This window comes from Bacillus sp. FDAARGOS_235, from assembly GCF_002073415.2.
GTDB classification, from domain to species: Bacteria; Bacillota; Bacilli; order Bacillales; family Bacillaceae_G; genus Bacillus_A; species Bacillus_A toyonensis.
In genome coordinates this window covers 5,047,130-5,277,815 of record NZ_CP020437.2, presented here as the reverse complement: position 1 = coordinate 5,277,815, position 230,686 = coordinate 5,047,130, and the positions used below count along the sequence as shown (strand labels likewise).

General features: G+C 35.1%; 215 protein-coding genes, 10 pseudogenes and 4 riboswitches (1 of these 229 only partly in view). Of the genes and pseudogenes, 51 read left to right on the top strand and 174 right to left on the bottom strand.

Going from position 1 to position 230,686, the window contains the following annotated elements; all coding sequences use genetic code 11:
* Window positions 1–305, bottom strand: the beginning of a protein-coding gene (locus tag A6J74_RS29625; RefSeq protein WP_000679122.1) for an alpha/beta family hydrolase. Its footprint begins 340 nt before the window's first position; only the first 305 of its 645 coding nucleotides appear in the window; the start codon lies at window positions 303–305; the stop codon falls past the left edge of the window.
* A 20-nt stretch (window positions 306–325) separates the two neighbouring features.
* Window positions 326–793: an NUDIX hydrolase gene (locus A6J74_RS29620; protein WP_000366234.1), complete on the bottom strand. Its 468-nt coding sequence runs from the start codon at window positions 791–793 to the stop codon at window positions 326–328.
* Window positions 794–989: 196 nt separating this feature from the next.
* Between A6J74_RS29620 and A6J74_RS29615 the strand changes: the two genes are divergently transcribed.
* Window positions 990–1,781 carry a DUF4240 domain-containing protein gene (locus tag A6J74_RS29615; RefSeq protein ID WP_000449134.1) on the top strand — a complete coding sequence of 264 codons (792 nt, stop codon included), beginning with the start codon at window positions 990–992 and terminating at the stop codon, window positions 1,779–1,781.
* A gap of 61 nt (window positions 1,782–1,842) precedes the next feature.
* Here the strand turns inward: A6J74_RS29615 and A6J74_RS29610 are convergent, their stop codons facing one another.
* The 3 genes from A6J74_RS29610 to A6J74_RS29600 are packed head-to-tail and all read right to left on the bottom strand — an operon-like array spanning window position 1,843 to window position 3,898.
* On the bottom strand, window positions 1,843–2,274 hold the full coding sequence (locus tag A6J74_RS29610) for an SMI1/KNR4 family protein (protein WP_000265757.1): 432 nt from the start codon (window positions 2,272–2,274) through the stop codon (window positions 1,843–1,845).
* A 31-nt stretch (window positions 2,275–2,305) separates the two neighbouring features.
* Entirely contained in the window at window positions 2,306–2,842 is a 537-nt protein-coding gene (locus tag A6J74_RS29605) for a hypothetical protein (RefSeq protein ID WP_000621041.1), read from the bottom strand.
* A gap of 30 nt (window positions 2,843–2,872) precedes the next feature.
* On the bottom strand, window positions 2,873–3,898 hold the full coding sequence (locus tag A6J74_RS29600) for an SDR family oxidoreductase (protein ID WP_000697709.1): 1,026 nt from the start codon (window positions 3,896–3,898) through the stop codon (window positions 2,873–2,875).
* A gap of 169 nt (window positions 3,899–4,067) precedes the next feature.
* Here A6J74_RS29600 and A6J74_RS29595 point away from each other — a divergent pair, with 169 nt between their 5' ends.
* Complete coding sequence (locus A6J74_RS29595) at window positions 4,068–4,823, top strand: CPBP family intramembrane glutamic endopeptidase (protein ID WP_002048464.1); 756 nt, start codon at window positions 4,068–4,070, stop codon at window positions 4,821–4,823.
* Window positions 4,824–5,006: 183 nt separating this feature from the next.
* On the opposite strand, the gene A6J74_RS29590 is transcribed toward A6J74_RS29595, so the two are convergent.
* Genes A6J74_RS29590 through A6J74_RS29575 form a run of 4 tightly spaced genes read right to left on the bottom strand, consistent with a single transcriptional unit; the run spans window position 5,007 to window position 7,799 of the window.
* The gene (locus tag A6J74_RS29590; RefSeq protein ID WP_000846445.1) at window positions 5,007–5,948 is read right to left on the bottom strand and encodes a serine hydrolase domain-containing protein; all 942 of its coding nucleotides are present in this window, start codon (window positions 5,946–5,948) and stop codon (window positions 5,007–5,009) included.
* A 23-nt stretch (window positions 5,949–5,971) separates the two neighbouring features.
* The gene (locus A6J74_RS29585; RefSeq protein ID WP_000446743.1) at window positions 5,972–6,862 is read right to left on the bottom strand and encodes an AraC family transcriptional regulator; all 891 of its coding nucleotides are present in this window, start codon (window positions 6,860–6,862) and stop codon (window positions 5,972–5,974) included.
* Window positions 6,863–6,909: 47 nt separating this feature from the next.
* Window positions 6,910–7,380, bottom strand: coding sequence for a GNAT family N-acetyltransferase (locus tag A6J74_RS29580; RefSeq protein ID WP_001266068.1), 471 nt, complete (start codon window positions 7,378–7,380; stop codon window positions 6,910–6,912).
* A 17-nt stretch (window positions 7,381–7,397) separates the two neighbouring features.
* Entirely contained in the window at window positions 7,398–7,799 is a 402-nt protein-coding gene (locus A6J74_RS29575) for a DUF3980 domain-containing protein (RefSeq protein WP_002038991.1), read from the bottom strand.
* 96 nt (window positions 7,800–7,895) lie between these two features.
* On the opposite strand from A6J74_RS29575, the gene A6J74_RS29570 reads away from it, so the two are divergent.
* A complete protein-coding gene (locus A6J74_RS29570; protein WP_000624014.1) occupies window positions 7,896–8,348 on the top strand; it encodes an NUDIX hydrolase in 453 nt (150 codons plus the stop codon).
* 33 nt (window positions 8,349–8,381) lie between these two features.
* Here A6J74_RS29570 and A6J74_RS29565 read toward each other — a convergent pair whose 3' ends face one another.
* Entirely contained in the window at window positions 8,382–9,293 is a 912-nt protein-coding gene (locus A6J74_RS29565) for a DMT family transporter (RefSeq protein ID WP_000832950.1), read from the bottom strand.
* A gap of 124 nt (window positions 9,294–9,417) precedes the next feature.
* Between A6J74_RS29565 and pdxR the strand changes: the two genes are divergently transcribed.
* Complete coding sequence (pdxR, locus tag A6J74_RS29560) at window positions 9,418–10,860, top strand: MocR-like pyridoxine biosynthesis transcription factor PdxR (RefSeq protein ID WP_000454921.1); 1,443 nt, start codon at window positions 9,418–9,420, stop codon at window positions 10,858–10,860.
* A gap of 303 nt (window positions 10,861–11,163) precedes the next feature.
* On the opposite strand, the gene A6J74_RS29555 is transcribed toward pdxR, so the two are convergent.
* Window positions 11,164–11,445: a cupin domain-containing protein gene (locus tag A6J74_RS29555; protein ID WP_080609774.1), complete on the bottom strand. Its 282-nt coding sequence runs from the start codon at window positions 11,443–11,445 to the stop codon at window positions 11,164–11,166.
* 378 nt (window positions 11,446–11,823) lie between these two features.
* Here A6J74_RS29555 and A6J74_RS29550 point away from each other — a divergent pair, with 378 nt between their 5' ends.
* The gene (locus tag A6J74_RS29550; protein ID WP_000708765.1) at window positions 11,824–12,264 is read left to right on the top strand and encodes a YaiI/YqxD family protein; all 441 of its coding nucleotides are present in this window, start codon (window positions 11,824–11,826) and stop codon (window positions 12,262–12,264) included.
* An 86-nt stretch (window positions 12,265–12,350) separates the two neighbouring features.
* On the opposite strand, the gene A6J74_RS29545 is transcribed toward A6J74_RS29550, so the two are convergent.
* From A6J74_RS29545 to A6J74_RS29520, 6 genes are all read right to left on the bottom strand, one after another.
* The gene (locus tag A6J74_RS29545; RefSeq protein ID WP_000358159.1) at window positions 12,351–12,665 is read right to left on the bottom strand and encodes a DUF3892 domain-containing protein; all 315 of its coding nucleotides are present in this window, start codon (window positions 12,663–12,665) and stop codon (window positions 12,351–12,353) included.
* Window positions 12,666–12,745: 80 nt separating this feature from the next.
* On the bottom strand, window positions 12,746–13,570 hold the full coding sequence (locus A6J74_RS29540) for a DUF2785 domain-containing protein (protein ID WP_001006662.1): 825 nt from the start codon (window positions 13,568–13,570) through the stop codon (window positions 12,746–12,748).
* 117 nt (window positions 13,571–13,687) lie between these two features.
* The gene (locus tag A6J74_RS29535) at window positions 13,688–14,359 is read right to left on the bottom strand and encodes a nucleoside/nucleotide kinase family protein (RefSeq protein WP_001080559.1); all 672 of its coding nucleotides are present in this window, start codon (window positions 14,357–14,359) and stop codon (window positions 13,688–13,690) included.
* A 150-nt stretch (window positions 14,360–14,509) separates the two neighbouring features.
* Window positions 14,510–15,253: a metallophosphoesterase family protein gene (locus A6J74_RS29530; RefSeq protein WP_000357625.1), complete on the bottom strand. Its 744-nt coding sequence runs from the start codon at window positions 15,251–15,253 to the stop codon at window positions 14,510–14,512.
* Between the two features lie 13 nt (window positions 15,254–15,266).
* Window positions 15,267–16,205, bottom strand: a complete 939-nt coding sequence (locus tag A6J74_RS29525) for an aminoglycoside phosphotransferase family protein (protein WP_002048477.1) — start codon at window positions 16,203–16,205, stop codon at window positions 15,267–15,269.
* A 10-nt stretch (window positions 16,206–16,215) separates the two neighbouring features.
* Complete coding sequence (locus tag A6J74_RS29520; RefSeq protein WP_000943366.1) at window positions 16,216–17,016, bottom strand: VOC family protein; 801 nt, start codon at window positions 17,014–17,016, stop codon at window positions 16,216–16,218.
* Between the two features lie 99 nt (window positions 17,017–17,115).
* On the opposite strand from A6J74_RS29520, the gene A6J74_RS29515 reads away from it, so the two are divergent.
* On the top strand, window positions 17,116–18,126 hold the full coding sequence (locus A6J74_RS29515; RefSeq protein WP_016108694.1) for a sulfite exporter TauE/SafE family protein: 1,011 nt from the start codon (window positions 17,116–17,118) through the stop codon (window positions 18,124–18,126).
* Between the two features lie 40 nt (window positions 18,127–18,166).
* Here the strand turns inward: A6J74_RS29515 and A6J74_RS29510 are convergent, their stop codons facing one another.
* Window positions 18,167–18,616: a GNAT family N-acetyltransferase gene (locus tag A6J74_RS29510; protein ID WP_000764586.1), complete on the bottom strand. Its 450-nt coding sequence runs from the start codon at window positions 18,614–18,616 to the stop codon at window positions 18,167–18,169.
* A 386-nt stretch (window positions 18,617–19,002) separates the two neighbouring features.
* A riboswitch (Lysine riboswitch) is annotated at window positions 19,003–19,195 on the top strand.
* A gap of 112 nt (window positions 19,196–19,307) precedes the next feature.
* Between A6J74_RS29510 and A6J74_RS29505 the strand changes: the two genes are divergently transcribed.
* The 3 genes from A6J74_RS29505 to A6J74_RS29495 all read left to right on the top strand — a co-directional run bounded on the left by A6J74_RS29505 (window position 19,308) and on the right by A6J74_RS29495 (window position 21,996).
* On the top strand, window positions 19,308–20,774 hold the full coding sequence (locus tag A6J74_RS29505) for an amino acid permease (RefSeq protein ID WP_001083390.1): 1,467 nt from the start codon (window positions 19,308–19,310) through the stop codon (window positions 20,772–20,774).
* 112 nt (window positions 20,775–20,886) lie between these two features.
* Window positions 20,887–21,192, top strand: coding sequence for an iron-sulfur cluster biosynthesis family protein (locus tag A6J74_RS29500; RefSeq protein ID WP_001026169.1), 306 nt, complete (start codon window positions 20,887–20,889; stop codon window positions 21,190–21,192).
* Between the two features lie 33 nt (window positions 21,193–21,225).
* Entirely contained in the window at window positions 21,226–21,996 is a 771-nt protein-coding gene (locus tag A6J74_RS29495; protein WP_000521685.1) for a DNA alkylation repair protein, read from the top strand.
* Between the two features lie 80 nt (window positions 21,997–22,076).
* On the opposite strand, the gene A6J74_RS29490 is transcribed toward A6J74_RS29495, so the two are convergent.
* On the bottom strand, window positions 22,077–22,568 hold the full coding sequence (locus tag A6J74_RS29490; protein WP_000432847.1) for a DUF2716 domain-containing protein: 492 nt from the start codon (window positions 22,566–22,568) through the stop codon (window positions 22,077–22,079).
* A gap of 197 nt (window positions 22,569–22,765) precedes the next feature.
* Here A6J74_RS29490 and A6J74_RS29485 point away from each other — a divergent pair, with 197 nt between their 5' ends.
* On the top strand, window positions 22,766–23,527 hold the full coding sequence (locus tag A6J74_RS29485) for a class I SAM-dependent methyltransferase (protein ID WP_000817559.1): 762 nt from the start codon (window positions 22,766–22,768) through the stop codon (window positions 23,525–23,527).
* A gap of 176 nt (window positions 23,528–23,703) precedes the next feature.
* Here A6J74_RS29485 and A6J74_RS29480 read toward each other — a convergent pair whose 3' ends face one another.
* Window positions 23,704–24,228 carry an NUDIX hydrolase gene (locus tag A6J74_RS29480; RefSeq protein ID WP_023440973.1) on the bottom strand — a complete coding sequence of 175 codons (525 nt, stop codon included), beginning with the start codon at window positions 24,226–24,228 and terminating at the stop codon, window positions 23,704–23,706.
* Window positions 24,229–24,413: 185 nt separating this feature from the next.
* Between A6J74_RS29480 and A6J74_RS29470 the strand changes: the two genes are divergently transcribed.
* Entirely contained in the window at window positions 24,414–25,037 is a 624-nt protein-coding gene (locus A6J74_RS29470; RefSeq protein ID WP_073990597.1) for a cephalosporin hydroxylase family protein, read from the top strand.
* Window positions 25,038–25,071: 34 nt separating this feature from the next.
* Here the strand turns inward: A6J74_RS29470 and lepB (A6J74_RS29465) are convergent, their stop codons facing one another.
* The 25 genes from lepB (A6J74_RS29465) to A6J74_RS29340 form a co-directional block, all read right to left on the bottom strand.
* Entirely contained in the window at window positions 25,072–25,593 is a 522-nt protein-coding gene (lepB, locus tag A6J74_RS29465) for a signal peptidase I (RefSeq protein ID WP_000656827.1), read from the bottom strand.
* A 74-nt stretch (window positions 25,594–25,667) separates the two neighbouring features.
* Entirely contained in the window at window positions 25,668–27,821 is a 2,154-nt protein-coding gene (locus A6J74_RS29460; RefSeq protein ID WP_002105073.1) for a peptidoglycan D,D-transpeptidase FtsI family protein, read from the bottom strand.
* 373 nt (window positions 27,822–28,194) lie between these two features.
* Window positions 28,195–28,920: an NAD-dependent protein deacylase gene (locus A6J74_RS29455; protein ID WP_001159151.1), complete on the bottom strand. Its 726-nt coding sequence runs from the start codon at window positions 28,918–28,920 to the stop codon at window positions 28,195–28,197.
* Between the two features lie 75 nt (window positions 28,921–28,995).
* Window positions 28,996–29,643, bottom strand: a complete 648-nt coding sequence (gene pcp, locus A6J74_RS29450; RefSeq protein ID WP_000859721.1) for a pyroglutamyl-peptidase I — start codon at window positions 29,641–29,643, stop codon at window positions 28,996–28,998.
* A 15-nt stretch (window positions 29,644–29,658) separates the two neighbouring features.
* Window positions 29,659–30,621, bottom strand: coding sequence for a DUF979 domain-containing protein (locus A6J74_RS29445; RefSeq protein WP_001021657.1), 963 nt, complete (start codon window positions 30,619–30,621; stop codon window positions 29,659–29,661).
* Between the two features lies 1 nt (window position 30,622).
* Window positions 30,623–31,318 (bottom strand): DUF969 domain-containing protein, encoded by a 696-nt coding sequence (locus A6J74_RS29440; RefSeq protein ID WP_000593386.1) that lies wholly within the window; start codon window positions 31,316–31,318, stop codon window positions 30,623–30,625.
* A gap of 22 nt (window positions 31,319–31,340) precedes the next feature.
* Window positions 31,341–32,102, bottom strand: a complete 762-nt coding sequence (pxpA, locus tag A6J74_RS29435) for a 5-oxoprolinase subunit PxpA (RefSeq protein ID WP_000207306.1) — start codon at window positions 32,100–32,102, stop codon at window positions 31,341–31,343.
* Window positions 32,103–32,120: 18 nt separating this feature from the next.
* Entirely contained in the window at window positions 32,121–33,110 is a 990-nt protein-coding gene (locus A6J74_RS29430; RefSeq protein WP_000382263.1) for a 5-oxoprolinase subunit C family protein, read from the bottom strand.
* A complete protein-coding gene (pxpB, locus tag A6J74_RS29425) occupies window positions 33,101–33,814 on the bottom strand; it encodes a 5-oxoprolinase subunit PxpB (protein WP_000672291.1) in 714 nt (237 codons plus the stop codon). Before pxpB ends, A6J74_RS29430 begins: the two co-directional genes overlap by 10 nt.
* Before the next feature lie 14 nt (window positions 33,815–33,828).
* The gene (locus A6J74_RS29420) at window positions 33,829–34,581 is read right to left on the bottom strand and encodes an IclR family transcriptional regulator (RefSeq protein ID WP_080609770.1); all 753 of its coding nucleotides are present in this window, start codon (window positions 34,579–34,581) and stop codon (window positions 33,829–33,831) included.
* 444 nt (window positions 34,582–35,025) lie between these two features.
* Window positions 35,026–35,859, bottom strand: a complete 834-nt coding sequence (locus tag A6J74_RS29410) for a DNA alkylation repair protein (protein ID WP_000628824.1) — start codon at window positions 35,857–35,859, stop codon at window positions 35,026–35,028.
* A gap of 153 nt (window positions 35,860–36,012) precedes the next feature.
* Entirely contained in the window at window positions 36,013–36,564 is a 552-nt protein-coding gene (gene lepB / locus A6J74_RS29405) for a signal peptidase I (RefSeq protein ID WP_000662506.1), read from the bottom strand.
* A 23-nt stretch (window positions 36,565–36,587) separates the two neighbouring features.
* Window positions 36,588–37,265, bottom strand: a complete 678-nt coding sequence (locus tag A6J74_RS29400; RefSeq protein ID WP_000895104.1) for a copper homeostasis protein CutC — start codon at window positions 37,263–37,265, stop codon at window positions 36,588–36,590.
* A 741-nt stretch (window positions 37,266–38,006) separates the two neighbouring features.
* Window positions 38,007–38,462, bottom strand: a complete 456-nt coding sequence (locus A6J74_RS29395) for a VOC family protein (RefSeq protein WP_000414361.1) — start codon at window positions 38,460–38,462, stop codon at window positions 38,007–38,009.
* Window positions 38,463–38,778: 316 nt separating this feature from the next.
* Window positions 38,779–39,927 (bottom strand): acyl-CoA dehydrogenase family protein, encoded by a 1,149-nt coding sequence (locus tag A6J74_RS29390; protein WP_001218351.1) that lies wholly within the window; start codon window positions 39,925–39,927, stop codon window positions 38,779–38,781.
* Between the two features lie 238 nt (window positions 39,928–40,165).
* The gene (locus A6J74_RS29385) at window positions 40,166–40,798 is read right to left on the bottom strand and encodes a YdcF family protein (protein WP_000662220.1); all 633 of its coding nucleotides are present in this window, start codon (window positions 40,796–40,798) and stop codon (window positions 40,166–40,168) included.
* A gap of 325 nt (window positions 40,799–41,123) precedes the next feature.
* Window positions 41,124–41,711, bottom strand: a complete 588-nt coding sequence (locus A6J74_RS29380; RefSeq protein ID WP_000402592.1) for a GNAT family N-acetyltransferase — start codon at window positions 41,709–41,711, stop codon at window positions 41,124–41,126.
* 112 nt (window positions 41,712–41,823) lie between these two features.
* Window positions 41,824–43,152 carry a YjiH family protein gene (locus A6J74_RS29375; RefSeq protein WP_001289430.1) on the bottom strand — a complete coding sequence of 443 codons (1,329 nt, stop codon included), beginning with the start codon at window positions 43,150–43,152 and terminating at the stop codon, window positions 41,824–41,826.
* 171 nt (window positions 43,153–43,323) lie between these two features.
* Window positions 43,324–44,451 (bottom strand): alpha/beta hydrolase, encoded by a 1,128-nt coding sequence (locus A6J74_RS29370; protein ID WP_000088547.1) that lies wholly within the window; start codon window positions 44,449–44,451, stop codon window positions 43,324–43,326.
* Window positions 44,452–44,593: 142 nt separating this feature from the next.
* Window positions 44,594–45,454: an AraC family transcriptional regulator gene (locus A6J74_RS29365; RefSeq protein WP_000868380.1), complete on the bottom strand. Its 861-nt coding sequence runs from the start codon at window positions 45,452–45,454 to the stop codon at window positions 44,594–44,596.
* Window positions 45,455–45,529: 75 nt separating this feature from the next.
* Window positions 45,530–46,411 carry an aminoglycoside phosphotransferase family protein gene (locus A6J74_RS29360; protein WP_001068238.1) on the bottom strand — a complete coding sequence of 294 codons (882 nt, stop codon included), beginning with the start codon at window positions 46,409–46,411 and terminating at the stop codon, window positions 45,530–45,532.
* Entirely contained in the window at window positions 46,412–46,927 is a 516-nt protein-coding gene (locus tag A6J74_RS29355; protein ID WP_000440855.1) for a GNAT family N-acetyltransferase, read from the bottom strand. It abuts the gene before it with no gap.
* A gap of 26 nt (window positions 46,928–46,953) precedes the next feature.
* Window positions 46,954–47,415 (bottom strand): DUF2691 family protein, encoded by a 462-nt coding sequence (locus tag A6J74_RS29350; protein WP_000820171.1) that lies wholly within the window; start codon window positions 47,413–47,415, stop codon window positions 46,954–46,956.
* A gap of 231 nt (window positions 47,416–47,646) precedes the next feature.
* Window positions 47,647–48,081: a ferritin-like domain-containing protein gene (locus A6J74_RS29345; protein WP_000282814.1), complete on the bottom strand. Its 435-nt coding sequence runs from the start codon at window positions 48,079–48,081 to the stop codon at window positions 47,647–47,649.
* Window positions 48,082–48,284: 203 nt separating this feature from the next.
* On the bottom strand, window positions 48,285–49,466 hold the full coding sequence (locus tag A6J74_RS29340; protein ID WP_000475852.1) for a YhgE/Pip domain-containing protein: 1,182 nt from the start codon (window positions 49,464–49,466) through the stop codon (window positions 48,285–48,287).
* A 172-nt stretch (window positions 49,467–49,638) separates the two neighbouring features.
* Here A6J74_RS29340 and A6J74_RS29335 point away from each other — a divergent pair, with 172 nt between their 5' ends.
* Entirely contained in the window at window positions 49,639–50,256 is a 618-nt protein-coding gene (locus tag A6J74_RS29335) for a TetR/AcrR family transcriptional regulator (protein WP_001205673.1), read from the top strand.
* Window positions 50,257–50,374: 118 nt separating this feature from the next.
* Here the strand turns inward: A6J74_RS29335 and A6J74_RS29330 are convergent, their stop codons facing one another.
* From A6J74_RS29330 to A6J74_RS29310, 6 genes and pseudogenes are all read right to left on the bottom strand, one after another.
* On the bottom strand, window positions 50,375–52,762 hold the full coding sequence (locus A6J74_RS29330) for an immune inhibitor A domain-containing protein (RefSeq protein ID WP_000728984.1): 2,388 nt from the start codon (window positions 52,760–52,762) through the stop codon (window positions 50,375–50,377).
* Between the two features lie 341 nt (window positions 52,763–53,103).
* Window positions 53,104–55,707: a phosphoenolpyruvate synthase gene (gene ppsA, locus A6J74_RS29325; RefSeq protein WP_000094173.1), complete on the bottom strand. Its 2,604-nt coding sequence runs from the start codon at window positions 55,705–55,707 to the stop codon at window positions 53,104–53,106.
* Window positions 55,708–56,139: 432 nt separating this feature from the next.
* Window positions 56,140–56,541, bottom strand: a pseudogene (locus A6J74_RS30810) (LPXTG cell wall anchor domain-containing protein); the annotation flags it as partial.
* 177 nt (window positions 56,542–56,718) lie between these two features.
* A pseudogene (locus A6J74_RS29320) lies at window positions 56,719–58,482 on the bottom strand (leucine-rich repeat domain-containing protein); the annotation flags it as partial.
* A 162-nt stretch (window positions 58,483–58,644) separates the two neighbouring features.
* Window positions 58,645–58,986 (bottom strand): YolD-like family protein, encoded by a 342-nt coding sequence (locus A6J74_RS29315; RefSeq protein ID WP_000786247.1) that lies wholly within the window; start codon window positions 58,984–58,986, stop codon window positions 58,645–58,647.
* Window positions 58,983–60,248, bottom strand: a complete 1,266-nt coding sequence (locus A6J74_RS29310) for a Y-family DNA polymerase (protein WP_000272636.1) — start codon at window positions 60,246–60,248, stop codon at window positions 58,983–58,985. The genes A6J74_RS29315 and A6J74_RS29310 overlap by 4 nt, the downstream gene beginning before the upstream one ends.
* Window positions 60,249–60,960: 712 nt before the next feature.
* Between A6J74_RS29310 and A6J74_RS29300 the strand changes: the two genes are divergently transcribed.
* On the top strand, window positions 60,961–61,380 hold the full coding sequence (locus A6J74_RS29300) for a DUF1259 domain-containing protein (protein ID WP_001178952.1): 420 nt from the start codon (window positions 60,961–60,963) through the stop codon (window positions 61,378–61,380).
* Window positions 61,381–61,586: 206 nt separating this feature from the next.
* Here A6J74_RS29300 and A6J74_RS29295 read toward each other — a convergent pair whose 3' ends face one another.
* The 3 genes from A6J74_RS29295 to A6J74_RS29280 all read right to left on the bottom strand — a co-directional run bounded on the left by A6J74_RS29295 (window position 61,587) and on the right by A6J74_RS29280 (window position 65,052).
* Window positions 61,587–61,814 carry a M15 family metallopeptidase gene (locus A6J74_RS29295; protein WP_002039015.1) on the bottom strand — a complete coding sequence of 76 codons (228 nt, stop codon included), beginning with the start codon at window positions 61,812–61,814 and terminating at the stop codon, window positions 61,587–61,589.
* Between the two features lie 223 nt (window positions 61,815–62,037).
* On the bottom strand, window positions 62,038–63,627 hold the full coding sequence (locus tag A6J74_RS29290) for a bifunctional metallophosphatase/5'-nucleotidase (protein WP_000913769.1): 1,590 nt from the start codon (window positions 63,625–63,627) through the stop codon (window positions 62,038–62,040).
* 588 nt (window positions 63,628–64,215) lie between these two features.
* Window positions 64,216–65,052, bottom strand: a complete 837-nt coding sequence (locus A6J74_RS29280) for an alpha/beta fold hydrolase (RefSeq protein WP_001074316.1) — start codon at window positions 65,050–65,052, stop codon at window positions 64,216–64,218.
* A gap of 500 nt (window positions 65,053–65,552) precedes the next feature.
* Here A6J74_RS29280 and ycaC point away from each other — a divergent pair, with 500 nt between their 5' ends.
* The 4 genes from ycaC (at window position 65,553) to A6J74_RS29260 (ending at window position 69,422) form a co-directional block, all read left to right on the top strand.
* A complete protein-coding gene (gene ycaC, locus A6J74_RS29275) occupies window positions 65,553–66,197 on the top strand; it encodes an isochorismate family cysteine hydrolase YcaC (RefSeq protein ID WP_000131223.1) in 645 nt (214 codons plus the stop codon).
* 141 nt (window positions 66,198–66,338) lie between these two features.
* A complete protein-coding gene (locus A6J74_RS29270) occupies window positions 66,339–66,983 on the top strand; it encodes a hydrolase (protein ID WP_000067162.1) in 645 nt (214 codons plus the stop codon).
* The gene (locus A6J74_RS29265; protein ID WP_000806845.1) at window positions 66,980–67,573 is read left to right on the top strand and encodes an antibiotic biosynthesis monooxygenase; all 594 of its coding nucleotides are present in this window, start codon (window positions 66,980–66,982) and stop codon (window positions 67,571–67,573) included. The genes A6J74_RS29270 and A6J74_RS29265 overlap by 4 nt, the downstream gene beginning before the upstream one ends.
* Window positions 67,574–67,586: 13 nt before the next feature.
* A complete protein-coding gene (locus A6J74_RS29260) occupies window positions 67,587–69,422 on the top strand; it encodes an amidohydrolase (protein ID WP_001052843.1) in 1,836 nt (611 codons plus the stop codon).
* Between the two features lie 296 nt (window positions 69,423–69,718).
* On the opposite strand, the gene A6J74_RS29255 is transcribed toward A6J74_RS29260, so the two are convergent.
* The 6 genes and pseudogenes from A6J74_RS29255 to A6J74_RS29230 form a co-directional block, all read right to left on the bottom strand.
* Window positions 69,719–70,597, bottom strand: a complete 879-nt coding sequence (locus A6J74_RS29255; protein WP_000423209.1) for a LysR family transcriptional regulator — start codon at window positions 70,595–70,597, stop codon at window positions 69,719–69,721.
* A 218-nt stretch (window positions 70,598–70,815) separates the two neighbouring features.
* Window positions 70,816–71,249 (bottom strand): annotated as a pseudogene (locus tag A6J74_RS30545) (MarR family winged helix-turn-helix transcriptional regulator).
* A 470-nt stretch (window positions 71,250–71,719) separates the two neighbouring features.
* Window positions 71,720–72,674: pseudogene (locus A6J74_RS29245) on the bottom strand (magnesium transporter CorA family protein).
* A 305-nt stretch (window positions 72,675–72,979) separates the two neighbouring features.
* The gene (locus tag A6J74_RS29240) at window positions 72,980–74,005 is read right to left on the bottom strand and encodes a ParM/StbA family protein (protein ID WP_001257276.1); all 1,026 of its coding nucleotides are present in this window, start codon (window positions 74,003–74,005) and stop codon (window positions 72,980–72,982) included.
* Window positions 74,006–74,040: 35 nt separating this feature from the next.
* A pseudogene (locus A6J74_RS29235) lies at window positions 74,041–74,410 on the bottom strand (peptidase U61).
* Window positions 74,411–74,495: 85 nt separating this feature from the next.
* Window positions 74,496–74,882 carry a YflT domain-containing protein gene (locus tag A6J74_RS29230; RefSeq protein ID WP_000549418.1) on the bottom strand — a complete coding sequence of 129 codons (387 nt, stop codon included), beginning with the start codon at window positions 74,880–74,882 and terminating at the stop codon, window positions 74,496–74,498.
* 118 nt (window positions 74,883–75,000) lie between these two features.
* On the opposite strand from A6J74_RS29230, the gene A6J74_RS30540 reads away from it, so the two are divergent.
* Both A6J74_RS30540 and A6J74_RS29220 read left to right on the top strand, forming a co-directional pair.
* Window positions 75,001–75,156 carry a hypothetical protein gene (locus tag A6J74_RS30540; RefSeq protein ID WP_002093610.1) on the top strand — a complete coding sequence of 52 codons (156 nt, stop codon included), beginning with the start codon at window positions 75,001–75,003 and terminating at the stop codon, window positions 75,154–75,156.
* A gap of 212 nt (window positions 75,157–75,368) precedes the next feature.
* Window positions 75,369–75,734, top strand: a complete 366-nt coding sequence (locus A6J74_RS29220) for a YxeA family protein (RefSeq protein WP_000714083.1) — start codon at window positions 75,369–75,371, stop codon at window positions 75,732–75,734.
* A gap of 46 nt (window positions 75,735–75,780) precedes the next feature.
* On the opposite strand, the gene A6J74_RS29215 is transcribed toward A6J74_RS29220, so the two are convergent.
* The 8 genes from A6J74_RS29215 to A6J74_RS29180 all read right to left on the bottom strand — a co-directional run bounded on the left by A6J74_RS29215 (window position 75,781) and on the right by A6J74_RS29180 (window position 86,273).
* Window positions 75,781–76,491 (bottom strand): alpha/beta hydrolase, encoded by a 711-nt coding sequence (locus tag A6J74_RS29215; protein ID WP_000758854.1) that lies wholly within the window; start codon window positions 76,489–76,491, stop codon window positions 75,781–75,783.
* Between the two features lie 256 nt (window positions 76,492–76,747).
* Window positions 76,748–77,203: a TspO/MBR family protein gene (locus tag A6J74_RS29210; protein ID WP_000749758.1), complete on the bottom strand. Its 456-nt coding sequence runs from the start codon at window positions 77,201–77,203 to the stop codon at window positions 76,748–76,750.
* 147 nt (window positions 77,204–77,350) lie between these two features.
* Window positions 77,351–78,781: a cryptochrome/photolyase family protein gene (locus tag A6J74_RS29205; protein WP_001179939.1), complete on the bottom strand. Its 1,431-nt coding sequence runs from the start codon at window positions 78,779–78,781 to the stop codon at window positions 77,351–77,353.
* 85 nt (window positions 78,782–78,866) lie between these two features.
* Window positions 78,867–79,379, bottom strand: a complete 513-nt coding sequence (locus tag A6J74_RS29200) for a carbonic anhydrase (protein ID WP_001086237.1) — start codon at window positions 79,377–79,379, stop codon at window positions 78,867–78,869.
* 79 nt (window positions 79,380–79,458) lie between these two features.
* The gene (locus A6J74_RS29195) at window positions 79,459–82,065 is read right to left on the bottom strand and encodes a DUF2309 domain-containing protein (RefSeq protein ID WP_000028357.1); all 2,607 of its coding nucleotides are present in this window, start codon (window positions 82,063–82,065) and stop codon (window positions 79,459–79,461) included.
* Complete coding sequence (locus tag A6J74_RS29190; RefSeq protein WP_000908938.1) at window positions 82,065–83,597, bottom strand: NADH dehydrogenase subunit 5; 1,533 nt, start codon at window positions 83,595–83,597, stop codon at window positions 82,065–82,067. Before A6J74_RS29190 ends, A6J74_RS29195 begins: the two co-directional genes overlap by 1 nt.
* A 625-nt stretch (window positions 83,598–84,222) precedes the next feature.
* Complete coding sequence (locus A6J74_RS29185; protein ID WP_000798167.1) at window positions 84,223–84,585, bottom strand: Na-translocating system protein MpsC family protein; 363 nt, start codon at window positions 84,583–84,585, stop codon at window positions 84,223–84,225.
* A 494-nt stretch (window positions 84,586–85,079) separates the two neighbouring features.
* Window positions 85,080–86,273 carry an MFS transporter gene (locus A6J74_RS29180; protein ID WP_002048526.1) on the bottom strand — a complete coding sequence of 398 codons (1,194 nt, stop codon included), beginning with the start codon at window positions 86,271–86,273 and terminating at the stop codon, window positions 85,080–85,082.
* A gap of 104 nt (window positions 86,274–86,377) precedes the next feature.
* Between A6J74_RS29180 and A6J74_RS29175 the strand changes: the two genes are divergently transcribed.
* A complete protein-coding gene (locus A6J74_RS29175; RefSeq protein WP_080609761.1) occupies window positions 86,378–87,253 on the top strand; it encodes a LysR family transcriptional regulator in 876 nt (291 codons plus the stop codon).
* A gap of 242 nt (window positions 87,254–87,495) precedes the next feature.
* Here the strand turns inward: A6J74_RS29175 and A6J74_RS29170 are convergent.
* From A6J74_RS29170 to A6J74_RS29140, 6 genes and pseudogenes are all read right to left on the bottom strand, one after another.
* Window positions 87,496–88,596, bottom strand: a pseudogene (locus tag A6J74_RS29170) (YhgE/Pip domain-containing protein).
* A gap of 155 nt (window positions 88,597–88,751) precedes the next feature.
* Complete coding sequence (locus A6J74_RS29160) at window positions 88,752–89,336, bottom strand: TetR/AcrR family transcriptional regulator (RefSeq protein WP_001004643.1); 585 nt, start codon at window positions 89,334–89,336, stop codon at window positions 88,752–88,754.
* A 193-nt stretch (window positions 89,337–89,529) separates the two neighbouring features.
* Window positions 89,530–90,372 carry a polysaccharide deacetylase family protein gene (locus A6J74_RS29155; RefSeq protein WP_000665183.1) on the bottom strand — a complete coding sequence of 281 codons (843 nt, stop codon included), beginning with the start codon at window positions 90,370–90,372 and terminating at the stop codon, window positions 89,530–89,532.
* A gap of 290 nt (window positions 90,373–90,662) precedes the next feature.
* Entirely contained in the window at window positions 90,663–91,346 is a 684-nt protein-coding gene (locus tag A6J74_RS29150; RefSeq protein ID WP_001171850.1) for an N-acetylmuramoyl-L-alanine amidase family protein, read from the bottom strand.
* Window positions 91,347–91,472: 126 nt separating this feature from the next.
* Window positions 91,473–93,257, bottom strand: a complete 1,785-nt coding sequence (locus A6J74_RS29145) for a sensor histidine kinase (protein WP_000715385.1) — start codon at window positions 93,255–93,257, stop codon at window positions 91,473–91,475.
* Entirely contained in the window at window positions 93,254–93,940 is a 687-nt protein-coding gene (locus tag A6J74_RS29140) for a response regulator transcription factor (RefSeq protein WP_001189869.1), read from the bottom strand. The genes A6J74_RS29145 and A6J74_RS29140 overlap by 4 nt, the downstream gene beginning before the upstream one ends.
* Before the next feature lie 251 nt (window positions 93,941–94,191).
* Here A6J74_RS29140 and satA point away from each other — a divergent pair, with 251 nt between their 5' ends.
* Window positions 94,192–94,743, top strand: coding sequence for a streptothricin N-acetyltransferase SatA (gene satA, locus A6J74_RS29130; RefSeq protein ID WP_000054747.1), 552 nt, complete (start codon window positions 94,192–94,194; stop codon window positions 94,741–94,743).
* 80 nt (window positions 94,744–94,823) lie between these two features.
* Here the strand turns inward: satA and menA are convergent, their stop codons facing one another.
* The 4 genes from menA to A6J74_RS29110 all read right to left on the bottom strand — a co-directional run bounded on the left by menA (window position 94,824) and on the right by A6J74_RS29110 (window position 98,685).
* Complete coding sequence (gene menA / locus A6J74_RS29125) at window positions 94,824–95,735, bottom strand: 1,4-dihydroxy-2-naphthoate polyprenyltransferase (protein WP_000536357.1); 912 nt, start codon at window positions 95,733–95,735, stop codon at window positions 94,824–94,826.
* Between the two features lie 384 nt (window positions 95,736–96,119).
* Window positions 96,120–97,055, bottom strand: a complete 936-nt coding sequence (gene mntA, locus A6J74_RS29120; RefSeq protein WP_000669587.1) for a manganese ABC transporter substrate-binding protein/adhesin MntA — start codon at window positions 97,053–97,055, stop codon at window positions 96,120–96,122.
* A gap of 17 nt (window positions 97,056–97,072) precedes the next feature.
* Entirely contained in the window at window positions 97,073–97,939 is an 867-nt protein-coding gene (locus A6J74_RS29115; RefSeq protein ID WP_000706180.1) for a metal ABC transporter permease, read from the bottom strand.
* On the bottom strand, window positions 97,936–98,685 hold the full coding sequence (locus A6J74_RS29110) for a metal ABC transporter ATP-binding protein (protein ID WP_000343002.1): 750 nt from the start codon (window positions 98,683–98,685) through the stop codon (window positions 97,936–97,938). Before A6J74_RS29110 ends, A6J74_RS29115 begins: the two co-directional genes overlap by 4 nt.
* A gap of 322 nt (window positions 98,686–99,007) precedes the next feature.
* On the opposite strand from A6J74_RS29110, the gene A6J74_RS29105 reads away from it, so the two are divergent.
* Genes A6J74_RS29105 through A6J74_RS29080 form a run of 6 tightly spaced genes read left to right on the top strand, consistent with a single transcriptional unit; the run spans window position 99,008 to window position 104,158 of the window.
* Entirely contained in the window at window positions 99,008–99,367 is a 360-nt protein-coding gene (locus A6J74_RS29105; RefSeq protein WP_000336202.1) for an ArsR/SmtB family transcription factor, read from the top strand.
* Window positions 99,357–101,789: a heavy metal translocating P-type ATPase gene (locus A6J74_RS29100; protein ID WP_000182589.1), complete on the top strand. Its 2,433-nt coding sequence runs from the start codon at window positions 99,357–99,359 to the stop codon at window positions 101,787–101,789. The genes A6J74_RS29105 and A6J74_RS29100 overlap by 11 nt, the downstream gene beginning before the upstream one ends.
* Window positions 101,790–101,848: 59 nt before the next feature.
* Window positions 101,849–102,433: an SCO family protein gene (locus A6J74_RS29095; RefSeq protein ID WP_000738794.1), complete on the top strand. Its 585-nt coding sequence runs from the start codon at window positions 101,849–101,851 to the stop codon at window positions 102,431–102,433.
* Between the two features lie 16 nt (window positions 102,434–102,449).
* Window positions 102,450–103,166 carry a DsbA family protein gene (locus A6J74_RS29090; RefSeq protein ID WP_000479383.1) on the top strand — a complete coding sequence of 239 codons (717 nt, stop codon included), beginning with the start codon at window positions 102,450–102,452 and terminating at the stop codon, window positions 103,164–103,166.
* Complete coding sequence (locus A6J74_RS29085; protein WP_000982254.1) at window positions 103,163–103,594, top strand: disulfide oxidoreductase; 432 nt, start codon at window positions 103,163–103,165, stop codon at window positions 103,592–103,594. Before A6J74_RS29090 ends, A6J74_RS29085 begins: the two co-directional genes overlap by 4 nt.
* 45 nt (window positions 103,595–103,639) lie before the next feature.
* The gene (locus tag A6J74_RS29080; RefSeq protein ID WP_000036749.1) at window positions 103,640–104,158 is read left to right on the top strand and encodes a PCYCGC motif-containing (lipo)protein; all 519 of its coding nucleotides are present in this window, start codon (window positions 103,640–103,642) and stop codon (window positions 104,156–104,158) included.
* Window positions 104,159–104,298: 140 nt separating this feature from the next.
* Here A6J74_RS29080 and A6J74_RS29075 read toward each other — a convergent pair whose 3' ends face one another.
* The 8 genes from A6J74_RS29075 to A6J74_RS29035 form a co-directional block, all read right to left on the bottom strand.
* Complete coding sequence (locus A6J74_RS29075; RefSeq protein WP_000164171.1) at window positions 104,299–104,487, bottom strand: hypothetical protein; 189 nt, start codon at window positions 104,485–104,487, stop codon at window positions 104,299–104,301.
* A gap of 40 nt (window positions 104,488–104,527) precedes the next feature.
* Window positions 104,528–105,625 (bottom strand): phosphotransferase, encoded by a 1,098-nt coding sequence (locus A6J74_RS29070; RefSeq protein WP_000680487.1) that lies wholly within the window; start codon window positions 105,623–105,625, stop codon window positions 104,528–104,530.
* Window positions 105,626–105,681: 56 nt separating this feature from the next.
* Entirely contained in the window at window positions 105,682–106,428 is a 747-nt protein-coding gene (locus A6J74_RS29065) for a GNAT family N-acetyltransferase (protein WP_225989616.1), read from the bottom strand.
* 223 nt (window positions 106,429–106,651) lie between these two features.
* Entirely contained in the window at window positions 106,652–107,056 is a 405-nt protein-coding gene (gene arsC / locus A6J74_RS29060) for an arsenate reductase (thioredoxin) (protein ID WP_000428367.1), read from the bottom strand.
* 25 nt (window positions 107,057–107,081) lie between these two features.
* Window positions 107,082–108,122: an ACR3 family arsenite efflux transporter gene (gene arsB, locus A6J74_RS29055; RefSeq protein WP_000826585.1), complete on the bottom strand. Its 1,041-nt coding sequence runs from the start codon at window positions 108,120–108,122 to the stop codon at window positions 107,082–107,084.
* Window positions 108,123–108,140: 18 nt separating this feature from the next.
* Window positions 108,141–108,578: an ArsI/CadI family heavy metal resistance metalloenzyme gene (locus tag A6J74_RS29050; protein WP_001270995.1), complete on the bottom strand. Its 438-nt coding sequence runs from the start codon at window positions 108,576–108,578 to the stop codon at window positions 108,141–108,143.
* A gap of 59 nt (window positions 108,579–108,637) precedes the next feature.
* Window positions 108,638–108,943 carry an arsenical resistance operon transcriptional regulator ArsR gene (gene arsR, locus A6J74_RS29045; RefSeq protein ID WP_000046017.1) on the bottom strand — a complete coding sequence of 102 codons (306 nt, stop codon included), beginning with the start codon at window positions 108,941–108,943 and terminating at the stop codon, window positions 108,638–108,640.
* 532 nt (window positions 108,944–109,475) lie between these two features.
* Window positions 109,476–109,985, bottom strand: coding sequence for a DinB family protein (locus tag A6J74_RS29035; RefSeq protein WP_001076297.1), 510 nt, complete (start codon window positions 109,983–109,985; stop codon window positions 109,476–109,478).
* A gap of 718 nt (window positions 109,986–110,703) precedes the next feature.
* Here A6J74_RS29035 and A6J74_RS30760 point away from each other — a divergent pair.
* A complete protein-coding gene (locus A6J74_RS30760; protein WP_001009379.1) occupies window positions 110,704–110,910 on the top strand; it encodes a hypothetical protein in 207 nt (68 codons plus the stop codon).
* Between the two features lie 377 nt (window positions 110,911–111,287).
* Here the strand turns inward: A6J74_RS30760 and A6J74_RS29025 are convergent, their stop codons facing one another.
* The 5 genes from A6J74_RS29025 to A6J74_RS29005 all read right to left on the bottom strand — a co-directional run bounded on the left by A6J74_RS29025 (window position 111,288) and on the right by A6J74_RS29005 (window position 116,416).
* Window positions 111,288–112,232 (bottom strand): acetyl-CoA carboxylase carboxyltransferase subunit alpha, encoded by a 945-nt coding sequence (locus A6J74_RS29025; RefSeq protein ID WP_000052091.1) that lies wholly within the window; start codon window positions 112,230–112,232, stop codon window positions 111,288–111,290.
* 32 nt (window positions 112,233–112,264) lie between these two features.
* A complete protein-coding gene (locus A6J74_RS29020; protein ID WP_000817662.1) occupies window positions 112,265–112,711 on the bottom strand; it encodes a MarR family winged helix-turn-helix transcriptional regulator in 447 nt (148 codons plus the stop codon).
* Between the two features lie 517 nt (window positions 112,712–113,228).
* On the bottom strand, window positions 113,229–115,085 hold the full coding sequence (locus A6J74_RS29015) for an alpha/beta fold hydrolase (RefSeq protein ID WP_001261109.1): 1,857 nt from the start codon (window positions 115,083–115,085) through the stop codon (window positions 113,229–113,231).
* Window positions 115,086–115,143: 58 nt separating this feature from the next.
* Entirely contained in the window at window positions 115,144–115,710 is a 567-nt protein-coding gene (locus A6J74_RS29010; RefSeq protein WP_001072318.1) for a TetR/AcrR family transcriptional regulator, read from the bottom strand.
* A 481-nt stretch (window positions 115,711–116,191) separates the two neighbouring features.
* A complete protein-coding gene (locus tag A6J74_RS29005; RefSeq protein ID WP_000606437.1) occupies window positions 116,192–116,416 on the bottom strand; it encodes a hypothetical protein in 225 nt (74 codons plus the stop codon).
* A gap of 274 nt (window positions 116,417–116,690) precedes the next feature.
* On the opposite strand from A6J74_RS29005, the gene A6J74_RS29000 reads away from it, so the two are divergent.
* A complete protein-coding gene (locus A6J74_RS29000; protein WP_000659655.1) occupies window positions 116,691–117,374 on the top strand; it encodes a GntR family transcriptional regulator in 684 nt (227 codons plus the stop codon).
* Window positions 117,375–117,395: 21 nt separating this feature from the next.
* Window positions 117,396–118,028, top strand: a complete 633-nt coding sequence (locus A6J74_RS28995; RefSeq protein WP_000770120.1) for a sterol desaturase family protein — start codon at window positions 117,396–117,398, stop codon at window positions 118,026–118,028.
* A 619-nt stretch (window positions 118,029–118,647) separates the two neighbouring features.
* On the opposite strand, the gene A6J74_RS28990 is transcribed toward A6J74_RS28995, so the two are convergent.
* The 5 genes and pseudogenes from A6J74_RS28990 to A6J74_RS28970 all read right to left on the bottom strand — a co-directional run bounded on the left by A6J74_RS28990 (window position 118,648) and on the right by A6J74_RS28970 (window position 124,295).
* Complete coding sequence (locus A6J74_RS28990) at window positions 118,648–119,751, bottom strand: Ger(x)C family spore germination protein (protein ID WP_000824425.1); 1,104 nt, start codon at window positions 119,749–119,751, stop codon at window positions 118,648–118,650.
* Window positions 119,748–120,851: a GerAB/ArcD/ProY family transporter gene (locus tag A6J74_RS28985; RefSeq protein ID WP_000759652.1), complete on the bottom strand. Its 1,104-nt coding sequence runs from the start codon at window positions 120,849–120,851 to the stop codon at window positions 119,748–119,750. Before A6J74_RS28985 ends, A6J74_RS28990 begins: the two co-directional genes overlap by 4 nt.
* 4 nt (window positions 120,852–120,855) lie before the next feature.
* Window positions 120,856–122,403 (bottom strand): spore germination protein, encoded by a 1,548-nt coding sequence (locus tag A6J74_RS28980; protein WP_001051404.1) that lies wholly within the window; start codon window positions 122,401–122,403, stop codon window positions 120,856–120,858.
* A 247-nt stretch (window positions 122,404–122,650) separates the two neighbouring features.
* Window positions 122,651–123,372: pseudogene (locus A6J74_RS28975) on the bottom strand (MFS transporter); the annotation flags it as partial.
* A 158-nt stretch (window positions 123,373–123,530) separates the two neighbouring features.
* Complete coding sequence (locus tag A6J74_RS28970) at window positions 123,531–124,295, bottom strand: SDR family oxidoreductase (protein WP_000792647.1); 765 nt, start codon at window positions 124,293–124,295, stop codon at window positions 123,531–123,533.
* A gap of 168 nt (window positions 124,296–124,463) precedes the next feature.
* Here A6J74_RS28970 and A6J74_RS28965 point away from each other — a divergent pair, with 168 nt between their 5' ends.
* A complete protein-coding gene (locus A6J74_RS28965) occupies window positions 124,464–124,904 on the top strand; it encodes an Lrp/AsnC family transcriptional regulator (protein WP_001178574.1) in 441 nt (146 codons plus the stop codon).
* 169 nt (window positions 124,905–125,073) lie between these two features.
* Here the strand turns inward: A6J74_RS28965 and A6J74_RS28960 are convergent, their stop codons facing one another.
* Together A6J74_RS28960 and A6J74_RS28955 are read right to left on the bottom strand one after the other, a co-directional pair.
* Window positions 125,074–126,279 (bottom strand): M20 family metallopeptidase, encoded by a 1,206-nt coding sequence (locus tag A6J74_RS28960; RefSeq protein WP_000501381.1) that lies wholly within the window; start codon window positions 126,277–126,279, stop codon window positions 125,074–125,076.
* 88 nt (window positions 126,280–126,367) lie between these two features.
* Window positions 126,368–126,469, bottom strand: a riboswitch (SAM riboswitch).
* 75 nt (window positions 126,470–126,544) lie between these two features.
* On the bottom strand, window positions 126,545–128,854 hold the full coding sequence (locus A6J74_RS28955) for an AAA domain-containing protein (protein ID WP_002048553.1): 2,310 nt from the start codon (window positions 128,852–128,854) through the stop codon (window positions 126,545–126,547).
* Between the two features lie 113 nt (window positions 128,855–128,967).
* On the opposite strand from A6J74_RS28955, the gene A6J74_RS28950 reads away from it, so the two are divergent.
* Window positions 128,968–129,360: a VOC family protein gene (locus A6J74_RS28950; RefSeq protein ID WP_001145292.1), complete on the top strand. Its 393-nt coding sequence runs from the start codon at window positions 128,968–128,970 to the stop codon at window positions 129,358–129,360.
* Between the two features lie 1,285 nt (window positions 129,361–130,645).
* On the opposite strand, the gene A6J74_RS28935 is transcribed toward A6J74_RS28950, so the two are convergent.
* The 11 genes and pseudogenes from A6J74_RS28935 to cypD form a co-directional block, all read right to left on the bottom strand.
* On the bottom strand, window positions 130,646–130,951 hold the full coding sequence (locus A6J74_RS28935) for a monooxygenase (RefSeq protein WP_000323747.1): 306 nt from the start codon (window positions 130,949–130,951) through the stop codon (window positions 130,646–130,648).
* 217 nt (window positions 130,952–131,168) lie between these two features.
* The gene (locus tag A6J74_RS28930; RefSeq protein ID WP_044810070.1) at window positions 131,169–131,519 is read right to left on the bottom strand and encodes a DoxX family protein; all 351 of its coding nucleotides are present in this window, start codon (window positions 131,517–131,519) and stop codon (window positions 131,169–131,171) included.
* A gap of 196 nt (window positions 131,520–131,715) precedes the next feature.
* Complete coding sequence (locus A6J74_RS28925; RefSeq protein WP_001048562.1) at window positions 131,716–132,135, bottom strand: MarR family winged helix-turn-helix transcriptional regulator; 420 nt, start codon at window positions 132,133–132,135, stop codon at window positions 131,716–131,718.
* A gap of 326 nt (window positions 132,136–132,461) precedes the next feature.
* Window positions 132,462–132,587, bottom strand: a pseudogene (locus A6J74_RS28920) (DUF1259 domain-containing protein); the annotation flags it as partial.
* Between the two features lie 543 nt (window positions 132,588–133,130).
* Window positions 133,131–133,292 carry a hypothetical protein gene (locus A6J74_RS30165; RefSeq protein ID WP_000441014.1) on the bottom strand — a complete coding sequence of 54 codons (162 nt, stop codon included), beginning with the start codon at window positions 133,290–133,292 and terminating at the stop codon, window positions 133,131–133,133.
* Between the two features lie 486 nt (window positions 133,293–133,778).
* Entirely contained in the window at window positions 133,779–134,165 is a 387-nt protein-coding gene (locus tag A6J74_RS28910; protein ID WP_000157863.1) for a DUF1259 domain-containing protein, read from the bottom strand.
* Window positions 134,166–134,403: 238 nt separating this feature from the next.
* Window positions 134,404–134,619, bottom strand: a complete 216-nt coding sequence (locus A6J74_RS28905) for a hypothetical protein (protein WP_001104095.1) — start codon at window positions 134,617–134,619, stop codon at window positions 134,404–134,406.
* 209 nt (window positions 134,620–134,828) lie between these two features.
* Window positions 134,829–134,948 (bottom strand): annotated as a pseudogene (locus A6J74_RS28900) (zinc ribbon domain-containing protein); the annotation flags it as partial.
* 108 nt (window positions 134,949–135,056) lie between these two features.
* The gene (locus tag A6J74_RS28895; protein WP_001078037.1) at window positions 135,057–135,908 is read right to left on the bottom strand and encodes a DUF2935 domain-containing protein; all 852 of its coding nucleotides are present in this window, start codon (window positions 135,906–135,908) and stop codon (window positions 135,057–135,059) included.
* Between the two features lie 316 nt (window positions 135,909–136,224).
* The gene (locus A6J74_RS28890) at window positions 136,225–137,670 is read right to left on the bottom strand and encodes a L,D-transpeptidase family protein (protein WP_001064111.1); all 1,446 of its coding nucleotides are present in this window, start codon (window positions 137,668–137,670) and stop codon (window positions 136,225–136,227) included.
* A gap of 347 nt (window positions 137,671–138,017) precedes the next feature.
* Window positions 138,018–141,215 (bottom strand): bifunctional P-450/NADPH--P450 reductase, encoded by a 3,198-nt coding sequence (gene cypD / locus A6J74_RS28885; protein WP_000359053.1) that lies wholly within the window; start codon window positions 141,213–141,215, stop codon window positions 138,018–138,020.
* A 705-nt stretch (window positions 141,216–141,920) separates the two neighbouring features.
* On the opposite strand from cypD, the gene A6J74_RS28875 reads away from it, so the two are divergent.
* On the top strand, window positions 141,921–142,778 hold the full coding sequence (locus A6J74_RS28875; protein ID WP_000704337.1) for a PhzF family phenazine biosynthesis protein: 858 nt from the start codon (window positions 141,921–141,923) through the stop codon (window positions 142,776–142,778).
* A 267-nt stretch (window positions 142,779–143,045) separates the two neighbouring features.
* Here A6J74_RS28875 and A6J74_RS28870 read toward each other — a convergent pair whose 3' ends face one another.
* The 5 genes from A6J74_RS28870 to A6J74_RS28850 all read right to left on the bottom strand — a co-directional run bounded on the left by A6J74_RS28870 (window position 143,046) and on the right by A6J74_RS28850 (window position 150,575).
* On the bottom strand, window positions 143,046–144,524 hold the full coding sequence (locus A6J74_RS28870; RefSeq protein ID WP_000005107.1) for a DHA2 family efflux MFS transporter permease subunit: 1,479 nt from the start codon (window positions 144,522–144,524) through the stop codon (window positions 143,046–143,048).
* A 638-nt stretch (window positions 144,525–145,162) separates the two neighbouring features.
* Complete coding sequence (gene cuyA, locus A6J74_RS28865; protein WP_001046631.1) at window positions 145,163–146,158, bottom strand: D-cysteate sulfo-lyase; 996 nt, start codon at window positions 146,156–146,158, stop codon at window positions 145,163–145,165.
* A 314-nt stretch (window positions 146,159–146,472) separates the two neighbouring features.
* Window positions 146,473–147,705: a DUF4073 domain-containing protein gene (locus A6J74_RS28860; RefSeq protein ID WP_000754300.1), complete on the bottom strand. Its 1,233-nt coding sequence runs from the start codon at window positions 147,703–147,705 to the stop codon at window positions 146,473–146,475.
* A 197-nt stretch (window positions 147,706–147,902) separates the two neighbouring features.
* Window positions 147,903–149,444: a serine hydrolase domain-containing protein gene (locus A6J74_RS28855; RefSeq protein WP_000797444.1), complete on the bottom strand. Its 1,542-nt coding sequence runs from the start codon at window positions 149,442–149,444 to the stop codon at window positions 147,903–147,905.
* Between the two features lie 210 nt (window positions 149,445–149,654).
* The gene (locus A6J74_RS28850; RefSeq protein WP_002109383.1) at window positions 149,655–150,575 is read right to left on the bottom strand and encodes a class I SAM-dependent methyltransferase; all 921 of its coding nucleotides are present in this window, start codon (window positions 150,573–150,575) and stop codon (window positions 149,655–149,657) included.
* Between the two features lie 215 nt (window positions 150,576–150,790).
* On the opposite strand from A6J74_RS28850, the pseudogene A6J74_RS28845 reads away from it, so the two are divergent.
* Window positions 150,791–151,371, top strand: a pseudogene (locus tag A6J74_RS28845) (ATP-binding protein).
* 150 nt (window positions 151,372–151,521) lie between these two features.
* Window positions 151,522–152,634, top strand: coding sequence for an LPXTG cell wall anchor domain-containing protein (locus A6J74_RS28840; protein WP_000851017.1), 1,113 nt, complete (start codon window positions 151,522–151,524; stop codon window positions 152,632–152,634).
* Between the two features lie 64 nt (window positions 152,635–152,698).
* Here A6J74_RS28840 and A6J74_RS28835 read toward each other — a convergent pair whose 3' ends face one another.
* Window positions 152,699–153,370, bottom strand: a complete 672-nt coding sequence (locus A6J74_RS28835; protein ID WP_000202590.1) for an ABC transporter ATP-binding protein — start codon at window positions 153,368–153,370, stop codon at window positions 152,699–152,701.
* A complete protein-coding gene (locus A6J74_RS28830; protein WP_000477763.1) occupies window positions 153,370–154,434 on the bottom strand; it encodes an ABC transporter permease in 1,065 nt (354 codons plus the stop codon). Before A6J74_RS28830 ends, A6J74_RS28835 begins: the two co-directional genes overlap by 1 nt.
* A gap of 185 nt (window positions 154,435–154,619) precedes the next feature.
* Between A6J74_RS28830 and A6J74_RS28825 the strand changes: the two genes are divergently transcribed.
* Both A6J74_RS28825 and A6J74_RS28820 read left to right on the top strand, forming a co-directional pair.
* Window positions 154,620–155,243, top strand: a complete 624-nt coding sequence (locus tag A6J74_RS28825; protein ID WP_000805791.1) for an ArsR/SmtB family transcription factor — start codon at window positions 154,620–154,622, stop codon at window positions 155,241–155,243.
* 69 nt (window positions 155,244–155,312) lie between these two features.
* Window positions 155,313–156,572, top strand: coding sequence for an MFS transporter (locus A6J74_RS28820; protein ID WP_000353376.1), 1,260 nt, complete (start codon window positions 155,313–155,315; stop codon window positions 156,570–156,572).
* 151 nt (window positions 156,573–156,723) lie between these two features.
* Here the strand turns inward: A6J74_RS28820 and A6J74_RS28815 are convergent, their stop codons facing one another.
* From A6J74_RS28815 to A6J74_RS28790, 6 genes are all read right to left on the bottom strand, one after another.
* Window positions 156,724–157,194: a DinB family protein gene (locus A6J74_RS28815; RefSeq protein ID WP_000831966.1), complete on the bottom strand. Its 471-nt coding sequence runs from the start codon at window positions 157,192–157,194 to the stop codon at window positions 156,724–156,726.
* Between the two features lie 199 nt (window positions 157,195–157,393).
* Window positions 157,394–158,770: a sensor histidine kinase gene (locus A6J74_RS28810; RefSeq protein WP_000839531.1), complete on the bottom strand. Its 1,377-nt coding sequence runs from the start codon at window positions 158,768–158,770 to the stop codon at window positions 157,394–157,396.
* A gap of 1 nt (window position 158,771) precedes the next feature.
* The gene (locus A6J74_RS28805) at window positions 158,772–159,449 is read right to left on the bottom strand and encodes a response regulator transcription factor (protein WP_000781961.1); all 678 of its coding nucleotides are present in this window, start codon (window positions 159,447–159,449) and stop codon (window positions 158,772–158,774) included.
* Window positions 159,450–159,630: 181 nt separating this feature from the next.
* Window positions 159,631–160,470, bottom strand: coding sequence for a YitT family protein (locus tag A6J74_RS28800; protein WP_000747488.1), 840 nt, complete (start codon window positions 160,468–160,470; stop codon window positions 159,631–159,633).
* 352 nt (window positions 160,471–160,822) lie between these two features.
* The gene (locus tag A6J74_RS28795; protein WP_000438987.1) at window positions 160,823–161,092 is read right to left on the bottom strand and encodes a 2TM domain-containing protein; all 270 of its coding nucleotides are present in this window, start codon (window positions 161,090–161,092) and stop codon (window positions 160,823–160,825) included.
* A 179-nt stretch (window positions 161,093–161,271) separates the two neighbouring features.
* A complete protein-coding gene (locus A6J74_RS28790) occupies window positions 161,272–161,913 on the bottom strand; it encodes a F0F1 ATP synthase subunit alpha (protein WP_000525500.1) in 642 nt (213 codons plus the stop codon).
* Between the two features lie 289 nt (window positions 161,914–162,202).
* On the opposite strand from A6J74_RS28790, the gene A6J74_RS28785 reads away from it, so the two are divergent.
* Window positions 162,203–163,234: a S66 family peptidase gene (locus tag A6J74_RS28785; RefSeq protein WP_000905852.1), complete on the top strand. Its 1,032-nt coding sequence runs from the start codon at window positions 162,203–162,205 to the stop codon at window positions 163,232–163,234.
* Between the two features lie 194 nt (window positions 163,235–163,428).
* The gene (locus A6J74_RS28780; RefSeq protein ID WP_000454074.1) at window positions 163,429–163,824 is read left to right on the top strand and encodes a DUF3224 domain-containing protein; all 396 of its coding nucleotides are present in this window, start codon (window positions 163,429–163,431) and stop codon (window positions 163,822–163,824) included.
* 200 nt (window positions 163,825–164,024) lie between these two features.
* On the opposite strand, the gene A6J74_RS28775 is transcribed toward A6J74_RS28780, so the two are convergent.
* From A6J74_RS28775 to A6J74_RS28715, 12 genes are all read right to left on the bottom strand, one after another.
* Window positions 164,025–164,402, bottom strand: coding sequence for a hotdog family protein (locus A6J74_RS28775; RefSeq protein WP_000776365.1), 378 nt, complete (start codon window positions 164,400–164,402; stop codon window positions 164,025–164,027).
* 86 nt (window positions 164,403–164,488) lie between these two features.
* Window positions 164,489–165,736 carry a DUF1015 domain-containing protein gene (locus tag A6J74_RS28770; RefSeq protein WP_001063084.1) on the bottom strand — a complete coding sequence of 416 codons (1,248 nt, stop codon included), beginning with the start codon at window positions 165,734–165,736 and terminating at the stop codon, window positions 164,489–164,491.
* A gap of 13 nt (window positions 165,737–165,749) precedes the next feature.
* Window positions 165,750–166,922 carry a 3-phosphoglycerate dehydrogenase family protein gene (locus A6J74_RS28765; protein ID WP_000490242.1) on the bottom strand — a complete coding sequence of 391 codons (1,173 nt, stop codon included), beginning with the start codon at window positions 166,920–166,922 and terminating at the stop codon, window positions 165,750–165,752.
* A 12-nt stretch (window positions 166,923–166,934) separates the two neighbouring features.
* Window positions 166,935–168,017: a 3-phosphoserine/phosphohydroxythreonine transaminase gene (gene serC / locus A6J74_RS28760; protein WP_000442910.1), complete on the bottom strand. Its 1,083-nt coding sequence runs from the start codon at window positions 168,015–168,017 to the stop codon at window positions 166,935–166,937.
* A 207-nt stretch (window positions 168,018–168,224) separates the two neighbouring features.
* Entirely contained in the window at window positions 168,225–168,416 is a 192-nt protein-coding gene (locus A6J74_RS28755) for a DUF378 domain-containing protein (RefSeq protein WP_000670800.1), read from the bottom strand.
* An 89-nt stretch (window positions 168,417–168,505) separates the two neighbouring features.
* Complete coding sequence (locus A6J74_RS28750) at window positions 168,506–169,573, bottom strand: glycoside hydrolase family 113 (protein ID WP_000739750.1); 1,068 nt, start codon at window positions 169,571–169,573, stop codon at window positions 168,506–168,508.
* A gap of 181 nt (window positions 169,574–169,754) precedes the next feature.
* A complete protein-coding gene (locus A6J74_RS28745; protein ID WP_000738996.1) occupies window positions 169,755–170,528 on the bottom strand; it encodes a DUF6612 family protein in 774 nt (257 codons plus the stop codon).
* 81 nt (window positions 170,529–170,609) lie between these two features.
* Window positions 170,610–170,975 (bottom strand): hypothetical protein, encoded by a 366-nt coding sequence (locus A6J74_RS28740; protein WP_000025019.1) that lies wholly within the window; start codon window positions 170,973–170,975, stop codon window positions 170,610–170,612.
* Window positions 170,976–171,261: 286 nt separating this feature from the next.
* Window positions 171,262–173,652: a penicillin acylase family protein gene (locus tag A6J74_RS28735; protein ID WP_000454361.1), complete on the bottom strand. Its 2,391-nt coding sequence runs from the start codon at window positions 173,650–173,652 to the stop codon at window positions 171,262–171,264.
* A 72-nt stretch (window positions 173,653–173,724) separates the two neighbouring features.
* The gene (locus A6J74_RS28730; RefSeq protein WP_000312077.1) at window positions 173,725–174,462 is read right to left on the bottom strand and encodes a DnaD domain-containing protein; all 738 of its coding nucleotides are present in this window, start codon (window positions 174,460–174,462) and stop codon (window positions 173,725–173,727) included.
* Window positions 174,463–174,783: 321 nt separating this feature from the next.
* Window positions 174,784–175,440, bottom strand: a complete 657-nt coding sequence (locus tag A6J74_RS28725; protein WP_000359524.1) for a uridine kinase family protein — start codon at window positions 175,438–175,440, stop codon at window positions 174,784–174,786.
* Window positions 175,441–175,913: 473 nt separating this feature from the next.
* Window positions 175,914–176,495, bottom strand: a complete 582-nt coding sequence (locus A6J74_RS28715; protein ID WP_000113325.1) for a TetR/AcrR family transcriptional regulator — start codon at window positions 176,493–176,495, stop codon at window positions 175,914–175,916.
* A 226-nt stretch (window positions 176,496–176,721) separates the two neighbouring features.
* Here A6J74_RS28715 and A6J74_RS28710 point away from each other — a divergent pair, with 226 nt between their 5' ends.
* Entirely contained in the window at window positions 176,722–177,966 is a 1,245-nt protein-coding gene (locus A6J74_RS28710; RefSeq protein WP_000095417.1) for an MFS transporter, read from the top strand.
* A 169-nt stretch (window positions 177,967–178,135) separates the two neighbouring features.
* Here the strand turns inward: A6J74_RS28710 and A6J74_RS28705 are convergent, their stop codons facing one another.
* Window positions 178,136–178,597 carry a hypothetical protein gene (locus tag A6J74_RS28705; protein ID WP_000591655.1) on the bottom strand — a complete coding sequence of 154 codons (462 nt, stop codon included), beginning with the start codon at window positions 178,595–178,597 and terminating at the stop codon, window positions 178,136–178,138.
* A gap of 365 nt (window positions 178,598–178,962) precedes the next feature.
* On the opposite strand from A6J74_RS28705, the gene A6J74_RS28700 reads away from it, so the two are divergent.
* Window positions 178,963–179,670, top strand: coding sequence for a DNA alkylation repair protein (locus A6J74_RS28700; protein WP_000346354.1), 708 nt, complete (start codon window positions 178,963–178,965; stop codon window positions 179,668–179,670).
* Between the two features lie 102 nt (window positions 179,671–179,772).
* On the opposite strand, the gene A6J74_RS28695 is transcribed toward A6J74_RS28700, so the two are convergent.
* The 18 genes from A6J74_RS28695 to A6J74_RS28605 form a co-directional block, all read right to left on the bottom strand.
* Complete coding sequence (locus A6J74_RS28695) at window positions 179,773–180,099, bottom strand: DUF3895 domain-containing protein (protein ID WP_001071902.1); 327 nt, start codon at window positions 180,097–180,099, stop codon at window positions 179,773–179,775.
* 791 nt (window positions 180,100–180,890) lie between these two features.
* Window positions 180,891–181,331 carry an SMI1/KNR4 family protein gene (locus A6J74_RS28685; protein ID WP_001052208.1) on the bottom strand — a complete coding sequence of 147 codons (441 nt, stop codon included), beginning with the start codon at window positions 181,329–181,331 and terminating at the stop codon, window positions 180,891–180,893.
* Window positions 181,332–181,928 (bottom strand): HNH endonuclease, encoded by a 597-nt coding sequence (locus A6J74_RS28680; RefSeq protein WP_000378751.1) that lies wholly within the window; start codon window positions 181,926–181,928, stop codon window positions 181,332–181,334.
* Window positions 181,929–182,145: 217 nt separating this feature from the next.
* Window positions 182,146–182,685: a T6SS immunity protein Tdi1 domain-containing protein gene (locus A6J74_RS28675; RefSeq protein WP_000427863.1), complete on the bottom strand. Its 540-nt coding sequence runs from the start codon at window positions 182,683–182,685 to the stop codon at window positions 182,146–182,148.
* Between the two features lie 9 nt (window positions 182,686–182,694).
* Window positions 182,695–184,389, bottom strand: a complete 1,695-nt coding sequence (locus tag A6J74_RS28670; protein ID WP_000382754.1) for a polymorphic toxin type 15 domain-containing protein — start codon at window positions 184,387–184,389, stop codon at window positions 182,695–182,697.
* 32 nt (window positions 184,390–184,421) lie between these two features.
* Window positions 184,422–184,748 (bottom strand): hypothetical protein, encoded by a 327-nt coding sequence (locus A6J74_RS28665; RefSeq protein WP_001198200.1) that lies wholly within the window; start codon window positions 184,746–184,748, stop codon window positions 184,422–184,424.
* Window positions 184,748–185,467: a DUF5081 family protein gene (locus tag A6J74_RS28660; protein WP_000514189.1), complete on the bottom strand. Its 720-nt coding sequence runs from the start codon at window positions 185,465–185,467 to the stop codon at window positions 184,748–184,750. Before A6J74_RS28660 ends, A6J74_RS28665 begins: the two co-directional genes overlap by 1 nt.
* 22 nt (window positions 185,468–185,489) lie before the next feature.
* Complete coding sequence (locus A6J74_RS28655; protein ID WP_000014533.1) at window positions 185,490–185,795, bottom strand: WXG100 family type VII secretion target; 306 nt, start codon at window positions 185,793–185,795, stop codon at window positions 185,490–185,492.
* A gap of 26 nt (window positions 185,796–185,821) precedes the next feature.
* The gene (locus tag A6J74_RS28650; RefSeq protein ID WP_000883458.1) at window positions 185,822–186,244 is read right to left on the bottom strand and encodes a hypothetical protein; all 423 of its coding nucleotides are present in this window, start codon (window positions 186,242–186,244) and stop codon (window positions 185,822–185,824) included.
* 444 nt (window positions 186,245–186,688) lie between these two features.
* Entirely contained in the window at window positions 186,689–187,420 is a 732-nt protein-coding gene (locus A6J74_RS28645) for a M15 family metallopeptidase (RefSeq protein WP_000241998.1), read from the bottom strand.
* A gap of 48 nt (window positions 187,421–187,468) precedes the next feature.
* Complete coding sequence (locus A6J74_RS28640; RefSeq protein ID WP_000903056.1) at window positions 187,469–188,704, bottom strand: CapA family protein; 1,236 nt, start codon at window positions 188,702–188,704, stop codon at window positions 187,469–187,471.
* A gap of 768 nt (window positions 188,705–189,472) precedes the next feature.
* Window positions 189,473–191,092, bottom strand: coding sequence for an amidohydrolase (locus A6J74_RS28635; protein WP_000642584.1), 1,620 nt, complete (start codon window positions 191,090–191,092; stop codon window positions 189,473–189,475).
* A 91-nt stretch (window positions 191,093–191,183) separates the two neighbouring features.
* Window positions 191,184–192,539, bottom strand: coding sequence for an aspartate aminotransferase family protein (locus A6J74_RS28630; RefSeq protein WP_165406227.1), 1,356 nt, complete (start codon window positions 192,537–192,539; stop codon window positions 191,184–191,186).
* 30 nt (window positions 192,540–192,569) lie between these two features.
* Window positions 192,570–194,030 (bottom strand): CoA-acylating methylmalonate-semialdehyde dehydrogenase, encoded by a 1,461-nt coding sequence (locus A6J74_RS28625; RefSeq protein ID WP_000261824.1) that lies wholly within the window; start codon window positions 194,028–194,030, stop codon window positions 192,570–192,572.
* Window positions 194,031–194,218: 188 nt separating this feature from the next.
* Window positions 194,219–194,500, bottom strand: coding sequence for a cupin domain-containing protein (locus tag A6J74_RS28620; protein WP_000464526.1), 282 nt, complete (start codon window positions 194,498–194,500; stop codon window positions 194,219–194,221).
* Between the two features lie 45 nt (window positions 194,501–194,545).
* Window positions 194,546–195,982, bottom strand: a complete 1,437-nt coding sequence (locus A6J74_RS28615; protein ID WP_000706165.1) for an MATE family efflux transporter — start codon at window positions 195,980–195,982, stop codon at window positions 194,546–194,548.
* 45 nt (window positions 195,983–196,027) lie between these two features.
* Entirely contained in the window at window positions 196,028–197,500 is a 1,473-nt protein-coding gene (locus A6J74_RS28610; protein ID WP_000405148.1) for an aldehyde dehydrogenase family protein, read from the bottom strand.
* 13 nt (window positions 197,501–197,513) lie between these two features.
* On the bottom strand, window positions 197,514–198,800 hold the full coding sequence (locus A6J74_RS28605; protein WP_000413844.1) for an NAD(P)/FAD-dependent oxidoreductase: 1,287 nt from the start codon (window positions 198,798–198,800) through the stop codon (window positions 197,514–197,516).
* A gap of 188 nt (window positions 198,801–198,988) precedes the next feature.
* Here A6J74_RS28605 and A6J74_RS28600 point away from each other — a divergent pair, with 188 nt between their 5' ends.
* Complete coding sequence (locus tag A6J74_RS28600; protein ID WP_000689568.1) at window positions 198,989–200,221, top strand: MerR family transcriptional regulator; 1,233 nt, start codon at window positions 198,989–198,991, stop codon at window positions 200,219–200,221.
* Window positions 200,222–200,657: 436 nt separating this feature from the next.
* On the opposite strand, the gene A6J74_RS28595 is transcribed toward A6J74_RS28600, so the two are convergent.
* The 4 genes from A6J74_RS28595 to phaZ form a co-directional block, all read right to left on the bottom strand.
* Window positions 200,658–200,858 (bottom strand): NETI motif-containing protein, encoded by a 201-nt coding sequence (locus A6J74_RS28595; RefSeq protein WP_000166300.1) that lies wholly within the window; start codon window positions 200,856–200,858, stop codon window positions 200,658–200,660.
* On the bottom strand, window positions 200,842–202,038 hold the full coding sequence (locus A6J74_RS28590) for an MFS transporter (protein WP_000062789.1): 1,197 nt from the start codon (window positions 202,036–202,038) through the stop codon (window positions 200,842–200,844). The genes A6J74_RS28595 and A6J74_RS28590 overlap by 17 nt, the downstream gene beginning before the upstream one ends.
* 112 nt (window positions 202,039–202,150) lie before the next feature.
* Window positions 202,151–202,378: a hypothetical protein gene (locus A6J74_RS28585; protein WP_000554163.1), complete on the bottom strand. Its 228-nt coding sequence runs from the start codon at window positions 202,376–202,378 to the stop codon at window positions 202,151–202,153.
* A gap of 61 nt (window positions 202,379–202,439) precedes the next feature.
* On the bottom strand, window positions 202,440–203,342 hold the full coding sequence (phaZ, locus tag A6J74_RS28580) for an intracellular short-chain-length polyhydroxyalkanoate depolymerase (protein ID WP_000594846.1): 903 nt from the start codon (window positions 203,340–203,342) through the stop codon (window positions 202,440–202,442).
* A gap of 189 nt (window positions 203,343–203,531) precedes the next feature.
* Here phaZ and A6J74_RS28575 point away from each other — a divergent pair, with 189 nt between their 5' ends.
* The 3 genes from A6J74_RS28575 to A6J74_RS28565 all read left to right on the top strand — a co-directional run bounded on the left by A6J74_RS28575 (window position 203,532) and on the right by A6J74_RS28565 (window position 206,522).
* Window positions 203,532–203,948 carry a MarR family winged helix-turn-helix transcriptional regulator gene (locus tag A6J74_RS28575; protein WP_000343676.1) on the top strand — a complete coding sequence of 139 codons (417 nt, stop codon included), beginning with the start codon at window positions 203,532–203,534 and terminating at the stop codon, window positions 203,946–203,948.
* A 15-nt stretch (window positions 203,949–203,963) separates the two neighbouring features.
* Window positions 203,964–205,163 carry an MFS transporter gene (locus A6J74_RS28570; RefSeq protein WP_001190323.1) on the top strand — a complete coding sequence of 400 codons (1,200 nt, stop codon included), beginning with the start codon at window positions 203,964–203,966 and terminating at the stop codon, window positions 205,161–205,163.
* A 99-nt stretch (window positions 205,164–205,262) separates the two neighbouring features.
* Window positions 205,263–206,522 carry a serine hydrolase domain-containing protein gene (locus tag A6J74_RS28565; protein ID WP_000768725.1) on the top strand — a complete coding sequence of 420 codons (1,260 nt, stop codon included), beginning with the start codon at window positions 205,263–205,265 and terminating at the stop codon, window positions 206,520–206,522.
* A gap of 431 nt (window positions 206,523–206,953) precedes the next feature.
* On the opposite strand, the gene A6J74_RS28560 is transcribed toward A6J74_RS28565, so the two are convergent.
* Entirely contained in the window at window positions 206,954–208,183 is a 1,230-nt protein-coding gene (locus tag A6J74_RS28560) for a serine hydrolase domain-containing protein (protein ID WP_000531373.1), read from the bottom strand.
* A gap of 322 nt (window positions 208,184–208,505) precedes the next feature.
* A complete protein-coding gene (locus tag A6J74_RS28555; protein ID WP_000576517.1) occupies window positions 208,506–210,044 on the bottom strand; it encodes a thiol-activated cytolysin family protein in 1,539 nt (512 codons plus the stop codon).
* Window positions 210,045–210,553: 509 nt separating this feature from the next.
* Here A6J74_RS28555 and A6J74_RS28550 point away from each other — a divergent pair.
* Both A6J74_RS28550 and A6J74_RS28540 read left to right on the top strand, forming a co-directional pair.
* Window positions 210,554–210,694 (top strand): glycosyl transferase, encoded by a 141-nt coding sequence (locus tag A6J74_RS28550; RefSeq protein WP_000937128.1) that lies wholly within the window; start codon window positions 210,554–210,556, stop codon window positions 210,692–210,694.
* Between the two features lie 604 nt (window positions 210,695–211,298).
* Window positions 211,299–212,645: a short-chain fatty acid transporter gene (locus A6J74_RS28540; RefSeq protein WP_000490049.1), complete on the top strand. Its 1,347-nt coding sequence runs from the start codon at window positions 211,299–211,301 to the stop codon at window positions 212,643–212,645.
* A 179-nt stretch (window positions 212,646–212,824) separates the two neighbouring features.
* Here the strand turns inward: A6J74_RS28540 and A6J74_RS28535 are convergent, their stop codons facing one another.
* The 4 genes from A6J74_RS28535 to A6J74_RS28520 all read right to left on the bottom strand — a co-directional run bounded on the left by A6J74_RS28535 (window position 212,825) and on the right by A6J74_RS28520 (window position 214,754).
* On the bottom strand, window positions 212,825–213,187 hold the full coding sequence (locus A6J74_RS28535) for a hypothetical protein (protein ID WP_001002313.1): 363 nt from the start codon (window positions 213,185–213,187) through the stop codon (window positions 212,825–212,827).
* Window positions 213,184–213,759, bottom strand: coding sequence for an NAD(P)H-dependent oxidoreductase (locus A6J74_RS28530; protein ID WP_001101575.1), 576 nt, complete (start codon window positions 213,757–213,759; stop codon window positions 213,184–213,186). Before A6J74_RS28530 ends, A6J74_RS28535 begins: the two co-directional genes overlap by 4 nt.
* Window positions 213,760–213,781: 22 nt before the next feature.
* Window positions 213,782–214,171 (bottom strand): SWIM zinc finger family protein, encoded by a 390-nt coding sequence (locus A6J74_RS28525; RefSeq protein WP_000271514.1) that lies wholly within the window; start codon window positions 214,169–214,171, stop codon window positions 213,782–213,784.
* A gap of 262 nt (window positions 214,172–214,433) precedes the next feature.
* Window positions 214,434–214,754: a hypothetical protein gene (locus A6J74_RS28520; RefSeq protein WP_073990648.1), complete on the bottom strand. Its 321-nt coding sequence runs from the start codon at window positions 214,752–214,754 to the stop codon at window positions 214,434–214,436.
* 40 nt (window positions 214,755–214,794) lie between these two features.
* A riboswitch (SAM riboswitch) is annotated at window positions 214,795–214,893 on the bottom strand.
* Window positions 214,894–215,015: 122 nt separating this feature from the next.
* Between A6J74_RS28520 and A6J74_RS28515 the strand changes: the two genes are divergently transcribed.
* Complete coding sequence (locus tag A6J74_RS28515) at window positions 215,016–215,207, top strand: hypothetical protein (protein ID WP_000545000.1); 192 nt, start codon at window positions 215,016–215,018, stop codon at window positions 215,205–215,207.
* A gap of 33 nt (window positions 215,208–215,240) precedes the next feature.
* On the opposite strand, the gene A6J74_RS28510 is transcribed toward A6J74_RS28515, so the two are convergent.
* The 7 genes from A6J74_RS28510 to rraA all read right to left on the bottom strand — a co-directional run bounded on the left by A6J74_RS28510 (window position 215,241) and on the right by rraA (window position 222,810).
* Window positions 215,241–215,963, bottom strand: a complete 723-nt coding sequence (locus tag A6J74_RS28510) for a YwiC-like family protein (protein WP_000779959.1) — start codon at window positions 215,961–215,963, stop codon at window positions 215,241–215,243.
* Window positions 215,964–216,147: 184 nt separating this feature from the next.
* Entirely contained in the window at window positions 216,148–216,849 is a 702-nt protein-coding gene (locus A6J74_RS28505) for an ECF transporter S component (RefSeq protein WP_002109377.1), read from the bottom strand.
* Window positions 216,822–218,483 (bottom strand): ABC transporter ATP-binding protein, encoded by a 1,662-nt coding sequence (locus A6J74_RS28500; protein WP_002093567.1) that lies wholly within the window; start codon window positions 218,481–218,483, stop codon window positions 216,822–216,824. Before A6J74_RS28500 ends, A6J74_RS28505 begins: the two co-directional genes overlap by 28 nt.
* The gene (locus tag A6J74_RS28495; protein ID WP_002105009.1) at window positions 218,456–219,334 is read right to left on the bottom strand and encodes an energy-coupling factor transporter transmembrane component T; all 879 of its coding nucleotides are present in this window, start codon (window positions 219,332–219,334) and stop codon (window positions 218,456–218,458) included. Before A6J74_RS28495 ends, A6J74_RS28500 begins: the two co-directional genes overlap by 28 nt.
* 22 nt (window positions 219,335–219,356) lie before the next feature.
* Window positions 219,357–220,163 carry a DUF4430 domain-containing protein gene (locus tag A6J74_RS28490; protein ID WP_000041439.1) on the bottom strand — a complete coding sequence of 269 codons (807 nt, stop codon included), beginning with the start codon at window positions 220,161–220,163 and terminating at the stop codon, window positions 219,357–219,359.
* Window positions 220,164–220,219: 56 nt separating this feature from the next.
* Window positions 220,220–221,992, bottom strand: a complete 1,773-nt coding sequence (locus A6J74_RS28485) for a DUF4430 domain-containing protein (protein WP_001241039.1) — start codon at window positions 221,990–221,992, stop codon at window positions 220,220–220,222.
* Window positions 221,993–222,330: 338 nt separating this feature from the next.
* On the bottom strand, window positions 222,331–222,810 hold the full coding sequence (gene rraA, locus A6J74_RS28480; protein ID WP_000266041.1) for a ribonuclease E activity regulator RraA: 480 nt from the start codon (window positions 222,808–222,810) through the stop codon (window positions 222,331–222,333).
* Window positions 222,811–223,009: 199 nt separating this feature from the next.
* Between rraA and A6J74_RS28475 the strand changes: the two genes are divergently transcribed.
* Window positions 223,010–224,440 carry a YfcC family protein gene (locus tag A6J74_RS28475; RefSeq protein ID WP_001176941.1) on the top strand — a complete coding sequence of 477 codons (1,431 nt, stop codon included), beginning with the start codon at window positions 223,010–223,012 and terminating at the stop codon, window positions 224,438–224,440.
* Window positions 224,441–224,593: 153 nt separating this feature from the next.
* Here the strand turns inward: A6J74_RS28475 and A6J74_RS28470 are convergent, their stop codons facing one another.
* From A6J74_RS28470 to ybaK, 4 genes are all read right to left on the bottom strand, one after another.
* Entirely contained in the window at window positions 224,594–225,421 is an 828-nt protein-coding gene (locus A6J74_RS28470) for an endonuclease I family protein (RefSeq protein WP_002039134.1), read from the bottom strand.
* A gap of 476 nt (window positions 225,422–225,897) precedes the next feature.
* The gene (locus A6J74_RS28465; protein WP_000896124.1) at window positions 225,898–226,254 is read right to left on the bottom strand and encodes a hypothetical protein; all 357 of its coding nucleotides are present in this window, start codon (window positions 226,252–226,254) and stop codon (window positions 225,898–225,900) included.
* Between the two features lie 216 nt (window positions 226,255–226,470).
* Window positions 226,471–227,349 (bottom strand): 5'-methylthioadenosine/S-adenosylhomocysteine nucleosidase, encoded by an 879-nt coding sequence (locus tag A6J74_RS28460; RefSeq protein ID WP_000742447.1) that lies wholly within the window; start codon window positions 227,347–227,349, stop codon window positions 226,471–226,473.
* Between the two features lie 176 nt (window positions 227,350–227,525).
* Window positions 227,526–227,629: riboswitch (purine riboswitch) on the bottom strand.
* A 245-nt stretch (window positions 227,630–227,874) separates the two neighbouring features.
* Window positions 227,875–228,351 carry a Cys-tRNA(Pro) deacylase gene (ybaK, locus tag A6J74_RS28455; RefSeq protein WP_000710868.1) on the bottom strand — a complete coding sequence of 159 codons (477 nt, stop codon included), beginning with the start codon at window positions 228,349–228,351 and terminating at the stop codon, window positions 227,875–227,877.
* A gap of 345 nt (window positions 228,352–228,696) precedes the next feature.
* On the opposite strand from ybaK, the gene A6J74_RS28450 reads away from it, so the two are divergent.
* Window positions 228,697–229,974: a histidine--tRNA ligase gene (locus A6J74_RS28450; protein WP_000425307.1), complete on the top strand. Its 1,278-nt coding sequence runs from the start codon at window positions 228,697–228,699 to the stop codon at window positions 229,972–229,974.
* A 161-nt stretch (window positions 229,975–230,135) separates the two neighbouring features.
* Entirely contained in the window at window positions 230,136–230,447 is a 312-nt protein-coding gene (locus A6J74_RS28445; protein WP_044810051.1) for a hypothetical protein, read from the top strand.
* The last annotated feature ends 239 nt before the right edge of the window (window positions 230,448–230,686 follow it).

The following is a 230,686-nucleotide window of genomic DNA, read 5'->3' as shown; positions in this document are numbered from 1 at the left end:
AACATCGAATCGTTGTATTGTCCACTTTTTAGCACTTCATTAATGATAGGGTTAATATCATCCATCATTACTTTCGTTACTACTTCCATTGGTTTTTCCATTAATTGTCCATCGTAGGAATAATGAATATATACTACATCTATTTTATGTTCAAGCATTAACATTGTTGCATAATAAAATAAAGGCTTGTCATAATTATAGCCTGAACCTGAGAACATAAAGCATACCGCACTGGAACCCTTTTCGATATGTGTGTAACGAATGACTTTATCATCTATATGTATCTCTTTTTTAGTCCCCTTCACCGTTTTCCCTCCAGATACGTTTACTTTTGTAAAACGATATGTTCTGTCTGAACTGGTAAATCCTTTACTTTCTCTTTTATAAACGCTGGCTGTAAGTTGTATGCATCTAACTCTTCTATCGGCACCCACTTAAACATATATGTTCTATCCTCTTCATTCAGAATATATTGATCTGCCCCATTTGCAGGTAATTCTTTCAGCTCTACTTCATAGTAAAAACTAATTTCATGGAACTTTCGCTCAGAAAGTGTAAAGAAATTTTCTACTGACCATATTAATCTCTTTACTTCAATTGGAACAGCTAGTTCTTCAGCAAGCTCTCGTTTTAACGCATCTTCACTATTTTCTAGCATTTTCACTCTTCCGCCTGGTACATACCAAAAATCTTCACCGTCACCTTGCAGAATGAGTATTTTATTATCATGTTTACAAATTGCTCCGACTCGGTAATTAAAACATGTTTCCTCTACTTTAAACGTAAGGTCCATCCCGAATTCCCCCTATTTATTAAATATCGAATTATTGCAAAACAATTATGTAATTACTGTAAAGATAAGGTTACTAAATTTATCCACTTCATTCAATCATTTTCGAATTTTCCAAACGCTTATTTTTCATCATTACAAGTGTATATACATATGTTACAATCACATTGCATACTAGAAAAATATGATGGGGGTACGAATGGAAACGTTATTAATCCAGCAAACTGAGAAATCAAATAAGTTTTGGAAAATCGTTGTGAAAGAAAGCGACTACGTTGTGTTTTACGGGAAAATTGGCACAGCTGGTAGCGTGAAAGCGAAAGAGTTTGAAACAGAAGAAGAGTGCATAAAAGAAGCTAACAAACTAGTTGCTTCCAAACGTAAAAAAGGATATACAGACCCGTGCCCTGGGGAAGATTATATAAAAGAAAAAACGATAACAGAAGAAGAATTTTGGGGGCTACTCGCTCGCGCTAAAACGAAAGGTGAAGACCAGGAAGAACAAATAGAATGGCTTACTTCTCATCTCTCTAAGCGTACAGTACATGAAATTGTTGCTTTTGATACACATATGCATCATATATTAAAAGCTTCCTATACATCTCGCTTATGGGCAGCAGCCTATATTATTTTAGGCGGTTGTTCGGATGATTGTTTTGATTATTTCCGCGGGTGGTTATTATATCAAGGAAAAGAAACTTACGAAGCGTGTATTGAAGATCCAGAACGGTTAATACATGTATTAGAAAATTTGAGTGAGTATGACGTACCAAACATTGAAGAACTTTCTCTATATTTCGGTTTCACTGTATATGCAGAAAAAACTGGAGATGAAGAAGACACTTACTTTACACTTTACCATGTACTAACTGATGAAAGAGCTCATAATGACGACATTGAATTCGACTGGGATCAAGATGACGAAGAAGGTCTGAAAAAGATGTTTCCTAAGCTGTGGGAACTGTACGGAGAAGAACCGATTGAGTGGTAGATTTACATACGAAAAACGCCTTGTTTTTTTAGTAACAAGGCGTTTTTTATTGATACTATGTTTAAATTGTTATCTTCCCACTCTCCCACCACTCCATAAAAGGCTTTAAAGAAGGAGCAATCCACGTTCTACTATCATTTTCATGATTCCACACATATATATCATCTCTTTGTACCATTCCATTCAAAATAGAATAGCCAAACAAATCACCATTTCCGCCATCAGCAAAAAATAATAAACAGTCAAAAGGCATATATAAATCTTTAAAATCCACTATATTTCTCATATTCATATTTTCAGTTTTAATTTTTGAAGCTGACCATATAAAGTCCCCGTACTCACCTTCTATACCGTTTGTTTCCTGTAATAATTGATATAACTCATTAGGTAACTCCACGTGTAACCATTTTTGTATATCAGCAAGTTCATCCTTCGTTGCTGGGTTTTTCATACTTAAGTTTAAAGAAATACTTCGAATGATATTTTTCCACATAACCTTTTATCCTTCCTATAGTCCTTCATGTTCAATCAAGTTTATACCAATAATCAAATTGGGTATGTACTTGGATTATATATGTTATTATCTCTGGATCACTAGGTTGTTTTTCCTTCTTTTTATCTCTAATATCATATTCATTTACATAACGAGTATCTCCTATCTTATCTCGGTAATAATTCCCCTTTTCGGTTTCTACTACTGTACTATCATCTAAAAAATAGAGCTGAATTTCTACACCAGCCTCGTTAGAATTTGGATACTTTAACTTCCCTTTTTTTTGATAGAATGAGATTACTTCTGCCTTCGATTGCTTCGTTTCTATAACACGATTCGCTACCACTTCCCAATATCCGCCATTTGCTAATTCAATCCAATTCTTCTCATCTGCTTCATAATCTTTAATTAGCTTACTATCCAAAGGCATCGGCAATTGAAAAAATTCAGAAGAAAAGGAATGAGAGATATACCACGTACTATTTCCTACGAGAATGACCGTTAGCAAGAGCATTATAACTGTTGAAATTGTCGTCCTTTTTCTAACCTTTTTTAATTGACGTATCATATTTCTCTCCATTCCTATTATCTATAAAAACTATCCATTCCACTTTTCTAATAATTCTTTCTCCCTTTCAACTGAAATACCTGCCTTTAATCCCCTCTCTTTCATTTCATTCACCCAGTCATACACATCTGTAACAGTATCTTCTAATCTTCTAAAAGTAAGCCCTGCTTTAACAGCATTCTCAATACTAATAGAAAATCCACCTTTCCACGGCTTCGTTTCCCCTTCTAATGGAAAAGTTTCCGGAAGCCATAAAGGCATCTCTGTCCAAGGCTGTACTTTATGTTCCTTCATAAAAGATTCATCGACCCAAACGAATTCAGCATCACTATTCGTAACCTTTTTACACGTATTTAATAGCTCTTCCATCGTCAATTCATCATTTGGACCTGTTATATTGAATGTACCGGCTTTATTATTTTCTACCATGTTTAGTCCAAAGCTTGCGACGTCTTTTATATCAACTAATTGCACTGGACGATCTTTTCTTCCTGGTACTAACACTTTCCCGCCCTTTGCTACACGCTGAACCCAGTATGGAAGGCGATCTGTATAATCAAACATTCCCGAAAGAAGTCCTGCTCTTACATGTAAAACACGCCCCGGCCAATACTTCTCTGCTTCTTTTTCACATAATACCTTTAGCGCACCATAATGCTCATAAGGCGATATTTCACCATTCTCTACAGCCTTTATCCGATCACTTGTTGGTTCAGGTTGTAATATATAGTCTTCTTTTATATGATGCAGAATCCAATCTTTATATACGGAAAGGCTTGAGATGAATATATAATGCTTTACATTATCTTTTAATACTTCGCCAACATTCCGAATATGGTGCGGAGAAAACCCACACGTATCTATGACAACGTCCCATTTTCGATTTTCTAAACTTGAGACATCATTATTTCTGTCACCGATTAACTGCTCTACTTCAGGAAAAATTTCTTTATTTGTTCCGCGATTAAATAATGTAACTTCATGCCCTCTTTTTAAAGCCTCTTCTACAAAAGCTCTTCCTAAAAATCGCGTACCACCTAGAATTAAAATCTTCATAGTTCTCCCCCATTCGTGATTGAAAATCCTTTCTTTTGTTAAACGAATTTTTGTTGTGAAAAGTTACGGGATTGGTCTAACTTTTTCCACAAGTTCAACATATGTAATTTCCATTTCATATATAATTAAAATATCGGATATTTGATTAATCACTTATACATGTAAGTAGGTGAAAAATATAAATAGAAATATAGTTTATCATTCAACTCTATGTATTTATTTTCTTACATCGTTTGTATATATCATCTTACTGAACATAGAAAATGGTCGTAATTATTTAGGGTTTACGATGGTTATTCCGCTTTTAGCTGCTATTTTATATCAGAAATTATATAAGAAACAAAAAATGGTTCATACATTTGGAATTTCACGTCCAAAAATAAAACCATTAATTTTCTCCATATTATTGCCACTACTTCTAGGGCTATGTCTACATTTCTATTTTTATATTTATAATATAAAATTCTTATTTAATCATTGTAATGAATTGGGATTTCTCCTACTCATTGGTCTTACAATTGCTGCTTTGTCTGCATTTTTAGAAGAAATCATATGGCGCGGAAATTTTCATTACCATTTACGAAAAAAATATTCATTAAAACAAACAGCAATCATTACTGCATCGCTTTGGTCTTTATGGCATTTACCAGTATCAATCTTTTATAAAAACTATGAATTATGGTTTGTAGGAATATTAAGCTATCTCTCGTTATTATTTATTTTATCTATAATTTTGACGTATACGAGAGAGTATAGCCATTCTGTGATAACACCTGCAATTTTACATGGCATGTTCAATGTATTTTATTTAACAGATGGAGTAGAAACAAAATGCGATATTAGCCTAATGGAATTAGTTAAATTTAGCTTGCTGGCAATTATGTTTTGCATGATTTATCTAATACATCGAAAAGTTAAAAAATAGTTAAAAGTGCCTAAACAAATTATAAAGCACTTCAACACCTTGCAATTATTCAATAATCGTATAGGTGTTGAAGTTTTCTAACTATAGTTGAACAACTTTGTTCTCACAACACTTATTTCAATCATGGAGAATATAACAAGTATAACTTAACCTTTTATTCTTATTTTTATAAAAATAACCATATTAATCTTTTAAATAAGGAAATATGGACTCTTTAATTAACTTCCATCTATCCTCTGCATTCGGTATGACTTCAGAAGCAATCACCACAACCAATTCCTTCTCCGGTACACAACAAATCACATTTCCACCATCGCCCATGGCACAGTATGAAAAGATACCACCCTCTTCTCGTAACCACCATAAGTAACCATATCGATTTGGATTCATCGCCGTTGATTCTTGTATCCACGACTTTGAAAGAATTTGCTTTCTATTATAAGTACCTTCATTCAAATACAAACGTCCAAACTTAGCCATATCCCTAACCGTTAACGTCAGTCCCCATCCGCCAGTTGTAATATCGTTTGGATCGTGAACCCATCCTTTTACATCTTTTCCGAATAAGTCATCAAATCCAAATGCTTTCATATTGTAGTTTGGAATTTCTCTCATACCGAGTGGCTGAAATAGCTGTTCATTCGCAAATTCACGCGCACTTTTTCCTGTTGCACTCGAAATAATTGCTGATAGTACATGTGCTCCTGCAGAAGAATATTTAAAAGATCCAATTTCTCCGCCGTTCCCCATTCTATTAAGTGTATACTGTACCCAATTCTGTTGTGTGCATAGTTCTTCTAACGGTTCCTGCCAGTCTACAAAAGGATATGGAGCTGTCATTGTAAGTAGGTGTCGCACTGTTACTTCTGATGACTTAACGTTATATTCAGGAAAAAACTCTATTACTTTTTGATCAACACTTTTTATATAGCCTTTATCTATACATATCCCAATGAGCGCAGAGATTACCGTTTTTGTGACAGACGCTACATGGTATGCATCATCTGGACCGTAACCATTATAATAGTTTTCAAAAACAACATTACCTTTATGCACTACTAACATACCGTTTATATTTTTATAGTCTTCTTTTATCTTGTAATCCAACTCTTCAAAAGTTTTCATCATTTTTCCCCCTTAATCTATGATTAAAAAGGTTCGATCGGTACATATATATCCACTATATGTTTATGTTCTGGATGCTTTCTTGGATCATTTCTATATACTTCAAAAGGATACGCATCTCTCGGTTTATATCCGCTATTTGGGAGCCATTCGCCGTATAAAAAGTCCCATGCACCTTTATATTCATCTTGACGTATTTCAAAATGGCCTACCGCATATTTCCCTGAAGGTATTACCATTATTCCAATATCACTCGTTCCTACTGCGGATTCATCTGGAATTGTTATACATAAACTTGTTCTTAAATGATAGTCCTCAGTAAATTCATGATGGTCATGGTAAATTGTTAATACTTTCGTATCCCCAAATATATGATAGTTTTGCTCCGCTGCATAACGAAATAATTTCTCTATCATTTTTGGAAAAACTATAGTTAACTCTTCATATGTACCGATATGTCTTATGTATGCGACGTTTCTATCGTCCGCTGTTACAATTTCAACATTTCCTCGAACCTTCTTACATTCATTGTATTGAGAAGGTTCACTTACGTCTTTGCAATTCTTGCTATTGTAGTTTCGATATTGAGATGGACTTACTCCGTAATAATTTTTAAATGTACGGGAGAAAACTGCTGAATCTGTGAAACCGAAGTGATACGCAATGTCTGTGATCGTCATATCCGGACGATATGTAATAAGGTGAGTTGCCCTTTCTAGTTTCAAGCGATTTACATACCGAGATAACGGCTCATCTACTATCCCTTTAAAAATTCTATGAAAATGAAACTTTGAAAATCCTGCTACATCGGCTAACGCTTCAATTGAAAGTGCATCATTTATATGTAATTCTATATAATCTTGCACTTTATAGATGCGACGTAAGTACTCATCTTTACTTTGAACACTCTCCATATACTTTCCTCCTCACAACAAAAAGGCTAACTTCGCGCTAGCCTACTTTACACATGTTTTAAAAATAAAACTCTACTCCCGCCATTCCCATCATAATTTGTATGTACGGATACACCTTCTATTTCATCATCCCCAGCCTCAATTCGAAAGCCGATTTCTTGATGAAATAGTATCGATTTTTTATTTACTGGTGACGTGATTGCTTTTACAACTTTACGGTTGCTTGCACGAGTGACATCAAAGAAATAAGAATACAATGTCGATGCAATTCCTTTTCTTCTATATTTCGGATTGACACCGATAAAATGAACGTACGCTTCCTCTTTATGTGTTTGTGAAAAGAATCCGCATAAGAAACCTAACGTTTCGCCATCTTCTTCAATGATAAAACTCGTTTCTTGAAAATGAACGAAAAATAATTTTGGCAACATAGCAGCCATGTCTCTCCCGCCCCACCATTCATTTAAAACAGAATGAATCTTTACATAATCTTCCCCTTGGATGTTTCTTACTCGCATATGTTTCTCCCTCTCACTCACTTCATTTTTTCATAAATTTTAATGACTGTTTCTACTAATAGGATGAATACCCATATCCCGCAAAATACAAGAACAGACTGGAATATCGATCCAATTATCATAACACCAACTGCACCTGTTATTGAAAATGTTATTCCGCCAAGTCCTGGATCCTGTATAAGTGCTCCGGCAGAAAAAGCTGTTATAATAGATACGATTAAATAAATAACACTCATTATTTTTAATATTTTTATAGAAAGATAAGAATTTTGTCCTTTCTCCACTTGTGATAATTCGATTTCCCCGCTCGCAATTCCTTTTTGAAGACAATCTTCACACAAAAATTCTTCCTTAATTTTTTTACCCCCATGTATTGTACCCGTTATATCTTTACACCTTGAACATTTTCGATTTATCATTTTGATATCACTCCAATCAACAAGGATTACCTTAATACAATTCGTCATTTACCTTATTATCCCTTTTATGTATTTTATAGAGAAAGGTCGTGTTTTATGATTTCAAAGCTTACATTTGGTTCTAAAAATCCCACTGTTCATTATGTATTACAGCCTAGTTGCTATGCGGTTATTTTCCATTCATCTTCTTTAATGATTGCTGTTATCCAAAAAGGAGACCGTTACTTTTTACCTGGTGGCGGTATGGAAGGTAATGAAACAAAAGAAGAATGTTTGCACCGCGAACTACTAGAGGAATTAGGATGGACAATTGAAATTAATCAATATATTGGTAATGCAGCTCGATATTTTTATGCAGAAAAGGAAGATACATATTATTTGAATGATGGGTTCTTTTATATTACAAACATGGTGCAGAAACAAACTGAAAACTGTGAGGAGGATCATGTTCTAAGGTGGATATCTCCATTGCATGCTGTAGAATTTCTACTTCATGATCATCAAAAATGGGCCATTGAACAAGCTCTTTTATTACGAAAACAAAAATGATCTCCTTCTATATGAAAGAGATCATTTTTACTGTTAACTTACTTTTTTCAAATTGAGAGCTGGCTTTTTGATTCCGCCTTTTTTTACAACATATAAACCCACAAATATTATAAGTCCGCCAACAAGTTGCATCATATTGATTTGCTCTCCAATTGTTACAGCTGCAAAGATCACTGCGAATAATGGTACGAGATACATATAAACCATTACTTTTGTTGAGCCTATTTTACTAATGCCGACATACCACATCGCAAGTCCGAAGATTGTCGCAAAGATGATTGAATATGCTAGTGAACCCCAGCTTGGCATGTCTACTGGCCACGTTAATGTGTTTACGTTGAATAAACAATATATAACTAGTGGTACAATTCCAATTAATGTAGACCATGATGTAACTCTCATTGCAGAGTATTTTGTAATAAGAGGTTGTGCTAAAATTGGATACCATCCCCACGCAATTGCTGCGACTAATCCAATTATATTTCCAAGCCACGCATACTCGTAAGTAGCTCCTCCTGTATGCCCTGTTAATAAAACGAATGCTGCACCAATAAACGCTACTATTGAACCAATTTGTACTTTCATCGAAAAACGTTCTTGTTTGTGTAATACCGCTAATATCCCTGTAAAAATAGGTGACATCGCAATTAATAATGAGGCGTTCGTTGCTGAAGTATATTTCACAGATAACATAAACATCGTTTGATACATTGTCGTTCCAACGATGCCGACTGCTACTAATCGTAACCAATCATTTCTTTCAATACGTAATGAGCGTTCCATTAAAAATGTAATAAGTAATAATACCGGTGATGCTACTAAAAATCGTAAACTATTAAATTGAATGGATGACATAAATGCCACGCCATACTTTCCAATTGTATAATTTGCTCCCCATACTAATGCTACTGATACTAGGAGCCATTCCATTTGCCATCTTTTCATCCGAATCTCCCCTTCCATATTTAGCATAGTAAAATTGGCTGGATATAACACCGTCCAATTGGCTGTTTTTTTACCCAGCCAATTTGCTATACTGGATTTATATAAAAGATACGGAGGCATTTTTATGGAATGGAAGCTAGATAGTGACAGTAAAATCCCTATTTATCAGCAAGTTGTTGACTTTATTGAAAAACGTATTACATATGGAGAACTTCCTCCAGGTAGCTTCCTCCCTTCCGAACGGAAATTAGCTACACAGTTAAATGTAAACCGAAGTACAGTAACGACTGCTTATAATGAACTACGTGCTATGGGAATTGTAGAAAGTACAACTGGTAAAGGTACACGTGTAAGTACACATATGTGGGGTGTTTCTCCAACATTAACACCAAACTGGAGAAACTTCGTAGAAGGTGGTACGTTTTTACCAAACTTACCGTTACTTCGCCATATTCGGGCAGAAGTACAACAAAATGAAAATATTATAGATTTTGCAAACGGAGAACTCGGTTGTAATCTCTATCCTCATGATCAACTACAAGCGATTTTGCGAGAACAACCGTTAACGCATTCATTAAGTTATGATCACCCGCAAGGTTATCTCCCATTGAGACAAGCGGTAGTAAAATATATGAAGGAATATTTAAAAGTGGAAGCGACTGAACAATCCATTATGATTACATCCGGCGCTCAACAAGCACTTCATCTTATCGTACAATGTTTATTAAATCCAGGTGATGCTGTTGCTTTCGAAAGTCCTTCACACTGTTATTCCCTGCCTCTATTCCAATCAGCAGGTATTCGTATTTTCCCATTACCTGTCGATGAACATGGGATTAACCCAGATGATGTACAGGAGTTATATAGAAAACACCGTATTAAAATGATCTTTTTAAATCCAAATTTCCAAAACCCTACGGGAACGATGCTTCATCCAAACCGTAGAAAAAAACTATTATCACTTTGCGCAGATTTACGAATTGCAATCGTTGAAGATGATCCATCCAGCTTGCTTACGTTAGAAAAGAAACAACCTTGCCCTACTTTGAAATCGATTGATGAAAATGGAACAGTCATTTATGTACATTCCTTATCAAAGATGATTGCACCAGGATTACGAGTCGGTTGGCTCGTCGCCCCGCAGTCTGTAGTAGAAAGGTTATCCGACGCAAGGCATCAAATGGAATTAGGTATGAGCATTTTCCCGCAGTGGCTTATGCAACAATTTTTCGAAACTGTACCATTTCAGTCTCATATCGTACCGTTACGAAAACAATTAACGGAAAAAAGAGACGTTATCGTTCGCGCCTTAAATGAGCAACTTCACGACAAAATCTCTTTTTCAAACCCGACCGGCGGTATATACATATGGGGAAAATTATACGAACCGATAAACGAAAAACAACTCATTATGCAAAGTTTAAAACAAGAAATCGCCTTTATGCCAGGCAGTATTTTCGGCGCGAAAGATGGTTATATTCGTTTATCTTATGGAAAAGTGAATATTAATCAAATTGAGGAAGGGATTTCTCGTTTACGTGAGGCTATTTTGGTTTGCGGGAAATAAAATAACTTTTTAATACATTTAAAACTTCTTTATTCATTAACTCCAGATAATAAGTTAGCAAAAAATAATGAAAAGAAGCTTCATTCCAAAATTAAATTATAAGAAAGCTCCTGATGATTGATACAGGGGGCTTTCTTTTCCAGATTTTTCGTTTTTCTCTATATTTCTTCCCTACTTCTAAGAATGATTCTTATAAATTGTAACTCATTATGATTAATTCACCTTTCCGCCCATCCTTAATAGTCCTCTTTCATATTCCTAACTACACATTTATTATAAATAGAGAAAATCAACTCTCCATTCTCACAATCTAGCTGTATACTTAATAAATACTATGGGATTTGAAGTTTTTATCTCCGCATTCTCACCCTCAAATATATATATTTTTTTATTTGAAATATAATAATCCAAATGACCTGACAACACAACGGCACAATCTTCTCCAAACGGATGGCTATGAGGTGGTATTCCTTCTTGCAATTGAAAAATCACTTCATACACCCAATACTTATCATCATTCGTTTTATAAATAAGATCATTTTTTGATATATTAATAGTTGTTTGTGATAAATCTAAACTCCTCATTCGGCCCTCCTGATTAATTTCAGACTTACTTATCTTTTGAAACCATTGCATAGAGCAGTAACATGAAATGATCCTCTAATTTAAAATACATTTTATTTATATATATTCAATCGCTATTTTATCCAAATAAACGCTATTAAAAATCAATCCGCAGAATGAAATTCAATTAAAACTTCCTAATACTTTCGTATTAAGAAATTTTCACATCACTACATATAACCACTTATTAAAATCTATAGTACATTCGTTATTTAGTTCGAAATATTCGTTTATCTTATAAAAATACATACGTATTAAATTGCGGAAGATATTACTCGTTTGACAAAACCTAAATCTACCATTATTATCAACACGAACCTAGTTATAGGAGTGATAATAATGAAAATTTACGTTGATGCAGATGCTTGTCCTGTAAAAGATGTAATTATTTTTGAAGCTACGAATGCAGAAATCCCTGTAACCCTCGTTACTAGCTTTTCTCATTATTCTAATGCGGAACAAACAAAAGGTGTGGAAACAATATATGTTGATTCCGGAGCAGATGCTGCAGATTACCGAATTATGCAATTAGCAAAAAAAGAAGATTTAATCGTAACACAAGATTATGGTCTTGCTTCACTCGCTTTAGCAAAAGGCTGTATCGTACTACACCATAAAGGCTATAAGTATACGAATGATAACATTGAACAATTGTTACAAACACGATATTTAAGTGCAATGGTTCGAAAAAGTGGTAAACGTACAAAGGGACCGAAACCATTTACAGCAGAAGATAAAGAGAAATTTAGAGCACTCTTTAAAAGTATGATCGCACTTTAAAAATGAATCGTCTATTTGCAAGGAAAACTTCGCAAAACAAAGAAGAGAATCTCCAAATGAACATTCTCTTCTTGAGGTTTACCCGTTTAAAATGAAGGTAAATTATCTAAATTATTTTCTTTTATTCCATCAGGTTCACTACGTATAATATCTCTGCCATACTTATGAAATACATCCACATGAGCTAACTTCCCTGATTTTGCTTCATTAAGAGCAGTCATATAATCTAACTCTCTCCCGCTACTTGTTTTAAACGCTATTAAATCACCATCATCATTTTTACGAACAGCAACAATTTGTTCTGCTCCTGAAGTAACTTCCTGAGCTATTTCAAATTGAGCTTGCTCTTCTCCTTGATGTAAATAATCATTATACACTTTTTCAAAGTCTTTTTTGTCCATAAAAATCACCTCCAACACATTTTATTAGTATGGTTGGGATGTAGTGGTTTTATGTACTTTTCTCTTAGAAAAACGTATTTTTAATACCTACGCAACCCCTTCAAAGTCTCCAATATATCATCTGTAAAGGCTGTACTACCCTCTGTCTCTAAAACTCTAAAATATAAACTTCTTAAGAAAGCTCTAATATTTTGTACTAAAATAGCATGCTGCGGATGTCGGATGTCTTCAACAGTTGCTATACTATGTAACCAGTTGCTCCACTCTTCTTCAGTTAAAAGATTTTGGTTACGTAACGACATAATTGGTGCTACTAATCTCTCATCCTCAAAGTGAATGTATACGTAGTCATGTAAGCGGACCTTCTGACGAACGGCAGCTAGTATTGCATATGAGAACTCACGATTTTGGATTGTACGTGCTAAAGCATCGAGTGCATCTGCTGCATGTGCAGTAGAGTGTGCCCAGCCTTTTCCTTCTACATAGCCTCTTACATCTTCTTCTAAATATACATATTCCAACACTTGTTCTGCCACACTGTACAATTGTTCTTCCGATAACAACGGTTCTCTTTCATGAACAGATAAAATAAGTGGTGGAATTAATACAGAGAATGCACGTTTAAAAACAGAGTCTGTTCCCTTTTCACCAATTTTATAAAATAAATAATCAGGGCTAATTGCTTGTAGCATTAACCCTCGTAATTCTTTTTGTCTAAACACATCATTTGTAATCCATTTGTGAAGCGTACTATATATCAAATCATCACGCAGTTCAGCATCAGGTGATCCGATATAATCTAACATCCACTGCGCATATGGATATGCATCTACGTCTTCTGGTACAGCATAATTATTATTTTTAATTTGTAGTAGTTCTTCTTTTAGTTCTAGTACTTCATTCATTATATTTCTTGTCCCCTTTTTGCGTTTTTTATTGTCTTATCCCCTTTTATTTGCTTCATAAAATTAATTTAATTATAACAATAAACAAAAGGCTATACATATATTTCTGATTATGTATTACGCTCTTTCATGAAATATAACTTCTGGATTTCCTAAATCACTATTCTGAAATATAACATCCGTACACTCTTTCGGATTATGCTCATCTATATACATCTTACAGGCCGCATGATATCTGTTTAAAAACATCTTCTCTGCTTCTTCATAACCTCCAAAAGCTTCAGTTTCCCGCTTAGCACCACGTTTTCTCGCAATCTCAAAATCTGTATCTACAAAGATTTTGTAATCAAATAAATGTGCAACGTCTTTTTTCAATAGAAACGTTCCATCTACTATTAATATCATATTTTGTGTGGCCAATAGCGGCTCATTATGTACAGGCATATCCGTTATTAAGTTATGAGAAATCGTTTCATACTGTAAATTCCCGTTAGGTCCTAAAGGCATTAATAATCTTTCTTTGAAAGCTGTATAATCGTGTGCATCTTCATAATACCCTCTTGCAGATTCTTTTCCTTTTGCATAGCGAATCACTCTTGGATTATGAAAATCATCAATGCTGGCGCGTGTTACTGGTAATCCTCGTTTTTTTATTTCTTCCGCTAGTTCGTTTGCAAATGTTGTTTTTCCTGATGCTGTAATACCACTTACTCCAACTCTTGTTGGATAGGTTAAGTTTAGCTTTACAATATGATCTGCAATTTCTTTGATTCGTTGTTTTCGGTTCATGATATCTCCCTTTATAATTAGTTTACATAATATAATTATAAGTAATAATCCGTGTCACTATTTGTCGGTAAATCGATATCCTTTGTCGAATCGTTGATATATTTTAAGTTATGATAGATATATTTGAAAAATCGTTGATATATTATTAGCTTACTTCCCCTTAAACCCTCGATATAAAGCAGTCCGTAATTCTTGTTTGTATTCTTCAATTTCTGGCATATCGAGTTCTTCTGCTAGCCTGATAGCTAATTCAATATCATACGGTACTCGTACGAATTGGATGGAAAAGCTCGCTGCTTCTTTGTCATTGTAAGTTCCTTCGAATATTAAATAAGAAGCTTGTGTAATTTCAAGCGGATTTCCTACGCTACCAGCATTACATAGCGTTTTCCCTCTGAAATTTTGAACGAACGCTTGGTGAACGTCACCGTAGCAAACGACATCTGGTGTTCTTTCCCCTTCTATATTTTCCGTCAGATCACTATTTTCGAACATACTAATACGTTCTTCTCTTGAAGCGTGTGGTTGAATTCTTTCATATAAACTTCTCGGTGAAGCGTGAAACATACGAATGAGTTTTCCGCTCATAAAAAATTCGATCGAAAATGGTAAGCTTCTTAAATAGTCATTTTGTTCTTCTGATAATTGTTTTTGATGCCATTTTAATGCTTCAAATTCAGTCGGTTTTGTAATGAAATCATCCCAATTCCCCATTACAACGCCTTCGCATTCTTTACGAATGATTTCAATTACTTCGCTTGAATGAGGGCCTTTTCCTACTAAATCTCCAAGACAAATAATGCGCTCGATTCCTCTTAATTTAATATCTTTCAGCACAGATTCTAATGCCGGAATATTACCATGAATATCTGAAATTACCGCTATTTTATCCAAATGAATCCCTCCGTTATTTATTTTTCATTATATCCATATGATAGGATTGATACCATCTTGGAACATAGGACGAAAAATGATTATTTTCTTCTAAAATTCCATTTAGTCTTTCCTTCATATCATCTACTAGGTGCGGTGTGCTTCGGTTTGTCCAAACGATATCAGCCGGGAATGTCATTGCTGCATATAAGGAGTACAGCTGCCAAAAGTGAAGTGACGGTTCGCCTCCGCAATAACCGTGAACTTGTCCAACCGCAAATGGTTTGCTTATTCTTGTAGTAAAAATCGCTACATTATAAAAATCGTGTATTGGATCGCCAAAATCATATCCACCAAAATCGATAACGATAAACTCCTTGTTATGAATCATACTATTTGCTGGATGGAAATCATCGTGTAAAAATGTGATTGGACGATTTTTTAATAAGTCTTTATGGTTTTCTACAAAGGTTAATACTGGCTTCAAATCCAGAAAATTCACCTCGTAGTCTGCTAGTGCCTCTATGTATCTTTCGTATTTATTCCATCTAAATGTTTCCCATTTATTACTTGCACTTTCTCTTTCAATTGAGTGAATTCTCCTTAATACTTCTCCTGCTTTTCTTCCTACATCATACTGTTCTTCCACCGATAACTTCCGTAAGCTCTCTTCACCATTTACTCCGTCAATCCATTCAAATACTTGAACACATTTATTTAATTCTTCAAGTTTTATAAAATGAATTAACTTGGGCGTTGGAATATGTAATAACTCTATTTGTTTCATATACGTATATTCTTCTAGTTTTCGTTCATAATTAGCAGAATCACACACTTTTACAAAATACGTTTCACGATTCTCTAGTTCAATTTTATATTTTTCCTCATGCGAAAAACCTTTTGTAATGGCTATACATTTTACAATACAGGGCCACTCTAGTTTTCTTTCTATCTCTCTTACTATTTCTTCCAAAACATCCCCTCTATTCATATATGTACAAACTACCTAACACTTCATACTCTCGTTTATTCTCCCCTTTAAACTCCACTGCAAAAGGATATTCACCATTCCTAATCAAGTGTTCTTTCACTAGCCCTTCCCCAATCGGTTCACAAAACTGTACATGAATGTCACCAAACGCTACACTTTGGCACTCAGCATTCCATTTTTCATTTTTTGTGACTGAACTTGCAGTTAGCCCCATTACTTCTTTCCACTTTCGCACTGTGTCTCGAACATTTTTCACTGCATAATGGATCACTTCAATGTGTTGCACTTTGTTTTTATGTTCCGTGATCGTCCCTATGTTGCGTAAGTCGTTTCTTCTTTCTTCATCGGTTTCATTCCACTGTATAAAAAAAGGTAATCTCGGCCCGCTTTCTTCTTGCTTTACAAATAACATTTTCCATTCTAAAAGCCGACCATCTTTTCTCATACGTTTCCCTTCAAATGGTCCTATTGTTTGTAAACCGTATTTACTAAATTTATCTGCTAATTCTTCAATGGCATCTGTTCGAATTGCAATTTGTAGCATTCCTTCTCCATTTTGTAATTTCACCACCGTTTCTTGTACTAATGGATTTTCTGCTTCTTTCGCTTTTTCTTCATGCTGCACAGCTAAAAATTCTATGTATGATAAATCAAAATAACATAAACTATTCCAAGTTCCCCAAGTAGTATGCTCTCCGCCTAATACAGTATGAAATCCACTCGCTTGCATTTGTTTTGCTGCTTCCTTCGGTGTACAAGGCACTGCGTGAACGAGATGATCAAATCGTAACATAGTCCTTCTCCCCTTTCTCTCCATCCTTTTATTGTATATTTTATTTTTCTTTCATTCAATTCAAAAAACTTCAAAACCCAGTTGATTTATATGATTAATATGTATTATAATGAAACAAATTTAATTATTGCTGATTGGAAAAACCAAAGGCACTTTTCTCATACGGGAAAAGTGCTTTTTTCATTTATTATTACAGGGGGATTATTTATGCAGAAATTAATTGTCTTTGCTATTATTGGATTTTTCGCTCAATTGATTGATGGGGCACTTGGAATGGCGTATGGGGTAACATCTACCTCACTATTATTAATGTTTGGTATTGCACCAGCTGTAGCATCCGCATCTGTTCACTTAGCTGAAGTCGTTACAACCGCAGCTTCTGGTGCATCGCACATCAAATTTGGAAACGTTGATAAATATACAGTTTCCAGATTAACATTACCCGGAGCAATTGGGGCATTTGTTGGGGCATGTTTTTTAAGTAATTTACCTGGCGATGTGATTAAACCGTACATTTCAATATTTTTATTCACTTTAGGCGTTTATATTTTATTACGATTCATTATTCAAAAACAAATTGTTACTTCCAAAAAGCGTATGTCTGCCAAACAACTTGTGCCACTCGGCTTATTCGCTGGATTCGTCGATTCAACTGGTGGCGGTGGCTGGGGTCCAATTACGACACCTGTACTGCTAGCAAGAGGAAATGAAGCTAGAAAAGTTATTGGATCTGTAGATACGAGTGAGTTTCCTGTTTCGCTCGCTGCAACAATTGGTTTCTTCATCTCACTTGGCTGGGAACAAGTAAGCTGGGTTTGGGTATTCGCCTTAATGCTTGGCGGTATTGTCGCAGCTCCAATTGCCGCATGGTTAGTACGTATCGTTCCACCTCATTTACTTGGGGTATTAGTTGGTGGCCTTATTATCTTTACGAATATTCGTACACTACTTACAACATTTAAAGTGGATCCAACTATTATTTCACTTTCTTACGTGGCAGTTGGTCTTGTCGTTATTATTTCTATTTTCATTGCTGTCCGTAATCATTCCAATCGTTCTAACCCATCAACAGGCGGCTATCCGAAAGATCAAAAACAAATGCTACCATAATGATAAAAAATGCCGCTCGAACTATATCGAGCGGTATTTTTTATTTTTCTATTTTCCAATTAATCATCGTATCTGTTGTATCTACTCTCTTCATATGTAATTTCTCTAATACACGAATCGAACTAGCATTTTCAAGGAGTGTCTCCGCAATAATTGTATCTACCTTTCCTGTCTGGAAAGCCCACTTTATTAATTCATCTACAGATTCTGTAGCATACCCTTTATTCCAATATTTCTCAATAAAACCGTAACCAATTTCTACTGTACGTTTCTCGTTCGGTTTCCCTTTAAATCCTATATCCCCTAGTACGATGTCATCTTCTTTTCGAATGACATACCACGCACCCCAAGGTAATAAAGCTGCGTCTTGTTTTACACTTTCTACATGCCCTGCAATATGCGGGCCGCTATTGTATCCTTGATTCTTCGCAATCTGAACCCATTCTTCCGTACACGGGATAATATGTAATCTTTCTGTTTCTAATTTCATAACGATGTCCCCTTTTTAATTAAACAGTACTTCAATTTTACTACAAAAAAGAAAGAATATTCAATCTTTTAATTTGCACATATGTTTTTTCTTTAGAACAAAATAAAAGAAGTGATACCCTTCAATCGTTATGTCGAATTATATTTTCTGAATTTTCTTTTAATTTTAAAGGGTTTTTCATTATTTTTTGCGAAACATTTGTATAACAATTTTTTCTTTGTTTATTGCTACATAATAGTAGGTTCGGGTGGAGTTATGCAAGCGTTTCCTATACAATAACCGATATTTTTTGACTTTTCCTAACAAAATTCCTTGCAATATATTCAGAAACTCATTACAATTGCCATATGTTAAATATCTTAGCAATATATAAATCCTCATCAATCCGATGAGGTAGAGGTTGCGACTTTTAAAAGTAAAACGGACGAGACACAGAGAATGTCACTGACTCCGTTTGAAAGGAAAAGTTGCCGAAGTTTGTATTTCTTCTCTGGAAGTATGAGCTGGGGCTGTCTCCGAAAGGAACAGAACTGTCACGTTTACAAAATTACCGTGTAAACGTGGGGTGCTATCTTAACGGAAGGGTATGATGGGGTGGTTATTTGTGAAACGTTCCGCCTAATTCCTTTGGCGGTTTTTTGTATTTTTCTCCCCCGCTCCTTCCTAACCTACAAGAAAAGGAGTGTTGAACATGAATAGCGCAACAAATCAATCTACCTCTAAAACGCAAACTACACAAGGACAAGGTGAATTAAAACGCGGATTAAAATCTCGTCACCTTACGATGATTTCTCTCGGTGGTACAATCGGTACCGGACTATTTCTTGCCAGCGGTGGTGTAATCCATTCAGCTGGTCCTGGCGGTGCACTAATCGCATACGCCGCAATTGGAATTATGGTGTATTTCTTAATGACAAGCTTAGCTGAACTTGCAGCTTACATGCCTGTTACTGGATCTTTTAGCACGTATGCAACAAAATTTGTTGATCCATCACTTGGCTTTGCACTTGGATGGAACTATTGGTATAACTGGGCGATTACAATTGCGGCAGAACTAGCGGCCGTAACATTAATTATGAAATTTTGGTTCCCTGATACCCCTTCCCTCATTTGGAGTGGATTATGCTTAGCTATTATTTTTCTCTTAAACTATTTATCTGTTAAAGGTTTTGGTGAATCTGAATATTGGTTCGCACTTATTAAAGTAGTTACTATTATTATCTTCTTAGTTGTCGGCTTCATGATGATTTTTGGAATTATGGGCGGCGAATCTGTCGGCTTTAAAAACTTCACTGTTGCAGATGCTCCATTTAACGGCGGTATCATGGCAATTATCGGTGTATTTATGGCTGCTGGTTTCTCCTTCCAAGGAACTGAATTATTAGGTGTAGCTGCTGGTGAAACGTCTGATCCAGAACGCAATATCCCAAAAGCAATTCGTTCGATCTTTTGGCGCATTCTTTTATTCTATATCCTTGCAATTCTCGTTATCGGTTTATTAATTCCTTATACAACTGAAAGTCTTGCAGCAAGTGATGTTACAGTAAGTCCATTTACACTTGTATTTGAAAAAGCAGGCGTTGCCTTTGCTGCTTCTGTTATGAACGCTGTTATTTTAACGGCAGTTTTATCTGCTGGTAACTCTGGCATGTACGCATCAACTCGTATGCTTTGGGATTTAGCTCGTCAAGGAAAAGCACCGAAGTTTTTAGGCAAATTAGATAGCCGTGGTGTACCTGTTAACGCTCTAATCGCAACATCAGTAGTTGGTAGCGTCGCTTTCATCGCTTCTTTATTCGGTGACGGTGTTGTATATATTTGGTTATTAAACGCTTCTGGTATGTCTGGCTTTATCGCATGGGTTGGTATTGCAATTAGTCATTACCGCTTCCGTAAAGCATATATCGCACAAGGAAAAGATTTAAAAGACTTACCATATAGAGCAAAATGGTTCCCATTCGGTCCAATCTTCGCATTTACACTTTGCGTCATCGTAATTTTAGGACAAAACTACGGCGCATTTATGGGTGAATCAATCGATTGGAACGGCGTACTCGTTTCTTACATAGGTTTACCGCTCTTCTTAGTACTATGGTTAGGATATAAATTTACAAAGAAAACAAAAGTGATTCCACTTGATAAATGTGAACTAAAATAAAGTAGAGCGAGCAAACAATTTTGTTTGCTCGTTTTTTTTACAATTCTCTTTACTTCCCTATTTCTTTTGTTTTTGCAATAATAAAAGAAATAAAAATAAAGGTTGGGATACAATGAACATTCGTATTACTGATGAAGCAAAGGCAGCTATACATAGATTAGAACGTGCAGATAAAAAGATCATTCGCATTAGAGGAACAATGACAAACTCTTGTAGCATTTTCGTTGATGTTGATTTAGTTTGGGATACATACAATGCAGATGATATTGTATATGAGGATGAAATGCTTATTGTACAAATGGAATCATTCACGAAAGATTACACTGGTGATACAGTGAAACTTGATTATAAGACGACTGGTTTTAGTATTACGACTCCTAGTGAGACGTTAGTTTATGGATTGTCGATTAAAAAATAAAAATTATTTTCAACTGACCAATGAGGTGGAAAAATGGGTAAATACGTTCCATTAAAATTTTTATTTAATGATGAATTAGCAGAAAAAATGGCTGATTCTATTTGTAAACACGATTCTACTTTCTCTAAAAAAAACTTTATAGCCTCCGTAACATGTAAAGTTGAAGGTTTAGAGTTAAAGCAACGGATTGAAGTAATAGCAGATGAATTACACAATGCTTTACAAAAAGATTTTAATGAAGCAATACATATATTACTGAAAACATTGGGACCAGAAAATACAACAGAAGTAGGTACATTTACAAACGGCTATATGTACATGCCTATCGCAAAATACGTTGAAAAATATGGGCTTAACGATTTTGACTCCTCATTCCATGCAATGTATGAAATAACAAAAAGGAATACTGCTGAATATGCCATTCGGCCTTTTCTTGAAACGTACCATGAAGACACACTAAATATTTTACAACAGTGGATTCATGACGAAAACAGCCACATTAGGAGACTAATTTCTGAAGGTACAAGACCAAGACTTCCTTGGGCAAAAAAAACAGGAGCTCTAAAAGGTAACTTTAAGAACAATTTACAGCTTCTTGAACCATTAATGAATGACCCTTCTAAGTATGTTCAAAAATCTGTAGCCAATCATATTAACGATATTACGAAGGAAGATAAAGAACTCGTTTTTCAATGGTTGCAGCAATTACGTGATAAACAGCATCCTGTTAACCCTTGGATTATAAAACATGGGTTAAGAACGGTGATAAAAAATGGTACTTTACCAAAAGATTTTTATTTTTAAGTATTTTTAAATGAAAACGGCCAAAACAAAAACGCTTATGCTTCAAGAATGAAGTATAAGCGTTTTTTCTCTTTAAAACATTATCCCTGCCTTAAAATATTTTGAAACATTTCCGGTTTATTTTGTTTAAAACTCTCTATTATTTCTTTTCCAAATATCGTTATACTCTTCTCCCAAGGATGGCCTAAATACCCCCACTTAAAGTCTTTCTGAATAAAGAAATAGTAATCACCATTCGGAAATATTGGTATACGCCACTCATAAAATTCATTTCTTTCAAACTCTAAGTGTGGATTTACCCAATAACACTCATGTTGCCAATCTAGTGCCATCATATATTCATTCAATGCTGTATTCTCTTTGAAAACTTTTAATGCTTTTTCTTCAAGTTCATCATATACATTTAAATCTACCGATTCTCCAAAATAATGAGAGATGTCATATGTGATAAACGGTCCTGGTACTTTAAACGATGGAAATATTGAAACACTTGGTGAAAATTCATAGTCACTATATACTTTATCCCAAATTCGATCGTACTCTTTATCTGTAAACTCAATCCAATTTTCCATTAAATATCTACCTTCTCTTTATATTTCAAAGGAATTCCACTCAAAAATCCCGAATATATAAATAATCATTCTCGCAAGGAGCGAATTTATATGCATCTATTCGAACACGAAACGTAAATCCGTTTCACTTTTATAAGAGGTCCTCCTTTTTACTTTTCTCATCATATCATTCATTTACAAAATAGGAGGGTACAATTATGAAACGTGATCCATTATTTTTAACTTTATTAGACAGTGCAAATACAAATTTTAGCGGCTGGGATTTTTCTTTCATTTCAGAAACGGGTCGAATGAAAAGTGAGCCTTTATCGTGGTCGTACGGTAGCACTGCTTTCCAGCTTATACAACACGCAAAATCAATGCTAGATATGGGCACTGGCGGTGGAGAGCTTTTATCTATGTTACAACCGTTCCCGCCAACTATTTATGCTACTGAGGGCTACGCTCCAAACGTGCCAATTTCCCGAAAGAAATTAGAGCCTTTAGGGGTTATTGTTGTAGAAGTAAAGGATGATGCTGCCCTACCGCTTCAAGATGCTCAATTTGATTTAATTGTGAACCAACATGAATCCTATGCTGCTTCTGAGGTAAACCGAATCCTTTCTCCTAATGGAATATTTCTTACACAACAAGCTGGTGGTCTTGATTGCGCAGAACTTAATAAGCAGTTTGGCACACCACTAAATAGCGAATTTGCAAGTTGGTCACTCGAAACTGCCTGTAATGAGCTAAAGGAAAATGGATTTACTATTTTAGATGCAAAGGAAGAATTCCCTCTTCAACGCTTTTATGATATTGGCGCTATCGTCTATTATTTAAAAGCGATTCCGTGGCAAACTCCTGATTTTACTGTCGAAAGGTATTATGAGGAATTATATCGCATACATGAGATTATGTTGCAAAAAGGCTATTTTGATGTGAAGCAACATCGCTTTATCATTAAAGCGATTCGCAACTAATCATGGAGCATACGAAAACAAAAAGAGATGGATATGCCATCTCTTTTTTGTTTTAATTTAAGTAACGAAAGTTTGTGTTACAACTTTGGCTAATAAAGTATATTTTTTCAGCATGTAATCACCTAACATATATATTTTTTCAACTAAAGTATAAGTGTAGTTTTTCATCCTATCTTCTATTGAGAAACGAGTTGTTTTTCATATCGTTTGTTCGCATCATCTTCTGTCAAAAATGCAGTTGTGTAATTAATAATATTCCGGTTATCGTACGTGAATATATGCTCTAACATATTTTCTTCTGTTAATATTAGCGGTAAGTATTTTGGTAAATTACTAACTACACCTCTATTATTCTCATCTAATATCCATCCAATTTCCTTCCACTCTAATATACCTTCATCAGTACTTAACGGTGTATCCATTTGTACTCCCTCTGGCAAATCAGCAAGGAATACATACATTCCTTCACTAGCCAGAGGCTCGTCTTTATCTTTAAAACCAACATTCCCCTTATACGTTACACTTTGGAGATCTATGCCCGTTTCCTCAAGCGTTTCTCTAATTATTCCTTCATATGGCGTTTCATTATCTTCAATTTTTCCCCCAACACCATTCCACATTCCCATATTCGGCTTTTTATTTCTATTTAGTAAGAGTATTTTATTTCCTTTTCTAATGAAGCAAATTGTGTATGTATACATACTATCATTTCCTTTCAATTACACCTTCTTTTGTAAGCAATTGATTTTCCACATGAGTTATTTTGCTTATTTTCAAGTGAAAACACTCGCCTTACAATTCCTTATCACATAATATATAGTACAACTTTCATACGTAAATACTTTACGTCAAACGAAAGAATCCTTTTTAGAAAGGAGCATTTAAAATCGATACTACAAGCAGTGAATTTTTAAAACAGTATTACGACAGCCACGTTTGGTTAAAAGATACCTACTGGTTCGGTGTTCCCATCTGCAAACTTCCCTCTGATCTCTTTTTGTATCAAGAAATCATTTATGAATTAAAGCCCGATTTAATTATTGAATGCGGGACTTTTCATGGTGGTAGTGCACTGTATTTAGCTTCTATGTTAGATTTAATCGGAAAAGGTCACGTACTTACTATCGATATAACTCCGCAGCCAAATCGGCCATCACATAATCGGATTACGTATTTAACAGCATCTTCTGTTTCTGTGCAGGCCGTCCAAACAATAGTAAGTATGCGCAAACCTGATGATGTGATTTTAGTTATTTTAGATTCTGATCATAGTAAAGAACATGTATCAAAAGAACTCTTACTTTATAAATCTATTGTAACCACTGGTAGTTACATTATTGTAGAGGATACATGTATTAACGGAAATCCTCTCCTTCCAGATTGGGGCCCTGGCCCGATGGAAGCCGTGGAAGAGTTTTTAGCTAAAAATAACAATTTCATAATCGATGAATCTAAACATAAATTTTTCATATCTTTTAATCCAAAAGGTTTTTTAAAGAAAATAAAGTGAAACTTTAATAAGTGGGGCTTTATGAATTCCCCACTTATTCTATAATTTTCATTTTTGAAAAAGGATAATACACAAATTCTACTTTTCCTATCACGTTATCTTCTTCAATATATCCTAAGCCATTGCGACTATCCCTACTAAGTTCACGGTTATCTCCCATGACAAATAGCTTATTTGGTGGAATCTTTGTCTTTTGGAAATTGTAAAATACTTGTGTATTGTTGAATAAATCTTTATTTGTATACGGCTCTACTTGTTTTTTATCATTTACATATACAGTTCCATTCGTTATGTTAATTACGTCACCAGGTAGCCCTATTACCCTTTTCACATAATATTTCGATTCGTTCTCTTCTTTAATAATGACAATTTCCCCGTGCTGTATGTTAGAAAAATGTACTGCTGCTTTATTTACAAATACGTAGTCTTCTTCATTTAAAGTCGGCTGCATGGATTTCCCTTCTACCTTACATAACGTAAAAGAATGATAGGCTATTACCATAACAAGTATAAATAGTATGTACTTCCCCCAACCTCTCTTAATCTCCTCTTTCATATCCATTCCCACCTTATAAAATAACTCAAAAAATATATCACTGCACAATATATTCCTGTGCAGTGATATTATTTTTACTGGGCCTTGTTCGGCTGTTCTACCGGGACTGAATTTGCATTTGATCTTTTCGCTTTCAAGTCAAAATACGCATCCAAAATTTCTTTACCAATCGCGGAATTAACCCCTGATTTATCATTATTCACCCATGGTACAACAACTGAAAAAGCTACTTCCGGATCAGCATCATATGGCGCATAGCCGGCAAGAGTTAAATTATAACATTTTTTTCGGTTATAGTTCTCATCTCTTCCAATATCACTTTCTCCACCATATACCGTCTCAGCTGTTCCTGTTTTTCCAGCTGGTTTATACGGTAAGCCTTTAAACGTTCCTGTACCTGTTCCGTCAGCTTCTTGAAAAACTCTTCTAAACCCTTCTTTTACATGATTAATGTATGACGTGTCCATATCCACTCGATTTAAAACAACCGGTTCAATTGATCGAATAACTTTTCCGACATCCTCTGGGCGGTTTGGCTGCTCTCTAATTTCTTGCACAATTTGTGGTTTCATTCGGTAACCGCCATTTGCAATTGTTGAAATATATTGAGCAAGCTGTAGCGGTGTATATGTATCATATTGTCCAATTGCATAATCAAGTAAAAAGCCTGGTATATTATCAGTTCTACCCATTTGACCAATTGATTCATTTGGCAAGTCAATACCAGTCGATACACCTAAACCAAATTGTCTAAAATAGTAACGCATTTTATTAAATGTCTCTTGTTTAATATCTAACGGATTGTTTGGCACATAATTAATCCCCGCCATTTTTAATACTGTATTAAACATATAAACGTTCGACGAAACTTGTAAAGCTCTTAAATCATCAATATCACCAAAATCTTTCCATGATTTTTTCGGCTTAGTACTTCCTTTAAAGTACATTGGCGCATCAAAGAAATGCGTAAACGGTTTAATCGCTTCTGCTTGGTATCCAGATAATAAAGTAGCCCCTTTCACAGTTGATCCTAACTCATAGGAACTTGTCATCGTCCCTAATGCGTAGTCTTCTATTTGCATCACGCCATCTTTATTTACAATTTTCTTTCCTGCCATTGATAAAATTTGACCGTTTTTCGGATTCATCATTACAACGAAAGCACGATCCATCATCGGTTCTGAAGAATGAAACGCTCGTAAATTTTTTTCAAGACTTTCCTCTACCTTTTTTTGCAAATCCATATCAACCGTTAACATTAAGTTATTTCCACTTTTTCCTTCAGTCACTTTTTCAGTCCGAATAATATTCCCTGCTTTATCTGTAATATTTCTAGATTGTTCTTTCATTCCATGTAATGCATCTTCGTATTGCTTTTCGATGTAACTCTTACCAATACGATCATTTCGGTTGTAATCACGAACTAAATAATACTCTAATTGTTCTCTTGGCAATCCCTCATTTTCATTAGAAACGCTACCAAGTATAGAACGAAGGATTTTATCATTTGGATATTCACGTTCCCAATCTACTGTCGTATCTACCCCCGGCAAGCTTGCTAATCTTTCACTAACGATTGCATATTCATTTTGACTTACATCTTTTTTAACGATTTGCGGCGTCATTTTATATCCCGTATTCATTTTACTTTTAATTGCTAATACTTCTAAATCATCTTTTGAAAGCTCCTTTAATTCTTCTTGTGTAATTCTCTCCCGACGCAACTCTTCTACTTTTTTATCTAATTCTTTCCCTTCTATTTCCTGCTTCCTAAATTTACTCTCATCTGCTTTTGTTACTTTTTCTGCAGCCCTTTTTTCATTTAACTGCATCCAAAAATCTTTTTTATCTGTCTCTGTTAACTTATCCATATCCTCTTGCGACATTTCAATTAGCCCTGCTAACTCTCTCGCTACTTTTAAAACTTCTTTCGAGTCTACTCCTTTCATTTTCGTATATGTAACGGTTCGTAGCGGTTTGTTATTTACAATCACTTTGCCTTCTCGATCAAACATTTTCCCTCTAGGAACAGGCGTGCTCACCGTCACATCTTCCTTTTTATTCACTTCATTTCGATACGTTTCTCCATCAATGATTTGCACTTTACCTAGTTGAATAATAATAGCTGAAAATAAAAGAAAGACGATAAAAAATAGTACATTTAACCGAAATGGAATATGAGTCTTTTTCTTTTTCGGCTGTTTCTTTTTTTCCTTGTTCTGTCTCATTTCGCTCCCTCGCTTCATTCTATTAACTTCTACGCATAAATTGAAACTTTAAACAGAGTGGTTCTCTGTTTATTAGCCCACAGCAATCGGGCTTTTACAAGCAGGTAATCTTCCCTTCCACCTAACTTCTTCGCCTGTGCCGAATTTTTCAGATGGGAGTCTTACTGCTCGCAAATAACGGGATAACTCATTATGTATCAAATTTATTTATATGATATATATAGAATTTTATATTAGTTACAAAAGAAAGAAAAGATTTAATTTTCAGTTTTCGGGTTTTACATCCTATTTATTACCATTCCCCTTACAATACAATATCATGAATACAAAAAACTGAGGTAGATACATTGCACCTCAGTTTTTTTACGATAACTTATTTATTTGAAGATAACCCTTCAACAAATTCACCAATCTTTTGTCGAAAAACAAAATCAAAGTTATATTCCTGCCCTGTTAACTCTTCATTTACTAAAATGGTTGTTGCTCCAATTTCCCTCTTTGCAATTTCCGGGAAAGATGCGACAGGCTGTACTTTTAATGACGTTCCCATAACGAGAAACACATCTGTTTCATATAAACGTGTAATCGCATTTTGATATTGCGGCAGTGTATCTCCGTATAAAACAACATCTGGATTTAAAATGAAATTACACTTCTCGCAGCGCGGTACTTCATGATCAATCATATATTGTAAATCATAACCCGTTTTACACTTCGGACAATGTGCTGTTTGAAGTGTTCCGTGTAAATCAATGACATGTTTACTACCACCTAATTGATGTAAACCGTCGATATTTTGCGTTAAAATTGTTATATCTTTTCCTTGTTCTTCTAGCTCAGCTAAAAAGCGATGTCCACGATTAGCTTTATATTGATGAAACGTATTAATTTGAAATATTTCTTTATAATGCTTCCAAAACTCTTTCGGACTTCTGTTATAGTACCCTCTCGATAAGTACATCTCCACATTCACATCAGCATACAACCCATTTGCTGAACGGAAATCTGGGATGCCACTTTCTGTACTGGCTCCTGCGCCTGTTAATACAGTAATTTTCTTCGCTTTTTCTAAAATTGAACGAACTTCTTCAAATTGCACAAAAATCACCTCTATGTATATTCCTATACTTATTATACCAGTTGTTTACAGGAGGTGTTGTACATTTCACTTTACTTAATGCGTCGCGCCCCCAATTTCTACAATATCTACCTCTACTTCCGTCGTTACTTCGATTGCCAACTCTACCCCTTTACTAATAGTAGAAAGTGACATACTCGGTTGCCCTGGGTAGCTACTCGCTTGTTCTGGTAAGAACGGAATGTGAATGAATCCGCCTTTTATTTTCATATCATGTTTTTCTAGTTCATACATAAGTCCATAGAATAAGTGATTACAAACGAATGTACCTGCCGTTTGTGAAACAGATGACGGTATGCCTTCTTCGCGAAGTTTTTTTACGATTGCTTTCATTGGGAGCGTGGACCAATAGGCAGCAGGTCCTTCCTCAACAACCGGTACATCCACCGGCTGATTCCCTTCATTGTCAGCAATTCTTGCATCATCAATATTAATTGCGACACGCTCTATCGTAATATCTGGTCTACCCCCAGCTTGTCCGATACATATAATCATTTCCGGCGACAGTTCTTCTATATATTCTTTTAAAACTTTTATTGATTTATGAAATACAGTTGGAACTTGTTTACTTATAATCTTGTACTCTCCGATTGTTTTTTCATGTAAGCTTTTTGCGACTTCCCAAGCTGGATTGATACTTTCTCCGCCGAACGGATCGAACCCTGTTAATAATACTGTTTTCATCGTTTTCCCTCCTAATTAGAAACGATATACTAAGCCGTACATAATAAACATATTTATGATAAAGATAGAAAGCGCGATGGGTACTTGCGCTTTAATAACAGCATTTTTATCTTTTAACTCTAAAAGCATTGCTGGAACGATATTAAAGTTTGCTGCCATTGGCGTAAGCAGTGTTCCGCAATATCCAGCAAACATGCCGAGTGCGGCCATAATCGCTGGATTCCCGCCGTGCATTTGAACAATTAAAGGTAATCCGATTCCGCCAGTGATTACTGCAAACGCTGCGAATGCATTCCCCATTACAACTGTGAAAAGCATCATTCCTAAACAGTACGCCATAACAGCAACGAATGGATATTCTGTCGGTAACACTTTTCCAACTAAATCAGAAACGACTTGTCCAACACCAGACTTCGCAAAAATGCCGCCAAGTGCTGCTAACATTTGTGGTAAAATAACTGCCCAACCAACAGCTTGTAATAATCTACTTCCTTCTTGAACAGGCGTCGTTATTTTCGATTTTGTAATACGCATCGCCGCAACGAATGCGAGTAATGCTCCTAACGCTAATGCAACTAACGTTACTTTATCTGGATCTACAAGGGATACATTTCCCCATTTGATTTTCCCTAACGTTAACGTACCGATAATTGTAAAAATAGGAATTAAAAGTGCAGGCATGAAAATTTTATTTTTTAATTTCTCAGCATGTTTCACACGTTCTTGTACAGGTACTTCTTTCTCCTCGGATTTTGTTACTTTATTCAATGAAGCTAACACGACCATAGCGAGCACGATACACCCAACGTAAAACGAAGGTATTACATTTCCGAATAAAAATGTAACTGCGAATAATGCCCAAAATAAGCTAGAACCGAATCGGTTTGGATGTTCACGATCGAATGCGATACGCACAGCGATAAAGGCAACGATTATACCTAATACATAATAAATTGTATCCATAGTTATGATGTTCATCTTATATAGCCTCCTTCTCTTGTTTTCCTTCTGCCTTCATTGTTTTCGCTATATATTTATCAAACCTTCTGAATCTAATCCAACTTACGATTAGTGCGGATATTGCTGTTGGAATACCCCAAAGCGCCATATCCCATACTCCGACATGCATACCTACTGAATCGAAGAATCCTTTCATTAATAAAATCGCACCAGTTGCGATAAAAATATCTTCTCCGAAAAACCAAGCTGTATTTTCTGCAGCAGCTGCGTTTGCTTTAATCTTTTCTCTTAATTTTTCCGGAAGTTTACCGTATTTACCTTGTGCCGCTCCTTCTGCCATTGGTGCAACGAGCGGTCTTACTGTTTGCGCATGACCACCAATATTCAGCCCTAGTGCCGCTGATGATTCTCTTATTGTAAAATATGACATTAATACTCTTCCAGTTGTTGCCCCTTTTGATTTCGTTATAAGCGCTTCTGCTCTTTCTTTTAAACCATAACGCTCTAAAATTCCGATTACAGGTAAAGTTAGTATAATAGGCATAGACATATATCTATTTTCTATAAAAAATTTACCGAACATGCTGATGACGTCATAAAAACTTAATCCTGAAACCATACCAGTAACAATTCCTGCAACCATTACTACTAATAGTGTATTTAACCTAAATAGAAAGCCAACTGCAACAAGTAGTATCCCAATTAATTTAATCATTTCCAGCACTTCCTCTCATTTTTTATTTCGGTGCACATATAGAAACACCATTAAGTTCGAATGTTCTGTATATTCTCTCCGCAAATTGTACCGCTTTCTCTCCATCGCCATGCAAACAAATTGTTTGCGCCTGAACTGTTACTTTCTCTCCATTCACCGTTTCTACATATCCTTCTTTTACCATTTGAAGCACTTGTTTTATCGCTTCGCCTTCATCTGTTATAAGTGCATTTTTTTCTGTACGACTTGTTAATGTCCCATCTTGCTTATACGTACGATCAGCAAAAACTTCTTGCATGAATGTTACTTTATATTTTTCTGCAGCTTGTATAAACGCCTCGCTATTTGCTAATCCGTAAAGTAATAGATCCGGGTTCATATGAGAAATTGCCTTTACGATTGCATCTGCAATTACTGGGTCAGTTGCCGCCATATTATATAGGGCACCGTGCGGTTTCACATGATGCATCTTCGCCCCTGCCGCTTTCACAAACCCGTCTAATGCACCAATTTGATATAAAACGTAATCATATACTTCACTTGCTGAAACATTCATGTTTCTTCTTCCAAATCCAATTAAATCAGGAAATCCAGGATGCGCCCCTATTGCTACGTTATGTTTCAAAGCTTTTTCAACTGTTTGACGCATAACGAACGGATCACCCGCATGAAAACCACAAGCAACATTTATAGAGGAAACGAACGGAAGAATCTCATCATCATTCCCCATTTTATAAGCTCCAAAACTTTCTCCTAAATCACAATTCAAATCGATTGTCGTCACGATATTTCCCTCCTACTCTCAGCTTCGTAAAGCGATGAACTTCTTTAATAGTTTCACATTTTCTTCCTGCTCTATGTACAATCGCTCCGCTTCTTCTATAGAAACTTTTTCAAAAGTTACATAGTCCCCTGGTTTCAGCTGGGCAAGCAGAGGTAAATCGACTGAAATGACATTTCCGATTCTCGGATAGCCACCTGTCGTTTGCCTATCTGCCATTAATATAATAGGCTGCCCACCATTTGGAACTTGAATGGTTCCAAATGTAACAGGACTTGATAGAATTTCTTGTTCTATTTCTCTATTTAAAACTTCCCCATCAAACCTATATCCCATGCGATCAGCATAATTGGACACTTTATACTCTTTCATAAAAAATGACTCTTTACTTTTTTCTGTAAACTGATTATATTCAAAATCTGTTATGACGCGAAGCGTAGGATGCTTCTTATATTTTGGTAAGACGTTATTTCGAATTGCCCATTTTGTTTTTATTCGCTCTTCCTTTTGTAAGTTCTGAATGAAACGACTCGCCATTTCTGCGTGCGTACCAATTTGAAAATAGTCACCCTTTTTGAGCATCCTTCCTTCAATCCCGCCAATAGCAGCTCGCATATATGTACTTTTACTTCCCATTGTATGATCAATATGAATACCACCAGCAAATGTTACATATGCTCTGCACCCACGTTTCGCTTTTCCAAAACAAAGCATGCTGCCTTCTTCTGCTAAAATAGGACGCCATAACGGAATTCGTTCTCCATTCAATAACGGTTCCAAATCCGCTCCGCCAATCGCGAGCAAAGTCGTTTTCTTTAGTAACAATTTAGGTCCCATTATCGTCATTTCTAAACCTGCTTCATTTTCTTCATTACCGACTAACATATTGATTAGCCTAAGTGCATTTTTATCCATCGCACCGCCAACTGGTACACCATACTGTTGATAATGAAATCGTCCTAAATCTTGGACTGTTGTAAGCATCCCCGCATGTAAAACCTCTACATCCATTCTTTAGCCCCCTCTAGCGATAAGTATTCTTCCTTTGTTACCGGGATAAAACGTAAATACATACCACTTTGAATATAGGTAGGTGATTCTTCTCTTGGATTAAATAATGAAATCGGTGTTCGGCCGATAATATTCCATCCACCCGGTGTTTCAAGCGGATAAATACCTGTTTGCTTTCCACCAATCCCTACCGAACCAGGAGCAATTTGTAACCGTGGTGTTTCTTTTCTAGGTGTTTCTAATTGTTTTGATAGTCCCCCTAAATATGGGAATCCTGGTGTGAAACCTAACATATACACAAAATATGTTGTTTCGCTATGTATACGAATAACATCCTCTACTTGCAAACCTTGATAATGTGCGACCTCTTCTAAATCCGGCCCATATTCGCCTCCGTAGCAAACTGGTATAGAAATATGTTTCACTTTCTGGTTCACTTCTTCTTTATATGAATCACACAGCTCCTGTATATATTGGCAAACGTAATCATATGACCTTTCACCTCTCTCATTTTGCATCCATACTTCGTACAAATTATAGTAAATTGCTAATGAAGTAAACGATGGCACACATTCAACCATTCCTGTAAATGGATGTTGTTTCAACGCTTGAAATAATCGCTGCACTTTTCCGTATATATCCATCCTAATTTCTTCACCAAACGTAACAATAATTGCTTGATCCCCTAACGCAGAAAATTTCATCCCATTCCCTCTTTCTATGCCAAAAAGCCGAGTTCTTTCGAAATGCGGTATGCTGTTTCTTTCACTTTCGCAGTAAAATATGAAATGTTACTTTCGCCATACTCAATTGCTAAACCTGAAACACTAATACCTGCTACAACCGTTCCATCATTCGCAAAAATCGGAGCTGCTATAGCTGCTGTATGATTTTCTAATTCAGAATAACTAATTGTGTAACCTTCCTTTTTCGCTAGTTGTAATACTTCTAGCAAATGTTCCTTATTCACAATTGTTCCATCCGCAAACTGTTTTAAATCGCTTTCCTCTATGTACTTCCTTTTCTCTTCCTCAGAAAAATAAGATAGTAAAATTCTCGGACATGCCCCCGCATAAAGAGGTGCTCTTCTTCCAACCGCTGTATAAACACGTACCGGCTGAACTCCTTCCATCTTTTCAACGTAAATTGCATCATTACCATCTTGAATAATTAAATTAACTGCCTGCCCTAAACTATCTCTAAGCTCTTTCATATATGGAATCGCAATATTTCTTACTGATAATCTTTGTGAAACAAGTTGCCCAAACCTTAAAAAAACGACTCCAAGACAATATTTCCCCTTCTCATTTTTTTGTAAAAGCTCCATTTCTTCTAGCGAACCGATTAAACGATAAACAGATGTTTTTGGCATATTTGTAAGCTGAACCATCTCTGTTAAACTTAACTCTTCATGCTCATAAAATAACTCTAAAATATCCATTGTCTTCACTGCCGTTTTATTTATACTCATCCTATCTCCTTTTTGTTCCGAATTTCGGAACTTTAATTCCATTTTTCGAAACAAAGATATAATTTAAAATTATAAAATATTCTTTCAATTCTATCAATATTTTTTTCACGTACATAATCCGATATATTTTGTCCGCTATTAAAAAAACACAAATAATAAGTGATTTATATAAAATAAAAGGCTCTTGAATGATTGACAAAACTTTAACACTTGAAGAACGAACTATTAGAATAAAAGTTACAATAAAAAAGTACGGAAGTTTAGATTTGAAATAAAATTTGATCACTTTTCATTAATAACACTGCTATAAAAGAAAATATAAAGAGCATGTTTGAATCAATTTTTGATCAAAACATGCTCTTCTCATTGTTATTCACAGTATTCTTTTTTAACTTGATTGATTGATTGTTCCTTCGTTCAACTAACAAGTCTATTAGGTACATATTACTTATTTTTCAAAATCGTTCTTTTAGCTTTTTTAATAATTCTACTAGTTGATTTTATATCAGTATCCTTTTCCCATTCTTCACACAGGTTCATTACCCAATCCGGTTTCGTTTTACTTGTATCATTTAACCAGTTTCCAACCGAATCTTGGACATATTTTGATGGATCTGATTTAAGTAAATTAAGAATAGGAAGTGCTTTTTCAGGTTCTTGTTTTAATATTTCAATATGTTTACTCCATACACCTCGAGGACGAATAGATTCTACAGAGAACCTACGAATATTCTCATCTTCACTTTTTGCCCATTCTACTAACAACTCCACACTTTTTTCTATATTCTGTGAAAGATCTTCTCTAATAGACATCCAAGCAATTTCTCGAACACCAAAATGATGATCCGCTGCAAAAGGTCGAATGTACGTTAATGTATCTTTTAATGTGTTATTTGATTTTTTATTCATAAACGCTGCCCAACATCGTACACTATCTGAAATATGATTAGATAATTTTAACAATACATCTTCCTTGTTTCCTTCATTCTCTTTGAGTATAATTTCATCCAATAAAGTTCCTGTTATTCGTATGACTTTCATTCCTGTTTCCACGTTCTGTTTTTCTAATTCAGCTACTATGCTTTCCAAACTATTCTTGAGTCCTATTGAAGGTAAGACATTTTTGAGTAGTTCAATATGATTTATAGCTAGCCATTCTGTTAGATTAATACTTTCTAATTTCCCTTGCTGTAGTAATTGTAAGACCTCTTTAGGAATTTCGTTTACTTTCCTGGCTCCTTTCCTGTTTAAGATAACTTCTGCTTCTTTCGTTATCATTTAAATTCCCTCCTTGCAACACTATTTTCAAATAAACAGAGGTCATTTTGAAAAATAATAATCAAAATGACCTCTGTCTTTCTTAAATGAACATTCAGTTTTACAAAAAATGTGATTTAAATCCACAAGAAGAACATTTCTCCCATACTTGCTTTATAACGCTCTTACTTGTTTCAATGGCCAGAAAACAGCTTGTCCTTTTCCAACAATTTCATCTTCTGAAATAAAGCCAAACATGCGACCGTCCTTAGAAACTTCACGATTATCTCCTAAAACAAATACTTGGCCTTCTGGCACTTTCGTTTTCCCTGTGATTTGTTCTAATGTAAAGTCTGGAGTTAATACACGGCCAGCTGCTTTTTCTTTAAACTCTTTTAAATACGGTTCTTCCATCGCTTTTCCGTTTACGTATAAAACATCGTTTTTATACTCAACTGTATCACCTGGTAAACCAATTACTCGTTTTACTAAGTCGTACCCTTCTTTTCCGTGGAAGACGATAACATCGAAGCGATCTAATCCACTTATACTATAACCAATCTTATTCACGAGAACGCGCTCATTATTTTCTAACGTTGGCATCATCGATTCACCTTGCACTAAAGAAGGTGTAAATAAAACACCGCGAATAATTACAATTAGTACAAGGGTAAACCCTATTGTTTTAACCCAAGAGAATAATTCTTTCTTCGTATTTTCCTTCATCGTTTCTCCTCTTTCTTATGCACTTATTTTATTATTTCAACTAATTCTCGCACTAAACTTCGATCAATTTCAGAAAAACATGATTTACCTTCTCTTACCGCTGTACCGACATGAGCTTGCGAAATTCCAGTTTCATCTAATAACTGCTTTATATTTTCTTTCGTTACACCACTTCCAGCTACAAGTTGAATTTGACCATCGCTTACCTTTTGCATATCTTTAAGCACTGGAATATTATCTACTATATTTCCTTGTCCACCTGAAGTTAACACGTGAGTCACTTTATGGAATTCCTTTAAAGTTCTCATCGCTTCTACTAGGTTTTCTATATCATCTATCGCACGGTGATACGTTACATTTATTCCATCTACAACAGATAACAAATCTGCTAGCTTCTCTTTATCAACTTCTTTTTGTTCGTTTAATACGCCTAATACAACGCCTGCTGCACCTAACTTCTGCGCAACGCTAATGTCTTCTTTCATCATTTCAATTTCTTCTTCCGTATATGTAAAAGACTTCGCATGCGGACGAATCATAACGTGAATCGGTATATTTACTGCTTCTACCGCTTTTTTAATAAATGCATAACTCGGCGTTAATCCACCTTCTGTATAAGATGAAATTAATTCAATCCGCTTCCCACCCGCGCTTTCAATTCGTTTCACATCTTCTAAACATGTTGCAATAACCTCTAGCATGAGATAACCTCTTTTCGTACTTTTTTCTTATTATACATTAGTAAAAATAAGAAACCTAGCTTTCTCCTATAAAACTATAAAAAGAAGAATGAAAAGAAAGATTTTTTCAATTGATAACACTTATTTGTAATGTGCTATTTTTCATGAACAATACTACTAAAAAGAGAAAAAGATATACATCTTACAAAAGAACATTCCATTATCTCTCGTTCAGATGTATTTTTTAGAATTGAGTTCTTCGAAGCTATTCAAGGGATGCTGCCCATTGCTATCAAGCTAATATTTTGGAGCATCCTCAAAACAAAAAATTGTACATCCTCATCTGGAGATGTCAATTTTCTCGCTTTGGAGTAGTTGCTCTTCTTAGTTTGATGAGCATAGGGTAGCTCAGGAAAATACGAATTTACAACGTTAAAGAAATTCCAAAATTAAAAGCCAAATTTCTCAATATTAAAATTAAGGAAATTGGCTTTTTTGTCGCTCTGGAGAAGAGCCCTTTTATTGAATAATAAATTTCTTCAAATTGAGAAGAATTAGCATATAACGTTTTCACAGAGATGTTGCCTGAATCTCTTCCCTGCTTCTTCCCCGGCGACCAAGTGGTTCGGAGAGTCCTTTCGCTTGCATGTTATGTTATATGACGTACCCTACTTCTTAAAGTTACTTTCACACTACTATTCTGTTTCAATTTTCACTTCAGTAATATATTTCAGTAAAGTTTTTTTATAAAACGTCACTTTCTTATTTGTTACCGAGTTGTTCCGCCAAACCGATTAGAAGCCCTTCGGTTCCACGAATGTAACAGAGTCGATACGAGTCCTCGTACTGAACCACTTCGCCAACGAGCTGAGCACCACACTTAGTCGTGAGTCTGTATACCATTTCGTCAATGTCTTCAACAGTGAACATGACGCGTAAATAACCGAGGGCGTTTACAGGAGCAGTCCGGTGATCTGATATAGTAGGTGGGGTGAGAAATCGCGAAAGTTCAATTCGGCTGTGGCCATCTGGCGTAACCATCATAGCAATCTCTACGCACTGGGAGCCCAGTCCGGTTACGCGACCAGCCCATTCACCTTCGACAGTAGCTCGCCCTTCGAGTTTCAAGCCAATCTCCTCGAAGAAAGAGATTGCGTCATCAAGAGATTCTACAACGATACTGACATTGTCCATTCTTAGTAATTTGTTCTTTTCCATAGTTTTATCTCCTTATGTGTAAACATTTATTATCTAATCATCTTCATAAATTATTCTATTAAAAGTTACAAATTCCTTCCCAACAAAAAACACCTTATCACCGTTTACATCCAAACTGGCATTACAATAAATATTTTTCATCTAGGAACATTCATCAAATCATGATAATCATTTATATGAAAACACTACATTTCAAACTAGGATGGCAAACAAATAAAAAGCACGTGTTCGATTACTAATCAAACACGTGCTTTCAAAACAACTATATTGTCCATAAACAATAACATTTAAATTCATAAGCTCTATTCCTAAAACATCACGACCGAAATGCTACATCCGCCAGTATAGACAATGTTGCATCATCCATCGGCGGATTGTGTAAACCCGCTCTGACATTTAAGTAATAACGATGAAGTGGATTTTTTTCTGATAAACTTTTTGCCCCTACGATACGCATTGCTTTATCTACTATAGATATCGCCGCATTTGTTACTGCGTATTTCACTGCCGCTAGTTCTGCTTGTAGTGATAGTTTATCTTCTGCCTCATCGTACTTTTTCGCAATTTGATATAAAAAGACGCGAGCTTGCATAAGCTCAAGCTCTATTTCTCCAACTAATCTTCTAACACTCGGTAATAAACTAATAGAATGGTTTAAACTATTTGGCTTGTATGATTCCGCAAACTGAACTGCATAATTTCTTGCTGATTGTGCGATTCCTAAATAACATGCTGGTATATGTAGCAACCAGCCAATACCCTTTTGTTTCACTTTCCCGCCCAATACATTCGTAAAGAAGCGGTTTTCTATCTCCACATTTTGTAAGACAAGGTCGTGGCTAGCAGTTCCTCGCATCGCAACGCTATCCCATGTTTCTTCAATTGATACACCGAGCGTATTTCTTGGAATGACAAACTCACCAACTTCTTCTCGGCCTTCCATACTTGCTGAAATAATAAAATAATCAAGTACTGGTGCCATCGTTGTAAAAGTTTTCCTTCCATTTATAATCCACTTCTCGCCTTGTTGCACCGCGATTGTTTCTGGTTTACCACCACGCGTCGGACTTCCTGTTTTCGGTTCTGTTGCTGCCCGATTAAAGAGTGCACCATTACGCACTTCTTCGCAAAACCATTTGAACATTCCATCATTCCAAGAGCGATTTTCAGCTAGCTCTTTTACAATACCGATATGCCATCCAATCGATAATGCAGTAGCTCCACAGCCTTCTGCAATTTTCCCTTGAAATAAAACGAAGTCATATAAAGAAATCGCACTACCACCAAATTCCTTCGGTAACGTTATTTTCGTATATCCGATATCTTTTAAATTATTAATATTTTCATACGGAAATGATCCTAATTCACTTAATTGATGCTCCCTTTCCATGAACTTCGGAATCAATTTATTTATTTGTTCAATAATGAAAGATTGTTCTTCTGTTTCAACAAATGAGAGTGCCATACTATAATCTCCTTTATCCCGCTATTTGCGGGCAGTAAAACTCCCACCTCAAAATTCAGGTGGAGCAAAGAAGTTCAATGGGAGTCGGGCTGCCCGTAAATGCTCGATTCATAAACCGTTCATTTTGTCATTATGATTATATGAAGCTACCTCTCTATTGTTTCACTATTCCGATAAAAATACAATGTTTTTGGATTATAAGAAAAATACCTATAGAAAAACAGGTCCTTTTCTTATATTAATCCCCCTTCAATGCCTTTAGCGGCAAAGAGGTTACATATCCGATATACGAGAATAATTCTTTAAAAAAGAATGGAATTTCTGTATCTAACGTTTTATATGCTGATGTTGGAGTCGGTGAAGCATATGCCTCAATGTTAATATGTTTTGCGATTCTCATTGCGCGTTTCATATGAAGTGGATCACTTACAATCGTGTATGAGTGTATTCCGTTCTCTATTCCAACTTCCTTCGCATTCTTTAAATTTTCTTCAGTGAAAAGGGATTTTGTTTCAATTAAAATATCCTCCTCTTTTACACCTTGTTTCAATGCATATACTCTAGCAGTGCGAGCTTCCTCAAGCTCGGCTTCAAACTTTGTACCACCTGTAAAAATAATTTTCTTAATGTTTCCGTTTTTATATAGAGAAATCGCGTGATTAATTCTTTCCTTAAATACAGGAGATGGTTTTCCGTTCCATGAAGCTGCTCCTAGCACGATACCAGCATCTGTCTTCACATCATCATCCGTTTTAAAGCGATAACTCCAAATATCGTAAGCTGCATAGCTCACATACAAAATAGCAGAACAAATCATTAATAAAAACACTTGAAAGATTCGTCTTTTTTTACTCTTCTTATTTTCTTTCATTTGTAATTGCCTCCGTACATCATCCATACTTCTATAAAAAAACATTTATATCAAATCGTTTTGTTTGAGTTTGTTTAAAAGAAGGTATTTTACTTATTATATATAAAAGGGTTTTCATTTAAAATTGAGGATTATCAATTCATTTTTCATTTGCGGTTTTCATTACAATTTTAATTCATTAGTTTATTACCATACAACTACATTGTAACGAATTTTTTCTCAGAAGGGAATGATGAAACAAAAGTAAATTAAATAAGTTAGTGTTTTGTAAGAAAAAAAGGTATATTATTCGCAAATTACGATCATATACCTTACAAAATACGAATTATAGCTTTTCTTTGTATAACTCTAATTTTTCTAACAATTCTCCTTTCACGCCTGACCATTCACTCGCAATAATACTGTACACAACTGCATCTCTCACATGACCGCTCGGCAATCTTCTTTCATTTCTTAGCACACCTTCTTTTACCGCACCTAACCTTTCAATTGCTCGTTGTGCTTTTTCATTTCTTACATCCGTCTTAATTTGCACTCGTAGCATATGCAGTTTTTCAAAAGCATACTGGAGAAGCATATACTTACATTCTGTATTTATACTCGTACGTTGCACAATTGGATGGTACCACGTCTGCCCTAACTCCACTGTTTTATCTTCTACTGAAATATTATATAAACGTGTACTCCCTACAATCTTGTTCGTCTGTTGATCCACTACAGCGCAAGGGATTTGTGTACCCTTTCCATAACTCTTTATCGCTTTTTGAACATATTGCTGCATATCTTGAACAGTTTCCATTTTAGAGATTAAATACGCCCAAATTTGCCTATTTCCTTCTACAATCGAAAACAAAGTTTCGACATCACCACTATCCATTAACCGTAACTTCGCTCTTTCGTGAATGATTTCCATTTGTAAGCCCCCTTCTTTTGTTACTATAACATATGAATAAATATCTCAAAATTTATATATAATGATTTTAACAACAAAAATCCTCGCTCACATAGAAAGCGAGGGTTTCCTATTAAAGCACCAAATAAGCAATCGGCGTAATAATAAGCAACGTTAATATCGTTCTCTGCACGTACAAAATAATAAGTTCAGATACTTTTAACGGAATATCTGTCGATAATATACAAGGGATTGAAGCGGAGAAAAACAAAATAGATGATACCGAAATAACCGCAATGACAAACTTTGTCACGAGCGGCGCACTTACAACTAATAATGATGGTAAAAACATTTCTGCAATACCAACTGATACCGCTTTAGCAGCTAAGTCTGCTTCTGGTAATTGTAAAACCCATGTAAATGGATAAAAAATATAACTGATCCAATCAAATATTGGCGTGAACTTCGCTAAGACGATACCAATTAACCCTACTGACATAATAGATGGTAAAATTCCCATCGTCATAATAAAACCGTCTTTTAAGTTCACTGCAATATTTTTCATAATGCTCGGTGCAGATCTTGATACTTCTAATGCATCTTCCCAAGCACGTTCTAACATTTTTTCCTTATAAACGGGCTCTGGGAACCCTTCTTTCGTAATATATGTATCGGGCTTTCTACTAAGAGGTGGGATTCTTACGGTGATAGCAGTCACGATGAATGTTACTACAAGTGTAGTCCAAAAATAAACATTCCATAAATGCATAATGTCTAATGTTTTTGCGATGATGATCATAAATGTTGCGGATACTGTAGAAAATCCTGTAGCGATAATGGCTGCTTCTTTTGTCGTATACTTTCCTTCTTTATATACGCGGTTCGTAATTAATAAGGCTAGTGAATAACTTCCAACGAAGGAAGCAACCGCATCAATTGCCGATCGTCCCGGCGTATTCCATAAAGGTCTCATAATCGGACGGCAAAATGTACCGATAAATTCAAGCAACCCATATCCGACTAATAACGCTAAAAACGCCGAACCAATCGGAACGAGTAAACTTACCGATATAACTAGTTTCTCATACAAAAACGGCCCAACATCTGGTGCAAAAAACCAAGCTGGTCCCACTTTAAAACAATATAATACGCCAAAAACAACACCAACTACTTTTAAAATAGAAAAACAAATGTCTACGATAGATGCATTCCATTTCTTCGTATAAAATGGATAAATCGCACCAATCACCATAACAAACAATGCATAATAAGGTACTACGCCCGGAACTGAAGTACGGATCCACGATACGATATGATCAATCATAATAGAAGAAGCTCCATTTATCGTAACAGGTACGAAAAACATAAACACCCCAACGAGACTAGCGAGTATAAACCGAAGAATCATACTCCTCTCTCTTCCTGTCTTAATTACATTACTTTTTAATTCAATTTCACTCAAAATCCGACACCTCCTATTATCTAAATATTCTGTATAATATAGTTTTATTCCTTCTTTTGATCTTGAATATTTAATCATATAAAAAAGCCTAATTTGAAACATTTAGATCAAATTAGGCTTTTTATATACTTTTTAGATATTCTCACTTAAAGCACAAAGTAGAGTTTAAAATCATTGCTCGAAGTAGGAGTCTTTCTTACTATTCTTCAATATAAAACTCCCCATCTCAATCGCTAAATCTTCACTTTGAGGATAGACACCTACATTATCTCCATACGCGTGCCCTAAACCACGATAGAGAATCGTTTCAGTATCCACTCCTTGTTTCTTCAATTTAGCTGCATACGCTAAACATTCAATCATTAAAAAATCATGTTCTCCTACCGTAATAAATGTACTTGGATAATCTGAAGATACATCAACGTATGGACTTAAATACTTCGAATGAATGTCTTCCGTACCAAGTATTTCTGCCATCCCTCCGACCATTGCATGCATCATATTAAGCATTTTTTCTAATCCTTTTTTATATTTCGGAGCAATCTCATATTTATCTATACTCCAAGAATAAAACTCGTCTTCATAGTCACACATGTTAAGTGTAGGGTACAGAAGTAATTGCCCTTTAACGAAGTTTCTACCATCTTCCATATCTCTCGTTGTACAATACTGTGCTAAGTTCCCTCCAGCACTATCACCCGCAACAAAAATATTATTCTTATCACCGCCGAATGCTTCAGCATTCTCATAAATCCATTTTAAAGTAGTGTAACAATCTGTATGTCCATTTGGAAAAGGATGTTCTGGAGCTAATCGATAATCTACAGAAAAGGCTAGTATATCTGTTTTTTCTACTATTAATTTCACAAGTTCTTCTACCACATCTGGTGATCCTGCCATGAATCCGCCACCATGAATAAAATATAAAATTGGCGCGTTTTCTTGTTTTGAAATACTATTATAAATCCTTATCGGAATGTCATATCCATCTTCCGCTTTAACCGTTTCATTCGTAATATTTATATCTTTCGTTACGATTGGAACGCTTTTAATACCATTAAACTGCTTTCTCATATTCTTTACCGATTTTTCAGAAGCGTCCATTTTCATCATATTTTTAGGCATAAACCTCATTATATTCATTTGAACCTTCATATCTTTATAAAGACGTGGATCCATTGCTCCCTTTTCATCGCAATCTGGTATATTTTTCACTATTACTTCTGCGCCTTGTACATTGATGGTTTCTTGTTTTTCTTGAATCTTTTCTAATAAATCTAAGCTATATTTTCTAGACATTCACTATTCCCCCATCTCTTTTTTAACGCTTTCATTTTCCGAAAAATTATATAACCGTATACATTTCCATTTACTAAATAAAAATACGTTCCATATACAAAATGTAACATGGAACGTATTTTTATTGTTGTTCATATTTGATTCAATTATTGTCATTTTTTGATATGATATTTTTTCTATACTGTAATGGTGTATCCCCATATTTCCCTTTAAACTGCGAAATGAATGACTTCACATTGGGAAATCCATGTTTCACTGCTATATCTTGTATAGAATTCGTACTGCTAATAATATCTTCATACGCTTTATGAAGCCTGTATCTCGTTAAAAAAGAGATGAAATTTGATCCGAAAGATTTTTTGAACATCCGAGAAAAATGTTCCTCACTTACAAAAAAGTGTTTCGCTACATCTTTCATTTTAAGCTTTTCATCATAATGTTCATACATATATGTAATTATCTCTTTTTGTTTATTTCCAAATTGAAAATCATTATCTTCTTTTTTTCTATCTTTACAGTGGCGCAATAGAATATAAACAATCTCATAAATTAAACTATTCATTTTTATATAACTTAACTCATCAAAATTTGTGACTAACTCCTTTAATTCATAAAATATTTGTTGGAGCTTTTCTTTCTGCACAAATGATGCTTGTAGAGTAAATCTATATTTATCAAAATCAGCATTTAGCTCTTTAAGAAATTCATACGAAACTATTAACATCATTACTGCACAACTTGCATTCTCAACTTTTTCAAATTCGTGCACATCTCCACTGTTTACAAAAATAAACTCGCCAGCTGATACTTTCTTTTTTTGCCCATTTACATACAAAAAAACGTCTCCATATATTACTAAACTAATTTCAATACTTCTATGCCAGTGTGGAGGGATATAGTAGTGAAAATCAGCCGGAAGTCTTGTGCTATCTATATATTCAACCATACCTGGAATTCTATCACGCAATTTTATTTCTTCATATTTCCCTTGCCTGACTTTCAATTATGTTCCCTCCTTTTTATTGCATAGTAAACGTCAAATAACTTCAATCAAAACTTGTGCTACACATTACTATTTTCATCTCATTTTATAATCATCCACAATCACTTGGATTACACGATATGCTTCCTCAGCTACTTTTTCATTACTATTTCTATTCGCATCATATGTAATTAACGCCTTCCAAAGCGCCCATCCTCTCGCTCTATCCCACGTTTCCTCATCCATCCTCAACACTTCTTTAAATACATTTCTACTATTTTCATCAAAAAATGTCCATGCCATCGCCGCGTCACACGACGGATCACCTACTCCTAGTATACCAAAATCAATTACGGCACAAAGCTTTCCATCTTTAACGAGTAAATTCCCTGGCGCAACATCTCCATGAATCCAAACTGGTGTGCGTTCCCATTTTGATCGGAGCGCTAAATCCCAAAGGTGCTTTAACAATGACTCATCAAAAGCGTCTTTATTGTTTTCAATAGCTACTCTCGCTTCTTCATCGTATACAGATATAAACCCGCCTCGGTAAAAGTTATGCGCTCCAGCTATTGGTCCGTTACTAGAATCAATGGATTGCAATTCTAGTAGAAATGATCCTAAGTCCGCTGCGAATTCATGTAAGTCACGAACATTTTCTTTCTTAACTGTCTCTCCCTCTATCCACTTATTAATAGACCATGGCCACGGATACTCTTCAGACGAATGCCCTTTTGCAATTGGTGCAGAAATTGGTAAAGAAAGTTCCTTATTTAATATAGGAAGCCACTTGTTTTCTTTCTCTACTTGCGGTGCATATGCTGCATCACTTGGTAATCTAACACTCATCTGATCTCCTAAGTGAAACGTTCTATTATCATGCCCACTAAACTTTACAGGTTTCACTTCTAAATGTGCCCATTCAGGAAACTGTTTCTGTATTAACTTCTTAACTAAACTTACGTTAATTGGATTCATTTATTTGCTCCTTTTCTTTTGAAACTTACTAAGCCCATCCGTACTGCCCACATACTCAAAATCATTTTTCTTATAAAAATCATTCAACGTACGATTATGTCCCACACAATCTAACTTCAAGTACTCTTTATCACACTGTACATTTTCTTCTACCCACTGCAAAATCGATTCTCCTATTCCATTCCCCTTATACTTCCGTCTCACCGCAAATCTATGAATATATACTGAATCCGAAACTTCCTCTTTACCAAAAATATGTTCATCCCATTCATTTTGTTTAGGAGATGCTGTAATCGTACCAACAATTTCATCTTCTTTCATAACAATATACGTATATTTATTTCTTATACATTCTAATATTTCAGCTGTAGCCTCTCCTCCTAACAGATACTGCCATTGATCTACTTCTTTATGTTGTAACCACTCTGCTACTTCTCTTAATAGAGTAATAATAGTATCGCTCTCCTCTTCAGTAGCAGTTCGTATTGTATATTCTTTAACTGTATTTCTCTCCATATTGCCGTTCCCCTTTCAAATTACTACTATACTGACAAACGCGTTCTACCGTCATTTTCGTCTGTAACGTATTCAACATAAAAACCTTGATTCAGTGCGTTTTCATACATCAATTCAATCGCTTTTGGGTCTTTAGCGTAAATGTGTATATAATCACCGTCCGCTACTAATACGACTACTTCACACTTGCTCTCTGTGAACTCTTCATATGTTTCAATCTCTTCTAATACTTCTCCTTTTGGATACGCTTTTAAATCTGCAAAAATGAGATAATATATGTTGTCTTTTATTAATTTTTTCAATTCTAATCCACTCATTACCTTGTTATCTTCTGAGAATAATTCTGATCCTAATCCATCAGGTAATCTGAAATAAGATTCCTCATTTTCCACTCGCCAATCAAATAACGTAATATCGATCGGCTTTAACACTTTCCAAAGTAGATTATCATATTCATTTGCAATATCTACAATAATTCCTCTTTTCATTTATTTGCTCCTAGCTTATTTATTTTCGCTTTCATTTCATACATTATATACCAAATTCAACTACTATATTTTGTCGATACCTATGTAACTTGTATTTCACCGCGAAAAACCGTCCCACTACTTATGAAACGGTTTCTTTCTGCTTATATTTAAGTTTTTCATTCAATTGTTGCACTACGCTTTAAAACAATTTCTAATATATTCATCACATCAGCCACTCATTCTTTATACTCACTTCGACTTCACAAAATAATATAAAAACCAAACCGCATGATTTTGTTCATCTGCAGCTATTCTCCGTAACAAATCTTTCACAGATGCATCCGATGTTTCATCTGAAATTTCCAAATAAAAATCTACTGTCCTTTGCTCATCCTGTATAGCGAATTCTAATCCTTGTAAGTACGTATTCGGGCATTCTTCGGTAATCTGTGGTTTAGGCTGCCTGCCAGTTAAGTTCGTATAAATTTGGACAAAGTTTTGGAAATGCTTTATTTCATCATTACGAATTTCAAGAATCTGATTTCGTTCTACTTGATTTGGAGCCATGTTAGCTAACTTTGCGTAGCAGCTTATAGCGCTATATTCTCCGTTTATAGCTTTTTCAATATCACTTATCAACTTATCATTTTGCCTATACCAATCATGATAATTCGAATTATACATCGTATCCCCTCCATAATTTCGCATAACATTTTATGCACTTTGAAATAGTAGGAGCATGTATACAAAAAAATTACTGCAAACACGAATACTTCAATCACGTATAACATATTGTAAAACCCTATCTATCGCTGCTTAATTTCCTTAACGATTCCTAATGATTTCATCAAAAAACGCTTCACTACGAGTGAAACGTTTTTTATCTTTTAAGCATTCAATTCCATTTTATGTCCCTTTACTGCACTACGCTTCAATGCAGTTGCTAGTATAACAACCATACTTACCACACCAATCCAAATGAGCACAGTAACAGGTGTATTCCAGCTTAACCCTTTTCCGAAGAAGAAGATCTCCCTGAGTCCTTCGATCATAAATTTCATTGGTAACCAAGAATAAACCCAATTTTGATAAAATGGCGACAACATTTCAGGTGCTAATGATAATAACGGTGCCCCGAAGAATAGTAAGAGTGCGAATAAACCGATACCTTTTAGCCCAACTAATGAAAGTACCGCCGATATCATTAAGAAGAAGCTAAAAGACGTGATGGATAAGAACAACGCTGTCTCCGTGAAATTCGAAATATTTAATCCTACCATCCCATCTGCAATCCACGTAAGGCCAAAACCAATTACAAGTGTCGCAACTGCTCCAGCTACTATTTGTTTTAGTTTTAATCCAAAGTTTTCTTTTCTTGTACGTACCGGCATTTTACTAAGCGCAATAAAAATAATTGCTGCGTTAGCTAAACTTGCAATCCATAACGGCTGAAATAATGACATTGGTGAGTTACCGTTCGCACTGTTTTTTCCGACCTCATTCACATTTTTCACGTGCTTTACAATAGGTGTTACTAATTTCGAAGCTTGATCTGTTGTTAAAGTAGCTCCCCTTGCTTTCAATCCATCTAATATTTGTGTGCGAACATTGTTGCTCATATTATCCACTACACCATTTAACATTTGCCCTGCCATAGTTGATGCAGCCATATTCATTCCTTGATTAATTAATATTTCTACTTCTGGTGAAGATGGCTGCGGTGTTCGTAATGAAGCCTGTTTCATACTAAATTCTTTCGGAATGACGAATGCGGCATAATACTCTTGATTATTTAAACCTTTTTGAACTGCTTCCTTATTTTTCACTTCTACCCACTTCACCGCAGGTTCTTCATCTGATTTCGCTGTTTTTTTGATATTATCAACAATTGTTTGCCCCATATTCATTTTCGGTTGATTTGGAACTTCTACACCTTGATCCTCATTTACAATTGCTATTGGCAAGTTTTTTGGCTTTGGTTGAACAGTTGGGAATAATGTTAATGAAAAAATAAAAACAACAAGTAGTGCAATAACTGGTGCTAACAATAAAAGTTTGTTTTTAAACATTTTCTTTTCTCCTCCTTTAATTTTCGTTACAATAAATGAACAACGTGTTGTTTATTTATATTTTGAATTATATGTTTGAGCTAAATCTTATTCAATAATCAAAAATCGTGAATGTGTCGGTTATAAGACACTTTTTCTAAATGTGTTGAGTAAAATTAAGGAGGGACATGCTTTGCGTGATAGTAATTTAGATTTACGTGTTATTCGTACGAAAACGGCCATACGAAATGCACTAGTGGAGCTTATTGAAGAAAAAGGTTTTGACGCCATTACAGTAAAAGATATTACAACGAAAGCGAACATAAATCGCGGTACATTTTATGCACACTATCAAGATAAATTTGATTTAATGACGAAATGCCAAGAAGAAATTATGCATGAGTTTTCTAGCATTGCCAAACAAAAATTCCCTGAAGTGATTGCCGATCTTGGCTCAAACCCTTCCCCAACGACGCCATTTGTACTTATCGCTTCTATTCTTGAATTTCTAAATGAAAATAGTGATTTTATGAAAGCTGTGTTAAGTCCAAAAGGAGATTTATCTTTCCAAACAAAACTGAAAGACTTTATGTGGAAAACACTATTTGAAGATACGAATGGGGCTCTTATTGATAAAGAGAGTTTGCTTGTTCCAAGCGAATACCTAACTTCTTATATGGCATCTGCTCATATAGGTGTCATTCAGCAATGGTTAAATAATGGCCAAAAAGAAACACCTAAGGAAATTGCTCGTATTTTATCAACTATCGCAGTTCACGGCCCGTTTTATGCGGCTGGTTTAAAGAAGTAAGCCAACCTGTATAGAAATATATTTTAATCAATCTGGACATCAACTAATTGCTTAATGAAATTTATGTTTCTATGAAAAAAGCTGTTGAAAGGAATCCCCTTCAACAGCTTCTCCATTATTAACGATATAAACGAACTGCACCTGCAGAATTATCATCTGCTTGTCCAACTACTTCAAATTTCAATCCAAACTTCGGTAATTTACGTCCTGCATCTGGGATTAAATCATTTATATACAATTTAGAATCATCAAACTTCGTTACACCTGGTAATCCTTTGTAATCATATGTTCCGCGTGTTGGAGATACAACTTTCCATGCTGGCGTCTGGTTAAAGGAGAATGCAGCATCTGCGATTTGGTATCGTGTACTACCTTGAACAGTTGGTTTGCCGTTTAGCGTTCCAACAATTGCCTCTGGGTGAGAGTCAACAACCCCTAAGAAACCTTCGCCTGGATGAATACCAACCCAATTATCTGTAAAGCTAGAGTCTGCATACCATACAACAAGACCTGTATTATACGGTACACCGCTGCTATATTTTAATGCTTGGTCAGCACCAGCGTAGTTTCTCCACTCTAAATAGTAGTTATGTTTCTTCTTATCAAAACCGTTTGCTACAACGAAACCATTTAATTTTAATTTCGATTCGCCTTCTGCATCATCAGAGAAGACAACATTTCCATCTACAGTTAATGTAGCGTTATCAAAAGTAAAACCGTTCGGTGCTAAGCCACCATCTGTAATGTATTCAAATACTAGTTTTACTTTTTGACCTTTAAATTTGCTTAAGTCATATGACTTATCTACCCATTTACCATCCGTTGTATCTAGACCATTTTTCACATTCTTTTCGCCAATTCGATCGACTAACGTTTTCTTATTATCCTCTGTCACTGCATATACTTCAAGGAAGTCATAATCTGTTTCAATTTCATACAATGACTTGTAATCAAACTTCGCCAGTGTTGCATTTGTTAAATCAAACACTGGTGTTTCTAATGTTGTATGAAGATTATCGCCTTTTGTACTATAGTAATATTTCTTACCGAATGCAGGCTGAATACCTTTCACTTCTTTATCTGGTAAGTTAACGCGAATTAGACCAGGACGAGCTGATTTCGTTACACTTTGGTCTAAGTACGTTGCAAAACCGATACCACGATTTAATTTATCATAGTCTACCTCTACAATATTTGCCCAGTTTCCACCCATGTTCTTTTGAAAGAACTCTTTGTTTTGCGGAGAGAAACTTGGTGGCGTTGTACCTGCAATTTTACCAGCCCAGCTGCCGCCACTCATAACAGACCAAGAGTTAATTGGCTCCCCTGCTCCTGAATACTTCGTATCATACTCATCCGGAAGGCCTAAATCATGACCAAATTCATGTGCGAATACACCAACTGCTCCGTCTTCTGGCTCAATTGTGTAATCGTACGCTGCCATTTTACCGCCCCAGTTATCAACTTTTGCTTTTGTTCCTTCAATTGGATATGGTGTTCCAAGGTGCCAACGATGCGACCAAATTGCATCATCACCTAGTCTACCACCGCCTCCATCTTGCCCAACTCCAGCGTGAATGACCATTAAGTGATCAATCAGACCATCTGGTTCATTTTTATTGCCATCACCATTATTGTCATATTGATCGTATTCGTCAAATTCAGATAAATCAATACCACTTTCTACAGCCGCATTTAATGCTTCTTTTACAAAATCACGAGGTCCTTTTGGTCCTTTATTATCATGGCCGCCATCTCCTGCATCTGCGCCATAATCTGCCGCATTACCAGGAACTGTCAACCACTTTGTTACTGTGCCATCTACTGTATAACTACCACCAGATTGCTCTTCATAATATTGTTTAAATGTTGGTACTTTTGAACCATCAAAGAGTGTAAATGGCTCATTACCAAATAACATTTTTTGATAATGTTCTGGATTAAAATCATTTGAATACATATAACCTGGTACTTGATCAATATTGTTATGCTTAAAGTCAGCAAACTCCACCAACAATACAAGCACTTTATCTTTACGGACATCACCATTATATTGTTTTTGCTTTGCTGAAGTAGTTGGTACTTTGCCGTTTAATCCCCCTTTAACCGGCTCTTGTCCAACTACCGGGCCACTAGCAGGTTGATCAGCTTTTTCTTTCGCATCTGCTTTTGCATCTTTCACTTTTTTCAAAAAGTCAAACGCTTCTCTCGAGACACTATCCCCTGTTGCTGGTTCTTTCCCAGCATTTTCGCCTTTTTTCTTCTCTACGTATTTTTCAACAGCTTTTAATGTGTCTTCTTTCGACGCAGAATTATTAATTACACCGCGTTTCTTGAGCGCATCTGCTAGACGGTCCTCTTGAATTAAATTTTCATCAATCGGACTTAAAGATCCTACATTAGACGGCGTTGCCGCATAAACAGATTGACTACCTACCCCAAATGTGCAACTAAGCACTGCTGCCGCCGCAAGCGTAGACAGCACTTTAAAAGGCTTTTTCTTCATCCCTATTCCTCCCCAATATTAAATACGTTATAACGCTTATATAATAATGAAAATTCAGATAATTTACAATATGTTGTCTGAATTTGTAATATTTTTGAAAATATTCTTTGTTTTAGATTGATGTACATTCTAATTCATCAATCTTCATGGTTGCTTCTTGCATGTGAATGAGTATCGTAGCATGTATGTCTCCTTCTACGACAGGGGCATTCAAAGAAATCCAATTCATATGCTCATTTTTATTTTAATTTTCAGTTTCAGATGGGTGATAGCAGCAAGCTTACAATCATAAAAAGATCGTCCGCTATATTTAGTGGACGATCTTTTTATTTAAAATATAACTACACTATCTCAATATATCCTTCTGTTCCATGTACCCGAATTCGTTGCCCGTCTTTTATTCGTTTCGTAGCATTCTCTACCCCGACGACTGCTGGTAATCCATATTCACGCGCAATCACTGCCCCGTGTGTCATGAGTCCGCCAACTTCCGTAACTAACCCTTTTATAGACACAAACAATGGCGTCCAGCCAGGATCAGTAAATGCCGTAACTAATATATCTCCATCTTCTAAACTTGCATCTTCCATGTTTAAAATAACACGAGCTCTCCCTTCTACCACTCCAGAAGAAACAGGCAAACCTACTATTGCTTCGGTAGGGAGATTTTCTCGTTTATATTTACCTATAATAATTTCACCATCAGAAGTAATAACACGCGGAGGTGTTAGTTTTTCATATAATTTGTACTCATTTTTTCGTTTATGAATAACTTTGTAATCTAGTTTATTCGTGCGGACGACTTCGTGAAGTTCTTCAAAAGTAAGATAGTATATATCTTCTATTTCAGTAATAACGTTATTTCGCACGAGTTGCTCGGCTTCTTTTAGTAATGCCTGCTTATATATGAAATAGCGATTAATCATTCCGTATTTTGGGTATTCACGATAGCCAGCGAAATTCCGAATTATACTGATCATTCGCTTCGTCTCTTCTACTTTTTGTTTGCCATCTGCTAAATACTGCAATTTGTCTAATAACTCTTCTTCTCTTTTTAAAGCCTCCTGCAGCCCTTCTTCAAACTTCCGCTTACTAGCACCAGCTTCAAAATCTCTTATATTATTTAAAATCATCGGGATAATTGTAGTTGGTTTTTCACTCCAGCGCGTTTTCGTAATATCGATTTCGCCGCTGCATCTCATTCCGTATTTATTTAGAAACGCCTCGATTGCATCTCGAACTTTTTCCCCGTCTTTAAACTGAACTAGTTCATCTAAAAAGCTGTCATCTTCTATATGCTGTAAATACGCAATGACTTCTGGATACGGACGAATCACATCTGCGACATCCAATAATGCTAAACCCATTTCTGAAGTAATATTATTTTGTACAGATTGAGAAAGTGTGTCTGCTGCATTTTTTTCTCCTAGCCATTGCTCCATCTTTTCATTGATCCATGATAAAGCATTCATACCTGCCATAATGACAGCCATACTTTGCGGGTGAAATAATATTTTCTTTAATTGCTGAATATCTTCTAAAATAAAATCAAGTACATCTGATCCTGATTTCGTTTGAATACTTTGTTTTAACTCTTCTATCGATGCTTGACTGTTCTTGATTAAATCCGTAACGATTGCTGGGTCGTTTTCGATTTGTGGTTGCGAGCTTGCAGGTGGCATACTTTTTCCAAGACTTTTTTCTTCTTCATCCGGTAACAATTTAATAAAATTATCTCGCTCTATTACAGTCATTAATGCATCTTTAATAAGCGGCTCTGATTCTCCTATTGTATTTAATAAAAATTCTCTACTAGCAGGTGAGGCCAATCTTTGTGCAACATCAACAAACAGCCTTCCCCCAGCTTGAAACCTCGGTCCAAAGGATGTTAACTGGAATAAAGACATTCCTAATGGCTTCAAAGGATCCGTCATCATTTGCTGGTGACCGACCGATACATACACATGATTTTCCTGATCATTCGCTTCTGGAATTGGATACAAAGTCGTTATCGGCCTACTTTGAACAATATAAAATGTATCATCAACTAAACACCATTCAATATCTTGCGGACAACCAAAATAAGCTTCAATCTGTCTTCCGATGCGTGCTAATTGTAAAATTTGTTGTTCAATAAGTGTTTGAACTTTTTGCTGATTAGGAGCAATTTTCTTTGTCTCTGTTCCGCCTTCTTTTCGTCCATAGATGGCTAATTTTTTCGTTGCGATGACCTTTTCGACGATTTCGTCTTCTTTTACCTTATAATTATCGGCAGAAACCAATCCAGATACTAGCGCCTCGCCAAGTCCAAAGCTGGCATCGATTGATAACACCTTCCTATTAGAAGTAATCGGATCCGCAGTAAATAAAATCCCTGAAGCCACAGGGAAAACCATTTTTTGAACGACAACACCTATAGAAACTTGATTATGATCAAAGCCGTTTTGCATTCGGTATATAACCGCTCGATCTGTAAATAAAGAAGCCCAACACTTTCTTACATGCTGCAAAACCGCTTCTTTTCCGATGATATTTAAATACGTATCTTGCTGACCAGCAAACGAGGCATACGGTAAATCTTCAGCAGTAGCACTAGAACGCACTGCATATGCATGTTCATTTCCAAAACGCGAGAGATAATGAGCTACTGATTCCACTACATCAACTGGAATTTCCACTGCCATAATGGCTTCTCTAATTTTCTTACTAATTTCACTAATTTGATCTCGGTCCTCAATTTTTAGTATGGCTAGTTGATTCAACAAAGTATGAAACACTTCAATTTGTTCAATGGCTTTTTCATACCCTACTGTTGTAACACAAAATCCTTCTGGCACTTGTATACCTTGAATGTTTGATAACTCCCCTAAATTCAATCCTTTTCCACCAACGAGAAAAAGCTGCGTTTTTTCTATTTCCTGAAAATCGAGAACGAAAGAACTCATTTAACATCTCTCCTTACTAGTCATGTGTTCTTGATTTTAGCAGTAGTAAATAAGAATAAACAGTCTATTTCGAACGTTAATTACATGATATAATTAAGTTAGGAAGAGATATAGAAAATAAAAATGGATTCACCTAAGCTGACTTACTATTGTTGATTTAAGAAGCTTCTTATTAAAATATAAAGTTACTAAAAGAAAAAAAACAATCCAGACAGATTGATAATGTAAAAATATCTATTGAAATAAAAATAAGAACAGCCTTCTTCGTTGAATGGCTGTTCTTATTTTTGTTACCATTATTAAAAATTCAGGATAGCACATCTAATTTTGCTCAAAGAAAGAATCCTATATTTAGGATAATCCCTTCAAATAACTGTATCGCACAGATTACTTCGATTTTTCAATTCATTAGTTAGCAAAAAGGTTTTTATTTTAGTTAACTCTCTTTAACCTTCTATATAAATAAGCTCCTATCAACATTAATCCCCCACCAAAAACGGATAACCAATTCGTATCATGTCCTGTAGCAGGTAATATCTGTTCCTTCTTAACAATTTGTTTATTCAATGCGTTATTTTTAGTAATTTGCGAATTCACTCGATCTATTCCTTCACCTTTTGGATCTGTCACTTCACTTTTTGGTTTTGTCACTTCTCCTTTTGGTTCTGTCACTTCACTTTTTGGTTCTGTCACTTCTCCTTTTGGTTCTGTCACTTCTCCTTTTGGTTCTGTCACTTCTCCTTTTGGTTCTGTCACTTCTCCTTTTGGATCTGTTACTTCTCCTTTTGGATCTGTTACTTCTCCTTTTGGATCTGTTACTTCTCCTTTTGGATCTGTCACTTCTCCTTTTGGATCTGTTACTTCTCCTTTTGGATCTGTTCCTTCTCCTTTTGGATCTGTTCCTTCTCCTTTTGGATCTGTCACTTCTCCTTTTGGATCTGTTCCTTCTCCTTTTGGATCTGTTCCTTCTCCTTTTGGATCTGTTACTTCTCCTTTTGGATCTGTTACTTCTCCTTTTGGATCTGTTACTTCTCCTTTTGGATCTGTTACTTCTCCCGATACTTTATCCACAACATTTTGTATTACTGTACCAGTGTAAAAGATGCCTGTATCAGCAAATGGATCTTTTACTCCAAACTCATATACTTTCTCACCTAACGTATTCCATGTAATTACACCATTATTGTAAGTGCCGCCATCACTTTTTAAACGGATTTTTGTAGAGATTTCACCGTCTTTTTCATAAATAGGTACTTTCACTTCTTTATGTACTTCTACGTCCTCTAAAAAGACTTTTTGATTTTGAATATTAATGTATGCTTGCTTACTTAATTCGATAACAGGTCTAACGTCACGAATTTCATTCGCTACAAGGCTTAAAAACGTTAGTTTTTTCAACTGACTAATTGGTGATAAATCAGAAATATAATTTGCCTCTAAATCAAGTTTTTGCAAGTTTACTAAATTTGATAATGGAGTAATATCCTTTAACTCATTATTAGGTACATCTAATACTTTAAGATGAGTCATTTTAGTAAGTGGTGTCACGTCTTCAATTTGATTTTTCCCAATCCATAATTCATCTAATTGATTCAATTGGTCAATGCCCGATACATCTTTAACCTTATTACGCGTTAATACTAAATCTTTTAAAGGTAATGCATATAACGGTGTAATATCTTCAACTTGATTACCCGCTAAAGTTAAGTATGTTACATTTTTTAACGAGCTTAATGGAGCAACGTTCGTAATTTTATTATTTGCTAAATTCAAGTAATCTAATTGTCCCATTTTTGCTAATGCTGTTACATCTTCAATTTGATTGCCTGCTACATATAAACTTTTCACATTCTTCATTTCAGTTAGTGGTGCAACGTTCGTAATTTTATTATTGCTTAAATCAAGAGATTCTAAATTATCCATTTTAATAAGCGGTGTTACATCTACAATTTCATTACCGCGCAAAGCTAAATGGTTCAATTGTTTTAAGTTCGCAAAGAACGACGGATCTGTTATCTTTGCATTAGCAACTGTTAAAGACTTTAAATTAGGCATATATTTCAATCCACTATAGTCGAGGATCTCATTCGTATTTAAAAATAAGTTTTTTACTTGTAATAACTCTTCTTTCGTAATTGGTGTATTTAAATCTTTTCTATTAAATACTTTTTTATTAACAAGTTCCCTTAATTTTTTGTCCGTTATCATATTTTGACTATCAATTTGATGATCCGTTTCCTTATCACCTGCATTAGAATTATCATCTGGTTTCTCAGTTTCTTTGTTATTTGCTGTCGGATCTGAAATTTCAAATTGAACTTGATATTTATGATCATATCCAATAGCAGGAATGAGAATATGCATTTGCATATTATATCTCTTCGAAAATTCTCCTATTTCAAACTGAACTACTTTCGTCCCATTTTTCCTCTTATCTTCTGACAATACTTTCACATCGTGAAATACACCTGGTTGATTTCTATCTTCTATTCTAAGATATTGGAAATAATCGCTATCTTGTACTGTTGCAGTAACAACTTTTTTCCCATTTTCAATCTTAACTTTGGGATCTTTTATGTATTGAGACACCATGGATGGCTCATCTTTTTGATCTTTATATATTTTGATTTCAACATTATATACACGATCTGTTACCATAACTCCTGCTTTATTTTCTGCTATTTTTTCCGCTGCTTGCACTGGGCTAGAATAAACAGCAAAAGGAATAGCTAATGTTGTAGCTACTACTAACGCTCTCATATTATTTTTTTTCAAAGCAATATCTCCCTTTATACAAATAAATTATCTCTCAAATAAATGATAATGATTTTCATTATCATTGTCAATGGGATTTTTTCTTTTTATTTCTTGAAGTCCACACTTTAAACAAACCGTTAGAGTGTTTAAAGTGTGACCCTCCATGCTAAAAAAGCTATTCTATTCCATTTCAATTAAATCACCGAATTTAAAAGTACGTTTATGCACAAAAGCATCTGTACAAATAATCGTCTCATTTAATGGATTAATATCAACTACTGTTATGTAATTTTTATATAAGTAGCCACCTTTATAATATGTAAGTAAAATCTCTTCCTCACCTAAATAGGAACATAACAACTTATTTTCAAGCACTTCTTTTGCATCCTCTGTTAAGATCGGACGCGTGACTTTCGTTTTCACATGTATCATTTCTTTAATAACTGCGAATTGCTCTGGCATACTAGCGAACGGTTGCCACTTTACCATCCCTCTTCCTTTTGGCATATTAGCATTCTTCACGATTTATGTCCTCCTAATAATGTGTTTCTATATCTTGATGTTGCGACGCTTGTGTAGGAAATCCCACGTAAAATACTGTTCTTACCAAACCGTGTTCGAATTTCATCCATAACTTTCGTTAATCGGATTTCTTTTTCCCTTTGTACAATGTTATCGAAAAGCGAAATTTGCTCTTCACCTTCATTAATAAGGTTTGTTAATGAGACACTTAACGATCTAATCGGTTCTCCTGTATAGCGCTCATATAAAAAATATGTACAAATATTGTAAATATCCATCGTTACATTTGTTGCCCGATTTAACGTATGCGCCTTTTTTATTCCCCCACCGTATTCCTTGCTATACCCAATTGAAAAATGAATTGTTTGTGCATATTTCTCTTCTCTTCTCAACCTATAACAAACTTCTTCTATATGCTCTAATAAAATAACTACGAACTCTCCTATCGAATAATCCCGTAATAATATTTGGCTTTTCGCTATAGATGTTGTCGCTGGAACGTATTTCTCTGCTATTCTGCTAAAATCAATCCCGTTACTATGTAAATGTAATTCTTCCCCTATTACACCGAAAGATTGCTTTAAATATTTCAAAGGATACTGAGCTAATTCTCCAATTGTATGTATACCTTTTCGATTCAATTTCATTTCAGTTTTGTACGATATACCCCAAAATTTACTGATTGGTCTAATACTCCATAACTTCTCGGGTATATCGTCATACGTCCAGTGTGCTACTCCATCTTTACTCTTTTTCGCTTCAATATCCATCGCTACTTTACTCAATAATAAATTAGGCCCTATACCAATCGTACTTTCAATCCGTGTACGTTCATATATTTCTCGCTTGAGCTTTAATGCGAATTCGAGCGGATTACTCGCAAACAAATGAATACTTGCAGTCATATCCATGAAAAACTCATCGATACTATATTGATGAAAATCTTCCGGCGCAACATATTGCAAAGCTAAACTAGTTATGAAAGTTGAACATTTCATATACGTATGCATAATCGGATTTGCAATAATAATATCTGGCCGCTTCGGTATTTCGTACAACCTTGCCATTTTCTTAATCCCTAACGCTTTTAATGGCGGTGTTACTGCTAATACGATTGATCCACTCCGATTTACATCTCCTACGACAGCCAATTTTGTATAACGTGGATCCAGTCCTTTTTTAATACATGACACACTTGCATAGAAGCTACGAAGGTCTACACAAAGAATAATACGATTCGGTAAAAGAGAATAATCATACAAGGTTATCACCCCTAATAAGGAACATTTGTTCTTATTATATACGAACTAATGTTCTTTTAAAAGATATTTCTATGAAAATTTTGGTTAAAATAACCGTAATTTAATAATTTGTTTAAGAAAAACATAAGGAATTCCCTTCTATATTCATAAAAGGTTTTTTCTATACTTAAAAATATAAATAGATACAAGGAGAAACAACTGAATTCTTCTTGTATAAGCAAGGTATTTTAGAACCCATTCTTTTGTATTCAAAAAAGTCTTGTTTTTAAATAGATATGTTCATAGTAGCAATATACTTATATAAGAAAGACTTATTTCGAAAAAAATACTATTTAGCAGTACTTTTTATAGAAAATAAAATATTATTGGTTATTTTCTCACCGTTGTTTTTCTAGTTTTATCATTCAAATTTAGACACATATTTATCTTACCTACATAGACTAAAAGCGTATAATTACATACTTTATAGATTTTTTATAACAATATCTCGAACGGACTATCATGAATCATAAATTTAATAACTCGAATATACTAATCATTTTCGAATAAATTCTAAATATTTAAATAATATAGCGTGCATTTCTTTTAAAATAAACATTGAATAAATTAAAATTACAGCCTGTTTTTTTAATGTTGAAGAAAGATTGTTTATCTGTATTTCATCAATCAAATCTCTAATTACATAATTTTGTACGAGAAAGGGATTGAATTTATGCAAAATTTTAATTTCATTTGTGAACAATTTGCTACAATACTTAAAGGGAAAAGTAAAATAAGTCAAGGTGGTTGTTCGGTGTCTTTTCACCGCGATTTTAGGGTGCTTGTTCAAGGAAAACCGAGTACCTATGTAGTACCCGTCGGAGTAAGTTTTGAATCGTTGGATCAAAATGGTAATGCATTAAATTTAGGCGAAATCGCTATTCTACAAGAAGAGACTCCTGCATTTATGAAATCAATTGTACAACAAGGAATTATTGTAAGTGCTTTACATAATCACTGGCTTTACATGAATCCCTTAATTATGTATATTCATATCCAATCTGTAGAGCCTCCATTACATTTTGCACAAAAGTTAGCCAATTCTTTTTTGTCCTTAAGTAGCTATCCTATCGCTAATAATGAGGGGCAATAATTGGTGTTTAGGATATATTTACACATTACACTTTTCATATGTGCGAACATAATAAAATCATTTCACTTTTTACTCAAAAGAAAACAACTGCCTATCAAATTTTTAGATAGGCAATTGTTCAATCTATTAAAATAAAGCACCCTACTATTTTATAAAATACTATTCTCCAAACAAAAAATACAGATTTCCAATTCACTTTAGCCTTCTTATCTCATATATTCCCCTAAAGTTAGTTTTTCCTTGTATATTTTTTCAGCATCATCCCCTACATAGCGAATGTGCCAAGGTTCATACGCATAACCAATTACATTCTCTTTTTCCTTTGGATAGCGAATAATAAATCCTGCACGATGCACATTTTCTTTCAGCCATTTCCCTTCCTTCGTCTTAGCAAATGATAACTCTAGTTCATTATTTATACTTTTAACATCCATCGTTAAGCCTGTTTAATGTTCGCTATGTCCCGTTTTTTCAAAAAAGACTCCCTGTACGTCCAGGATATCAACTTTTGTTTATTTCAATTTTTTTCGGCACTCTGCATCTAGACGGTATACCCATTGGCCACAGTTAGACTATTCAAATCAAAAAAATAGATTACCTGTACACTAAAAAGTATAGCGCACAGGTAATCTAGTTGTTTTTGAGATTAATAAAAAACTAATTTATTTTTTGAATTCTTCCATCAATAATAGACTGAATTGGTTCTTTTGATTTTTTTATATAATCTACTAGTGCTTCAAAATCGGTTGGTCCTGTTTCAGCATCTTTACCGTTTTTAAAGGATACAAATCCATCTCCACCTGAAGCTAGAAATGCGTTCGCAACGACGCTGTAAGTTTTAGAAGGAATGATTTCTTCTCCATTTGTTAAGCGAATACTTTTTACTTTTTCTCCATTAGGCTTATTCGCATCCCAAGTGTATTGGATCCCTGAAATTTGAAGCATTCTTGTTATATCTTTTTGCCATTGTTGATTTAAAATATCACGAATGTCTTGACCTGTTAAATTTACCTTTATTAATTGATTTCCGAATGGTTGAATACCATATATCTCTCCCCATGTAATATCACCAGCATCTAAGTCATTACGAATACCACCAGGATTCATAAGTGCAATTTGGGATTGCATTGTTGTACGCTGGGCATCAGCAACTAAATTTCCAAGAGTAGATTCACCAGCCGTATTTAGTTTGCGATCTAGTGGAGCAATAGACTTACCTACAACTTCATTAACAAGAGGTGCGATTTTTGCTTGATATTTCTCCATCTTCTTCTTTATTTTTTTATCAGGCTCCATGCCTTCATGGTAAGTTGTAACAATTTCTGCTTTTTTCTCAACAATATCTTGTGTCTTACGATCAATCTTTACATCAACATCAGCAAAAGCCATACCATAAGAATTTGCTTGTACGACAAGTTTATTATTGACAGTTCCATTTACATAGGTGTGGCTATGCCCACCAAAAATAACATCGACTTCTGGATCAGTCTCATTTGCTAATCGAACGATATCACCATTTGTTACGCCGTTTCCATCTGTTGTACCTCCGTTATGCGCAAGAACAACGATAGATTTAACGCCAAGTTTTTTTAATTGCTTTACGGATTTGTTAATAGCTTCAACTTCATCTGTAATTTCAACATTCTTTAGCATAGTAGGCATAACAAGGTTAGGAACATCCGTTGTTACGACTCCGATAAATCCAACAGGAACTCCTTGCACCTTTTTTATAGTGAATGGTGGTAAAAATAAACGACCAGTGGATTTATTATAAAAATTTGCGGCAACATATGGGAATTTTGCTCCTTTAAAATTGCCTGTTTTCTCATGGTATCCACCATAAATAAGGCGGTTCATTTCCTCAACACCTTCATCAAATTCATGATTTCCTATAGTTCCAACATCGAATTTCAAATCATTTAGAAATTCAATCGTAGGTTCGTCTTGTAATAATGCTGAAACAGGAGTACTTGCTCCAACAACATCGCCAGCATGTACCTTTAATGTATTCGGATTTTGTTTTTCACGATCACGTAAATAAGCCCCTAAGTACTCGATTCCCCCTGCATCTTTATTGTTAATTTTTTTTACAGTGTCTAGTTGCCCATGAAAATCGTTAATACCGAGCATTTGCACATCTATGTAGCGGTTTTGTTCTGTACTTGCTTGGGCTGAAGGCGCAGCAAATACACTAGTAAAAGTAACTGTACTTAATGCTAAAGCAACTGGAATGATTTTTTTCAACATAAAATTTCTCTCCCCTAATTAAAATCTGACATAATACGATGTTATTTTAATATATTAAGAGGATTATTTCTATAAAATTCTACTAATTATAAAAAATAATAAGATTTTATTGTTTTCTGATAAAATACTCCTTCCTCAAAAATGTGAAGGTGTAAAACGACAATTTTAAGTGGGAGATGAATATTTGTAGGCTTAAGCCTACACTTTTTGATTAAGATATAGGGGCCCCCACTCAACTTAAGAGGCTTCACTACCCAAAACAATAAAATGTACGTTTCTTTGTTTTGAGGATTATTCAAAATATTATCTTGATAGTAATATATCAATGCATTTAAGAGACCTAAAAAACTCTAATCAATACATTTTAGCTGTTAAGAAGATTATTCAATTCGAAATTAATGAGTATTTTTCATGCTAACGTCTCAATATCAAAATTTAAAAATAAGTAGAAATTTCGTAATGGATGATTACAGTGGTGCACTACTCCCGCATTTAAAAAGATGCTCCTGGATTTATCCAAGAGCATCTTTTATAAAACTTTATTTTAACTTGTTTATAATTTATCAATTAACAATTATATAGTTGTAATCAGTCCTTTAAAAATGATAGGAGTGCTTCATTAAATTCTTTGGCATGCGTTGCATTTAGCCCATGTGGACCACCCTTTATTAACGTTACTTTAGAATTAGGAATTGCTTCGTGTGTTAATTTCCCACTATATTCAAATGGTACAGTTGCATCTGAATCACCATGAATAATAAGGGTAGGTATATTAACCTTAGCTAAATCGCCTCTGAAGTCTGTTTTGCTGAAAGCAGCGATACAATCTAGTGTTCCTTTAGGCGATGCACCCGCAGCGATATCCCTATTGTAAATTCGAAATGGTTCACTAACTAAGTCAGTTCGATCTCCAGCAGCAAAAAATCCTTTCGTAAACTCATCAAGGAATGCTAGGCGATCACTTTTTACTCCATTTTCAAAACTTTGAATTGCTACATCATCTAATACACCCTCAGGATGGTCTGCTGACTTGTAAAGGAATGGTGGTACAGCTCCTGCAAATACAGCCTTCTCTACTCTATTAGTTCCATATTTCCCAATATACCGGGCTACCTCGCCTCCACCCATAGAAAAACCAACAAGTGTGACATTTTGAAGCTCTAACTGTTCTAATAGTTGATGTAAATCAGAAGTAAAGGTATCATATTCATACCCTTCCCACGGCTGAGATGATTTTCCAAAACCTCGACGATCATATGTTATAACTCTGTATCCAGCCTCAACAAGAGCGGGAACTTGGTATTCCCAAGATCGACCGCTTAACGGCCAACCATGAATTAGTACAACTGGTTTTCCTGTGCCATGATCCTCATAATATATCTCAATTGGTGCTTGATTTTCGGTTCCTACAGTAATTTTCGCCATTCTTCTACCTCCAAAAATATTCTAATATATATCCTTTTCTTCAATAATCCGGATGAATCTCATAGCCTATTTATGCATGTTTATGTTGTGAACTCTACTGTTCCGATGAATTCATTTTCTGTTTATGGACAATTCCCCATCTCCTACCTTTTTCATCACGAAGTATTTGCTGAAAATTCCTCCTATTCAATTCTAATAACAAAAATAGGTGACTATCAATATCGTTCTATCTATAGAATGTATAGGTAAAATCAATCTATTTTATAGTGAAAACAACTATAGTTACGACCTATACGAATTATAGATAATTTAGAATTGATTAACGAATCAGTTTTCAAATACTATAAATTTGTATAGCACTTCATGTTCTGTGAATGCTGCTATAACTAATATTATTGGTCAGCTTAGTTATAAACGAATCGTAACAAACGAAGAAACTTATGATAGTATTCGACTATTTAACTTTTCTTCGATTACTTAATTTTTAGGAGGAATACATAATGACTGATCTCTATTCTCGTATTAACAAAGATGATGCTGTCGTGCTTTTAGTAGATCATCAAACTGGTCTTATGTCCGGACTAGTACGTGACTATGGTGTTGATGAATTTAAGAACAATGTTTTAGCTCTTGCTCATACTGCTAAGTTTTTTGATTTACCGGTTATTTTAACAACAAGCTTTGAAAACGGACCTAACGGACCTTTAATGCAAGAATTGGTTGATCTCTTTCCTCACGCACAAAAAATAGCTCGCCCTGGACAAATTAACGCATGGGATAATGATGATTTTGTAAAAGCAATCGAAGAAACTGGAAAGAAGCAACTTATCATCGCGGGCGTAGTTACGGACGTTTGTGTTACTTTCCCAGCACTTTCCGCTATAAAAGCTGGATATGAAGTATTTGCTGTTACTGATGCTTCGGGAACTTTCAGTAAACAAGTTGCAGATGCTGCAAATACTCGCATGGCACATAGTGGCGTGCAACTTATGAACTGGTTTAGCGTAGCTTGCGAATTACAACGTGATTGGCGCAACGATGTCGAAGGTTTTGGCAATTTGCTTGCTAGTAATCTTCCAGGCTATCAAAATATAATTGGAAGCTATATGGGCGCGCAGCGAGATCTTAGTAAACAAAATGCATAAATGTATTTCAAAGTAATGACTTTAAATCACTTTCAAAAAAATGGATAGTATACATTTAGTGCTGATTAAATCAGCACTCTCTTTTAAATTAAAAGGTATAGCAAAATTTTTTTTTACAATTAAAAAAAGGAGCGTTTTATTATGAGTAATTTAGAATTGTTAAATCCAGAGAACAGTGCCTTAATTTTAATTGATTTTCAGCCTCAAATGACTTTTGGAGTTGCAAGTATTGATAGACAAACATTGATTAATAACGTTATGTTACTTGCTAAATCAGCAAAAACTTTTAACGTACCTACTATTCTTACTACAGTTGAGACACGTAGCTTTTCTGGTTATTTTTGGCCACAAATTCTTGACATATTCCCAAACCATGAAATTATAGAACGCAGTTCAATGAACTCTTGGGAAGATCCAAAATTTGTTGAAGCAGTTAAAGCAACAGGTAGAAAGAAATTAATATTTGCAGCACTTTGGACTGAAGTTTGCCTTGCATTCCCTGTGCTTGAAGCAATTAAAGCTGGCTATGAGGTGTATGCAGTTGATGATGCTTCAGGTGGTACTAGTTTGACAGCACATAACGCTGCTATGCGTCGTGTAGAACAAGCTGGTGCAATTCCAGTGACAGCAATTCAAGTTTTACTTGAATACCAACGCGACTGGGCACACAAAGATACTTATGATGCTGTAATGGAGATTGTAAAGGAACACACTGGTGCTTATGGTCAAGGTGTAGAATACGCATATACTATGGTGCATGGTGCGCTTCCAAGCAGGAAAATATGAAACAAGAAGGAGTAGCTGTCGAAGAGACTTATACAGGGAACGCGATGGATGCTGCCGATCCAGTAACAACGATTGTTACATGGGAAATTCAACAGGGTAAAGAAAAACAGTTTGAAACATGGAGACATGAAATCGAAGCTGCCGCTACTAAATTTCCAGGGCATTTAGGTGTAAATCTAATAGTCCCAAATAACGAATTCAGAGAGTATACTGTTATTTTTCGCTTTGATACGTATGAGCATCTACGTGCTTGGCAAGAATCAGATGTTCGCCGAGATTTGTTAAAAACGGCAGAACAATTTCAAGTTACTAATCCAAGTTATAAAACTGAAAGCAGTTTGGCTTATTGGTTTGTTACTCCGAAAACGCCAGTCCCACCGCAAAAATGGAAAATGTCTATCGTTACCCTTCTGGGTGTATGGCCTCTTAGCATGTTAGTTCCTAAATTGATAGGACCTATCATAAAACATATGAACCCTATTATGTCCGCTTTTTTTGTTTCTGTATGTATAGTGTCCTTGCTATCATGGGTAGTTATGCCGATTTTCGGTAAATTATTTCATCCATGGTTACAAAATAATAGGAAGTAGACGAGGTGTGAATATGAATTTACCGGATATGATCTTATATAACGGAAAAATTACTACCCTTGATCCCTCTCAACCTGAGGTATCTGCTATCGCCATAACTGATGGTTTAATAACTGCAATAGGTGGAGATGAGCTTCTTGATAGCGCCACAGAAAAAACAAAAAAAATAGACCTTAAAAGAAAAAGAGCTATTCCAGGTCTGAATGACTCTCATATACACGTTATTCGTGGCGGTCTTCATTATAATATGGAATTACGATGGGAAGGTGTGCCTTCAATTGCCATTGCTCTCGAAATGCTCAAAGAACAGGCAAGGCGTACACCTGCTCCTCAGTGGGTAAGAGTAGTTGGAGGTTGGTCTGAATTTCAATTTAAAGAGAGACGGATGCCAACTTTGGAAGAGATTAATGCTGTTTCTGAAGACACACCTGTCTTTGTGCTACATCTTTACAATAGAGCACTTGTAAATCGTGCAGGGCTGCGTGCACTGGGATACACAAAAGATACCCCAGACCCTCCAGGTTGTTTAATTGAACGGGATAAACGAGGTAATCCAACGGGCCTTTTAATTGCAAATCCTAACGCTTCTATTCTTTATTCAAGTTTGGGTAAAGCTCCAATACTTAATTTTGACGACCAGATTAATTCAACTCGCCATTTTATGCGCGAATTAAATAGATTAGGTATTACAAGTGCCATTGACGCAGGTGGTGGTTTCCAAAATTATCCTGATGACTACAAAGTTGTTGAACATTTAGCCGAGAAGGAACAATTAACTTTGCGTATTGCTTATAATCTATTTACACAAAATCCAAATCATGAATATGAAGACTTTGCTTCATGGACAAAAATTGTTTCTCCAGGTCAAGGAAATGATAAGTATAAAATGAATGGTGCCGGAGAAATGTTAGTATTCTCGGCAGCCGATTTTGAAAAATTTCAAATGCCACAGCCCGAACTAGCTACGATGATGGAAGCTGACTTAAAGAAAGTAATTTCTCTATTGGTAGAAAACCGTTGGCCATTCCGTTTACATGCAACTTATGACGAGTCAATCACACGATTCTTAAATGTATTTGAGGAAGTCAACAAAGAAATTCCTTTTAATGGTCTACGATGGTGGTTTGACCATGCAGAAACAATCTCAGATCGTAGTATGAAACGTGTTAAGGCTTTAAATGGCGGTATTGCTATCCAAGACCGTATGGCTTTTCAAGGTGAATACTTTGTTGATTTATACGGAAAGGAAGCTGCAAAGCGTACTCCTCCGATTTATCGTATGTTAGACCTAGGTATACCTGTTGGCGCAGGTAGTGATGCAACTAGGGTTTCCAGCTATAACCCTTGGGTCGCTCTTTACTGGATGGTTGCCGGAAAAACCATTGGTGGTCTTTCGATATACGACGAAAAAAATAAACTTGATAGAAAAGTAGCCCTGGAATTATATTCAAAAGGAAGTGCGTGGTTCTCTGGTGATGAAGGTAAAAAGGGAATCCTTGCAGTAGGTCAATTTGCTGATATTGCTGTATTGTCTGCTGACTACTTTACTGTGCCAGAAGAAGAAATCAAGAACCTTGAATCATTACTCACTATTATGGGTGGGCAGGTTGTTTATGGAAATGATGAATTTAAAAGGCTATCACCTGAATTGCCGCCAGCATCACCTAATTGGTCACCGACGGGAGTTTATGGTTATGGTGGTGCTAACCTAGCCCACACTCTACTTTCTCACGATGCCCATGATCACAAGTTACATAGTTGCAGTAACCCTCTCCATCAACACACTCATACCATAATAGGAAAAGATGGAACTAAATGGGGTATTGGTTGTACTTGCTTTGCTTTCTAAGTCAAAACCACCGGTATAATGCCCGGTGGTTTTCTTTATGCAATAAGAATATGTAAAAAGAAATAGCAGTATATCCCTAATGGAATCTATTACTATGCGATAAGACCGAAGAGTTAATTGATTAACTTGACTTGTTTTTAACAGCCTTCTCCCCTTAAGTAAAATTCCATGGTATTCCCTTTTGAAGCGACTACACCACACATATAAATCTACTTGCCCTTTAACTGTAATTTAGGTCTTATCCTAAGAATTATGTATCATTTTTAATTCCCACACTATAATCATTATTATTTCTATTATACTAATACTTTTTTAGGTTCATTTAACTTCTGCATAAAGATACGTGCTGCAAAACTTAAAAATTTATCATCAAAGTGAATAAGATTAATATCTTGACTTGGTGTTGGTTCAATAATACGAACTATGCTCAAAGTATCATTATTAACGAAGTTAACCAGTGAAAGAGGTATTATGGCAACCCCATGTCCATTGTATACAAGACTCAATAGAGAAATAGAAGATTTTGTTTCTATATTTGCTTCAGATAAAGATAACCCTAAACTCTCACAATATATTTTAATAGATTCACGACAACTACATGAAACCATTATTCTACTCAGTCCTACTAATTCTCGAAAAGAAACAAATGATGTTTCATTCAAAGGATGATTTTTTGGAATGGCAAGGACAAGCTCTTCGCTATACAAAAGGGTGCTTGTTAATGTGTCTGGAATTTGAGCACTACGCGTGATGCCTATATCAATATTTTTATCAACGATTTGATTTACAGCAACTTCAGATTCTATAATTTTTACTACGATGTTGGGATAATGTTGTTGAAACTTCATAATATAAGGTGTTAAATAGGTGAGATCCTCTAATAAACCTCCTATAGTAATTACACCTCTTTGTACACCCTTTAATTCAAAAATTTCATTATAAACGTCATCAAATTGTTGCATGATAAATTTTCCTTTATCAAATAGCAGCTTACCCGCTTCTGTCATTTTGATACCTCTTCCAACTCGATGAAACAAAGGTGTATCAAGTTCACCTTCTAACACACGGATTTGTTGACTTAAAGTCGGCTGTGAAATACCTAGAACTTCCGCAGCTTTAGTAAAACTATTATTATTACAAACTTGAATAAAATACTCTAAATGACGTAATTCCATTCTTGATACCCACTCTCCGCTTTATGAAAGATTTATAATGAAAAGGACGATATGTATACGTTAATATAACAACTTTATTTCCTACTGTACTGATTTAAATAATATGATTTATTCATTTTGTATTATAATACATTTACTACCACTTATTAATTTTTCCTCCTATTTATTTAATTTATATGTAATTAGGATATTACTAAACAGAAATAGCCTCTACAAACTTACAATTTCTGTGCGTAATATCCTAACTTTTTCAACCGTTTCATTATCATTTTTTTCTCAATATAGTCCAAACTACCAAATATTTGCCGAATCTCCTCTTTATGCTGAGGAAAAATAATATCATCGATTCAATACCTTCTGAAGTAATTGACGCATACATGACACGGCAGTCTTTAGGACATGGTTTTCACCTCTTCTTTTCCAACCTATTCACTACATACGTGATACTACTACTTGCAAGTAATGTTTTGTCTTCAAGTTTTTGTATAGGTTGATCGCCTTTACTGTATAGTAGCTTAAGCACTGCAAATTCTGTTGGATTAAGTCCATAAATTTTTATATCCTTTTCAATACGTTTAGTGATTGACTGTAATTCCCTTGATAATATAACAAGTAACTTTAAAGATAGGCTCTCATCGTTAATCACCCTCACAATTACCAATCCTTTACAAGTTATCTTGAATTCGAGATTCATTATATTATCGTCAAAATATTATGTCAATCATTCATTTTAGCTTTATCAAGCCACTTATAATTTATTTCTCAACATAAGACATATGGAATTAGAAGAAAACAATTGTTACTATATAAGTATCTCAATTACGTTATTTCTTTTAAAGAGAGCTTGTTTTCTAACGCAAGTTCTCTTTTGTCGTATTCTAAATTAAATCGGAACAAATTTCAGATAATGATTCTGCCCATGTGTATGATATAGTTTTTAAACAAAGATTAGAGCCCTCCTACAAGAAGAAGAGCTCTAATCTTTCATATAAATATTCACCATTTTTATCATTGCGTGAACATCAAAACTTTAACTTGATGGGGATATGATACTACCTCAATTAATAAATATTCCTAACCATATATCTAGGTTAATATCTATCATATTTTTTATAAAAAGGATTAATTGGATTTAAAAAAAGATTTCTTTTTCTTTACTCGTAATAAATCACCTGTCCATCCCTTCACTCGCATATATAAATACATACCCACTGTTGTGAAAATAATAAATAAGAGAGCGATTAAATAGCTATATTTCCATTCTAGTTCAGGCATATATTTAAAATTCATCCCCCACAATGCTCCTAAGGCCGTCAAAGGCGTACTTACAGCAGTTAATACAGTAAGAGCTTTCATAATTTCATTCCCACGATGAGAAGAAACAACTTCTTGTAAATGAATCATCGTGTCTAATTCTTCTTGGTACTCTTTAACAAGTTGTAATCCACGCTCTAATTTTACGTGTGTGTGTTTGTTTATAACAAAGGGTGTTTGTTAGGTTTTCTAACCAAGCTTCTTTCAGGCCTTGTAACACTTCTTGTATTAAGCGAAACACATGTGTGTTCATAAATAATTCATGACGAATATGATAAATTCTTTCTAAAACTGCTATGTTATTATGATGATAAAAATCCCATAATACATTTCTGAAATTGTTTTCGAAATAGTCAACCTTTCGTAAGTAGTGAGATATAAACATTGATAAGATAGCACATAATCCTTCAGCGGAACTATTACAATTTTTTACACTAAAAGAGGAATTATGTATTAATTTCTGAAAATCCTCTTCCTCTTTTTCTTGGACCGTTATCAGTATTCCATGAGCTACGAAATAATGAAGAAAGTTTTGAATTTTGGCGTCCTTTTTATCTTGATCATATAAAAACGAACCATATACACAAGTTTGACTTGGTGATAACGTATAAACATATAATCCATTTTCACAGGGAGAACTTATTTTCTTTACAAATTGAGAGAAATGAGATGTTACATCACGAAGGATTATAGAAGAAAGATTTTCAAGCTCACTAGTTTTCACATGATACCAACTCCATTTCGGCATTTTTAAGCATTCCATATTATTCTTCCTTTCTAAATAGTTTTATGTTTGATCGAATCATATCCGTAATATGAAATTTGTATGTAGGTATTCATGTCTTGGAGGAAAAGTTTTTTGATCAACTAAATTACAAAATAAATGGCATAGGAGGTCTTATTCTGTTAAAAGGAAGACCCCCTATATATTAGCTATTTTTATTCTCAATTTTAAACATTTCCTCTATACAAGCACTTTTTATCTTTTCTTATAAAGAATTTATTATATGTGGAAAAGAAGCAACATAATTTGGCACGTCCATTCAACGAACTCCATTTCGGTCGTTATTATAATTTAGATTCATATGCAGATTGATTGGTGATGTCCTCAAATACTTGACTTCCAATAATATAGTATCCATGAAGTGCAGCCTCTTTCGAAGCGTCTACCATACGGAAAGAAGAAATTTCACCTTGCATTTTTTCAATTCGTTTTTTGTGGAGATCTACTATTCCTCCTGTCCAAATAATAGTATCGTACTGTTCTAACTTAAATTGTTCTTGTAATACACGCATGACGTCTTGGAAGTGTGCATCCAACTCTTTTTGAATCAAAGTATGAACCTGTTTTGTCTGAGGATTTTCTTCTCGACATTCATATCTTTTTTCTAATATTTTTGGCATGTCGTTAATATACAAGTGATTACTTTCACCCCCATGATTCTGCATGATATTCTTAATATTTTTCAAAGGCTTGCTACATCCTAGTTCTGTCTCATAATGATTTAAAATGACATTCTGTTTCATATCTGTCATTTCTAATGTACGAAATCCACCATCAATAATTAAGATACGATCTCGTTCCTGAATGATTCCCTCTTTTAAGAAATAGGCATGTAAAGCGACTGGTTGCTGAAGAATCAAAGCATTTTCCACCGTAATATTAATAAATTTCCCATCAATTTGCACGGAAGTTTCTTTTTTTAGTGCACGTTGTAATTGCTCATGCTGACTACCAAAACAAGTAACGGGAAGCCCGGTAACAACTAAAGGTAACACGACATTTTCTTTATAATCCTTTGCAATGCAACCAAATATTTGTTGTTTAAACCGTTCGCTTTCATAATAATTTTCTATTTCTTCGTCAAATGGAGGAAGAAATGATGCGTCAGATTGATGTGCTTCATTTCCCATGTAGTATGCAAAGTCTAAGTCTATAAAACTTACCTTTGTTAAATCTTCACTTTCAGCATGATTAGGTACAGGGGCTAGTGTGGAAGCTTCACTCTTAATCGTCACCTCAGAATCTACATCCTGTCGATATGCCCGCTTGGTAAAACCAATTCCTACATCAATCGCATACAGAGATCTCATACTTTTTTCCTCACTTTCTCTTTTTAGAATTAAATCTAAGCACTCTCTTCTTTCCCTTCTTTCATATATTTCTTTTCATTTTTCATTTATTTCGTAATCCTTTTCATCTTTTTTCTTTTTGTTATTTTCGTTTTCTGTTAAATCTTTAATGGTAGAAATGACAACCGGTGTGGCTGTAAGCAGTTGTGGTAATGTTTGTTTTGCAACATTAGCTGCAGTTACAGAGAATTTTTTACTTGTCTCAGTTACCTTCTCTAATGTTTCCTTTATGTTTCCTTCTTGTAGTTTGTCTTTTACGCTTTTTCCTGTTGTTTGTATAGCTTTCCGGTTTTCTTTTTTTAATAGGGAGACCATGACTCCGGTCGTAATCCCAATCACAGCATATTTAAATATCGTATGTTTCATTTTCCTCATCCTTCTCTACTTTTATTTTTTTCAATGCTACAACCTAAAATAATTACCTTACCTATTTATCAGATGTTGCAATCTATTAGAGAGAATGATAGTTTTGCGGCTGCCTATCACTCGCCGTTGGTGTTTCAGCTGTTACTAGGAGTAAAATTCTCCCTTGATCTAGTTTTTCTTCATATAAGTTAACTTCCTCCTTCGACAACCCTATTTCCTCCATTTGATTTCGGAGTTCGTCCCCTTTTTGGGAGAAAAAGTTAATAATACTTATGCCCAATCCTTGTTCTTTTACTCCAATCGTATTTGTGTTTGTATCATCCGCAATCTTTTTTGTTAGATGTTTTTCATGTGTTAAGACGTAAATATCATCTTGGCGAATCCCTTGCAATTCTAGCTCTTTTACTTTCATAACTACTTCCTGTTCATTTTCAAATTCATGAACCACCGGTTTTCGTTCATTCTTATGCATGGTATTTTTCCTCCTTTAGATTTTTATTTTTTTATTTAGTTGTTATGTAATATGTAATACACCTATTTTAAAGATGTTAAACCTAAATTTTCGAAAAATTTCATACAATAGGTTATTAATGTTTTTGAATATCAAAGTGATGTCACGAGAACTTTGCTTTGATAAAAGTGTTACAAATAACGATTTATTTGGAAGGCAAGCCCTTTATTTTATAGAAAATTTCTATATAGAAAAAGTTACAAAAGGAGTACAAGATACTTTTTTCGGTAATTAAATCAAAAGAAAAATAAAAAACCAAATAACCTACCATCAAAAAATAAAGAAAACAGGTTATTTGGTTATTCATTCCGTAAGCTTAATGCTCAAGTTAGTCTTTTTTCACACGGTCAAACTTTATTAAGAAAATATTAAGGAATTTCCCTCTATATTCATAAGAATTTTTTCCTATACTTAAAAATAAGTAAATTAACAAAAGGAGAAACAATCATGAAGAAATTTTTACTTTGCATATTAGGAATAGGCCTCCTTATATACTTACTACCGTTCATATTACGCGGGGATGTGGACCGATTTAATCCACTTGCTGAAGAAAAACATGTATATGCCGTTGCGAAAGGGTATGGTGTTCCCGATTATCATACGAACGGTAGAGCTATGTACTCGTTAAAAGGCATTGATGAATCTGGCAATGAAGAAGAGTATACAGTAGGAACGAATACTCCTAATGATTTTATAAGAAAAACTTACTTGAAAATTCATGTGAAAGGTAGGTATGTTTACTCGTACGAGGCTATTTCTGACAAGGATATTCCGGAGAAAATAAGAGGGAAATTGGAGATAGAAGTTAAATAAAAGAGCCCACTCGTATGAGTTGGCTCTTTATTACCTCTCCCGTCTATCATTGTTTTAACAACCATTCTTCCATTACTTTCACTGTTTCATCTTGTTGTGCTTTTGACGTAATTAAGCTAGCATTATCACCTTTTTGCTCGCCATACATGCCGAAATTAGCATGATTCCCCCCTTTTATCATGTGCATAGTTGTATTCTTTGACATTAACTTTTTATTGTTCTCTATTTTTTCTACAGTTGCTAAAGCATCTACTTCTCCATAAATAGATAACATTGGAATCGATTTGGTAGAGAAATCATCTGCGGGATAAGAACCTAAGAGAATGATTCCGTCTACCTTTTCTTCATGCTGAAAAGCATATTTAGAAATCATAGCTCCGCCCATTGAATGCCCTGCAACATACCATTTCTGAACTTCAGGATACTGTTCCATTACACTGTCTACTGCATTGATTCCAAGTATCGCTAAATTTAATGGTAACTTAGGCATTACTACAAAATGCCCATCTTTTGCAAGAGCTTCTCCTAAATAACTATAAGCTTCAGCTTCTACTTTAGCTCCTTGATAAAAAATAACTCCTATTTTAGCATCTTTCTCTCCAAAAACTATATTCTCTTCATCTTTTTTATTATCTACTAGAGACAAAGCCTCTTTCGTTGGTTTATAAGTAAACTGAGACCAAGTCAAAAAAGTAATACTTCCGATAATTAAAATACTTAATACAGAGTACAGAACAATTTTTATCCATTTCTTCACATATATGACCTCCCTAAGATGTGTATATTCTATACTTTAGATTATCATTAATAAAGTGAAAATTTAATCAGTGGGGGTTTTATTCATCCCCCACTGATTATCAGCCCTCACCAATCGGGCTTTTACGGGCAGCCCGATCCCCACCTAACTTCTTTGCTTTCGCTGAATTTTGAGGTGGAGGTCTTACTGCCCGTTAATGCGGGATAAACATAAAAACTCGAGCATTTTTATTATGCTCAAGTTTTCATTTACGCCTTTAATTTATACTATAAATTGTCCAAGATAAATATGTAGCAAATGCAGCCCATAAAAAATATGGGATTAGCAACCATGCCGATACTTTAGATAAATTGGAAGAAAACATAATGAGAAGTAACGTAGTAATAGCGACTAGTAAACAATCTACTGTTGCTAAAAACAAATTCTTTTGGCTAAATTGAAAGTAGCTGAACGCTTGATTGAATATATAATTTAAAAAGAATAAAAACCAAAATGTTTTTGGCTTGAATCCATAGTTGTTGTAAATAATTGCAACTGATAATGCAATAAGTCCAAATAATACAGCCCATATCATTCCGATTGTCATACCAGGAGGTGTCCAAGACGGCTTTTCTAACGCATTATACCAAGTACGATCAATAGGGAATAAAACACTAGAAACATAAAACAAACCATATGTTAGTAAGAACACTATAATACTAGATTTTTTCATAAACATTCTCCTTTTTTACTAGAAGGTTTTAGAAACTCTATATGATTCGTATGTTCTTTCAATGAATACAACTTTAATACACAAATAGACATTCTTATACTTTTCATTATACCCTTTACATATCAAATTCATATTGACTCGTGTATTTTATATAAATTCTTTCATACTTTTATATGCACAAAGTGCTCTCTCCCGCGCTGCCTTATGATCAACAACTGGCAAAGGATATGTATGACCAAGCTGTATATTGGCCTTTTGTAAAATATGCTCAGGTGCTTCCCACGGCTTATGTATATATTTATTCGGTATATCTCTTAATTCTGGCACCCATCTTCTTATATACTCCCCATTTTTATCAAACTTTTCTCCTTGTGTAATCGGGTTAAAAATACGAAAGTATGGTGATGCATCCGCTCCACTTCCAGCAACCCATTGCCACCCCATTGTATTATTTGCAATATCAGCATCTAATAGTGTATCCATAAACCATTTTGCTCCTTCTTGCCATGGGATTAATAAATGCTTTACAAGAAAAGAAGCTACAGCCATTCTTGCTCGATTATGCATAAAACCTGTTTGCCACAGTTCCCGCATTCCCGCATCAATAAACGGATAACCAGTTTCACCTTTCTGCCATACTGTTAATAACTCCTCTTCATTATTCCACGGAAAATGTTCAAAGCTCTTATTAAGAGGTTTATATACTGTAAATGGATAATGATATAGTAAATAATAAGAAAACTCTCGCCAAATTAATTGACGTATAAAGCTATTCACTTGTTTTTCAAAAAGACTACATTGTCTTTCGGTACTTTTATTTATTAAGTAATGATACATCAACCTCACTGATATTTGACCAAATGAAAGATACGGTGCCAACATCGAATGTACATTTTGATCTGGAAAATCTCTTCCTTCACTATAAAAGACTAATTTGCTAGAGAAAAATTTCTTGAATGTTTTGTATGCCCCTTCTTCTGTCGGATCCCATATTGCTTCCATATGAGATGTCCACGGTATAGTCGGCAACAAGTGTAATTCTGAAACAGATAAGCTTGCTGGTAAAGAGTTTCCCCACTTTATACTCTGCACTTTACTAATAGGTTTAGGTATTATCTGCTTTTGAAATGCATTGTAAAAAGGCGTAAACACCTTATATTCAGTGTTATCTTTCTTTTTAATAATCCACGGTTCTAATAATAAATGCGAATTAAATTCCTTACAAATAATGCCTTTACCTTCTAACATCATTTTCATTTTTTGATTAGATTGTAATCTGTCCGGATCATAGCAAATATTCCAATATACAGCCGTTATACGTAATTGTTCTATGAGAGAACGTATTTCTTCCTCCGTACGTCCTTTACGAATTATTAAAGTAGAGCCCAATGCCTCAAGTTGCTTCTTTACATCTATTACAGCATGGTGCAACCACCACTTTGATGCACTTCCCATTGAAAAAGTTTCGTCATGTACATATACCGGAACAACCTCACCGGACTGAGCAGCTTCAAATAAAGCTAGGTTATCATATAAGCGAAAATCTTTTTGAAACATAACAATAATTTTGTTTTGCATAACTATCCCTTCTAATTCTTAAAACATATTAAATTTTATTATATAACAGTAATTTATACCTAAGAATTTATTTGTCCCTAATAGATTAGTTAATGTATTCAACTACTTTATTAGCAGAAACTTTTGCAACCGTTTCTTTTCCACCTGTTCTATCAATCATGAAACCATGAACTTTAATATCAGAAGGTACTAACGGATGCTGACGAATCATATCTATACTCTTCTTAATATTTTCACTAACATTTTCTTGTCCACTTAGCCATGCATTCAGGCTACCACTTGAAAATTCAGGCATGCAATGTTTAAAGAGATAGTCTAATTCTATATTATCTTTTATGAAATCATGTTGAGTTTGTAGATTAACTGAAGAAGTTTCTTTATCCTCTATTCCTACAACAAAAATTTCTTCAACATTTTCTTGATAAATAGCAATAATAATAGATCTCATTATATCTCCATAAGGATGTACAATTACAGAATCGTAGCTGTGTATAGTCAACATGTTTTCTTGTTGAATGTTAGTTACTTGTTGGATAATAGGCTCTATTCCATGTTCAATGTCTGTTAACAATAAAACTTTTTTATTCTTTGAATTCATATGGAGCACTCCTTCTTCATTATTGTATTTATGAAATTTTTAAGCTAGTAACAATAGTTGATTATGCATTGCATGATTGTTACCAGTTTTTCCAGCGTCCCTCTGGATCAATACTTGCAAGTCTAACCCATCTATTTTGAACTTTTTCTCGAAATGCGAAATCATTATTTAGCAAACGCTCTATATATTCAATAGGCGCTTGAATTACAATTAGTAAACGAAGTGGTGAATGATACGTCTCACTATCTGACTGCATAACGGATTGCCAAGGTAAGCCTGGCAACAAATCACTTGCATTTCCCTGCATAACACCGAGACCTGCCGTTACGGTTTGTGTTGTTTTGTTTCCACTACCATAATAATGTGGAGCTACAGTTGAAGCGTAATATTGTAGATTTATCCACTGAGCTACTGTTCCTGGTCCTGCAATAATGTTAGCTAATATATCGCCACTTTCATCCTGTTTCCAATCATAATTATGGAGGAAAGCCCTACCTTCTAAATCACAATCCTGAGTTAATTCTCGTTGCCCGATAATAAAAGATGCATTACGGGCTAATCCCCATTCTGGACGTATTTCACTCCAATCTTCTGCAAATCGATGTGCCTCTTTACTCGCATTTTTTATTTTCGTTTTAAAATTTGGTAATTGTGTTAAACGCTCTCTATTTGCATGTTGGCTCACATTTGGCATAATCGACTCGATACAATCAAATGCTTCTTGTGCAGTTTCCGAAAGTTCTGGGACGTAAATCCATTCCAATTCGTCCACTGTTGTTTTATGTTCAGCTGCTGCAAAAATGGTATCCTCAGGAATTTTAATACCTTCAGCAAACAACGCCTCTCGCACTTCTGGCAGATTGCATAAAATAGCAAAAACTCTTGCATTGAATCCTCCTGCTGCTCCGCCACAAGCACCACACTCAAGTGCTGCAGCATAAGGGTTGTTCGTACTTTGACTACTGTGTCCGCACATTACAACTAAAGGAGCAAATTTTTCTGTCAGTCCCACCATTTTTAAAGCTTGACGCACATAGTTCACTTTTTCTTCTTTCGTAAAACCGATAGGTATCTCACCTTTTGTGTCATGAACATGATTAAGCGAGAATGTTGTATCAGGTTTTTGTAACATAGTTTTACGAAGGTTACGAATGAAACCACCAACTCCTCTTGGGACAAAGCTTCTTGTCACCATCTGTAGACCAAGTAATGGACCACTTAACTCAGGTAGCGCCATACTTGTTAGTACGTTCTGTTTCATCGTTTTAAATGTATAACGCACCGAACTACCTATCCTCTTACGTTGCTCATAAGATTTAAGTTCATTTTCATTTGTGAGCTCCTTTATTTGATGTTTCGGTTTGAGTATAACTGGCAAAGAAGGATGGTTGTTATTACTACCTAATTCACTAGTTGCAATTGGTAATCCAAAGAAACCAGCTATTCCAAATGTTTCAAACGGACCTAATTTTTCAAGGTGGCGACGAAACGGTTCTGAACGTACATCAATACAGAATGCTAATTGAGCTAATACACGCTTTTTATCATTAGTTGCACATTGTTTAGAAGCAATCTTCTCCCTTAATTGCTCTGCATGCGTCTGTTCCCAAGCTTCGAGCCAAAGTTTCCTGCGAATATTTTCATCAAAACGATAAGCGAATACTAATAATTCACTTTGTTCAGCAGCAGACATTTGTAACCATTCCTCTATTGAAATATTCCCCCAATAGATCCAAGAAGCTATAAGTGGGACGATCGAAACTTTTTTCTCAACCTTTTGATTTTTTAAAGGTAAATAAGGTTTTGCAATAGCCAGCTCCATAGAAATTCGAACTGCTAAATATTCTATGAGAAGTTCCTGTTCCTGAATTGATTGTTGTGAGCGCCATCGTATCATTCCTGCCCACCCAGGCAAAGAAAGTAAGTGCCCTTCAAGGTAAGCTTGTATATTAGATTCAGAAATTCCTAGTTCAGATAATGCTCTCGCTAAAGCTACTTCGGCATCTTGTGGCCAATCTTTTAAAACTTTACGCTCATTTTTACTGAGCGCCGGATCAAATTTAATAAGGTGTTGCCATGCCCGATAAAAACCTTTCTCTCGATTTGGCATCGTCCAACTTGATCCGGAGTCATCAAGATATAATTTACACCATTTAATGATATGATAATTAAGAATATCAGATAGGTTTTCACTATTTCGATTTTCTATAAGCGAACCTATTGGCTGCATAACAGAGGCTTTCATACTTGCTGTATTTATATATATCATTTCTTCTGCCAATTTATTTAATTCTGGCGATGATAATAAACTAGAAGGTAATTTTTCTAACTTTAAAGCTGCTTGGCAAAATCGCTCTGCTTTCTCTCGCGGAATATGAAAAGATTGTGAATCCAGCCAACGAGACAAACTCATTTGTAAAAATGATTCCTCAATCTCATCTTTCGCTTTTGCCGAATGAATCATGGAGGCACTAGGATAAATATCCACATTACGAGCTTCTTTTAACCAATTTGCGACTTGTTCAAATGATTGCTTTTCAAGTCCCATCCAAGGGTGATGAGCTGCAAACGTAGAGATAGGCCAAAGTGGCGCAATAACACGGCTAGCAGATGCAACTAAATCATTTATAGTATTTTCTTGCATATCAATGTTTGTATCTTTCTTTAATATTGACGATATGCTCATCACGAATTACCTCCCTTTGATACATAATGTTTAAGATAGCTGGGGTGACTTTCTACTGACTTTCTTCTCGCCTCACCTACTCGAACTAACCAAAGATAAAGTACAGCGAATAAAGTAGAAGATTGATTACGAGTAACGAAAGTACTAATAGCACTACTAAATAGTAAAATACATATAACAAAGGTAACGGCTGGAGCTGAAGGTTGAACACTTTGATAAATATCAGTATGCAACCATTTATAAAGAGAATTATGAACGGTAAAGTAAATGAGAGAAAATCCAATCAAAACAATTAAGCCAGCAATTCGTCCCATTCTTCCCTCTCCAAAAACAACAAGTTGTTTCCACGAAAAGTATAGTGACCATCCTAAGATTAACGCACTAACTAGTTGATACCCCTCTCCAGAAGTCATAAACCAAAAAGTAATTGCTATAAATAGTCCTAAACCACGCCCGACTATCATCCATAAATTGGACATCTTTTCATTAGACTGCTTCACTACCCCAAAACGTTCTACTGAAGAACCAGCTTGTAAAAACAGTGTAGCTTTAAACAAACCATGTAAAATTAAATGAATAACAGCCGCTAAATAGGCTCCTAATGCACATTGAATAAGCATAAAACCCATTTGGGCAATAGTTGATCCCACTAGCTGACGTTTATAATCAACTTGAACTAGGCTAATTCCTGTTCCTATGAAAACAGAAATACTAGAGAAAATAAGTAAAATGATTTGTGCAATATCATCATGAAAAAGAGGTGAAAATCTGGTTAACATGATACCGCCAGCATTTACTAACCCCGCATGCATAATAGCAGAAACAGGAGTTGGAGCAACAGCAGACTCAATTAACCACCTTTGAAAAGGCCATTGTGCTGCTGGAATCATCACAGCCAATATAATTAATAAATTGATTGCTGTTCTTTCCAATGTTCCATGTTGCACTACATTTTCATTCGCTAAAACTGATGTTAACTGCCACTGTCCAGTTATTTGAAACAGCCAAATGATAGCTGATAGCAAAGCAATCCAACTTATTGTAAATAAATAGCCAGAGATTTTAGTTGCTTCACTAACTACTTTCCACCCTTTATTTAGCCCTATGAGTAGAACCAATCCTATAAGAGTTGCGCCCCAACAAATAATCATGAAGCGAAGATCATCACTTAACCATACAACCGAAGATACACCTGTAGTAAATGTAAAAAGTGCAAAGTATTTTCGATATGAGCGATCTCCCATTAAGTAACGTACAGAAAAACGCTGAATGATTAAACCAATTGTAAGAACAAAGAAAGCCATTAACCAAGCTAAAGTATCTAGATGCCAAGGCCCCACAGCTCTATCTCCATTGTTATTAACAAGTGCGAGTAAAGAAACCAATGAAGGCAAAGCAGCGATACCAATATGGATATGAACAAAACGTAAAGGTATCCTTGCATTTAAAAACAATAATCCACTTAGCCAAGAAGCACTAAGTGCCATAAAAAATAAAGTTAACAGTGTTGATGAACTTAGCGAAATTAACATGTAAAATACTCCCTTCCAAACGAAAATAACCTATAAAAATTCCTTTTAATTACGATAGTTTTTTAATTTCAATTTTTATTCACTCTTTTTAGTACATCGTTTTTTCCATAAAAAAAACCGACAACTTCCATAATTCAATGATTTTATATCATCATTGAATTATGGAGATTGTCGGTTTCACTTCAACTAACTTCAATAAAGTTTTTTGAAGAGCTCCCATTTTATAGAGGATAGTAATGTATGTATTACTCCTATTAAAAATAACAGTATATCTCTGATCTCTTAGATTATGCAATCAATATATCAATTTATGTTATGCGCTATCTTTCAATTAAGAAACTTTTTCATTTAGTCAATATTACATATTAAAAAAATGCTAAAGCCTTAATTATAGCAAACAGTTAAAATAAGCATCTATTAATTTTTTAAAACAATTATAAGATAAACTATATTAAGCAGGTTGTCAATTTATTTATCCATTTTTTCAAGCGTTATTTCAATCAAAATTCATTATACGTAAATAATTTCAAGTTTTTAATTATTATCATGTTAATAAATATAAATAAAGTGCAAAACTTTTAGGTTTCTTAATTATCTCCCACTAACACTACGGTGGTTTTAATTTTTAAAACTTTTCCTCAAGATTATGAAACAATTTAAAAATCATTACTCGTTCACCTGTACGGGAGCTTATATCTGTATGAAAACTCTTCACTTTTTCTCCAGTTAATTCCAGTATAATCTCTTTAAGATCTTCAATTCCAGATTCAACTAGCTCCGAACGATTTTTCTTTATCGTTAGCATACCTTCTTTTGTTTCGCAAACAGTATATTCAGCTGGCGTTAAAATACCTTGTAAATTTACGATAATCATATCCCGTAATATATCTGTCTTAACGGATATAGACCCGCGTCCTAGGTAGTCCTTTTCCCAATGAGTAATTGCTTTGCTTATCTCTGATTCAATAGAGCCTTTTGAGTTTTTCATCTATGTATCCTCCTTCAATAAAATGTAATTACATTTATAATTACAATAACAATATAATAATCTGGATTGATTTTATTTTCAATTATTGAGAAGAATTTATTAGGATTGCAAAAAAGAACTCTTATAAAATTAAGAGTCCCTTTTATATTGTTTCGATAAAAAGAAAAACAAGTAACCTCAATATTAGATTACTTGCTTTTCTTTCAAGTTTTTGAGTCGCCACTTTTTTAGGCATGAAACATGCAAAGATTAATTTATCTTGCATAGCTATCCCTTCTGATTGTAAAAAATAGATTATTTATATTATTATAAGAATAATTGTTTGTAATCACAAACGAACTTTCTCATAGTTATAAGATTGCTACGTATTAAATATTTCACTACCACAAGCAATTAATAGCGGCATTACAATGAAAAGAAATAAAAACGTAATCATTTTCTTCCTAACACACCTCAAATGCGCTTTTCCTTAGTAATGTAACGCAAAATAGCACTTAGGCATTTGTAGATTTATACAACATATTTCGAAGCAGAATACAAATAAACCCTAATACTAATGCAAATATGCCTACAAATAAAATATATTTCGTTCCAATTTGTGCAATAATTATCCCTGCGATCCCAGTACCAATTGTAGTCCCTAAATTACAAGAAGTTAAAAATAAGCCATTAGCAAAATCTGGTGAATTAGGTGCTGAAGACATCATCCAATATTGATTGACATTACCACCAATCCCGCCAAGAACACCCCAAATTACAATAAAAATTGCAGTTGGTATCGCAAGCTCTGATACAAAGAAAAAGGCAAAATATAATATCATTAGAGCAATGGGATAAATGATTACCGTACGGACAGGAGCTATTGTCAGTAATCTCCCTGCAAGAATATTCCCGATAATATTTGCTAACCCATAAACAAATAGCATGCTACTTATCATATACGGCGACATTTTCGTAACTACATCTAAATATTCAGCTAGATAACTATATATTCCAAATACCGCTCCATTTAAAAAAGTTACAGCAAGTATGGATAGCCATGTGATACCTTTCGTTAAAATCTTAAGCTGCGAACCATAAGAAAGCTTTTCCTGAACAGGCATAGAGGGAATAAATACGATTGTCATAATAAACGCAAAAATATTAACAAGTGCAAAAAATGTTAATGATATTTCAAGTGTAAATACATTTGCTAAAAAGTTGACAATCGGTACACCTAAAACCATACCAGCTGAAACCCCAATAAACACTTTGGCAACTGCTTTTGGAGCTTCTTTTGCACTAACTGAAGTTGCTGCTACTGATAAAGCCATCGATACGTACACTGGATGAAAGAAAGCCGGAATTACTCGTGCAACTAAAGCAACTGTAAAATTCGTTGTAAAAATTGAAATAACGTTGCCGATAATAAAGATTGCTAGTACGAGCAACATAACCGTTTTTCGATTTACACCCGAAAAAACTAAAGGAAGCGTTGGAGCCGCAATGGCAATGGCGAGCGCGAACAAACTAACCATTAAACTTGCCTTCGAAACACTTACATCAAAATGATCTGATAATGCCGGAAGCAGGCCAATATATCCCATTTCAGTATTAAGAATACCGAAAACCCCTACTGCTAATATAAAAATTAATACACTTGTTGAATTCTTCATAAAAAACACTTCAACTCCTCTTTCACTTCTCATCAATGCTTTTGGTAATGTGATTATAAAATGGTATTATCGAGATAACAAATACCTATATTGAATACATTCCTATAACAAATAGGCATACAAAGGAGAAGAGTTTTTTGGACATACGTGTATTACGTTACTTCATTGCGGTAGCAACGCAAGAGAATATATCTGCTGCTGCAAATGCATTGCATTTATCTCAACCTACATTATCAAGACAGTTAAACAACCTGGAAGAAGAGCTTGGAACTACTTTGTTTGTACGAGGAAATCGAAAAATCACTTTAACAGACGAAGGTATGTTTTTATTAGATCGAGCAAAAGAAATTGTGGATTTAGTAGAAAAAACAGAAGCTAATTTTAACCAACAATCTGAAATTATTAGTGGAGAAATTCATATTGGAGCTGGAGAAACAGAGGCAATGCAGTTCATTGCACAAACTATAAAAAAAGTTGTTGCCCATCACCCTAACATTAAATTTCATTTATATAGCGGCAACGCTGATGACATTACAACAAAATTAGATAGTGGTTTATTAGATTTTGGTATCATTATTGAGCCAGCAAATAAACAAAAATATGACTACTTAAAGTTGCCAGCTACTGATGTATGGGGCGTACTTATGCGAAAAGACAGTCCCTTAGCGGAAAAAGCTTATATCCATCCAACAGACTTACTAAATACACCTCTTATCATATCAAGACAAACGGCTGTAAGTAATGAATTATCAGGGTGGCTTGGAAAGGAAATTGAAAGCTTGAATGTTATAAGTACATATAATTTACTTTATAACGCATCCTTACTCGTAAAAGAAAATATAGGCTACACATTGTGTATTGATAAGCTGATTAATACGTCTGAGGAAAGTACACTTTGCTTCCGCCCCCTCTCTCCTAAACTAGAGGCAGGACTAAATATCCTTTGGAAGAAGCATCAAACATTTTCAAATGCTACAAAAATTTTTCTAACATATTTGCGGGAAGGTATGTAAATGTTTTTAATAAACGGTATAGACTTATTTCAAGGACACAGCTAGCTAAAAAAAGAGAAAATCTTAGATTTATTCTTTTTTTAAGCAATGTGGTGGTCCCTCATCACCATCAAACTATAAAAACCAAATACCCCAAAACGAAAAAACACACGGGATTTTCGTTCTGGGGTGCTATAAATGTTTTAAGTTGATAGGTACGGGGGCTACCAGAAAAAGAAGCCTATACATGTACCATAAGCTTTTTATCTGTTGGCCGTTTGTTTGATTGATTCACTTTTACTATTTCTTTGCAGCATAATTCTCCCCATCGCTATAAGAATGGTAATAATTGAAGTGCAAAGAAGAATATTCATATCGTGTGATAGATTTCCCCCGCCAAAAATTACTGTTTGATATCCGTCAGCTACATAAGTTCCAGGGAAAAGAGAACCTACAGTCTGATAAAAATTTGATAGTAACGCTTTTGGAACAATTACCCCACAAGTAACTAATTGTACTGACAGTGATATGATATTAAACATCATACCAGCAGGACCAAATAGAACGATGAACATTTGTGTTACGCTTAAGAAAGAGAAAAAGACAAGAGTTTGGAATACCCATGTTTCAAACAAACTTGTATTTAATTTAACATTAAATAAGGTCATTAATAATAACGTGATAATAGCTAAAATAACAGATACGACAATATTAATAACTTGTCTTGATAAGAATATAGACCATTTTCCGTGAGTGTTTTTTAATATTGTTGCAACAATATTAAGATTTAAACTCATAAGCATAGCTCCAACCCATGAAGCAAGAACAATTAAAAATGGAATCATAGTTGCTGCAAAGCCATCTGTATTGTTTGTTTTTTTGACAGATGATTGCACAGAATCAATGTTTAATGAACTCAAAGCTTTCGTGATGTTTCCTGATAACTTTTGGGCCAATTCTTCTGACGGCATCACTGTACTTAGTTCATTAGATAAGTTGGAAGAAATAAGTTTTTGTTTATACGTATAAACATTTTTATTAATTGTTTGCGTAATATCTTTTGTTGCGCCTTCCATAATCTGTTTTGTCAAAGATGCATTCGCTTAATTGATGAAATAGTTAATCTCTGTAGTATTTTTTTCTTTCAATAGACTTGAGAAATTTGCAGGAATTTGGATAACCATATCTAAGTTACGGTTATTCATATCTTCTTTGGCATGTGTTACAGAGCTATAGCTTTTAACTTTAAAGGGCAGATTTTCCTTCAAGTTTTTTTCAATATTGGCTCCTATTTCATTATCTTCATTAACTAACCCAATTTTTAATTTGTTTATCCGATCAGTAACACCATCGTATGCAGTCATCCACACACAAAAGAAAATTAACAGAAAGGCAAATGCTGTTGCAATTCCAATGAATGTTGGGGGGAATTTAAAGAAATTTTTTAAAGTTTTCATTGTCGTACTCCTTGTCGTTTTATTATAGCAAGTACTTACTTGCATTAGGTGTAAAAAAAGACCTAGGGAGTTAGCCCCCTAGAAAATAGTTGGACACTATGTTTTAGAAAAGTCTCTTTTGAATTTGAAAATAAATTGTCACCGAAGCGTGAGTTAGAAAGAAAGTAACCGAAATTCATCCAAATAAAGTTCATCGCCTGGGCTTCCATATCAGTTTCAATAAGCTTTCCCTTTTCTCTCATCTCAATGAAATATGAAACCAAATTATCTTTTAATTGTTTAGGAATTAATGCAATTTTTTCTTTGAGCTCTGGGAACATTTCAGCTTCCTGAAAACTAATCAAAATTAAATCCTTTAACTTTTCTATATATGCAAGATATCCTTCTGCAATAGATAGCAAGTCATCTTCAAGATTCCAAGTCATCTCTCCAGGCATTAATTTATTCAATTCCATATCATGCGATAAAGATTCGACGGCTTTTTCCATAATATTCTTTTTGCTCCCGAAATTCCGAAAAATTGTTACTTCGTTTACGCCCGCTAATTCCGAAATCGAGCGTGTAGTCGTTCCCTTATAGCCATGAGTGCGGAATAGTTCTAAAAAAGCCTCAATAATACGTTCTGATGTATTTGTCATTTCATTCACGTTTCATCCAACTTTCACATAATCTTTATCCAAACCCGAATGCAAGTTGTTACTTGCACAAGTAGAATAAACCCTTTTGATAAAAAAGTCAACTTTATAAAAAAAGCCGATTTCTTTATCGTATAGGAAATCGACTTTTGGCTTAATTATTGATTTAGTAATAAAAACACCTTTTAAAATAACTATGTTTATACTATAGACGTTGATCTTTTTGGAAGTTTAGACGAAAATGATCCTCATCATTATATACCCCAAATTCATACCCTTTCTCTTTATAAAATTTAATAATTTCAGGAAGAGCTTGTAATGTTTGCGCCTTTTCATGCATTAAAACAACTTCTACTTCTTCTGTTGTCTGTTTCTTTACATTATCGATAATCTGAGTTGGATTATCTTTTAATTTCCAATCATTTGAGTCTATTGTCCAATCCCAAACTTTTATTGCTGCTTCTACAATTTGATTACGAATTTCCTCACCCTTTAATCCTGGTGCAGATCCATATGGCGGACGAACTAGTTTAGGCGTTGTACCCGTAATATTATGGATAAGAGCTAACGTTTCTTTCATCTCCGATACAAATTGTCCTTTTTTGTATAGCTTATCACTATTATGTGTCATACTATGAGCACCAATATAATGTCCTTCTTTTACTGCTCGTTTTACGTTTTCCTGAAAACCTGTATTTTGTAAATTGCTACCTTGCATAAAAAATGTCGAAGCAACATTTTGCTCTTTTAGTACATCTAAAAATTTTCCAGTTAATTCGCTAGGACCGTCATCGAATGTTAAATACACAACCTTTCCTACCGGTTTTCCATCAGGTCTTTTCTGTTTTGCTGGTGGTGTTTCTTTTTTCTTTTCTTCTTGTTGCGTATTAACTTGTTTACTACTTTCATTAGCTACTCCCTTCGCTGGGGTAGAGTTCCAATTTCCAATTATGAAGAATGTGAAAAAGGTCGTCGCTAAAACAACTCCTAAAGATATGATTGCCTTCGTTACTACACTTGTTTTTTTCTTACTTTGCGATTCTTTCATTATTTTTCGATCCTTTCCCTATTAATTTTCATATTCATTATTTATAAGGCTGAGCCTTTATTCGACTGAATCGTTAGTTTCAACCGGTGTTTACAATAAATAGATTAATAGAGATGGATAAAGATAAAATGCAGATAATGTCGAAATCAGTTAAAGAATAGCGTATCGCATCCACTCTTTAGAAAACATTTGTTTCTAATTTGAAAACTGGATATACACCCAAAATAAAAAATACTACTCTTCCTAATTAAGATTTAGAAAGAATAGTATTTTTCTATTTGCCTATTTTATTACATCGTAAAATAATTAATAATGCCATCCACAATACCTTGTTGCGATTTCGCCTGGAATTTTTCTAAATTCATTCTTTTTTCATCACTCGCATTAGATGTAAATCCTAATTCAATTAAAATAGACGGAGAAGGATTTTCTCGTAAGACAAGAAAATCACTTCCATGAACACCTCGATCTCGGCTGTCTATATTTTGATCAAAAATAGCTTCTTGTACGATCTTAGCTAACTTTTTATCTTTCCTTTTATTAGATCCATAATGAGTTGTTATTCCCTTTACATTCGTATCCTCAAAAGCATCATGATGAACGCTAATATAAAGATCCGCCGCATGGTCTTTTGCTACTTTGACACGAGCTTGCAACTCTTCCTTTTGCTTTGTTTCTGGAAGTAAACTCGTATCTTTTTCACGTGTTAATATAACTTTAGCATCCGTTCTTTCTTCTAATTCTTTCTTTATATTTTGTGCTACTTTTAAATTGAGTTCTTTTTCAATCGTTCCAAATTTCTTTCCTTTCGTCCCTCTATCTCCTCCACCGTGCCCCGGATCAATTACAATAGTTTTTCCTTTTAATCGTAAATCCTCTTGTGATATATTTTTATGCCCCTTAGCATGTATGAAACTAACTCCTGTGTCCATTATTAATATTATAAATAAAAGCAATATCGCTCTTTTTTGCATTTTAACAATCTCCTTATCAGCTTTTCATTCCGTTTCTAATGAAAATAGTAATAAATACTGATAAAGATAAAATGCAGATAATGTCGATTTTGTTTAAAAATGATAAAAACGTGTAGAACAGAAATTCTACACGTTTTTATTTAAATAGAAATAAAATAATACTCCATCTTCTGTATTCGAAACACCATACTCCGCATCATGCAGCTCCAATATATTCTTTGAAATAGCAAGGCCCAATCCTGTTCCACCTTTTGAACGTTGACGAGACGTATCTCCTCGATAAAAACGATCCCATATTTTTTCTAAATGTTCTGGCGCGATATGAGCCCCTTTATTTTCTATACATACTTTTACACGTTCATTCTCTTCTATTGTAGAAATAATAATATTCTCCTGTTCTGGTGTGTAACGAATCGCATTCGTAATAAAGTTCGTTATAACTTGTTCTATGCGATTTGGGTTTGCAACAACTTCAATTTTAGAAAATTGTTTATGAACATATAATTGCTTAGCTGTTATATCCGAAGTTAATTGCTCACATATATAATCAATCATCTCATCAATATGGAAGACATCCATCTCCATTTTATACGTACCAGATTCGAATTTTGCTAACTCCAGCATATCAATAATGAGCATATCCATTTTATCTACTTCTTTTGACATTGCTTTAAAGTAATAATCCTTTTTATTACTAGCAACGCCATCCTCCAAAATTGAAATACAGCTCTTCATAATACTTAAAGGTGTTTTTAACTCATGTGAAACACCCGCGATAAATTCTTTACGTGTATTTTCTAATTGCTTTTCTTTCTCTATATCTTGCTGTAATTGATGAATATACGAATGCAAAGCTTTAGAAAGAGTATTAATATTTTGTGATAAATCACCTATTTCATCCTTTGTCGTAATAGGTATCGTCTCTGAGAAATCTAAACCCGCAATTTTTTTTGTAGTATCATTTATTTGTAATAGTGGTTTGGCGATTTTTTTTGAGTAATAGAACGATATCAAAACAATTAAAATCAGTACAAAGATAATTAAATATACATAATAATCCTTAATCATTTGCACCGCTTCATCAACTGGTTGCAATGATGTCATAGCAAAAATATAGTTTGTCTTACCCTCTGCATCTATTGTTGGCTTGATTAAAAGTTTATATTTAATATCATTTTCTTCGTAATCCAATATTTCTGTAGAAGTAACCTCATTAAATTTTTGATCCAATAATAAATCCACCTGAAATTGCTTTATTCTATCTATAAGCACACGATTTCCATATATAAAGTTCGTTCCTACAGTCCCCTCCGGTAATTGTACATTCTGAATGCTTCCTGCTAAATATAATTGTGAACTTTCTTTTGAAGATGCGGCTTTTGGCCCATACAACCTTTCTGACAGTTGCTTGTTCTCCAGCCCAACATTCTTCTCTTTTATCGTTAACATCGCAGGGATTACTATATCCCCCTTCTGTACTCCGTCGATAATAATATGACTCCCTTGTTCTAAACTATATTTCATCCTTTGTATATCTTCTAAATTGATAAAACTATACAACGGTATATGAATGGAACGTTCAGAAAATCTCTTATCTTCGTTAGGGTCTAATTGAATTTCTACAGAAAAATCATTTGCATATTTTATATTTCCTACACGATCTAACGTTGTAATCCATGTCGCATTCTCTTGATAGAAATTTTGTTCCAATTCTTGAATTGCTTTCGCATCATCTCCAGCTTTTACATATGCTTTTTCAAAGGATTGAATATTTGTTTTAATATCATTCACTTTTCGATTTGCGTAGTATTGTTTAAAAAATATAGTTTGTCCGATAAAAATAGTTACTAAAATAAGTGTGCATAATGCTGTTGTTAAAATAAATAACTTTAATACAATTCCTTTTTTCATACTTGTCCCTCAAATTTATAACCAGCTCGTACAACAGTTACAATACAAGCTGCTTTTTGTCCTAATTTATGACGCAAATTACGAATATGACTATTAATAGTGCGATCATCCCCGGCAAATTCATAACCCAAAATTTTATTGATTAGTTGTTCTCTTGAAATTACAATTCCTTGATTTTGCATAAAATACGTTAATATTTCAAATTCTGTATGCGTCAAACTTATGTCTTCCCCATCTATGGTTACTGTACGAGAAGGAAAATGTACATGGATACCACTACTCGTTAATGTGTCTGCAGTTAATACTTTAACAGCGGAAGAATATCGGCTTTCCATTAATCGTTTTGCTCTTGCTAATAAAATAGGAGGACTATATGGCTTTGTAACATAATCATCTGCTCCTAGTTCAAATCCGAGTAAAGTATCATCCTCATCTACCCGAGCCGTTAACATAATAATAGGTACATTAGATTTCTTTCGAATTCGCCGACATACCGCCCAACCATCTAATTCCGGTAACATAATATCTAAAATAATTAAATGCACCTCATACTCTTCAAATATAGATAACGCTTCTTTCCCATCAATCGCCTCTAAGATGTTATACCCTTCGTTTAATAGGTAATCCTTCATAATCTCACGTAAAATATCTTCATCTTCTACGATTAAAATTGTTCTTTGCATCTTTTATCTTCTCCCGATTTATTTTATTGTTAGGAAGAAATAGTTCATTTTATATATTAACCAATTAGCAATCTTTCACTATTTCCGTCACTACTACATACAACATAGTTATATCAAGATAATAGCATGACGATATAAAGATAAAATGCAGAGATAGTCTTACAATTGAAATGCTATTATAATTTTGTAATTGGAATGAATTTGATTTACATAAAGAACCAGGAAAAATACTATTATTTGGAGGTATCACGATGAGCCTTTTAATTAGAGAGTTAAAGACAAATGATTTAGACAATTTCCCAGAGATTGATGACAGTTTTATAGTGAATGCTCGGTTAATTCTTTCTCTTTCAAAAGTAAATAGACGCATAGAATATACAATAGAAGACGTTCCGAGTTATGAAAAAAGTTATTTACAAAATGATAATGAAGAACTGGCGTACAATGAGTATATAAATAAGCCTAATCAAGTAATTTACATAGCACTGTTACATAACCAAATCATCGGATTCATAGTATTGAAAAAAAATTGGAATCACTATGCTTACATAGAAGATATAACGGTGGATAAAAAATATCGTACACTCGGAGTTGGTAAAAGATTAGTTGATCAAGCAAAGCAATGGGCAAAAGAAAGCAACATGCCCGGGATCATGCTTGAAACGCAAAATAATAATGTTACAGCATGTAAATTTTATGAAAAATGCGGATTTGTAATTGGTGGGTTTGATTTTCTTGTTTATAAAGGTTTGGATATGACAAATGATGAAGTTGCAATTTATTGGTATTTTCACTTCGAATGAAAATGTTCTTAACGTTAAACAAACTCAAAATAAAACCCCAATCTCTCCATATTAAAATTAAGAAATTGGGGTTAAGTTATTTAGAACAAGTAACTAATTAATAATCCTGCTGATAATAAGAAGCCGAAAATCGTATTTGTCATCGCTGTTGATTTCATTGCGATGCGCATATACCCGGGATCCTTTGTCCCTTTTTGGAAACTTTGAATTGCAGAGATTGGCTTTCTCAAACCTAAGAACATCACTAATGCCCAAGGGCTTATATAACCCATCAATACAATTATAGCGATCCATAAATAAGCAATGAAAAAGGCTACCGCTAGTGTTACTATTGCTTTTTCTCTCCCAAGGAGGATTACTAATGTCTTTCTTCCACCTTTAATATCTTCTTCGATATCTCGGATGTTATTCGACATGTTGATTGCACCGACTAAAATTCCAATTGGAATGGAAATCAATATACTTTCAACTGTTACAGTATTCGTTTGAATAAAGAAAGCAATGAGTACAAAACATGTCCCCATTAATAACCCAGAAACTAATTCTCCAAACGGGGTGTACGCAATAGGTAATGGACCACCTGTATATAAATAGCCAACCGCCATCCCAATTAGACCAATGACCACTAACCACCAGCTACTATTCATACAAATATAAATACCAATAAAAGCTGCTACTACGTACAATAAAAGCGCAACTGTTAAAACATTTTTCGGCTTCAATCCATGACGGACAATCCCGCCACCAATTCCAACAGAATCAGCTGTATCTAATCCACGTTTGAAATCATAGTACTCATTAAATAAGTTCGTTGCGATTTGCAATGCTAAACATGCAACCATCATCGCAATAAATAAAAGCCAATCAATTTCGGCAACATAAAGTGATGCCACCGTCCCTAAAATTACAGGAGAAAACGTCGCCGTTAATGTATGCGGGCGCGTCATCTTCCATATTAATTTAGCGGAACTAATTTCTTTTTCTGTCCCCATAACTCTGTTCAATCTCCCTACATTATAAGTATAAAATTGCTAGAAGTATCTTTCTATCTATTGCCTACTTCACATCCATTAATTATATCAAACAAATGATTATCCTTTCTAATAAATTCTACTATTAATAAAGTGAAAGATTATGAAATAAAACTTTAATCAGTAGGAGTCCATCCCCCACTGATTAATAGCCCACACCAATCATGCTTTTTCGTGCATCCCGATTTCCACTTAACTCCCTCGCATTCGCCTAATTTTAAGGTGAGATTCTTATCATCCAGCAGCAAAGGGCGGGATGAATAAAAGAGCCTACTCGTATGAGTTGGCTCTTTCTTTTCTTATTTTATAAAACTTCAATAGTTATGCTACATAAAAAAACAAATTTTACTTTTGTAACCCATTAATAATTGTATCTATATTCCATTTCATCATTTTTAAATAAGTATCTCCATCCTCACCTGATTTACCTAGTGAGTCTGTGAAAATTGTACCCGCAATCGGCACGTTTGTTTCTTTTGAAACAGTTTCCATACTACGTCGATCTACACTTGTTTCAACAAATAAAGCCGGAACTTTATTTGTTTGAATTAAACTTACAACATCTCTAATTTGATCTGGCGTACCTTGATTTTCTGAGTTGATTTCCCAAATGTATCCCGTCTTAATACCATATGCTTTTCCAAAGTATTTAAAAGCACCTTCACTAGAAATTAAGAAACGTTTTTCTTCAGGGATTTGATGAATTCTATTTACTGTCTCATCGTGCAACTTTTGAAGTTCGGCTACATACTTGTCGGCATTTTTAGTATAGAACTCTTTATTTTTAGGATCTTCTTTAATTAATGCCTTTTTCACATTTTCAGCGTATACAATACCATTTTTAATATTCATCCATGCATGTGGGTCTGGCTCTTTTTCTAATCCTTTTGTTTCTAAATAAATAGCTTCTACACCTTCACTTACTTTATAAACAGGTGCATCTTTCTCTGATTTATTTGCCGTTTTTAATAGTTTTTTAAACCATGCTCCACCCTCTTCTAAGTTTAACCCATTGTAAAACACCATATCTGCATCTGTCATTTTCATAACATCTTTTGGTAGTGGATCATATTCATGTGGATTAGCTCCAATTGGAACAAGACTATGAATCTCAACTTTATCTCCACCAATTTGCTTCACCATATCATATATAATTGAGTATGTAGTTACAACTTTTAATTTTTCACTGCCCTCTTCTTTTCCATTTGTGTTACTAGAACACGCTGTTAATGCAAATACGAAAATACAAAGTATTGAAAGTATAACATTTTTAAATTTCATTTTTATCCTCCAATCAATTATGACAACTTTGCTCTATTTTTTCTAATTTTGATAGCTCTCCAAAACAAACCTTGTGACGGTGAGAAAAAGAATGCCAATGCGAACAAGAATGTTGCAACGAGAACAATTGTTGCACCTGAAGCAAGATTATAAGAGAAACTAAAATATAGCCCTACTACAGATGAAAGTGCACCAATACCTGCTGCTAAATAAATCATGACCCATAAACGGTTTGTTAATAAATACGCTGTAGCCGCCGGTGTAATAAGCATAGCGACAACTAGAATAATTCCTACAGTTTGAAGTGAAGCAACTGTAACCATTGTAAGAAGAATCATTAAGCCGTAATGAATCCACTTATTTGGCAACCCATAACTTTGCGCCATCGTTGGATCAAAAGTGGATACGAGTAGTTCTTTATAAAACAAAATCACAAGACCAATAATGACAACTCCGATAATAAGTGTCATCCACATATCGGAAGAGCGAACTGATAGAACATTGCCGAATAAAATATGATACAAATCCGAACTACTCTTCATAAAAGTAATTAAAATAATCCCTACGGCAAAAACAGATGTAAACATAATCCCTATTGCCATATCATGTTTAATTCGACTGTTTTGACTTACAAACCCAATTCCAACTGCAGTAATAACACCAGTTAAAACAGCCCCTATGAAATAGTTCATCCCAATCATATAAGAAAGCGCTACTCCGGGAAGAACAGCATGTGAAATAGCATCTCCCATTAAAGCCATACCTCGTAAAATAATAAAACAGCCAATTACGCCACAAATAACGCCTACCATAACGGAAGTTAATAACGCTTTCTGCAGAAAACTGTACTGCATTAATGCATCTATAAATTCTACAATCTTCATGATGAATGTACCTCCGCTGCATTATTAAACAATATGCCGTGATTCACATATGCTTTTGACATAACAGTTGGTTCTAATACTTGCCTTACTTCTCCGTAATGAATTAAGCTCTTATTCAATAATAGTAATTTATCAAAATAGGACTCTGCTTTACTTAGGTCGTGATGTACAACAACAATCGTTTTTCCTTCTTTGCGTAATTCTCTAAGAATTTTAATAATTGTCTCTTCACTTGTCACATCAATTCCAACAAACGGTTCATCTAAGAAGAAGATTTCCGCCTTTTGCGCTAAAGCTCTCGCTAAAAAGACACGTTGTTGTTGCCCTCCTGAAAGCTCACCAATTTGACGATTCTTAAATTCCTCCATACCGACTTTTTTTAGACATTCAAAAGCCCAATCTCGATGCTCTTTCTTCGGTCTTTTCATCATCCCTAAAGATGGATACGTTCCGATTAGCACCACATCTAAAACTGTAATCGGGAAATCCCAATCTATATCACTTCTTTGTGGTACATAAGCAACATGTTTTCTAGCGCTCCGAATATCCTCTCCAAGAACTTGAACGTATCCCTTATCATTTGGGATTAAATCTAGAACAGCTTTCATTAAAGTAGATTTTCCCGCTCCGTTTGGACCAATAATTCCAACGAGTTTCCCTTTTTCAATATCGAAGGAAACATTTTGAACTACTTGATTCCCTTGATAAGATACAAACAAATCTTTGACAATTATAGCCTCATCCATTTTTTATGCATTCCCCTTTCTTTTTTTCATCTATATAATTATTTTGCAATAAGGCAACTTTTAAACAAAAAAATATAATGCGAATGGAAATCCGCACTTAAGTTTCCTTAAGGAAACTTTTTTATATGAGTCAAATTATATAAGCTGTACGCAAATTTGTAAACCGCTTTTTATTACTTTATGAATATATCGTGAAAACTTGCCTCTAAAAAACAAAAATATCAAACTTTTCTCAATTCATTTTGACACACATATTAGCCAATGCTAATATGATTAAAGAATAACATATTAGTAATTACTAATACGAATGGAGAGGATACAATTGTGCAACTCAAATGATTCAGATGTAAAAGCCAAGTTCATCCGTGGCTTTGCTGATAAAACAAGATTACAAATTCTTCAATGTATGATGGATGGTGAAAAAACAGTATCTGAAATTGTGGAAATCACGCAAGGAAATCAGTCAAATATATCTCAGCACTTAAACTGTTTAAAAGGATGCGGAATCATTCTAGGTAGACAGGAAGGAAAATACGTCCACTATTCCTTACGCAATAAGCAAATTGAACAGTTACTCACTATGTTTGATGTCGTTTTTCATGAAGTACAAAATGAAGTAGCGTCATGTGATAAAAACGATGCTTGTTTATCTCAAAAAGGAGAAAACTGTCATGACAAATAAGAACGGGAAGGAAAAACAAACTTCATCATGTTGTTCTTCAAAAAAAGAGATTCTGATTGTTCCTATTGCTAAGGAAACCTCTTGTTGTAGTACTGAAAAAGAAATAGAAGATTCGTCATGTTGCTCCTCTAAAAAAGAGATTCCAATTATCCCTATCACGAAGGAAACCTCTTGTTGTAGTAGTAACAATGATTCTATAAAAGCAGAAAATAGCTCTTCCTGCTGTTCATCTGAATTAGCTCTAGAAAAAGAACAAACGACATCAAAGTCTTCTTGCTGTAGTGACAACTCATGCGAAGATCCATCTCCTCCTCGTGCTACTCAGAAAATAGTAGGAGACGGTGTACAAACATACGTAGTGGACGGAATGGATTGCGGTGCGTGTGCCTTAACAATCGAAAAGCATCTACAAAATGTTTCAGGCGTAGAAGAAGTTCGAGTAAACTTTGCTACTGGAAAAATGCATATTCGTCATGACCGCGATGTGGATGACATTATAAAAGAAGTGTCTAATGCAGGGTTTGGGGCTTCCTTAGCAGGAGCCCGCAGAGGGTCCGCTCCTGTTCAAAAAGCTAAAAATACAACTTTAATTCTTTCAGGATTATTTTTAGCTTTAGGGTTTGGAGGAAGTTTTACAAACATATCACCTCTTCTTATTACACTTCTCTATGCGGCGAGTATCGGTATCGGTGGTTATAAACCTGCTAAAAGCGCCTTTTATGCAATTAGAAGTAAATCACTTGATATGAATGTTCTTATGATCTCAGCTACAATTGGTGCTGCATTAATTGGTCAATGGCTAGAAGGTGCAACCGTTGTTTGGTTATTTGCATTAGGTGCAACTTTGCAAAATAAATCAATTGAACGTACACGAGAATCTATTCGCGGATTAATTGATTTAGCACCGTCAGAAGCTTGGGTACAAGTTGGAACTGAACTTATAAAAAAATCTGTAGATGATATTGCAGTGCGTACAACAATTGTTGTAAAACCTGGTGAAAAGATCCCATTAGACGGCACAGTTACAGGCGGTACTTCTACTGTAAACCAAGCTCCGATAACTGGTGAATCTATCCCAATTGATAAACAAATTGGTGATTCCGTATATGCGGGGACGATTAATGAGGAAGGTTCACTTGAGATTACAGTAACTAAACTCGTTGAGGATACTACGTTATCTCGAATTATCCACCTTGTAGAGGAAGCACAGGAAAAGAAAGCACCGACAGAAGCATTTTTGGATCGTTTCGCAAAAATCTATACACCTATCGTTTTTGTATTAGCAATCGGTGTCATGATCATCCCTCCCCTTCTTGGTATGGGCGAATGGATGGAATGGATTTATAAAGGGTTAGAACTTCTTGTTGTTGCGTGTCCTTGTGCTTTAGTTATCTCAACTCCTGTTGCAATCGTATCTGCAATAGGAAATGCCGCAAGAAACGGTGTACTCATTAAAGGTGGTACTGCACTAGAAATTGCAGGTGCATTAAATGCTATTGCGTTTGATAAAACAGGTACATTGACTGAAGGAAAACCAAAAGTAATGCATGTGCGAAGCTTACATTGTACGGAAGATGAATTATTATCAATTGCCGCAACAATTGAAGAATATTCTAATCATCCCATTGCAAAAGCCATTACAGCATATGCTAAGGAGCATCAAACTTCTATCCAAAGTGGAACGGACTTCCGCGCTATTGTAGGGAAAGGTGCGCAAGTCACAATAGATGGCGAAACATACTACGCTGGAAATAAAGCATTATATGAAGAGTTTGGAATTTCGCTTCAAATGTGGAATGAACCAGTTCGAGAGATGCAAAGAATTGGTCAAACCGTGATACTTGTTGGAACGAACAAAGTTATTTTAGGAATGATTTCAGTAGCAGATTCCATTCGCTCTACTACTTATGAAACGATTCAAGAATTAAAACGAGCAGGTATTCAGGAAACTGTTATGTTAACAGGAGACAACGAAGGAACAGCTGAACATATTGCACAGAAAGCAAAAATAGATCGTTATTTTGCTAACTTACTTCCAGAAGACAAAGTGCATGCTGTAAAACAACTTCAATCTGAAGGAAAAACAGTAGCTATGATTGGGGACGGTATTAATGATGCCCCTGCCCTCGCTACTGCAAATCTAGGAATTGCTATGGGCGGTGCTGGAACTGATACAGCAATGGAAACGGCAGATATTGTATTAATGGCAGATAATCTTGAAAAACTTCCGTATACGATGAAACTTAGCCGGAAAGCATTGTACATTATTAAACAAAATATATGGTTCTCATTGATTATTAAATTTATTGCCCTTTCCTTTATCTTCCCAGGCTGGCTTACTCTTTGGATGGCTGTACTAAGTGATACAGGCGCTGCGCTTATTGTAATCCTAAACAGTATGCGTTTATTACGAAACAAATAATAAGATGCGGGGCTACCTAGTAGCTCCGTACCTTAAATAAATTTTGAAAGGATGTACATATGAAAAAAATGCGTGTCATTACATTACTCATGCTTATTTCTATCATTACGATTTTAGGAGCATGTAGTGATAGTAAATTAAGAGATTCACTCGATTGGGATGTAGAAAAGTTTACATTTACAGATCAAAATGGCAAAAAGTTTGGTTCATCTGAATTGAAGGATAAAGTTTGGGTAGCCGATTTTATTTTTACAAGTTGTGAAACCGTTTGCCCTCCTATGACAGCTAATATGGCAAAACTTCAAAACATGTTGCAAAAAGAAGGTATTAAAGATGTAGAGTTTGTATCGTTTAGTGTAGATCCTGAAGTGGACACACCTGAAAAAATAACAGAGTTTATGAAAGTATATGAAATGGATGCGAAGCGAACTCATTTTTTAATAGGGTATACACGACCAGAAATTGAAAAGTTTGCAAAAGATAACTTCCAAACACTTGTAACGAAACCAGAAAACAATACACAAGTTATACATGGTACAAGCTTTTATCTTGTAGATAAAGATGGGAAAGTTGTAAAGAAGTATTCAGGTCTTCAAAACACACCATATGAAGATATGATCCGTGATATTAAAAGAATTCGCTAATTAAAAACTACTTATTATGTTTCTATTAAACTTAAAAAATCCGAGGTGTTTATATGAAAAAAAGCAAAGTTCTCACATCAAATTATTGTTCGTTGCCACATTGATCATTTTCGCTGCTGTTACAGCTTTCGTCGTGTTAAATAAAGAAGATAAAGTTGCGACAAATAAAGTAATAAAAGATTTACCCCCTATTGGCAAGCAACCTACTTTAGGAAAAGAAGATGCACCAGTCTCTATTATCGAGTTTGGCGACTTTAAGTGTCCTGCTTGTAAAGCATGGGGTGAGCGCATCTTCCCTCAGCTTCAAAAAGACTATATCGATACAGGGAAAGTTAAATTTTCATATGTAAATGTTTTATTCCACGGAACGGAATCTAAATTGTCTGCTTTAGCTGCTGAATCTGTTTATAAACAAGACCCACAAGCCTATTGGAGCTTCCATAAAGAATTATTTAACGCACAGCCAGCAAATCACGATGATCCATGGATTACTCCTGAAAAACTATTAGAAATTGCGAAAACATATACACCAAGTATTAATACCGTTCAACTTGAAGAAGATTTGAAAAAACAAACAGCGCAAGAAGAAGTAAATAAAGATGAAAAGCTAACGCAAGATTACGGTGTAGAACAAACACCCAGCATTGTCATTAATGGAACGATGTTGTCTGATCCTTATGATTATGAACAAATCAAAAATTTAATTGAAAAAGCATTAAAGGACAAGAAATGATGAATACAACAAATAAGCATTTTGAATGGCGTAATTACACTTTATATTTTGCATGGATTGTATCAATGATAGCGACACTAGGTAGTCTATTTTTCAGTGAGATTCTTGGGTTCATACCGTGTGAATTGTGCTGGTACCAACGAATTATGATGTATCCGCTCTGTATTATTTTAGGCATTGCAACGTTCTATAATGAAAAGAATATGAAAAAATATGTATTACCAATTTCTATTATCGGCGGGAGTATTTCACTTTATCACTATGCAATACAAAAAATCCCTGGCATTTCAGAGATTAACCCGTGCGTGCAAGGTGTCCCTTGTAATGTCGATTATATTAATTGGTTAGGTTTTATAACGATCCCCTTCTTAGCGTTAATTGCTTTTTCTTTCATTACTTTGTTTATGTTGTTAACGAGATCGAATTAATAAAAACATTATGTAAAGGTAGCTCTACAGAGAGGAGACCGTATGATGTCAAAGATTGTACCGATATTTTTATTAGTAAGTCTATTAATTGGCTGTATTTCCATTAATGATTCATCACCTACTAAGAACAACAACACACAAAATCAATTACAAGAAACAAAAAATAATGATACACATTTTAAAGGTGATACGCTAGAAACGACAGCTACTGTAGAAGCTCTTCCTTCTTTCTTATCATCAACTAAAAACGGACAAGTCTCACAAATTTATGGAATGGTAGGAAAAGATATCGAACTCTTACAATGGATTCCTTGTTATTGTGGGTGTGCTGAAAACTCAGGACATACAAGTAATAAAGATTGTTTTATCCGGGAGATGAAAGAAAATGGTCAAGTTACATGGAATTCACACGCTATGAATCACGCAGAGTGTGTAGATATCGCTTTCCAAGCTGTTTTAATGAAACAAAACGGAGCGTCTCCTTTAAAAATTCGAGAAAACATCGATAAACAATATAAAAAAGACGGTGTAAAAGCTACTCCAACGCCGATGCCAAGTGCTTAACATAATAAAATTATTTATTACTAAAAAACAGCCATCAATATGGCTGTTTTTTAGTAATTGATTGTTGTAATTTTCCCAAACGATAAAGAGACTTCTCTAGTCAGGTACATAAAGTTTATTTGTTTCATATTCAATTCGTATTATGCAACAACCTCAAATTTCAATGTGTTTCGATTTACTACGATATATTCACCTTTTGATTTATTCATTACTAGAGAGACTTCGTTAGTATGTGTTATTTCAAAACTATCATTTTGTATATCCACCAATAATTTTACTTCCATATCACTATTTCCATATTTCAAGCCACTATAAGATAATTTCGTCATTGTTATCCTCCCTTTTTTATATTAACCTATCTCTATAATACTATAAATTATAACCTTTACGAAAATAGTCTGTTATTACGAATGCATTTGTGCAAAAGACATTCCCGAAAAAATAATTGGTATATAACAAAAAAACCTCCTTATATGAATTGGCTCTTTCTCTACTTACTAATACAGATAGATTTTCTCCTCTTATTTTATAAACTCTCAAATGTTTCTCTAATTCACTCTCATCACCTAATAGACTCATTGTCTTTTTAACAAAGTTCCAATTTAGACTGCCGGATAACCATAGTAGTGAAGAAAGTCTTTTATAATCATTTATAGTTAAAATGTTATTATTTCCATACCCTTTTAAAAATGCTCTAGTAACTTCCGAACATACTACATGTGACCCTATTCCTTCTGTCCGGGAATACCACTTTATTAAAAAGGCTAGTCCTTCCATACGATCAACATATCCAATCGATTCAAAATCTATAATTCCTTTTACACATTGATTTGCATCCCATATGACATTTAAAGGATTTAAATCTGTTTGTACTATAAACTCTAAATCGCTAGTATGTGCGCATTCTATATGGTACTTAGCGAGATCTATATACCCTCTTAATTTCTTACATGTACCACCCTTATTTTCTAATAGCTTTATAAACTCACCATATCCATCTAAATGTGATCTCTTTTGAAAAGTCGAGCTTTGAAACATACTAGAAATATCATGTATCTTTCTTGCTTCCTTTCCAAGGACTTCTGCCATCGTTTCTGTACAATAAGTAACATGCTCCCCTTCCATCCAAGTAGACAATACAAACCGGTACTGTTCCTCATTCCAAGTGAGTAATGTAAAGCAATCCCCCGCCATATTCTCCTTAATCTGCATAAACGGAATTCCATGCTCTCGTAAATAATACGTAAACCGTACTTGCTCTTTCAATTGTTCATTTGATAACGCCCCAAAGGCCGAATTGATTATTCGATCGCTATTTATAAACCGTGCGGAATACCGATTCCCATTCACCATGATTTTATAGTGTAGATCTGTATGCCAACTGTTCTTATGTAGTTCTTCTTCTACTACTAATGCATGAATTTCTTTAAAATAATTTATTACTACGTCTTTTATTATATGTTTCATCCTATTCTCCTTACATGTAAAAACTTTTGATGATAGGTTTGTAACATACACTTAATTTACTCAAAAGGAAAATAATATCCTACATAATTAAACACATTTGTAAAACCTACATTTTCTACAACGGCCACAGAAGGCTTATTTAATTCCATGCAGTCCCAATATGGAATGATCTTATTCTCCAAACACTCTTTTACGAAACTATGAACTATCGTTTGCGCTAATTTTCTACCTTGGTGACCTTCTATCGTTTCAATATCTATGCAATGTATATTTTCAAAAACGAACCCTGAAAAACATACACTTACAATCAGGTTGTCAAAAACTATACAATAGCCTATTCCCTCATTAAAAAATTCATCAAGCGAGGACCAAAACTCTAAAATTTTTGATTGTAAAAATTCAATATTCTTCAATACATTCCCCTGATTTTCATAGAGAGCTTTACTCATTTTTATCACTGTATACCCTTGTTCAATTTTAGGTTCATAATTACCCTCATAATCCTCTTCCTTTAGCGTATACACCCTTTGATTCCAACTCTTTAATTTACGATATTGAAATATTTTTTCGATTGTTTTATTCCACTTTGAATGATTACCAATTGCTTCAAAGCAATCTAGTCCAGCCTTTCTCGCCTCAGGTTCTATCACATTATCAATAAAACTATTCATTTCATTATTAAACTTTTCATTTTCTGCACTTCCTATAAAAAAGAAGCCATCATTATTCCCTAACCAGATAAGTCCTGAATTAGGAGAATAGATGTTATCTACAAATATACGACCAGGGTTCACCCCTGCAATTACAGCCTTTACTTCTAATTGACCTTTTTAATTTACTAAACCGTTACATTTATAAAAATCATTCATGTTTAATTCAGAAATCATATGTTAAACCACCTTCCTGAAACCGCTCTATTCTAACTTTACCACCATGACAGAATATTCTCTATTCATTTTAACAGTTGTTTAAATCAATAAAAAAGAGCCAATCCCTATAAAATAGAAGATTGGCTCTTTCCTTTATTTACTCCCCTGTATCAGAAAATCGCTTTATACGTTCTCCAATTTCATCGCGAACACGTTGAAATTCAGACCACTCTTTTCCTGCTGGATCATCGAATCCCCAGTGAACACGATTTACGTGCGGAGGTGTCGAAGGACAAGCAGAATCTGCATGACTACAAAGGGTAACGACTAAATCAGCGTTATTTAAAATATTTACATCAATTATATCCGAAGTTTGATTTGTTATGTCGATATTTACTTCTTTCATCGCTTTAATAGCATTTGGATTTACTCCGTGTGCTTCAATACCTGCAGAATATACATTCCACTTATCACCTACATATTGTTTGCCCCATGCTTCTGCCATTTGGCTTCGGCATGAATTTCCTGTGCATAAGAAATAAATTGTCTTTTTGTTTTCCATGTTGTTTTCCGCCTTTGTTTTTAAATTATACTGGCTGATCACTAAAATATTTTCTCTTAAACCAAAAAGCGACGTTTACAAGTGCAATCATTACAGGTACTTCCACTAACGGCCCGATAACAGCTGCAAATGCTGCGCCTGAATGAATACCAAACACACCAACTGCTACAGCAATCGCTAACTCAAAGTTATTACTACCTGCTGTAAATGCTAACGTTGTCGTTACCGGATAGTTTGCACCAATTTTTCTTCCCATAAAGAAAGAAACAAAAAACATCACAATAAAATAGATTAATAACGGAATTGCTATTCTTACCACATCTAATGGTACGCTAACAATCATTTCCCCTTTTAAAGAGAACATAATGATAATTGTAAATAGCAATGCAATCAATGTAAGTGGACTAATTTTAGGTATTAACACCTTTTCATACCACTGTCTTCCTTTTAACTTAACGAGTACAAAGCGTGTCAACATGCCTGCTATAAAAGGAATTCCTAAGTAGATAAATACTGATTTCGCTACTTCTATCATTGTAATATCGACAATAGCTCCTTCAATCCCTAACCATTCTGGAATGACTGTTACAAACACGTATGCATAAACGGAGAAGAATAACATTTGGAATACTGAATTAAAAGCCACTAAACCTGCCGCATACTCTTTATCCCCATCTGCAAGATCGTTCCAAACAATCACCATTGCAATACAACGTGCTAAACCAATCATAATGAGCCCGACCATATACTCTGGCTTATCAGGAAGAAAAATAATTGCTAAAACAAACATAAGTACAGGTCCAATAATCCAGTTTTGTACTAAAGATAAAACCAATACTTTTACGTCTTTAAACACTCGGCCCATTTTCTCGTAACGAACTTTCGCTAATGGTGGATACATCATGACAATTAAACCAACAGCAAGCGGGATAGACGTTGTTCCAACTTGTAATGTATTCAGTCCGTCTACTACACTAGGAAACACAAACCCTAAACCAATCCCAACAGCCATAGCTAGAAAAATCCATAGTGTTAAATATCGATCTAGAAAAGATAAACGTTTCATTTTATTTTCCATCTCCTATTAACAACAAGAATTTTTAGCTACCTCATTTGAAGTCGTGCAACAAGATGCCTCTTCTATTGTATGAACATCACTCTGTGCTTTCGTATAAAAGAATTCCCACTCGTTCCCATCAGGATCTGTTACCCAAAACTTATCCTGAACCGCATAGCAACAAGTCGTATCCATCTCATCACGCGCAAAGAAACCTTCTTTTTCTAATCTTTCTTTATGCAATGTAATTTCTTCAGCTGTATCCACTTGGAAACCGAAATGATTTACTTGATTTCCCTTCACTTCATCTCTTACGTTCAGTGTAAAATTAAGTCCTGGCGTCTCTAATAAAAATTTTGCATAATCCACTTTCACCTTAACTGGTGACACACCAAATACCTTTTCGTAGAATTCGATAGACTTCTCTAAATCCGTAACATTTATACCGACGTGAACATATCTCATAGCTTATTCCTCCTCTTATATATTATTAATCAATTTTTTTTGATTAATAACGCAAAATTTTAACAGCAACTACCTTTGCCTGTTTTTCTAAAGATACAGCACAATTCTTCTGATAATAAATTATTTACTTCCACATCATTTAAATCATAATAACTCCACGTACCTTTTGTTTCTTTTATAATTAAACCTGCATCTAATAAAATCTTTAAATGATAGGACAACTTAGATTGCGTCATTTCAAAAACCTCCGTTAAATCACATACACACGTCTGGCCTCGCTGACAAAGCTCATACATAATCTCTAAACGCTTTTGATCCGCCAACGCTTTAAACTTTTTCTCATAGAGCTGAAAATCTTGCGCCACTGTAGTTCACTCTCTCTTCATCAATTTTTTTTGATGTTTATAGTATATATGCTGATTAATTTATTATGCAACTAATTAATCAAATTTTTTCGATTTATAAAAACTTCCTCACGTCATATCTTTGCTACAACTAAAAAGGACCATAGCCTTTTCAAAAATAAAAAACTACGGTTCTTTTTACAACTTAATAGTTACAATATTTCCGAGGAATGGAGTCTCTATAACCGTTTTAAATTTTAATTTGACCATTATAGAGTAGTGCTTCATCACTATCAAGCTAAGAAAAACAAATACCCCCAAATGAAAAAAATCGATATAACGCTTCGGCAAATAAAGATAACTCTTGTTTTTGTTGCATATTCATAAAAAGCACATTACTATTCTCATTAACATAAGAGAATAGTAATGTGCTTTTAATTTCAAAAATAGTCTAAATCCTTAAGTTGATGGTTGTGGGGCGGGCCCCCAATAAGAACGGTATCTAAGGTTGTATGAGAGGTGTTAGTTCCATTCCAAAGGCCTCAGCCGATGATTAACTCAAGTACCGATTTCGGATGACCCCCATGTGATGAAGTTCGTGTCCTGCGATGCCGTACGCGAGGGCGCGCACCGTAATGCTTAGGTTGTTGGCTGTGCCCTTGCGGGTCCACTCCTCCGCCGGTAGCCCGCGCAGCAATGTGATCGTTGATTGCCGTACGGCCCGGTAGTCTTCGGCCAATTGCTCGGTTGTCCAGCTTCCGAAAGGAGGTATGAACAATTCCTGATCGAAACCGGTCAGAGGCGTCTGGTCCCCTCTTGCGAACCGGAGCAGGCGGTAGGTCATGACGCGTTCCGCGTCTGCAATGTGGCCCACGACTTCTTTCAGCGTCCATTTTCCTTCCGCATACCGATATGCGGCCTGGCTTTCGGTCAACGATGCCAGGAGCTCGGTCATTTGCTTTTCCTGGGCGAGCAGAATATCGATGATGTTACCGTCCGGTACCAAACGGATATATTCGCCAGAGTTCCCGGCGTACTCTTCTTCTGACGGTCTTTGATTCATGCGTAGTCACCTCTTTATGTATATATAGAAAATTATAGCACTCGTCTATGTCTAATAAATTCTCGAAATGATAGAGCTTTCCTTCTAATAATTGAGGATAAGCAACTATTTAGTTTGTCGGTCGCCACACTATCCTGATTCGTTAGCACCATAAGCAATGCTAATCAATAATGCATAAAGTGAAACTTTAATCAGTGGGGGTTTTCTTCATCCCCCACTGATTATTAGCCCTCACCAATCGGACTTTTATGGGCAGTTGATCCCCCACCTAACTTCTTTGCTTTCGCTGCATTTTGAGGTGGGGGTCTTACTGCCCATTAAAGCGGGATAAAAATTATCTGTTATACAATATTTCGAAGTTATTTATATATAAAGGTAACACCTTCTTTTTTAATTTAAAGGTGGATTTTCAATTATATTTTGAAATCAATCGGAGTAAAACACACTAGTATAACTACTTTTTTATACAAGATTTTATGCAAAAAAGAATAGCGAAGATCCCTAGAATCTCCGCTATATCAATGATGTATAAAATCTTGTATAAGTGATAGATAGACATAGAGACAAAAGATTTAGTAAAAACAAGGATTCTATGAAAAACTTGCTACCGATAATGAGACGTTATGTTAACCGAATATGTATATCATATACAAAAAAATCACACGATGTATTACTCCTCGCTAATGGTATAATAAGGAAAGACGGAAGGAGAATCTCAATGAATTTCATACAATTTTTTGATGTTACATTTAATATGCTGTATACGTTTTTTTCAAAAGGAATTTGGATAGTCCTCTTCTTCTTTTTCTTGAATAAGTTATACGAGAACCAAAAATTGATGGCAACATCACGTGTAATTACTGCCGTTCTTCTTGGGCTTTATCTCTTATACATTATTTTAGGACCCCTATTCTACTTCCAATAACGAGAATTATGTAAATAAGCTGTCCATGTGGACAGCTTATTGTTTTTTTGCTTAGCATGCAAAATTCGTGTCTTGTTGGCGGTACCACATTGCCATCAACCTAAGCTTTTGAGATACCCCCCATAACGAAATTTCCACCTTTTTACAGTTATTTATGAGAATTCAGCTCATTTTTTCGTTTTGGGGAACAATCAATTTCTTAAGTTGATGGGTATGTGATAATGCTTCCATTTGAACAAATTTTCCTTTTCCATACCGATCACACATCTTTTGTAGAGTAATAGTATCAGCATATCCCAGTTTAAGAGGTTACTTACAAAATATTCGAAATTTTTTTGCGAGAATCCTCCGAAATGTAATACGGACTTTAAATATTTTCATTTATAATTCTCTATTTGTCTATACTTTTCATACCGCTGTTGTATAAGCTCTTCCGAGGATAATAGTATCAATTTTTTTAGAGATGATTCGATTACAGATTCAATCATTTTTGCCTGTGATTTTATATCATTTTGTGCTCCACCTTTAATTTCAGGAATGATTTCATCAATAATTCCTAAATGTTTTAAATCTTTTGCTGAAATTTTCATATGTTCAGCAGCTTCTGGAGCATACTTAGCGTCCTTCCATAGGATAGATGCTGCTCCTTCTGGCGAAATTACCGAGTACCATGAATACTCTAACATATGGATATGGTTACCGACACTAATGCCAAGAGCTCCACCACTTGATGCCTCTCCAATTACAATACAAACAATCGGCACTTTAAGTGTAGTCATTTCAAATAGATTTCGAGCTATCGCTTCAGAAATTCCACGTTCTTCAGACCCTATCCCTGGATAGGCGCCTATTGTATCAATAAATGTAATAATAGGGCGATTAAATTTATCAGCTTGTTTCATAAGTCTTAGCGCTTTTCTATAACCTTCTGGATGTGCCATTCCAAAATTTCTTTCTATACTTTCCTTTGTATTTCTACCTCTTTGATGACCAATAACCGTAACGGGCATTCCTTTAAATTTTGCAATACCACCCATCATTGCTTTATCATCACCATATAATCGATCACCATGAAGTTCGAGAAAGTTTGTAAACAATAAAGGTATATAGTCCAATGTCGTGGGTCGGTTACGTAGCCTTGCAATTTGAACTCGTTGAAAAGGTGTAATATTAGAATAAATTTTATCTTGCATTTTATTTAAACGTTTTTCTAATTCATGAATTTCTGACGATAAATCTACATTATTTTCTTTCATAATTTTCTTTAATTCATCAAATTTCTCTTTTAATTCAATAATAGGACGTTCAAAATGCAAACTCATTTTATCCTCCAAATGTTATGACTTACCTCACTCTAATCAAAAGGCTTAGAAATAGAATCAATAAATAATTCAAAACCATCCACAACTATTTTTTGTTCTGATTCTGATAAATTATTGAGAATACTTTGATAAAATGTAATGGATTGCTCTCTTAAGCAATTAACAGTTATGTGACCTTTTTCTGTGAGGTGCAGAAAAAGTTCTCTTCTATTTTTTTCATTTACTTCACGATAAATAAGCCCCTTTTTTACTAACTTATCTACCAATCTACTTACAGTTGAAGTCTCTAATCTAAGTTTATTGGATAGTTGCCAAACAGTTAGTTTTTCCACCTCTAGTTCCTCTAACGCCATCATTTGAGAAGTTGGTAAAGGTTTTTCAAATGGTCCATTGGGCAAATTTTGAGATTCAAAAACCCCAGTTATTATAATCATTTTCTTAATATCTGTCCTTAGTTTTAAGGCATCTTCTCTTTTCAAAAAGGTCACCCTCCTACAACTAATGTATCATACATCAATTGTATTATACATGAATATGATTTTTTCACAAGCTTAACGTAAGCCAATATTACAACATGGACGAGATATTTCTTCTTGTTAAAATGGTATAAGTGGATTGTTTTCTACAAATGGCAGAACATCAATTATGTATCAGGGGCCTTTATGGGGTACCGCTCATCGCAATCAAGCCAAGAAAATAAAACTACCCCAAAAACGAAACTTTGTGATAACTTGTAACAAAAAAATCATAATTTTTTGGGGAGTTCTAAATTCTTAAGTTGATGGGCATGGGGTAGCACCACATCGCCATCAAGCTAAAATTTTATAGCACCCCCAGAACGAAATTTTGTACTATCTTGTAACAAAATGCTCATTTTTTCGTTTTGAGGTATTTGCGTTTCTTAGTCTGATGGTGATGGGGTGGGGCCCTAAACAGTACAATTTTATTTCAAAGACACAACGATCTTACTACACACTTTTTATTTATCCCACACTCTCATCTGCTAGTATTACTATTTTTTATTACTAATGTTGCCGTTTCACTCGGATGGCTAAGAGGAAAATGATGGCCATATGGAACAAAATCAACCTTACCAAGATGCGATGGAGCAGAATAGCCTCTGTCATAATCCCCCCAAATAATGTGAAGATTATACTTTGTTACTTCACTGAAATCACCTTGATTGTTTTTCAGTAGTAAACTATTAAGCTGAACCGTAGTATTTAAAATTCTAGGAGAAGTAAAACTGTTACTTATTTTTTCGATATAATGTTCAGGGATGCTCTCCATACTTTCAAACAAACCATTACTTAATAAATAACGCCCTATCAAATTAGTAGTTGCCAATTTTAATGTCCATTTGTTCATAAATTGGGGAACATTTAGCGATGTAGCATTTTTTTTAGCAACAGGTGGCTGAAGTAAAGTGATTGAATACTTCTTATCTATGTACTTTTGTACCAATGCTTCCAGAAGAATAAACGCACCGAATGAATGGCCAATTAGATGTGCACCATTAGTAGCTTTCTCCAATAACTTTTTCACTACATTCAAATAGATATCTAGAAGATTTTTCTCTTGTTTAAAAGGAGAACGTCCCAAACCTGGAAGGTCCAAAATCCATACAGGTTGACCAGTTTTTTCATGAAGCTCTTGTGCTAAAGGAAATAAATCCTCTCCATCACTCAATAAACCATGTAATAAAATAAACGGTTTACCCTCTCCTTGTAATTGGTAAAGGGTAGTGTTATCGCATAATGTTCGTTTAAATAAATGATTATGCTGGCCATTTTGATACATCATTCGATAATCCAGATCAGCTACTACGGCAGGGAAAAATTTCATTACACTCGTCTTCTTAAACCAATCTCCTCCCATAATTTTTTTCGCTGAAACATTTGAAAATTTTCGTTTTGTAATAAAATTCAGTCCATCAGAAGGAATTTTTGTTATTTTACTTACTCCACTATTCATAATTGCTTTCATAAGTGGCATTGGGACAGAGATTTTTGGTGCCCTCATATTCATACTTTCCGACATAATACTTAATAATTCAGCAATGTTCTGATCGTGCGGTTTGTCTTCAACAAGTGTATATGTTTGAATAGTCGGTTGTTCCAATCTAAAAACTTGCACAATAAACTTCGCAAGCTCATCGTTTGAAATAAGTGGTAACCTATATCCCTTACCTCCAGGAATCATTGGCATGAGCCCTCTTCGCATACTCATCACAAGCAAACCTAATCCTGCTATCTGCTCTGTACTCCCTGTTTTACTACTACCGACTACAGTTGGCGGATTAATTACAGAAAGCGGATAACCTACTGCTGATGCCTGGTTACGGATATAAAGATCTGCTAAAAATTTTGTTCTCTCATATGGATTTTTTATTTTCAAATAATTGTTTCCTTCTTTAAACACATCAATTGCAATCTTGCTATTTTTATCATCAAAGGGACTCATATAACCTACAACATGAATAAATTGTTGCAAGCCCTTCAATTGATAAATACTTTTAGCTAATTCACTAATATGTTTTGCGCCATTTAAAAATACGGAAGCTGCCTCTTTACTTGTCGCTTGAATATCCATGGGGCCTCCTGCGTGAATAATCACATCCGTTTTCAATACCCTCTCCTTATCTTCAGCACTTAGACCTAAATCTATTTTCGTCAAATCACCTTCAATAAAGTGCATAACTTCCTTTTTTAAGATGCCTCTTTCTTGAAAAAGGCGTATTGCTTTACTTTTCGACCTCACTAAAAGAAGAATTTTAACATCCTCTTTGGCTAATTCTTTCACTAATTGCTTTCCAATAAAGCCTGTTCCACCAATTAAAAATACTGTTCTCATATAAGATCCTCCTTTTAGTACTAATCAGTACTAATTTGATGTAAAAAAAATGCTTCTTTTATCGAAGCAATTTTAAAAAATGATCTGCTGTTTTCGTAATTACAGTTGCATCCTTCAATGTTTCTGAAATAAATAACGCTCCTTCAAGATTTGTAATAAAAAGTGATGCAACCTCATCAATATGAATCGTATTTCTGAATTCTCCATTCTCTACCCCTTGTTTAAGTAATAGAGAAACTTTCTTTTGTAATCCTGTAAAAAAAAGACCTATTTTTTCTTTTATTTGCGTGGCCTGTTTAGGACTTTGAATATAAAGAGTAATAAATGGACAGCTCCCCTTATACTCTCTCGACTGAACTCCTTGTGATAATTGCTTTAAAAACAGTTGGATACGATCTTCAACTAAAAATTGGTTCTGAGAAAGTACGTCATCAATTGCAGATTGATACATTTCAATCCAATAATCAACGACCCCTTCTAATAATACTTCCTTATTAGAAAAGTGATAATACACATTAGACTTTGAAACTTTGCTTACACGTACTAATTCATCCATACTTGTATAAGCAAACCCTTTTTCTAAAAATAATGTTGCAGCTACTTCAATCACACGTTTTTGATTCATTAATTTTACCTTTGTCATAACTAGAACTATACAGTACTAATTTAAACATTGCAAGTATTTATGTTAATTTAGAAAAAAATTTGATAAAAAAATTCCACTAACATTGATTTTACTGTAAAAAAATCTTATTTTGAATAAAGTTGAACTGAACCCTGAAATTGTTAATTCACTATCGTCTAATAGAAGTCACCATACATGCCCATCAACTTAAGAAAAAGAAATGCCCCCAAAACGAAAAAATGAGCGGCTTCTCAGAATAGCTATCTGTAGAGAAAGAAAATTTTAATTTAGGGGGATATGAAAGTATTAGCTTGAGGGTGATGTGGTGCTCCCCCATCGCTATCAAGCTAATATTCTGAAGTACGCCCAAAATGGGAATTTTATATTTCTATGGTTAATTAGATCTTAGTTATTTTAGGAATCCTAAATTTCCTCAGTCCAATTTAGAAGTTCTTTTCAAAAAATAGGGTTCTTAAGATACTTATCTTAAGAACCCTATTTTTTGATTTAGCATGGAAAGTATAATCTTTTCTAATTCAGCTTTATTTAAAACATCCTCAATAATTACAACTTGATAGGCATTGTCCTTTCCTTTTGCAGGAACAATCATTTTCATCCCCTTTATATTCCTTCCAGTCATCTTAGCAAAGGTGAACTTTACACCTTCCAGTTCATAATTTTCTATCTTGTCATTGTCATTAATCATAAATAAAATGGATCTTCTCCTGGTTCTATAGTGATAGTTTTTTCCTTTTTCTAAAATAGCGGATTGATAAATAAATTTTCTTAAAATTAAAGAAATTGAGCGCGAAAGCAATGAAAATAAACTATTCTTTTCATAGAAATATATAGAAAGTTCGACAATCCTAATTATAAAAATTCACTCCTTTATCATTGACAGAAAATTCAAATTCATTATATAATTTTGGTATTACCAATGTCTTGAACATGTATTACCATAAAATAAAGGAGACGATGACTTGAAAGAAAAGGAACGCACCTCAGATAAAATTGTGAATGAATTAATTAAATCCATATTGGCCGGTGTTTATTCTATAGGAAGCACTTTACCGCCGGAAAGAGAGCTTGCGAAAGAATTTGGTGTTGGTCGCCCAACTATTCGTGAGGCGCTTCAACGTTTAGGAAGAAGTGGATGGATAACAGGGAGAAAAGGAATGCCATCGATCATTAATGATTATTGGAGCAATGGTAATCTAACGACACTTATTAATATTGTTGAGAATCATCATACCATTACAGATGAATTTATTATGTATTTATTAGAATTTAGAAGTTCGTTGACTCCGACTTATATTCGTAATGCTGTTACGTTTAATCAACCTAAAGTGGTTGCTCTCCTTGCTAATCTTGAGCAACTTGAAGATAGTGCAGAAAGCTATGCAGCATTTGATTGGGATTTGCAAAAAAGGTGTGCTGGGCTTGCTGCCAATCCAATCTTTCTACTCATTTTAAATAGCTTTGATTCCATTTATGTAGATATGGCAAAAAGGTATTTTTCTGTAAAAGATCATCGTGAGTTATCCTTCAACTATTATCACGACTTATTAAAAGCTGCATTAAAGGGAGATGCGATTGAAGCAGAAAGATTGTGTAAGACAACATTGGAGAAAAGCTTGGCTCTTTGGAAAGATAGAAAAAAATAAAGAAAGCTGGAGGCGTGATAAATGAAACTAAAATATTTTAAAGAATATTTTTCCTATCCTGATATTTTGATTATGAGCTGTCTTTTCCTCACTAGCTTTGGATTTATGATTTTACATTTAACCTCTATCGGAATTTGGGGTGCTTTTATTTTGGGAATGATTATGTATTCCTTAGCTGAGTACGCTACTCACAGATTTATTTTTCATCTAAAGCCACCAAAGAATGCATTTTTATTAAAAACGCTTAAGCGCCTACATTATGACCATCATACAAATCCGAATGAATTACATTTATTATTTTTACCCTTATGGTATAGTGTGCCAAACATTGCAATTTCAGGAACGATTTTTTATTTTCTTTCATCCAGCTTTGTCATGACAAACGCATTTATTGCAGGTATTATGCTCTTTTTATTATTTTATGAGTGGAAGCATTATATCGCGCATCGCCCCATTCAACCAATATCACCATGGGGGCGATGGATGAAAAAAGTTCATTTATGGCATCACTTCAAAAATGAAAATTACTGGTATGGTGTTACGAATCCAGCCTATGATTTTCTCATGGGAACCTTTAAAGACCAAAAAGATGTTGCCCAAAGTAAAACTGCTAAAAACCTAGAGAAACGTGGTGACCAGAAAATAGAATTATAAAAATAATCTATTGTCATCATCCTGGAAATGTTGAATGAATTTTGCAGATTCGACATTTCTCAGGGAGTGGCAGGCATTTTTTCCTATTGAGTAGTACGCATGGTAATAGATTGCGTAAGGATCTTTTGAAAGTTTGTTCTGATCATTTACGAATTTATGTTCTTTTTAGAGGTATTTGTTGGAATGTCTATTAATCAATGAAAGATGAAAAATGAATGTGAAAATAAAAAAGAACTCTTTCATCTGTTGAGGAGTTCTTTTCATATAAATTACGATTGGGGTACCGTCACATCACCATCAAGCTAAGAAATGCAAATACCCCAAAACGAAAAATAAGCTGCCTTCTGTCAAAAATACACGAAATTTTTAGCTTGAGGTGTTATAAAATTTTTAAGTTGATAGGTAGGGTCAATACCCCATCGCCATCACCTTAAGAATTCAGAATTACCCCAAGACGAAAAAATGAGCGTTTTTGTTACAAGTTAACACAAAATTTCGTTCTGGGGGTACTATAAAATTTAAGGTTCATAGCGATGTGACGGTACTCCTATTAAAGACATTTCTCCTTCTAAAGTAGACAGTACTTGCAATCTTAGTACGAATCACAGTTGAATTCATGTTACTTAATCGTACCCATTCCGGAAATTTTAATGTTAACCTTGACGTTTACATCGCCTTTTGCTAATTCGTTATTCCATTTATTTTGGACTTTTTTCCATTCTGGATATGTGTAAGTTCTTGCATATCTCCCAAGCCCAATAGGATCAATATTGGCAGTTTGTATTTTCTTTATTAATTGTTTGAAATCAGCTTCCAGCTTAGTTTCGATCGCCTTTTGTAATTTTGCTGCATCCTTTCTTGTATTGAACGAAAAAAGCCGTTCTGTAATGCCGACCCTCATCTTTATATCTGTATTAAATATAAACTTATTATCATATCTTACCTTTGTCTTTACTTTAATATTATATGCAGTAAAACTTATCCAATCTTTATCCTGGCTATTAGACTTTAGTTTAATTGCAATTGTAAATGGAAAATCGCCTGCAGTTCTTTGTTGCAGAATGCGTAATAATTTATTTTCATCGTATTTTAGTGTTAATTTATACCGTCCTTTTTCATCTAGCAAAGCTGTACCTGTCACAAATATTTTTTTCGTTTTTTTCATCTCAGTCATATTTGCTGTTAACCCTTTGTCTGCTATTTGTTCATGTAGTTCTTGAAGATTTGTTTTTACTGTTATATTTCTTAAAGAGGCGGTATCAACTAGTTTTGTTAAATATAGAGGAAGACGCGGCTTATCTTTTGGATTGTAATAGATGACGTCTGAAACAGGTCCATCTACAGCAACAACCCTTGTGGTAACTGTATTTTTGGGATCTCGGTAAAATGGATCGAGATATTTCATCCAATTTTTTTGTTTCAGTAACCGTTTTCCAACTAAAATAACCTGTGTTTTGCTTCCCGAGGTAAGTGCCATAACAGTAGCATCAAATTGGTCTCTAGATTTTCGAACCGTAGCAGATTTTACAACAGTAGTTTCTTCTTTTACTTTTGCTTCTTTATTAAAAACAGGGCTTGATATATACACTAATAAATTATCATTACGATCTAAATCAATACCAAGAACAAGAGTAAGAGAAACGTCTTCAACATTTGTTTGATCAAAGCATCCAGTCATCATGAATACCGATAACAAAATACAACACAGTACTTTTCTTTTCAATGTATCCTCCCCTGGCGAAATTTCTCATATAGACAGCAGTACAGCCATAAAATGATAGGTAATATATAGGTTAATCCTAATCCAGCATTCGATAATACCTGTTGCCAAATTTCGGCTTCATTCCAACTAGGATGAGTCCAAAATATGAATCCGATAATGAGCAATAAGAGAATAACTACATGAGGGCTATGGTCTTGTTTTCCAAGTAATTGGCTTGAACAAAATACAGCGCAATATATGGTGGGAATCCATGCTGTGGAAACAACGGGTAAGTAAAGAGCCAATAAAATCATGTCAAAACGTTCTAAAAAACGAAACTCAATTACTTTCAGTAAATTTAGTACTGGTTGGTTAAATTGCGTAATGCTATCAGGGCTAAAATAGGCAAAGCAAACAAAAGTAGCAAATAAATAAAATAACATCGTTAAAGTATTTGCAATAACCATTCCATGGACTGCATACTGTTTTTTTTGTAAAAAGGGATATAAAAAGAACGCAATATCAAATCCTAAATAAGCAAAAATAGTGGTCGGTACAGCTGTAAATATAGGTTTCCACCCATCTTTTAAGAGAGGAAAGAATGGCATCCAACTTCCGTTCTCTTTAAGAGGTATCAAAAAAAATAACGGAATCCAAAGCATCGTATAAAAAGTAAGTTCGGAGTACCGCCCTATAATACGAGGGCCGTTACGTGCGACAAGAAAGGTAGGAATCGAAAACAAAAAGATAACGAGATAGTCAGGCGTTTTTGGAAGAAGCCATCCCTTAAGATAAAGCATAGCGTTCACAAGAACTACACAAGAATAAAAAGCGAAGTACATCATGTAAATAACAACGAATGCTTTCCCTACTATTTTTCCAAACAATCGTATAAGAATATCATAAATCGTATCCTCAGGATATCTTGCAGCTGTTTTCACTATAAACACACCTGATATTGTGGAGAAAATCCAACCAATCAATATAGCTATCCATCCATCTGTTCCAGCCTTTTCTGCAAGCACACGTGGAAGCGATAAAACGCCAGTGGCCACCTGCATTCCATTGATTAAAACAATATACTGCATAAGAGAGATTTCATTATAAGCATACTTTTTCATAATTTCACCTTTTATTATGATTCTTTCCTTGTCGAATAGATTGAATGGCTCTTTTTCCCTTAGGACGTCTTCTTATTGCCCATAAAGGAAAGCGTACAAAAGCATCTTTCATATCTGCAAAGCGAAACGGTGCTAATGGCATTCCATAAGGGGTACCTAGCGATTCAAGGCTGATTAGATGTCCAATTAATGTCATCCATCCGATAACAAGTCCAACAATTCCAAATAAGGCAGCTGCTAGCATCATCGGAAAACGTAAAAATCTTACTGCCGCTCCCATATCATAATTAGGGATAACAAAAGAAGAGATGGCGGTAACAGCAACAACAATAATCATAATATTGCTTACAATTCCCGCTTGAACAGCCGCTTGTCCAATAACAATACCACCTACAATTCCAACTGTCTGACCGATCGGAGTAGGTATCCGTAAAGCCCCTTCTCTCATCGTTTCCAATGTTATTTCCATAAGTAATGCTTCCATAACTGGAGAAAAGGGTACGCGCGTTCTTGATTCTGCAATAGATAAATACAGCTCTACAGGAATAACTTCAAAATTAAAGGAAATAAACGCAACATAACTCGCAGGTAAAAATAAAGCAATCATAAAGGCGATAAAACGAAGCACCCGAATAGACGAAGCAACTAACCACCTTGTACCGTAATCATCCACTCCTTGAAAAAAGGAAATAAAATTTGTTGGAGTAATTAACACATTAGGCGAATGATCCATTACAGTTACAAATCTGCCCTGTAAAATGTGAGATACTGCCAAATCAGGTCTTTCAGTTAATATAAATTGCGGAAACGGTGAGTAAGGGTTATCTTCAATGAATTCTATAAGTTCGCCATTACTAGCAACAGCGTCGACTGTAATATTTTGAATTCGTGTTTCTAATTCCTTCAGCACATTTTCAGAAGCTACATCTTTCAAATATAAAATAGAAATTCTGGTTTTGCTTCGTACACCAATTGCCATTTCTTTTATCGTTAATTCTCGATAAGGAATATACCTTCGAATCATTGCGATATTTTGACTTCCAGTTTCTATGAATGCTTGATGTGCACCTTTTAGAGCTATTTCGTTATGAGCGTCTTCAACACTCCTTTGTGGCCATCCTTTTGTATCCAGTTGATGTGCTGTTGTTCGACTGTGAATTAATAAAACACTATCTCCCCCAAAAATAGCATTTTCAATCTGACTCAATGTATTAATAATCTTAATTTGTCCTAATGGAATTGGAAGTTCTGTATTGGTATTAAAGTCACTATTCATCAAAGGACTTAGAACATGATTTTGAATCAATTCTTTATCTGTTAATCCAGATAAATATACTAAAGCTGCTTCTAATCCATCTACTGTTATTTGAAACCGCCGAATTACTAAATCAGGCGCTTGACGAAATATATTCTGAATATTAGCTATGTTTTTGGTTAAATCAGCGTCTAAGAGGGCGTCTTCAATATTTTTTTCCTGAAAATGAGTATTGTCTCGTATTGGAAATGACTTAGGATTATCTCTATATTTTAAACGCCTCAAAAATTTAGCCATGATTCTCTCACTTTCTATGTACTTTTTATAATATGTTTAGTATGCATATATTAAGAAAAAATATCCTACTAACTAGAGAGGTAACATTAGAATTATTTCTATAAATTTTCGGGTGCATATTTCATAAAAATCAAGTTCAAAAATAGTCCTTTAAGTTGATGGATGTGTGATACTACCAAGCTAGTAAAACTAAATTTCCTTAAAATGAAAAAATACGCTATTCTTTCTGTAGAATCATAGGAAAGGATGGCGTACTTGCACTTGAAAAGCCTGTGACATTTGTAAAGATCGGAGTGAAATAACTAAATGCTGCAAACGTACCACCAATAATGAACATACTTGTTACGTACGCTGCCCAAAGATGGATATTCTTAAATCGCAGAAGTTCGTCTTTCCAATTTAATTGCTCTTTATTTGAAGATGATGGTAACAACCGTTGAATCATAATCCCTGATACTAGCACAAGAACCGAAACTGCCCCAAAACTAATACGCCAGCCAAAATATTGCGAAATAACGGTTGTTATAGGTAAACCTAATACAGTTGAGAACATTAAACCTGCAAGTACAATTGATGCAGCTTTTCCCCTTGAATCAGAGTGAACCAATGTTGCAGAAAAGGAAATCGCAACTCCAAAAGCTGAAGCAATACCAGTTATAATACGTGAAATCATCATAATATTATAGTTCCAAGCAATAGCTCCGAGCGATTGACCAATTAAAAATACGAACATTAAAAACAATAATGCTTGTTTGCTGCGCATCCGTAAGAGGATTGCAGTTAAAATGGGGCCTCCTATTACCATTGCTCCTGCATAAGCTGAAATTAAATACCAATAGATGATACAGAAACCTGGAATGCAAGAGCAAGTTCATTCATCATACCTGCAACCATAAATTCTGATGTAGTCATACAAAAGATTGCTAAAGCTAATAAATAATCGATGGCATAAAAACACTCCTTATTCATAATTGTAATGATTGGTACAAAAATAATGCGAAAAAAGAGCGCACTAAGCGCCACAAATAGACTCTACTGTTCCTTTGATAACTTGTTCAGACTGAAACAAGGATCGTTTCATATCTAGTAATTTACTTGATTAGCTTGATGGGTATGGAGTAGTGCCCCTATAAACAAAACCCTCCAGAAACATCTATAATCTGCCCCGTTACCCAGCGGCTATCAGAATAAGCAAGGAATGCTACTGCATCTGCAATATCTTCAACTTGCCCTATTCGTCCAAACACAGATGAATTCGTAGCAAAATTTCGTATTTCCGGATTGTCTAGCAATTTCACATTCATATCAGTCTTCGTATATCCAGGCATAATTGTATTCACTGTTATACCTCTTTCTCCAAGATGTTTAGCTAGAGGAAGTGTCATCGTATTGAGTGCACCTTTACTTAAACCGTATGCAATGGATCCTGTAAAACCAAGTCTTACTTCAGCTGATGAAATGTTAATAACGCGCCCCTCTGCTCGTAGTAACGGTAATGTTTGCTGAATTAAAAAGAATGGCGCCTTAATATTTACGGCCATAATTTCATCAAAAAATTCTTCTGTCGTATTTTCAATCGTTCCTTGTGTACCTATCCCTGCATTGTTTACTAAAATATCAATCTCTGATGTACCAACTCTTATTTGTAATTCATTTTTTAATTGTTCTACTAGCTTTTTGACACCATCCATTGAATTGAACTCAGCTTCAATTAAGAACGCTTTTCCTCCATTAGATTCAATCTCACTAATCGTTTCATCTGCAGCTGTTTTATTTCGGCCGTAGTGAATCGCAACTAATGCACCATCTTTCGCCAATCTCATTGCAATGGCACGGCCAATGCCGCGACTCGCTCCTGTTACTAACGCTACTTTCCCATCAAGATTCTTCATTTTTTCCATCCTTCCTAAATTTCCGTTTGATAAAAACCTATACTTATATTTTCATGCAAACACCAATCATTTTAAATATAGATTTATAGGTAATTTAGTTCATTCACTTATGATATTATAGTTATAATTTGTGATTCACTAAAAAAAACAAAATAAGGAGGCTACACAATGCAAAACGCAGTAAAACTGGATGAAATTGACCATAAAATTATGAACTTGTTGTATGAAAATGCAAGAATTTCTGTTTCAGAAATAGGACGGATTATATCCATGACACAGCCTGCTGTAAAGGAACGTATGAATAAACTTGAAGATCAAGGAGTTATCGCAGCTTACCGAACAAAATTTGAGCCTTCCAAAATTAATAAAAACATTCAAGCATTCATCATGTTTAAAACGAGCCAATGCTCTGATTTTATCCAATATTGTAATGCCGCTCCTGAAGTAACAGATTTATACCGAATTAGCGGGGAATTTAATTATATGATGAAGGTCATGAGCGATTCGATGGATTCTCTCGCTACATTTTTAGACTCGTTAATGCAATTCGGATTATCATCTCCTTTAATTGTTTTAAAGAGTGAGTTTGAGGAGAAATTGTCGTTCTGATAAAGGGATACGTATTATCTCCCGCTAACAGTAAAAGTTTTTCCTTTATGAGAAAAACCAACAAAATCAATGATTAGTAAACAAAAAAGAACATTGATATTTCAATGTTCTTTTTTTATATCTCTACTTATTAATTAGATTGCTATTCGAAAAGAGCACCTTAATCCCCTTATCCCTGATTCCTCTGCGCCTCTCTAAACTCTTCCTTCACCTTCTCTAACAACCCTTCTTCCGTAATTAATCGATACGCCGTATTTGCTAATGCTTTTGCCGATGTAATTAACGCTTTGTCTCCTAATTCTGAACGGGCTGCTTCTCTAAATTCATTCGTATGCGCAATTAAGTCATCTGGACCTATTTTAATGTACGGGTGAATGGTCGGTACGACTTGGCTGACGTTTCCGGCGTCGGTTGAGCCGATGCCGATTCTTTCTTTACGATTTACTTCTTCACCTAGTAGTTCTAGTTCTTCCGCTACGATGTCGTTATATGTTTTTGTTACGAGTAGTTCATCGATTTCATTTTGGAATTGATGAATTTTTACTTTTGCACCTGTTGCTAACGCTGCTCCTTGTGCTATATTTCTTACTTTTTCTGTTACTTCCGCACATCTTTTTCGCGTAGCTGCACGGATGAAGAACCTTGCTGCGGCGTAGTCAGGAATAATGTTAGGTGCTTTTCCGCCTTCTGTAATGACGCCATGAATTTTCACGTCTGAAGGAAGTTGTTGGCGAAGTGCATTAATACTATTGTAAAGCTGAATCACCGCATCTAATGCGTTAATCCCTTCTTCAGGTGAAGCTGCGGCATGAGCTGTTTTTCCGTAAAAATGAAAATCAAGTGGATCGACTGCTAGTGAAGGGCTCGTCGTCGCTGTCTTTCCGCTCGGATGAATCATAAGCGCCGCATCAATGTTTTTAAATAACCCAGCTTTTACATAACTCGACTTTGCGCTACCATTAGGCCCGCCCTCTTCTGCTGGTGTTCCAAACACGACAACTTCTCCGCCGATTTCTTCAAGCGTTTCTGATAATGCGATTGCTGCTGCAACGCTAATTGTGCCAATTAAATTATGACCACACGCATGACCGAGTCCTGGTAAAGCATCATATTCCGCTAAAAATGCGATAACTGGTCCTTGTTTTCCTGAACTTTTTCGTGCGATAAAACCTGTTTCATGCCCAGCTATATTATGCTGCAGCTGAAAACCAGCACTACCTAGTAATAAACTTAACGTTCTTGATGCATAAAATTCTTGATTACCAATCTCTGGATTCGCATGAATATCATGACTTGTTTTTATGTACTTTTCCTTATTTCTTTCTATGCTCTCTTCAATTGTTTTTCTTTGTGACGTTACTCCTGTCGCTCCCATTTTTCTTCCTCCTTTTATTTTCACGTAAAAAAGCCTCTTTCTAAAAGATAGAAAGAGGCTTCTGTATATACAGTCAAAATGAGCTTCTTTCTTATCTTTCAAGTTACCTTGCTGGAATTGGCACAGTATTCGTAAAGAATCCGCTGCCGAGGTGTCATAGGGCCAGTCCCTCAACCTCTCGTGATAAGAATTTTCATAAAATTGTATTAAATTATTTTCATTCTAAGTTCATTCCAAGTAAAAGTCAAGGAATTCCTATCCGAATTTACCGAATATCTAAAAATCCTTTTAATACACCAATTGTCTCAGGTGCTTGTAGTCTTGCACATATGTACGGAAATTCCGTACTACCTTCAAACATCATTTGAGATGTGAGAGGTGCCCCTGCCCAAAAGATTTCATCATCGATTAATACAAATGGGAATGCTTTATTTTGTCTTTGTAACTTTATGTTTTTTAATGGAACTGGTCCATCACTATAAACCGTTATTTGTGCATTTGTACGCATTAACGCTTGCCATACTCGTTTATCTACTTGCTTCGTACTTGGAAGTGAAATAATGATTTTTCGTTTTGCGGCTAAAATATCTTTTAATAGCCCTTTCGTTTCCTCCAGATTCATTTCCATAAACCAGCGTAATCGTTTCGATATTTTCCGCTCCCATAATTGTCTGGATGTCGTGCGATCATACACATCCCCGTGACGTTCTATATGAGCTGTTAATTGTGATAACGCTTGTTTTCTAGAAAGATTTTTACGCATATAATGGCAATCCGATAATTGAATGAACTTCCCTCTCGCTCTCGTTACTGCTACATTGACGAGGCGATGGTTTTTATGGTCAAAGAATAACACACCAGGTCGTTCTTGTGGATAACTATCAACTGTATCAAAGATCATCATATCTCTTTCAGAACCTTGAAACTTATGAACTGTCGCCGCTAATACTGGTATGTTTTGATATTTCGTTCTCTGCAACATTTCCCTGATACATGTTGATAAAAAGCGTGACTGCGCCCTGTAAGGCGTAACCACACCGATAGATTGCACACCATCTAGCAGTCCGATTAACATCATTTGCATCGCTACTAAACCAGACATAATATTAAAACGAGAACCCGAAGCAGCATCTTTTAACGAAAATGCTCCCATTAAACTCGTATCAAATAAAACACTCGCCTCATTTGCGAACGGCTGTAACTGTGCCAGTTCTTTACGCTCTGAAACAGACGGATGATCGTATACTCTATTTTTATAAATAAATGAATTCGTAAACTTCGATATGTCCGCATGCATACGTCTTTGTTCCTGCAACATAAAAAGGTTGGGATGTGCTTCTGATTTATTTACAGAATCAACAATGCCGGCATGATAAAACATATCTTCGCCGAGCCATTTGCGAACGAGTTCATGGTTCGCCATCGCAATCGGAGGTAACTGTAAAAAGTCACCACAAACGACGATACGTTTTCCGAGTGAAGCAGCTAATGCGATTTGCGGAACGAACGCCATACTCACTTCATCTACGACAACTAAATCAAATGTACGCTCATAAATAAGTGAATCAATTGCACATTTTGATAAAGTCGCACCAATTACTTTCGCATTTTCAATATATTCTTTTTCTACTTCTTTAATTTTCGCTTTTTGCTTTCGAAGATCACTTTCAATCTCTTGTATACGCTTCTTATCAGCAGATGTTGCTTTATACGATAAAATTTTTTCACGAAGTTCTTGGCGTGTTTCTTCTAAGTAGAGTCTTTCCTCACCCCATGATCCGTTCGTCGTTTCAACTAACTTCGACGCAAGTAACGTTTCATGATTTCGTATATGTTCATGTTGACTATAACCGTAACGAACAATTTCGCCAGGCGTCCATTTCTTTTTCTTTTCAATTTGCTTCGTTACTTCACTCATTAATACGTCCACTGCCGCATTACTATGAGCTAACACAAGTACCGATTTTCCTTTTTGGTAATGAGCCGAAATAATACGTGATAAATTGTACGACTTCCCTGTTCCAGGCGGTCCCCATACGTACGTTGTCGGATTGTAAAATGAACGATACGCCAATTCATTTTTCGGATTTTTCATCTTCTCAATATGTTTCGGACTGCTCGTCCCATCAACAAGACGCTTTATACGATTACGTTTTAGCTTATCTTTATGTGCCTCTTTCAATCGCTCTTGCAGTTGCTCTAACAATTGCCACGGTTCACTATATAAAACCGCTTCTCTTATTTCACCTTGTATATAATCATTTAATTTCAGTTCTATTTCTAATCCATGTACAGATAATACTTCCCCTGTCGCTTCCTCACCATCGAACTCAATTCGAATTGGTGAACCTTCAGGTAAGCTTACTTCCGAAATAAGCTGAAATACATACACTGTATTTTCATAATCTGTATATAAAAAACGACCGTTCATAATAGAAATTTTACTACCACCTATCGTTTTCCAATGTTTAATTTCATATGCTAATGCATAATGCCACTCTTTCATCGTTTCCGATAATGAAGGAGTTTGAGTAGGTGTATTCATCGTATAATCTCCTTCCTTCTCCCCAAACATACTTTCTCACTATACCATATAACACGCTAAAATTTGTAAGGTTTTTATCTTGATTATTTTCTTAATTTTCAATATCATTTTACATATAAAATTTTCAGAAAGAAGGAATCTACATGCCAGTTAGAAGAATAGAACACGTTGGACTTATGGTTGCAAACTTAGAAACATCTATTACTTTTTATGAAAAAGTAGTCGGCTTACAGCTCATTAAACGTATGGGGCACCCGAATCCAGATTTAAAACTCGCCTTTTTAGGTGTGGAAGAATCGAAGGAAACGATACTGGAACTCATCGAAGGTTATAACTCTTCTCTTCCAGCAGAAGGAAAAGTCCATCATATTTGCTTTAAAGTGGATTCATTAGAAGATGAAATTGAAAGAATTCAAAAACACAGCGTAACATTTTTACTAGGAGAAGAAATCGAAACATTACCAGATGGAACACGTTACATATTCTTCGCTGGCCCTGATGGGGAGTGGATTGAGTTTTTTGAGACGGAGAGATAGAAAAGGAAAAGGAGCCGGAATTCTGTCTCCTTTTTTCCCAAGTGCAGAAACGGTTTGAACACCATTAACTTTCACCCTGAAAATTCACCAAAATTAAGAAAAAATCGTTTTGTTAGGAGTATAGAGAATGATCAATGCTGTTTACATTCTTATTTTTTGGGTGCTTATACTATTTCCAACCCTTTATATAATAAAGATAAAGAAGTGGACTATAAAAGCAACTGCCTTATTTCTTGGAAGAATCCTATTAAGCATTGTCTATTTCATAAATGGAATGGTGTTAGGTATAATTAAGAGTTCCGGCAATGAAAAGTGCTAAATCTGCAAATGGGAGTTAATTATATATTTTCATAAGACACTCTTCCCCTCTATTCATATAGTATCGGCGGTTGTATATTATTTCTTACTAATTACACAGAAATCATCTTCATATTGTTTATTTTTACAAGCACCATACTGTCGTAACAAACGGTAAAACCTCTCTTTTTCACATGTATGTTAGTACCATAAATGATTTTTTTATTTAGAATGTGCTTATTACTAGTTTGGTTTTCGTATAAATAAATCCTATTTATCCTCCCTCTTTTGTGCTTCTCTATATTTGTATCCTACATAATAAAAATTTCTTTTTTCTTATGCATTTCTTACAATTTCCTTACGTTCAAATCACTTCTATAATTAGGTAGGTTTTATTTTAAAATCTCCAGGATAATAAATGCTTATATAATCCCACGATTTCATAGAAGATGGATTAATAACCCTGCGCCAAATCATCATGCACATCTCTGATATTTCCTTGGATTCCCCCCCTCAACCTTTACAACAGTTCCAAACGGCATCAACACTTCTTCACGTTCTTATAACTAGTAATAACTAATCAACTCCTTACCTGAAAATAAATTAATATAGAAAAAGAGAGATAAGGTTAAAATACCTTTATCTCTCCTTTTCTCTCACAAATTTTGCGAAGGATTTTTTTGTTTTTGGGTTCATCTGTTTTCTTAGCTTGATGGGCATGAGACGTTAAGGAAAAGCAGACTGAAAGAATTAAAGGAGAAGAAATTATTTCAATAAATTTTCTTTAAAGTACTTTTACGTCACTTTCACAAATGTAAGAACTCTCATATATTACACTTCATACATCCTTTTCCAAGGAACAATATACCGATACACAAATCCCTATTTATATAGGGATTTTTTTGTGCAAGTCCCCTCACCATCAATTCAATAATTTAAAAAAGAGGGGATTATCCCCCTCCTTTTACGCTTGCTCCGACTGTCGAAATTATTTAATATACCCACGATTCAGTTCCGTTAACTTTTCATTGATGTTAAAAATTCTTACTCTAATATCTTTAACACCAACTGCTTCAAGTCTGTTCTTGTGCATTTCAGCGTATTTTTCAGCATCTTGTTTTTCCTCAAATACATAAATGCCTCCAGCTTCTTTTGTTTCTTCATTCTCAGTCCATATTTTCCAGTGGAATCCTTCTTCTTCGTTAATACTATTTGCTAAATCCCAAAATGCTTCTTCCATTTCTTCACCAAAAGGACCTTCAAACGGAAAATCAACTTGTAATAAATACGCCATTTTCACTCACTCCTATTTTTAATATAAAATTCATCAGGAATTCCTTTGTATAAAAATCCTTCCCATTCTTTTACTGATTATGATTCGAATGATAGTAATGTCTAAATTCGTATTGCTATTATTATTCAAGCATTAATTTGAGAATCCCCCTATTTGTAAAAAAACTACAAAATGTTAGCAACTTGAACGCATACAGTTTAACGGCTTCAGGTTATGTTTAAAAAATATGATAACAACTTATTCCTATACTAAGGACAAACAAAACAAGTGCAGGTATCGCTTTCTTAAAGGAATCTCTCGCTAATACAATAAGAGTTAATGCAGCTGCAAGCATCGTACCGCCTAACAATAATCCTGCTAATAAAGCTACTATTGGAATCCAAATTCCTATCAACATTCCAATTGCTCCTACAATCTCAAAAGCTCCAGTTAAGAAATTAAAAAACGAAGGTAAACCAAATCGTTTGAACTCCTCTGCCATTTTCCCAGATATAATTTTCGTACCTGTCATTAAAAAGAACACAAACAACAAAACTTTTACAATATTGATGAAAATTAAAATAGTAATCACACCTTTCTTATTATTTGATCAAAACTCAGTATTGTTCAGGTAGTAGTCACTACCTATACCCTATTTCCTGAGATTGATCATAGGGAAATTGCTTCAATATTTAAAGGGGTAAAAATTATATGCTATAGCATATATAATACATAAAACAAAGTTTGTTCCTTATGAATAGCATAGTATTAATAAGGAACAAGTATTAATAGCGTGTATCATACAATTTGTTTAATAATGATTGTAATACTTTAATCTCTTCCTCGCTCAAATTACTCGTAACGAAATGGTGAGCGTCTGTCACTACAGGCAAGATGGTTTTCTTTAACTCGTCACCTTTTTCAGTTAAAAAAAGGTTATGTGAACGCCTATCTTGGTCATTCAAAGCCTTCTTTACAATCCCTTTTCTCTCCATTGACTGTATCATTCTTACGACAGTAGTTTGATCTTTATCAATAGCTTCTGCTAACTCTTTTTGAGTAGTGCCCCTTTGGCTACAAAGAACACTAATAATTCCCCACTGCTCTGGTGTAACTCCATAAGGCTTTAATTTCTTAGTAAAATAATTAGTCATTTTCACATCAGTACGATGAACAAGATAGCCTATTAAATCATGTAAGTTCATGGATCACCTCTATAAATTAAGATATAAAAGGATATAGCATACCAGTCAATTATTCACAGTGAATGTATTTGTTTCACTATTTATATGCTATGACATATATATTAAATTAGGTCATTTTAATTGTCAAATGAATTACCTATTGTTTTCAAAGTCAAAATCTATTCCATACATTCCTCCGGTGTGATTTCTGCTGACTATTTCTTCTCCATTCTACAGAAGTTCCGTAGATCTCCCAGCTTAATATGACCACAGTAATTTTTAGCGCTTCATCCTCTTTCTTTTTATGATGTTCTTATAACATTTTATAAAATTTGATATCTACAGGCAGCCACACATTTTCCACCGACGAATCTTTCTTGTCCGCCGATAATTCTTGCAAACTGTTGACAAATTGATTCCTCATTAATCGCCATACCTTTCATCATCACCCCTTTTACTGTTAGGTTATGAATGAATACATAGGTCTGAAATGGTAATGAATCTATGCTATTATAAAAAAGATGATGGGAATCTAACGAAATCTATTAGCTCAATTATTCTTGATCATTTGTATTGTTACCAGAGTTTAAATGGTGCAGAATTTTTATTTTATCCCGCAGTAACGGGCAGTAACGCTCCCACCTCAAAATTTAGTGAAAACAAAGAAGTTAGGTGGGGTCGGGCTGCCCGTAACAGCCCGATTGGTGAGGGCTAATAATCAGTGAGAGATAAACACCCCACTGATTAAACTTTCACTTTATGAGGTGTTTTTCCTTTTATGCTTGCTGGGCGACTGAAGATAAAACTCGGCTATTATATGTTAAGATATTTTTAGAGGGCATAAAAAAACACCCTAAGGTGCCATCCTCTGACTTGAGAATCATATCTATGTATGGAAAAAATCAGAAAAGACAAATACAAAAGAGAAGCTTCTAACTATAATTTATAGAGTTCTTATGGCATTAATTACTTACATACATATTTCATTATTTACCGGAAGAAGAATCCCCGTTATATTACTTTCTAATCAGTCTCGTTAAAGCCATCCCAAGAAATCCAGTACCCATTCCTATTAGCCATCCAGTTTGAGTACTTCCTAACATAGATCCCACTCCTCCACCAAGAAACATGCAGCCAACGAATACTAATCCTCCAATTCCCCAATTCGGCCTTTCCATAATTCAAACACACCCTTTCAATAAAACATATGCTATTAGCTACCTAAACTTTCTTGCATAGGATATGTTAATTATTTCTCTAGAGAGGGTATAGTTATTTAGCTTAAGTTTAGCAACTTTCAGGAAATTCAAAAGACGCGGAGATTGACCGATTTGAAGGGATTACAGGAGAAGAATTTTTTGTATTATAATAACTTAATGGTTGTGGAACAAATTCTTCTTCAACTAACCAGCTAATAAAAATCTGGAGGTTTTCCACAATCGAAGCTCATCGCCATCAAGTTAACATACCTCACCCAGTTCTTATTGTTGCAAGATAAGCAGCATATAATCAATTAAAATAATGTAACAGCCGACATTAGCAGCAAAATTATTAAGAAAAGACATTCCAAATATGGAACGCCTTCTTTTTTATAAAATCATTCACTTAAATCTATTCCAAAAAATTCTAATTAATAAAGTCAAACATTTAACGAAAGAAATTTGTTACTTGCATAACGCTCTTCTAACTTTTTTTGCGAAAATTAGTGGATCATCAACGTCTTCGATATTAACGTAAATCAAATTCGGATCATCACATAACCATTCATTGTGTATAGACGAAACAATTATACCTTGTTTAATAATTGTAGCAACAAATTCAGTAACTTCCTTTTGCAAGAGTGCTACTCGGCCTAGACATAATGCCCGTCCAGTTTTATGATCTCTTGATTCAAATGAGAAGGAAGTTGTTACTCTAAAACGTTTTCCTAAGATTGTTGCTCGTATTTCCTCCCGATTTATTGTTGCTACACATTTTCCACCGGCGAATCCTTCTTGTCCACCGATAATTCTGGCAAACTGTCGACAAATTGATTCCTCATTACTCGCCATATTTTCAATCATCCCCCTTTTACTGTTAGGTTATGAATTCATACATAAGTCTGAAACGGTAATGAATCTATTCGGTTACAAAAAGATAATGGCACTCTAATAAAATCTGTTAGCCCAAGTATTCTTGGTTATATGAATTATTACTAGATTGTAAATGATGGGAGTTTTACTACCCGCAAATAGCGGGATGAATTTCCAAAAGTAAAACCCCAGAAATCCAAAGGTCTCTGGGGCTTCATTATATATTTAGCTCTTTTTGCTTTTTATTTTGTTTATGTCTATAAAGCAATTTTCGACTTATGAGAGAAATCAGTAATAAGATCAGTACTAGTACGAAAAGTTGCATATATGATAAATTAAAATATTTAGCACCCGTAACAAGTAAAAGTGTAGAAATCGTACCTTTTACAATGAAAAAAATAATAATCCATAATCCGCCTTTTTTCCAGTTCATTTTTACTTACCCTTTCCTACGTTTAAATTCATAAAAAAATTAGTGATAGTTCTTGAAAGTGACATTTTAATTGAAATCTATTACATTAATAAAAAAGTAGACTTTTTTTCACAAAAATCATATCCAATTACATGGGACGATTCCATAATAAATGCAAATGATATTCATTGTCAATTTTATTCAACATTTTTAATTCCGATCGTCTACATTGTTCTTTCAGATAGTGACATTTCTTTTTTGTTTCTACAACCGTGACACATCTTTGCAGAAGGAAATCACTTATCTATTTTCACAAGCTGTTTGCCTTGTTCTTGTAGCTTATACGCTAATTATACTTCATTACATTGCTTGGAAATATTAAAAATCACAAGAAAAAGAAGCTAACAATAAATTGTTAACTTCTCAGCTTAAGGAAAAATAGTATCTTTCCTTATTTTTTAATATCTAGGTTGTGATTTAATATTGGTAAGATGAGCATCAAACATATCAATGATTTCAAGAAATCTATCCGCTTCACGAAATACATGATCTGCTAATAATGGATGAATGATACTCTTTACTTTACATTGCTCAATTAAATCACGTGCCGTTTTCTTAAAATCCCGAAGAGATGTGACTGACACACGATTTTGATCTAAAAATTGATCTAAAAGAGGAACTGTTTGAGATTGTGGTTTCATAGATTCTAAGTCAATTGCTTGATACATTAATTCATCAAAATCATTGCTAAAATTCCGTGCTGTATCTACAAGCTTTCTTTCCGATGGATCAAGAAGATGACCAATAAATTTAGCATGGTCTGCCATAATCCTTAAAAAGAAAACATTTTCTTTAATAATAGCATCCGGAAGGGCATCTAATTTACCTTCATTTAATTCAATTAAACGTTTTCTAAAATAATCAGCTTCCCTACTTGTATGGTCAACTAACAGTGGAAAATTATTTTGCCCTGGCAATTTACACGTGAGAATTAATCCTAAAATTTTTCTTTTAAATCCCCAAATATTAGTTGCAGCTTGTTGTACTTCTGAATTAAATCTTTTTATTTGCTCAGGATCTGTTTCATTTGTATAGGAATACGCTATTTGTTCGATATGTTCAAACAATCGATAAAATTGATTAGCTTCTTCGATTAGTTGGGTATCCTCACATCTAAACCCCAATCGAAGAAAAAAAGAATGCTCCTTCATGATTCTAGACCAAAAACGAATTTCATTTAATGATCGTTCAACAAACATGACAGACGTAACACCCGTATCAGGATGTAATGAGGTCTCATCCCTATTCATTCTTAATCCCCCCAGTAAATACTAAGCTAGTTCTATTCTTATGAGTAAAAAAATATATAAATGCCATCAATAAAAATTCATGATGATATTGAGCAAGTCCTTTTGGAAATAAAGAAAAGATACCATCAGATGCCTTTCTCTGAATTGATAACCACATGTTATGTTTAAAATGTACCTAGATAACAGTTCCCCCCGCACACGAGAAGTACATAGTATACATAATAAAAAAGAAGCAGAAAATCACTCACGATTTTCTGCTTCTTTTTTTAATTTAAGTTCTTCATACATACATCGCTTCACGCAAGATTGCTATTTTCTAGTACACAATAACTGGATCATACGTGTTCAAATTATCATACACAGTTTTTGCAACATTAGGAAGAAGGTTAACACACCCACCTGATCCCCCTGTTAAATAGGCATTATTCGCCCAATTTGTTCGCCAGCCAGCATCATGGAATCCTTGACCGCTATTTGTGAATGGTACCCAGTAATCTACTTTAACTGCATAATCAGCTTTACCTACTGCGCTTCCTTTCAACGTGTATGGTGTTCGTTTATACAGAACGTACCACACACCTGGTGATGTATCTTCACTCGTGCTATGTTTACCAGTTACTACATTTGTTGTGACTGCTAATTTGCCATCTTTATAAATCCAGATTTGTTGATCTGCAATTGAAACTTCCGCATACGTGTCTCCAATACCGTTATTCGCTGTTGTTTCATAACCGATACCTTCCTTCTCCCAACCATTTCCGTGAATATTAGAAGCAGATAGCGATTTTTCACCCTTTTCAAAAGCTTGTTGAACTTGTTTTGTTTCTTTTTCAACATCTAGTGCCCAGCCGTAGCCTTGTCCTTTTACTGATATAACCGAACCGGAATGGGTTTTAAAGCTGAAATTTTTATTTAATGTTGATTTAGCATTATTAATTTCAGTAATCTTTTTCTTAATGTCACTCGCATCGATTGTCACTTTCATATCCTTTGACATAGAGGCATTTTGAATTAAATCTTTCGCTTTTAAAGGATACACTTCATTCTGTACTTTATATTCAACGGACTGCCCAAGAAGATTCTGTAGTGCTTGCTCCTCTTTTTTGATAATTGGATCGTCTTCTTTAATAGGCTGTATGTATGTAGACTTCAGATGAATTTCGCTTTTATATTTCTGCTTGTCGTAATCTTTCAATAGACTAGTAACGTCATACTGTTTTCCATCAACGCTCTTCGAAATAACAATTTTTCCTTGTTCAAGCTTCGCCATAGCATCTTGAGGTGCTTTTAATTCTTTATTCATAGAAACGAGCTTTTCTTCTACAAGTTTTTTCATCGTTTCACTACGATACTGATCCGCCTTTTTCGGTAGCACTGAATAATTTTTTTCCTTTGAGGAAGGGAAAAATGTCCACTGGCTTTTTAATAGCTTCTTAACTTGAGGCAAATCTTTTTCCGTAAGTTCTGTTTTTGTCTCTTTTTCATCTAAAATTTGTTGTTGATCGACATAAACTTTATTTGCTAGTCCAGATGTTTTTAATTTCTGTATTGCCTGATCAGCACTCATACCACCAACTTTGGTGTCATTAATCGTAACATTCGAATTGAAGTGAGTTACCTGATAATAACTCACTCCCCCAACGAGAAGCGCAATTATACCAACACCCGCTGCGATAAATTTCCAATTTGGAAAACGTTTTCTTGATCTTACTCGTTTTTTATGAACTTCTTCAACTGATTCATTTACTGTATTGTTGTTCATCAATTTTTCCCCCATAGACATTAACGTCAATCGATTTTAAACCAAAACCATTGACTAGTGTACCTTATTTTTCCTGAAATTTCATTATTTTTGACAAGATTTTATCGCATTTATTTAATCAAACTTAGTTTTTTAATAGAACGGCCCTACTCTATGTGTAACACTCTAATTTAGTTTCATATGAGATTTTTTCTTTTTCTACAATATCAGTCCAGCTTATTAAAAAATAGAAAAATCCCGTATTCCATAAAAAATACGGGATTTTTATCAATACGTTTATTTTGTAAAGTAACACTTAGTCGAAAGAAGTTCATTCGTTACATATTACTTATCTAATTAAGGATAATTTATATTCCAGTCCAAACATCTTTCCCGTATCGTCCTTCATGTTGCAAATAATCCAACCAATTCCTTGCTTCTTGTTCACTAACTTCATGAATTTCTTCATATGCTTGACAAAGGGTATCTTCTACATCCGGAGCCATTTTACTTCCATCACCACATATATAAAGATGAGCTCCATTATCTAATAACGAAATTAAATTGATTCTATCTTGTTTTATTAAATGCTGTACATATGTTTTTGGATGTCCCTCTAGACGAGAAAAAGCTGTGTGTAAAGAGATTAATCCATCTCTTTCATCATTTTCTAGTTCTGTACGATAAAGATAATCTTTTTCAGGATGACGACAACCAAAATATAGATGCGCTTGTCCTAAGTTAATACCTTTTTGCTTTTGAACACGACGCGCTTGTAAGAATCCACGGAATGGTGCAATTCCAGTACCTGGCCCCACCATGATAATTGGTGTTTCTGGATTTTCAGGCAATTGAAAGTTTGATTGTGGCGTTCGAATGAAACAGATAATTTCATCTTTATTATGACGCTGAGCTAAATAATTAGAAGCGACTCCTTCATATGTCCCTTCCCCACTCCATGCAGGTGCATTAACAACACCAACCGTAATGCTCAGACGATCCTGTGCAACGAGTGGCGAGCTTGAAATAGAATAGTAACGCGGTTTGAGTGCAGGAAGAAGTTCTAAAAATCGTTCAAATCGGATTTCACAAGCCTCATACTTTTCAAGAAGATCCAACATTGAAATACGTTTCTTTAATATTCTTTCATGATAAACTCCTTCTTCCAATAATGATTCCAATTCCTTTTTATGAGGAGGGCATGCTGTGAATGTCACCATTTCTCGTATTTGTGCTCGAGTGGCTGCTTCTTGCACTTCGACACTATAACTAATAAGGTCAAACAAACTAACAGGACTGTCTAAAGGTATGTGATTTACACTGCGCCCACTTGCGCTCAGTATGACTTGATCCTTCCCATTTAATCCAAAGCGTTTTAAAATTCGGTTAACATTTTTCTCGCTATTAATTGGCAGCACTCCAAGGTGGTCTCCTTCTTGATACGTAGCCCCTTCTGGCAAGGATACCTCGATATGCCGCGTATTCCTATCACTGCTGGATGATTGGAGTTCACGATTTTCTAGTATAGATGCATAAACTGCTTCATATGTTCGGGCAAGAGGAGATCCTCCAAGACGACTAACAAATTGCAGACTCAAAGTACTGCGCTCTTTTTCCATATTTTTGTTAAGTTCTAGTCCAAATGCCCTCATCGCATCAGACCACATGCTTTGTTTCCATTGCTCGAGTTGTTCCTCAAAATCACCACTTGCATCTGCTTCTCCGCGTGTAGAAAATCTTGTTGCTCCTTTTTGAGCCATTTGCTCATCAATGTATCTTGGAATCCGCTGATAAGTACTAGCCCAATTGTGATCTCCACAACCAAAAACTGCGTATTGAACACCTTTTAGCTCATCCGGTTTTAATTCCTCCAACCACTGCACAAACTGCCCTGCATTACTTGGCGGCTTTCCATTATAAGAAGAAGTCACAATAAGAACTGCTCCTTCTTTTGGCAGACTTCCAATTCGCTCGTTAAGAGCTACCACTTCCGTTTGAACACCTTCTAAACTAGCTGTATCTGCTAGTTCTCTTGCAATACCTTCTGCTACCCCTGTATCCGAGCCATACAGAACAAGCAGCGAAAGATTATCAGCTCCAATAATAGAAGGAGTCTTCTGAACTTGCTGCTTGATTTCATGGTCTTTCTGCTTCTCTTCTATAGGTGCAAGGACAGTAGGATGGCTGATCGTTTGATTTCGGGCAAGGATCCTAATCTTAAAATCACCGGGCTTTAGCGTTAATGTTTGTTTTACGTCCAGCTGATAGTTTTGATAATCGATTAATTCAAAATGTTGAAGAAGCATTCCCATTACGAGAGTGGCTTCATGAAGTGCAAACTGCATACCGATACATGCTCGTTGACCATTTCCAAATGGCTTATAAGCATGATGAGGAACCTTATCCGGCTCTTCAAATCGTTCAGGTTGGAATTCTTCCACATTGTCTCCCCATGCGTCTTTATCCCTATGTAGCTGTGGAATAAGAACAGAAATACGATCTTCTCCTTTCTTAATTGGATATTTCCCACCAATTACTGTATCTTCTTTTGCATAGAGACTGAATGCTGGAGCAGTAGGCCATAGACGTAGCGATTCATTTAAAATCATCCGTATGTACTTAAGTTTCATAACTTGTTGATATGTTGGAGTAGGATCTGTCAATACCCGATCTACTTCTTCATAGGCTTTTTTCAACTTATCCGGATTCTTTAATAAAAAATAGATTGCAAAAGATAACAATCCACTTGTTGTCTCATGCCCAGCTATTAAAAAAGTGATAATTTGAAAACGAATATTTTCATCATCTAATTTTTCACCAGTTTCCGGATCCTGCACATTTAACATACGGGCAAGTAAATCATTTTCTTCTTGATTTCCATTACTTTTACGTTCAGCAATAATATTATCTACTAAAGAAAACATGGATTGGATATCATGCTGAAATTGACGTTTCGTTCTCCACATGAGTTTGTCTTCTATATCCAGTCGCTGTAATTGGTGCATCGCTTCATCTAGAGCACGGCTCATGCTAGTGATAAAAGGATGAGAGGTCTCACGATAAAAGCTATTAAATCGGTAATTAAAACCACATAGACCAATTGTATCCAATGTAAGGCGGGTCATATCCTCCGGAACATCTACGTTTTCATTCGGATTCAGTCTTGCCCATTTTTGAACGAGTTGTACAGCAATATCAACCATCATGCCATGATAATCTTTCATTGCCCGTTGGCTGAATGTAGGCATCAAAATATTATGAGCTTTTTTCCAGTTAGGCTCGTCAGTCTCACTTGTAAATAACCCGTCCCCAGCAAAGGCGCGAACTTTTGCTAAAGCACCATCTATACTTTTATCGAACCGTGTTTCGTCACAGACTTCTGCTACCAGTTCATGTCCAGAAACGACAATGATGGTATCACTTAAAGTTTGAATTTGAAAAATAGGACCATACTCTTCCGCTATCTTGATAAAAGATAAGGTCGGTTTATCTTTGTCGATTAATGGGAGATTCCCCAGCGGTCCATATGTTTTCGGCTGAGGAATGGCAGATACTTTTTTATCCATTAAAAACACCCTTTCAAAAAGCATGAAATAAAGTGAAACTTTAATCAGCCCTCACCAATCGGGCTTTTACGGGCAGCCCGACCCCCACCTAACTTCTTTGCTTCCGCTGAATTTTGAGGTGGGGGTCTTACTGCCCGGCAAATAGCGGGATAAAATATCCCATTCAATAAAGAGAAGATAGCAAGTAATCGCCTGGGATAAAGATATGTAATTGATTACCTTATTTTATCTTTTCCCTAACTATTCATGATTATGATATTGCTTATAAGGTTGGTAATCTAAGTTGTTTGTTGACATTAGATTTATAACTTGCAGAAAAAAATACTAACTTACAATGAAGCGAATTATTATAATTGGAGCATTATAATGTTGGTGTTAAAAGATAATCTAAAAACTCCCCACATATTTTGATCACACTTTATTTTACAGCTACAGTTGCACTACATATCCGTCAAGCTAAGAAAAGCGAATACCCAAAACAAAGAAGTTGATGAGCTTAAGATTGTAGTATTTGGAAAGCCCATAGTTTTTAATGTCCAGTCAAACAAATACGATAAGTAATGTTTGACTAGTGAAACTATTTCCAGAGAGTTCAGATGCTAAAAAATAGTTTGTCTCTTGCTTTATAGTAAATTTATCCAACAACATTTATACGTAGTGCTTTCCATGCTACAATTTACTATAAGTGAGGAAAGAAGGTGTCTTATGAAAATATCCGTTTATGTTGCAAGTGCATTTAGCAAGGATCATAAAGGCGGAAATAAAGCAGGAGTGGTATTTATGGAGAATACATTGACCACTACTCAAAAAATGGCAATAGCCAAACAACTGGGCTATGCGGAAACCGCATTTATATCAGAATCTGAAATTGCTGATTATAAAATTGAGTATTTTACACCAAAAGAAGAAGTTGATTTATGTGGGCATGCCACAATTGGCTCTTTCACGATACTGATGCATTTAAATAAACTTTTCAAGAATCGCTATACGATTGAAACGAACAGCGGTGTTCTTACTATTACCATAAAAGAGGACATCATATTCATGGAACAAAACGAACCGATATTCTATGATGTTATATCTCCAAATGAGTTTATCGACTGCTTTGACATTAAAGATATAGACAATAAATACCCAATTCAAATTGTCTCCACGGGCTTAAAAGATATTTTAATTCCTATAAAAAGCGAAACACAATTACATACAATGCAACCTAATTTTGAAAAAATTAAAGAAATCAGCAAGTATTATAATGTTGTCGGGATGCATCTATATACTTTTAATGACAATCGAATTATATGCAGAAACTTTGCTCCACTATACGATATCAATGAAGAAGCAGCGACTGGAACTTCAAACGGTGCATTAGCTTGCTACCTTTATAAACAGCACTACTTGCAAAAAGAAGTCTATGTATTTGAACAAGGTTATTCTTTACACTCTCCTTCCGAAATATTAGTTAAATTAGCAACCAATAGCAAGAATGAAATAGAAAAAGTTTATGTTGGCGGCAAAGGATATTACTGTGAAACTAAGTGTTTACATGTAGAAAATATTGAGTGAAAATAAAAAAACACCGCATAAAAAGCTTGAGAAGGATAGAGAAATAGATAAAAAGCAAACACATTATTTAATTGAACAATGTGTTTGTCTTCAATCTGAAAGGATCTGATATGAATATCAGATCTTTTTTACTATATGTAATTATTTCACTGGTTCTTTTCCAGCTTTAAATACCGGCGCCTTAGCAGCGGAAATTTAGATTTCTTCATATTCGAACTAATAAGCAAAAAAACTTGTAGGAATCATTAGCAAGAGTTTTGTTTTGCTCTAACGATTTAACCTATCGACTGCTTCCGCACTTGTATCTACACGTTTAACGAAAAAAACTAATAGCAGTGCAACAACATTCATGCCAAGCGCTACATAGAATGAATGCTGAATTCCGGACAATAAAGCCTTCTGAGTTACTATTGCCTTCGTAGCTGCTGTGAAGGTTGTTGGATCTACATCAGACATTAGACTTTCAGCTTTTGTTGTTGTTACAGAATTCATAATCGTAACAAGAATAGCAGTACCAATCGAACCGGACACTTGTTGAGCTGTATTATTAACAGCCGTACCGTGCGGATTTAAGCGAGTCGGCAATTGATTAAGACCATTTGTCATAAGTGGCATCATCACCATTGCCATCCCAAACATCCGCAGTGTGTAAATAAGAATAATATGTGTGTGACTAGAGTCAATTTGCAGGTTTGCCAACATATAAGTTGAAACAGCTGTAATGGAAAGTCCTACTATGCCAAGAATCCGAGGGCCATATTTATCAAATAGTTTACCTGTAATTGGTGACATAACCCCCATTATTACCGCACCCGGAAGCATCATCAGCCCAGAGTTCAGCGGCGAAATACCACGGACGTTTTGTACATAAGCTGGTGTTAAAATCATACCTGAAAACATGGCCACCGCATTGACAATTGCAATTACAGATGCAAGTGCAAACATTGGGTACTTGTAAACACGTAAATCCAATAACGGTTCATTCATTTTTAATTGACGGATAATGAAAGCAATTAGGGCAATAGCGCCTATGATTAAAGTTGTTACGACAACTGTATCCATCCAACCATCGGAGCTTGCAGAACTGAATCCATATAACAAACCGCCAAAACCGACAGAAGATAATAGCAATGAGAGATAATCAAGTTTTGCATTTTTATTTTGTTTCATGACATTTTCAGATTTCCAAACCCCTAATAGTAAGCTAATGATTGCTAATGGTAAAATCATTTCAAAAAGCAAACGCCAGTCATAATACTCTACAATATAACCTGATAGTGTCGGTCCAATTGCTGGAGCTGTAATCATAACTAGTCCAAAAATCCCCATTGCTGTTCCCCTTTTTTCTCTCGGAAAGCTTACTAGCATAATATTCATTAACAAAGGTCCCATAACTGAAGAGCCTGCCGCTTGAACCATCCGACCAGTAAGTAATAAACCAAAGTTCGGTGCTACAGCCGCTAAGGTAGTCCCAAGAATAAAAATCACCATAGATGTAATAAATAAGCTCCTATTTGAGAAGCGGGTTATTAAAAATGCTGATGCCGGAATTAATATACCACTAACAAGCATATATCCTGTAGAAAGCCACTGGATCGTTGAATAATCTTGAATGTCTAAATCTTTCATTATTGATGGCAAAGCTACATTTAAAAGCGAGTTATTTAGAAATGAAACAAAGGCCCCAATAAAAAGAATTACAAGCATTAAATATGGTGGTTTTCTTTTATGTAATGTTTCACTCATATATTTGTTTGCTCCCTCATTATAAATTTCATTGATTCGTTTAAATCGTTTGCATATCTGCACAAGAATACTTTATCCTTGCAGTATTTTGCCAAACTCTTCGAATAGATATTCTCTTTTTAGCAATTCCCTTTTCTCACCATAACATTTTAAATCTTCTTTATTGACTAAATCCTTTATACACATGTGAATAAGATTTTGAAGGAATATATAAATGAACTTTTTTTGAAAATGACAAAATATTTAAGTAGACCACATAAAACGATCAATCTTTTTTATAAAAATGTAAAGAATCTAAAATTAAAACCCAAACATTTTGATTAAATTGTTTGGGTTTCTTCTATTTATAAAGTCAATATTTGTAGCAATACTTTAATCAAACTAACACCTATAACTTTTTAAAACTTATTGAATTTATCACTTGCTAATCTAGTAATAAAATACTGAACATCAAACAAAACAGTAGCAAGCAGAACGAACTTTATACATACTAGGGCCCATCTCATAATATTTTTAAACAATCGATTATAACGATATCCGAATCACTTTACATTTGAACCCATGTAATCCACTTCTCACCTTCTAACAATTCCGCTATATAACAAAAAAAAGCATTGGATACCCAATGCTTTTTACACTTACGCAAATAGAGATGTGTTCGCATATAAAGCTGGCGAGCCACCTGAATGTACGAATAAAATGTTATCTTCTTTATTAAATGTACCTTTTCTAATTAAGTCAATTAGTCCCGCTACTGCTTTACCTGTATACACTGGATCAAGTAAAATACCTTCAGTTTTCGCAAGTAACTGTACTGCTTCAACCATTTCTGGTGTTGGTAAAGCGTATCCTGGTCCTACATATTCATCAAAGCATGTAACGGCTTCGCGTGAAATAAAGTTTGGGATACCAACGTGAGCTGAAGTTTCATCTACAAGTTTTGCTACTTTCTCTTCTTGCTCAGCTTTTCCTCTACTTACGTTAATTCCGATTACAGGAATCTGGCTTTGCGTTCCAGAAAAACCAGTAATTAAACCAGCATGCATACCCGCGCTACCACTTACACAAACAACTGTACTGAAATCAATTCCTTGCTCGAATGATTGCGCCATAATTTCTTGCGCACAAGCAACGTATCCCATTGCGCCAGTAGGGTTTGATCCACCAACTGGTATTACATATGGTGTACTACCTTTTTCACTTACTTCTTTTGCTACTTTCTGCATCTCTTCCATAAGATCTGCTCCGTTTGGTACAACAATTACGTTTTCAGCACCTAATAAGTGATATAAGAAATAGTTTCCGTTAAAGTCTGGCTTCTCTTCTGGCTCAAGCCCTTCCTCTAATACAAGGATACATTTCATTTTCTCTTTTACCGCAGCTGCCAGTGTCAGGCGGCAATGATTAGACTGAATACCACCTGCTGTAATTAACGTATCTGCACCCTTTTCCTGTGCATCCGCAACTAGAAATTCTAACTTTCTCGTCTTATTACCGCCAGCTGTTAAACCAAGTAAATCATCTCGTTTAAAATAAATAGTCGGCCCACCAAGTACTTCAGAAAAATTGTTTAACTTTTCAATTGGTGTATATGATTCTGTATATTTTTTTCTCGGGAATTTAGCTAAATTCATTGTAACGCTCCTTTTGTACTTCTTTCACAATATATGTAACGATACTATTATTACATGTAAAAATGATGAAGTCACCTTTCTGGGTTAAAAATGTATTAGAATTTCATTTTGATAAGTAAAACCGTATTAATGATTTTAACTTAATTACGGTACATGAAATTTATATCAACGATTTTCTTAATATATCGATCGTAACTTGCAATATATCAACGATTTTCTTAATATATCGATCTATCGACAAAAAACGACAGACAAGCACCCATTTCTCATCAACAAAAAAAGAGCCCACACATTCAAATGCGGACTCCCTCCAATCACTTATTTACCGAAAAACGAAGTAACTGCGTTAATCCCGGCTCTAAATTCATTTCACCTTTATGACGTACGTATACAGTTTTATCTCCATCAAATTTCGGAGGATTTGCTTTATTATACGTATACCACTCATTCGTTCCTTCTATAGAGTACTCCATGTATTCAGTTGCATCGGCAATTACGTTTTTACTATCATCAGCTGTTACATCTGGTGCCATTTGCGCAACTTTTGAATCACTAACTAATAATTTCTTAATATCCTTATCACGTTTATAATCGTAAGCCGTTACGACAACATCGTTACCGTATGCTTTCACTTGCAGTCCTTGTTTAAATGAATATCCATCAGGAGCAGTTTTCTCTCCACCATTTGGTCCTGCTGACATCCAGCCTGTTTCAATCCCGCCCGTAGTTACAACAGTGAAACCTTTTTCATCTCCGCCTTTAATTTTCTTTTTACCAGCCCAGTCAGGTAAGTTTAAATCCCAATGCGTATGACTCGTGAAGAAAACAACTTGCGGATAGTCTTTTAATATATCGTACAATTTATCCACGTTTAAATAATCTTGTAAATATGGTGATTGTTTCGATCCGGATACCGTATCAGGTAAAACGTGATGAGAGAAAATGAAAATTGGTTTATTTTTATCTTTTTGACTATACTCTTCTAAATTTTGTTTAAGCCAACCTAATTGCTCATCACTCATATATACTTCGTCCCACATTTTTGAATCGTGGTATTTCATATATTTTTCAGTTCCTAAAAATAAAAGCGGATAACCGTCTAATTCTTTTTTATGATATACCTTTTCTTGCCCACTGAATTTCAGATAACGGTTAAATAGCGTTTCCTCAATTACACCATTTGGCCATGTATTTTGAGAAAGTTTCCCATCAGCTGTCCATTTCCCAGCATAAAACTCATGATTTCCAACAGTTGACCATACATTTTCCGGATGTTTATTTTTGTTTAACACACGCTTCACATCATCATATTGTGACTGCTGTCCAGTTGGCGTTATATCCCCATTCATAATAAGCGCTCTAGAAAGTGGCGTCACTTTGCTCATATCTTTTAACACGTGATCAAAGTCCCCTAAATCCCCTTGAATATCACTAATAACGTTAAAAGTTGTAGCTGATTTTCGGACTTGCTCTTTCCCTTCCGCATGCACTGAAAACGTCGGTAATAATGCCGCCATAACAGCTAATGAAGCAACTGTCTTTTTCATACAAATTCTCCCCCTACTAATAGAATGTGCAAACTGACATGTTCTGCTTTCTCTTAGGTGCTTGTCCAATTCATATTATAGGGAGAGATTGTAAAGGCTAATGGAGTGAAAAATTAATTGTTTTTTAAGAGATTTTGTCTTTTCATTGCACTCCACAATTCGAGATTCGCGCCAATCTAGCTTTCTAGCCTTTAACATTACATACATGTAAATTTTGATGTTAAATCTTTTCGTTTCATACGTTGTTTTTTATTACTTTTAATTTTCGGGAAAAATCCACTAATTAATAATGTTATAATCCATACCATTATTAGAATAAAATTTATTGTATTACCGGAATTCAAGCTGAAAACTCTCCACAAATAGGCAGCACAAAATACGAGGATAGCAGTAATAATAAGTAAAAATGTCCTAACTACTAATCCGATGTAGGATCTCTTCTCTTGCTTAAAAATGAAAGTTCTTCTACCTTTGTACAATCTAATCACAAATAGCAGCAAATATAAACCAAGTGTGGCTCCAATAACAATTGATGTAATAGAGTTGTTTTTTCTCTGCTCAGCTAGAGAGAAGTAACTTTCAGGTAATTTTCCCGTTTCATATTCAATCCATGCGTGGTAAATATCCTGTCGTAAGTCTATACCACCTTCACCATTTGTAAGGATTACCAATCCATCCTTTGTATTAGGAATGAAACCATAAAAAGAATGCCAGCCTCGATTGTCACCAGAATGATAAAGTAATTTCCATTGATTAGATAGTTTTTTTTCAAATATACCTAAACCATTCTCCCCTAATACTAGCTTTTGCATTTCTTCAACATGTTCACTTTTGATGACACCATTCCCTTTATTATTTGCATCCATGCTTGCAAGTATCAATGTCATCATATCCATAACATTTGTCTTAAGACCTGCAGCAGCCTGTTCGGTAAATTGGTAACTAGGGAGCTCCTCTCCAAAATATCCATAAGCTTTCGAAAGGTTATGGTTTTCAGGACGTTGTAAGAATGAACTAGATTTTATTCCTAAAGGTTTCATAATTTGTTCTTCCATATAACGATCAAACGGTATTCCGGTAACCTCTTCAATTACAAGTTGTAAAATTGTATATCCGCCACCAGAGTAAATTGTTTCTGAACCTGGTCTATTGGTAACCTCCACTGGTTCATTAAGCCATCCTTTTCCAGACAGAGATTCCTCAATAGAGTCAAGATGTTTCCCTGGTGCAACCCCGAGGTATCCTTTATGTGCAGACAGCCCTGCTGTATGACTTAATAATCTTCTTATCGTGACTTCATTATTATTAAACTCTGAATTAGGTAATTTCCATTTGGTCAGATATTTTCCAACGGGATCATCTAGTGATAAACGACCTTCATCTACAAGATGCAAGATTCCCCACGCTGTAAGGCTTTTAGATATAGAACCAGCTTGAAACAATGTATCATCACTCACCGCTTTTTTTGTCTTTTTGTCTACATAACCGTAGTTAAGTGTATAAGCAATACGCCCCTCATGTACGATACCTATTGCAACCCCTGGTACCTCATAATTCTCCTGCCATTTTGGTACCTGTTCATCCATCTTTTTTTTGAAATTCTCTATACTTCTATTAGTCAACGTGCCCGATTCTGCCCTCACCACATTTGTAAACCATGCTTCATTCATAATGAATATACAAATCATTAAACATAAAATACTTTTGCATATTATCGATGCTTTTTGTCTATTCTTCATTTGCTACACCCCTTTTTTCAGAATATTCTACCCATCGATTAGAATATCCCATTCTAATATCCTATTCTATCGATTTTTATTACTTAACCTTACAAAATTGTAATAAAAATCAAAGTTCTACATACTTAGGGGTTTTACTGTTCTTTATTCGAGGGCAGGAAATTTAATACAAAAAAGACATAGAGATCTCTCCCCATGCCCACCAATTCTCTACTTCTTCACTGCATGCACATAATGTACCGTCTCAAAAGCTTCTAAACAATCGTTTCGTCCTTCAAAATATAATTTATTTATGTCTTCTGGCGATAAATGCTCATAAATGAGTAAGCCCGCCTTCTCTAACAGTGCTTCCATTTCGGTATAAGAAAAACATGATTTCATCGATTCTCCGCCTACCGCAGCCATTTTCACCATGTTTTCAACTCGATTGGACAACCCTTTTTCTATAAATAAATTTTCATCAGGATAATCGAAAACAATGGAACTCCCCGCTGGAACCAACTCGAATAAACATTCTATTAAACTGGAAAGTTCCTCTTTCGTTAAATAGTACGTAACACCTAAAAGGCTAAAGAAAGTCTTTTTATTTTCAAATCCTTCATTGCGTAACTGTTCATAGGAAAATCCTTTCGTAAAATCCATGGAAACAAAATGAAGGTTATTTGGAATTTCAAATTCTGCCTCTTTCACTCTTATTTTCTTAAACGCTTGCGTAGAAGGGTGATCCACTTCAAATATTTCTATTTTATTTTCTAATTCTCGGTGCCTAAAGCTAAACGTGTCCAAACCTGCACCGAGTATGACATATTGTTTTGCTCCTAGTGTAATTTCATGTAGTAATACCTTTTCACAATATGCTGCACGTGCTAAAGGTGTTGGTGATAACTGAACTTGTGTAATCCATTTTAATATTTCTTTCGGATTATCTTGAAACTGCTCTGCAATATCTTTATTGAAAAAATGTATCCCTTGAACCATATTCGTTTCAATATTGTTACGTTCTTTTTGTGAAATGAAATCTTTAGCTACATAATCATCAAAGATTTTAGGACTATCAAATTCACTATGATATGCCCTGCTGAAAGCTGATACTAACGACGTTACACTTGCTTCACCTTGTTTCACGCACATACACTCTCCTTCATTTTCACAACAAAAATAGGGTCCCCCTGGCCAGGAGAACCCTATTATACACTTTATTTTTACATTGGTAAATTATAGCATAAATAAGTTTTTTTGTCAAGTTTTTAGCTCACCTTCACTCTAGCAATTTGTGTATTTTCTAGCAGGAATACTCCTTCTCGCATAGAATATTCCAGTTTATAACAACACCAACGGAGGCCGTCATGAAAAGGTTAGTTATCATTACAGTAGGAAAAACCCACAGCGGAAAAACTACATTTGCAAAAGTATTAGAAAAAGAGTTACCCCCTCTTTCGTTATGGACCAAGATAACCAAGCAGAATTTATTAACACACATTATGAGAAATTACAACCAACTGAAGGCCCTAATACATTTAAGCACGGTCTTTCGAAATTCATTGTTGATTATGCGAGAGAACATACAAGTTTACACCTTATTATTTGTAACTCTAATCGCAGTAAAAACGGAAGGTTATATTTATTAAACGAATTATTTCCACAAAATAAATATGTACGCATACTCGTTCACTTTGACATTCCAGATGATGTACTTTATGAAAGAGTAGCTCGAAGCAAGCGAAGTACCAATATTTTTAGAGGTGGTTATTCTAATTTCAAAGAAGTACTCGATCGACAACAGGCTGAATCGCTACATGAAGATGTGGTGGATCCTATAGAAAATGAGGCTGATTATTTGTTTGTTATTCACGATAGTAAAGATGTGAACACTACTATAGAGGAAATTGTTCATCTAGCTAAAGATTTGTCCCCTATCCCAAAATAAGAGATTATAAAAATTACATAATCATAGATTATTATGCAAATCCTTCCTCTGAGCGCCTAACATGGTATATAATAATAAAATAATCTACTTCTATATGCTCAATTCTACACAAAACAGCTCATGCATATGAAAGAAAAGAGGTACAAAAATATGAAAACAAAACAAACAATTGCTGCGTCTACACTAGCTTTAGCAATGATTGCTGGCGCAAACTCTGCTCATGCAGAAGTAACTGATGCTACTCCTCAGCAAAATACTGGAGATCGATTAGCTGAAATTAAGCAACATAAACAAGAGTTAGATGCGAAATTGCAGCAACACAAAGAAAACGTGGATCAAACATTGAATGAACTTAACAAGGTTAAGGAAAATGTTGATACGAAGGTGAATGAACTACATGAACGCAAACAAGTTGCTGATGAAAAAATCAACGAAATGAAACAACATAAACAAGAGTTAGATGCAAAACTTCAGCAAGACAAACAAATCGCCGAGGATAAAATCAATGAGATTAAAGAGCATAAGAAACAAGTAGATGATAAAGTTGCTGAGGTAAAAGAACATAAGCAAAATATCGATAACAAGGTTAATGAGATTAAAGAACATAAACAAACTGTCGATGAAAAAGTGAATGAAATTAAGCAACATAAAGAGAACATTGATCAAAAGGTTAATGAACTTAAGGAAGTTAAAAAACAAGTAGATGAAAAATTAGCTGAGTTAAAGAAAGCGAAACAAACTGCTGAGGACAAACTTGCTGAGTTAAAAGAAAACAAGCCGAATACTGGGAATACGTTAGAGGAACTTAAGAAAATTAAAGGCAATTTAGATAGTCTTTCCGCTAACTTAGAACTAGCTAAACAAGATGTGAAAAATAAGCTAGCTGAATTACAAAAGGCTAGACAAGACTTACTAAATAAAATTAACGAAATTAAACAAGCGAAACAAACTGTTTCAGACGATTTAACAAAGAAAAAACAAGACTTAGATATTAAAATCAACGACTTTAAACATACTGAGAAAAAAATTGATGACAAATTAGCTGAGGTACATACAACGAAGCAAAATGTTGATAACAAAATTAATGAAATATCACAATCGAAACAAACGCAAGCAGATAATAGTACTAAAAACAATAACGCTAGAGAACTTCCTAACGCTGGTAGTGAGCAATCAAATAATATGGCTTTAGGTATGTTATCTGTATTAGGCAGCGTTTTATTAGTAACACGAAATAAAATTAAAACGTTATTCTCAAAATAAAGCCATTATACTTATTAAAAACAATTATACAAAGGCCAACCGCATGTGCGGTTGGCCTTTTTCTTTATATTAACTGTCCATCTCTAAGCGTCAATATACGATCACATACATCAAGCATTCTTTCATCATGTGTAATCATAATAGCTGCTTTTTGGCTCTCTTTCACTTCACGTTTCATCATTTCAACGACTTCACGTGCACGTTTTGAGTCTAAGCTTGCCGTTGGTTCATCTGCTAGTATTAAATCTGGGTTGTTCATGAACGCACGAGCGATTGCCACCCTTTGTTTTTCTCCACCAGATAGTTGATTTGGATAATGATTTTTTCTTTCTCCTAATCCAAATGCCGCTAATAGGTGATCCGCACGCTTTTCAGACTCTTGTTTGTTGTCTTTTTTCAGCTTTGCAATATAAAGTAACTGTTCTTTCACATTTAAATACGGAACAAGGTTTGCGAACTGGAAAATGAAACCGATCTTTTTCAAACGTATATCTGTCATTTCCTTTTCGGATAACTGCGTAATATTTTGTTCACGAATGTATATATCCCCTTTTGACGGCGATAATAAAGCACCCGCAATTGATAATAACGTACTTTTCCCTGATCCAGAAGGACCGACGATTCCGATAAATTCTCCAGCTTTCACATCAAGCGATATCGGATGAAGGGCTGTTACTTCTGTATTCCCTTCTCCGTACACTTTACTTACTTTGTCTAATTTTAATAATGAAGTCATTACATCCCGCCTCCAATCGCTTCTAATGCATCAACTTTTAATACTTGATATAACGAAATAAGTGTTCCTAAAATACTAATGACGATAAAGATTGCTGCATATTGTGCAATCATCGGTGTTGTTAATAAGAACGGCATACCTGCTGGTAAAATTTGTTCTAATCCTTGTACAAGAACAATACTAATTACCATCGCAACGACTGATAAGAATAACGCCTGCACGACTAAGCTATTTGCTAAATAAGAGTTTTTCGTACCGATTGCTTTTAATACACCTAATTGCTGTGTTTTTTGCAACGTAATGACGTAGAAGAATACACCGATTAATAACGCAGCGATAACAAGTAAGAATGCAATGATCATCGTTAATGTTCCTTGCTCTTCTTTAAATCCTGGAATACTTTGCAGTACTTCTTTTTTATCAATAACATGAGCATTTTTAATCTCTTTATCTGTATTAAGTGCAATCGCACTATAATCTTTTTGATTTGGTTGCGAGATAGCGCCCCATACATCTTCGTTTACATATACAACTGGTGTATGGCTAAACATTTGGTCTTTCGTAAATCCAACGATTGTAAATTCTTTCTTTGAAACAGGATCGATAATTGTATCCCCAATATCGATTCCTTTTTCTTTAATTGATTCGTCAGCAACCATTTCATTATTCGCTGTACCTAATTTCTCACCTTTTACAATGTTCGGCTCTAAAAATGAATCACGTTCACTTGAGAAAATAGCAACGTCCACTTTTTTCGAACTATCTTTCTTTTCATACGTTGAAACTTTCACACGAAACGGAACTGCCTCTTTCTCGCCTACTTGATTTACTACGTTATCTACATCATCTTTCTTAATTTGTGAACGAAGTAATTTATTTTCCGCATCATCTGCTAAAACGAACTTGTTTGCCTCCATATTTTGAATCGATGAAGCATTATCATATGATAGTCCATTTGCTAATCCTGAAATAACAAGAACTAAAAATGATAATAACACCATAATCAGTCCGATTAATCCGTATCTTAATTTTGATTGTTTTAATTCACGCAGAGCTAAAAACATTTCGCTCGCTCCTTCCTCTTTCTTTCTATGCACTTATCATAAAAAAGAAATATGAACGGAATATGAACAGAAGATTACAGAGATTAAGATTTAATTTTCAGAAAGTATTGAAAATATTTGGAATCCTTGATACAATTCAGTCAAATAATCTTGACCGAGTAATTTTATTAAAGGAGTTGATCATTTTGAAGCCCGTATTAACACTCACTACTTATAGCCAACTAAAAGCATTAAGCGATCCACTACGTGCCGAAATGATGATACGTCTATGCGAACGTCCTTATACTGGACAATTACTATCTGAGAAATTCGGCATTTCAAGGGCGAAAATTCATTATCATTTAAAAGAATTAGAAAAGAATGGTCTTATAGAGATTGTTTATACAGAAGAAAAGAATGGCATTGTTCAAAAGTTTTATCAATCTGTCGCTAAAGGCTTCACCCCTGCCACAGATCTATTACCTCATTTAGAAATATTAAGCGAATCAGGTCGCCAAATCTTTTTACAAATGATAGAAAGAACGAAAAGCCAAATTCTCGCTGCACCAGAGGAAGCTTTTACATTACGAAATGCAAGTGAAGACCCAGCTAAGTGGAATTACGTTTCATCTTGCTGGGAATTTGATGCTACGCCAGAACAATTTCAAGTGTGGGTAAAAAGGTTTTATGAATTGATGGCTGAATTAAGCGAAATTACAAAAAGTGCAGATAAAGATCCGAATAGTAAACCTTATTATATTTCTACTACTGCACTTCAAATTGCTGAGAGAACAATGCACCAATTTATTAAAGAAGAAGAAAAATCGTAATACGATTTTTTTTACTGAGACGGTCAAATTTATTTTACCGAATAAATTTATTATAAAGGAGTAGATTAAATGGACATATTAAAAAACCGGAATTTCCTCTTATTATTTTTAGGGAGAATTTTTACAAACATAGGAGATAGCTTGTATTATGTAGCAGCGATGTGGCTCGTATATAGGCTAAGTGGCAATCCTTTTTATTCTGGATTAGCTGGTTTCCTTACGTTATTACCTTCTGCATTACAATTTCTTACCGGTCCATTCGTTGATAGATGGTCAATAAAAAACACCCTCGTCATCACACAAGTTTTGCAATGCATTCTTATTTTAATCATTCCTATTACACACTACTTCGACCTATTAACAGTCCAATTACTACTCATCATCATGCCCATCGTAGCCTTTATCGAACAATTCGCCTATCCCGCACAATCGAAAGCTTTACCACTTCTACTGAATAAAACACAATTATTAAAAGGAAATTCACTCTTCTCATTTGCGTATCAAGGCATCGATTTAATTTGTACAACTCTTTCTGGCATATTAGTAGCACTACTAGGTGCCATTACTTTATATGTGATCGACTCTCTTACATTCGCGATTACTGCCCTTTTATTTTTTTCATTAAAAATGCCAAAACAAACCGAAACGGGCACATCACTATCAACTAAGCAATATTTCTCTGATTTAAAAGAAGGTTTTTCAATCGTCTTCCGTTCATTAATGAGCGTATTCTTAATCGGTTCAGTAGTCGCTAATTTTTCAATCGGTATGACGATGGCCATACTCCCTTCTTTCGCTGATTCTTTAGGAGGCGTGAAATCATATGGCTTCTTCTTAGCTGCTATATCAGCAGGTAGTCTCATTGGTGCATTATTCAGTTCCTGGGTTGGCAAACGTAATGTTGGCCATGTCTCTATTATTGGCTTTGCGACTGGCGCTATCTTTTGGTTTCTCTCTACAATCGTACCGTTTCAATGGCTATCTATTCTCTTATTCGGCCTAGCTTGGATTCCAATTGGAGCCACGAACATATTATTCGCGACAATTAGTCAAATTGTAATTCCAAATCAATATATTGGACGTATCAATTCAGTGATGCGAAGTATGGGCACAATCGCTATGCCGTTCGGTTCTCTAATTGGTGGATATACGGCAAATGTATTTAGTAGCCAACTCATTTTCGCACTCGCTAGTATCGGAATTTTATTCATTTCTCTTGTATGGCTGCTTCATCCGAAATTACGGGCTTTGCCGAAAGCTGATGAGATTACAACGGATACTTTTGGGGTTCGGTTTAAGGAAGAGCGCGGGAAAGGTGCGGCTTTATAGCAAACCAAACATAACCCCGTTCTAAATTGGGGACGGGGTTAAAAATATAGTTATTTCATTTTGGATGTAAAATACTTCACTAAAAATATAACAATAAAGTCGTTTGAATATCTAAATTTTATTCAACAATAGCACCAACTTAAAACGGCAGTTAACGCTTTGATGGCCAAGCACTCTGCATTTTCCTTAATTGAATAATTTGTCCTGTATGATAAGCATCGTGAAGCATAATATCCAGTAACTTACCCTCAAGTGAATTTTGTTCAAGTTCTTTTTCAGAAATTGCACTTAATACCTGTCTTAAATTACATTGAGCATTTTCAGAACGTTCAACGACCTCCTTCCATTCCTTATCACCATTAGATTGCTTAGTAAGATAAAAGGTTTCATCACCGTCGAGATTATGTGTCCATTCACGGCCTTCCAAGTTTGCAGCAAGTCTCTCTTTGTAATAAATAAGATGATTAACGTTCTCCCAAATGGTTTTCATTCCCTCTCCAGATGGTTTCCACATAGCCTGTTCGGCTGTAAGTCCTTCTATAGCATGTTTAAACGGTGCATACCAACTCTCTTTATCGAATGTTGAATCTAGTGCGTTTAATAACACGTCAACTCGTTTCAAAGTAATTTCCTCCCTAAATAGTTAAAGTTTCAATAAAATCCTTATAACTCTGTAGAGATTCTACATTTTCAAATAAACTTCCTCCTAATCTTATTCCACAAACAAGTCCAATTATAGAATAGGATTACTCATATTTTTTCACTTTACATGTAGAATAACGGACAAAAAAGAAGAGGCGTTCGCAAACAGCCTCTTCCATCTATTTCGGAAGTTCAACCCGAACAGTCGTCCCTTCCCCTTTCGTACTATACACCGAAACTGCCCCTTTATGCAGTTCAACAATTTTCTGCACGATTGATAATCCTAAGCCACTACCTTCTACATTTCTTGCCCTTGCCGTATCTACTTTATAGAAACGATCAAAAATACGATCCATTCCTTCTTTTTCCATACCGATTCCGTTATCGGATATAGAGATTATAACGCTAGACTCTAACTCTTCGACAAAAAACTCAACCGTCCCACCATCATTTGAAAACTTAATGCTATTCGTAAAAATATTACTCCATACTTGATGAAGTAAATTTTCATCACCTTGTATTGTAATGTCTGGTACATCAAATTCAACGGCAATATCTTTTTCACGCCATTTCCATTCGAGCATAAAAATGACGTCTTTAATTTGCTTTTGTAGATTGAATTCTTTTATTTGTAATACTTTTTCTTCTTTATCTAAAGAAGCTAGCGTAAGTAACTGTTTACATAAACTAGACATTCGCTTACTTTCGCCCTCGATAATTTGTAAGTAATGGTTTCTTTCTTCTTCACTCATCTTTTCTGTTTGCAATGTTTTCGAAAATCCTTGTATGGAAGAAAGCGGCGATTGAAATTCATGCGAAACGTTCGAAACGAATTCTTGTCTCATTTCATCTAATTCTTTTATACTTTTCGTCATCTTTTGGAAGCTTGTAGATAACGTTCCTATTTCATCTTTTCGTTTTACGTCTAATTCAATTTCATATTCGCCACTTGCAATTTTTTGCGTAGCTTTCGTAAATTTACGAATTGGGCGAACGATATATCCTGCTGCAATCGCAATAAAAATAATACTTAATAACACGATAAAACCAAGTAAAACCGCTAAGAAAATTCTCATTTCACCAAATTGTTGCTGAATGTCAGGACGAATAAATAAAGCGTATTGTTTATCACCGTGTTTTAACGGTACACCGACACTATTAATTAATTCATTATCGAAGAATCCTGTAATAAAGAGCCTCGTTGGATATGTGGAAACACCATTAAACGTTTCCCCCTGCAATACTTTACGAACCGTATCATCACTTATCGTTATTTTACGAAACGCGTTGCCGATACGCTTTCCATTCATTTGGTCGTCTACAATATAAATTTCATACCCTAACTTCGCAATAGATTGTAAATAATCATATTTATTTTCTTCATTTTGCTTTTCATATAACGATTTAACTTCCTCAGCATAGTTTAAAATCTTTTCACTATTATACGGTTTTAACTTCACTTGATAATATACATTCGTTAATAAAAAACCGATAATACTACTAAGAAGCATAATACCTACTGTCATAAAAACGAATCTAGAATATAGTGATTTCATTTTATTTCAACTCCAACTTATAGCCGAGTCCGCGCACTGTCGTAATTTGAAAATCATCTGTTCTTTTTGAGAAACGATCTCGTAGTCTCTTCACATGAACGTCAACCGTTCGTTCGTCCCCTTCGAAATCCATTCCCCATACTAATTCAATTAACTCTTCTCTTGAAAATGTTCTTCCAGGATAACTAGCTAATTGCGATAATAATTCAAATTCCTTCAGCGGAAGCAAAATCGTTTGACCGTTACACTTTACTTCAACACCTTTACGATCAATTGTCGTCCCGTGAAGTGTAATAATGTCTGCACTCAACATTTGATAACGGCGCAACAAAGCTTTCATTCGAAAAATGACTTCAGCTGGCTCAAACGGTTTTACAATATAATCGTCCGTACCAGAAATGAATCCTTTTTCTTTATCAACTAACTGATCTTTCGCAGTTAATAAAATAACCGGTATATCATGATACTTCCGGATTTCTTCACATAACGTATAGCCATCAACAAACGGCATCATAATGTCTACTATCGCAAGATGAATATTTTCCTTCTCTAAAACGTCTTGCGCTACCTTTCCATCTTCCGCTTCAAAAACTTTAAACCCCTCTTTTTGTAAATGGTAATGCAATAATTCTCTAATATGCTTATCATCATCAGCTAATAAAATATGTATCATCTTCATTAAACCCTCTCTCGTTCATCCTTCTACATCCTTACATTAAGAAACAATTGGATTTTTTGCAAGAAAAAGAAAAACAAACCAACATTTTAAGATAAATAAAAAAGAATCTATTTTGAAAAAAGATTATTCAAAATAAATTCTTACGTTTTAGTATTAAGATTATTTTAATGAAAAGTAATTTCTATGCTTTAGAAATATCAACAAATCCTTCTCCGAACACATCACGAACATCGTGTATAGCGATGAACGCAGCCGGATCTGTAGTTTGAACAATCCGTTTTAGCTTCACTACTTCTTGCTTATTAATAACAACATAAAGAATTTCCTTCGGAGTTTTCGTGTAATAGCCATGACCTGAGTACACAGTAACCCCTCTGCCCATTAAGGTAGTTACCTTCCCGGCAATTTCATTCGGGTTATCAGAAATAATCGTAATGGCTTTCTTCGGATTTAAACCTTCAATTACAAACTCCATCACTTTCGTTGCTACATATAGCATAATAATTGTTATCATCAGTTTTTCTGCACCAATGATGAAATAAGATGAAAACGCAACAATTAAATCGAAGAACAGTAAACCATAGCTAATGCTCCATCCTAAATATTTATGCGTCATTCTTGCTAAGATAGTAGTACCTGCAGTTGTTCCGCCAACGCGAATAATAAGGCCAATCCCGCACCCAATAAATATTCCTCCGAAAATGGCATTTACGAGCATTTCATCAGAAGCAATCGTCCAACCTTCTGTTAAATGAAGAAATAGCGAGTTCGTAACTACAGCGATAATCGTATAAATTGTTGTGATCTTGTTTAAAAATTTATAACCAGCTATTAACAAAATCGCATTTAAAATTAAGTTGACTAAACCTGGTGACCACTCAAATAAATAGTACGTAATAATCGTGATACCTGTTACCCCGCCCTCACCAAACTCGTTCGGGATAACAAACAAATTGACACCTAACGCAAAAAGAAATGCACCAATAATAATAAAAATAATGTCTGTCGTTCTTTTTTTCATACAGTACCTCACTTCTTATGTAAATATTTATTCTGCTATAAACTCTCACCATTATATCGTGGAATATTCAAATCGAACAGTGGTTTATTTTTATTTTAATATAGGGTAATAAATCAACTTTATCCTATATCCACATGTAATTTAAAAAGTAAAATAACTGTATTTATTATGTACTACAAATAAAGTTTTGATTTCACATGCAGTTCACCCTAAAAAATGTATATGAACACTCTCACTCGCACAAACTTCAAATACAAAGCAAATAGGCGAAGCTATAGAATAGACTTCGCCTCAAGCGTGTAATCATAGAGATTTATATGAGATTTTATATTCATAAATTCCAGAAATAAATTTACTTATCTTTCTCCATATATTCTTTAATCTTTCGTTCTTCCCACTCTTTTCCGAATATCCCAAATGGAAAAGTCGTCAATCCGTGTATAACGATACCAATCCCCCAACCTGCGAGTGGATATAAAAACCATAATTTACTTGAATCAGAACTTATATTTATAATAAAAAGCATTAAGTTCACTAGTATATAAACCGTTAAATGAATGTAAAATGCTTTTAAATTCTCCATTCTTTTTTTAGCTCGTAAATAAACATCATCTCGCTCCACCCTTAAACACCTCTTTCAATATTGTATTTTTAACCTTCGCTCCAGTGTTAACATCATATTCTAATCGGAAATCCAGTATTCTCAAAAAAACATAAAACAAAAAAGTACCCATCGAATTATCATACATATGATGATTCGATGGGTACTGCATGATACATTTGTTATTTACAAGCGTCTAATTAAGACCAAATCCAAACATCATCATTATTTTCAACGTCGCTCTTTACCTCATGAACTTTTTCAATGTTGTCCGTTGTGTTCCAGTTAATAGAACTTCCGCCCCAGCCTACATATTTCATATCAATTTTTACTTTCTCACCTGTATGAAATACTTGTCCCTTCGTTAAGAAAACGTCAATACTATCTTTCTTCCCATTTAGTGATGGATACTCAACTACGACATACTTAGTAGAACCGTCTCCCTCATCTTCCATCGTTCCTATTTTTGATACTTCGCCAATTACATAATCAGGTGAGCCATCTTCTTTCATGTGCATACCTAACTTGTTTGTTGTATTTTCAACTGCAGTTGCAACCATATATTCTGTAAAATTACGCATCATAGATCCAGTCGCTTTTACTTCGTCTCCTACTTTCACATTTGAAAGTGAATCCATATACACACTAACAGGCTCCTCATATTGCTTAGATTTCACAACAATCACACCATTATCCACTTCTACTACTCGTCCTTCTAACGTCGAGAAATTCGATTCAATAGAAGCCGCACTCGCTTTCGTTACTTCTAATCCTGGTACATTCGTTCCTGATAATGCTGCGATCCCTAAAGCACCTGCTAAAATTATTTTTTTCATACCCATATGTAACCTCTCCATTCATGATGATTTTATTTGTTTGATTGGCTAAGACCAACCTGTAATCATTATAGTTACAGGTTATAAAAATAACAACCACTTTTCTCATGCAATGTTGCATACTGTAATTTTTAAATATAAATCGATTATTCCTATATTCAACACTACTGCTAAATTCTTGAATATCAGCAGGTAAACGGATTGATGATGAAGAAACTACTGTCATGCAGCATATTTTTCAATGCTACGGTTTGTATAATCGTAGTTCATTACATTATGTAGGGGCGGAATTCATATGTTAATAAAACCAAAGAGATTACAGGCAGGAGATATCGTAGCAACAGTAAGTGCTTCATGGGGAGGAGCGGGTGATTCTAAGCTAAGATGGCGTTATGAGCAAGGAGTAAAGAGATTAGAAGAAGTATTCGGGCTTACAGTTATCCCAATGCCAAATAGTTTAAAAGGTAGCGAATACCTTTATAACAATCCAGGGGCTCGTGCGGAAGATTTAATGACAGCATTTAAAGATACGCGTGTTAAAGCAATTATTACGAATATTGGTGGCGAAGATAGTATCCGTTTACTACCTTATATTGATTTTAATGTGATACGTGAAAATCCGAAAATCTTTATGGGGTACTCTGACGATACCGTTTCACATTTATTTTGTCATAAAGCAGGAATTTCCTCTTTTTACGGTCCAGCAATCTTAACCGATTTTGCTGAAAATATAGAGATGGATTCATATACGATTGAAACAGTGAATCGAACTCTCTTTTCAAATGAGATTATTGGTGAAATTCAACCAGCTAACGAATGGACGAGTGAGCGTTTAGAATGGATAGAAATAAATAAGGATACAAGACGTACGATGCAGCAAAACAACGGATATGAGGTCCTTCAAGGATCTAGGACTGTACGAGGACGTTTAATTGGTGGTTGTATTGAAGTATTGGAATTCGTAAAAGGAACGGAACTTTGGCCTGAGAAAAAGCATTGGGAGAATAGTATTTTATTCTTTGAAACATCTGAAGAACATCCAGAACCAAACTATATAAAGTATTGGTTGCGAAATTATGCAGCGCAAGGCATTCTGCAAAAAGCAAAGGGAATCATCTTCGGTAAACCGAAAGACGAAACATATTATGAAGAATATAAACAGGCAATACTTAAGATTATGAAGGAAAATAATTTAGAAGATTTGCCGATTCTTTATAATTTAAATTTTGGCCATACTGAACCGAAGTTTATTTTACCTTACGGTGCGATGGCAGAAATTGATTGTGAAAATGGATCTTTCTCTATTTTGGAAAGTGGAGTGGAGTGAAACTTTCAATAAGTAAAGCCATATGTTTTATAATTATGTTTTCCTGATCCTAGCGTATTTTTATTTTATTAGCTTGATAGCGATATGGCAGGACTCAAATCAATAAAAACACTCCTATGAGATATGACTGTGAATTGTTACTTTTTAAATGATATGGAGATTACTTATCTAATGATAAAGGGGGATTTACGTGTATGGAAGTAACATTTACAGTAAGGAAATGGGATGAAAAACCAATTGATGATAATAGAAAAGATTTCCCTATTAATATTGCCCATGTTGAATATGATATTGATGGGGAATTAAAAGGAAAAGCTTTTGTTGAATACTTATTATATTATTTAGACTCAAATATAAATGACGGTCACTTGGCTACTGCTAAAATTTCTGGATTTTTACACTTTGAAGGAATTTATAAGGGGCAACAAGGAACATTTACAGCTATAGAGCAAGGAATATTTGATAAAGGAAATTTAAATTCCCCAGGAACAATTATTAAAGCTACTGGTAACTTAGAAAGTCTGAGAGGGTCCTATAACTATCAGTTTACAGGTCAAACCAGTAAACTAATTTTAGAATTTGAAATTTAGCAAAATACCCTATAATTTAGTGGAAAGGACATTTCTTGTAATACTAAGAATGTCCTTTTTATTGACGAGCTTATTCAACTATTTTCTAATCGTTAAGAAAAGAACAGAGTATAATACATAAAATTTTCGTTATGGGTAGGAATTAAAACTCTAAGCCTGAGAGGCATGGGCCCCCACTTATTCATTACTTCTCCTAATAATTAAAGAATAATCCCTGAAAAACTCCCCTTCAATACTTCTTTTTCAAGTTGATTCATACATGTAAACATCGCAATAATCTTCGTACGATTTTTTTCATCGGGTTCAAATTTTTCAATTGTTACGTCACATCGAATCGTATCCCCACTAAAAACGGGACGTAAAAATTCAAAATCCATCTTGCGAGCTAATACGTTATAATCACCGCCAACTTTCGTAGGCAGTGTTGATGTTAAAAGTCCTTGTACAACAAATCGCCCTTGTTCATCAGGTGTAACATGATGAACTCCCTCATCCTTAGATACCTCTGTAAATAAAACAACATCTTCTCTTGTAAACGTTCGCTCAAAGGTGATTTTTTCGCCTACTTGCAATTTCATTGATACCCCTCCTCGAAAACACTTTTAAAATAAGAAAAACCGAAACTAAAAATCATTTCGGTTTTTCAATCTAAAGAAGTTTATATTTACTTTAAAGAATGTACAAACAACCCACTGCGCAGTTTCGGTTCAAACCACGTTGATTTTGGCGGCATGACTTCCCCAGCGTCTGCGATTGCTAATAAATCTTCCATTGACGTTGGATATAATGAGAACGCTGCTTTATATGCACCGCTGTTCACAAGGCGCTCTAGTTCTTCTAACCCGCGGATTCCGCCTACAAAATCGACGCGTGAATCAGATCGCGGATCATGTATTTCAAGTACTTGGCTTAATAGATGGTCTTGCAGAATAGACACATCTAAACCTTTCACAAGGTCGTTCGCATCAAACGTTTCCTCTTTCACAGTGAGCTTATACCACTTCTCGTTTATATACATACCAAATGTTTTCGGCTCATTCGGTTTATACGGAGAACCATTTGCTTCTTCTACATAAAAATACTGCGTAATTTGCTTTAAAAACTGTTCCTCTGATAAGCCGTTTAAATCTTTCACAACTCGGTTATAGTCCCAAATTGATAATTCATCGTGAGGGAATAGAACGGATAAGAAGAAATTAAATTCCTCTTCTCCTGTATAATTCGGATTTTGTTCTCTTCGCATAAGTCCTACTTTTGCTGCTGATGCAGAGCGATGATGTCCATCTGCAATGTACAAGTTCGGAATATCTTCAAATGCGTTTACTAAAGTGGCAATTACACTTTCATCTGCAACCTTCCAAGCAACATGCTCAACGCCATCTTCTGCTGTAAATGTATAAATTGGCGCATGTTCTTCTTTCCAGCTGCTAATGAAACGTTTCACTTCATCTTTTGTACGGTACGTTAAAAAGATAGGGCCCGTATTTGCATCACACACATCAACGTGACGGATGCGATCTAATTCTTTTTCATGACGCGTTCTTTCGTGTTTTTTAATTGTATCATCATCATACTCATCAATAGATGTACAAACGACAAGTCCTGACTGCGTTCTTCCTTGCATCGTCAGCTCATAAATGTATAATGCTGGCTCCTCATCTTGAATGAACACTTCTTCTCGTATAAATTGCTTTAAATTTTCACCCGCTTTTTCATATACGCGATCATCGTACGGTGAAAGTACCGGATCTAAATCGATTTCTGCTTTATCAACGTGTAAGAAAGAATACGGATTGCCTTTTACAACTTCTCTTGCCTCTTCACTATTTAATACGTCATACGGTAAAGCCGCAACTTGTGCTGCTTTTTCTTCTACTGGACGAATGGCCCGAAACGGTCGGATTTTTGCCAACTTCCTCTCTCCTTTACACAATCATTCGAACGGCTACAACACCTGAAATTTTGCTTATATTTTCCACAACATTCTCTTTAATTATATCATCAATTCCGTTATCAATATCAATCATTGTATACGCCCAAGAATGTTTACTACGATTAATCATATCCGCAATATTTATATGATGTTCTGCTAAACATCCTGTAATTTGTCCTACCATGTTCGGAACGTTTTGGTGCATAATTGTAATACGTTTCTTTCCGATATACGGAAGTTCTACGTTAGGATAGTTGACTGAATTACGAATATTTCCTGTCTCTAAATATTCACGTAATTGACGTGCAGCCATTACTGCACAATTTTCTTCCGATTCAGATGTAGATGCACCAAGATGGGGCGTCGCTGTTACATTTTTCATCTTAATCACATTTTCATTCGGGAAATCCGTTACGTAATGTGTAATAACATCTTCTTCTAATGCTTTTTGAAGAACATTTTCATCTACAAGTTCCCCTCTTGAGAAATTGAATAGACGTATTCCTTTTTTCATCGTCTCTATAGCATGTTCACCAATAAGCCCCTTCGTTTGATTCGTAAGAGGAATATGAAGTGTAATATAATCACACGTTGCAAAAATTTCATCTAGGCTAAACGCTCTTTGCACATGTGTAGAAAGGCGCCAAGCTGTTTCAACTGAAATGTAAGGATCATATCCGACAACGTCCATTCCTAAAGCTAGCGCATCATTCGCGACTAAAGCACCAATTGCACCAAGGCCAATAACCCCTAGACGTTTCCCCGCAATTTCTGATCCAACAAATTGTTTTTTCCCTGATTCAACAAGCTGAGGTACTTCTTCACCCTCTAGATTTTTCGTCCAGCTTACCCCATTAATAATGTTACGTGAAGACATAATAAGACTTGCGATAATAAGTTCCTTTACGGCATTCGCATTAGCCCCTGGCGTGTTAAATACTACAATTCCCTTTTCCGTACATCGATCGACAGGAATATTATTTACACCCGCACCAGCTCTTGCAATCGCCTTTAAATCTTTTGAAAACTCTTCTTGATGTAAAGAATAGCTGCGAAGTAAAATGCCGTCTGGATGATCCATTCTATCCCCTACTTCATAGCGCTCCCCGCCAAGAACTTGCAAACCTTTTTCTGCAATTTGATTTAACGTTTGAACACGAAACATATCCCCATCTCCCTATCTATTTTCAAGCTCAAATTCTTTCATATAATCTACTAATTGCTGCACACCTTCCACTGGCATCGCATTGTAAATACTAGCGCGCATGCCACCTACTGAACGATGTCCTTTTAACGTAACGAACCCGCGTTCCTTCGCTTTTTGTAAAAACTGATTATTTAATTCTTCTGACGGTGTTGTAAACGGAATGTTCATAAGTGATCGATACGTAGGATCAACTGGTGAAGTAAACAATTTAGACTCATCTAAGAAATGATAAAGAAGTGACGATTTCATTCTATTTTGTTCTTCAATCGCAGATACCCCGCCTTGTTCTTTTAACCACTCTAGTACAAGCTTCGTTACGTAAATACTAAAGGATGGCGGTGTATTATATAAGGAGTTATTTTTACTATAAGTTTCATAGTTTAGCATTGTAGGACAAGAGCAATCTGCCCCGCCAATTAAATCTTTTTTTATAATAGCAATCGTTAAGCCCGCTGGCCCTAAATTCTTTTGTGCTCCCGCATATATGAGGCCAAACTTCGTAACATCATATCGTTCTGATAAAATATTTGAGGACATATCCGCAACTAGCGGCACTTCTTCGAGATGTGGAATATCCACATATTTTGTCCCCTCAATTGTATTATTCGTTGTTATATGTACATAATCTAGTTTTTCATTATCGAGTAAACCATCCAATTTAGGAATCGTAGTAAACTTCTCTTGTTCAGAAGAAGCAATCACTTGTACTTCCCCTACTTTTTCTGCTTCTTGCAGTGCTTTTTTAGACCATGAGCCAGTCAGTACATAACCTGCTTTTTTGTACGTATTCATTATATTTAACGGTATCATAGAAAATTGTAATGATGCACCGCCCTGTAAAAATAAAACTTCATACTCATCAGGAATGTTCATTAATTCACGAAGCAGACTACTCGCTTCATCAATAATACTTTGAAAATAAGAAGATCGATGACTCATTTCCATAATAGACATGCCTGTCCCGTTATAATTTAAAAGCTCCTTTTGCACCTTCTCTAAAACTGGCAAAGGGAGTATTGATGGTCCTGCAGAAAAATTATACACTCTCTCCATCACCCGGATGACCTCCCTATTTCTCATTTTGTTATTTTTTAAACTTTCTGAATTATACCCCACAATACAATATACGGTCAATTTCTTTTCTATTATTATGTCTCAAGACGCGATGGAATCGCTTGCACGTGCATACTATATGTAAACATATAAAAAAGTGTTAAGTACATAATCGTACTTAACACTTTAATAATAGAAGAATAATAGCTAATTGTCCGTAAAGAACCGATCAAAAATTTGATAAATAGCAGAAAGACCAAAGAGCCAATAAATAGTGTCCACAAGCGCCGGCATAGAACCAAACCATTTCTCAACTACATTGTAATCTAACGCTACAAACAACCAATTCAAACCGCCAAGAATCACCAAAATTACTGTAAGGTAAGACAAAAATTTCATTATGATTGCCCCCTAGGTGATAAGATGGTGAAAGGCCTTTCACTAGAAATATATGTAGGAAACTTCAAAACTTACCTATTTTATAAAATTTATTTTCGATACCATCCGTTAATAACTGCCTCTGCTTCTTTACTATGTATTTGATACGCATGTGTACTATCATTAGAGCCAATAAACCAAATTGAAAAACCTTTAAAATATGGTTTCGGTTCTAATACATCTCGGTAAGCGCGCCAGCCATTTAATTGTACATCTTTTGAAAATACATTTGAAACATCTGGATTCCATGGATTTTGTAGTCCTAGTTCACGCGCTGGTACGTTAAATCCACCAAAATAAACTGGCTTTCCTGTTGCATTATGTAATTGTTCCAGTTGTTGAACAACATTTTGTCCACGATTATATACTGTTGTCGCGAATAAACTTTGCTTCACTTCTTCGTATGATGGATTCCTTTTTCCTGAAACTTCAAACCAACTATCGATACTAACAATATCCACCTTTTTTAAATACGGACGATTTATTTTCTCTTTAAACTTCGCTTCATACGAAGGGTCCCAGCTTGCTGTTAACCACCAGTTCATTTGATACAAAACATTTCCTTTATACTGCTGACGGACAAAATTAATCGTATCGTTCCAATATCCTTCTGCATATTCCATATTAACGAAATTAGAAGCAATCTTTAGTCCAAACACATTGTATTTACTTGTAATAGAATTAAAAATATCTTGTAGAATAACCGTTTTCCAATTCCAGAAGAAATCATTAATATTACTTGGATTCCATTCTGTTTCTCCAACATTCCCCTGCTGAATATATGGGAACGGTTCCACTATAACTTGAATATTACGCTTTAATAATTCTTGAATTAAAATGATAGCCTGTTTCTTTTGCGCCTGATTAATTACCATGTTAGTAGAAGTTACATTCGGAATATCTACTTGAATCGGTACATTTACTGTATTTAAATTTAAGCGCTCTACATCAGCTAACACTTTCGCTACATTTCCAACTTCCCATACCGTTACGTTTCCTGATTTTATTTTTCCAGGTTGAACAGTATTTACATCTGCCTGTACGTTTCCTTGAAAACAAAAAGAAAACAACATAATAAACACTCCTAAAAAACTTATTAAACTCTTATTTTTCTTCACAACTTTCCCCCTATAATTTTTGACTTTCTTGATTATTTTATACAATGTTTCACATATATTCCAGAAAAAATTACATGAAGTTTTCATTAATAAAAGCATTATTCATATAATTCTCCTGAAAATAGTAAGATAAATAAAAAAGAGCGGATTTCCGCTCTTTTTTATCCTTTTACAATTGAAATTATTGAATCCCTTCTGGTAACTTAATTGAATCAAATTTTTCATATGAATCAATCTTTATACTCACAACTGCATTCAACTTTTCCTTATCTGTACTAGCTTTTTTATCTGCGTTACTTTCACTCACTTTTATAGTTGTTCGCATCTCTTCAAATTTATAATCTTTTGTTATTATATATTCAATGTTAAACGCATCCATACTAAATCCTTCCGTTAATTTTTTCATATCTCCATTAATTTTTTGTAACGTATCTACTGCTTCTTTTCCCTTTAATTCAAGTGTAAGTTTATATGTGTCCTCATCCTTCTTTGCTTTCATTTTCTTAGCCAAAGCTTCCGGTAAATCTAACTCATTCAGTAAATTTTTACTGACCATTACATCATTTACATTAAATTGATCATTAGGTATCGTAACTAACTCTCCTGTATCAGGGTTTTTCACTTGAGCAGCGACCTTTCCATCTACTTCATACGTTACAATATCTGTACCACTTATTTTCATTTCAGCTCTAGAATTCTTCAGTTTCGGCTCCATCTGTATTTTCATTTTAATCTCTTCTGATTGGCTGCTCCCCTTCATTGACATAAGAGATGTCAATGTAAGATATTCCTCTTGTTTTAATCCGTCAGCTGCTTTTTTAAAAATATCCTTCGCTACTAACTCTTTTTCTTTTTTTACAGATACTGTTTTAGGTCCACTTGTTTTTTCACTGCTACAACCAGTTGTTAAACCTACTATTAGAGCCAAACTAGATATTACAACCATTTTCTTCATACTGATTCTCCCCATTTCCCGCTTAAAAATATTTTCATTTCATGTATAGTAAATCAACTGAAATAAATATATATACAATAATTATTTAACCTCTAAACTAAACCAGTTATTCAATCCGTATACTAACGTAACTAATGCTCCTATTACACCAAAAACAACAATATTTATACCAATTGATGAACCGAATAAAACAGCCATCATTGACACCATCAGTAATAGCATGGCGATACTATTTATCTTAATTTCTACTATGTCGCCATCCTTTACTTTCTTTTCTTTACTTCCAAAAAAAAATTGTTTTACTTTAATATTCGCTTCATCTAATTCAAAAGGAAGCGTATATTCTTCGTTATTCTCAAGTTTCATTACTACTTCGTTATCTACCTTTACTGCAACTCTTGCTGCTCCGCCCATTATCCCTGTTGCTCTTATTACTTTAATGCTCATATTAAATCCCCCTATTAGATTTCACTGCAACTATTAAGAAATTCCCCTTGTTGCACACTACTTCATCCTCCGTTTAATAAACATAATATTCCAAAAGGTATTATAACAAGTCCCTTTACAATATTTTGTCAAAATTTGTCGTGTTTCTACAAAAAGGATATTTTATCCATTACCGTAGAAAAAAGACTCTTACAATAGTAAGAGTCTTTTTTCTACAGTAACACTTTCATTAGCGGAAGGATTATTACTTCATTAAGCAGTCTCACCCGCAAACAAAAACATACTATCACTTCGGCTGTAAAGTTAATACTTTCCCTTCAATTCCATCTGTATTTAAAGTAGTCATATGATACGTGCCATTTACCCAATCATCTATTTGATCATGATACCAATCGCTTCTAAAATGTCCTGACTGTCCTGGCCCTACGATATGATAACCGTTTGACATATCTTTCGTATCTATGACAAATCGCCAAGAAGCACCATGATTTACAATACCGTTATCTCCATAACTCGCTGCTTGAACGGTAACTTGGCTTCCGCCAATTGGAACTGGCTTCTCACGATTAAAAGCAAATAACGCTAACATACTAGATGATTTCGAAATTGGATGTGTAAAAGCAAGTTGATGGTAATCGCCCCACTTCCACTCTGCAACATCGGTTCCATACTCCTTCTGCAATTTCTTCATTACATTCTCGTACGATTTATGCACAACTTTTGTGAAGCCTCCATACTTAGAAAACCATACACTATTTTCCCCGGCTACTTGTTTCCGAATCAATTCATCAACAACTTGTGACTTTCCTTCAAATAACTCCATCACATCTTTCGGTATTTCTTTTGAAAATAACGTATTCGAAATCTCTTTCATTAACAAATGAAAAATTAATGGTGCCGCTTCATCTTTACTATCGTAAAAGTTCCACTTTGTTAATTGTTTTACGCCTTCTTTCTCTACTTCATTTAAAGCTGTTTTATGTAACTCTTTTAAAAATATTGGAGTAAACTCTTTCCCGTATAAATTCTTTTGATCCATCTGTAATTCTTCTAAATCTTTCACCGTATACTTGTCCTTCTCTTGCAAAAACTCTTGAATACGCATTTGTCTATATGGCTGCGCCCACGTATTGCTAATATGGTATGGATAATTATCATCCACAATTTTATTATTCGCAGTTGAAATAAACCCTTGTTTTGGATTTATTACTTTTGGCAGTTGATCATATGGGATATACCCTTCCCATTCATATTCATCAGTCCACCCTGGCACTGGCAAACTCCCATCACCTTTTTTACGCACTGGTATATTTCCATTCGCTTTATAAGCAATCGTGCCATCGTTTGATGCAAATACAAAGTTTTGAGTTGGTGTATGAAAATCTTGAAGTGCCGTTTCAAACTCATTCCAATCTTTCGCTTTATTCATATTTAATACAGCCTTTAATTCAGCAGAAGGCTCCAAAGCAGTCCATTTCAAAGCGAATACTGTTTTCGTTTTCTCTTTTCCTTTATCCGCAAACTCTGAAATGACTGGACCATGCCTCGTAACCGTCACATTATACGGAATTGTTTTCCCGCCTTTTACTTTAATAGATTCGTCAACAACAGTAGCTTTTTCCCATTTATCGTTATACAAAAATTCATTTTCATTATTAGGGTTTCTCTTTTCAATATATAAATCTTGCACATCAGGACCGGTATTCGTAACGCCCCATGCTATTTTGTCATTGTGTCCTAATATAACACCAGGCACTCCAGCGAATATAACGCCACTCACATTTAAATCTTTCATTTCAAGTCTCGTTTGATACCATATAGAAGGTGTCGCAAGAGATAAATGAGGGTCATCCGCTAAAATTGGCTTACCTGACGCACTCTTCTCACCGCTCACAACCCAGTTATTACTACCGTTAAACTCCGGCGGAATGATCGTTTTTGAAAAACTTTGTGCTACGTCCACATTTGTATTTTTCAGTTCAGCGAGCAATCTAGGGGCATCTTTCGGATATGTAGGAAATAGCTCATTTGCTTGCTCTTTCGGAAGATTTTTCAGCGCCCAATAACGAAACGCTTGCCCGTGCCAATGTCCTCCTAAATCAAACGCCATATACTTCCCAATCGTTAAAGTATCAACAATTGACCATTCAGCAGGTTCATAACCTAATATAGTAAACTCAACTGGCAATCTCTTTTCCGCTTTCGCTTCACGTATAAAAGCGTTCACCCCATCAGCAAATGACTGCAAAGCAAATTTTGCTTCCCCATCATATTGACTAACAGACGCTTCTGCTGCTCGCCGTAAACCGAGCGTTCGAAACAATTTATCTCTATCAACGGCTGCTTCTCCAACAACTTCACTTAACATACCAGAAGCTTGCCTTCTACTTAAATCCATTTGAAATAAGCGATCTTGTGCTTGCACATACCCTTGCGAAAAATATAAATCATGTGCATTTTCCGCTTTAATATGCGGTACCCCGTTACTATCTCGTTTCACCGTAACAGCATGTTGTAAATCCTCTAGCTTTTTCGTTCCATCTATCTTTGGCATAGATCTCAGCGTATATACGTTCAAAAAAATCACACTGCAAATAATCAATAAAAGAACGATACTACTAGACCAAATAAAAATTCTCTTACCTCTAGTTCGTTTCTTCTTTATAACAACTTCCATATAACCCCTCCTTTCTCAAACTATTCGCTTCTATTTTGAAAGAACCTTTTAAAATAGAAAAATCCTTATATGCTACGGATCATACAAAATGAATCCTTCCTTTTCTTCACTTAAATCTACTTGCCCTTTCTTACACCAATTCCTCAAAATCCCCTTCACATAAGCGAACGTTCGCTTATTATGTTCAAACGCAATTTTAAGTGCTTCTAGTACTACCTTTCCTGAAACTCTTTGTATCCAATCCTTCAATTCCTTCACGATATATGGGGATAAACTACTAATATATTGTTCATAAAACTTGTACACTTTACTATTGGGAACGGCCTCTTCTATACTTTCTACTTCTTTCTCTTCAATAACTTCTTGTAAACTACTAGTATCCTCTTCTTCAGGCATACCAAAATGCTGCAATAACAATGGAATCTTCCATTCTTCTTCAAGACATTTACGTAAAAACGTATGTATGAATTCTTTATTTTTCACAGTCTTTAACTCACGTAACACACACTTCTCTACATTCGTATTTAAAATAGGGTTATAGTGTAGCCAATTTAGTATGTATAACTCTTTCGTTTCCGCATCGTATAAAATCTTTCCGTATGCAACAAACCTATTTAACAGCTTCTCAACAGTCTCCATACTGTAGCCCGTTTCCAGTTCTGCCACACGCTTCGGTAATATGTAAATTCCACATTGCTTCGTTTTCGTACCAGTTAACAAATATATGTAAAAATAACGCTCCTCTGGCGTTAAATCTAATATGAATTCATCTTGCCAAAAGTTCACCTGCACATTACGGTACACCGCCATCTATTTCCCTCCACTCTTTGCTAGCAAATAAGAAATCCCAATCCTTCAATATAAATATAGGAATGTGGGAGCCGTTTTGGCATTCGAATTACAATTTTTTTTACTACTTACTGTAAAGTAACAAAAAGGTTATTTAATCTTGCTACCAAAAATACAATAGACATCTGTCTATGTAAATGACAGATGTCTATTAAAGTCGTTTAAAAATCTAGTTGTTTCATAGACAATGGATTTTTAGGTGAATAATAAAGTTGCTTCATTTGAGAACCAAATAATGAAAATGAACCCTCATAATAAACATAACAAATAGAGTACTTGCATTTAAACTTTATAAAACTCAAATGTATTTTTTTCTAGACATATTGCTTCATCGGAACTTTTAATAATAATATCAAAACGTTGACTGTATGGATGCATAAACACTTTATACTGAATCCGACGTTCTGCATGAGACCGCCTTAAATAATTGATATCCGTTCCCCTTTCAGCAATATCTCGGCTAGACCTTCTCATTAATTCCGTTTCATCATCTGTATAGAAGTAAATTTTTAAATCAAATAGATCGGGATTAATAAATGCGACACACATTCCTTCTACAATCGTCACTTTGTTTTTTGAAGAAATTAACTCGCTTTTCATATAATGCGTATCTATCGTATAAAAATCTAAACCAGCCCTTACCATCTGAATATCTCTTTCTAAAGCAGACAAATGATGCGCTGATGGATGACAAGCCGTCATTTTATAATGATGATTTTCGTTTTGATATGTATAGTCAATAATTGCATGCTTTCGTATGTCTGAACTAACAATATATGGATCTGTATTAATATAATTCACTTCATTTTGATCTAGTAGGTCTACAAGCATATTAGCAAACGTTGTTTTTCCAGCAGCGCCATGTCCTGAAACACCAATAACAACCTGTTCATTAGTCCTACTAATCCAATTTATGATTTCTTGCAATAACTTATCCATCCTTCTCCCCCTTTTACTGATATACTGCCCTTATTTTAATTAGTTAAATATTGAGATGTCCTCTCATCTTATTATACATGAAAGAAAAAATAGCATAATGATCCATCGTACCATCTCTAATTTTATACAACTATATTATTTGTGAACACTTACAACGACGTTATTATGTTTTCGCGCTTGTTTTGTTCTTGTAGTTGTTTTTGTTTTTGTTTTGTTTTTTCTTAGTGATTTATTACTTGGTAGGTGCTTATGAGGGGCTTGGAAGGGGCTATATAGCGTTTTATTCCCGTCTAATTTTTAATTACACACGCCTCCTACAATCTTCTTATACTGTGTACACCCATAAAATTATATTCTTTCCGAAAATAAAAGTACTGAATTTTCTTCGTAGATAATCCAGTACTTGACGATTGAAAACTTATAAATGAAAGTGGCTACTATTAATAAGGTTAGTTGAAATACACTTCTACAAATCATTTTAGTAGCGATACGATTATACATACCGAATTATCTATAACGGAACGTTCTGGGCGTGATTTCATTAATACTGTTAATCCTATTAAAGACGTAACTAATGTTTGCGCTACTGCTTTAGCGTTCAAATCACTTTCCAGTTCTCCGGACTGAATTCCTTTCATAATTAATTCTTGAAATATAACTGAGAGATACATTTGATGTTCTCTAGTTAGCACTTCAAACTTTTCATTATGAGGAGCAAGCTCAACCATTGTGTTAATACAAAAACAACCTTTACTTAATTCTTTTTTATATTCTTCTTCCACTATATTTTCAAACAATGTCCGAATTGCTTCTTTTACAGATTTTCCGCTTTGAAGTTTTGTTCGTATACGAGCCGCATGTAAATTTGTGTATCTCCTTAATGCAGCTTCAAATAAACCCTCTTTATCACCAAAGGCTGAGTATAAACTCGGTTTTTGTATTTCCATTTTAGCAGTTAGATCACTTAATGAAGTAGCAGCGTATCCCTTCTCCCAAAAAAGTTGCATAGCAGCATCCAAAGCTTTTTCTTCATCAAATTCGCGTAGTCGAGCCATTTAAAACCCTCTCCTTCTCCATCTATTTTTTAAGACTATACATTATCACTTTATGTACCGATCAGTATATTATATATCGTATTAAATTATAAACGATGTGTCAAAAGAAAACGTTATTAATTCAAAATAAACTTGACATATCTATTTCTTCGAGATTATATTTTACTTACAAAATAACATACCGTTCGGTACATTATTTTCAATCACACAAAAAGGAGCTGATTTTATGAGTAGCAAAGAAAAAATGATGACCACTCTAAAACATACTCATATACATTCACCTGTTCATGCAACCATGTCACGCTATATGACTCTATTATTCGCAATAGCTTGCGGGATGGCTGTGGCGAATATATACTTCGCTCATCCACTACTTGATTCTTTATCAAATGAATTTAAGATTAGTCATTCAACTATCGGTATTGTGATTACGATTACTCAAGTTTGTTATGCACTCGGATTACTTTTATTCGTTCCACTTGGTGACTTATTAAGCCAAAAGAGACTCATTATTGTTCAAATGCTTTTATCTGTTTTCGCTTTAATTGTAATCGGGATCGCTCCCTCCAGCACCATACTTTTTATAGGTATGGCCTTAGTAGGACTTCTTGCAACTGTTACGCAAACACTCGTCGCATACGCATCAATTTTAGCTAATCCAGCAGAACGTGGACGCATAGTAGGTTTCGTGACAAGCGGCGTTGTAATAGGTATTCTCCTTGCTCGTACATTTGCAGGCACATTAACAGATTTAGCTGGATGGCGGTCCGTTCATCTCACCTCCGCTACCCTTTTACTCTTCGTATCTTTTTTATTACATTGGAATTTACCTACTCTTGAACAGAAAAGAATGACAACTATGCCTTACCGAAAATTAATACGTTCTGTTCTCTTATTATTTGTAGAAGAACGACTCTTACGCATTCGCGGAATATTAGCATTGCTCATTTTCACTTCATTCAGTATTTTATGGACTTCTTTAGTATTACCTCTAAGTGCTACACCTCATAATCTATCACATACAGCTATTGGTGCATTCGGCCTTGCTGGAGTTGCAGGTGCATTAGCTACTACGAAAGCGGGACAATTAGCTGATAAAGGATTAGGACAACGAACAACTGGCATAGCCTTATCTTTATTAGTACTTTCATGGCTCCTAATTAAATTTATTAACTACTCTCTATTGTTACTAATTTTCGGCATTATCCTTTTAGATTTAGCTGTGCAAGCTGTACATGTCACCAATCAAAGTATGCTTTTCACAGTGCGCCCTGAAGCAAGAAGTCGAATCACTGCCAGTTACATGATTTTTTATTCTATCGGTAGTGCAACGGGTGCAATTCTTTCAACAAATGTTTATGCAAAATACGGATGGAATGGAGTATGCCTATTAGGTGTATCTATTAGTGCTTTTGCTCTTTTATTTTGGGCAATGACCTTACGACGATCATCACAACTAAAAGAAGAATAATTCATTTGTATATTTTCTAATTCGTATTTTTCTACAAGACTATAAGAATAGCATTTATTTTTCAAAATAAATCAACGGCATTTTCATATTAAAAATGCCGTTGATTCCAAACTTTTATGTATGCGATTCGCCATTTCATGATAATTGATCATAGACTAGTGAAATACCTCTATTTCAAATTACCTTTAACTTGTCCAACAATCTCATTTATCGTATTTCGATCAAACTTATCACTAATTTCGTATGGCTTACGATCTTCTACTAATTGTACCCCTACGATGTCTTTTCGGTTCTTACCATATTGCACTTCAATAATAGATCCGCGCTCTATTTGTTTCCAAATGTGGCTTGCTTCATCTTTATTATCTAAAATAATACAGTCCTCAATAGTTTCATCAATCCCAATTAACTTGTTATCATCCATATATCCTACCTCGTATTGTAGACGTTCTTTCGCTTTTCCGCTTACTAATATACCTTTGCTACCATATGAGTAATCCGTATAATCCTTTTTCTCCACTTGTACCGCTTTCGGCTCTTTTGCTTCAGTTTTTTCAGCAGTTCCACAACCCGTAATAAGACCAATCGGCATAACCACCGTTAATACTACTCTAGTAAATTTCTTTATCATTTGTAACCAACCTCACATGTTTAACTTTAAATTCCATTTATCCCCTTACCAAATAATAACATAACACTACAGAGAAAATGCCAAAGATAAAATATTATTTACATTCTCCCACTTTAAAAACCGATGCGGAAAGTTATACATCTATTTTGTCTCTTTCCCGTTTACCTTAATGTAATATTCTCATGATTATAATTAGATGGAAGGTCAAAATCACAAACTGAATTGCCAAGGAATTATAGAAAGTAGACATCCTACTCACATACGATTAGTATTAAATTTGAGAGGTATGGAAAACTCGATAAAAAATATAAACTATATCATTACAATTAAAATGGTCTTTATATTAAGGAAGGAAGTGCACAGCTATGGATTTTAAAACAGTTATGCAAGAGCTTGAATCCCTCGGTAAGGAAAGAACGAAAAAAATATACATATCTAACGGTGCACACGAGCCAGTTTTCGGCGTAGCTACGGGCGCTATGAAACCGATCGCTAAGAAAATAAAATTAAATCAAGAGTTGGCTGAGGAACTTTATGCCACAGGTAACTACGATGCTATGTACTTTGCAGGCATTATTGCAGATCCAAAATCTATGAGTGAGTCTGATTTTGATCGCTGGATGGACGGGGCATATTTTTATATGCTATCCGATTATGTAGTGGCAGTAACTTTATCAGAGGCAAATATTGCACAAGATGTTGCTGATAAATGGATTACAAGTGGGGATGAGCTTAAAATGTCTGCAGGCTGGAGTTGCTACTGCTGGCTTTTAGGGAATCGCAAAGACAATGAGTTTTCTGAAAGCAAAATTTCCGATATGCTTGAAATGGTGAAAAATACAATTCATGATTCACCAGAACGAACAAAATCCGCTATGAATAATTTCCTAAACACTGTGGCAATTTCATATGTACCGCTACACGAAAAGGCAGTTGAGACTGCAAAAGAAGTTGGTATAGTTGAAGTAAAACGTGATAAGAAAAAAAGCAGTTTACTAAATGCTTCAGAAAGTATTCAAAAAGAACTTGATAGAGGCAGACTTGGTTTCAAACGTAAATATGTAAGGTGTTAAAAGTATGAAGGTGTCAATCTAAGTGAGATTGACACCTTTTTTTATGGACATTACTAGATTAATCGGACTCAAAGTTAAAGAGAACCAATCATTCATTTCCCTCTATACATCTAAAACTTCTTCTTTCAATTTATATACTCTATCTCTTTTCTCATCATCTTTGATAAAAATAAGTTTTCCTTCTTTAACAAAACCTTCTAATATTAAGCATACTTGACCATATGCTTTAGGCTTATTTGTTGTGAATCTTTCATCGGGTATTTTACCAGATCGTATTAATCGTTCGCATAGCTCAAGTGCACTTATTTCTTCAGAATTAAGTAATTCCAAAATAGCTTTTTGCAATGGCGATAACAGTACGGGTATCTCAGCTACCTCCACCTTCTCTTTTTCTTCTTCAAATAAATCTTCAAATGAAATTTGATTCATTACATCTTTTCCTTTCTCACAATTGATTTATATAACATGAACTGAATCCTATATGTACTGGAACTTTAAATATTATGTATTGTTATGTAGTACTTACCTTATTACATGAATTTCAAACTCATGTCCGTAATTCCATATAGTATGTTTCGATTATACCAAATATACGTTCTGTCTTCTATTGTAGAATTTTTTATAACAGGAATGAGAGTAATAGTGAATATTTATCTTCTTTTTAGTTTTATAAACCATGTAAAAAAGAGAAAAAGTTTACATAACAAAATTATAATTTCCTATAAATTTTCTATGCTAAAACGCAAAAAAGCACTTGTTGCCTCAAATAGACAATCAAGTGCTTTAAGTTTCATCTTTTTTAAATAGCATAAATTTGTAAGTTTTATAGTAACAGTATAACGACTTTTATATGTCGTGATAACTACTACGTTAAAACTTACGAGCTTGTACGAGTTCATTAGTTTAATATACATTCCATGGTTTTTATATTCATCGCCCAGTAAAATGTCATCTTATCTAAGCTCGCACTTCGTTTTCTATTCTATCATTGCACATAGTACCCTACGATGGTCCAACCATCATGAAGTACGTACTTTCTAACAGCCTATTCTTTTTTTCACTGCAAATATACTTTATTTTTTACTCATCTATATATATGCTTGTTATCTTTAACCATGCTCCACAACTTTTGACATTCTCATATGTAAAGTCACTGTAATTCATTTCGTATATTTGCTTAACCTCTTAAATTATTAATTACAATATACAAAAGTTAATAATTAAGGATTCTTCAATCCATTAATAAAACCCTTAAAGCTATCAGCTATTTTATACGTATTTTCTTCTTCACTAGATTGCGGGAAATAAAAAGAGTGATCCCAATAATACACACCATAGTTTTCAGTATCTGTAATAAGTACAATTAATCCTGAACCCGGATCATCTCCTATTATTAAACTGTTCGGTAACATATCTTCTTCAAACTCTTCATAGCATTCACTTAAATCAAAAGTTTTTTTTACACCTATACCATACAAAACATCTAAAGAGATTTCCTGATTTAATTCTTTAACAAAAAACTTACTATACCTAACTTTCGAAGTCCCTCCGTTATATTCACTTAAAAAATTTTTATAATCTTCCGGGAGTAAAAATCCTAAAAACTCTTCTAATTCTTCAATTGATTCTTCAGTTGCTTTACCAAAAGCATTTAAATTCATCTATTTCACTCCCATTTCATCTTTTAACTTCTTAGCTAATGACATTCCACCCATATGTCGAAATCTTCTGTGCATCTCTTTACTAACTTCTTGCATTGTTGTTAAATCTTGATGGTGGTGCCATGTATTTTCATCTAATTTCGGTCCATTTGGAGCTAATTCATCAGCTTTAGCAAAGTCAATGTCATATCTATTAAATTCACCTATCGGAACTTCTTGTCTTACCAACCCAGCAGATTTAAAGTCCGGAAAACCTTCAGGATAAGAAACTCGATTGGGAGGAATCTCCCAATCAATATAAGTCCATGTTCCTTCCTCGCTAATTTCGATTTTCCCACCTTTTTTCTGCCATTTTTCAGAATCTCTAGAATATAGGGGTTTAGTAGATAATTGTTCCTCTGTAAACTTCACTATTTCTGGGTTTTTCCCCGTACCCTTAACCCCACCACTCTCCAAATTCGAGATCCTACTCTGAATACTCGACTTTGAGGCATCATGGGCTTCTTGTAATTTCCCGCTATAGTTCGTTCCAGTTCTAGCGACACTTCCATCTGGCAGTATTTCTACACCTTTAAAGATTTGGGATACGGAGTCCACACCTTTTGCTAATTTTCAATTATATAATACTAGCAATTTATGTTAGCCTTAATTCATAAAAAATTACTTTTTATAAATTCAACCCAAGTTTCTCGTTACCACATTTCTATATTATAACATTAACTCAATCGTATCTTTTAAAGCTTCATTTACATTAATAGCCTTTTAAATAAAAAAACTGAAAGAGGATTTATCCACCTTCCAGTTTCTTCGTTCATTATTCTATCGGCCCCATAAATTGAGTAATTAAATAAACATGCTCGATAAGTTTGACTTTTTGTAAGTTTTCTACTTTTTCTGGTCCACCTAGTGCAAGTAAAGGTGTGTAACCAAAACATTCATCAATTTCAAGCTTTCCGTATTTATTTAATGCCTCCTGATAATGCTTCCAATCCAATGCTTTCTCTAAAAAATAATCATCTTTCGTATTTTTAAAGAAAAACTTAAATTTTCCAGCTACTACATCTACCGTACCTTTTCGATACTTAAGTAATAATAAATAGTTGTTTTCCCACACAAGAATATCTCCCATACCTGTTGTAAAAATTGGGATAGCTTCTTCATAACGAATATAACTTTCCTTTAATATATCTAAATATTTTTCTGGGTTTATTGCTCTTAAGTATCCATTTAACATACTCCCAAACCCATAGCATTTCCATAAATCTATTATTTGATCTGGAACTTTCCCTGTATACTTTTCAATAACCTCTGTTGATGGTTTTTCGAAAGATATAAAATCATTTATATTTTCCATAGTATCCCCCTACTCCGATTTCAATCTAACATTAAGATATATCAATTTTTTTTCTTCCTCTGATAAGGTGTCAGCAACTCGTCTAATTTCCTTATCCACATTACCAATCCTGCTTTTCCACTGCGAACCTATTGATGAATTAATTCTAGAATCACCCATGCCAGTTATTTTTAATGGATTTCCACCCGCAATTTGATCTGGGTCATGTAATGCAGCTTTATCCTTTATCCACTTTAAAGCTTGCTCTTCTGCTTCCCTAAATGAAAAACCTTCTTCCATAAATTCATCTATTTTATCTTGCACAGCTTGTTTTCGTGCTAATCTTTGAGCTGAATTTGCTTGTTTTGATCTTCCATATTTTAAAAATTGGTTCCGATTCTGAATAAACTCATCAACTGTCAATTTTCCCAGCCCATCTTCTTGGTTTTTTAATTGTCGTATAAACTCATCTTCATTATGTTTTGGATTACGTTTAAATTCGATTCCAATTTCGTCAGTACGCGAGCTATTATTACCCACTCCGCTAGTTTTATTACTTCCTTCTAATTTACTATGCCCATGAACAAGTTGATAAGCGTCATCCTTAGCTGCCGTACTTGCCTTTGAAAACTTTCCAGCTACTTCTCCAACAGTTGAAGATTCTATATAAGGAAGCTTCATTCCTATTCCAGTATCCACCGTCCTAACTGCTACTGGAATAGGAGTATTTTTCATAGCATCTAGTGCATTTTTTAAAGTCTTATTTTCCTTAAGCGATTGTACCACATTTTTACCCAAATTTGGATTAAAACCAGGCATTCCTTCTTTGAATTTTAATAATTTGGCTAAATCAGCTAATTCACTCGTTCCTTTGAATGCTTTTACTCCTTTTCCTACTGCTCCAACAACTGGGATTGCATCTAATCCGCCAAAAATGATGTTTCCTACCCGCTCTTCTTGGCTCAATTTCCGGTGTGTTCCCCAGTCTTCTCCGTCGATACCGCTTTTTATTTGTACAGCGCCGTATACAACTGCGGCAGCGGCCCCGAGTGGTGGACAAAGGATTGTTGTGATGATGATTCCTGCGCCTATTCCTATGTCTCGTATCATTTCTAGTTTTTTCTGTTCATCTTCTATCGATTTGTATTCAAATCCTCGTGTGGATGGGACTACTTTCTTGTATTCTTCATAATTTAGTTTTGCATCTGGGTTTTGTTTTTTTAGTTCTTTGTACTCCGCTTTCAGTACGTTATCAAATGCAGGTGAATCTTTAAAAATATCTTCTACAGTTATTTTATCTTTTTTTGTTTGTATTGTTTGCGGTACACTTCCGTATCCCGCGTGCGCATCTGGTAATACTGTCGTTGTTGTAGAGCCAATTCGGTTATTTGTTTCGAAGCTAAGAATAGATGTATCTCTCATTTTTTGAGCGAATTTATCCATTTCTACTAAAAAAGGTTTATCTATATGTTCAGACACCAATCGCCCTGCTTCTCCGCAATATTTTTGTAATGTCGAATAGCTATCAAGTAATTCCCCTATTCTTTGCGATTGATCTTTTGGGCTAAAATGTATACTACCATCTGAGTCTAAATCTCGTATTCTTCCATCAATTCTTTTTAATGATTCATTTGCTTCCCGTAATTTCATGAGTGCATCTTTTGTAATTCGATTCATACCATCTCCCATGTTTTGCCATGGTTCCGGTCTATATTTCACATCCATTTCGTTTTCATCCCCCAGCCGTATGGTGATTTCTACAACTTACTTAATCTTTCACGTAATTGTTCGTCCTTTTCAAGCATTTCCACACATACATTTCCTACAACTTTCGCCGACCTCAAATAGTGTTCAGACAATTCAAGTGTTTTGTGTAATATATCAGGATATTTTTCAATTACTCTCATCGCTTCACCTTTTTGATAAAAATCACTGCTTAATAAACTCTCAATATTTGTTCCAATGACGTCTAAATGGATTTTATATATATTTTCTAACTTCATTACTATATCAAGTAGTTCTTGAAAATTAACTAATACTTCTTCTCCACCACCAGAACCACTATCTCCCATTGATACTTGCATTATTGAATACCTCCTAACGAGAATTGTCTCGGGTCAATTAACTTTTTATATGGCATTTTTAACACGTCATACAATTTCTTATTAACCGCATAGAGGCTCACCCAGTCATATCGATTACGATCTACATCTATTTGAACGAAATCTTCTCCTTCAGTGAAATATAAGAAACATTCCCATTTTCCTCCTCTATTACTTCGAGGCCTCGTATACGTTTCTATCGCTATAACGTCTTTATTTGATAAATCTTTTCCCTCAAATGTTTGTTGTTCTGCCTCTGTCATTCTCTTTGAGAAAAATGTATCTTCTATTTCTCTCGGTTCTCTCAATAAGAAGGGTATGCGTGTTAATAATGAAAAATATACGTCCGGTTTTGGTATGTAGTCGATCTCGTATTTTTTATTTGGTTCTATTTCTGTTAATACAGCCACTCGGTCTTTATCCTCTTTTAAAAAGCCAATTAATACATTATTCATTCTCGTGTATTCATGACAATTTTCATATTCCTTTAATAGCTCAATTATTTGAAAAGCTGCAGAGGTAATTCCATTTTCACTTGTAAGTAAGCCTTTTTCTTTTAAACTCATAGTTGCTTTCGTGACACATTCTTCATCAAGTAAAATAATTACGTCACGGTTTGGCAATCCAAATATATCCGTAACCCCGGCTGCACCTGCGAGAACATATAATTCAGCTGGTGCAAAATTCCTTTCTTTTCCCATTCTTTTATCCCTCATTTCTCCATCACAACTGTTTTATCGCCCTTACTTCCGATCTATCTCCGTACGTTTGAATACTTTTATCTAACTCTTTCAAAGCTTTCGTATGTCCTTCAAATGCATCTACCAGTTCTGAGTTATATTGAATGATTAAATCTAGATAACTTAAAAAGGCATCTCTCGTTTTTCCATTCCAGTTCGCACATGTAACGTATGCTTTTAAGTTTTTCGCTTCGTTTAAAGAATCCTTCATACCATTTTCTATGTTTTGTGCGTAAGAAATGGCACTTGCAGTGTTACTTCCTATAATTTCAACCTCTTTACCACTCATGTTGGTTCCCTCCATTCTTTGTATGCTTAATGGATAAGTTTTTCAATTTCCTTTTTCTTTTCTTCAAAAGCCTTAGTCGCTGCAGCGTATGCTGACGCTTTCTCCGCTTCTGCTTTAGCTTTATATTCCAAATACTTTGCATAAGCTGTACCTTTTGCAGATCCAACATCGCTTAATGCACTTTTAAAATAGGATACTAATGTATTTAATTCTTCATCCTTTTCATGACGTTTTTGTTCAAATTCAACTGCCGGAATTTTATTAGCTTCCAAGCCATTACTTTTACTCTCATAATCTCTCTTCGCTGATTCAGCCTCTTGAATGAATTGCTTTAACTCTCTTTCTTTATCTTTTAAATAATCATGTAAATCATCATACCGATCTCGTTTCCTCGCACTTTCTGTAAAACCAGACGCATTTAAAAAAGCATTGTACAATTCATCTAACATCTTTCTCCCCCTTTATTACAATAATTATGTAGTTAAATTCGTATATATAAACACGAATATTCATTACATTAAGAATTAACAAATAATTATTTTTGCATATTGCTATTTTATCAAAGGGGTTTTAACATTTCCATATTTTATAAATAGCTTTCGCATTTTTCTTCAATTGTAATACCTCAAAAGCAGGCAGTCTTTAAGGCCTAATTAAGTAAGTATTCTATGTTACAAATGAAAAAGGATCTGATATAAATATCAGATCCTTTTTCACTGCTTCTTTTATAAATTTAATTTCTTGATACATACATCGTTTCATACGATAACTGGTTCATACGTGCTCAAATTATCATACACAGTTTTTACAATACTAGGCGGAAGGTTAACACATCCTCAGATCCACCTTTTCCTGTGGCAGTGCATAATTTTTAATAGAATCCAAGTGTATTTTTACTTGCCTGACTTAATTTTTTCGCTATACTCTTCTAAAGTTAACCCTGTTTCTTTTAGATACACAGCAACTTCTTTTCCTACATAACGATAATGCCATGGCTCATACTTAATACCAGTAATATTCTCTTTATCTTTCGGATAGCGGAGAGTAAACCCATACTCTGCAGCATTCTTATCTAACCATTTGAATGCATCAGTCGTTTCAAATTTTGCATTTAAATCTTCTACCGTATTCTGCCATTCAACTGAAATAATGTCTAACGCTAATCCCGTATGATGTTCACTTGCACCAGGATACTGAAGATATTCCAATGCCTTAGCACTAGCCTCTTTATCCGACAAACCTTGAGATTTATAGCTTTTAACTGAAGCATCATAATAAGTTTGTTGTAATTTTATAGCTCGATAACCTGATCTTAAATAAAGATTGATTCCCTCTTTTTTTGCAGCTGCTACCATATCCTGATAGGAAGTTGCAATTCTACTATCTATTTTCATATTTGGCTTCGCATTTTGGGTAATACTTGTTAATTCAATTCCTAGTTCCTTTGATAACATATGCTCTCTATTTACAAGGATAATTCTCCAATCATTAACATCAGAGATAGGTAAAACATCTTTTTTATTCGCATTTATCTCATTTTTATTTTTATCGTTATTATTAGTAGTTTCCTGAGATGTTTGCTTTCCACTACAAGCAGCAAGGCTCCATCCCATTGCCAATACCAATGCTAAAATTATAAATTTTTTAATTGTATCTCATTCCCTTTTTGTTTATTAGTCTTTATACCAATTTCCCAACACATCTCTAGGAATCTCCTTGAAATTCTCTAAAGAAACGGGGCCGACAAATTTTTTAATCCCATGATTTTTAGAATCTTCATCCGAATAATCTTTTAAAAATTGAATTTTAAATTGTTTCTTACCATCAGCATAGTCGGTTACTGTCGGTACGAGTGCCGCTTGTCGTATACCAAAAGTTTTATCTTCATACTTAACAAATTGTATATAAGATAATCCTCCTACCAATGTTTCTAATTTTTCTTGAGCAGAAATAAGATTTCCAAGAGAATAATAGATTAGCGTTTCATGTCCATCTTTATTTTGTTTCCACTCAATTGGTTGAATTACATGTGGATGATTTCCAATTACTACATCTACACCTAAATCTGTTAAATATTGAGCAACTTCTTTTTGTTGCTTTGAAGGTGTAGAGGTATATTCTACTCCCCAATGCACCATAACAATCACCATATCAGAGCTACTCTTTGCCTTTTCCACATCATTTTGTATCGCTTTTTTATCCATTACATTTAATGCCCAAGACTTATCAGCTGGAATTTTAATTCCATTCGTACCGTATGTATAATTTAGTAACGCAAAACGAATACCATTTTTTGTAATCGTTTTTATTTCATTACGCTCATTTTGATTCTCATTAATGCCTAATGGGATAACATCCGGATATTTCTTCCAGTATTCTCTTGTATTCGCAACACCTTTAATACCCATATCCATAGCGTGATTTGTCGCTTGCGTCACTATATTGAATCCAGTGTCCACTAAAGATTGACCTACTTCTTCAGGTGTATTGAAAGTCGGATATCCCTGTACTTTTAGATTATTTCCTGCTATTGGAGTCTCCTGGTTCACTATAGCAAGATCACTTGATTGAACAGCTTTTTTGATATTTTCATAAATATAGTGATAATCATATGAACCGTCTTTTTGTTTGCCATCTTTAATTACTGCATCATGATATAAATTATCACCCGTTGCCATTACATTCACAACCGATTTTACTTTTTTATCTTCAATAAAATTAGGAGACTGTTGAATAGGACTTTTCTCTACCCAATTTGGTGCTTTTAATGATGTATCTGTATTTGATTGAGCCGGTGGTGATGAAGCTTTAGATGACTTAACATCTGTATTATCACAAGCGGTTAAAAGTACTAAAAAAATAAGACATAATAAAAATTTATTTTTACTTCTCTGTAAATTATGTAACATGTAATCCTCTTTTCTGTTCTATTACTTATAACCAATTTTAACAAATAACTTTTTAAACAACGTATTTTGGTTTTACACTTCATTATGGAAGGACACTCTGTTACATCTGCTTCGGAATATACGGATAACCGTTTTCCACTTTCTAACAATCTATCGATTCTATTAGAATTGATAGATTGCTAAAAAAGCATTATCCACCAGGATGCCGACTAGATTCCAATCAACATCCTCCATATATTGAATTTGATATACCTGTTCCAATTGTAGTAGCTGGTTAATCTAAACAAGAGAGGAGATATAGCCTCTTCTCTTGCTTTACATTTGTGAGTGGCTCCAAAAAGAGGGACTCGTTGACGTCCCCTCTTTAGATAGTGCAAAATTTTTGTACCTATTTTCTTTAAGTCGAGCGACAATCATTATACGAATCACAATAAGTAAGACCCAAGAACTTATTTTACCAATATATTAAAAAAGTAGCAATATCACCTGCGATTCATATAAAGAAGACAATTAGGAGAAATGAAAAAGGAAGTCGTTATCTCTATCGTACAATTGATAAAGATGATGTAGCTCAAGTATTAAAAAAGTTAATCTGTACTATTAACAACAGTTAAAAGAAAAAAATAGTTATTTCCTATATCGAAAATTATGTAAATGAATACTGGTATGAAACGACTATACGATGGCACCGTTATATTTCCATAAAACTAACAAACTAAAATACCACGTAACATTACAAGAGTTACGTGGTATGTAAACGATGAAATATTAAATTTTCACTGATTGTTCTTCTTGATAAATAATTTCACCATCAATAATAGTTATTTCTACTTTTAAATCTTTAATTTGGTTTGGATTCACACTTAAAATGCTGTCATTTAATATAACTAAATCCGCCAACTTTCCGACCTCTATGCTTCCTTTTATCTCTTCTTCAAAACTCGCATAAGCGCCATTCCATGTGTATAGTTTAATAGCTTCCATTACACTTATAGATTGATTCACACCAACCTCTATTCCAGACTTCGTTTTTCTATTGACAGCAACATGAATTCCTAATAAAGGGTTATAGTCGGTAACTGGTGCATCCGAACTACCTGCTGCAATGATGCCTCGATCAATATAATCACGAGCAGCGTACATATGATTAACACGATCACCATAGTGCCGTAAATATATCTCTCCGAATTCATATGGAAATGGAGGGTTTGGAATTGGAACTATCTCAAGTTTTTTCATTCTCTCTTGTAAATCTGGTGAAGAAATTCCCGCGTGCTCGATTCGATGACGATGATTTTTTCTTGGTGATTCCTCTAACGCCCTTTCTACACAATTTAAATACATTTCAATAGCTTTATCACCTTGTGCATGCACAGTGATTTGATAACCTTTTTTGTGTGCTTCGCCTAACACTTGATAAATTTCTTCCTCATTATAATAAAGAATGCCATAATTGTTACGATCACTCGAATACGACTCACGGGTTGCAATTGTAGGTCCAGTACTACTTCCATCTGTAAACAGTTTAGCTGGTCCAACCTTGAACCTCTCATCTCCCGTACCAGTTATCACACCAGCTTCGACCATTTTATTAACAAATTCATGGGAGTTATTTATTTGACATATCATTGCATATATTCGGACACGAATATCCCTACTCTTCACAGCTCGTTGTAGTAAACGAAAACTCTCAGGTCCATCTCCACCTGCGTCATGTATACTCGTTATACCAGCTGCAACGAAATGATCTGATGCAATTTTCACAGCCTTCATCATTTCACTTTCTTTATAACTTGCAACTTCACTCATCTCCATATTTGCTGCTTCAATTAACCTTCCTGTAAGCTTTCCTGCCTGATCCTTTTCAATAACTCCCCCACTCGTGTTCGGTGTGTTCTCGTTAATTTGCGCAATTTCTAATGCTTTGCTGTTCACTACGCTTATGTGGTGACAAGTACGAGTTATAATAATAGGATGGTCAACTGAAATGTCATCCAGCTCAGTAATTGTTGGATAACGCTTTTCCTTCACAGCGGTTTCATTAAAGCCCCAAGCACGTATCCATTCACCTTTTGGCGTTTCTAATGCCTTCTTTTTTAGGTCATCTAACAAAGCTTCGATAGAATCAATATGTTCAGCTTTACAACTGACAGCCAACTGATTTTGTCCATAAGAAATGAGGTGAAGATGGGAATCAATGAATCCAGGAAGAAGCGTTTTTCCTTGCAAGTCAATTACATCCGTTTTTTCTCCTATAAAACTCTTAACCTCCTCATTTGAACCAACAAATGCGATACGATTATTTTGTATTGCCACAGCTTCGACTACTGTATTCTTTTGGTCGACTGTAATAACTTCTCCATTTAACAAGACAACATCAGCTTTCATAAACTCAACCCTTTCGGAATTACCCTTTTCGAGTAATTCATTCCGTATTTACAGTTACATCTCTCAATAGGATCTTCCGCCTTTTAACAAATTAAAGTTGAGCTAAACACTCTTTTATTGTTGTAACGATAAAAGTAAAGTCTTCCTCTGTAATGCTTAATGGCGGTGCAAGTTGCAAAATATTATTGTAACCGGCAACAGTGTCACCATTTTTACCGATAATTAGACCTTTTTCTTTACAAGCATTGATGACTTTGTTCATCTTTTCAATGGAAGCCGGTTCTTTTGTTTGCTTATCTTCCACTAGTTCAATACCTAAAAGAAGACCTTTTCCGCGAACATCTCCTACGTTTGGATGTTCTTTTACATCCTCTAGTTCATATAACAGTCGTTCACCCAATTCCTTGGAACGGTCAATGAGTTTCTCATTCTCCATAATTTCTAAATTTTTCAAAGCTAAGGCGCAAGCTGCAGGGTTTCCTCCGAACGTATTCACATGGCGAAATCGATCATAATCTTCGCTGCCTACGTACGCCTCATAAATCTCTCGTTTAACTGCTGTTGCCGACAAAGGAAGATACGCACTTGTAATACCTTTTGCCATCGTAATGATATCTGGTTTGACACCGTAATTCATAAATCCAAACGGCTTCCCTGTCCGCCCAAATCCACATATTACTTCATCACAAATGAGCAACGCACCGTGCTTCTCGCAAATTTCTTTTACTTTTGCCATATATTCATCAGGAGGCATCAAAATGCCGCCCCCAGTAATAATCGGCTCCATAATTACGCCGGCTACTGTTTGACTTAACTCCCATGTCATGACACGATCGATTTCATCAGCACTTGCCAGTGTACGAACATCTTCTGGATTACGATACGTATCAGGCGGTGCTACATGCAAGAATCCTTGCCCAAGTGGTTCATATTTATACTTTCTTTGTGCTTGTCCTGTTGCCGCAAGAGCCCCCATTGAGTTACCATGATAAGCACGATAGCGTGAAATAAACTTATAGCGTCCATGATCACCTTTTTGCTGATGATATTGACGAGCAATTTTAAACGCTGTTTCATTTGCTTCCGATCCACTGTTAGAGAAGAAAATAACGTATTCATCATCAAGCCATTCATTCAATTTCTCTGCTAATTTAATAGCAGGAACATGACTTTGTGTCAGAGGAAAATATGGCATTTCTTCCAGTTGTTCAAAAGCCGCTCTTGCAAGCTCTTTACGGCCATATCCAACATTCACGCACCAAAGACCGGACATGCCGTCTAAATAACGGTTTCCATCAATATCCGTCACCCATGCTCCTTCTGCTTTTGTAATAATTAAATTCGTTGGATTAGGGGATGCTCCTTTCATTGCATGCCAAAGGTACTTTTCATCTGCTTGTTTCAAACTTTGTGTTTGCTCTGTCACTTGCACAATCACCAACTCCATTCTATCCGTTTATGATTTTCTATCACTCTATCAATAACGAGCCGTAAGCATTTTCTTGCGCGTATAAAATTCTACGCCATCTTTTCCATTTGCATGGAGATCACCATAGAAGGATTTCTTATAACCTGAGAATGGGAAGAATGCCATTGGAGCAGGAACCCCAAGATTGACCCCAAGCATACCTGCATCAATTTCTTCACGGAATTCACGAATTGCTTTCGCGCTATCGGTGTATAGGCATGCACCATTTGCGAACGGTGATGCATTAGCAACATGAATTGCTTGCGCCAAGTCTTTTACGCGTATAATAGAAAGAACCGGTGCGAAGATTTCATCTTGCCAGATTTTCATTTCCTGTGTCACATTGTCAAAAATCGTTGGACCGACAAAATAACCGTCACCGTTTGCTGCATCATCTTCACGTCCGTCACGAATAAGTGTCGCTCCCTGCTCTATACCAGATTGAATGTATCCGTGTGTACGCTCTTTATGGCCGTCACGAATAACGGGACCAAGAAAAACATCTTCTTCCAGACCATTACCAATCGTAATTGCATTCGCCTCTTGAAGCAGTCTATTAACGAGCTCATCTGCAACGTCTTCTTCCACGACAACAACAGCCGCCGCCATGCATCTTTCACCCGCTGAACCGAAGGCAGCACTTGTAATTTCTTTCACTGCAAAACTAAGGTCCGCATCTTTTAATACGATCGAATGATTTTTTGCACCTGCAAGAGCTTGTACACGTTTGCCGTTTGCTGCTGCTGTTTTATATATATACTCAGCGACAGGTTGAGAACCAACGAAAGATACAGCCTTCACATCCTCATTGTCAAGAATGCCATTCACGACGTCATGTGCACCATGTACAACATTTAGTACTCCATCTGGAAGACCTGCTTCTGTAAACAGTTCAGCTATGCGATTCGCCAGCAACGGTGTTCTTTCAGATGGTTTTAATACAAACGTATTTCCGCATGCAATCGCGAGTGGGAACATCCAGCATGGCACCATCATCGGAAAGTTAAATGGCGTTATTCCTGCGATTACTCCGATTGGATAACGATACATCCCTGATTCAACACCAGTAGCAATATCAGGAAGTTGCTCTCCCATCATTAAAGTAGGTGCACCTGCTGCAAATTCAACACATTCAATCCCTCGCTGTACTTCACCGTAAGCTTCTTTATAACTTTTTCCATTTTCCAAGGTAACGAGTTTCGCTAACTCCTCCCAGTTTTCAATCAAAAGCTGTTGGTAGCGAAATAGAATCCGAGCACGCCGAGGTACAGCAACCTTTTTCCATGTTTGGAATGCTTCTTTCGCAGTTGCTACAGCTCTATCCAAATCTTCTTTAGTCGAAAGCGGCACACGAGCAATAGTCTCTCCTGTTGCTGGATTTGGTACATCTTCTACTTGTTTACTTTTAGATTCTATCCATTGTCCACCAATATAATTTTTTAACGTTTGTACATTTTTGGTTACTACCATGGTGAAACCTCCTAATTTTAAGATAGCCGTCCTATGTATGTATTGCATTCACAAAAAAGAAAGCGCATTCATTAGACGGTATATAAACTTATTTATATACATTTCTCTAACATTACTAATCTTACTCTTATCGATTGCATATGCAGGAGCAGTCATCTGCTTAGCATTTGTCCACTCTCCAGTTCACATTATTTCAGATTAATCTCATGGTTCATCTTATAATTCTTTTTCAAAAATACTGGGCAATCCCATTCACAAACAAGGTCCTTATCCAAGGAAACAACCCAGCCCTTTGTAACATGATACTTTTTTCCATCAACAGTAATAAACACTTCACCGTCTGTCACATAGAAAACTTCCTGTTCTTCTACATGCCACGTTCCTTTATTTGGTTCACCTACCCATGGTTCCCATGTGTTGGCACCTAGTTGCTCTGCTTCTTCTGCTGTAATTTTTTTCGCAAAAAACATGATGATACCTCTCTCTCTTATTAGTAATTTTGACGGAATACGTTCCTATACATCTACTGTTTTAACATTGGTATCTGTATTAACATTGGTAACCTTTAAACGTTTGAACTCTTTTCTCATAAAGTATATGGCAATGAGAACGCCTGGAATTTCGGCAGCAGGAGCAGCGTACCATACACCTTCTACACCCCAGAACTTCGGAAAAGCAAATAGAAACGGTATCATGAACAACAATATTTTGCTAACACTAATAAACGTTGCGGACCAGTTTCTCTCCTGTGATTCAAAATAACCAGAGACAAGCAAGCTAACTGCACTAAGTGTAAACAAACAATTGAATACAACCGTCGTCCAAATGCCCAGTTTTTGCAATTCAGGATTACCACCGGAAAAAAATGACACAATTGGATCTGCAAAAATGATTAATATAGCTGTCACAATTACAAAGAAGGAAACTGTAAAAATGAGTCCCATCTTAATTGCTTGTTTCACACGATCAAGGTTGCCTGCACCATAATTATAACTAATAATCGGTTGAAGCCCTGTCATTCCACCGAGCGCCGCTAAAGCGAGAAGATTTGTAATGTAACCATTTTGAATCGTGAAAGCTGCAACGTGCAGACCACCTCCGTAGCTTTGCAGTAAATTGTTGGTGAAAATAATTGCTATAAACATCATGAACTGACTAGAGAAAGATGCAAACCCCGTCCAAACTACTTCACCAATCTTCTTAAGATTAATCATCACATCTTTCATTTTTGGCTTCAGTTTTGTTTTACCAAACCAGAAATAAAAGATTAAGAGAACAGGAATCGATTGCGAAATCGTATTAGCCCATGAAGAACCCATCATCCCCATGTCATACTTCACTACCATAATCCATTCCATAACTCCAGCAACAACTGCTGCGACTAACCAACTGTTCATTGACAATATAGGTTTTTCATCGATATTAGCTAAAATACTTAATACAACGGCCAATATCGTTAATGGCAACGAAATCCATAGTAGTCGGCTATATTGCACCGCATACGGAAGTGCTTCATCACTTGCTCCAAATAGAATCATAATATCAGTTTCAAAGACCAATCCAAGTACAGCTATCAAAGTGGAAAGGAAAAGAGTAAACCATAAAGTTTGTCCCATAATACTTCTAGCTTCTTCTATCTTCCCTTTCCCCATTCGAAGTGAAATGACCGCTCCGGCTCCTATCCCCAAAAGAACCCCAATCATACGGGTAATAACCATGACCGTAAATCCAATTCCGATTCCTTCGATTTCTAGCTCCTGAAAGCCACTGACGAAATAGCCATCAATAACCGATACAACTCCTAGAATTACATTAGCCATAATTCCTGCCAAAGCAAACCGTAAATATAGTAACGGAATACTTTTGGTTCCGAGCACTGAATCATCCACCGACTTATTCATTCCTTCTGGCTTCTCTATGTTCGATGACGGACGGTTGTCCACTATTTTCATGAGCATATCCCCTTACAAATAATTTATATAGCAAGTTAAGCTCAATTAATTCACATACCAACCTACAGGCTTGGCATGCTGGTGGATATTGATTTGCTTCGTTTCCATAAAGTGCTCCAGCCCGGCAACACCTAAAGCCCTACCGATTCCACTTTGCTTATACCCGCCCCAAGGACCTTCAACATAAGCAAGATGATAACTATTAATCCAAGTAATTCCCGCACGCAATTTACTAATGACACGTTTTGCTCGGTCCATATCTTCAGTAAATACAGCACCGGCTAATCCATAAATGGAATCATTCGCTTTTTGGATCGCATCTTCCTCATCTTTAAATTTCTGTACAATAAGGACTGGTCCAAAAATCTCTTCCTTAACAATACGCATATCTGCATTTACATCAGCAAAGATTGTTGGTGCGATAAAAAAACCTCGATCAAGCCCATTTTCTGTTAAACGTTTACCACCACAAACTAATTTTGCACCTTCTTCCATTCCACTCTTTATATAATGTAAAACGTCATTCATATGAGACTCGGTTGTGAGAGCTCCCATTTCGATATTCTCGCTTTCTCCGTTTCCAACTACAATTTTGTTCGCACGTTCGGCCAATCTTTCAACAAACTTATCGTAAATGGTCTCTTGTACAAGTAAACGGGATGCAGCTGAACAAACTTGCCCAGCGTTGTGGAAAATACCAAACATCGCATTATCGACAGCAGTTTCAAAATCCACATCGTCGAACACAATAAGTGGAGATTTCCCCCCTAGTTCCAGTGTAATTTTTTTCATATTGCCCGCGGCTGCTCGCATAATACTTTGACCTGTTTTTGTTCCACCTGTAAAGGCAATTTTGTCAACATCATGGCTCTCTGCAAGCTCATTCCCAACCTTTGAACCAGGTCCCAACACTAAGTTTGCCACTCCGTCTGGAAGCCCAATCTCTTCGATAATTTCAAATAACTTGAATACGCTTACAGGAGTGACGTCAGCAGGTTTAATTACAATTGTATTCCCTGCGGCAAGTGCAGGAGCAATTTGCCAAACAGCTAGCATAAGCGGGAAGTTCCAAGGTACAATCAGTCCACAAACACCAATCGGTTCATGAATAACAATCGTTTCTGAAGAATCATCACGATTGTAAGATTCCTTTTTTATACCTTTAATCAAGTCAGCATAATAGCGGAAGCATTGAACCGATACTGGAATATCTACATAGGTTGTTGCACGAATAACCTTACCGTTATTTGCAGTTTCCAAACGGGCAATTTCAGCTGTCTTCTCTTCAAGACGATCTGCAATCTTATATAGATAATCAGCTCTTTCATCAGCCGATAAATCTGACCAAATTCCGCTGTCAAACGCTTTACGAGCCGCCTTTATTGCTAGTTTCGCATCATCTGCTGATCCATGAGCGGACGTTGCAATAACCTCTTCAGTTGCAGGATTGATAATATTTCGTCTCGCACCCGATAATGCTTCTACCCATTTTCCGTCAATGAACATGTTTATTTCCATAAACACCTCTCCTTTACGCAATAATATCTACCAACTTGAAACCAATATGTGCTATATTGACCAGCATCGTTTTCTGATTATAGAATGGAAATGATTTGAGACGTTCCTTTTCAAATCGATATCCACCTGCATTCCCCGTAACGATCCATTGTGCCAATAACTTACCAAACAATGTTGAGAGAGACGCGCCGTGGCCTGTATAACCAGTTGCAAAATATGCACCTTCTTTAGATTTACCGATAACCGGGAACGTATCAATTGTCACACCGATAAATCCACCCCACCTGTAATCTATCTTGCTTCCTTCTAGTTTTGGCATTATTTTAACCATAGCATCGTACACACTTTGATAAACGGCATCACCTAAGTTCGGACGAATATCACCACCGCCAAATACGATTCGATTATCTGGTGTACGCCTGAAATAGTAAAGGAAACTACTCGTATCAAAAACCATGCGATCTTTAGGAATAACGCTATTCAAAAGTGTTTCTGAAAGCTGTTCAGTAGCAATAATGCGTGCCGAAATTGGCAGTACGCCTTTATTCAGTTCAGCCATAATTTTTCCAGAGTAACCATCTGTAGCAACAATAATGTCTTTCGCTGTAACAGTACCTTTTTCTGTAACAACTTTCACACTATTTCGGCCGTACTCAATAGATAATGCTTTCGAATGCTCAAAGATTTTTGCACCAATTGATTTCGCTGCTTCTCCCAAACCAATTGCATAGTTCAGTGGTTGGAATGAGTAACTTGAGTTGTCGACTAAGCAACCATAATATTGAGGGGAATCAATTTCTTGATGCAACTGACTTCGATTAAGCACGCTACATTCATATCCAAAATTTTTGTTTAAGTACTCACTTTCATGTTTCAATCCTTCAAAATGTTTGGCTTTGTAAGCTGCCACAATGTGACCTGTCTTTCTAAAATTACAGTTGATTTGATGCTCGTCGATAATGTTTTTAACTAATTCAACACTAAGCAGAGAAAGATCGTTAAGCTGTCTCGCCTCTTCGGCACCATACTTTTTAGCAAGCTCCTGCATCGTTGACTTATAGCCCGGCAATACCATCCCGCCGTTGCGACCGCTTGCGCCATATCCGATTGTTTCCTGCTCAAGGACAATGACACTCTTTCCTAATTTTTGCAAATGATATGCAGAAGAAAGACCTGTGAAACCTGCGCCAATAATGACAACATCCGCCTCTTCATTTCCTTCAAGAGGTTTTCCTTTGTCATAGCTGTTTGCAGTCGCTGTCCACAGAGAGAGCGTATCCATTCGATCCATCTTTTCCATAGCTAATCCTTCTCCTTTCGTGACATGTATGTTACAATACAGTCAAAAATATTCGAAATATTCACTCTTATTGAATTAATAATATGATTTGGAGTTTCCTCCAAGTCAATAGTCATTTAAGAGTTTTTTGAATTCATTTTGCGAAAAAAGTGGAGTAACTCCACTTTTTTCATCGGAGGGACACATCTATGAAAATTGGTGCATTTGCAAAACTTTTTCATGTTACGACTGATACCGTTCGTTATTACATTGAACTTGGATTATTAATACCAGACAAAAAAAACACCCAGTATCAAATGAACCAATTGTGTTTCGACGACATGGCTTTTATTACCGAGTTGAAAAAATTTCATTTTTCATTGTTAGAAATCCAACGAATTTTATCGTATCGGCGTGTTACAAGCTTCTCGGACCATGAGGATATCGACTACTACAACAACTTGCTCACTGATAAAAAGAACGAACTGATCCAAAAAAAAGAAGACATATCAAAAGCTATCCAATTGATTGAAAAGGCGGTTCAAACCAGTTCGCCTTCATCCAAAGAAGAGAATATTACAGGAATTCCGCTTGACTTTGTAAATCTGCTCTATTGTCCGAAATGCCAAATTCCCCTTGAAATGAAAGATGTAACGATTAAAAAAGTTTACATTCACACGGGAAGTTTAACTTGTACCTGTGGATACGAAGCAGCTATCGAGGAAGGTATTATCATTACCGCGAACTTGTATGAGACGTCTCCTTATCCATCTTATTTTTACGATAAAGAAACGATTAAAGAGATTAATCCCAAAATGATTAACTTATTTGAAAAAATTAATTTTCAATTTCAAAAAGTTCTACAAAATATAGATTTGAAAAACAAATTAATTGTGGAAACAAACGTTGACGCTTTCGTGTCACTACCTAAATATATCGATGTTCTTGAAACGAGCGCATCCTATGTATTCAGTGGCTATTCACTTGAGATGCTCAAGAAGGTTCGAAACAGAATTGAGCGTATGAATCCGAAGCCACGCGTCCTTTATATTTTGAATTCCGATTTAAATTTGCCATTGAAACCGCTTAGCATCGATGTTTTTGTAGATAGTTTTTCAGTAACTGATTTTTCATTGCTCAATCCGCAATTCCCCATTCACGTTCTAAAAAACTATTTACATAACAGTTCAACAATTGTCGGCGGATACTCGTATTATGATAGCTCGGCCAAATCCTTGAAAAACATTTCAGGCTTATATCCAAATTCCAACGAGCATATTTTGTATCCCAAATACTTAGAAGAAAATTTATCAGTCAATGGATTTCAAATTACGCAAAGTGAAAATATCGGTTACTGTACAGATCCAGGACCTTATTTCGATTATCATGTAATAGACGAAAAATTCCACATGCTCATGTATTTGGCTAGTACGAACAAATAGCATACAAAAAGTATTTGTCCGAAAAATATGCTATTTCACAAATGAGTAGCACCTTTGTAGCTAAAATGGTAGTGCGGGTATCAGCATCCGCACTACCATTTTCGATTTGCCAATTTCATTCTACAACGTTTACATATCAATCTTATTTAAATGAATTATAGTCACGGCTCTATAGTTCCTGTCCCAACTCCAAAACTCTATACGTTTAGCATTCTTCGGACTACTATTAGATTTTTTTATTTAGTGAAGGTCTCACAGTACTATCTTTACTAACGAAGACAGCGCAACTCATTTTTATTCGTTCTTCCCAGAAAATATCTCTTCATTCTATCCCCCTCCTAAAATCCCTTTTCCTCCATTGACCAGTCGTAAAAAAAGCCATCCAACTCGAACGAATTGGATGGCCTTATACTAGAAAGAAAATGTTCTATTTGTATTACTTCAATTTTCCCTCAAAAACAATTTTTCTACCACACGGTTCAACTACTGTTTTTCCGTCTTTCTTCACTTCATGAAAGATTGGCTCTTCCATACGACGAGACGGGGCGTATCCTTCTTGTTCCATGCGAGCTAAGCAGTCTGTAATTGCTTCGTTTTCGAGTACTTCAAATTTCTTTTTATTAGGTTGTTTTGTCATGCCCTAACCTACTTTCTATTTTTCTTGATGCGAATTGATTCTTCATGTAGATCATATATACCATTGCGAGAATCCCTATTATAATCATAACCGCAATAAAAAAGCTTGTATACTGTATTTTTTCTATAAATACGCCTCCTAATACAGGCCCCATAATACTTCCTAAACTAAAGGCGATTCCAGATAATATATTACCTGCTGGTAGTAAGTGTCTCGGTAATAAATCTGTCATAAATCCAAGTCCTAAAGAGAAGCAAGATCCAATGACCATACCAGCTAACAGCATGCAGGCAAAGACTATCCAGTAATATTGATCAAATACGGCCGCAAGTAGAAAAATGCTCGTACCTATGCTGAACGTCCACGTTAATATACGGTCCCTTCCGTATTTATCACTTAATATACCGAGAGGAATTTGTGTAATAATGCCCCCAACTGCAAACGCTGGCAATAAGAAGGAAACTTCCGATACAGACCACCCTTTACGAAGTGCGTATACTGGTAAGTTACTATTTAACATTGCTTCAAGCACACCGTATGCAAGTGGTCCCAGTAATGCAATCCACCCTAATCCAACAACTTGTTTATAACGAGAAAATGATGATCCACTCTTCACTTCTCTTTCATCTTGTGCTGGGAATGCATTTTTCGTTGGGAGTAGTAAAAGCCAACCTATTAAACAAAGTATAGTAGATATGATAAATGGTGTTGCAAGACCGTACTGAACAGTGCTTGCTAAATACGGACCGACGGCAAAACCAATTCCGAAGAATACACCGTATATCGATACTTGTCTACCTATTTTACTCGGATCCGATGTTGTCGTAATCCACGTTTGCGTTCCAACATGAAGCATATGATCGCCGACTCCAACTAGAAATCTAAGGATAAACCATACCCAAAATGAAAATGTTTGTGTAAAAAAGAATAATGAAATAATGACGAGAAACCCACCAATGACGATAATTGGCTTCATTCCAAACTTTTGCATCGGTTTTTCAAGAAACGGTGAAATAACTAATATCCCAATGTATAATGCCGTCGCATGAATACCATTAATACTTGAACTAACCCCTTCTTGTTCAAAAATCATTGCAATGGCAGGTAAGAGCATCCCCTGTGATAAACCTGAGATTGCCACAATCCCAACCATAATCCAAAAAGTAAAACGCATCGACATCCTGTTCCCTCTCCTTCTCACGCTTTCCACTTTTCATTATAAACGGTTTCTTCAAATGCGTGTACGAATATTAACAATAAAAAGAAGCTAAAAGAATGAGCCTTTTAGCTTCTTATCCTTCCCAAACTTGTGCTTTCACATTGTAATGAAAATGTTTAAAATATGGATTTTCATAAAATGAAGGGCCATATAAGTACGGATGTGAATGAGCGATTGGTGGCTGCTGTATTTGTAAAGGAACTACAGCTGGTGAAACTTGCAAATACATCGGGCTTATCATTATTTTTGCATATAAGTGATGATTATATGGCGAATGCGCAATTAAAAACGGTTGATGCACTAGTAATCTCCCCTTTTACCTACAAATGTTATAGTATATGCAATACTTTTGCTTTCGGGGACTATTTCTGTTCTAACCAATTCTCTACATGATTTATAAATACATCTAAACAATCAATAAACGGTGAGTGCCCGCAATCTTCTAACACCTGCAACTTTGCATTTGGCAAATGTTTTGCTAATTCCTCACCGACTACTTGCGGTACGACGTAATCCCTGTCACCTTGTATGACGAGTGTAGGAGTTTTAATACGATGAATTTGTTTATTTCCCTCTACCACACCATTATGTTCATCCGAAATATTAAATGTGATGAGCGCATAATTCACATCTACGAAATTACGCTGCGTTAACATATCATCTAAATACTTCTCATAACGATCCGGTTCCGGTTGATTGTGTGTATATATTAATAGATTCCACACTGTACGATAATATAATTTATTCATATTTTTTATCGCATCTAGTACTGGAGCAATTTGTACGGGATCTTGCGCGATTTCTTCTTTCGTCTTTACTAAACTTGATACGATCGGTTCCCCGTTAATATCTTTTTTAAAGATTGGATAGCCTTTCATCCCTACTGATTCTACTAAAATTAACTTTTCTACAAAAGTTGGGTGATTCGCTGTAAATTGCATCGCAACACCACCGCCCATTGACCATCCCATTAACGAAAACTTCTCTAGCTTTAATTGATCGATAAATAATTTTACATCTTCTGCGAAGTCTTGTAATGAATCTATCGACTTATTATACGTCGATTGTCCAAATCCTCTTAAATCAAGAGCGTAAATATGGTATTGATTTTGCAGCTTTTCGATAACTAAATCAAAGTGTTGTGACGATGTCATGTTCCCGTGAATGAGTACGAGAGTTTCTGTATTTCGCCTTCCAACTTCCTGATACGCAATCGTTTCTCCATTCGATAGTGCAACAAACTCCATTGTTGCAGGCTTAATCATCACAAGTTCCCCCATTCTTTTTAATAGAAAGAAAATTCTTTATATAATTAAAGAATAACATACAGAATATATGTTCTCAACATAAAACCTATGCGAAATTTTCACATAAAACAACATGCCTATTACTAGACAACTATAATAAAAAAAGATATAGTTAGCTAGGTAACTAATTTGAAAGGATCAAAATATATGGACGAAAAACAACATTTTTTTCACATCGTCAGCCAGACTTCTCGAAAGTTTACGAAGAAATTTAATGAACGCGTATCTCCAACTGGGTTATTTAGTGCGCAGTGGGCTGTTATTTTTCGTATTAATCAAACCGGTTCTTGTACACAAACAGAATTATGCCAGTATTTAAATGTTGAATCACCAACGATGACTCGTACGTTGACACGTATGGAAACGATGGGCTGGATTATTCGTACAGAAGGAAAAGATCGCCGTGAGAAGCTTATTTCTTTATCCGAAACAGCTATAAAAATGATTCCAGTATGGCAAGAAGAAGTGGATACCTTCGAAGAAAAGACGCTAGATGGTATTAACGAAGATGACTTACATCAAGCATTTCAAGTGTTACAACAAATTATTAAAAACTTAGATTAAATTGGAGGGATGACGATGCAAAGTGAAAAACTTTGGACGAAGGATTTCCTCGGAACTTGTTTTAGTAGTCTATTTCTCTTTTTAACATTCTATATGCTTATGACTACTTTACCTGTCTATGTAATAGACGGCCTAAAAGGAAAACCTGAGGAAATTGGTTTAGTTGCAACTGTTTTTCTTATTTCTTCTGTTTTATGTAGACCATTTACAGGAAAATGGCTCGATGACTTAGGAAGAAAGAAAATATTATTTATTTCACTTTCATTATTTTTAGCCGCTACTGTTATGTATTTCGGTGCGCAAAGTTTATTTTTATTACTTGCCCTTCGCTTCTTACATGGTATTGGCTTTGGGATGGCGACGACAGCAACTGGTACGATTGTAACTGATGTTGCGCCAGCTCATAGACGAGGCGAAGCACTTGCTTATTTCGGCGTATTTATGAGTCTGCCGATGGTAATTGGTCCTTTTTTAGGTTTAACAATTATTTCTCATTTTTCGTTTACTGTACTATTTATCGTTTGTTCCGTATTTTCATTACTTGCATTTTTATTAGGATTACTTGTAAATATTCCACATGAAGCACCAGTGAAAAAACAAAAACGAGAAAAAATGAAGTGGAAAGATTTAATTGAACCATCTTCTATTCCAATCGCTCTGACAGGATTTGTTTTAGCCTTTTCTTATAGTGGTATTTTATCCTTTATTCCTATATATGCGAAAGAGCTCGGTTTAGCCGATATTGCAAGTTATTTCTTCATTGTATACGCACTTGTTGTTGTAATTTCTCGTCCATTTACAGGAAAGATTTTTGACCGCTACGGCGAAAACGTACTTGTTTATCCAGCTATTATTATTTTCACAATTGGGATGTTCGCATTAAGTCAAGCGCAAACTCCATTTTGGTTCCTAAGCGCAGGTGTATTAATCGGTTTAGGTTATGGAACATTAATTCCAAGTTTCCAAACGATTGCAATTTCTGCGGCGCCAAATCATCGACGTGGTTCTGCGACAGCTACGTACTTCTCATTCTTTGATAGTGGTATTGGTTTTGGTTCTTTCATTTTAGGTATCGTCGCAGCGAAATCAAGTTATCATAATATGTATTTTATCGCAGCTATTATCGTTGCGTTCACTTTACTTCTATATTATGGATTACACGGTCGAAAACAAAAATTCAAGAAACAACGTACAGACGGACAAATTTCCGCTTAACGTTAATAAGGAAAGTAAACTTCCCCGTTTACTTTCCTTATTTTGTATTTCTTTCAAGACGAGCGTATACTTATAGTAGCAAATAAAGGAGGGACCTATATGAAACTAAAAAAATCTCCCCTACTCTTACTTATACTAACATGCATATTTGTAATTACAGGGCTTGGTTTTACATACTTCAAACATAATAAAACAACCCCATCAAAAAATAACGTGACAAAGGAGAATTGGTTAGATGACCCTTACTTACGTTGGTCGTACACACATATGAAAGAATTCACTTTAATTAATGAAGTCAAAAACAACCCCGACCAAGTGGCTCACTTCCCTACTGCGTTACAAAAATTAGATGATTTTGCTGTGGAGCGTGGATTTGGAACTACGACTCCTTTAAGAAAACTTTTAGACGATAACAAAACAGATGCTTTTGTCGTTGTACATAATGGGCAACTTGTATATGAACGATATTTCAATGGATATAACGAGAGTGAACCGCATGGTATGGCTTCATTAGCAAAGGTCTTTACTGGGGTAATGATACAATCTCTCGCTAAAGAAAATCGTATCGATTTAGAGAAAACAGCTGACACTTATATAAAAGAATTAAACAATACACCGTTCGGTAAAGCGACACTTCAGCAATTAATGGACATGCAAGTTTCTGTAGAGTACCCTACTCATGGATATGAACATCCAGCGTTAGAAAATCAAGATGCACAACTATATTTAGCGAGCAATATTTTACCCCGAGGTAAAAACTACAACGGTCCGATGAAAATTTATGATATGTTACGAGAAGCAGAAGAAACTGCACCACCTGGTTCCGGTTTTTCTTACGATAACGGATCAGCGGAAACACTCGCTTGGGTTATTCGAACTATCACTGGTAAATCATTAGCTGAAAATGTTAGCGAACGAATATGGTCTCAAATTGGTATGGAAGAAAATGCGTATTACGTTACAGACGAAACAAAGGTAGAACAAGCAAGCGCTGGTTTAAATGCAACTACTAGAGATATGGCAAGATTCGGTCAACTACTATTAAATAACGGGGAATATAACGGAAAACAAATCATCCCTTCCTCCATTACAGAAAGTGTGGAAAATGTACAAGAAGGTGAACTCGCAATTGGCAATGGCGCTTCTATTTCTTATCATAATCAATGGTGGATTCCGCACAATGAACAAGGTGCTTTCGAAGTGTTAGGCAGTTACGGACAAACGCTTTATATCGATCCGAAAGCAAATATGGTAATCGTCCACTTCTCTTCTAATGCTACACCTAGTAATGAAATACATTCGGTTTATTCCGATATGTATGTTGATATTGCCCATCATTTGGAGAAGCTTTCACAGTAGTGGAAGCAGGAGTTTAAGCCTTACATGAATGACTATTTGGTTGAACAATCGATCTATTGTGCTGAAACGTCAATATAGTAAAAAAGGATCTCTCTTTATCAAGAGAGATCCTTTTTTTACTTCTTCTTCTTTTCTGTCGGTTGGCTTTGTTTAGCGAAATTAGATGAATCATCGAAATTTGGTTGCTTTTTACCAGCATTATTACTTCTACCTTTTCCCATATGTAATGCACCTCCCTCCTCCTTACTATTCCCAATAAAAAAATCCTCTTGCATCCAAGAGGATTTTTTGTTGTGCTATTATTAATAATGCTCAACTGTTACCGCAGTACTTCCAACACCGTCCTATCATAACTTTTAACCATGGTGTTGATCGTGGCCATCAGGCCTATGATTATCTATCCGTCTTGGCGTTTTCCTTTAAACGATACCCTAATCTTCGATCGCTTGGTAGGCCGTGGTCCAGAAGTCTTGGATAAGATGCGATGGGGCTGGAGTGGACATCCCAACCTGTGTGAACAGAATTCCAATAAACTGTTTATCTGGATCAGCGTAAGCTGAAGTGCCGGTTCCGCCATCCCAGCCGAATTGACCGATAGACGCGTAGTCTCCAAGATAGGTACGCACCGCCATCCCAAAGCCCCAGCCACCTTGGATCCCTTGTCCGAACGACAAATGGATGTTATTTTTGGCCAAATCGTCTCGGTATACTTGTTGTTCAGGAGTAAGACGGTTGGTGGTCATCAGCTGGACTGCGGGCCTAGACAGGATCCGTTTAGTACCGTGCATCCCTTTATTCAAAAGCATCTGCAAATACGCGTGATAATCGTCGACGGTTCCAAGCAGTCCACCACCGCCTGCTTGGAATGCTGGAGGTTTGCTGTAACGTCCGCCCACACCTTCATCCCACACGATGAATTCACCTGTCTGCGGATCGGGGTTGAAGGCTGGTGGAAGCCGGTCAATCTTGAGCTCAGGTACGTAGAATCCAGTGTCCTTCATTCCTAGCGGATCGAATATGCGTTCGTGCAAGAACGACTCGAACGTCTGACCCGTGACCCTGGCAACAAGAACGCCGATTACTTCTAAACTGATATGATACTGCCACCGCTCTCCGGGCTGATAGCTTAGCGGAAGTGCACCTAGGCGACGCATAAACTCATCTGGATCGGGCATATCCTGCCCTGGCGTGTCGAATATCCCACTCTCGAAGAACGCGTTCATGATGGGAGAACCCATCAACGTGAGATCCACTCCGAGCCCGAATGTGGAGGTCAACAAGTCTCGTACAGTGATAGGACGCCGTGCTGGGACGGTCTCTTCTAGTGGGCCATCGGGCTGTTTCAACACTTGCCGGTCGGCGAGTTCCGGTAGCCATTTGTCTACTGGGTCGTCTAAATGCAGTTTGCACTCATCGAGCAAAACCATTACTGGTGAAACTGCGATTGGCTTGCTAGTGGACGCCAATCGAAAAATCGTGTCCCGACGCATTGATGCACCGCCATCATGCCTCATTGTTCCAAGCGCTTCGACGTGCGTCTCGCCGTTTCGGCTGACTAAGGCGACGAGCCCAGGAATCTTTCCAGAATCGACATGCCGCGCCAATACATTGCGCATTTTGCGCAATCCTGTTTCAGAAAAGCCCTTATTGTTTTGTCCCATTTTGTTCTCCTTTAGTTTAGATTGAGATTTCTAATACATATTGACAATCAATTATTAGTTCTTCAAATAGAAAAATTCCCCTTTTTAATAATTTCGACAAAATGCATTTATATACATGGAGGCACCATGCATCACTATCAACCTAAGATAGGCTACATTTATGGGGATTTAATAATGGAGAATGCAATCATTAAAAACATTGATACATCCATTTAAAAATATGATTACAAGATTTGCGAATTGATTATGATACATCTAAAAACACCGATATACTTTCAAAAAAGTAAAAAAGCGCCCTGTACACAGGGCGCTTTGCTCCAACCTAATGACTAATATTAGCAGTTGGGTATAATGTCGTTCCTCCAATTGAAACCTTTATTTCATTTGTTAAAGGAACATTTTGCTCATTAATAATTGTTCTCCACCATTCCCATGCAAGACCTGTACATTCTCTCGCTACGACTTTTACATTTTTTGAATTCGGTGGAAGTGGTATAACTGTAGAAAAGTGAGCAGTTTTATCTCTGCCGCTTCCTTCCCAAGTTTTATGTGTTAGTACTTCTTTCCCATTTTGATCATATGAGAATTCATCCCAAGATACATCAAATTGAGCAACATATGCACCGTAATGATCAAGCGTCATTTTCGCACTTGAATATTCTGTAGTTGTAGTCTCAACATAATCTGTATTGTTATGAACAGCAGCAGTTGCATTATCTTTTAAGAAAGTGCTCGTATATGAAATTGGGTATGCTGGATTTTTTTTACTTAACTCTGCATTATCTTTAATGATATTTCGGATTTCATTAAAATCTTTTGTAACAACCTTGTTATGCTCTTTTGCATCTCCGCCTAATACTACAGCGGTAAAGGTACTTTCTTCAAAAATATCTTTGTACTGTCCACTCGTTTCGACGCTGTTATTTTTAAGTAACGCTTTAAAAGCAGCTTGTACATCTTTGCTCTTAGATGTTGTTTCTAATTTCACATAAATGGTTCTGCCATAGGCTACATTTGACACCATAACAGGCGGAGCCGCATTACTTATCCCTTTACGAGTTAACTCACCGAAAGTAACACTATTATCAAAAAGATCTGATGGATTGTTAGGTAGTTCAGCACTTACGGTATAAAATATTTGCTTATATGCCGCAACCATCACTTTTTTCTCTCCATTTGCAACTGCATTAAAGTCAATGTTTAGACTGTTATCAAGATATTTAGCGTTGACATTAAGAGCACTTGCGATTTGTGATTTACTATACACCATGGACTCTGTATACTGCATTCTTGCAGGTAACGAATGTGTTGATGCATACTTCTCATTCCAAGTAGATACTAAATCATCTACTGCTCCAGACACATTACCATATGTCGGATTCTGGACAGATATCGTATTTTCTTTCCTCATTCCAGGTAAGTCTATACTAATATTTAAAGGTTTTCTCTTAGCCACTAATAAACTAGGTTGATTATCGGCAAAAGCTTTATTTGCAAGTTGTACTGCTCCTGGATACGTACGATTAGCTACAGAATCAATAATCGAAATATCGACCGGTGACGTTGTAAGTGATTTTTTTTCACGCTCAACTACTACAAATTTACCATTTGAATTGATACTTTCTTTCGGAACAAAACTCTCTACTTTATCACCATTTACTGCTAAAATATCTCTACTATCATACTTTAAATTTGCTATACCATTATTAATGTCACTAGCATTTTTTGCTGCATCAGTTGCATTACCTGTTTGCGTTTCCGCGAAAGAAATAGATGAATAATGAATAGTGCATAAACTAACTAACACACATGCTAGGAATTTTATTTTTTTATTACTTTTCTTAATTTTCAGAAAAATCACCCCGTTCTTTTTTTATATTAAATATGATAATGATTGCTAATTAATAAACTTACATAAATGCTTTTAAAAGTTCTTGAACTAACGGAATTACCCCACCTAAAAATTTCAAAACTGCCATTGCGATTTCCATATTGCTTCCTCCTCTTTGTTGTATTAAAGATGTATTGAATATTTATGTCTTCATTATAATAAGCTTTTACATTTGCATCAATTCATTTTTAAATGCAATATTACATATTGGAGGAAGAACATTTTTTTGCTAGATTGATGATGGAATAGAACCATATGCCCATCACCCTGAAGTTTTGGTGTCCCCCACAACGATAAAAACAAATCACTTCATGTGACACCTAAATCCAACGTTAAGATTAGTGCACAATTTAATAGAACTTGGAGATAATAGTGTCTAGTATTCAGCAAATGATTTTGAAAAAAAACAGGCGCACAATATTAGCCATTGTGGGATAAACAGCATAAGTGAATCACTTTATTTTGAAGTTCTTCTAGTTATGCTCCCTTTAATAAATGATCAGCATACAATCGCTGAACGAGTACACGAACTTGGCGCAGGGTTTATGTTACATATTCAGCAATTATCGGCCGAGGATTTAAAACATGCCGTCAATGAGGTGTTGCAGAACCCTTTTTAACTAAGGTGCTAGTCTGACAAATTCATCTATAAATTCCATAATCAAAGCATAAATGATAAGACTTATAGGTAATACATTTACAACTAAAGCGAAAATTCTTTTACTTAATTTCTCTGTGCTGAACATTGAAAGAATGCTTACAGGTACACTAAATATAGAAAGATAGAATGTGAGTAATACTAACATTCTTATCATATAATTCCCACTATCGTCTACACTACTTAATAAATTGTAAATTGGTAAGATAATAATCGTAGCAATCGCTGTCAAAGAGGATATTTTAGTAAATACATTCAAATTTCTCCTTACCAATCCTTTCACCTCTCTTTTATATTCATTACAATGCTCCTATTAGTTCATTCATTTTTTTACAGGTAGAAATAAGCATTTGCTCCATTCGTTCCTCTTATATTGAAAGGCATGTAGTACTCCCCCTCTTAAAAATATTTCAAATCAAAATGAAAAAACGTTTTGAAATATAAATTCAATCTATCAATACATTACAACAAAAATCTATAGATATCAGAATTTTCCATTTATTAAAGGTTATCCTCCAAACAACCTCGAACATTGTAAGAAACATACATAAGGAGGTTGATCTATTTTGTTTCGTTCTTTTACAAATGGTTGCGTCACCTTAGTGCAACGTTTCTTGCCAGAACCGTTTATTTTATCATGTTTATTAACTGTTTTTGTTATCTTCTTCGGCATGTTTGCAACTCAGCAAACACCGGTCGAAATGATTAATCATTGGGGTAATGGCATTTGGGGACTTCTCGCCTTTTCTATGCAAATGGCACTAGTACTTGTCACTGGATCTGCTTTAGCGAACGCTCCTCTTATTAAAAAGGGGTTAACGAAAGCTGCCAGGCTACCGAAAACGAATGGCCAAGGTATTATTGCCATTTCAATTGTAAGTTTACTTGGTGCATACATAAACTGGGGATTTGGTATTGTTGTATCTGTTTTATATGCAAAAGAAGTTGCAAGACAACTTGAAGGATTAGATTACAGATTAGCAATTGCTTCTTCTTACTCTGGATTTCTCATTTGGCATGCGGGTCTTTCTGCTTCTATCCCTCTTACGTTAGCTACTGGCGGTGAAACGTTAATTAAAACGACAGCTGGAAGTATTAAAGAAGCGATTCCAATAACAGAAACGTTATTCTCACCATACGCTCTCGTTCCAGTTATTATCTTTCTCATTACGATGCCACTCATTAACCGGGCAATGCATCCCGATGAAAAACATACGGTAACAGTAGATCCTAGCGTATTTCATGAAGAAGCTGCTGCTATAGAAGTAGAGCCAAAAACAGTCGCTGAAAAAATGGAAAATAGCATCATTATTACACTTTGCGTTGGGTTATTAGGTCTCATTTATATTTTCAATTACTTTTATACGAAAGGTTTTAACCTTACACTCGATATCGTTATTTTTATGTTATTAATTGCTGGTCTTATTTTTCACCGGACTCCGATTCAATATATTCGTTCTTTTTCAGACTCTACAAAAAGTGCTTCTGGCATTCTACTTCAGTTTCCGTTTTACGCAGGAATTATGGGTATGATGATTGGAGTAAATAGTGAAGGTCTTTCTCTTGGAGGAGCTATTTCTAATTTCTTTATTAGTATTTCAAACGAAACGACTTTCCCGCTCTTTACTTTTTTAAGTGCTGGCATCGTTAATATTTTTGTTCCATCTGGTGGCGGTCAATGGGCTGTACAGGCACCCATTATGATTCCAGCTGGTGCTGAACTTGGTGTACCTGCTGCAAAAACAGCAATGGCAATTGCGTGGGGCGATGCTTGGACGAATTTAATTCAACCTTTCTGGGCATTACCAGCGTTAGCGATAGCTGGTTTAGGTGCTCGTGATATTATGGGATTTTGCGTTGTGAACTTACTATATGCAGGATTTATCATTAGTTTATGCTTCTTATTTATTTAAACGAAAAGCTAGTTTTATACTAGCTTTTTTACATAATAAATCATTTACCCCGCATTAACAGGCAGTAAACTCCCACCCCATACCAGCTAGAGCAAAGCGGTTAGGTGGGAAATCAACTGCCTGTAAATGCCCGATTGGTGAAGGCTAATAATCAGTGGGAAGAACAAAACCCCCACTGATTAAAGTTTCACTTTATTTCCCACGCAATTTATAATCGTCTTCCACTCTATCTCCGTAAGGTTTAATGCCTCAAATGCAAAAAAATCTTTACATATCTTTTCAATCAGATATGGATTTTCCCTCAAGAAATTCCACTGTAACGCTTTAGGAAGAAAATACGTTTCATACTCTTTACTTCCTCTTACTACCTCATCGACTTCTCTTTCACAAATCCCTCTTATTAAATAATCATTTCTTAATTGGATCTTCATTTGTTGAAACGTTTCACTATATTTCTTCAATTGGATTAAGCAATTAATATAGGTACGAAAAAGTTCGTTATCATACTGACAACAATTTATAATACGATCAATTTCATTCATAATGTACGAGCCTTTTCTTCTATTTGTAATAACCACTTTTCCCGCTTCTCTCGTTTACTCGTTTTCACAGATTGAAAAACAGATCGTTTTATATCGCGAATGCCGCAAAAACGTAAAACACCTCTCTTCATCATAATCCAACCTGCTGATCGATATAATAGGGCGACGTACCATAACGGTGAATCTAACGTATTAATTACCCACGCCTTCTTTCCTTTCAATAAGCCCTTCGGCAAGGCACCTTCATATTTATAAGCAAATCCAGCTACGAAAATGCGATCAATAAACCCTTTTAAAATAGCAGGCATCCCCCACCACCATATCGGATATATGAATAAAAGAGTATCTGCTTCTGCCACTAACGTTCTGTACCAAGCTGTTTCTTCTTCATTTACTAAATCACGCCTTTTCTTCTCTTCATTAAATACGAGCACCGGATCAAATTGTTCCTTATATAAATCAAGTACTGTAACAGAATGATTTTTCCCCTGTAGTCCTTTTTGCACATGTTCTAAAATCGCCTCGTTAAAACTGGAAGGATTAGGATGAGCGTATATAATTAATACGTTCATTACAAAACAACTCCCTCTATAGTTAAAGTTTCCCCTTCTTTAACATCTTCTCTACAATTTGTACGTTTTTCGAACTTTGTAATAAACGGTTTAATACGGTAAGTAACTCTTCCTTGTCTAAATCTTTCAGTTTCTCTTTCACCGTACGCTCACCAGCACCTTGAATATCATAAACAACTGCCGCCATATGCTTGCAAAGATTCTCATAAGGACACTCGCAGCTACTTTCTGTAAAATCTTCAAGATCAATAATCACTTCATAATTTCCTGCATTTCCAGTAACGAAAGCAATTACTTTCTTGTCTTGTATTTCAACATCTTCTACATGTCCATCTTCATAATATTCATATCCCTTATCTATAATGTACTTTGGGATCCATTTCGTTATATCTTTTAATAAGTAAGCGTACATATTTGCACCTCTTCCTTTAATTCCCTTTTGACTTCAAAAAACCTGCATGTTATTCTAATAACTGTCAAGTAGCGAGTCTACGTGACAAAACGACTGACACCTATTCGGCGGAGGTGTCTCTTTTCATTTGCAGCCGATATGAATTGCCTCTTTCAGGCACATTCAATTTTTGACACTACACACTCAACACCATTCCCTGTATCAGGCTGCATTAGCAGTCTTTTACTCTACATACTTCGCTATTTCAAGAAAAAAAGAGAGACTAGCTCCCTTTTCTCGCCTTATAAAATACCCCTTTTTCAGTATAGAGATATTCATCATCAGCTAATGTAATTTTCCCATCCAGTTTGAGTTCATCTAATAGTCTTGATAAATAAAATTGATGTAACATTTTTTTCGTGAATTTTCCTTCATGATGCGAAACGATATGTTCTTGAATATCTAACAATGATATTGGCTTATCTTGCTCTATCATATATTCATAAACTGTACTACGCAGTTTTACGTATTTTTCGAGTGTCACAGTAATCCGCAACCCCTTTCTTCTTAATATAAATTTTCGTAATCGGTTTTTTTGCAACAAAAAAACCTCTCCGATAAGAAGAAGTTACGTATATATCTTCGTCTTATCTCCCAGAACAAATATGTTCTGCTGGAATTAGCACCTGCATCGCGGTTGCTGGGTTTCATCGGGCCAGTCCCTCCACCTCTCTGGATAAGAAAATATTCACTTAAATCTTACTATACGTAATTTCATTTCAATTGTCAAACAAATACAACAAATTATATTTTCTTTCTTCCTGTTCATACTATACATATATGAATATGCAAGGAGGATTATGAAATGCACGAAAATGCTCGCGGATATGTACAAGATTCTTTTCAATCATTACAAGAAGCAAAACATTGTTTAGAAGAAGCATTACAGACTGTCGAAAAAGATTTTAATCGTGCTCGTATTGAGCAATCTCTTTATGCGATCGAACAAGCTATTCAACGCTGTGATTACACGGTTCACATTTTAGAACAAGATTGAAAAAAACTTCCCATCATAAGGTGGGAAGTTTTTTCAAATGGCATACTTCATAATTATTGCCGTTATGATTAAAAAATATACAGAATTAACAATTTCTAAAATCCCTACTTTTATGATAGAAATTTTTTTGCCATACAACATAATTGCCCGAATGACACTTGGTATAAAAATAAGAGAGCACCATGGATTGATAGCAAATATAATTATCGTTAATACGATATGATAACCCCATGATATAATACGATACTTCGGATTATTTTTTTCACGAATCATTGTCTTCACATAAAACGTACTTCCTAAAAAATATAAAAATGAAATAATCGCAATAAATAAAGCTGTTTTATCTATGAGTTTCATTGAAAAATAATAACTAACTAAACCACCTATACAGAAAACGATAATTGCGCAAATGTCATTTAGCAGTGCTCTTTCATTCTTTTGACGAGCGTAATACATATTTACTATAAATAATGGAATCATTGCTGCTACGAATAAAAGAACTCGCCATTCATATAATAGAGAAATCATCCCAAATACGAACGCAATAATAAAATATACAATTGCTGCATGTAAAAACTCTTTTTTTCGTTTTTGTTTTATGTACATGAGAAATGGATATGTAGCTAAATAGATAAAGAACCAAGCTAAAAACAATGGAATATGATAAAAAGTAGGTTTCCCAAGTATGACACTTAATAGAAATGGGATAACAAGCATGGCCCATGCACCATGTTGCTTCGGAATAACTAACTTCATTAACTATACACCTCCCTCTTGAAAGAAGTTCTCACCTACTATTATACAAATAATTTTATATAATAACGGATGTATATTGGATCTATTTTTTGACAATAAAAAATGCTCCTTACAATATGTAAGAAGCATGAAAGAGGCAAACGAATATGTAAGTCGCGACCCTACCTTATATAAGTATGCTTTTCTATGTCATGTTATGCTCATCTAATATACCGTATTTCATTTTAAACCTTGTGAGAATCGTAATCCACGAAGTACTAAATAGTAGTAGGAAAATAACATTTGAAATCGCATGACTTAAGTCAAAGTAAAAACTCGCGACATAGTACGCAATGACGGTTTGCCACGTTGCTTCTCGTATAAAACCGAGAAGTCCCCAGAAGTTCATAATCCAACCAAATAAAAATCCAACAATTAATCCGTATAGGAGTCTTCCCCATAGCTTTTTCATGAAAAATGTATTACGTAATAGTCCAGCTATAAAACCAATCATACCCCACGAAAACATTTGCCACGGCGTCCACGGACCTTGTCCTAAAAAAATGTTCGATACGATAGCGGCTGTTGCCCCGATCATAAAACCAGTTTCACTCCCAAACACGATTGCAGAAACGATAATGACAAAGGAAGTTGGTTGTACACTTGGTAAAATAGAAAATGGTACGCGGCTAACCGCAGCAATTGCTGCTAACACGGCAACGAGAACAATTTCACGTGAAACAAACGCCTTCCTTTCAAAACGGATATAGAAAGGTAACATAATAACAGCTAATAAAAACAAACTACTTACCATGTAATAGCCGTCCATGAGGAGTGTAGTAAAGAGTAATGTGCCTATTATAAACGCAAAAATACATATTATGAATGCAATATATCGTTTGGACACGCTTCGTACACATCCTCCCACGTTAATGCATATGGCAATTCTTTTCGAATGAATCGATTAATAGATGTTGTATAAAAGAAGTTACCGCTAAAAAATTCTTTCGGTGCATCATTCATAATGACTGTTCCATCAAATAACATCATGCACTGATCAACATATTTCGCTGCGAACTCAATATCATGCGTTGCCATTACAATGGTTGTACCTTCTTTTTGTAATTTCCTAAATAGCTCCCCTACTCTTTCTTTCTTCCATGGGTCTAACCCTTTTGTCGGTTCATCAAGTAGTAATAGCGTTGGTTTTGATAATAACGTTGTACATAATGCAAGTAGTTGTTGCTCTCCCCCGCTACAATCATGTGGATGGCGCTCTTTAAGCGAATGTAACCAAAACTGTTTCAACATATCTTTTGCTATTTCTTTTCCTTGTTCTCCATATAATTCACGAGCACGTTCATAAACTTCTTGCCACACTGTATCAAATGTAAAATGATAATACGGATGCTGTGATACATACCCGATCCTTTTAAATCGTTCTTTCGAATCAATTTTATGTATCACTTTACCATGCCACTTTACTTTCCCTCTTCTCGCTTTTTGCAATCCTGCTAAAATCGTTAACAGTGTAGACTTCCCAGTACCATTTTTCCCAACGAGCGCTACCCATTTTCCTTTTTCAATCGCAACTGTTAAATCTCGTAAAATAAGCGGACTATTTTTTTCATATTGAAAAGAAATATGTTCTGCACTTAACATTACTTCTTGTTTTTCACGTTGTACCATCTGCTCATTCACATATGATATCGCTGAAAAGTCATTCATTTTCATTTGTGCTTCTCGCACTGTAAACGGAATATCTCTCGCATTCCATTCTAAAAACAACCTTGGAATTTGCGGAATAAATGGACGGAAGTTTTCTACTTTCCACATTTTCGCTATAACTGTTTTAGGACTACCATCATAAACAATTCGGCCGTTATCCATACAAACAACGCGTGTTGCAAGTGGTATCACTTCATCTAAACGATGTTCACTTAAAATAATCGTAATTCCAAGTTCTTCATTAATACGTTTTAACAATCCTAAAAACTCTTTCGCAGCAATTGGATCTAATTGCGCCGTTGGTTCATCTAATAATAATAGTTTCGGCTGCATAACTAATACCGCAGCTAAATTGACAAGTTGTTTTTGCCCACCAGATAACGTATGAACAGATTGATGCAATAAATCTTGAAATCCTAAGAAGCTAATGAGCTCGGCTATTCGTTTTTGAATAATATGTGATGGTAATCCGATATTTTCTAAAGAAAATGCTAATTCTTGAATCACTGTATCCATTACGAGCTGATTTTCTGGGTTTTGAAATACCATCCCAATTTCTTGGGCAGATAATAAGTCAGGTACTTCCTCTAATAATACATCTTCATAAAACATCTCTCCCGAACGCGTGCCAATTGGAAGTAACTCCTTTTTAAAATGTTTTAATAATGTCGTCTTCCCAGATCCGGATCCTCCAGCTAGCGCTATAAACTCTCCTTTTTGAATAGAAAGAGAAATATGCTGTAACGCTTTTTCATTTTCATCAGCATATACAAATGATAAATTGTTTATTTCTGCATGCGCCACCATATCCATTCCCTTCCTTCCATTATGATTGGTAAACTAATAAACAGCGTAAATGCTACAAACATCATTCCATCGTATTGGTGGAATAGAATAGATTCGACTTTCGGATAAATGATCAATTTTCCTCCGCCATACTTACTACATATGATAGCAGTTATAAATAAAATCATTAAATAACTGAGCGTATACCAATCACGTTTTTCCATTCTATACCGAATATACGTCGTACGTTTCGTTACACCAAATCCACGAGCTTGCATAGAATCTGCCGTTTGAAGTGCATCTTCTAACGAGCAAATTAATAATACTTGCAGTAACTGCATGCCATTTTTCACTCGTTCAACAATTGAACCTGAATCTACCTGCACACCTTTTGTCTTTTGGACGAGTGTTATTTTCTGTAATCTTCTAATAAACAAAGGCACAAACCTCACTGTAATCATCGTTAACAATGCAACTTTCGGTGAAATTCTCGAAAACAAATATAAAAATTTATGACTTGAAATAATATCATTATACGAAGCAAACGTAAACATAATTGCAACTAGTAATAACCCCATTACTACTCCAAACATAATTGCCTCCAGCTTAATACGGCTATCACCTAACCAAAATAACGTAGTTCGACCTCTATGCGTTAATAACGAATTAAATAAAATTACCATAAAAAAGAATACGATTGTGCTCGGTAACATCTTTCTTATCTTTTCGCTATTCCCTTGCATCACATTTAATATAACGATTAATAAAATTTCTCCAATTAAAAAAAGAGGATGAAGACACATCATACATAGTATCATCACCCCAATATAATAGAAAAAATTCACAAAAGGATGTAAAGAAGAAAAACTTATTTTCATAGTCCTTTACCGAATGCCTTTCTTATTTTAATACATATACCCACTCAATTGTATCTCCTGGTTTTACTGTAACTACACCAGCACTACGGTTCGGAAATGCACCATTCACACGATATTTCCATCCACTAGTATCAGCAATATCTTTTTCATATACATCATTAATACCTTTTACATAAATGCTATCTTTTGATCCACTTGCATCAACATCTAATCCTGTACGCTGCAACACTTTATAAACAGTATCGCCTTCTTGTACATCAACCTTTTTCGCACCTAATAAGTATCCTTCATGTCCTTTTACGGAGATAGTAACTTGTTTTGCTTGTGGTTTAGGTACCGTTACAGGATCTGGTTTTGATGGTTCAGGAGTTGGTACGGGCGGAGTCGGTATCGTTTTATTCTCTTTATTCGGAGCTACCTTTTGCTCCTGCTTCGGTGTTTCTTTCGGCTGATTGACAACCTTTGCTTCTTCTTTTACTTCCTGTGCTTTCGGTTGCTGTTGTTTCTCTTCTTGTGCTTTTTGTTGTTCTGGTTGTTTAGTAGCAGATTGCTCCTGAGGTTTCTCTTCTTTCTTTACTTCAGGTTGTTCCTGCGGCTTTTCCTCTTTCGGCTTCTCTGCTACTTTTTGTTCTTGTTTCTCTTCTTGTTGTTTCTGTTCCGGCTCAGCTTGTTTCTCTTCCTGTTTCACTTCTTCTTTCGGTTCTTCTTGTTTTGCTACCTCTTCTTGCTTTGGCTCTGCTTTCTTCTCCGGCTTTACAGCCGCCTCTTCACATCCGGCAAGTAGCCCGAGTGAAAGCATTAAAGAAATGAACCACTTCATCTTACTCATGTTCTCTCTCACCTTTCATATAAAAATTAGGAGCAAATCATTGCTCCTAATTTTTGTTAAGCTGCTTTACGTCTCCATAATACATATGCAGAAGCAATACATAATACACCCATACCTACTTCTGTAGCTGTACTATGAGAAGATGCTCCTGTTTTCGGTAGCATGTTTTCATTTTTAACTGGTTTATTATCTACAACAACTTTTACATCTTCATCTTTTGTTTCTTGTTGTATTTGTTTTTGTTCTTTCGGTTCTTCAGTAATTTCTTTTTCTATTACCTTATTTTCTGGCTCTTCAATCGGTTTCGGCTTAATTACTTCATCATCGCCTACATTAGACCAGTCATAAATAGACTTTCCGATTTCTTTAAATTGAACTAACGCTAAAAGAGCTTGCTCTGTAGCCATTCCGTTACCATTTTGATCACTTGGTAACCATTTAAATTCACCATTTGGAAGTTGATATGACAGCAGACTTTGCACTGCCTTATGAAGACGATTTTGATCTACATCTTTAACAAGTGATAATCCAATAATTGCTTGCGCAGTACTATTAGAATTCTCTTGTCCATCAGCAGAAAAACCACCATTTTTTAGCTGTTCGGTATATAAATACGCAACAGCTTTTTGTACAGCTGGTTTCACATCTGATCGATCTTGATAAGGTGCTAACGCGGATAAAACCATACCTGTTACATCGACGCTACTAGCACTATCTTTACTACCTGAACTAGTATAAGTCCAGCCACCATCTGTATGTTGCGTGTTTAAAATTGCATCTACTAAAGCAACTCGATTCCACTTTGCTTCGACTGGAATTTCATATTTATTCGTATCAAAGGCAAGTAACGCAAATGTATAACCTGTAACAGAATTTACTTTATCAGATTCATACAATTTTTGAACTAAGTTATGTCCGCCTACCTTTTTAGGGTCTGCACTCATTGCATTCATCATAATAATCGTTCTAGCTAAATCTGTTGCTGAAAAACGATTTATACGCTTTTCCACTTTTTCTGTTACTGCCTTAACATAATTTAATTGCGCCTCAATTGGTACATTCTTTCCAGAACGAGAAAGCCCTAGAGCTACCCAATCACTCTCTATTCCATCTTGTAACATCTTTTCAGACGTTTTAGAAATTGCTTCGTTTACTTGCGCTGCTGGAACTTGAATGTTCTCTTGCTTTGGTTTTTCTGGTGTTTTTGTTCCATCTGGATTTTCCTGTTTTGGATCATCTGTTTTTGGCTCTTCTGGTTTCTCTTGTTTTGGATCATCCGTCTTTGGTTCTTCTGGTTTCTCTTGTTTTGGATCATCCGTCTTTGGTTCTTCTGGTTTTTCTTGTTTTGGATCATCTGTTTTTGGTTCTTCTACCGTTTTACAAGTACCAAATTTATCTAATGTTTGTTGTAATGTTTCTTGACTCATATTGCTCCAGTCTGAAACAAAACGGAAAACAACAACATCTCCAGATTTTAATTTATAACTATCCGCTCCAACTTCTGCAGATTTATCATTTACATCATACAGCCAGCCACTTGTAGCCCCGGCCATTAGCCCATCAATGCCTTTTACATACGTTCCAAACGACATCGTTTCAGCTTCTACTTTGTCCCCCATGACTTTTTGCAGCAAACTTAAAGCTGTTTCCCCATCTTTAATTTGCTCTTCTTTCGGACATAACATAATGCCATTTTGTGATTCACCAACAATTGCAAGTTTTGCTGTATTTCCTTCAGCAAACGTAATATGTACTGTATTCGCAAAAGAAACAAATACAAGTATAACTGCCATTAACGACGTAAGCAGCCATTTTTTCAACATTGCCATCCCAAAATTTCCTCCCTTACTACTATTCACACAAAAAAAGACCCTTCAAGGGCGTGCAATTGACACTCTTTTTTTGTAAGTGTCGAACAAACTGTGCAACACCTCCTACCCGCATCATTCGCCGCTATATTTGTATAGGAAAAATAATTTTGTTCATGAACGTATCATTGTGATAACATTCACTTTTTTAGGCACGACTTACTTCCATTTAAGTTATCGTAAAACGATAAACCTATACATTCTGTTAATTTTAAATTTCTGTATTATTTTACTATTGACAAAGAATTTTGTCCATGCTTTATCGGATTTATTTTCTAAGAATAGTAACTTACTAACCTTTAACGACGCAAACTTTTTTCACTAATAATGACTCCATCTTCATCCACATAAACATAATCATTTGGCTTCCATTCTACTTGTCCAAATTGCAATGAAATATTTCGTTCTCCTTTCCCTTCTTTTACACTTCTATTTGGCATCGTCCCTAACGCTAAAATACCAATATTAATATTCTTTAGTTCACTAGAATCACGAACATATCCATTTACAATAATTCCTGCCAGCTTTCTTTCCTCTGCAATAGCTGCCAAATTATCACCGAGTAACGCACAATTCGTAGACGCTCCACCATCAACAACTAATACCGTTCCTTCTGGTAATGTTTGTAATCCTTCCTTCACTAGTACATTATCATCCTTCACTTTCACCGTTGCAATTTTCCCGTGGAATTGTTCTTTCTTCCCAAAAGATCGAAAAGACTGGCGACATATTTGTAACTCCTTTTCAAACTCATCACATAGATCCGTAGTTTTCCACATCTTTTTCCCTCTTTTCCTTTTACTTTCTATTTAACATATTCTTGGATTATTTTCGTTTCCCTGTCTAATGTTGCAATAATTTGTATGTGCAGGAAAGGACAGAAAAACTATTGCCTTAAGAAGTCACCTTTATTATAATCTATTTCACAGATAAATTTCAGAATATTAAAAATTAACCAAGTGAAAAAGGAGGGATTTTATGCAATTACAAACTGAGATAAAAAAACAACCTAGTAAACGAAAGTTTAAAATGCCTGACGCGTACGTACTACTATTTTTTATTGCCTTACTTTGTGCCATAGCTACTTATTTCGTTCCTGCTGGAGAATTTAAAAGAGTAACAAACGGGACTGTTACAACGACAATACCAGGAAGTTACCATTCTGTTCCGCAATCACCGGTAGGGTTTGTTTCTTTTTTTACCGCTATTGAAAAAGGAATGACACTTGCTGCTCCTATCATCTTCTTAATTTTATTTACAGGTGGTGCCATTGCCATTCTTGAAAAAACAGGTGCTCTTGACGGTTTAATCTATCATGTGATTAACAAATTTCGGAATCAGCAATTACTTTTCATTTGTATTGTCGCCGCACTCTTTTCTCTTCTCGGAACGACTGGCATTATCGTTAACTCAGTTATCGGCTTTATCCCCATCGGCATCATCGTTGCACGCACATTGAAATGGGACGCTATCGTTGGCGTAGCAATTATTTATTTAGGCACTTATGCTGGTTTTAATGCTACTATATTATCTCCCTCACCTTTAGGCATTTCACAAAAAATCGCAGAACTTCCGATGTTTTCAGGGATTGGGTTACGTACAGCAATCTATATCTCTTTTTTAATTGCTACCATTTTGTATATTAATTGGTATATAAAACGTTTAAAAAAATCGAATAAAGGAAGCATACTCGGCGATAACTGGTTTCCAAGTAATGCTCTTTCAAGAGAGAGAGAAATAGAGAAAACTGAAGTTCCTTGGACAATACGTCACAAATTAATTTTACTCGTCTCAGCTTTATCATTAATTGTATTTTTAATAGGGGCTTTTCGACTACATTGGACAGATGCAGAAATGACCGCTACTTTTATTTTCATCGCAATTACAGCAGGAATAATAGGCGGTATGAAAGCGAACGATATCGCTTCTACTTTTCTAGCAGGCTGCCAAAATCTCATATACGGTGCTTTGATCGTCGGAATGGCTCGCTCTATTTCAGTCATTCTAGAACAAGGCAAATTACTTGATACAATTGTTAATCAACTCGCACAGTCTCTCGAAGGATATAGCCCTGTATTTGGCGTTATCGGTATGTATGTAAGTAGTGCCGCATTACATTTCCTCATTTCATCCGGGACAGGAGAATCTGTTATTTTCATTCCGATATTAGCTCCATTAGCTGATTTCATGCACATTACACGCCAAGTTACAGTACAAGCTGTTATGCTCGGCGAAGGTGTAGTGAACTGCTTAAATCCAACTTCCGGTGTTTTAATGGGCGTTCTCGCAGCTAGCGGCATTTCTTACGGAAAATGGATTCGATTTATGGCTCCTCTTGCATTCATTTGGTTTATCATTGGACTTATTTTTCTTATTATTGGAGTGAATATTGAGTGGGGACCGTACTAAAAGGTTTACAATATACTTAACTTGATGATACAAAAACATCTATTCTATTTTCATCTCCAATCCTATGAAAATTATTGATTCTAGTATAGATGTAAGAAGGGATTGATCATTATGATCAATCCCTTCTTACAAAATATAATACCTTTACAAATCTTAGTTCCAAATTTTATTTACCCATTCCGGATGATCAATAAAAGGATTACGATTATGTTGATATTTTGTAAAAATTATTTCATTACGCTTTCGCTCTAAATCATCGACCGGATCTTGTTCATTCCATTTTAGTAATACAGAGAGTTTCCCCATGTACGGATCTTTATTGTTATTCACCTTTTCATTTAGTTCCAAATCTATTTCACCGCTATCCCCTTCGTAACGAACAGCCATGTAAAACAGCATTCTAGCGATGTCTCCTTTTACGCTATCACGAGGTTCCCAAGAATCACTATCATATTTACATTCTGTCGCTTCCAAATGATTCACACCACCATTATCAAAATCCAGATTTCCACGTGAACTATTTACAGATACATCCGTCGCTCTTAAATGATGCAGATCTGTTCCAGGTCCTGCAGCCGTTCCAAAATCACCATGAGATTTTGCCCAAACATGCTCTCGGTTCCAGTTATTAACTCCTGAACCATTCGTAAGTTTCCCTTGCGAACGCCCAGTATATAAGAGTATTACATTGTTTTTATTATTTGGATCTTCATCCGTATCTCTTAGCGCTTCCCAAACCGCACTGTATGATAACTTTGTATGATCATCAATAATATTATGAAGTTCCTTCTTTAGTTCCAAACCCGTTTTTCCTATTGCATTATTATAATATGTATCGTCATAGCTTTTTACAGTCATCTCTTGTGGTGATACAGAAGCTACTTCACCATGTATAGTATCTGTGAATGATAGAGATGCAGAACCTAAAATAAAGAATGAAGATAGTGTAACCATAGCAAGCTTTGTATTTCGAAACTTCATATACCCATTTCCCCTTTAAAATATAATTTGAAGTCATTTACTAAAAATGTTCTCCCTAAAACTACGAAAACGTTTAAAACTCCATTCCCCTTCTCTTTTTATTTAATACAAACCCCTATTCAGTCTGTATCATTTCCATACTTTTGGTTTATCTACTTTTCAAACAAATTCACTTTTCACAAGGAATATCCTTCCCTAGTAAAGATTATTAAACTATTCTTTACAATTAAAAAGTAGTTTAATGTTAACTTATAAATTTCAATTTTTTTATGCAATTATGCATATTTAATAAATTTTTCAAAGAAAACCGTGCAATAAAACAGATAGAGTCTAGGACAGCAATCGTACAAATCGAGATGATAGCTCGGCTCTTCCTTTTTCCATAACTGTCTTTATTTTTTGTGTAAAACTCTTCTTTCTCTGAAAAATAAGTACAAAAATAGATTGGATACCATGTAGGCACCAATCTATTTTTATTAAAGAAACTGTGTTAATTCTGCATTGACAACACGTTGTGCAGTAATGATAACACTTTCAGCTGTTATTCCATAAACACTATATAGTCCACCAGGTTGATTAGGAACAATTTGAACTTCATATTCTAATGCTTGTCCAAAAGCAGGATGAACTAAACTTAGAGTTTCAATAGTAGAAGCATTAGAATTCACATTGAAATTCACCTGTTCAATTAATACTATTGAACCGTCAAGTCTAAAAACTCTAGCTACTCCAGTAAGCGGGCCAGCAGTACGGTTAAGGATTTTCACCCTAACTCTATTTGCATTAGCAGGTTGATTTCCCAAGTTTTCAATAGGACCTGTAGTAAAAGCCATTTTACATTCACCTCCATTATATTATTACGATATTCAATGTTATATATTAACGCTATAAACTAATTACTCAATTTTTTTCTAAATAAAAAAGCTCATTTCTTATATTTTTCAATAAGAAACAAGCTTTTCTTTTTCAACTATCATTCCTAAGGTAAATCTATCTGTCTCGGAAACTTTTGGAGCTAATTGACATTTATGTTGAGCATACAACTACTTCTATTTATTTGGCATCGAAGCTATATACTTTTTAACTACTTCATATACATATTCTTGATTTGCCGCTGCTGTATTTGGATTGTATTTTCCGCCGTTTGTTTTATTGTTAGATAATACTCTAATTCCTAAAAATGGTACGTCATAAGCTTTTGCGATTTGCGCTGCAGCAGCGCCTTCCATTTCTTCTACAGATGTACCGTATTTTGTATGGAACCACTTAATTCTATCAACTTCATTATTCCAAACGTCTGCTGAACCTATCGTACCCTCAACCACTTTACCTTTTGTATATGTATCTTTCACTGCATTAGCTGCTGCAAGTAAATCCTTATCTCCCTCGTAGTATCGGATTTTCTCAGCATTTGGATCTTCTCCTGCACTTCCTTCAGAAGCCATTAAATCCATAGATATCCATTTTGTTGGCTCAATCCCTTGATTCTCATCCATATTTGTGGTTTTTAATGTACCTATATTTGCAACTTGTTTTCCTAACACAATATCAAATACGTTTAAATTAGGATCATGGCCACCCGATGTTCCTTGGTTAATAATCGCTATAGGCTTATATTTTTCAATAGCCACTGCTGTAGCAGCTGCTGTATTTTCCATTCCTTTACCTGTTTTCGCAACGATTACAGGATAATTGTCGACAGTTCCTTTATAAAATACAAATGTTCCAGATTTTTCTTCTTTCACATTTTTCAACCTTTTCGCAAAACTTTCAGCTTCTATCGGCATTGGCCCTTGAATTAAGATTGGTTTTTGATTGGTTTTTGCCTCAACTTGTTTCGGACTCGCATTACATCCCGCAAGTATCGAGAGTGACAATGCAGCAGTAGTTACTAGGGCAGCACATTTTTTCAACGTATTCTTCTTCATAAATAATCTCCTCTTTCTCTTGTTGTTTTCTATACTCGATACTTTTGGTCCAAACAAAAAAGTTCTAGAAATTGTAGAAGAATCTCTACTTTCTAGAACTACGGTAGTCAAAGTTAATGAAGCAAAAGACGAGGTCAATGCTTCATTATAGAACGGTAGCGGCTCCATACACAAACCGACCGAATACTTTAACCCGTAGTCCAGTTCTTTCATTGGGAACTAGGTAGAAACGCTCGGACCATATTACCGAGTATATACGAGTGATGTTATTCAAAATTATTATATGGATAATATAACAAACTATTAGTATAGAAGCAATATAAATATGAACATTATTTTATTTCACCCTAAAAATGTTCGTATTTAAAATGTTTTATACTGAAAAAATCTTTTTTTTTATGTTTTATACCGTAAAAAACATAATCCGTATACTTAATTAGATCATCCTACAACAACCGTTAAGAAACATCTATCTAAAATAAAAAGAAGTTCCATAATATTTAGAACTTCTTCCCCTATGTATATTTACTTCGTTATCTCACCAAACTGCGCTCTCGTTACTTTCGCCAAATCTTCCACTTTCAGCTCAATTTGTATACCAATTTTTCCGCCACTTACAATGATCGTTTCAAGTAATCGGGCGCTTTCATCGATACATGTAGAAAATAACTTCTTCATTCCGACTGGTGAACAACCACCGCGAATGTATCCTGACACTTTCGTAATATCTTTTACTGGAATCATTTCAATTTTCTTTTCACCAACTGCTTTTGCCGCTGCTTTTAAATTCAGTTCCTCATCTACCGGAATGATAAACACATGATAATTTTTACTATTCCCTTGAGCGACTAACGTTTTATATACTTCTCTCACTTCTCGTCCAATTTTCTCGGCTACTGACACGCCATCAATTTTCCCATCGTCTGGATCATATGACATCATCGAATATTCAATTTTTTCTTTATCTAATATTCGCATCGCATTCGTTTTATCTTTTTTCATGTGCTTCTCCTTAAAAGGTTATTTCATATTATTAAGTTTTCTTTTATTATACACCCTTTTCCATTTCTTCTACATAACTTCACGCATTTTTCAAAACTGAAAATATTGATATTTCAAAAATCATCTGATATAATTTGGAAAAACTTATGTTAAGGATAGATTTGTAATGCGAAATTTTAATACTTCTTTCCAACTTCATCATCATACGTAACGCCGTGTATCCGAAGAAAATTTTTTCTTCGTGGGTACAGGGCTTTTCCTGTTTACCCACGAAGCGTTCATAAAGCTATGTGGGTATTTTTATACCCGCATAGCTTTTTTTAATTTAAAAAAGGAGTGATTACAGTGGAAATGAAAAATGTAAAAGGAACAAAGGACTATTTACCAGAGGAGCAAGTGCTGCGAAATAAAATTAAAAAAGCGTGTGAAGATACTTTTGAACGTTATGGCTGTAAACCGTTAGAGACACCTACGTTAAATATGTATGAACTTATGTCTTACAAGTATGGCGGTGGTGATGAAATTTTAAAGGAAATATATACACTTCAAAATCAAGGAAAACGTGAGCTTGCTTTACGTTACGATTTAACAATTCCATTCGCAAAAGTCGTGGCGATGAATCCAAATATTCGTCTACCTTTTAAACGGTATGAAATTGGGAAAGTATTTCGAGATGGTCCGATTAAACAAGGGAGATTTCGTGAGTTTATACAATGCGACGTTGATATAGTCGGTGTTGAGTCTGTCATGGCAGAAGCTGAACTTATGAGCATGGCGTTTGAACTGTTCCGAACGTTAAACTTAGAAGTAACGATCCAATATAATAACCGAAAATTATTAAACGGTATTCTTCAGGCGATTAACATCCCTACTGAATTAATGAGTGACGTAATATTATCATTAGACAAAATTGAAAAGATTGGGATTGATGGTGTACGGAAAGATATATTGGGGCGTGGAATTACTGAAGAAATGGCTGATACGATATGTAATACCGTATTATCTTGTCTAAAGCTTACAATTGCTGACTTTAAAGAAGCTTTCAATAATCAACTCGTTACCGATGGAATAAACGAATTACAACAATTACAGCAATATTTAATTGCTCTTCGAATAAACGAGAATGCTATATTCAATCCGTTTTTAGCACGAGGACTCACAATGTACACAGGTACCGTATATGAAATCTTTCTAAAAGATGGCTCGATTACATCTAGCATCGGTAGTGGTGGTCGTTACGATAATATTATCGGAGCATTCCGTGGTGATAATATGAACTATCCAACAGTCGGTATTTCATTCGGTTTAGACGTTATTTATACAGCACTCTCACAGAAAGAAACAAAACCCTCTACAGCGGACTTATTTATTATCCCACTCGGGACAGAATTACAATGCTTGCAAATTGCCCAGCAATTACGATCCACTACTTCATTGAAAATCGAACTTGAACTAGCAGGACGCAAACTAAAACGCGCCCTTAATTATGCCAATAAAGAGAACATCCCTTATGTACTTATTATTGGTGAAGAGGAACTTAGTGCAGAAACCGTTATGCTAAGAAATATGAAAGAAGGTAGTGGGGTGAAGGTTCCTCTTGCTTCTTTAAGTAATTATTTATAATAAAAACCACCCTCGTTTGGGTGGTTTTTCTATTTTATAGATAACCTATAATTAGCTTACATAAAATGATTATAATCTACTCAAAACTACAAATATATAATATCCAATTACCTATTATTTTTGGTAATATATAGATATATATTGTTTTAGGCTGATTAACTTTGAAAACCTACATCCAAGCACTAAAATGGACTACAGGGATCTATCATCTTTTATTACTTCCTTGTTATTATTTATTTCCAAGTCTTGTTAACCTATATGGGATACCTTTACTACTATTGATTGTTTTACATATCACTACTTTTTTATTAGCTAAAAAAGAAAGCATGAATACGTATCCTCATTATATCGGTATTATCGTTACTCTAGTTGCCTTCTTTCCTTATATAGCAATCGTTCTACATATTATAGCAGCAATCTTCCTTTTATTAGACGCTACTTCCACTACTAAAAATGAAGTTTTTAACTCATAGTAGGATAAATCGAAATTTTTATTACCGATGGTGTTGTCTATATTAGCACACACCAAAGTCTTTTTCACAAGTAGCACGCCTCCCGCTAACTCCTTTGCTTCAGTAAAGTTTTGAGGTGAATCGGCAAAGAGCAAAATCAGTAGCACACTCTAGCCTTATTGCTAATATCCAAAAAGGATTTACTTTTTAAGTAGATCCTTTTTTAATAGAAAAGCGAATTCCTTACTTTGGATTAATGA

Coding starts and splice junctions, on each gene's coding strand:
- A6J74_RS29620 (WP_000366234.1), bottom strand. CDS start 793: ATGGACCTTACGTTTAAAGTAGAGGAAACATGTTTTAATTACCGAGTC.
- A6J74_RS29615 (WP_000449134.1), top strand. CDS start 990: ATGGAAACGTTATTAATCCAGCAAACTGAGAAATCAAATAAGTTTTGG.
- A6J74_RS29610 (WP_000265757.1), bottom strand. CDS start 2,274: ATGTGGAAAAATATCATTCGAAGTATTTCTTTAAACTTAAGTATGAAA.
- A6J74_RS29605 (WP_000621041.1), bottom strand. CDS start 2,842: ATGATACGTCAATTAAAAAAGGTTAGAAAAAGGACGACAATTTCAACA.
- A6J74_RS29600 (WP_000697709.1), bottom strand. CDS start 3,898: ATGAAGATTTTAATTCTAGGTGGTACGCGATTTTTAGGAAGAGCTTTT.
- A6J74_RS29590 (WP_000846445.1), bottom strand. CDS start 5,948: ATGAAAACTTTTGAAGAGTTGGATTACAAGATAAAAGAAGACTATAAA.
- A6J74_RS29585 (WP_000446743.1), bottom strand. CDS start 6,862: ATGGAGAGTGTTCAAAGTAAAGATGAGTACTTACGTCGCATCTATAAA.
- A6J74_RS29580 (WP_001266068.1), bottom strand. CDS start 7,380: ATGCGAGTAAGAAACATCCAAGGGGAAGATTATGTAAAGATTCATTCT.
- A6J74_RS29575 (WP_002038991.1), bottom strand. CDS start 7,799: ATGATAAATCGAAAATGTTCAAGGTGTAAAGATATAACGGGTACAATA.
- A6J74_RS29570 (WP_000624014.1), top strand. CDS start 7,896: ATGATTTCAAAGCTTACATTTGGTTCTAAAAATCCCACTGTTCATTAT.
- A6J74_RS29565 (WP_000832950.1), bottom strand. CDS start 9,293: ATGAAAAGATGGCAAATGGAATGGCTCCTAGTATCAGTAGCATTAGTA.
- pdxR (WP_000454921.1), top strand. CDS start 9,418: ATGGAATGGAAGCTAGATAGTGACAGTAAAATCCCTATTTATCAGCAA.
- A6J74_RS29555 (WP_080609774.1), bottom strand. CDS start 11,445: ATGAGGAGTTTAGATTTATCACAAACAACTATTAATATATCAAAAAAT.
- A6J74_RS29550 (WP_000708765.1), top strand. CDS start 11,824: ATGAAAATTTACGTTGATGCAGATGCTTGTCCTGTAAAAGATGTAATT.
- A6J74_RS29545 (WP_000358159.1), bottom strand. CDS start 12,665: ATGGACAAAAAAGACTTTGAAAAAGTGTATAATGATTATTTACATCAA.
- A6J74_RS29540 (WP_001006662.1), bottom strand. CDS start 13,570: ATGAATGAAGTACTAGAACTAAAAGAAGAACTACTACAAATTAAAAAT.
- A6J74_RS29535 (WP_001080559.1), bottom strand. CDS start 14,359: ATGAACCGAAAACAACGAATCAAAGAAATTGCAGATCATATTGTAAAG.
- A6J74_RS29520 (WP_000943366.1), bottom strand. CDS start 17,016: ATGTTACGATTTGATCATCTCGTTCACGCAGTGCCTTGTACACCGAAG.
- A6J74_RS29515 (WP_016108694.1), top strand. CDS start 17,116: ATGTATTATAATGAAACAAATTTAATTATTGCTGATTGGAAAAACCAA.
- A6J74_RS29510 (WP_000764586.1), bottom strand. CDS start 18,616: ATGAAATTAGAAACAGAAAGATTACATATTATCCCGTGTACGGAAGAA.
- A6J74_RS29505 (WP_001083390.1), top strand. CDS start 19,308: ATGAATAGCGCAACAAATCAATCTACCTCTAAAACGCAAACTACACAA.
- A6J74_RS29500 (WP_001026169.1), top strand. CDS start 20,887: ATGAACATTCGTATTACTGATGAAGCAAAGGCAGCTATACATAGATTA.
- A6J74_RS29495 (WP_000521685.1), top strand. CDS start 21,226: ATGGGTAAATACGTTCCATTAAAATTTTTATTTAATGATGAATTAGCA.
- A6J74_RS29490 (WP_000432847.1), bottom strand. CDS start 22,568: ATGGAAAATTGGATTGAGTTTACAGATAAAGAGTACGATCGAATTTGG.
- A6J74_RS29485 (WP_000817559.1), top strand. CDS start 22,766: ATGAAACGTGATCCATTATTTTTAACTTTATTAGACAGTGCAAATACA.
- A6J74_RS29480 (WP_023440973.1), bottom strand. CDS start 24,228: ATGTATACATACACAATTTGCTTCATTAGAAAAGGAAATAAAATACTC.
- lepB (WP_000656827.1), bottom strand. CDS start 25,593: ATGAAAGAGGAGATTAAGAGAGGTTGGGGGAAGTACATACTATTTATA.
- A6J74_RS29460 (WP_002105073.1), bottom strand. CDS start 27,821: ATGAGACAGAACAAGGAAAAAAAGAAACAGCCGAAAAAGAAAAAGACT.
- pcp (WP_000859721.1), bottom strand. CDS start 29,643: ATGAAAACAGTATTATTAACAGGGTTCGATCCGTTCGGCGGAGAAAGT.
- A6J74_RS29445 (WP_001021657.1), bottom strand. CDS start 30,621: ATGAACATCATAACTATGGATACAATTTATTATGTATTAGGTATAATC.
- A6J74_RS29440 (WP_000593386.1), bottom strand. CDS start 31,318: ATGATTAAATTAATTGGGATACTACTTGTTGCAGTTGGCTTTCTATTT.
- A6J74_RS29430 (WP_000382263.1), bottom strand. CDS start 33,110: ATGGATGTAGAGGTTTTACATGCGGGGATGCTTACAACAGTCCAAGAT.
- pxpB (WP_000672291.1), bottom strand. CDS start 33,814: ATGAAATTTTCTGCGTTAGGGGATCAAGCAATTATTGTTACGTTTGGT.
- A6J74_RS29420 (WP_080609770.1), bottom strand. CDS start 34,581: ATGAGTATAAATAAAACGGCAGTGAAGACAATGGATATTTTAGAGTTA.
- A6J74_RS29410 (WP_000628824.1), bottom strand. CDS start 35,859: ATGATAACGAAAGAAGCAGAAGTTATCTTAAACAGGAAAGGAGCCAGG.
- lepB (WP_000662506.1), bottom strand. CDS start 36,564: ATGAAGGAAAATACGAAGAAAGAATTATTCTCTTGGGTTAAAACAATA.
- A6J74_RS29400 (WP_000895104.1), bottom strand. CDS start 37,265: ATGCTAGAGGTTATTGCAACATGTTTAGAAGATGTGAAACGAATTGAA.
- A6J74_RS29395 (WP_000414361.1), bottom strand. CDS start 38,462: ATGGAAAAGAACAAATTACTAAGAATGGACAATGTCAGTATCGTTGTA.
- A6J74_RS29390 (WP_001218351.1), bottom strand. CDS start 39,927: ATGGCACTCTCATTTGTTGAAACAGAAGAACAATCTTTCATTATTGAA.
- A6J74_RS29385 (WP_000662220.1), bottom strand. CDS start 40,798: ATGAAAGAAAATAAGAAGAGTAAAAAAAGACGAATCTTTCAAGTGTTT.
- A6J74_RS29380 (WP_000402592.1), bottom strand. CDS start 41,711: ATGGAAATCATTCACGAAAGAGCGAAGTTACGGTTAATGGATAGTGGT.
- A6J74_RS29370 (WP_000088547.1), bottom strand. CDS start 44,451: ATGTCTAGAAAATATAGCTTAGATTTATTAGAAAAGATTCAAGAAAAA.
- A6J74_RS29360 (WP_001068238.1), bottom strand. CDS start 46,411: ATGAATCCAATTAACGTAAGTTTAGTTAAGAAGTTAATACAGAAACAG.
- A6J74_RS29355 (WP_000440855.1), bottom strand. CDS start 46,927: ATGGAGAGAAATACAGTTAAAGAATATACAATACGAACTGCTACTGAA.
- A6J74_RS29350 (WP_000820171.1), bottom strand. CDS start 47,415: ATGAAAAGAGGAATTATTGTAGATATTGCAAATGAATATGATAATCTA.
- A6J74_RS29345 (WP_000282814.1), bottom strand. CDS start 48,081: ATGTATAATTCGAATTATCATGATTGGTATAGGCAAAATGATAAGTTG.
- A6J74_RS29340 (WP_000475852.1), bottom strand. CDS start 49,466: ATGTTTAAAAACAAACTTTTATTGTTAGCACCAGTTATTGCACTACTT.
- A6J74_RS29330 (WP_000728984.1), bottom strand. CDS start 52,762: ATGAAGAAAAAGCCTTTTAAAGTGCTGTCTACGCTTGCGGCGGCAGCA.
- ppsA (WP_000094173.1), bottom strand. CDS start 55,707: ATGAGTTCTTTCGTTCTCGATTTTCAGGAAATAGAAAAAACGCAGCTT.
- A6J74_RS29300 (WP_001178952.1), top strand. CDS start 60,961: ATGCAAAATTTTAATTTCATTTGTGAACAATTTGCTACAATACTTAAA.
- A6J74_RS29295 (WP_002039015.1), bottom strand. CDS start 61,814: ATGGATGTTAAAAGTATAAATAATGAACTAGAGTTATCATTTGCTAAG.
- A6J74_RS29290 (WP_000913769.1), bottom strand. CDS start 63,627: ATGTTGAAAAAAATCATTCCAGTTGCTTTAGCATTAAGTACAGTTACT.
- A6J74_RS29280 (WP_001074316.1), bottom strand. CDS start 65,052: ATGGCGAAAATTACTGTAGGAACCGAAAATCAAGCACCAATTGAGATA.
- ycaC (WP_000131223.1), top strand. CDS start 65,553: ATGACTGATCTCTATTCTCGTATTAACAAAGATGATGCTGTCGTGCTT.
- A6J74_RS29270 (WP_000067162.1), top strand. CDS start 66,339: ATGAGTAATTTAGAATTGTTAAATCCAGAGAACAGTGCCTTAATTTTA.
- A6J74_RS29265 (WP_000806845.1), top strand. CDS start 66,980: ATGAAACAAGAAGGAGTAGCTGTCGAAGAGACTTATACAGGGAACGCG.
- A6J74_RS29260 (WP_001052843.1), top strand. CDS start 67,587: ATGAATTTACCGGATATGATCTTATATAACGGAAAAATTACTACCCTT.
- A6J74_RS29255 (WP_000423209.1), bottom strand. CDS start 70,597: ATGGAATTACGTCATTTAGAGTATTTTATTCAAGTTTGTAATAATAAT.
- A6J74_RS29240 (WP_001257276.1), bottom strand. CDS start 74,005: ATGAGATCTCTGTATGCGATTGATGTAGGAATTGGTTTTACCAAGCGG.
- A6J74_RS29230 (WP_000549418.1), bottom strand. CDS start 74,882: ATGCATAAGAATGAACGAAAACCGGTGGTTCATGAATTTGAAAATGAA.
- A6J74_RS30540 (WP_002093610.1), top strand. CDS start 75,001: ATGTTTTTGAATATCAAAGTGATGTCACGAGAACTTTGCTTTGATAAA.
- A6J74_RS29220 (WP_000714083.1), top strand. CDS start 75,369: ATGAAGAAATTTTTACTTTGCATATTAGGAATAGGCCTCCTTATATAC.
- A6J74_RS29210 (WP_000749758.1), bottom strand. CDS start 77,203: ATGAAAAAATCTAGTATTATAGTGTTCTTACTAACATATGGTTTGTTT.
- A6J74_RS29205 (WP_001179939.1), bottom strand. CDS start 78,781: ATGCAAAACAAAATTATTGTTATGTTTCAAAAAGATTTTCGCTTATAT.
- A6J74_RS29200 (WP_001086237.1), bottom strand. CDS start 79,379: ATGAATTCAAAGAATAAAAAAGTTTTATTGTTAACAGACATTGAACAT.
- A6J74_RS29195 (WP_000028357.1), bottom strand. CDS start 82,065: ATGAGCATATCGTCAATATTAAAGAAAGATACAAACATTGATATGCAA.
- A6J74_RS29190 (WP_000908938.1), bottom strand. CDS start 83,597: ATGTTAATTTCGCTAAGTTCATCAACACTGTTAACTTTATTTTTTATG.
- A6J74_RS29185 (WP_000798167.1), bottom strand. CDS start 84,585: ATGAAAAACTCAAAAGGCTCTATTGAATCAGAGATAAGCAAAGCAATT.
- A6J74_RS29180 (WP_002048526.1), bottom strand. CDS start 86,273: ATGAGAAGTGAAAGAGGAGTTGAAGTGTTTTTTATGAAGAATTCAACA.
- A6J74_RS29155 (WP_000665183.1), bottom strand. CDS start 90,372: ATGAAAGAATCGCAAAGTAAGAAAAAAACAAGTGTAGTAACGAAGGCA.
- A6J74_RS29150 (WP_001171850.1), bottom strand. CDS start 91,346: ATGCAAAAAAGAGCGATATTGCTTTTATTTATAATATTAATAATGGAC.
- A6J74_RS29145 (WP_000715385.1), bottom strand. CDS start 93,257: ATGAAAAAAGGAATTGTATTAAAGTTATTTATTTTAACAACAGCATTA.
- A6J74_RS29140 (WP_001189869.1), bottom strand. CDS start 93,940: ATGCAAAGAACAATTTTAATCGTAGAAGATGAAGATATTTTACGTGAG.
- satA (WP_000054747.1), top strand. CDS start 94,192: ATGAGCCTTTTAATTAGAGAGTTAAAGACAAATGATTTAGACAATTTC.
- menA (WP_000536357.1), bottom strand. CDS start 95,735: ATGGGGACAGAAAAAGAAATTAGTTCCGCTAAATTAATATGGAAGATG.
- mntA (WP_000669587.1), bottom strand. CDS start 97,055: ATGAAATTTAAAAATGTTATACTTTCAATACTTTGTATTTTCGTATTT.
- A6J74_RS29115 (WP_000706180.1), bottom strand. CDS start 97,939: ATGAAGATTGTAGAATTTATAGATGCATTAATGCAGTACAGTTTTCTG.
- A6J74_RS29110 (WP_000343002.1), bottom strand. CDS start 98,685: ATGGATGAGGCTATAATTGTCAAAGATTTGTTTGTATCTTATCAAGGG.
- A6J74_RS29100 (WP_000182589.1), top strand. CDS start 99,357: ATGACAAATAAGAACGGGAAGGAAAAACAAACTTCATCATGTTGTTCT.
- A6J74_RS29095 (WP_000738794.1), top strand. CDS start 101,849: ATGAAAAAAATGCGTGTCATTACATTACTCATGCTTATTTCTATCATT.
- A6J74_RS29090 (WP_000479383.1), top strand. CDS start 102,450: ATGTTTCTATTAAACTTAAAAAATCCGAGGTGTTTATATGAAAAAAAG.
- A6J74_RS29085 (WP_000982254.1), top strand. CDS start 103,163: ATGATGAATACAACAAATAAGCATTTTGAATGGCGTAATTACACTTTA.
- A6J74_RS29080 (WP_000036749.1), top strand. CDS start 103,640: ATGTCAAAGATTGTACCGATATTTTTATTAGTAAGTCTATTAATTGGC.
- A6J74_RS29075 (WP_000164171.1), bottom strand. CDS start 104,487: ATGACGAAATTATCTTATAGTGGCTTGAAATATGGAAATAGTGATATG.
- A6J74_RS29070 (WP_000680487.1), bottom strand. CDS start 105,625: ATGAAACATATAATAAAAGACGTAGTAATAAATTATTTTAAAGAAATT.
- arsC (WP_000428367.1), bottom strand. CDS start 107,056: ATGGAAAACAAAAAGACAATTTATTTCTTATGCACAGGAAATTCATGC.
- arsB (WP_000826585.1), bottom strand. CDS start 108,122: ATGAAACGTTTATCTTTTCTAGATCGATATTTAACACTATGGATTTTT.
- A6J74_RS29050 (WP_001270995.1), bottom strand. CDS start 108,578: ATGAGATATGTTCACGTCGGTATAAATGTTACGGATTTAGAGAAGTCT.
- A6J74_RS29035 (WP_001076297.1), bottom strand. CDS start 109,985: ATGAATCAAAGACCGTCAGAAGAAGAGTACGCCGGGAACTCTGGCGAA.
- A6J74_RS30760 (WP_001009379.1), top strand. CDS start 110,704: ATGAATTTCATACAATTTTTTGATGTTACATTTAATATGCTGTATACG.
- A6J74_RS29025 (WP_000052091.1), bottom strand. CDS start 112,232: ATGAGTTTGCATTTTGAACGTCCTATTATTGAATTAAAAGAGAAATTT.
- A6J74_RS29015 (WP_001261109.1), bottom strand. CDS start 115,085: ATGAGAACAGTATTTTTAATTGGTGGAACAGGCTTTATTGGAAAGCAA.
- A6J74_RS29010 (WP_001072318.1), bottom strand. CDS start 115,710: ATGAATCAAAAACGTGTGATTGAAGTAGCTGCAACATTATTTTTAGAA.
- A6J74_RS29005 (WP_000606437.1), bottom strand. CDS start 116,416: ATGATTAATGACAATGACAAGATAGAAAATTATGAACTGGAAGGTGTA.
- A6J74_RS28995 (WP_000770120.1), top strand. CDS start 117,396: ATGAAACTAAAATATTTTAAAGAATATTTTTCCTATCCTGATATTTTG.
- A6J74_RS28985 (WP_000759652.1), bottom strand. CDS start 120,851: ATGAAAAAGTATGCTTATAATGAAATCTCTCTTATGCAGTATATTGTT.
- A6J74_RS28980 (WP_001051404.1), bottom strand. CDS start 122,403: ATGGCTAAATTTTTGAGGCGTTTAAAATATAGAGATAATCCTAAGTCA.
- A6J74_RS28970 (WP_000792647.1), bottom strand. CDS start 124,295: ATGAAGAATCTTGATGGGAAAGTAGCGTTAGTAACAGGAGCGAGTCGC.
- A6J74_RS28965 (WP_001178574.1), top strand. CDS start 124,464: ATGCAAAACGCAGTAAAACTGGATGAAATTGACCATAAAATTATGAAC.
- A6J74_RS28960 (WP_000501381.1), bottom strand. CDS start 126,279: ATGGGAGCGACAGGAGTAACGTCACAAAGAAAAACAATTGAAGAGAGC.
- A6J74_RS28955 (WP_002048553.1), bottom strand. CDS start 128,854: ATGTTTGGGGAGAAGGAAGGAGATTATACGATGAATACACCTACTCAA.
- A6J74_RS28950 (WP_001145292.1), top strand. CDS start 128,968: ATGCCAGTTAGAAGAATAGAACACGTTGGACTTATGGTTGCAAACTTA.
- A6J74_RS28935 (WP_000323747.1), bottom strand. CDS start 130,951: ATGGCGTATTTATTACAAGTTGATTTTCCGTTTGAAGGTCCTTTTGGT.
- A6J74_RS28925 (WP_001048562.1), bottom strand. CDS start 132,135: ATGAACTTACATGATTTAATAGGCTATCTTGTTCATCGTACTGATGTG.
- A6J74_RS30165 (WP_000441014.1), bottom strand. CDS start 133,292: ATGGAAAGGCCGAATTGGGGAATTGGAGGATTAGTATTCGTTGGCTGC.
- A6J74_RS28910 (WP_000157863.1), bottom strand. CDS start 134,165: ATGGCGAGTAATGAGGAATCAATTTGTCGACAGTTTGCCAGAATTATC.
- A6J74_RS28905 (WP_001104095.1), bottom strand. CDS start 134,619: ATGAACTGGAAAAAAGGCGGATTATGGATTATTATTTTTTTCATTGTA.
- A6J74_RS28895 (WP_001078037.1), bottom strand. CDS start 135,908: ATGAATAGGGATGAGACCTCATTACATCCTGATACGGGTGTTACGTCT.
- A6J74_RS28890 (WP_001064111.1), bottom strand. CDS start 137,670: ATGAACAACAATACAGTAAATGAATCAGTTGAAGAAGTTCATAAAAAA.
- cypD (WP_000359053.1), bottom strand. CDS start 141,215: ATGGATAAAAAAGTATCTGCCATTCCTCAGCCGAAAACATATGGACCG.
- A6J74_RS28875 (WP_000704337.1), top strand. CDS start 141,921: ATGAAAATATCCGTTTATGTTGCAAGTGCATTTAGCAAGGATCATAAA.
- A6J74_RS28870 (WP_000005107.1), bottom strand. CDS start 144,524: ATGAGTGAAACATTACATAAAAGAAAACCACCATATTTAATGCTTGTA.
- cuyA (WP_001046631.1), bottom strand. CDS start 146,158: ATGAATTTAGCTAAATTCCCGAGAAAAAAATATACAGAATCATATACA.
- A6J74_RS28860 (WP_000754300.1), bottom strand. CDS start 147,705: ATGAAAAAGACAGTTGCTTCATTAGCTGTTATGGCGGCATTATTACCG.
- A6J74_RS28855 (WP_000797444.1), bottom strand. CDS start 149,444: ATGAAGAATAGACAAAAAGCATCGATAATATGCAAAAGTATTTTATGT.
- A6J74_RS28850 (WP_002109383.1), bottom strand. CDS start 150,575: ATGTGCGTGAAACAAGGTGAAGCAAGTGTAACGTCGTTAGTATCAGCT.
- A6J74_RS28840 (WP_000851017.1), top strand. CDS start 151,522: ATGAAAACAAAACAAACAATTGCTGCGTCTACACTAGCTTTAGCAATG.
- A6J74_RS28835 (WP_000202590.1), bottom strand. CDS start 153,370: ATGACTTCATTATTAAAATTAGACAAAGTAAGTAAAGTGTACGGAGAA.
- A6J74_RS28830 (WP_000477763.1), bottom strand. CDS start 154,434: ATGTTTTTAGCTCTGCGTGAATTAAAACAATCAAAATTAAGATACGGA.
- A6J74_RS28820 (WP_000353376.1), top strand. CDS start 155,313: ATGGACATATTAAAAAACCGGAATTTCCTCTTATTATTTTTAGGGAGA.
- A6J74_RS28810 (WP_000839531.1), bottom strand. CDS start 158,770: ATGAAATCACTATATTCTAGATTCGTTTTTATGACAGTAGGTATTATG.
- A6J74_RS28805 (WP_000781961.1), bottom strand. CDS start 159,449: ATGAAGATGATACATATTTTATTAGCTGATGATGATAAGCATATTAGA.
- A6J74_RS28800 (WP_000747488.1), bottom strand. CDS start 160,470: ATGAAAAAAAGAACGACAGACATTATTTTTATTATTATTGGTGCATTT.
- A6J74_RS28790 (WP_000525500.1), bottom strand. CDS start 161,913: ATGGGTATGAAAAAAATAATTTTAGCAGGTGCTTTAGGGATCGCAGCA.
- A6J74_RS28785 (WP_000905852.1), top strand. CDS start 162,203: ATGTTAATAAAACCAAAGAGATTACAGGCAGGAGATATCGTAGCAACA.
- A6J74_RS28780 (WP_000454074.1), top strand. CDS start 163,429: ATGGAAGTAACATTTACAGTAAGGAAATGGGATGAAAAACCAATTGAT.
- A6J74_RS28775 (WP_000776365.1), bottom strand. CDS start 164,402: ATGAAATTGCAAGTAGGCGAAAAAATCACCTTTGAGCGAACGTTTACA.
- A6J74_RS28765 (WP_000490242.1), bottom strand. CDS start 166,922: ATGTTTCGTGTTCAAACGTTAAATCAAATTGCAGAAAAAGGTTTGCAA.
- serC (WP_000442910.1), bottom strand. CDS start 168,017: ATGGAGAGAGTGTATAATTTTTCTGCAGGACCATCAATACTCCCTTTG.
- A6J74_RS28755 (WP_000670800.1), bottom strand. CDS start 168,416: ATGAAATTTTTGTCTTACCTTACAGTAATTTTGGTGATTCTTGGCGGT.
- A6J74_RS28745 (WP_000738996.1), bottom strand. CDS start 170,528: ATGAAGAAAATGGTTGTAATATCTAGTTTGGCTCTAATAGTAGGTTTA.
- A6J74_RS28740 (WP_000025019.1), bottom strand. CDS start 170,975: ATGAGCATTAAAGTAATAAGAGCAACAGGGATAATGGGCGGAGCAGCA.
- A6J74_RS28735 (WP_000454361.1), bottom strand. CDS start 173,652: ATGGAAGTTGTTATAAAGAAGAAACGAACTAGAGGTAAGAGAATTTTT.
- A6J74_RS28730 (WP_000312077.1), bottom strand. CDS start 174,462: ATGGCGGTGTACCGTAATGTGCAGGTGAACTTTTGGCAAGATGAATTC.
- A6J74_RS28725 (WP_000359524.1), bottom strand. CDS start 175,440: ATGGATAAGTTATTGCAAGAAATCATAAATTGGATTAGTAGGACTAAT.
- A6J74_RS28715 (WP_000113325.1), bottom strand. CDS start 176,495: ATGGCTCGACTACGCGAATTTGATGAAGAAAAAGCTTTGGATGCTGCT.
- A6J74_RS28710 (WP_000095417.1), top strand. CDS start 176,722: ATGAGTAGCAAAGAAAAAATGATGACCACTCTAAAACATACTCATATA.
- A6J74_RS28705 (WP_000591655.1), bottom strand. CDS start 178,597: ATGATAAAGAAATTTACTAGAGTAGTATTAACGGTGGTTATGCCGATT.
- A6J74_RS28700 (WP_000346354.1), top strand. CDS start 178,963: ATGGATTTTAAAACAGTTATGCAAGAGCTTGAATCCCTCGGTAAGGAA.
- A6J74_RS28695 (WP_001071902.1), bottom strand. CDS start 180,099: ATGAATCAAATTTCATTTGAAGATTTATTTGAAGAAGAAAAAGAGAAG.
- A6J74_RS28685 (WP_001052208.1), bottom strand. CDS start 181,331: ATGAATTTAAATGCTTTTGGTAAAGCAACTGAAGAATCAATTGAAGAA.
- A6J74_RS28675 (WP_000427863.1), bottom strand. CDS start 182,685: ATGGAAAATATAAATGATTTTATATCTTTCGAAAAACCATCAACAGAG.
- A6J74_RS28670 (WP_000382754.1), bottom strand. CDS start 184,389: ATGGATGTGAAATATAGACCGGAACCATGGCAAAACATGGGAGATGGT.
- A6J74_RS28665 (WP_001198200.1), bottom strand. CDS start 184,748: ATGCAAGTATCAATGGGAGATAGTGGTTCTGGTGGTGGAGAAGAAGTA.
- A6J74_RS28660 (WP_000514189.1), bottom strand. CDS start 185,467: ATGGGAAAAGAAAGGAATTTTGCACCAGCTGAATTATATGTTCTCGCA.
- A6J74_RS28655 (WP_000014533.1), bottom strand. CDS start 185,795: ATGAGTGGTAAAGAGGTTGAAATTATAGGAAGTAACACTGCAAGTGCC.
- A6J74_RS28650 (WP_000883458.1), bottom strand. CDS start 186,244: ATGTTAGATGAATTGTACAATGCTTTTTTAAATGCGTCTGGTTTTACA.
- A6J74_RS28640 (WP_000903056.1), bottom strand. CDS start 188,704: ATGTTACATAATTTACAGAGAAGTAAAAATAAATTTTTATTATGTCTT.
- A6J74_RS28635 (WP_000642584.1), bottom strand. CDS start 191,092: ATGAAAGCTGATGTTGTCTTGTTAAATGGAGAAGTTATTACAGTCGAC.
- A6J74_RS28630 (WP_165406227.1), bottom strand. CDS start 192,539: ATGGAGTTGGTGATTGTGCAAGTGACAGAGCAAACACAAAGTTTGAAA.
- A6J74_RS28625 (WP_000261824.1), bottom strand. CDS start 194,030: ATGGTAGTAACCAAAAATGTACAAACGTTAAAAAATTATATTGGTGGA.
- A6J74_RS28620 (WP_000464526.1), bottom strand. CDS start 194,500: ATGTTTTTTGCGAAAAAAATTACAGCAGAAGAAGCAGAGCAACTAGGT.
- A6J74_RS28615 (WP_000706165.1), bottom strand. CDS start 195,982: ATGAAAATAGTGGACAACCGTCCGTCATCGAACATAGAGAAGCCAGAA.
- A6J74_RS28610 (WP_000405148.1), bottom strand. CDS start 197,500: ATGGAAATAAACATGTTCATTGACGGAAAATGGGTAGAAGCATTATCG.
- A6J74_RS28605 (WP_000413844.1), bottom strand. CDS start 198,800: ATGGAAAAGATGGATCGAATGGATACGCTCTCTCTGTGGACAGCGACT.
- A6J74_RS28600 (WP_000689568.1), top strand. CDS start 198,989: ATGAAAATTGGTGCATTTGCAAAACTTTTTCATGTTACGACTGATACC.
- A6J74_RS28595 (WP_000166300.1), bottom strand. CDS start 200,858: ATGACAAAACAACCTAATAAAAAGAAATTTGAAGTACTCGAAAACGAA.
- A6J74_RS28590 (WP_000062789.1), bottom strand. CDS start 202,038: ATGTCGATGCGTTTTACTTTTTGGATTATGGTTGGGATTGTGGCAATC.
- phaZ (WP_000594846.1), bottom strand. CDS start 203,342: ATGATTAAGCCTGCAACAATGGAGTTTGTTGCACTATCGAATGGAGAA.
- A6J74_RS28575 (WP_000343676.1), top strand. CDS start 203,532: ATGGACGAAAAACAACATTTTTTTCACATCGTCAGCCAGACTTCTCGA.
- A6J74_RS28570 (WP_001190323.1), top strand. CDS start 203,964: ATGCAAAGTGAAAAACTTTGGACGAAGGATTTCCTCGGAACTTGTTTT.
- A6J74_RS28565 (WP_000768725.1), top strand. CDS start 205,263: ATGAAACTAAAAAAATCTCCCCTACTCTTACTTATACTAACATGCATA.
- A6J74_RS28560 (WP_000531373.1), bottom strand. CDS start 208,183: ATGGGACAAAACAATAAGGGCTTTTCTGAAACAGGATTGCGCAAAATG.
- A6J74_RS28550 (WP_000937128.1), top strand. CDS start 210,554: ATGCTCCCTTTAATAAATGATCAGCATACAATCGCTGAACGAGTACAC.
- A6J74_RS28535 (WP_001002313.1), bottom strand. CDS start 213,187: ATGAATGAAATTGATCGTATTATAAATTGTTGTCAGTATGATAACGAA.
- A6J74_RS28530 (WP_001101575.1), bottom strand. CDS start 213,759: ATGAACGTATTAATTATATACGCTCATCCTAATCCTTCCAGTTTTAAC.
- A6J74_RS28525 (WP_000271514.1), bottom strand. CDS start 214,171: ATGTACGCTTACTTATTAAAAGATATAACGAAATGGATCCCAAAGTAC.
- A6J74_RS28515 (WP_000545000.1), top strand. CDS start 215,016: ATGCACGAAAATGCTCGCGGATATGTACAAGATTCTTTTCAATCATTA.
- A6J74_RS28510 (WP_000779959.1), bottom strand. CDS start 215,963: ATGAAGTTAGTTATTCCGAAGCAACATGGTGCATGGGCCATGCTTGTT.
- A6J74_RS28500 (WP_002093567.1), bottom strand. CDS start 218,483: ATGGATATGGTGGCGCATGCAGAAATAAACAATTTATCATTTGTATAT.
- A6J74_RS28495 (WP_002105009.1), bottom strand. CDS start 219,334: ATGAAAATAAGTTTTTCTTCTTTACATCCTTTTGTGAATTTTTTCTAT.
- A6J74_RS28490 (WP_000041439.1), bottom strand. CDS start 220,163: ATGAGTAAGATGAAGTGGTTCATTTCTTTAATGCTTTCACTCGGGCTA.
- A6J74_RS28485 (WP_001241039.1), bottom strand. CDS start 221,992: ATGGCAATGTTGAAAAAATGGCTGCTTACGTCGTTAATGGCAGTTATA.
- rraA (WP_000266041.1), bottom strand. CDS start 222,810: ATGTGGAAAACTACGGATCTATGTGATGAGTTTGAAAAGGAGTTACAA.
- A6J74_RS28475 (WP_001176941.1), top strand. CDS start 223,010: ATGCAATTACAAACTGAGATAAAAAAACAACCTAGTAAACGAAAGTTT.
- A6J74_RS28470 (WP_002039134.1), bottom strand. CDS start 225,421: ATGAAGTTTCGAAATACAAAGCTTGCTATGGTTACACTATCTTCATTC.
- A6J74_RS28465 (WP_000896124.1), bottom strand. CDS start 226,254: ATGGCTTTTACTACAGGTCCTATTGAAAACTTGGGAAATCAACCTGCT.
- A6J74_RS28460 (WP_000742447.1), bottom strand. CDS start 227,349: ATGAAGAAGAATACGTTGAAAAAATGTGCTGCCCTAGTAACTACTGCT.
- ybaK (WP_000710868.1), bottom strand. CDS start 228,351: ATGAAAAAAGATAAAACGAATGCGATGCGAATATTAGATAAAGAAAAA.